Below are 176,500 nucleotides of genomic sequence, written 5' to 3'. Positions count from 1 at the left end.
AATAGCGCAAGCACGGTTCTGTGAGGGGGGAGGAACACAATCTACCGAAAGGTAGAAAGGTTCCCTTCTACTCGACTAGTTGAAGAGTACTCTAAAATCATAAAATAGTTGACTAAAATTAATCAGGATTATAATATAGGGATATCCAAAACGGACAAATTGTCCGTTAACTGTTAGGAGGGAGAAATTTGAGTGAAAAACCAGAAAAAAAACCTAGAAAAGAGATTACAAAAAGAAAAGTTTTAAACGCTGCTAAGGAGCTATTTATTCAACAAGGTGTCGAAAGCGTAAATATGCATCAAATTGCTCTAACTGCAAAAGTCGGCCAAGCTAGTTTATATAGACAATATAATAAACTCAGTGATATTTGTGCAGATATAGTACGTGAAGAATGCCAGGTATTGATTGATGATACTCAATATTATCTAAGTAATACTAATGAGAATCTTTCATCATTAGATAAACTATATCAAGTCATTATAAAGTTTGTATCTTATCTAGAGTTTAGAGTTGATTGGATATGTGAAGTTACAAGGGCATCTACAAACTATCGTCCCATTCAATCTCCTCTTTATCAATGGATGAGGAAAATATGTACTGAATTATTGTTAGAAGCTGTTGAAAAGGGTGAAATTATTGATGTTGATGTTCCGTTTACAGTTGAAGCAATCTTAGGAACATTAAATAACGTGGATGAACAACTACTTCATCAAGGCTACACCATAAAGAGAATATTAGAAGGTATAGAGAATATCTATTTTAATGGGTTGCGAAAAAGCACGAATTAAAATGATGACAAAGATATATTTTAACTAGTTGGAGGGGAAATATGAAAAAATCTGTTGGAATTCTTCTTTTAATTTCAGTCATCGCAATATCTTTTGCGGCAATCTTTGTTAAATGGTCGGATGCACCGTCTACAATATTAAGTATGTATCGAATGTATTTAGCCTGTGTATTATTATTACCTATGGTATATATAAATAGAAACCAATTTTTAAAGCTATCCAAAAAGGATTGGTTACTTTTATTTATTGCTGGTGTTTTTTTAGCATTACATTTTGCTTTATGGTTTGGCTCCTTGAAACTGACGACAGTAGCTAGCTCAACAATTATTCTTTGTTTACAGCCAATTATAGCTTTATTAGGAGGATTTTTAATCTACAAAGAAAGAACCAATTTTTCAACTATCCTAGCTATCGGAATTTCTATCATCGGTGTAGTTATGGTAGGGTGGGGTGATTTCGGACATAGTAATAAATCAGTCATTATAGGAGACATATTATCTTTCTTAAGTGTTATAGCAATTGTGGGTTATTTATTAATTGGGCAAAATAACGTAAAACGTATTTCTCATTGGGTATATAGTTTCTGCGTTTTCTTATTTGCAGCGATCTCATTAAATATCTATAATCTCGTCTTAGGTTTTCCTATTATTGGATATGATTCAAAAGAGTGGGGTATCTTTATATTATTAGCAATTTTCCCTACTATTGCGCACGTTATTTATAATTTTTTATTGAACTATGTAAACACAACAACTATATCTATGAGTATCTTAGGTGAGCCAATTGGAGCAACCATTTTAGCAGTAATTCTTTTAGGTGAACCTATTGTCACCTTACAAATTGTTGGTGGTTTCTTTGTCCTGATAGGTGTTTTTTTGTTTTTAATTCAGCAAAATAAAATTAATTCCAAAAAATCATGAGAGTTTGTGAAAGGATGTACTTAAACTATCGGGTGCGATTGTTCAATACGAGTAATCGCTTTTTTGTATTGGAATCCAATCCTAAATTTCGGCTATTTAGACTCTTAACGAATGAGACACAATCGAATTATGTCTCATTCAGGTGAGTGTCTTCACCCTTAGAGCCACAATGGATTGAACAATTTAACAATAAAATTCTTGGTTTCTATTGATTTTAAATGGGACATAATTTATAATTAAATTAGATTAAGTCTCATTCGATAAAATCGATAGGAGTGATAAAAATGGAATTTGTGGAGCCGATTCGTGATCGTAAAAAAATTGATGCTATGAAAAAATTACTTGGTGATTCGCCTAGAGACCATTTATTATTTCTAATTGGAATTAATACTGCTTTTCGAGTATCTGATTTACTTTCGTTAAAATATTCTGATGTGATGGATGATAAGGGACGACTTTTTGAACATTTTACATTGAAAGAAACCAAAACAGGCAAAAATAATAAGGTTGCTATGACAAAAGGAGTTCAGAAAGCCTTAAAAGAATACATCAAGTCTAATTATGAAGGCAATATTGATGAATATTTGTTCAAAAGTCGTAAACATGGCAAGGATGGGAACTCCCAGCCAATCAATAGAAAGAGTGCTTGGAGAATTATTCAGCAAGCAGCAGAACAATTAGGATTAAGAAATATTGGTTCTCATAGCTTAAGGAAGACTTTTGCTTATCATCAATATCAAATGGGTACAGATATTGTGTTATTACAGGATATGTTGAACCATTCAGCTCCATCTGTAACATTACGATACATTGGAATAACGCAAGATCAAAAGGATAGAGCAGTAAAAGCATTAGATTTATGAGTAACGGCTTATTGTCGTTACTTTTTTTATTTGGATGCGTTGACTCCCTTTTTAAAAAATGCCCCACAGCATAACGAAAAACACACATTCGAAAAAATATAGTAAAATATATGCAATAATAACGGGAGTGTGGGATATGCAAAGGTTGGAAGAAAAAGTTTATTGTTCAAAGTGCGAGCGTCACACGAATCACAATATAATAATGACTCATGAAAAAAAATCTAGTTCTGAAGATGATATTCAATTTAGTCATAAATATCATATTGTTCAATGTGCAGGTTGTGATGAAATAGCCTTTGTCGATCAATACGGTGATGAAGATATGTGGGAATATGCCAATGAAGGGCATGGAGAGCGAGTTTGGGTAGAAGAATTTAGAGTTTATCCTGAAAAGTCTGTAGTAGAAGGTAATCCAGTTTTTTGGATAGAAAGAAAAGAATATAGAAATGTGCCTGGTGTGGTTCAAGTATTATATTCACAGATAATTGAAGTTTATAATCAAGGTTATTTTCTCCTAGCAACAATAGGAATGAGAACTTTAATTGAAGCAATTTGTTTAGATGTTGGGATAAACAAAGGATATTTATATAATGATGATAATACTGTTAAGGAAAACAAAAGAGGAGAACCTATTTTTTCATCATCTTTAGAAGGGGAAATATTTGGTTTATTTGAAGAAAATATGATTATTTGGGATCAAGCGATTATACTTCAAAAGATTAGAGATATTGGAAATGCTGCAGTCCATGAAATAAAAGAACCAAGTTTTCTAGTTTTTAAAAGTGCCATGCAGATAATTGAACAAGTTTTAAATAATGTCTATGAATTAAAAGTCCATAAACTCTTAAAACAATAAAAAGTAATTAATTTTCTTTATTTCAAATGTTATGTATAACAGATTCATCAAAGTTATTATAAAATCAGGAGGACTTTATGAGCGATAATTATCATGACGTTAGAATAAAAGAGATAGAACAGTTAGTAAAGAAAGAACAAAAAGAAAATGAACTTCATTCACTCATGAATCGAATTGTTAATGCTGCTGATGACTAAACTGTTGAATCACTTATAGATAAGACCGTTATATTAATGAAAATATGGATTTATCACTGTAGAAGAGTTTAACTATATAACAAAGGAATTTGAACAAAGATTAACACTCTCATTTGAGGGTGTTTTTTATATTACAGAAAGGAGCGATTACATGAACAACCTACAAAGACTCGAACTTGAAACCAAGGGAATTAAACTAGAACAAGAAGAACTATCAATCTATCTCCAAGAAAATGATCTAGAACCCTTTGTAGAGTATAATCCCCAATCTGCCACAAGTAAGAAGAATATCTATCGTGCTGCATTATCAGTTTTGGAATCCATTGCTAATGACGTAAGCAGAATGAAGTCAGTAAAGTTGGACGATATGACGGTATCAGATTTTAGCGATTCCATACAATCACGCATAGATCAATTAGAAAGAAAAATACGTCAATTGAAAACAGATGACCAACTGCAAAATGAATCAAGTTTTTTCATGTTGTTTGCGGATTAAAAAAGGAGTGAAATAAATGTTTCAAGTCCATGAGGATGATTTACAATATCTATTTGAATCAGCAGGGCAACCAGTATTAATAAACGATACACCAATGAATGTTATCGTCACTAATCCATCTATCAGTGAGTATGAAGAACGATATATTCATAGCCTAAATAAAGTGTCTAGGGGAGATTTGGTGACATTAGAAGGTGAACAGTATCTTTGTTGCTTATCAGAAAGCGTTACAAAGCGTCATGGTAAGTATAAGGCGGTTGTTAGACACTGTAACTACAACATAGAAGTAAGAGAAAAACCTACACGGACTGTAATTGGTTATACGGCTTTTCGCGATCCAATTTTTGATGAAATCCCGGGAGAGCTACATTTAATTCCATCATTCATTGAAACTCAATCGTTTTCCGTCACCAATGGAATATGGGTAACATCCAACAATGAAATACTTGTCACTGTTAAAGATATTACAGAATATAAACCACTGTTGGAATTATCGGCTAAAGTGGAGGTAATGGGTAAAACGTGGCAAATTACCAATCTACTATTAGATAAGAAGGGACTAATCACGTTGAATTGTAAAAGGCAATAAATAATTCAAAATGCATGAACAGTAATTAGCAAGGGGTGAATAAAATAAAAACTTGGGAATTTGATGATTATTCGATAATTTTATTAGAAACTAACATCTGCAAATGTTTACATATCATCGATAATCAGAACAAAGAATTATGTGGTTGGTTAGACTTTGATGGTTTCTATTTAGGAATAAATTCAAAAGTAATAGTAAGCGGTATATACATTTTAGAACCGTATAAGAATAAAGGTTTACTACAAATATTGATTGGTGTACTTGAAGTAATATACTTAGAAAATTACAATTGCTACAGTATAGAAGTAGATGTGATGAATCCTAAAATTAAATCATACATAAGAAGATTAATGAGGACATCAAGATTTAATAATGCTGAGTGGATTTTAGATGAAAGTAAATCATTGACACACAATGCAGTTTTAGGAGCATTGATTGTGTTTAACATTCTCACCAAGAAAAAGAAACAATTGCTCATTGATGTTGGTGTGATTTAAAGGGGGAGGATATAAGATGGAATTTACATATAACAACAAACAGTATCAATTGATTCATATAACAAGTTTTGAAAAGGATAATCAATCAATACAGAAAATATTAGTTGAGGATTCAAAGGGAGAATTTATTGCCGTATTAGCGTTTACAGTTGATCAAACACAAAATATTTTATGGGATTTTAGCACTTGGATTGACCCAATTTATCAAAATACTAAAATTAAAGATATTATGATGGAAGGTTATTCTAAGATTTATGCAGAAAACTTTAAAGGGTATTGGCACGTAATTGCATATTCTAACCCACGTCTACAAAAGTTAATTGAACGAAAAGTAAAGGCCGGAAAGTTACCACGTGAAATATTAGATAAAAGCGTTGGACTATCCGACCTTGAATGGGTAAAAGGTGAAATATTTAGAAAGGGAGAACAAATTGTTCAACTTTACGCCAAAGCATTTAACGGAAATGATGGTGCGAGAAGTGAAGCACTTGAGTTGGCAACTTCTTTTTTAGAAAAATATGAGGAGGCTAACATTTTATCAATACATGATAAGATTTTTGTAAAAACAATAGAAGCACTAGAAATCAAATTCACAATATATGTTATGCAGCAACTCAATGAATATATGGGAAGGAATAATAATAGTGAGGAAATAAAAGAAGAAATAAAGGAATTGTTACTCAAAATTAAAGATGAGTATGGTATTTCCATTGTCACATTAACAATATAACTTATGTGAAGGTTTAGATGCTGCTCCAATGCCGTCTTTATTTTTGCTTAGAATGTAGAATAAATTAGGAAGTGAAAATATGAATTGTAATGATAACTTCAAACACAAAGGCTTTAACCATTCTACCTAATTATTGGGTGGTGGCTAAAGCCTTTTTTTGTTTTACCTTCATTACAATTAATCTTCCTATTTGCCTTCATCGATGAGTCGGTAAATGCTTATCTCGAATATAAAATTTTTTATTATTTAGAATTATTAATATATTTTATAATAACTACTATTAAAATATCGAAGAATCTAACGATATACGTAAAAGAGGGAGGATTATTCTATTACATATTTATAACTTGCAAAAAAGGAGGAATGGAAATTAAAACTAAAATGAGTATTTTTTCAATTGGATAACATCTTAAGTTTTTCAATACAAATAATAGGGGATATAATACGATGAATTTATTTAAGCGAATAATAATAACAGTACTTGGCACAAGTATACTTATCTTTGTTTCAATTATAGGGGTTACTCTATATAAAACAAATAATTTAGCAGTAAAAAATGCGAATCATATTGCTTTAGCGGAAAGTGAAAAGCACGCAAAATATATTGAAACGGAACTTAATTATACTATGGATATTGTCAGAACATTGGCAATCACATTTAGCTCAATGGCGGAAGGAAATAAGGCGGAAAGAGATCTTGCAAATGCCATATTGAATAAGACTCTTAAAGAAAACGAGCGATTTTTAACTGTTTGGACAGGTTGGGAACCAAATGCATTTGATGGAAAAGACGCAGAATTTGCTAACATTGTAGGCCATGATGGAACGGGAAGATTTATTCCATATTGGAGTCGGACAGATGGGGAAATTAATGTAAAGGCTTTAGAAGGTTATGACAAACCAGGCGTAGGCGACTTTTATTTACGCTCTAAAGACAGTGGCAAGGAAGTGATTTTAGATCCTTATTCATATGAAGTAAATGGAGAGAAAGTATTGATGACTTCAATCACTGCTCCTATCAAAATTGGGAATGACGTAGTGGGGGTAGTTGGAATTGATATTAGTCTAGATTCTATGAGGAAAATGAATGATACCTTAAATTTTTACGATAGTGGCTTCGGTGCAATTCTATCCAATAACGGAACTTTGGTGGCTCATAAATCAAACAAATTAGTTGGGAAAAGCTATTATGAGATTGAAGGTATAAAGTCAGTGAATGAGATTAAATCTACAGTTGAATCAGGAAAATCGTTATCAATTAGTGACTTTGACCCTGTAGATAACGGAGATGTTTATAAGACGTTTTCACCCATTAAAATAGGCTCAACAAATACACCATGGTCACTAATGATAGCGGTTCCTATAGATGAAGTAAAGAAGGAATCCAGAGATTTACTAAATTTGTCCATCATTATTGGTGTAATTGGAATCATAATACTTGCCTTAGTTATATTTGAGATTGTAAGAAGACTTATCAAACCGATCTTAAAAGTAGTCGAACAAATGAAAGAAATTGCAAGCGGTAATTTAACAGTTGAAGCATTAGAGATTAAATCAAAAGATGAATTAGGGCAATTAGCACACGCGATGAATGAGATGACTTCAAATACCAGAGTCTTGATTCAAGATGCAGCGGGTATTTCAGATCAAGTGGCTGCTTACAGTGAAGAATTAATGACATCCACAAATGAAATAAAAGTTGGAATTGAACAGGTATCTTCAACGATGGAGGAAATGGCGGCAGGATCTTCTGATCAAGCACATCATGCCGGTGAAACTATGGAGGAGATTCAACAAGTGGATTATGAAGTTAAACAAATTATTCAATACACGAATGAAATGACGGATCGTTCGCTAGTAACGAAGGAATCTTCTCAAAAAGGGATACAAAGTGCAGAACAATCGATGCAGGAAATGGAGATTATTGAAGACAAGGTTTCCTCAGCTGCAAACATTGTTAAAGAATTAGGAATTAAGTCTGTAGCAATTAATGAAATACTTAATGTTATCCATGACATTGCTTCCCAAACGAATTTATTAGCACTAAATGCAGCCATTGAAGCAGCTCGCGCTGGAGATCATGGAAAAGGATTTGCGGTAGTAGCTGATGAAGTTAGAAAACTGGCTGAACAGTCTGCCGAATCGACAAGCCAAATTTCAAGCATCATCGAAAGTGTACAAATAGAAGCCCAGAAAGCTGAACAGGCTATGGTCGAAGTAGTACAGGAAGTGAAGTCTGGTTCCGAAGTGATTGATAATAGTCGTAAAGCGTTTGGTGAAATCGCTAATAATATTACGGAAATGGTCAATCAAATCAGCAGCGTGACTGGTGCATCAAGACTCATTGAAGAAGAAACAAAAAAAGCGGTAAAAGCTGTGGAGAATATAGTATCAATTACCCAAGAGACCTCTGCTGGTACAGAAGAATTATCTGCTACCATGGAACAACAAAATGCATCTATGCAAGAAGTGGATGGTATGGCAAACAGTCTTGCTAAAATGGCAGAAGACTTAGGGAAATCGTTATCAAAGTTCACGTATGATAATAAAGGAACTTCTTAATTAAATATGATTTAAAAGGAGAGGAAAGACGAAATGGCTTGGCGTCTTTTCTCTCTTTACTGTGACATTAAACTAACTTTAAAATTTATCCAACTAAATATACAACAAAAAAACCTACCGAAATACTCACTCAGTAGGCTCGCTATCATCCTTCACATGTTCTACAACTTCTTCAATCCTACACTCCAACTCATTACATATCTTATCCAACACGCTCATTGCAACTAATTCATCCTTGCCAATCTTAGCAAGCGTAGCAGACGTTAAAACTCCATTATTTACTAAGTCGGTCTTTTTCATTCCTTTCCTATGTATAGTGGCCATTAGCGGTGCATACGTAAACATAACAATTCCTCCTTTGTTATTATCTTATATTAACATTTTAAATATTATCTTTAAGAAAGTAAATATTTTATTTAAAATCGCTTGCAATTGTATTTGCTATATTAAGTTAAACATTACATTAAAAAAAGAGAAGCGATTAGAAGAGTTTAAAGGGAATGTTAAGGGGGAGTTTAGAACGCCTGTAAACGTCTCTAAAGGCGTTACGATGGTACTTAAAAGTAATGGGAATGGAGCGTTGAGTATTAGATTATAAAGGCAAAAAACTACTGAGAAGGATTTTTACTCAGTAGTTTGATTATTGGTTTGAAGCTTCCCCGTGGTTAATTCAATTCTTTCTTCAAGAAAGCATCTGGGTCAAAACAGGAATAAATGGCGTTATCAATTGCATGTGATCTACAGCTAAACTGATAAATCTTTGATAAGCGTCCATAAACCTGGGTGTATTTTGACTTTCTTCTAAATTATTAACTGCATCAATTATAACCGTTCTTTGAGTTGAGTCTGCTATGTTATTTTGTAGTACATTTCTTAATTCATCGAATAAATGTTGAGATGTTGTATTTACAATATTTGTAGAATTATCAACAGAGTGCACATTTATTCTAGCATTACTACCATGAACATTATAAACCACATTATTAGCTTCTGATTTATTTCTAGACTCATTTATTGACCTTAGAATTATTAGCTTTGAAGAGATATCAGCTGCTCGCATTCCTTTGTCTTCCTTAGATCCTTTCCCATATAGTGTTTTAATTAGAGTTCTACAATCAGTCCTCCACTTAACCACTTTATCGTGATCATAGTCTAATTGCTCTTCTAATAAATCTTCGGCTCTTTGAATCATCTCTTCAATTTGATTCATGTACTACACCTCATTATAATTTTTTATTATTGTATCATTTGAGAAAGTGCGGGAATTAATGGTGAGAAAATATTTATTTGGTTTGCTATATTTGTAATAAATCTAATATAATGTTGGTTAAACTCGTTTGCACCTTGAGTCAGTTCCATATTGCTAACAATATCTCTTAATACTCTTTTAGTAGAGTCATTCTCGATACTTTCTTTTATCAGTTTTCTAATTTTTTCAAAAACATCATCTGCTGATAACTCAACTAAGTTAATTGAATTATCTATCAAATTGTTATTTAATCTATTATTAGATCCATAAAGATTATAGATGACTTGTTTTGGATTCTCCAATTCAATACAAGATACCTTTTTAACTTTGCATTGATAGTGCGCTTTGATACTACCAAACGAATTATAGTAACCTCTATCTAAGATTATATACATCTCTTCCAGCCCGTTAGGAAGCCCTCTTAGAAAATAATCTCCTTCTTCTATCGGCAAATTTGGATCATCTATAAAGAACATATCAGGTTGAACTACTTTAGATTTTATATCATCAATAATAGTTCCACATTGCTTCTGTAATGTAACTTTTTCGTTTCCCCTAATCATTACTAATCACTCCAATGTAATAGACATATTATTCTTTCAACATACAATAAACTAAAACTCTTTTAATCCATTTTACCTATAATTAGCCTTTCTATAATTTCTTACTGCTGTTTTACCATTTGAAACCTTCTTTTCGTCCATTTCAAATACAGCATTTACAACACAATCGAATAATAAAATTGTTTTTATGGAATTTAATAGTTGCCCATAGTCTATATCTGCTCCATGCAAAATCGCGTTTCTACTTATTTCCGATCCAGCTGCTTTCCCATGTTCAAATCCAATTAGTATATTTTTGACATAATAGTCATGTATTTCTCTGTCAAAGTTTAAATTAGCATCTTCATTGTTTTTCAGCAGATTTTCCCACAGTATCTTAATGATTTCCCCGTTAACCTTCCCTTTGATATGAAAAGCATCAACCAATAGGCTTTCTAGTTGCGTTAAAATTGTTGGAATTGCAACATTATACATACCTTGGTTATGAGCCATTACTACGTTACGTAATATTGGAAGTCTCTTTTGAATTACTTTATTGTTTTCCCATTCCAAAGAAATAGTTTTAATGAATTTGCTATCATAATATACACACATAAATTCTTGTATAACATCTGGTGTAATCGATTCTTTATTTTCTTTATAACTCTGTGCAATTGTCCTCACGGTGGAAATATCAATGCCTTCATGTGGAGGATATCCCATTTCAACCATAACAGATTTAAATATTTTTAAATCTTCTTCAGTTTCAATGATTCCTTGTTTGAACCTAGTTACTGCATTTTCAATATCACTTTCATCGATGTGTTTTCTAATTAGATCGCCGATTTCACTCATTTTTGTATTAATCGATTGAAATACAGGTTGCATTATTTCATTAAAATCTAAGATTGGTTGAACCAATCTTTCTCTAATTGTACTTATCATTTCTCCCATTTAGAAACGGTCATTCATAATATCCACCTTTATCATCTTTTAAAATAATTATTTACTCGTTATATTGTGTTACAGATTATTCCTTTTGAACAATAATCTCCTATAAATGTAATGTAGTCAATAAAGTAGGTGAAAAGATTTATAGATACAAATAAATTCCAAAATTTTCACAATTTTAACAAGGACTATTTTACCATTATCTCAAATGTATTAAGTAGCAAAATTTGGAGGGGTATTATGGAGAGGATTCAAGCAAAAATTCATGTAACTAAAGATTATATTTACGTTTTTGGGGATTTGACAAAGAAGCCAGTGAAAATTGAGAACAGAATAAATCATGAGCATTTTTTAATTGGTGAGGCATTCAGGAAGTATGAAGAAGAGAATTTCATTACCTTGAGAGGGAAGAGAAAATCGCATAAGAAGCCTGTTTGGAAATAAAAAGGGTATATACACCTATATGTCGAATTGACGTAGATGAAAGGAGGGATATCATGAGAAGAATCGTAAAGGGTAATAAAGTTGGCGGCTATACAAGACCACCAATCGGGGGAAAGGTATTGTTAGATCCAGGGACAGGTGGACATTCCGAATCACTAAAACCACCAATCGGAGGAATTGTAATTTTAGAGCAAGGTGTTGTTCGTCCATAATACTATAATTTGCTGGGCACTCATTCATTGGGTGTCTTTTTTATTTTGTAAAAACAATAACAAAAATGGGAAAAATGTGTTGATGAAAAATAAAGAAAACGTTGCAATAATTAATGGAGCAAGCTTAGAAAAGACAACTAGAGGGGATACATATGAGAAAGCCTAAATACGATATTATAATGACGACTACTCCATCAAATAGGACTAAAGAAGAAGTCAACATAATTATGGAAAAAGTAACTGATCTACTAGTTGATGAAATATTAAGTATAATGAATGAAAAAGACGATAAAAAGGAATTATAAATTTTACTTTTGTTGGAGTGAAGGAGCATGAAAATGGATAAATCAAATGAATTAAACAAACCAAAAAAGAAAACTAAAGATAAAAAGTTCTATGTGCGAAGTGTTACATTTTTAAATCAATTTACAATTAAAGATTACATCAGAAAAGAGGCGCAGATTATATTAGAGAAGTACAAGTAAGGATTGATTGTATCAAAAATGTAGATGATAAGGAATGAATTACTTATGACAAGTCCCAATAAAATTTTAGCAATTGCAAATAAATTTGTAGATAAGTGTGGAATTGGTTTACCGGTACATAATGTTGACAATCGGCAAGAAAGAATTACAATGTTGGATAAGAAAAATAATAGGATTATCGTTGACTCCACAAGCGTCTACTCTGCTTATGAAAATTATAAATTATCTATAGAAGATTATATACAGATAATAATCAGCAGAGAGTTAGGAAGGTATTTAGATCCTGACTATGAGTACAGAAGTGAAAAGATTGATAGAGGATACGAATTTGTCACCAAAGGAATTGAATCAGATACAATAAAGGAATACATGGAAAGTTTAAAAAAAGAGGAGGAAACTGTTGCAGGTGAAATAGGGCGGCAATTTATAAGAGAAGATTTATATGAAAGTTATGATTCCCTTAATGAAAGGTATGTCATTTTAGCTAAGGAAAAAACAGGTAGGCATGTAACATCAACTAGGATCAAATTAGAGATAAGCGAAATGAAGAGAATGCTAACAGAGAGTTGACCAACTTATTTACAATAGGAATGTTTAATGAACGGAAACCCCTACTAGGTGATTAAATTTCACTCGGTAGGGGTTTCTTTATCTTCTACTAATTCAATTACTTCATCCATTTTACATTCGAGATACTCGCAAATACTAATTAGAACTGATAAAGCAACATTTTCTCCCTTTGACATCTTAGCCAGTGTTGCAGGGGAGATTTTTAAATCTCTTTTGAGATCCGTTTTAGTTTTATCTTTTCTTATTAAAGTAATTTCTAAAGGTTTATAACTAGGTTTAAGTCCCAAAGTAACAACTCCCCACATCTCATATAGATAAATTATATGCTAAAGCCCTTGGGAATTCTATGTTTAAAACAAAAAGTTCATAAAGTTGAATTTATTATTCATTTTGATATTGACGAGTGATAAATAAAGATGTATCATAAGTTCAATAAGTTGAACTAAAAATTAATTAAAGTGAAAGTGGTGATCTAATGTTCGTAACTGTTTTGGTTAGTATACATGATATAACGCAAAGTGAAAGGCCACGTTATCTCAAACTCTTTGGAAAATTGATCGGGAAAAATGAAGTGATCTATATTGATGACAATAACATTTATTATTGCTTTGCAAAACCCACATTAATAAAAGACACATATCTAAAGGTATCCACCTATGCGTTATTAGCTGATAACGTAAAGATTACTGACAGAAAGTTGATGATTGACGAAATGGAAAAAGCGATTAATGAAATAACAGTTAGACAGCTTCTTTGTCAGTATTTACTGGATTCTCAAACTAATTGGGGGAATCATCCGATTGAGTTTGAATTCATCAGAGAAGGCGAAAGCGAAATTAGGAAGTTTTGCAAAGGTAAGGTTCATCTTGCACACCAGAGCTAATCGGTAGGTCAGGCTGAACCATCGTGAATAGGAACATCGGAAGACATGAGGACTTGGACAGTTTAAGTGGCTGTCCCTACATAAAAAATTCGAATTATAAAGGGGATAATTAAAATGACAATCAATAATTCAGAAAAATCAAAGGAACTAACTTTATTTTCAGGCTGGAATAACTTAAATCTTACTATTTCTACAAACTTCCTGAGTGAAGATGAAAAGAGAGCGTTTGAAATTGTATCTAAGACGCTGAGTAGGAATGCTATTGCTGCTATCGACTTAACTATTACATTAAATAATGGTACTGAGTTTAAAGCAAAAGTCCACGACTGGGAAAGTGATGATGAGCTGGCCGTTTATGATGAAGGGGAAGGTGGAATACATTGAGGTCATTTTTAGCAAGGAATCAATTCTTTGTAGTGCTATTTGTTCTTGTTTTCATGTATGCAATTTATGTCAGTTTCACCATAAAGTAAAGAGCCTAAGCACTGCAATGCCTAGACTCTCGTTTAAAAATGCATTTCACCAGAAATACAACTGAATAGGATTAACCCTTCAGCCCTTTTAGTATAAATTTTTTGAAAGTATATTTCAAGGGCTTGCTTTCTTGCGCTTATTTTTGGGGTGTCCCGTGTGAATAGCCGTTAAGCACACGCAAATAACTAACGTCACGTTTAGTCAGCGACCGCAAATAAATTGACTTAGGATGGATTTGCTCCCTATTGTTTATAATCCATCTGAAGGGCGAAAGCTGCCATTAAGTGCTGATACGAAGGATGGGTAGGCACTTTATACGGTGCGTAGGACAAGCTATAAGTACCAATACGGGAAACTCTCAGGGCTATCTGAAAGAGTAAGCTTGTTTAGCTGTAATAGGCTAACGACAATAGGGGCGATGACACGGACACCATAACTAAGCTATACAATCGATCATTGCAATCGGCTATCTGGTTTGATTGTTATTTTTTTAACTTTCAAACTTAGGTAGCCAACTTTGCTTCTGAGCCGTTGTCCATCCTTGCTGCCAATCGTGTGGGGGATGCAGTAACTTATCAAGAACTTTTAATGAACTTATTAAAAAAATGAATAATATAATTAAAAATAATTGAAATAAAAGTTAGATCAAAGAATTTACAAATGGTGATATGACAGATTTGTATAATTCTTACAATGCCGTTATCATTAACAATCTCTATATATACGCCAACCGATTCTGATGTTAGTGGTAAACCGTAATGGATTAAAAAACCAACATAATATGAGTCAAATAAGAATAAGAAGTATTGTTCATTTATAATATCAGGATTGAAAATACTTATAGCAAGAAAGTATAATAGACCAAAAACAAAGTCAGGTAGAATGAAAGTTGCGATAATTAAGCTTACAAGAATGAACTTGTCTTTATTATTTTTAATATTAAAGCCATTTGGACTTTTTAAATATCCGAATAATCCAGCAATAAATTCAAATAAAAAATATATAAAAAATCCTGATGCGAATAAAACAATACTAATAATTATTAGAAAAGTTGACTTAGTTATGATTTCTGAGATAAAAAGTATTTCCATATTTTCTAATATTGCAAAAGACATTGTTACTAAGAGGATGGAAAAAATAAATAAGTACAAGCGCGAAAAAGCTATAAGGGGTTTAGAAATATTGGTTTCTGGTGAGAGAATCCTCCAAAGTGATTTAATATGAATGGCTGCATAAAAAAATACAATGGAAAAAAAAGAAAATGACCATATTATTAATGAAGGAAATGCTGAGCTAAATATAATTATAGAGGGCGTTATTAAGAATAGGATTCCCCAAAAATACTCCTTAAAAAATTGATTTGTTTTCATAACAGTTCTCCTAAATTTAATGATAGGAAAATTATATCAAAAATGTAATGAAAAAAGTTTAAGTAACGAACAAAATATAAAACTTATATTCCACAGGTGAATAAGGCAATTACAGAGTTGCAATTTCAATTCTCAGGTGCGTATAATGTAGTTATTAAACAGTTAGAGTATATGTGGGAACAAACCTACAATGACGGATGAAAAACACATGGAAAACCTTTCATATCAAGGGTTCGTTCTATTTAGAAGCCTACCGCATTCTCTCAAAATGTAGGGCTCGTTCAGTTATCTGGTGTGAAAAGTAAAAATGTAATCTATACTGTAGGGGCCATGTTAGTTGTGATCGGGCTAGTTCCCAAAATAGGAGCTCTAACAACAGTAATCCCTTCATCTGTACTTGGCGGTGCCATGATTGCCATGTTTGGAATGGTGATCGCTGCTGGCATAAAAATGCTGAGCCAAGTTGATTTTGCAAGACAGGAGAATTTATTGGTTATTGCATGCTCCGTGGGAATGGGTCTTGGTGTCACTGTTGTCCCAGACATTTTCTTGAAATTACCGGAAAGTTTGCAGATCCTTACAAGCAACGGAATCGTAGCAGGTAGTATATCAGCCATTTTCCTTAATATCTTATTCAACATGATTCCTTCTAAGCGAAGGATTAATCATTCTGTGGTACTTGAGAAGAAGGCTTCTTGACCCATAGTATAAATAATATAGAAGAGGCTGTTTTGATGGTAACCCCATTTGAAATGGCCTTTTTTATTTGCAATAAAAGTAAAGTGAAATGGAAACAGTTAACCACCTCATTCATATCCTGTAAGAATAAGTATAAGTGTGTGTTCAAAAAAAGGAGGATAAAAAGAGCCGAGAAGTTCTGTGAGCGATCGTTTCAAACCTTTCACGTAACACAGTAACGTTGAGGACCGGACTTGAGGATGTGCGGACTTCTGTGTTACGCATAGGACGTGCGCAACACAGACGGTCATTCATGAGCTTTGATGCAATTCGCAAGCTTTTTTACGGGACTATATGAATATCCTTTATAAGAAAGAGAGTGGAGTATGTGAAAAAAAAGTATTGTAAACACTGCAGAGCATTGTTAACCGAAGAACCAATTTGCGAGCATTGTGGAAGAGATGAGTTTCAAGATATTATCATTGAAGTTCAAAAGCAAACTCGCAGGTTTAACACAGAAAATCAGCTATAGTCATATATGTATGATATTTGGCACAAGTAAGTGACTACGACTGTTACTTTCTTTTTTGGTAATAAGTCATTCTATTAGTGGGGTAGATATTATGATTCAATCATTAATATAATGTGGATTATTTTATCGGCCTCAATCGTTATGGGTAAATGTATGGCTTTTTTAAATCCATATATTTTGGTTTCTCCAACTAACACGGTTGGCGGTGAGATATCCATTACGATCTTGTCAACCGTAAGTTGGGTAGCTAAATGTCCGGCAATCATGTTCCCAAGCTCTGCAGCAAAGGATTCTAGCATTTCACCTTCTAACATCATGCCGAACATCGTTTCACCAATTCGACCAATTGCGTCTGAATTTCCTTCGATTATTAATCTTCCACGGACATCGCCTGTCATACCTATTAAGACACCAATGCCCTGCTGTAAAAATGGTTCATTAATTAATAATGGTTTACTCATCTCGAGATTGAGTGGAATAATCGACTTTACTGCTTGAACGGTCCCGTTTAAAACGCTCGTAATCTGTGTGGTAATACTCATTCTATTTCCTCCATAAAACAATATAATTAATCATACCATTTTATTGGGTATTTAGGATTATTAATTTTAGAAAATAACAAAAATTTTGTTAAAAAAACAAGAATAATGTCGTTTTTTTAGGAATTTAGGCTGGTTTTATTGCTCGATAAATAGTAATTGAAGCTATGAATAAAGAAAGTAATTTTGGGAATCATAACCATCATTATCACTGGGGGTGGAAATATTGCCATATATTCTATCAACATCACATATTCAACTTCCTTATTTATTTGCTCAAGAAAAATTAATGGAATTTTCACGTGAAATATTTGGTTCTTCTTTTAAAGACATTGATCGGCTATTGAGAGCTTTTAAAAATGGACAAGTTGATACGCGCTATTTTATTAAAGATTTGGATTGGTTTAAACAAGATCATACATTCGAAGAACGAAACAATGCTTTTATTGAAGGTGCTGTGACATATGGAACTAAAGCTATTCAAAGCTGTCTATCTAATGGAACTTTTTTAAAACAAGAAGTAGCATTGCAAGACATCGAAGCGATTTTTTTTGTAACAAGTTCAGGTATAGCGACGCCAACCATCGATGCAAGAATTATGAATATTCTGCCTCTGTCCACTCATACAAAGAGAATACCGATGTGGGGGTTAGGGTGTGCAGGAGGTGCGTCAGGTTTGTCTCGTGCCTTCGAATATTGCAAGGCATTTCCAAAAGCAAAAGTGCTTGTTCTATCAGTCGAACTATGTAGCCTGTCCTTTCAAAGGAATGATCGGTCGAAAAGTAATTTAATCGGCTCATCTTTGTTTTCGGATGGGGCAGCCTGTACGCTTATTTGCGGTGATAAAGTTACACGTAAAAATATAAGTCAAGTAAAACGAGTTCCTAAAATACTGTCCACGCAGTCCACATTAATGCCAGATTCATTAGATGTCATGGGCTGGGACGTAAAAAATGAAGGCCTTCATGTTATTTTTTCAAAAGATATACCGACGATTATTAGTAATTGGTTAAAACCAAATGTAGAAATTTTTCTCGATAAAAACGATATAAAGCAAATAGATATACATCATTTCATAGCTCACCCAGGTGGTAAGAAAGTGATTGATGCGTACTGTGAATCATTAGGTTTTAACGAGGAAATGGTGAGGATTTCAATGGACGTGCTAAGAGAGTATGGCAATATGTCTTCTGCCACCATACTTTACGTGTTGGAGAAATTTATGGAACAAGATATAAGTGAAGGTGAATATGGGCTTGCGGCTGCGCTCGGGCCTGGTTTTAGTTCAGAATTACTATTAATGAGGTGGGAAGAATGACATTGCTACTATTTATTACGTTGCTAGCGGTACAGCGACTCAGCGAACTTGTATTGGCGAGATATAATGAAGAGCGTCTAAAGGTGAAAGGGGGGCTTGAGTTCGGTAGCTCCCATTATCCTTGGATTGTACTTATGCATCTGGGGTTCTTTTCGTCCTTCATTGCAGAGATCAATTTTCTTGAAAAAAATGTATCGACAATATGGCCTTTTTGGCTGACTTTATTTTTATTAGTACAGATTGGAAGAGTCTGGGTCATTACTTCACTTGGACCGTATTGGAATACGAAAATTATCGTTCTGCCGGATGCAGAGGTTATAGCAAAAGGACCCTATAAATATGTGAAGCATCCAAACTATATCATTGTCGCAACAGAGATCCTGGTCATATCACTCTTATATAATGCCTTTATCACAGCAATATTGTTCACATGTCTAAATGCGTGGGCTATGTCAGTTAGAATTCCAATTGAAGAAAGAGCATTGAAGAATTTAACAAGCTATTCCACCGTTTTCCTAAAAAATAAAAAATAAAAAAATCTTATTGAAAATGATTATCGTTCGTGATAAGATTGCTATACAAGATGAAAATGATTATCAATTGAGACAACTATAAATTTTATGATATAAGGATGGTGTATAAAATGGTCTGGTTTTTTGTATTACTAACAGTTGTTACATATAGCTTTGTGATGAAACATGTGATAAGCCATATTGCAAGTCCTGCAAAAGCAAAAAAGGATCCGGCAATGAAACGAATCGTAACGAAAAATAACCAAACATACATCCCGACACCGACAACCAGGTAACATACTTGGTTGTTTTTTTATACCTTCTTTAATTCGTTTCCAAACATATGAATAAGTAACGAAATCGTTTACAATTAAGAGACAAGCTCGTATTGAATTTTTCATTTGATAATACATATGATAAATCGTAGTTATACAACGATATTTAAGGGGAAGAGACGAATGGTTTACACAAGTAGAACACAAACACATAGCGTAACCGACTTAATGTCATTATATGAAAAATTTTCTGAAGAAGGAGATCAAACGAATGCGGAGAAAATAAAAGAACTTTTGCTAAAATCTCATAAAGATGAATATGTAATAGCGTTCTGCGGCCACTTCTCAGCAGGGAAATCAAGTATGATTAATTTTTTATTAAATAAGCATTTGCTTCCATCAAGCCCAATCCCGACAAGTGCGAATACGGTGAAAGTTCAAAAAGGTGAAGATTTTGCCAAAGTCCATTTTCGTAAACGTAAACCTGTAATTTTTCCTGCTCCATATGATTACGCAGTCGTTAAGACGTTTGCGAAAGATGGTGATGCTGTATCCTCGATTACAATTAGTTCGAAAGATTTTCCTTTACCTGATGCTTGTGTGATTATGGATACACCTGGCATCGATTCAACAGATAACGCTCACCGAATTTCAACTGAATCTGCTCTTCATTTAGCTGATGTCGTTTTTTATGTGATGGATTATAATCATGTTCAATCAGAAGTGAACTTCCTTTTTACGAGAGAACTGACAGAAGCAGGAAAGTCTCTGTATTTAATTGTTAATATGATTGATAAACACGATGAAAACGAACTAAGTTTTGAAACATTCAAACAATCCGCTCGTGATGCTTTCGCAGCTTGGGATGTAATTCCCGATGGCATGTTTTTCACATCCATCCGCGATTTAACGGATCCTCATAATGATGTTGAAAACGTCCGGCAATTTATTGACACATTAGTTCGAAATAAAGAAACAAATCGAGAGCATTCCCTTATTGTTTCTACAAAAAGGGTAATCAATCAGCATCTTAGCTGGCTGAAGAATAAGTATGAAGAGGCACATTCAGAAGAACTTGAGTCGTTATATAGCCTTCCTGACGCTGAAAGATCCGCTATAACAGAGAATGTGAATCACCTTCTTCAGGAAAAACAAAAATTAGTTCGTAGTACTGAACTGGTGAAAGAACACTTTGATCAAGGTACACAATCTATAGTGAAAAATGCCATACTCATGCCTGCAGGAACCCGCGAATTAGCCAAACAATTCTTAGAATCCACGCAGAAAGACTTCAAAACAGGTCTATTTTTCACTAAGAAAAAAACAGAACAAGAACGTCAAGATCGAAAACAAGCGTTTCTAACAGATGTACGGGAAAAAGTCAAAACACAGTTGGATTGGCATATCAAAGAGTTCGCAGTCCAAACGGTGGCAGCATCTGGCGTCCATGATGCCCTAATGGAACAAACTGCACAGAGCCTACACGTAGCGGTTACCGAATCCTTATTAACTAGTTTACTTAAGGGGCAAGTCCAAATTACGGGAGAATATGTATTAAATTATACTAATGAGCTTTCTGAAGCAATAAAGAGAGCAGCAAGAAAATCGTGTGAACAATTCATAGATCAATTATCTCGAAAAATGCTGGAAAAGAACGAACAGCGCACTCAGGAATTAGAGGAAGAATTGAATCAATTTTCATCGTATCAATATGCGTTAGCGGTAGTCAACACGATGGAAAAAGAACTCCAAGAAGAAAAAGACCAGCTTACTAAAATACTTGCAGGTAATGGCAACTACCTACCTCAAGTAGAAAAAATGTTGAAAGCTTGGCTAGAAGAAGAAAATGAAGCGGAAAGAAAAGTAATCGTTCAAGAGGAAATCCAACAGCAGAATATGGTTGAAAGGAAGAAGAAAAAGGAAGAAGTTCCTTTAAATCGCGTAGATTCGCAAGAAGTAACTAAGCGAATCAGCGCGAAAGATAAACTACATCGAACAGCTGTCAGTTTGTCAGGAGTTGCAGAATTGATCTACCCTTTAAAGGGGTTTCAATCTTTATATAAAGAATTAAAGGGAAAATCCCAACGACTTGAAAATCAAACGTATACTGTTGCCTTATTTGGTGCTTTCAGTGCAGGGAAATCTTCCTTCGCCAACGCATTGATGGGAGAAAGTATACTCCCTGTTTCACCAAACCCGACAACAGCGGCAATCAATAAAATTATGGCAGCAGATCTCGGGCATAAGCATGGGACTGCTGCTGTCAAGCTTAAAACGGAAGCCATGCTTCTTGAAGATGTGAATGTGGCGCTAGCTGTGTTCGCAGAAAAGGCGGCAAGTCTAGAGAAAGCGCATCATCTTTCAGACGTCATTATCCAAAAAAGCAGCAAAACTGAAACGGGTAAAACACAATTGTCATTTTTACGTGCTTTTCACGCAGGATTGCCTCAATACAAAAGCGAGCTTGGTACGACTTTGACTGTTGATTTGGATGGGTTCCGACAGTTTGCTGCCCAAGAGACGAAATCCTGTCTGGTTGATTTAATTGAATTGTATTACGACTGTGAATGGACGAGGCAAGGCATGGTATTAGTCGATACACCTGGGGCAGATTCGATTAATGCCCGACATACCGGTGCAGCGTTTGAATACATTAAAAACTCTGATGCAATTCTTTTTGTAACCTACTATAATCATCCATTTTCAAAAGCAGACCGTGAGTTTCTTATCCAACTTGGCCGAGTGAAGGACTCCTTTGCGATGGATAAAATGTTTTTCATTGTGAATGCGGCAGATTTAGCAGAATCACAAGATGAGATCAATGAAGTCAAAGAGTATATAAAAAATGAATTGGCTGGTTTTGGCATCCGTTTTCCGAAACTTTTTGCGCTTAGCAGTAAAGGAGCTTTAGGAGAAAGGCAGAAACAAAGTTCGTTTTCACATGCTTTTCTACCAAACAGTGGCATCGCCAAATTTGAAGCACAGTTTAATGCGTTTATCGAGCATGACTTAACGGATCTTGCTTTGCAATCGGCAAAAGCTGCCATGATTCGAGCTGAGGGGCTACTGCTGGATGTTATTATCACCTCCAAGCAAGATAAAGAAACGAAGCGAAAAGCATTGCTCGAGCTCCAGAAGGATATTCAAAAAATGAAACAAATTGTGCTAGAAATGAACGGTGAAACCGATAAACAACGTTTAAAAAAAGAAATCGATGAGCTTATCTTTTATAGCAAACAACGAGTGTTTTTTCGATTTGCTGATTTCTTCAAAGAATCCTTTAATCCAGCTGTATTAAAAGATGACGGGCAGGATATTAAAGTCGTCTTGAAAAAATCGTTAATCAGTTTATTAGAAGCGTTAGGTTTTGACTTTGCTCAAGAAATGCGAGCAACCGCTTTAAGGGCTGAATTGTATGTAAGTAAGCTCGTTTTAGAAAAGCAAAAATCGATGATGGAGCAAGTTCAAAAGGTAAAGAAAAATATTGCTCTAAAACCATATGAATCACAAAATGGTCCAATTATCGAATTCAAGCGTGCGTTTATTGGGCTAACGGAGAATGAATTTAAAAAAGAACTTGCCTTATTTAGGAATCCGAAAGCATTCTTTGAGAAAAATGAAAAAGTCAAAATGAATGATGCACTAAGGGAAAGATTAGATAAACCAGCACTTGATTATGTGAATGCAAAAAGTGAGCAATTAAATGAAAGCTATCAAGAGCATCTTGCGCAACAATTGATTTTGCTGCAAAAAAATAGTGAAGCAGAACTCACTGAAATTTTTGCAGGACTACAAGCTGCTCTTGAAGAAACGATTGATATTCCTCGCTATGAACAAATTGCAGCAGAAATTAATCTGTTAAATAAAAAATAAACATGTATAAGGGCCTGACCTCGTACACTGTCCCTTAAATGTTTTATACAAGAAAACAAGTTGCGGGGTCATCGGAACATTATCCAATTAAAGGAGCGAATATTAAAATGTCATTTCTAATTAAGCCATACGAATTATTGGAAGTAATGAAAGATGAAGAAATTAGAATTGTTGATTGCCGATTTAAGCTTAGTGAACCTTCATACGGCAGAGCACTTTATAACAAAGAACATATTTCTGGAGCTGTGTATTTCCATCTTGAAGAAGATATGTCAGGGACGGTGGGTACCCATGATGGCAGACATCCACTGCCTAATCTTGTTGAATTTAAACAAAAGCTTGAAGAAGCAGGAATTGGGGATAACACAAGAGTGGTCGCTTATGATGGTGGAGAAGGAGCCTTTGCCTCAAGATTTGTTTGGATGCTTTCTTACGTAGGGCATAAACAAGTGCAAATTCTAAACGGCGGTTACTTTGCTTGGAAACGAGAAGGGGGAAAAGTGGACGGAGAAATACCTCATTACAATCGACAAACCTTTAATGTCCATACTGATTCTACTATTTTTGCTACATATAATGAAGTGAAGGAATATGTGAATCTCCAGCCGAAAGGAGTCACTCTGCTTGATTCTCGGGAAGGAAGACGTTATTTAGGGATAGAAGAGCCAATTGATAAAGTGGCAGGGCATATTCCTGGTGCGATTAACAAACTATGGACGGATGGAATAAAAGGCGGCTCGTTTTTATCTGCTGAAAAACAAAGGGAAAGATTTGCTGAATTAAGCAATACTCAATCAGTGATCGTGTATTGTGGCTCAGGTGTCACAGCCGCGCCGAATTATATTGCACTAAAAGAAGCAGGATTTGAACAAGTTAAGCTATACGTGGGAAGCTTTAGTGATTGGATTTCTTATGAGGAGAATGAGGTTGCTAAGAAAGGCTGACTTTATCTCGCATTAACGGGCAGTAGGCCCCCGCCGATTAAAGTTCCACTTTATTTTTATGAAACTAGTAATTATCCTGAAATAATAGTAGAGTAGTGTATGAGGTGATTGTTTTGGATGTAAAAGAAAAAGACCAGCTGCCATCCTTTTTGCTTGTCGATGGAATGGCGCTTTTATTTAGAGCATTTTATGCAACAGCAGTAACCGGACAATTTATGATTAATTCGAAAGGCGTTCCAACGAATGCAGTTCAAGGTTTTCTTAAACATATGCTCATGGCTATTGATCATATTTCACCAAGTCATGTTGCCGTTTGTTGGGATATGGGAAGTAAAACCTTCCGTAACGATTTATTCCCGGAATATAAGGCAAATCGATCGGAAGCACCGGTTGAGATGAGACCTCAGTTTGAGTTGGCAAAGGAAGCTGTTGAAGCATTTAGCATTCCTAACATTGGTGTTATTGGATATGAAGCAGATGATTGCATGGGAACCATTGCCAAAACAGCTATGAATGAAAGTCATGTATCAATATTGACAGGTGATCAGGACATGCTGCAATTGATTGATGATCGCATTTCTGTTGTCCTGCTTAAAAAAGGATATGGAAACTATGAAGTCCATAATGGCGAAAGCTTTTTTGAGTGGAAGGGTATTACACCAAAGCAAATGATTGATTTAAAGGCACTGATGGGTGATACTGCGGATAATTATCCGGGAGTAAAAGGGATAGGAGAGAAGACAGCGTTAAAGTTGCTCATTCAATATGAAAATATTGAAGGTATTCTCAATAATCTTGCATCACTTACAAAAACTCAACAAACAAAAATCCAAGATGCCGTTGACATGCTTCATTTATCAAGACAGCTCGCAGAAATTAAATGTGATGTTCCTATTTCATGTCCACTTGAAACGAGCGTTTATCGCTATGACCAGGAAAAGGTTAGAAAGCTAGCAGAAGACCATGAATTCAAAACGATTCAACGAATCATCTAATAAAAAAACCGCATCCTAGGGTCCTATGATCCGAATGCGGTTTTTTCCACAGTACATTTTACGAAAGATATAATTGGATCACTTGGGAAGTCGGTCTACTAGCAGAAAAACCCTCAATATATGCCAATTTTGATGGGGAGAATCCACGCTGATTGAGACTGCTCATGATTTTTATGTTAACTATTATCCCACTCTTAACGGGCAGTAAGACCCTCACCTCAAGATTTTGAGCATGAAAAAAGAAGATAGGTGGGGGGGATCAAACTGCCCATAAAGGTCCGATTGGTTCAACTAACCATCAGTGGGATGAGGAACCCCCCACTGATGGAAGTTGCACTTTATTTATGATTTTCTTTCTTGGCTTTTTGTTCTAATTGCGATTTAGGACTTGTGTTGCCTTTGCCTCCACCTGAATACCCTTGAGGATTTACTCCGCTAAATGCATCATTGCCACGGTTGCGATTTTTGCTCAATGAAAACACCTCCTAGCTCTACTATTTCCTTAAAGTTCAAAAATAATATGGAAACTTTTGTCGAAAAATGGATAGTCAAAGAGGGTGATTTAAGGTAATATGTAGAATGGAAAAGGATGGAGTGAATGTTTGTGGAGAAAACAGTGGAGGAATATGTTTGTTTTCTAGAAGAAAAAGGCTTCACTTTTGGAGAAGATGCCATTGGCTTTATTTATTTCGGCCAGCGTTATACAAAAGCGAGCGATTTCCTTGTTAATATAGCCATAGAATTAACGTTAAAAGCACAAAAAAACTTCGATGGTAGCTTTTATATTTCTTTACTGGAAACCATGAAGAGAAATAAGATAGCCAGTCGTTCTAAAGCTGAACGATTTGCCCGTGAACAGGGATTGTTAAATTAGATAGAATGGTGAAATGAAAGTTACTTGAATTGTTAGCTAAGCCGCCCTATTCAAGTTGGGCGGCTAATTTTTTCGGAAAAGGTAGCTCGGCACAAATCATGCCTGTAAGAATAAATAAACAGCCAATAAGTGACACTGTTGTAAGACTTTCCCCGATTAAAACAAAGGATGTTAGTGCTGCAAATACAGGCTCCATTGCAAAAATCAACGCAACTCTTGTTGGCGAGGTATAGCTTTGAAAGTAGGTTTGGGCAAAGAATGCAAAAGCTGTAGCGAAAAAAGCAGTGACAAGTAAAGCGCTCCAAACGTCTGGCTTTAGCATGACGGCTGGGTTCATTAGAATAGAGAAATCTTCGAATAAAAGGGCCGACACGAAAGAGAGAATGGCTACTGACAAGACTTGGATAATCGTTAATGGCAAGGCTGGATGTGCTTTCGCATATTTTGCGGTCATAATGATTTGCATCGCAAAACTAATGGCGCAGAAAAAAACGAGAACATCTCCAAATACGATCGTAGAGCCTTTTGCCGCCGTTAAAAAATATAATCCAAAAGTCGCGAATAGAACGCCCAGAATGGTAGGCAGTCGCAACTTTTGCTTCAATAGCAGTAAGGAAAACAGCGGCACGAGTACAACACTTAGTCCTGTAATAAATCCTGCTTTTGCAGGCGTTGTCGTTAATAAACCAACTGTTTGAAGGGCATAGCCCAAAAACAGCCAGATGCCGATTTTGATTCCAGAAAAAAATAAGGACCTAGTCCAAATTGCATCGTTTTTTTTTGAATAAAAAATTCTGTAGCCAATGATTAGCAAAATAGCTGCAATAAAAAAACGGATTGCATTAAATAGATGTGGTGCTAAAAAACCAATCGCATTTTGGACCATAACGAATGTTGATCCCCAAATGAAAACGACAAATAATAAAGTTAAATCTGCTACTGCCACTTTCTTCATGAATCAGTACCCCTATTATTCGTTCGAATCGCTCTCCTTGCTAGTTCATCAGCTGATTTATTCTCGCTACTTGGAATCCATTTCAGGAAAAATAAGTCCAATTTACTAGACAGAACGAGAACCTGATCTAATAATGGAGCATACCGTTTATTTTTCACAAATCCTTTTTCAACGGCCTGATTAATGAGTTGTGAATCTGTACGAAATGAAACAGTCTTAAATTGGTGGCTAAGACAAATTTCCAGGGCCTTAATCAGTGCCCAGTACTCTGCTTCATGATTTTCCATATTTCCAAGTGGGATGGAATAGCGTTCGACCGTTCCATTATTATTGATAAAAATGCCAGCGCCGCTCGGTCCAGGGTTTCCTGCACTAGCACCATCGATATGTACCTCAATCATGATGATGAACACTTCCTTGTAGAATAATTTGCTGATGATATGTAAAATCCTTAAGTAACATATCTGATATTTCTTTCATTCAATAATAAGCATGAATCCATGTATTTCTGCGTAAAATATGAGAAAATAATATCGCTCAGCACGAAGATACAACAGTTATTATAGTCCTAAATGAATGAATTTTGTATAAATATTTGTAAAATTTTATAAGGAGGTAATGAATTGAAGGTCACCATGCTATGGCAGTATCACCAAGCTAAGAAACCCTCCGCCATGTTTACTTCTGATTGGCTTTCCGCAAAAGAAGCCTTGATTATTGCAGACGATCTTGAAAAAACAGGACGTTTGAAGGACATAGAGTTCAAGGATGAAAAAGGGACCTCTTGGACAAAGAAGGAAATGAAGAAATTATTAACGGAAATCGAGCATGAACCTCAGGATGTAACGGTCTACTTTGATGGTGGCTATCAGAAGGATTCAAAGATGACCGGCATTGGTGTAGTTCTTTATTATAAACAAGGCAGAGAAACCTTTCGAATTCGCCTGAACGGTTTACTAGAGGAGCTTGAATCGAATAATGAAGCTGAATATGCTGCTTTTTATGAAGCTGTGAATCAGCTAGAGATACTTGGTGTACATCACCAGATCGTTACATTCCATGGAGATTCCCAAGTTGTCCTAAATCAATTATCTGGAGAATGGCCTTGTTTTGAAAAGGTATTGAATGCATGGGGGGATCGAATCGAGGAGAAGCTGAAGAAACTTGGCGTCACACCAATTTACGATCCTATTACTCGGAAAAAGAACGTTGAAGCAGACCAACTTGCTTCACAAGCTCTCCGGGGAGAAGAAATTTTTAGTCAACTTCAGGTTGAATGAAAGGATGTATCGTTTTAAAAAGTAAAAAAAGGAGTAGACAAGATGAGCAGGAATGAACTGTATAATGAAGTACAAGAAATTTTAGAGCTTCAGTGCAAAGGGTGCTTTGTTCATAACCAATTTAAAAAAGAAAAAGGCAGACGGTTTGCTCATAAATTCTGTATTTCGCAGTGCACAATCGGAGAGCAACTGCGAAAGGTAGGAAATAAACTTGTTAAGTGAAGGAAATGAGATTACTTTCTCATAACCTATTGACAATTATCTAATTTTTTTGCATACTTATTAAAAACTTGAACGAAGATGGAAGATTAGTAAATGACATTTATTGTGTCAGAGAGCGGGAGATTGCTGAGAACCCGTCACAATGAACCATTGAACCTGCTTCTGGAGTCCTGGGAGAACCTCGGGCGTATCCTTGGCGTTAACAAGAAAAGTGGGATGCGATATAATGCATTCAACAAAGGTGGTACCACGGAAACTTACCCTTTTCGTCCTTTTTTTAGAGGATGAGAAGGGTTTTTTTATACATAAATGATGATTTATGGAGGAAATATTCATGCAAAAGAAACGGATCGTCGTGAAAATAGGAAGTAGTTCTTTAACGAATAGTAAGGGGCAGATTGATCAGGAAAAAATATCCGATCATACAGCAGCCATTGCCGAGTTGAAAAATGCCGGACATGAGGTACTATTAGTATCTTCCGGTGCCGTTGCGGCTGGTTTTCGGAAATTGGGCTATTCTTCCCGACCCGTCACCTTAAAAGGAAAGCAAGCTGCAGCAGCTGTCGGTCAAAGTGTACTTATTCAGTCGTATAACGAGCAGTTTAGTGAATACGGAATCATACCTGCACAAATTCTATTAACAAGAGCCGATTTTTCTAATAAAAGTCGTTATCGGAATGCACATGAAACGTTAACTGAATTGCTGAGTCGAGGGATTCTGCCGATTATTAATGAAAATGACACGGTTTCAATCGAAGAACTAACCTTTGGGGATAATGACATGCTATCAGCTTTGGTAAGTGGACTTGTACATGCGGATCAGCTTATCATTTTGACAGATATAAATGGGTTATATGACGCGAATCCGAATAAACAGCATGATGCAAAACGAATTGATTATATGGAAACGGTGACCGATGATCTCATGAAACTTGGAGGAGATTCAGATTCAAAGGTTGGGACTGGTGGAATGAAGTCCAAGCTTCATGCTGCTAAGATGGCCTTATCATTAGGGGTAAAGGTCTTTATCGGAACTGGTGACGGCAGTGAAAAACTTAAAGATATTATTGCTGGAACTGGTGATGGCACCTATATTGGCAAAGGAGCTCTCCCTACAATTGCTAGAAACAAGCAATGGATTTCTTTTCATTCCCATGTATCAGGTGCCTTATTCGTTGATGAAGGTGCAGAAGAAGCGTTAGTGAAAAAAGGCAGTAGTCTGCTTCCAGCTGGTATTTATAAAATGATTGGTAGCTTTGATAAAGGCGATGTAGTTGAGGTATACGGATCATTAGGGTTACTTGGAAAAGGCGAAGTGCTCTATTCGGAAAACGAACTAAAAGTAGTCATGGGTAAAAGAAGTGATGAGATTGTTTTTCCAGCAATCGAAGTGATTCATCGAGATAACTGGGTAAAAATTAAGGAGGAAAAATAATGAGTGAAATAGCCGAAAAAGGAATGCGAGCTAAAGCCGCGAGTTATCAAATGGTCAATGTTTCATCGATAGAGAAAAATGAAGCGTTAGCAAAGATTGCTGAACTGTTAATCGCTGAACAATCCTATTTAATGATGGAGAACAAAAAAGATTTGGAAGCAGGCAGTGAAAATGGCTTAACGAAAGCGGTGCTTGACCGAATAATGCTAGATGAAAAGCGCATTACTGCCATGGCAGAGGCGATTCAATTATTGATCGAGCTACCAGATCCAATTGGCGAAACATTAGAAACGATAGAAAAAGAGAATGGTCTGTTAATAAAAAAAGAGCGAGTTCCTCTTGGAGTTATCGGGATGATCTATGAAGCTAGACCGAATGTAACGATTGATGCTGCAACTCTTTCGTTAAAAACGGGAAATGCAGTCATTTTACGTGGAAGTTCTTCAGCACAACATTCTAATCAAGCAATCATAAAGGTTATTCAACAGGCATTGAAAAATACGAAACTACCGGTTGATGCTGTACAATTAATTGAGGATACAAGCAGAGAAACAGCAAAAGAGCTTTTCCATGCAAGTGAATACTTAGATGTGTTAATACCTAGAGGCAGTAAAAACCTAATTGACACAGTTGTAAGAGAATCAACGGTTCCCGTTCTCGAAACTGGTGCAGGAAACTGTCATATTTATCTTGATGAAAGTGCGGATTTTGCAATGGCAACAGAAATCATTGTAAATGCAAAAACTCAGCGTCCATCGGTATGTAATGCTGTGGAAAGCCTTGTTATTCAAGAAAAATGGTTAGAGCTTCATGGGAAAGATTTGTTGAAAGAGCTACATGAACATGGTATAAACCTATTCGGCGATAACAAAGTTCTAGCACAGTTTCCGGAAGTAAACCAAGCGACAGAAGAGGATTGGTCAACTGAATACTTAGACTTATCACTCAGCGTTAAAACGGTTGCTAATGTATTAGAAGCTGTCCATCATATCAATACTTATGGCACAAAGCACTCAGAAGCAATTCTTACGAAAGATAAAGTCGCAGCGAAGTTCTTTTTAACAAATGTTGATGCGGCGGCTGTTTATCATAATGCATCTACTCGCTTTACAGATGGGTTCGAATTCGGCTATGGTGCTGAAATCGGAATTAGTACCCAAAAGCTACATGCTAGAGGGCCAATGGGACTACCAGCACTAACGTCTACTAAATACTTCATTTATGGTCAAGGGCAAATTAGAGCTTGATACAAAAAAACGTGGCGTAGGCGTCTGAAGGGCCGGACCTCACATTCTATATACTGTTTAGAGTATCATTGACACGTCGTAAACGATATATAATTTTGACCCCTTCGTTTTACATGGTCTCCATAAAACGAAGCTAGTAGCAATTAAACAAGCTTAGTCTCTGCTCGTTTAATTGCTTTTTTAGTGATAGGGCATAAAGTTCGGTCCGTTTCTTTGTCTATTCTTTTATCCCGATTACACGAATCCTTTTGTAATCAGCAATCCAAAGATTATCTTTATATAAAATTGGTTTTAAATGATTCTCAACTTTTGTGATGATATAGTCTTTTTTATCCTGATCAATTCCTGCAAACATCCCACTACCGAACATATTCATCCAATTCTTTAATCCATCATCTCCTTCTAGTCGAGTTGGTCTTTCATAGTGCTCGGCAAAAATGACTCTAAAGCCTACTTCTTCCATTAAAGACGAATACTCGCCAATACTTGGATAATACCAAGGGAATTGATCCGTTTTGTAATCTCTTCCTACTTCCTTAATTTGATTGATGATTTCATCGGTTATTGTTTGAACGTTTCCTTTACCGCCGAATTCTGCGATAAACCTTCCGCCTTGTCTTAAACTATTATATATGCAATTTAGTGCTTGTTTAGGCTGTTTTATCCAATGGAGTGTGGCGTTAGAGAAAACCGCGTCAAATTCGTTCTTGTATTCTAAGTTTGTTGCATCTTGCACAAAAAACTTAATCGTTGGATACTTATTCATTGCTTGCATTACCATATTTTTTGATTGATCTACACCTACAACATCCACTTTGTAATCATGTAATCTCTTTGCTAAATCTCCTGTTCCACAACCGAGATCAAGAATCCTCTCACCTGCTTTTGGGGCTAATAATTCAATTAAATGATTCCCATATTCTGAAACAAAGGAATGTTTACAATCGTATAAATTGGCGTTCCAATTGTCCTCGGCATTTGGCACTTTCCCCATAGTAAATCGCTCCTTTTTATTGGCAGTATATTTTTGTTAATTAGATTATACTTGAGAGAATAAATAATGGATATTAACAAAAAAAGAGAAAATTAATAACGAACTGTTATTACAAGGGGAGATATGTATGGAAATTAAATGGCTCAAAACATTTATGGTTGCAGCGAAGTACGAAAATTTCCGCAAAACTTCAGAAGAACTTTTTCTAACACAGCCTGCTATTACAAAACATATAAGGAGACTGGAAGAGAACCTGAACATTGAATTATTCGATCGGAATGGAAAAACAATTTCACTTACATCAGCGGGTTTTAATTATCTTCCATACGCAAGAGAAATAGTCGAAAAATACGAACAAGGATTAGCCGATTTTGAATCATGGAAACAAGGATACAATCGTAAGTTAATTATTGCGGCAGCACCACAAATAGCCTCATCCGTATTGCCAGTCATATTACGTTGCTTTATGGATGAAAACCCCAATATAGAAGTATTTATTAACGTACTTAAATCATATGAAATAGGTGAGGAAATTAGTGCAGGAAGAGCAGATTTAGGTTTAACAAGAATCAAGCCCTTCCAAACAAATATAAACTGCCATATTGTACACGAAGAGCCTGTCATTTTAGTAGGTCCTCATGAAGATAAAGTGAAGTCAGATGATGAAAAAATACTAATCGAAAAATACAGGGTCATCACTCATAATCATCCTGACTATTGGGAAAATCTATTAAATGAAATTAAACGGCATTATCCAACTGTCCGGACTATGAAAGTGAATCAAATAGAAATTACGAAACGATTTATAGAACAAGGACTTGGCATTTCATATTTACCATATACAATGGTTAGGGATGAATTAAGAATGAATAAGCTAATTCAAATAAAATCAGATCAAATTCATCTACCTACATCTTCAACATATGTTTTAACAAAAGTTGAAACAAATGAAGCGAATATATTTATTCGCTTTTTCAAAGAGGAAATGGCAAAGATTTAGATCGTTTTTTGAGATTTGTATTCTCTCATCTTAAAAAAGTTGAATAATGATCAAATTTCTTCATTATTTGAGATTTGTTAAGAATGGTGTTTTGTTCGAACCTACTATAACAGGCTGTAATTCCCCCACTATTGTAAGTTTAACGTTATTTGACAATTTTTTATCTTAAACTTGTTTAAATCGTACCCTACTTGACAATAAAAATAAATTCTATTATTCTATTAAAAAATTGATGAAAAAATTTCGTATAACTCCAATGATATGGTTTGGGGGTCTCTACCAGGAACCGATAATTCCTGATTACGAAGAAGGTACATGTACGTGTATTTTCTTCGTAATCAGGAATTTTTTTTACCTTTTTACTATTCAAATAACATAAAATTAGGAGGTTATTATGAATTTCGCAGCGTTACCTAAAATTGAACTTCATTGCCATCTAGATGGCAGTCTTAGACCTGAAACGATCATTAATATTGCAAAGAGAGAAGGTATCAGTATCCCTTCTTATGATCTTGAAGAAATTCAGAGAGAACTCATTGCTCCGATAGAATGTGAATCTCTTGATGATTATTTGAAAAAATTCGCACTCCCTAATTTAGTTATGCAATCTAAAGAGAATCTAAGAAGAATTGCCTTTGAGCTTTTGGAAGATGCTGCACAGGAAAATGTGAAATATATGGAGGTTCGATTTGCTCCTTTACTTCACACTAAAAAAGGATTAGATGTAGAAGAAATCATACAAAGCGTCTTAGATGGAATGAAGGATGCCGAAGATCAATATGATATAAAAGGAAACTTAATACTTTCATGTATGAGAACGATGTCGGTAGATCGTGCTTTTGAGGTCGTAGAAAAGGGTAAAAGCTTCCTTGGAAAGGGAGTTGTTGCTATCGATTTATGTGCATCTGAGGAGGAAGGGTTTTGTGGAATCTTCGAAGCACCGATACGATTAGCGAAAGAATATGGCTATAGAGTTACAATTCATGCTGGTGAAACTGGTATAGGTACAAATGTATTAGAGGCAGTTAAACTTTTGGGTGCTGAAAGGATTGGACATGGAGTATTTATTAAAGATTGTGATGAAGCATATCGAATAGTTAAGGAACAACAAGTTGTGCTTGAAATGTGTCCGACAAGTAATGTCCAAACAAAAGCCGTGAATAATTTTCGTGAACATCCAATCTATAATTTTCACAAAGATGGAATAAAAGTAACGATTAATACGGATAACAGAACGGTATCTGCTACAAATATGCTGAATGAATGCAATATAGTATTTAACGAATTTAATATGATTTTTGAAGATTATAAACAAATTTATTTTAATAGTGTTGAAGCATGCTTTGCAGATTTAGAGACAAAGGAAATGCTGAAAAAGTATATATAATGGAGAAGATTAAACTGCCAGAACCAAGTAAATAAGGGTTCTGGCAGTTTAAAACCAAGTTAGTCTAATTGCTGATTAATTGAGTTGAGGGCATAGAGCAAATAGAATGACGACACTTATTTAGAAAGCTCCTGAATTAGTTCCGAAAGTCTTATTAATCCTTTTTTTAGTTGGCCGAGTGATGCATAACAATAAGACAACCGAAGATGCTGTTGATCGTTTCGAACATATACATTTCCTGGGTTTAATAAAATCCCTTCATTTAGGGCCTTTGCAAATAATTTTCGAATTGGAATTTGTTTATGGATACAAAGCCAAATATAAAAACCGCCTTCGGGTATATTCCAGGATGCTAAGTCTTTAAAATGTGCATTTAGTATGTCAATCGTAAAGTCTCTACGACATTTTAATTCTGCTCTAATCTTCTTGATGTGTTCATCATAAAAACCACTTGATAACCACTCGGCAACGGCAAATTGAGATAAAGAACTTGAGCCATAATCGGTTTGCATTTTAATATCTGATAAACGGTCGATTACAGGTTCGGGCCCTACAATCCAACCTATCCTTAAACCAGGTCCAACGGTTTTAGACATACTCCCCATATATAAGACAAGCCCCTGGTTATCTATAGCTTTTAATGGAGCAGGTGGCGAACGATCAAACCATAAATCACCATAAACATCATCCTCGATAATCGGTAACCTTTCTTTTTTACAAACATTCACTAAATCTATTCGTCTATTTGAAGACATGAGCATACCAGTTGGGTTATGAAAAGAAGGAATGGTATAGAGTAAAGCTCCGTTATGCTGCCTTTTGAACCTTCCTAGCGAATCGGTAAGGAGCCCTTCATGGTCCATAGGAATGCCAAATAAGTTCATACCTGCTGATTGAAAGACATGCACTGAGTTCAAGTAGGAAGGGGTTTCGAGAAAAATAGTTGAACCACGGTGTAATAAGCCTAAAGAGATTAATTGCAATGCTTGTAGACCTCCTGAAACAATCAATATGGAAGAAGGGGAGGCTATGATTCCTTTGGCTTTTAAATATTCACTTAATAATTCTCTTAAATGGATACTCCCTTTTGGTTCAGAATATCCTAAAGAAAACATTCTTGAACGACTTTGGAACATTTGTTGCATTTTTTCAGCAGGCAACAATTCGGGAGAAAGCTCTCCTGTGCCGAGTCGAATGATTTTCGGATTCGTTTCAGCTTTATTGATATCTTGAATTATTTGTATGTTTGGCTGATAAGAGCCGGACTTCACGTAACTATTCCAATCAGGTGGTGGCGTAGAAGCTAGTAAACTCCAAGTATTATTTACAACGATCGTGCCTTTTCCAACTTTTGATTCGATTAGTCCGTCTGCTGTTAACTCTCCTAAAGCATAGACAATTGTACTGCGATTCACTTGAAATTTTTTTGCTAGATCCCGTTGTGCTGGGATTCTAGTTCCGATCGACCACTCACCGTTCATGATTTTACTTTGAATATATTCGTATATTTGTTGGTGAAGTGGCGTCTGGGATGATTTGTTTAATGTCCATTCTTCTGGCGAAAGAATACACTCCTCTCTTTTTTATCCATTATAATTGAATGGTTGGTTTATATTCCAACCAAATGGTTGGAGACCTATCGAACTTTTTCTTATACAATGACATCAATAATCAAGCAGGAGGAGTAAAAATGTTAGAAGCGATGATTCATGGTTTCATCTTAGCGTTCGGATTAATTTTGCCATTAGGAGTACAAAATGTGTTTGTGTTTAACCAGGGTGCGGTCCAGCCTAAATTTTTGAGGACATTACCAGTTATCATAACTGCAGCTATTTGTGACACTATATTAATCTCTTTAGCCGTTTTAGGGGTGTCTGTTGTTGTTCTTGAATATTACTGGTTAAAAACAGTCCTACTTACAGCGGGGATTTGTTTTTTACTTTATATGGGGTTTGTTACGTGGAGGAGTACACCGATTGTTAAAGAGCAGAAAAAAAGCGTTTTGATTACTACTAAAAAACAAATTGCATTCGCCATGTCAGTATCGTTGTTAAATCCACATGCAATTTTGGATACAATTGGTGTGATTGGCACAAGTTCATTAAAATATATTGGGGTTGAAAAAATCGTGTTTGCTGTAGTATGCATACTGGTTTCATGGGCATGGTTTATTAGCTTAGCAATTATAGGTAGAATAACAGGGAAAATAGATCGAACAGGCCGCTTTTTAGCCATTCTCAATAAAATTTCAGCCATTGTCATGTGGGGAACAGCAGTCTATATAGGATTAACTTTTATAAAATAAATCTATTATACAGATTAATCTCCATTGAACGAATGGATAATTCTACGATTCATCCATATACGAAAATCGAATTTTGCTGTAAAGTTATTATGTAGAAGGAACTTGTTCAAAAAGGAGGGTGCACTGAAGTTGCCATCCGTGTTAATTATCGCCGAGAAGCCTGATCAAGGGGCAACTCTGGCTAAGCAATTTAAAACGAAAAAAAATCAAGGGTATATAGAGATTCTACCAAATGAACTTTTCCCTGATGGAGCTTATGTATCGTGGGCGATTGGCCATTTAACAGAGCTTATTTCACCAGAGAAATATAAGCCAGAATGGAAAAAATGGTCGCTCGATACATTACCAATGATTCCAGAAAAATTTCAATACGAAGTGACGAAATCGAAATATAAGCAATTTCAAGTAGTCAAATCGTTACTGAAAAAAGCAGAAGTGAAGGAAATCATCCACGCAGGAGATGCCGGTCGTGAAGGGGAATTAATCGTTCGCAACATCATCCAACTAAGTGGTTCGAAAAAACCAATGAAGCGGCTTTGGATATCGTCACTTACACCAAAATCTATTTATGAAGGGTTCCAGCATTTATTAGCAGAACAAGAAACAAGACCATTGTTCCATGAAGCATATACAAGAGCGTGTGCAGATTGGACTGTTGGGATGAATGCTTCAAGAGTTTACAGTATACTTCTAAAGAAAAAAGGAATGAGTGACGTATTTTCAGCAGGACGGGTGCAAACACCAACACTTGCTTTAATTGTGAAAAGGGAAAAAGAAATTGAACAATTTATATCGAAGCCTTTTTGGGAAGTCCTAGCTGACTTTAATATGGAAGGTGGAAAATATCAAGGGAAATGGCAGAAGAATCAGGAGACCCGTATTGACGATCAAGAAATGGCTGAGAAAATCGCAGCATTTTGTAAGGGGAAAGATGCAAAAGTCACCGATATGGTAACAGAACGCAAAGAATTTCTGCCACCGCTACTATTCAATTTGTCTGCATTACAGGCAACCGCAAATAAAATGTATAAATTTCCACCCAAAAAAACGCTTGATGTTTTACAAAGCCTCTATCAGAAAGGCATCGTATCCTATCCCAGATCAGACTCCAATTATGTGACAATGGGAGAAGCGGAAACCTTTCCAGATATCATGGATAAATTGAGTAAATATGCCGACTATTCGCCATACTTCCCACTGCCACAGCCATCAATTCTCCATAACAAACGCTTTGTCAATGAAAAAAAAGTGACCGATCATTACGCAATCATTCCAACAGAACAAGTGACTGATCCAGCACGTTTGTCTGATGACGAACGAAAAATGTACGATTTAGTCGTTAAAAGACTAATCGCTGCTCATTATGACAAAGCTATTTTTGATTATACGACAATAACGACAATGGTCGATCAACGGGCTGAATTTGTTTCAAAGGGGAAGCAGAAAATTCAAGAAGGTTGGCGGAAGGTCATTTTTAATAATGAGAAAGAAGACGAGGATATTTTGCTTCCGAATGTTGAAAAAGAAGCTACAGGAAAAGTAGTGAAGTGTAAGGTGAAAGAAGGAAAAACCCAACCACCAAAGCGTTATACAGAAGGTCAACTCATTACGCTCATGAAAACAGCAGGAAAGCACCTTGACAATGAGCAGCTTGAAAAAGTATTAATGAAAACAGAAGGTCTGGGAACAGAGGCAACAAGAGCTGGAATTATTACGATGCTTAAGGATCGAAAGTATATAACCGTGCAAAAAAACCAAGTCTTCGCGACCGATAAAGGGAAGGTATTAATTGAAGCAATCGGTGATAAAATCCTCGCATCGCCAGAAATGACAGCCAAATGGGAACAGCGCCTCCGAGAAATAGGTGAAGGCAAAGCATCTGCAGGAACATTTATGGAAGCTGTTAAGAAATTATCATCGAAAATCATATCAGATGCAATAACAGCTTCAAATGAATGGGACTTCTCTCAATTTGATACAGAATCGATTCAACGGAAGTCTTCAAAACGAAAAGGCTCTGCTTCACTTGGTCCATGTAAATTATGCGATGGAAAGATAGTCGATAAAGGAAATTTCTACGGCTGCACAAATTATCCGACAACAAAGTGTACATTTACTGTTTCGAAAAAAATTTTTAATAAAAACATTACGCAGGCAACCTTGAAAACATTATTAAAATTAGGAGAAACGGATGTAATTGAAGGATTTGAAAAAGGAGACAAAACATTTAATGCAGCCTTGTTTTGGGATGAACAGTCAAAGAAAGTCAACTGGAAGTTCCCGAAAGAAACGAATGTATACGAGTAAAGTCTTTTGCTTCGTACTTGTTTAAGTAAGTTTAATATAGTAGAATTTTTTAGTATATGTATAAAATATTTAATACATTTTAGAGTTTAACCTTATACATGTCACACTCGCCATTGTCTGGCGCGTTTTTTCTTGGCTTATCAGTTATGGTAGTATAGCTAGTTTTTGTAGCCAAGGAACGGTGACAGTTTTTCTTGAATGATAAGAAAGTATAAGGTTTTTCAATGAGTTTTGGCGTTTAGTGAAAACATCCTAATATCTTGATTAGAAATATACAGGATGTACTGACTTCGGCAATCGCCACAGTAGCAGGCGGATATTAGTCGTAGTTCCTTAGTTGGCGCTTTTCGCTTTTCTTATGAATGGGAGGATTAATAAATGCCTACACCGAGCATGGAGGATTATATAGAGCAAATCTATTTATTAATAGAAGAAAAAGGATATGCTCGGGTTTCTGATATTGCGGAAAACCTGTCTGTTCATCCTTCCTCAGTTACGAAAATGGTACAAAAACTTGATCAAGAAAAATATCTAGTTTATGAAAAATATCGCGGACTTGTGCTAACCGCTAATGGTAAAAAAGTAGGGAAACGGCTCGTATATCGCCATGACCTGCTAGAACAGTTGTTACAGATTATCGGGGTAAAAGAAGAAAATATTTATCAGGATGTTGAAGGAATTGAACATCATTTAAGTTGGGATTCCATCGATCGAATTGGTGATTTAGTTGAGTACTTCCAGGAAAAACCAGTGCGGATAGAGCAACTAAAAGCCATACAAAAGAAAAATGAAGACGTAGAAAAATAAGAATGATTGAGGGGGCCTGACCTCGCACTTTACACACAGTAGATTGATATTTACCACAAATCTATACTGTAATCGTAATTGCGAAGTCAGGCTTTTTGTGTTCACCGTCTTTTTTTAGGCCGTTTTCGCATACTTTGTCGCTTTTAAATGATATTTACATCAATATCCTGGGTGAATTCCGTTGCAGGTACTCGCTTTCCGCGGGCGGTCTCCCTCCTCAGTGTCCCCCTCAACACGCTTCTCCCGCAGGAGTCTCGTACCTTCCACTACAATCAACATCTGTTCGAATTTGTTTTGCTAATAACAACAAACTTTACGAAAAAAGCCTTTTTTTTATAAATAAATATTCGAATATACTGAAACCTTTTTTTATCATTATCGTAAGTATAAATAGCTTATTTCACTTGCAGGCGTGCAATCATTTTAACAGAATACTTGAATACACTTGAAAAGATGAGGTGTGAAACATGACTATACATAATTGGCTTTTAGATGCCAAGAAACAATGGAATCAATTTGCACTTGATTGGTCAAAAAAATCACAACAGATGTGGGAAACGGGAAGTAGGCAGACGATTATACCATTCTTTAAGGATCATGTTCCATCTGGGGCGAAAGTAGCTGATTTAGGTTGTGGCGATGGATATGGATCACTTACACTTGCAAGCCTAGGTTATCATGTTACTGGTCTTGATTTATCCTCTGAAATGATTGAAATTGCTCAATCAAAGACGCTTGGAATTGAACATATGTCATTTGTCCAAGGTGACTTAGCAAAACTTCCATTCTTGAATCAAGAATATGATGCCATAATGGCGATAAATTCGTTAGAATGGACAGAAAATCCAGTACTTGCACTTCAAGAAATGTATCGTATCGTGAAGCAAGGTGGATACTGCTGCATTGGGATATTGGGACCGACTGCTATGCCAAGAAAGAAACATAGTTATCCCAAAATCCTTGGGGAAGATGTAATTATGAATACTTTGCAATCATGGGATTTGGAAAAATTAGCTACGGAAAACGGTTGGGAAATCATAGCGGAAAAAGGAATCCCGAAGCGTGGAGTGGATTTTGCGAAACTTGATTATTTAGAAAAAGATTTACGGCAATCGCTTTCATTTACATGGTTATTTATGTTTAGAAAAAAATAATGGAGCTGATTAGTATGGAAAAATACAGAATAAATCAATTCATTCATCAAACGAAACAAGAAGATAAAGGGCAAGGTTTGTTTGAGTTGGAAACACCGAGAATTCTTGAAATTAACCTTGAAAGCCAAATATGGGCAAAGATGGGATCGATGATTTCCTATCGAGGCAACATAACGTTTGAACGTGAAGGCATTCTTGAACATGGAATTGGCAAGCTCTTTAAGAAGGCATTTACAGGCGAAGGGGCTCCGCTTATGAAAGCTACAGGGCGAGGTAAACTATATATTGCCGATCAAGGCAAGAAAATCTCTATTTTGAATTTAGATAATGAATCGATTACAGTGAATGGCAATGACTTACTTGCATTTGAACCTAGTATCGATTGGGATATTAAGCTTATGCGAAAGGTTGCTGGCTTAATGGCTGGGGGACTTTTTAACGTGACGTTGAAAGGTACAGGAATGGTAGCCTTCACATCACATTATGAACCACTTACTCTATTGGTTGAACAAGGAAATCCAGTTTATACAGATCCAAACGCAACCGTCGCTTGGTCTGGCCATCTCGAACCAGAGTTTGTCACAGATGTTTCGCTTAAATCATTTTTTGGGCGAGCCAGCGGTGAGTCCATTCAGATGAAATTTCAAGGAAATGGCTTCGTTGTCGTACAGCCTTTTGAGGAAATATATCTTTCTCAGCAAAGCTAATAGAAGGTATCGGACTATCTTTACTCTTTCTATGGTATAATGTATTTAGAGAGGGAGTGTGGACGGTGTCCAATAAGAATAAATTCCAACCAGGCGAAGTTGTCAACCTTGGAGAAACTGGTGAAGAAGTAACGATTATGAAATGGCAATATGTTCCAAATATGAAAAAGTATACGTATGTAATCAAAGAAAAGCCGTCAACTTTTTACTTTGAGGAAGAACTTACAAAAATATGATGTAATGGATAGGAGACCAACTTTGAAACGAGTTGGTCTCTTTTGGCATGAGATTAATGGGTTATTGCTATCTTAATTCCATTCATAAGGTGTCTCTTGATATACATAATAATTGAGCCAATTTGAAAATAAAAGACTACTATGGCTTTTCCAGCGATGAAGAGGTGTCTTTTCCGGATTGTCGTCTGGATAATAATTCTCAGGGATATCAGTTAGAAGCCCTTTTTCTTTATCTCGTTTATATTCTTGTCCTAATGTGTCTGCATCATATTCGAGATGTCCTGTAATCATAATCCTTCTACCATCTTTTGATGCGAGCAGTAAGATTCCTGCTTGGTCTGATTGGGCAAGAATCATTAACTCTTCTTGAGCGAACAATTTTTTTGAATCAATGTCCGTGTACCGGGAATGTGGGGCCAAGAATTGATCATCAAAGCCGCGAACAAGCCGCTCGTTTGGTTGAAGAACATGGTGTGGAAAAATACCAAAGCATTTCTTTGGTAACTCGTGTTTGTTAATTCCATAATGATGATAAAGAGCTGATTGTGCCCCCCAGCAGATATGTAAGGTCGATGTAACATGCTTGGTTGTCCAATCCATAATTTTCTGAAGCTCTTCCCAATAATCCACGTCTTCAAATTCAAGCTTCTCAACGGGGGCGCCGGTAATAATCATCCCATCATATTTCTTGTTTTTCACCTCTGAAAAAGTCTTATAAAATTGATTTAAATGCAGCTTACTCGTGTTTTTTGCTTCGTGTGAGGTTAATCGTAAAAATGAAACATTTACTTGAATCGGTGTGTTACCCAAAAAGCGCAGGAGTTGGGCTTCCGTTTTTTCTTTCTCCGGCATTAAATTCAAGATAAGTATATTTAATGGACGGATGTCCTGCTTAGTTGCCAGTTCTTCTTCCATTATAAAAATATTTTCTTGCTCGAGAATTTGTTTGGCGGGTAATAAACCCGGAATTTTGATAGGCAATTCATATCCTCCTTTATCGGTTTGAAGTTTGAAAATTCTAATAAAACTTATTATATAGAAGTTTGAGTAAGAAGACATCATTTTTTGTCTAGAATGAACCTGATGATTGAATAATGATGGAAACATGCTTGTATAAAGTGTTTAAAGAACTCCTATTTCGAAAGAATCTACTATACATCGTTTTATGACATATACATGGCAAAATAAACAGTGTATAGAGTGTGAAGTCATCTGCCCTTGGGGCTATGGTGTCATTATGGTAAAATATGAGGCTAAGAAAAAATGAATCAAGAGGTGTGCTATGGTATTTGATCCAACTGCATTTGATAATATGAAAGTTATAGTTGAAGGAGCGGTATATGACCGAGATTTAGACGGCGATATCCTTGTGACGAATCGAAAAGATTTAGTGAACCTTGCAGACTTGTCACGTGAGTTCATCATGGAAATGGAGTTAAAGCATGCACATGCAAGAAAAAAAATCTACGCTGGAATAACGCTCATTTCGAAGTTAGAAAACCTTAGTGCTGAATTGCTGCCGCAATCCGATCATAAATTTGCAACAGGATCAATCCTGACAGTAATGGTCGCAGTCCAGGATAAGCTGGATGAAATTCAAACCCAACATTTAATGAACGTTCTTACCCATATTTGGGGAGAGACTCGCCTCATAGAGAAAACCGAGTCCGAAACGAAAAACAATCAAGAAAAGCAAGTGCTCTATACAACAGAATGTACCATTTCTTTTGGAAGGCTAATTAAAGAAGAACAGATAGATGATCTTGTGGAAATTGTCGATTATGTAATTGAAACGTTGGAGCAATTAGAACCTATATTCAAGTAAAACGTAAAAATGGGAAAGTTAGGGTGAAATGATATACAATATATCTATTAGTTAAAGGGAGTGACCTTGAATGTCGATTTACCAATTTGTCGTTAAAAAAATAAATGGTGAACATATATCTATGGAAGAGTACATAGGGAAAGTAGTGATCATCGTTAATACGGCAAGTAAATGCGGCTTTGCGCCGCAATACGATGAACTACAGGCATTATACGAGCAATATCATGATGACGGATTGGTCATACTCGGTTTCCCGTGTAATCAATTTCTCTCACAAGAGCCTGGCGATAATCTCCAAATTGATTCGTATTGTAAATTAAATCATGGTATCACATTCCCAATGTTTGCTAAAATTGATGTGAACGGTAAAAACGCCGACCCTTTGTTTCAATATTTAACCGAACATGCTCCTGGTATGCTCGGTTCAAAGGGGATAAAGTGGAATTTTACAAAATTTTTACTAGACCGTAATGGAAATATTGTCAGCAGATACGCTCCACAAACAAAGCCTAAAGTACTAGAAGACGACATAAAGACACTTCTCTTTTGAAACTGATCAACAGGGAATTCAAAAAAGCCTGATTCCCAATCCATCTGATCAATACGTTGATTAAGATTTCTGAGAATCAGGCTTTTATGGGAATGACCTTTTTTCAGTAAAAGCAAATGTTCATACCTATTCCATCATATAATTGGAAAATGATTACATACATTTGGAGGGCATTCAGAATGACTAAACGTATAGCCTGGGTGATGGACAGTACCGGTTACTTGGATGAGGAATTACAGAAAAATGATGATATCTATATTGTTCCGATGGTTGTCATTTTGAAAGGAAAAGAATATCGAGATGGAATTGATATTGTACCAAAAGAACTTTATCGTTTGATGGAAGAAGAGAAGGTGGTAGTGACAACGTCTCAGCCTTCTATTGGAATCTTCGTGGAATTGTATCAGTCACTTGAAGAACGATATGATTGTGTCATTTCAGTTCATTTATCGGGAAGCTTAAGCGGAACGGTTGCTGCAAGTAGGCAAGCAGCTGAAATGGTCTCAATTCCTGTTCATGTATTCGATTCCCTTGTCATTTCTTATCCATTGACGATGGTGTTGAAAAAAATCATGAGCTATATCGACAGTGGAATGGAGGTTGGTGAAGCTTTAAAGAAAGCAGAGAAATACAGGGAGAGCAATGAGACGTATGTATTGATCGGTTCCCTTGAACAACTCCATAGAAGTGGTAGGCTTTCAGGCACTCAATATTTGCTCGGCAGTATGTTAAACTTCAAACCGATTATTTCGATTGAAAACGGCATACTTGCTACTATCGCAAAAGTGAGAAGCGAGAAAAAAGCAGAAGCACGGATTTTTGATCTATTTAAAAAAGCATATAACTCTAAAAAAATAAAGGAATGCTGTTTATTATTTGGTGCATCGCCTACTCAGACTGACAAATGGCGTGACGTCATTCATGAAATCGATTCAAGCATCATCATCCATGCCTCCCCAATAGGAAGCTCTGTCGGTGTTCATGCAGGTCCAAAGACTCTTGGATTGTCGTGGTTTAATGAAGAATGACCAAAGCGTTCCAGCATGATACAATATGAAAGAAAAAGACCAGGGAGTACACGATGGACATAGACCTAATTGAAGAAGCTGAATTTTTTGTAAAGAATAGGCTTGGAAATGACACAACAGGACATGATTGGTTCCATATAGACAGAGTAAGAAAATTGGCCTTGCATATTGCGAAGGAAGAGCAAAAAGGTCATGTACCTACAATTGAGTTAGCTGCATTATTGCATGATATACCTGATCGTAAATTAAATAAATCTGAAGTAGATGGCTGGCGCGTATTGAATGAGTGGTTTCTTCATTCCAAAATCGAGAAGCAGACCATCGACGAGATAACGGCCATCATTGATTCTATTTCGTATAGTAAAGGACAATCCAGACTACCTTCCATTGAAGCAAAAATTGTGCAAGATGCCGATCGGTTGGACGCAATTGGTGCAATTGGAATAGCAAGAACATTTGCGTATGGTGGAAGTGTAGGCAATCCAATCCATCATCCAGATTTAGACACAAATGAGGCAAAGCAATCAACGATCCAGCATTTTTATGATAAATTATTGAAGATAGCGGATCAATTACATACAAACACAGCAAAAGAATTGGCAAAAAAGCGAAATCAGTATATGCAGGAATTTTTACAGCAATTTTATATAGAATGGGATGTACAAATATGAAAGTTTTTGCAATGGAAAACGTAACAAAAATGCAAGGTGAAAAATTAGTCTTTGAAGACCTTTCTTTTTCAATTTCTGAAGGCAATAAAATTGGTATTATCGGTGTAAATGGAACAGGAAAATCAACACTTTTAAATATCATCGCAGGAATTGAGGAACCTGACACTGGGAAAAAAGATCACCCTAACGACTACTCCATTTCATACTTATCTCAGGATCCAGATTTTCCTAGCGGTGTTACCATTATGGATTTCCTTTATGAAAGTGACTACCCTGTTTTTAAAGTCATTAAAGACTATGAAAACACGCTACAAAAATTGCAAAATGATTCGGATAATACCGAGCTACAGAACAGGTTATTAAAGCAACAACAGGAAATGGATGCATTAAACGCATGGGATACAAGTGCTGACGCTAGAACGATTTTAACAAAGCTCGGACTCCCTGATTTTTCAAGGAAATTAGATGAGCTGTCAGGCGGGCAAAAAAAACGGGCAGCGTTAGCGAAAACGTTAATTGAAACAACCGATTTGCTTATTCTTGATGAACCAACGAACCACCTTGACTACGATAGCATTAAATGGTTGCAGGAATATTTAATGAAATCGAAGCGTGCCGCTCTCTTTGTAACCCATGATCGTTATTTCCTTGATACGGTAGCGGATAAAATCTGGGAGCTTAGCGGTGGCAGTCTATTTGAATACACAGGAAATTATGGCGATTTTCTAGAAGCAAAAGCAATCCGAGAAGAAAATGAAGGCATTGAACGAAGCAAAAAGGAAAGCTTATTCAAAAAGGAGCTGGCTTGGATAAGAAAAGGCGCAAAAGCGAGAACAACGAAGCAAAAAGCAAGAATTCAACGCTTTGAAACCCTCGAATCCGATGTACAAAATAAATCGCAGCAAGGGTCTCTTGATATCGAATTAAGCGGGGCACGCTTAGGGAAAAAAGTGTTGGAGCTTGAGTCCATCTCGAAGTCATACGGCAATCATACGATTCTACATAATTTCTCCTATTTATTTAAACGAGGAGATAGAATTGGTATCGTCGGTCAAAATGGAACAGGAAAGTCGACGTTGCTTAATATTTTGGCAGGTAGAGTAAACATAGATTCTGGTGTGATTGAAACAGGACAAACTGTGAAAATCGGCTACTATACACAGGAAAGTGAAGATATGGACGATAGTAAGCGGATGATTGAATATATTCGCGAGACAGCCGAATCGATTGCCTTGAAGGATGGTACCTATATATCTGCTGCTCAAATGCTCGAGCGATTTCTTTTTCCACTAAACACTCATGGTACACCAATCCGAAAGCTTTCGGGCGGAGAAAAACGAAGACTTTATTTATTGAAGATACTAATGTCTGCACCGAATGTCCTGCTTTTGGATGAGCCGACCAATGATCTCGATACTCAGACATTAACCGTACTTGAAGATTATTTGGAGACGTTCCCTGGGGTAGTCGTCACTGTTTCACATGACCGTTATTTTCTTGATAAAGCATGCTCCCAGCTGTTTGTTTTCAAAAGGAATGCTGTTGTCAGTCATTATTACGGCAGCTATTCTGAGTTTTTAGAAGAAAAAATAGCAGTGGAGCCTGTTGAAAAGCCTGTTGTTCAATTACAGCAACAGCGTTCTGAGAAAAAGAAAAAGAAATTGACCTACGCTGAGACGAAGGAATGGGAAGAAATTGAAGAAAAGATGGAGAAAGCTGAGGAACGTTTAACAAGTATTACCGCGGAAATGGCAACAGCAGGAAGTGACTTTGATAAACTTCGCCTCTTAATGGAAGAGGAGACGAAAGTGAAAGAAGAGCTTGATTATATGCTTGAACGATGGGAATATTTAGCGGAGAAATTAGAGGAATAAGTAGGATAGGTATGACTAATCATTCACACTAAAAGCGTCTAAACCCTAGATTATGATAAATTATAGTCACATATTCTAAAAATATGTGTAAAGGAGCGAACGTATGAATATTATATCGATTGAACCTACACCAAGCCCAAATACGATGAAAATTAACTTAACCGAAGAGCTTCCAACTGGTAGAAGCAATAATTATAAAAAAGAGGAAGCCGAAAAAGCGCCGCAATTGATCCGCGAAATCTTACATATCGATGGTGTCAAGGGCGTTTATCATGTTGCTGATTTCTTAGCCGTTGAGCGAAATGGTAAATATGATTGGCAAGAAATTTTGATTAAAGTTCGCCAAGTATTCGGTGAAGATACTAGCGATGAAGAAGCGGGACAGATTATTCTCGAACATTATGGAGAAGTCAATGTTTCGATTTTGCAGTTTAAAGGATTGCCATATCAAATTAAGCTTAATGATGGAAATAGTGAAAAGCGTTATGCCCTTCCGGAAAACTTTGCTCAGGCTGTTCAAGCAGCGCAAAAACAAGATGATAATGTTGTTTTGCAAAGAAAATGGAAAGACTACGGCGTCAGATACGGAGATATGGATGTAATTGGTGCAGAAGTATCTGAAGAGCTTATTGCTGCGTATCCACCAGAGCGGATAAATGAACTTGTAGCTCAAGCGAAGCAAGAGAACGACAACAAAAAAGAACTAGTAAAACGGGCTAAAATCAAGCTTACTGCAGAGATGCTTGAGGATGAAAACTGGGAAAAACGCTATCAAGCACTTGAGCAAATGGAAGATCCAACTATAGATGATATTCCATTGCTAAAAAAAGCTCTGTCAGACAGTAAAGTATCCGTACGTAGAGAAGCAGTCGTATTACTAGGCATGATTGAAGATCGAAAAGTATTACCTGCTCTTTATCTTGGCTTAAATGATAAAAATCCAGCAGTGAGAAGAACGGCTGGAGATTGCTTATCTGATCTCGGATTTGCAGAAGCGATGATGGAAATGGCATCTGCCTTAAAAGATAAAAGTAAGATTGTTAGATGGCGTGCTGCGATGTTCCTCTATGAATCTGGCGATAAAAGCGTGTTATCTGCTTTAAAAGAAGCGGAAAAAGATTCTGAATTCGAAGTGGCTTTGCAAATAAAAATGGCAATAGACCGGATTGAAAATGGGGAAGAAGCAAAAGGATCTGTTTGGAAGCAAATGACAGAAGCGAGACAGGCAGAAGAATAATATGATGCATAGATAAATAGAAAAAGGCTCTCTCTTTTTTAGAAGTTCGTATAAAAAAGAGAGAGCCTTTTATTATTATTTTGACATATCATATGTTCAATTAGATTTAATTGTGTTAGAATTTTTAGAGAATACAAAATAATGCTATTTATTATTTAATTTAATATATTGGGGGTTTTCAACAAATGTCTACGCCAAAAATGAGAAGTGACATGATTACACAAGGAATCGACCGTGCTCCGCACCGTAGTTTGTTGCGTGCAGCCGGCGTTAAAGAAGAAGATTTCGGCAAACCGTTTATCGCAGTTTGTAACTCTTATATTGATATCGTTCCAGGACATGTACATTTGCAGGAATTTGGAAAAATTGTAAAGGAAGCGATTCGCGAAGCGGGCGGTGTACCTTTTGAATTTAATACAATCGGAGTTGACGATGGAATCGCTATGGGTCATATCGGCATGCGCTACTCTTTGCCAAGCCGTGAGATTATTGCCGATTCAATTGAAACTGTTGTTTCAGCGCATTGGTTCGATGGAATGGTTTGTATTCCAAACTGTGACAAAATTACGCCAGGGATGATGATGGCGGCTCTTCGTGTCAATATTCCAACAATGTTCGTTAGTGGTGGACCAATGAAAGCCGGTGTGGATAAAGAAGGTAACCCACTTAACTTAAACTCTGTTTTTGAAGGGGTTGGAGCTTACCAAGCTGGTAAAATTGATGAAGCAAAATTACAAGAGATTGAGCAATTTGCTTGTCCTACATGTGGTTCTTGTTCTGGTATGTTTACTGCAAACTCAATGAACTGCTTGGCAGAAGGTCTTGGTCTTGCCCTACCTGGTAATGGTACAATTTTAGCTGTAGCTCCCGAACGTAAAGAGTTTGTTAAACGCTCAGCTACGCAATTAATGGAGCTTATCAAAAAGGATATTAAACCACGTGATATCGTAACAATCGATGCAATTGACAATGCGTTTGCGTTGGACATGGCGATGGGTGGTTCAACAAACACAGTACTTCATACACTTGCATTAGCACATGAAGCTGGAATTGAGTATTCATTAGAACGTATCAATGATATTGCAAGTCGTGTACCTCATCTTGCAAAAATCGCTCCGGCATCAGATTATCACATTGAAGATGTTCATAACGCAGGAGGCGTTAGTGCCATCATTAATGAGATTCTTAAAAAGCCGGGTGCAATCAATGGTGATTGCCTAACTGTATCTGGTAAAACATTACGTGAAAATGTTGCTGGGGCGGAAATCTTGGACAAAAATGTTATTCGTCCATTAGACAATCCTCATTCTGAGCGAGGCGGCCTTGCTGTATTATTCGGTAACCTAGCGCCAAATGGTTCAGTTATTAAAGTTGGAGCGGTCGATCCAGCAGTTGGCGGCTACCATAGAGGTCCTGCAATCTGCTTCGAATCTCAAGAAGACGCACTTTCTGGAATTATAACTGGGAAAGTAAAAGAAGGCGATGTTGTAGTCATCCGCTATGAGGGCCCTAAAGGGGGACCTGGTATGCCAGAAATGCTTGCGCCTACTTCTCAAATCGTTGGTAGAGGTCTTGGAGCCAAAGTTGGTTTGATTACAGATGGACGTTTCTCAGGTGCGTCGAGAGGTATTTCAATTGGACATATTTCTCCAGAAGCAGCAGAGGGCGGTCCAATTGCATTTGTAGAAAATGGTGATATCATCGAACTTGATTTGAATAATCGTACCATCCAATTAGAAGTTTCTGACGAAGAATTTGAAAAACGTAAAGCAAACTGGAAAGGCTTTGAGCCAAAAGTAAAAACTGGCTATTTGGCACGTTACTCTAAGCTTGTTACGAGTGCTAGCACAGGCGGCGTATTCAAAATCTAACAAAATGACTGATACCAATTCAACATTCAAGAAAAGCAGCAGAATCTAAAAATTCTGCTGCTTTTCGGTCATCCGTTTGTTTTGCATAATTGCTAACATGTATAGTATTCTAATGGAGTATAGGAAAATAAGGGAGGCATTTACTTATGTCAATGGCATATGAAGAATATATGAAACAAGTGGTAAAACCAATGCGTGCTGAGCTTGTTCAAGCGGGCTTTACAGAATTTACTACTCCTGAAGAAGTAGTAAATTTCATGAATACAGTAAAAGATGAAACTACTCTTGTTGTTGTGAATTCAGTATGCGGATGTGCCGCTGGGCTTGCCCGCCCAGCAGCAACACAGGCAGTGTTAAATACTGAAAACAAACCAGATCATATAGTGACAGTGTTTGCTGGCCAAGATAAAGAAGCTACGGCAAAAATGCGTGAATATTTTACAGGCTATGAACCATCCTCACCATCGATGGCTTTATTAAAAGGAAAAGAAGTAATCCACTTCATTCCACGCCATGATATTGAAGGGTTTCCGATGGAAGCAGTAATGGAGAATCTTCTTACAGCACTTGAACAAAATAAATAATTTAGTATGGAGTATGTAGAGACTTATTTCTCGGGGCCTGACCTTCTTGATAAGTCTCTACTGCTTTTTAGTTAACTAATAAGGAGAGCTATCATGTTTGTCACAACAGCTGGTCGCACCGATGATATACATATTGAACGAGCTAAAAATATTGCCGCTCAATTTTCATTTCCATTTTTCCAGAGGAATAAACGTTCTATAGCTAGAATGCACCAAGACTATGAAATGGATTGCCTAGTAGTGGGGAAAAACAAACTTGAACTTCATAAGATTTCTGGAAGTGCGCCTTTCTTTTTTCATCCGAATATCGCAATGGTTCGTATCAAACGAATAATGAACGGTGAAGAAGATCCGTATATAACGGCTGCTGGAATTGAAAGAGGGTCCTCGATACTTGACTGTACACTCGGGTTAGGGGCAGATGCCATCGTCGCGAGCTATGTCTCAGGACCCATTGGGGAAATTAGAGCAATTGAAGAAAATCCGATTGTCTCTTTTATTGTTGGGCAAGGTCTGTCACGGTGGGAAAGCGGCATCGAACTGATGGATGCTGCAATGAGAAGAATAGACATTAATACAGGCAATCATCATGAGGTGTTAAAGACGCTTACGGATAATAGCTTCGATGTCGTGTACTTTGATCCGATGTTTACAGAACGTATTGAAGAATCAGAAGGTATGGAAGGGCTGGCCCAATTTGCATCGTATGGAGATTTACTAGAAGAAACAATTGAGCAGGCAAAGCGTGTTGCTAAAAACCGAGTTGTGTTAAAGGATCATTTTCGAAGTAAACGCTTCGAACAATTGGGGTTCACAACAGTCAAAAGGAAAACCTCTTTATTTCATTATGGCTATATCCAATTATAAACGAAACTCGTCGCCTTTTTTTCGACGGGTTTCTTCGCGTTTGGCTTTTACTCTATCTAAAATGAAAAACTCAATGAAAGTAAAAGAAACCCTGCCATCTGTTAATGACAAGGCTAGTTAAGGCTATTAAAATGAAAAACCACTTCTTTTTCTGAATAGAAACAAGAATAGAAGTGAAGAAAGTTCATTCATGGCAATACAAGAGATTAATCGGCAATCGCTTCATAAATGAAATAAACAAGTGAAATAATAACAAGAATCAAAATCGCTGACGATCCCATAGATGAATTCCTCCTTTACAAATCAATGGATTACTAGTAGTAGTTCTACATCAGATATAGATAATCCTTCATTCTCTTTTGCGTATGTATAAGAAAATGAAGGAAAGCGGTATTTCTTTATTATATACAAATATCCTTTTTTCTCATAATGAAAACCTTACATACAATTTTTTCGTAATTTCCTTAGAAATTCAGTATACTAGAAGATATTAATAACTAGTCATGAAAACTGAAATATGCCAACTAAATTATAATATATGAATTGAACATTATAAAGGAGGAGAGAAAACATCATGCAGAAATCGAGATGGTTGAAGAAAAGCCTCGTTGTATTAGTATCTGTTTTAACATTCGGTATGGTTTCTCCTTCCGATATATCTTGGCTTGCAGAAGCGCATTCCAATAAACACTCGAAGAAGGACATTTTTGAAGAAGCGGAAAGTACAGGCTATTCCTTAATAGAATCAGCTGATGATCCGATTTCTACAAGAATATTTGATCGAAGTGAGTTTATCGAATCAATGATGGCAAGGGCTGAGGAACATGCCTTTACGAAATTCGGTGAAAAGATTGGTCCAAAGATTGAGGATGAATTTAAATTTGCTGTTTTACCCAAAATCGAAGAAGCGATTACCGAAGTGACAGTAAAATTTCCTGAAGAAGAGCTTGTGCAGTTAGCCATATCTAAAGGTCCGTCTTCAGGGCGTAGTGAGAAAATTTTTCATATTTTTAATGAAAATACCGGAAAAGATATCATTCGTTTTCATGTAAGACAAGAGAATCCGCCTCAAGAAGGATATTGGTTCAACTTTCACTATCATACTTATCATGATGGATTCGCTGCTCATTATGATTTAGGCAAAATTTATTGGGATAAAAACACACCTCCAAAATGGTCGGAGCGAACCTATCTTTCTTGAACGTATTTTATTTTGATGGAAAGAGAGAAACTAACATTTGAAACATTAGTCCAATAGGCGTATGCTATCGATATAGTCAGACAGAATGCGCTGCTATTAGCGCATTTTTCATTTTAAAAAGAATTAAGTATCTGGTTTTTTGATGGAGCTTTGATGTCTAGTGAAAGTAGCCAGGCTCCCTCTAGTCATATGTCAATCAATCTGATGAGCAAAAGCTTACTCGCCTTCAGCTTATTTGTCTATTGCATGTGGGAGTTTCTTAATAGGAACCTTGCGCTATTCTAATAAAGGAATGGTATTTATTTTAACAAGAAAGCCGGGATAGTATGTTAACAAGCATTATGGACACATATGCTCAATTTTTTGATTGGGGGATGTGGGTACACGTATTGTCAGACCCAGTAAGCTGGGGGTTAATTGGCACACTGATTTTACTTGAAGGCTTGCTGTCAGCGGATAATGCATTAGTTCTCGCTGTCATGGTTCGTCATCTACCTAAGAAACAACGAAAAAAGGCACTCTTCTATGGGTTACTTGGTGCTTATGCATTCCGATTCGTTGCAATTGGACTTGGTGTTTACTTAATTAATCTATGGTGGGTAAAAGTATTAGGAGCAACATATCTTGCGTGGCTTGCCATTAAGTATTTTATTGATAAAACGAAACAAGGTGAAAGTGAAGAAGAAACAAAAGGAATGTCTAAGGAAAGCTTCCTGATTAGAATGTTCGGGAATCTATGGGGAACAGTAGTTGCTGTTGAATTAATGGATATTGCGTTTTCGGTTGACAGTGTGCTTGCTGCCTTTGGTGTCAGTGAAAAAGTATGGGTATTGTTGATAGGCGGAATGCTTGGTGTGCTAATGATGCGTGGCATAGCAGGTGTCTTCCTTAAACTAATCGACAAGGTACCTGAACTTGAGACGGCTGCATACGTATTGATTGCTATTATCTCAGTTAAAATGTACCTTTCTGTCGTTCATATTGAGATTTCTCATGTAATGTTTTTCTTTTTGATTATCATCACGTTTGCGATTACCTTTGTTGTCCATTTTCGCAATTTACGTCATATTAAAGAATGAATGAAAAAGCGTTTTTAAAAGGGTCAGACCTCACACTCTATACACCGTTTATTGTGCTATTTATACGTCAAATAAACGTTATATAGTAGATATGGGCCTGACTCTTTTCTATGTTCTGATGGAAATAGAGAAGGTATAGACTCAAATATCCGGAAATTTACGTTTGATGATCTGAAACACTATGAAAAAGAAGATAAAGAAGCATAATGGAACGAAAATGGACCATAGGACGGAGTCAATTAAAGGGTGTAAAAGAAGCCCTAAAAAGAGCGAAAATATGAAAAGATCAAGATAAATGAAAACCTCTAAATTAAATACATCAATCACTTCATCTGCAAGTTCAGGGTGAAGTCTTAATAGCTCCTGTTTATTAACACGTCTCAATATAATCACCTAGCATTCATCCAGTTACTTCTTGTATATGTTCAAATCCACCGAAGCGTTACTCCTAAAATGAAACTTCCCTCAGCGAGGTTTTTTCCTTGCCCACGGATGGTTAGTTACACCGGGATAAATTCATCGAAATTCTTCTGTTTCCATTAGAGATCACATCTTATTTTCCAAATGTTTCCGAAAGTTTAAAGGTTTCATATTATGTTATACTTCAATAATATGAAAGTAGTAGTTTATATTGCTAGTTTAATGAATGGGTGGTTCTATACATGAGAAGAATCTTATCTTTAGTCTTATTCCTCCTTCTTTTTTTCATTCTATCTTCATTTTCATTTGTTGAAACAGATGGCTTAAGCGTTGGTGCTTTTCCGGAAGATCATCGTCTAAAATTAACAAAGGTATGGCAGGAAAATTCAAATCTAGGCAGACTTTTTTTATTTCCTGAACAGTCCTTTAATGTAGAGAAAGCTGTTCAGATTGTTGAACAAGTTAGTGTACTTCCTCCTTCTACAATTCAGAAGTTAGTTGATAAAAATGTGGAAATTAAACTGTTCACAGGTCGTTTAACCGACGATCCATTTGCTGAGCATTTAAAAGGAAGTAAGCCAAGAGGATATAAAAATAAACAGACGACTTGGGATGATGTGCCTGGAATGGGAGGGGATCGAATTGTCCTTGTGAAAATTGGTGCAAGTGAGCCGGGAAACGGGCACAGTTCGATTAATCTTGAGCTTCACGAATTAGCCCATACGATTGATACATATGCATATGACGGAATTCGTGATGATGTAGTATTTTTGGGAATTTGGGAACAAGAAGTAAGCCGTCTTTTTCCTGGAAAACCTTATTATTCTACATATCCAGAAGAATATTTTGCCGAAACATATGCGATGTTCTTTGCTAATTCTGCTTCCAATAAAGTGCTGAAAGAGAAGGCGCCGCACACTTATTTATATATTAAACAGTTAAACTAAATTAGAAATTAACGTAAAGATCTGCACTAAAATATTACTTTTCGAAGGGTACAGGAATTTTGATTATCGCTGCATCTTAAATGGTTCTGTAATTGAATTTTTCCTTAAGAACTAGTTGAGCTCGTTGATAAAATAAACGAAGAGTAGTCTCCCTAATCCAACATTCAAAAAGGTTTTGGTGTTGAAACCAAAACTAGGCTACAATAAAAGTGTGTATTTGAAAAAAGGTGGTTTATTTAATGAAACAATATTTGGAGTTATGTAAACATGTGCTTGAAAATGGCACAAAAAAAAGTGACAGAACAGGAACAGGTACAATTAGTACTTTTGGCTATCAGATGAGATTTAATCTGCAAGAAGGCTTTCCGGTTCTTACGACAAAAAAACTAAGCTTAAAGGCGATCATTCATGAATTATTGTGGTTTCTACAAGGTGACACGAATGTTAAATACCTACAGGACAATGGTGTACGCATTTGGAATGAATGGGCGAATGAAAATGGGGAGCTTGGTCCTGTTTATGGCCATCAATGGCGTTCATGGGGAACAGCTGATGGCAGACAAATTGATCAAATTACTCAATTGATTGAGCAGATTAAAACAAATCCTGATTCACGCCGTTTGATTATTAATGCTTGGAATGTTGGAGAGTTAGAAGAAATGGCTTTACCTCCCTGCCATGCGATGTTCCAGTTTTATGTTAGGGATGGCAGGTTGTCTTGTCAGCTCTACCAACGATCTGCTGACGTATTTTTAGGTGTGCCATTCAATATCGCTTCATATGCATTGTTGACAATGATGATTGCGCAAGTTTGTGATTTGGAGTATGGAGAATTTATTCATACATTTGGTGATGTTCATATTTATAGCAATCATCTCGAACAAATCAATCTACAATTAACCCGGGAACCGTATCTGCTACCGGTTATGAAAATTAATCCAGAAGTAAAAAGCATTTTCGATTTTAAATATGAAGATTTTGAATTGGAAAATTATGAAGCTCATCCACATATTAAAGGAGAAGTGAGTGTATGATATCTTTCATGTTCGCAATGGATGATAATCGATTAATCGGCAAGGATAATACCTTGCCTTGGTATTTACCAGCGGATCTCCAGTATTTTAAAAAAGTGACGATGGGTCATCCGATTCTGATGGGGAGAAAGACGTATGAGTCTATCGGTAAGCCTTTGCCGGGCAGAGAGAACATCATCTTAACTCGGAATACAGATTATCAGCAAGAGGGCATAACAGTGATCTCAGATATGAAAGAAGCCGTGGCATATGCGGACGCCTTGGATGCAGAGGTATTTGTTATTGGTGGAGCAGAAATCTTTCAGCAATTACTTTCTGATTGCAAGCGTCTATACATAACTCAAATTCATCATTCATTTGAGGGTGACACGTATTTTCCAGAATTAAATATGTCAAAATGGCAGACAGTTTCTAGAATGACTGGAATCGAGGATGAAAAGAACAGGTATCCTCATGAATTTATCGTATTAGAACGAATAGAGAACTAGGCAGAATTGGAGTACTTCATTTGTGATATTAAGTGTAGTACTCGCTGTCTTATTCAATAGTGAGACACGTTAGCGTAACTTGTGAGAGTTTTCTATTAGATGCAAATAAGGTGAAATATCTGAAAAATCTGTTGATTTATTTTCAAGTAGTGATATAATTTACAAATTATCTAGTGAAGTGAAAAGAGGGTATTACATGAGCCAAATAACATCAACAAGAAAATGGGTCCAAGTTGAAGATATCTTAGTTGCTTACCAGGAGCTTAAAGATATCGTTGCGCATACACCGCTGCAAAGGAACGAAAGATTGTCCCAGAAGTACGGGTGTAATATTTACTTAAAGCGAGAAGATTTACAGCATGTGCGCTCTTTTAAGCTTAGGGGAGCCTATTATAAAATGAAAAAGCTGACTGCAGATGAAACAAGAAATGGAGTTGTCTGTGCGAGCGCGGGCAATCATGCGCAAGGGGTTGCCTTTGCTTGTAGTCAGTTGGGGATTCCAGGGAAAATCTACATGCCTGCGACAACTCCAAGGCAAAAAGTTGACCAAGTTCAGCTATTTGGTAAAGACAAAATTGAAATTGTATTAGTAGGTGACTCGTTTGATGATGCATTTCTTGAGGCAGAGAGATGCCAGGAAACAGAAAACAGAACGTTTATTCATCCTTTTAATGACGAACTTGTCATCGCTGGTCAAGGGACAGTAGCAATTGAAATATTAAATGATTGTGATGAAAAGATTGATTATGTATTTGCAGGAATTGGTGGAGGGGGCCTAGTGTCAGGAGTCTCTACATATTTTAAATCGGTCTCACCTGAAACATCTTGTATCGGAGTCGAACCAGAAGGCGCTGCTTCAATGAAACAATCTTTAATGAAAGGTGAAGTAGAGGCTTTACAGGATATTGACACGTTTGTAGATGGTGCCGCTGTTAAATGTGTAGGACAAAAAACGTTTGATATCTGTCAGGAATATGTGGATGATATCATTACGGTTCCTGAGGGAAAGGTTTGCACAACTATTCTGGACTTATATAATGAGCATGCGATTATTGCGGAACCTGCAGGGGCGTTGTCTGTTGCGGCACTTGATTTTTATCAGGAGGAAATCAAAGGGAAAACCGTGGTATGTGTCATTAGTGGGGGCAATAATGATATTGGCCGTATGCAAGAGATAAAAGAAAAATCGCTTTTATATGAAGGTCTACTTTATTATTTCATTGTCAATTTTCCTCAACGAGCAGGAGCTTTACGTGAATTCCTAGATGAAGTACTCGGACCTAATGATGATATTTCGAGATTTGAATATACGAAAAAAAATAACAAAGAACAGGGACCTGCTCTCGTAGGAATTGAGCTGAAAAATAGACAAGATTATGAACCTTTGATTGAGCGTATGAGCAAAAAAGGGTTTCCATATGTCGAAGTAAATAAAGACAGTAATTTATTTTCGTTACTGATTTAAGGTTAAATGAACGGGATATTCCAAAAGGGTCTCACCCAGTACTCACCACACAGTTTATCGTGTTACTTACACCATATTTAAACTGTATGTAGTAGTTGCTGGGTCTGACCCTTCTTACTTATTGGATACCCGCTATTTTTAATAAAACTGGAATTAATTACTGGTATAGGGTAAAATAATAAGGTATAAATCGTCACTTATTGCACATTTTAAAAGTATTCTAACCAAGTCATGTCAATTTAAAAGTGAGAAACTATTTGGAAAATGTATCATTTTATGTAAGAAAGTAACAGGAGGGGTGTTACCATGTTGTCAAATATAGGGGTACCAGGATTAATTTTGATTTTAGTGCTAGCTCTCATCATTTTTGGGCCAAAGAAATTACCTGAAATTGGACGGGCATTCGGTCAAACTTTACGTGAATTTAAAAGTTCAACTCGTGAATTAACACAGGATGTCTTTGATGAAAAAGATGAAAAAAAGAATAATTCAGTAAAATAATAACTGTGTCTAAGAGGAGGTTGTCCCATGACTAAAGTGTTAGACCCCACAACTACAATATATAGTTGAAATTATGTGTATATAACACTATAAACTGTGTATAGTAAGTGAGGTCAGACCTTTTTGGGACATCCTCCTTTTAACTTGTAAGATAAGGGACTTAGTTATGTGGTTAGTGACATACGGTCTGAAAGGTCAAATAACCATCAATCTTCTTGGAGTTACCACGTAAAGAGGACATACTAGATTCGTTCTTCTTCATCCAAGTAGATTTTGCTCTATCTTATCAATAATTAATTGATACATAAAGGACTGTAGTTCTTTCTTTGGAAGCAAAGAAGAACAAATGGCATTATTACTATTTGTGTGAGTTACCACTACATACCGGAATAATAAAAAAATCCGGTAAGATTCGTATTTTTAATAGAGAGCGTGATAGATTTGGTAGACCAAGAACAAAACGTTATTGCCCATTTAGAGGAGCTGCGTAAACGTTTAATTATTACGGTAATTGCATTTATCCTCTTTTTTATTGTTGGTTTTATCTATGTTGAAGAGATATATCAGTGGCTTGTTAAAGATTTTGATGAAAAACTTATGGTGCTAGGACCTAGTGATATCCTTTGGATTTATTTCATGCTTGCAACGGTCGTTTCAGTAGCGGCTACAATCCCGGTTTTTGCGTTTCAATTATGGTTATTTGTGAAACCAGCATTGCTGCCAAGGGAGATAAAAACAACTCTATCTTATATTCCAGCGCTTTTTCTTTTATTTGTAGGTGGTCTAGCATTTGGATACTTTATTATTTTTCCAATGGTACTGGACTTCTTACTTGGATTAAGTAATGGAATGTTTGTGACCAATTTTACAGCCGATAAATATTTCCGGTTTCTTCTTAATATGACTTTACCGTTTGGTATTCTTTTCGAGCTTCCTGTTGTGACGATGTTTTTAACATCAATTGGGATTGTTAATCCATATGTTTTGCAAAAGCTTAGAAAATACGCGTACTTTGTCTTAGTCGTTATAGCGATATGTATTACCCCACCAGATTTTGTATCAGATTTTCTCGTGACTATACCGTTGCTGCTGTTATATGAGATCAGTATTTCATTGTCAAAATTTGTGTTCAAACGGAAGCAAAAACGAGATACACTCATTCAAGAAGAGTTGCTGGAAGAAGAGGGCCTAGATAAATAAATAGCTTTCGTAGTGTGAGCTTTTCACTAAGAAACTCATAAAATTATATGATGCTGTCTGAAGTATTGAATGAAGAAGTAGGGAATGAAATTGCCTACTTCTTCATTCAAATCAAGGGCAGCATTTTTTATCGTTTTCTTAAATAGGAATGCCAGAATGCCATATTTTTTGAAAAATAATCAAAATAGTAGAAGAAATGTGTCGAACTTTCAAACTTTGTCAAAATAGCTCGAAATATTGAATATTAAGATTGAATGATAGTATTAACAAGGTATAATTAAGGGAATTGTTGAGGTTGGGATGTGTAATAATGGGGAATGTGAAAATTGTAACAGATTCGACTGTTGATATGACACAAGAGGAAATCAAACGATATGGTATTGAAATGGTACCTTTATCGGTTTCAATAGACGACATGATTTATTTAGATAAGATCGAAATAGAACAAGAAGAATTTTTGATAAAAATGAAGAATGCTAAGGAGCTTCCGAAAAGCTCGCAGCCATCGACAGGTACTTTCTTAGAGGTGTTTGACAGACTTGGAGAAGATGGAAGCGAGATTATATCTATTCATATGACTGGTGGAATGAGTGGTACCGTTCAATCTGCAGAGAGTGCAGCGGAAATGACTGAATCCAATGTCACAGTGTTTGATTCAAAATACATTTCAAAGGCATTATCTTTTCAGGTAATTGAAGCTGCCAAAATGGCTAAGGAAGGCAAAAGTGTTGCTGAAATTCTGGAAAGAATCAAGGAAATTCAATCCCAATCAAGATTGATTATCTCCATTGATACGTTAGAGAATTTAGTGAAAGGCGGACGAATTGGTAAAGTGTCTGCCATGCTCGGTTCTTTACTGAACATTAAACCAATTGCGATCTTAGAGGATGGAGTGCTTCAACCTGTCTCGAAAGCAAGAAGTCAATCGCAAATTGTTAAATTTGTCGTGAATAAATTTAAAGAAGATTTAAAGGATAAGCAAATCACAGGAATAGGCATCGTTCATATAAATGGGTATGAAATCGCTTCAAAGATTAGAGATGCTCTAGCTGAAATTAGTGATTTAACTGATATAAAAATTGAAGGTACAACGCCTGTTATAAGTACCCACACGGGCGAAGGTGCTATGGCTGTTATGTATCATTGGAAATAGAAGCATGAAAATATAATAAAAGCTGATAGTTGTGCCTTATGTGAAAAAGGTCATAAATTTTTTAGCTTGAATGCAAATTTCTTTAAACACCTGACACCCTTTGTTACAATATAATAATCATAGTATTCATATAAAGGCGGTAAAACAATGAAAAGGCGGCAAAACATAATTGTATTCATTGGAATCATGACAATATTGTTATTATCAGCTTGCGGTCCTCAGGGGATTCAAAACGGGTATAATTCGGATCTTGAAGAGTTTACTTTCACGGATCAGAACCACAAAGAATTTTCGAAAAGCGATTTGAAAGGTAAGGTCTGGATTGCCGATTTTGTGTTTACAAATTGTACATCGGTCTGTTTACCAATGACGAGTAATTTGTCTGACTTTCAAGGTATGCTTAAGGATAATGGAATATCAGATGTAGATATTGTTTCTTTCTCAGTAGACCCTGAATTAGATACACCAGCGGCGTTGAAGGAGTATGCAGAACGGTTCAATGCTGATTTACCCTCTTGGCATTTCCTAACGGGCTATACGCAGCAGGAAATTGAAGAGTTTGCTAAAAAGAACTTTAAAACCATTGTTCAAAAACCTGCCAATACTGATCAAGTCATCCATGGGACAAAGTTTTATTTAGTTAATAAAGAAGGGCAAATCGTTAAGGATTATTCAGGCGTGAGTGATGTACCGTTTGAAGAAATGATGAATGACATTAAAATCTTACAAAAATGATGTGGATGTCCCTAAAAGAACTGACCACGCACCCTATATATTGTTTATTGTGTAATATACACTGAACGGTTTATAGTAGTTGCAGGTTTGGGGCTTTTGCTAAGGGACATTCTTTTTATTGGCTTGCGTTTTGAAAGCAGATTATGTTATCAATCTTCATGATTTGCGATTTTTATTAATGGTAAGTGATATAATAATGAAAGACCTTTTTTAGGACGTGATACCTATGAAGAAAAAAATAACTTGTCTATTGTTTGGCCTATTTTTGCTCACTTCCTGTTCAAACCTTCAAATTGTTTCAAATTATACATTGCAACAAGAAAACGAGCTTGGGTTAAAAGGAAAGGTTGCGATCCCGGCTACTTTTTTCCCTGATCCGATCGAAATCGTTTCGTTAGGTGATTCTTTGACACAAGGTGTAGGGGATACGACTGACACAGGCGGTTACTTACCCTATTTGCGACATCTGCTAGAAAAAGAACCAACTATTACGTCTGTGAATTTTGTCAATCATGGCGTAAAAGGCAATCGGACTGACCAGTTATTGAAACGGATGAAAGAAGAAAACATGGTTGCAGATATTAAAAAGGCAGATGCAGTTGTAATTACGATTGGTGGCAATGATATCATGCGGGTATTCCACCAAAATATAATCGATTTGAAAATGGAGCAGTTTGAGAAAGCAAGAATAGGGTATGAAAAAAGATTGGAACAAATATTAAATAAGGTTCGCTTGAACAATGACCATGCACAAATTTATTTAGTCGGCGTATACAATCCATTTTCCAAAGTTCTAAGTGCTTTTCAAGAATTAGATATTATCATGGACCAATGGAATCGAAGCGGGCGAACGATTGTTGAGGGATATGATAATGCGTATTTCATTGAGATTGGCGATTTATTTGAAAATACGGCAGAGAATTTGTTATTTACAGAGGACCACTTTCATCCAAATAATCGAGGTTATGAGTTGATTGCAAACAGAATCTATCAAGAAATGCATATTGAAACATTAGGAAGAGTTTCAACCGAGGTAAGTGCAAAAGGGGATGAAGAATAATTGATGTCTAAAGCAAGTTGGAAATACTTATTTTTAGGATTGGTGACAATAAATGTTATTGCGCTAGTTACAGTTATTATATTAATTAATTTACCTGCGAATGATGAGGAAATTTCAAAAATAGATCGTAAAGATCAAGGTGTTTCATTTGTTATAAATACGAATCGAGATGATTTAAATACGTTGATTTCTCAATATATTGAGAAAGAGGGATTGGCTGGGTCTGTCCATTATGATGTTTATTTATCAGATGTCGTTGAACTTTACGGAACAATGCCTTTTTTCGGGAGGGATATTGAATTAAAGCTCACGTTTGTTCCTGAAGCTCAAAGCAATGGAGATGTTGTGTTAAAACAAGAGTCTGTCTCAGTGGGCCAACTCAATTTACCTGTCTCTTATGTATTGAATTTCATTAATCGTCAATATAAAACACCAGATTGGGTCACTATTCAGCCAGATAAAGAACAAATTTATGTATCCTTGCAAAATATGGAATTGAAAAGTGATGTTAAAGTAAAAGCAAAAGAATTCGATTTAAAAAATGATAAAATTTCATTTGTATTAACAGTGCCCTCTTTACAGCCTTAAAAAGGTCAGACCTCACAATCTACACACCGTTTGTCGTGACATTTACACGTCATATTAACGATATATAGTAGATGTGGGGTCTGCCCTTTTATTATGGCGGCAGCCTCATTTGTTCATTCATGGCAACGAAGATGGATCAAGTCTAATCCGAAAGCAATTTCTGTATATCCTAAGTTAAGGAGAAATGAATACTGCTTCTAACTCAGGCTCTGTATCATGTAAACCGATTAGATAGATGGTATAAGCTTTATCTGCATTGAAGGCGGCATGAGGAATTGAGAGCAGGTCTTGTTTCGTACCAGTAGTTCTTACTTCAAGGTCAATGCTCATTGGCGTAATCCCCATATAATTTGTTGCTTTTCTGTACGGTATATTTTGAAATACTACATCTCCATTTTTCACAGCTAGATCAATAGCTGGGCTATCTGAAGCCAAATGGATCAACCGAACTTTGGATTCGCCGTTAGGAACATGAGGTAGGTCTTCATGGACAATGAGTCGTATTGACTTATCCAGACCACTTATAGCTAATGTATAAAGCTTTCCTGACTCAACTTGAATTTTCTGACTTAGAATGGTTGAAGAAAGCTGGCCAGTTGGATAGATATCTATTTGATATTTCCCTGCAATTAATGGTAAATAGTCACTAATTGTTTTATATGGACTGTTCTGCAAAATTCTTGTTTCATTCACATACACATCGACATTTCCTGCTTGTGGTGCTGCGTGAAGAATTCTTACTCTGCTAGGACTCTTTCTAAATACTTCTTCTGAGCGCATCACTTCAAAAGCTTTATTCAAAGCTGTTAAATGTTTGTGGTAATAATGAACATGTAGGTTTGGGTCAATGTATTTATAATAGCTGGCTAATAAATCATACTTTTGTGCTTTTTTAAAATAATTTTTTCGACTATTCATAGAATTCGACATGAGTTTCGCTCCAATCTTCAAAGCTTTCGTAAACAGCATATGCAAACCGAAGTAGGCCGGTGTCACAGAAAAGAAAAATTTTCGTTTTCAATGTTAATTAAAAACCAATATGAAATGGATTGGGTGTAGTACAGCGTATCATTTTACACGGCATGTAAAAAGCGGTAAAATTCATACAATATGATTTTTATGCTAACTAGCAGATAGAACTCGATTATTGGCCATATATTCGAAAATTGGAGGTTGAATAGTTGTGACTCACAATTTAGAAAAAGCAACATTTGCAGGAGGATGCTTTTGGTGCATGGTGAAACCGTTTGATGAACAGCCGGGGATTGAATCTGCGCTATCCGGTTACACAGGCGGTAACAAAGAAAATCCAACCTATAAAGAAGTTTGCTCTGAAACAACCGGGCATTATGAGGCTGTACAAATTACGTATGATCCGAACGTGTTTCCATACGAACGATTAGTCGAATTATTTTGGCAGCAAATTGATCCGACAGATGCTGGAGGTCAATTCTATGACCGCGGCGGATCTTACCAAACCGCAATTTTTTATCATACAGATGAACAAAAGCAAATAGCTCAAGTCTCAAAGGAAACATTACAAAACAGTGGAAGATTCAATCGTCCAATTGTTACACCTATTTTACCAGCTAAACCGTTCTACCCTGCCGAAGAATATCATCAGGATTATTATAAGAAAAACCCAGCTCATTATAATCGGTACCGAATCGGATCAGGGCGTCAAACATTTATCGAACAGAATTGGGGGAGTCATAATGACTAATCAAAATCATGATTTAAAACAAAAATTATCACCTATACAATATGAGGTAACGCAAAATAATGGAACAGAGCCAGCTTTTAGAAACGAGTATTGGGATAATAATGAAGAGGGTTTATATGTAGATATCGTCTCTGGTAAACCTTTATTTACTTCAAAAGAAAAATACGATGCAGGCTGTGGTTGGCCAAGCTTTACAAAGCCGCTTGAAGGCCAGGAAATTATTGAGAAGATTGATATAAGCTATGGAATGAGACGTACGGAAGTAAGAAGTAAAACAGGAGATTCTCACCTTGGTCATGTGTTTGATGACGGACCGGGACCTGAAGGATTAAGATATTGCATTAATTCTGCTTCCCTCAGATTCATTCCAGTTGCTGACCTTGATAAAGAAGGCTATGCACAATATAAAAACGTATTTCGTTAATCACTTCGATATACAAAGCTTTTGTGTTATTATAGAAAAATGTTGCATGATGTAAGATAGGGAAGGGGATTTTTATGTTTAAGAAATTATTTGGGAAAAAAACGGAGGAGCCCGTAGCGAAAGATATCGTACTATTCGCGCCAATGAATGGGAAAGTAGTAGCTTTGGAAGATGTTCCTGATCCGGTTTTTGCAGAGAAAATGATGGGGGATGGCCTTGCGATAGATCCAGAAGAAAGCACGGTGTATTCACCTGTAGATGGAGAAATTGTACAAGTTTTTCCGACAAAGCACGCTGTTGGCATTAAGACTGCAAATGGAGCGGAAATTCTCATTCATATCGGCCTTGAGACAGTAGGCTTAAATGGAGAGGGCTTTGAAGCCTTTGTCAGTGCTGGTGATACAGTGAAAACGGGGGATAAGCTCATTTCCTTTGATCAAACGATTATTAGAGAAAAAGCGAAAAGTACACTTATTCCAATTATTATTACGAATAGTGATGAAATTAAATCGATTGTGAAAACGGCTGAGACATTGTTAACTAGAGGAGAAACACAATTTCTTACAGTAACAGTTAATTGAACTACCCTCCCACTTAATTTCATACGAAATTTGAAGTGGGAGTTTTCTCGCTTGGAATAATAAACGACGAGATATCCAATATTGAAAAGGTCAAGACCTACATCTACTATATATCGTTTAAGGCGTGAACATGTCACTAAACGGTGCATAGAGTGTATGGTGAGTCCCTTTTGGGACAACCTTTATTTATTCGTAATGATACCGAAGATATGAACATCAGCTTTACCCGTGTTATTCATTAATGATTTTGTGCCGTTTGTTTCAAAGCGTACTTTGTGTATTCCATCATGTAAACCGCTTTCGATATAGAGATATCGCATTTTTGAAAAAGGCCACCAAGTATCGAGTGTAGTCCTATAATTTCCATCGATAAATACATCAAGCTTCCCGCCTTCAGGGCTTCTTAAGAAAATCCCCCCTAGAATTGTTCCGGTAAATTCATACTCGATATAATTGCCCTTTTTTTCACTTACAAAACCCAAAGAGGAATGGTTAAAACCGTATATAAGGCTAGGCTGATTTACTTTTAGAAGGTTCATTTCCTTTTGCCTATATAGAGGAGAAGGCAATGAAGTGATTACTTTGTCTTCAACAGTATGATTAAGTAATTGTGAGTATATTTCATTAGCATATAGCTGATACCCTACTCCGTTCGGGTGAATAGAATCTTTTGTAAGGTGCTCTGTGCTTAAGCCGGATTTCTCAAAGGCTTGACGCATGTCAAGGTGGGCTGTTCCATAGTGACTAGAAATTTTCTTGATTTGGTCAGCAAAGTCTTTGAAAGTGAGGGAACTTTCTGTTATTGTAAAAATCTCAGTCTCAGGAAACCGAGTTTTTACCTTTCTCACTAAAGCTTCATAAATTTCTCCAAAATCGTCCGCCGACATGTATTTTCGGTCGTTTTCTCCAAAAACAAGAAAGACAAGATCAGGGAGTTCTTTTATATTACTGACAGAAAAATTATAGAGCCCTTCAAAAGCTGTGGCCCCACTTTGCACAATATAATCCCCAGATATCTTAATATTCTCTTTTTGTTTCATCATATTTTCTAAACGGACAAACCAGCGCTCTTCTGGCGTTTCTGCTCCTGAACCTCTGCCTATGCTATCACCGATTACTAAATAGTGAATGGGTATGTTGGTTTTTATCTTTTCGTAAACATTTAGATGAGTATCGTACCCATAGGTTTTTTGATTTTCAAAAAAAACAAACAGTATGTTCATAATTAGGAATAAAGCAATTAATGACTTGATCACTCTTCTCTTCAATATTTCCCCGACCTTTGTTTAATAGAAGTTGGTTTGCAGCGGAATTTGGCGACTTACCTCAATCCGCTTCTGACTTTTTAACCCCTCTCATATTATATCCTATTCTGTAAATAACTTTGCAATTTAAAGGCCGTATACCACCTTACCTATAGGGTATTGTCTTTAGATAAATGGTGCAGTCGCAAAAAAATAGGCAAATGCACAGACCGAATCGGGCGCATCTGCATATTGTAAAAATGTAAGAGATATCAAAAAAAGGAGTGAATGTAATGTACGGATTTGGTGGAGGATTTGGTGGAGGATACGGTGGTTATGGATATGGTGGCGGATGTGGTGGTGGATGCGGCGGCGGCGGTTTTGCTCTAATTGTGGTGCTGTTTATCCTTTTAATCATCATCGGTGCATCTTTCTGCTGTTAACGAAGTGTAATAGTAACCGACCTTATAACAAGGTCGGTTTTTTACGTTATTAACCAGGGAATTCCCGTTATTTCAAACGCGAACTTCAGACATGTGCATCCATTTGCCACAATTCCGATTAGGGGCGATGCTTGAATTGAAGCGAGGACGGACATGTGGAGCTTCCGATTGGTAGGAATTGTGTTTTGGTTTTTAATGGGGCGAGAGAATTGGAAGACTACATAAAATAGTACATTTACAAAAATGGAATATGAAAAACTTATAGCCTAAAAAACATGTTCCTCGATTTAGAATAATCAAATTAGATTATCTTACAAAGGTTAGCCCCTGTACATTATTTGTGGCTTTGAAATAAAGTTGAACTGTTTATAAAAAAGTCGCACCGTTTTGAAAAAAGTTTAACCGTTAAAGGGCCAAATTGTGGAATAATTCCTTTAAATAAAGTAACTTAATAGCTATATTATCTGATTAAAGAAGTATATAAATAGAGATTGATATTTCATTAGAAAGGATTGAAATAGTATCGAATTACGACATTTAGAATATTTTTTAATGGTTAGTAAAGAACTACATTTTACAAAAGCAGCAGAAAAATTGGGAATCTCGCAACCCACTTTAAGTCATCAAATTAAGATGTTCGAGCAAGAAATAGGATATTCACTTTTTAACCGTATTGGCAAGAAAATTGAGCTTACTAAGGTAGGAGAAATTGTGCAACAAGAAGCATTGAATATTCAAGGTTCCATCCAAAGTATGTCCTCTCAAATTGAAGCATTTACGAAATTAGAAATTGGGGAATTGAAAATTGCTGTGTTACCAGGGGAAATAACTGATTTGGTATCTACTTTGTGTATTCAATTTAACCAACTATATCCGAACATTAAAGTGTTCATTCAAACGACTGATCAAGTGGAAAAGGCCGTTCTAGAAAATCGAGCTGATTTTGGTATTGGTTTTCATCTTAATCAATCTAGTCTGTTACAAGTGACGAAGTTGTATGATGAAGAGTTTTACCTGATTAGTAATCAAAGTAATGGGGAGCAGAGGGTTTCATTTTCCTCTGTTTTAGATGGTCCTCTAATTTTATTTCCAAGTATGCATCAATGTAGAAAAATACTTGATAAAACGAGCTATGAGGTTGGCAAACAATTAGAGCCTATTGTTGAAACGTCTAGTATTGAATCTATTTTGAAGCTAGTTCGAAGTGGTGTTGGTCGTAGTGTTGTTTCGCGTACATTATATGAATTTTATGATACAGAGGATTTATCTTTCCAACATATTGAAAACCCATCTTTGACTAGATCAGTTTATCTCGTGATGAAAAAGAATTGTTTTATTAATTATGCAGCACGTAAATATATTAAGTTATTAGTACGTGAAATCGAAAAGCTTTGTTTTCACACAGATAAAGATTCGATTACTTCTTTACGAAGTTCTATATTATAGTTTTTGTCTATCATTATCATAGAAATAATCGAATAGAATGATAATAAATTTCTCTTTACAATGAAGATAAGCTCATGAAAATGAGAACTACTAAATTGTAAGGGGGATTTTCAATTATGCTTCAAGAAGTAGCAGGTATTAAAATTCCAGATTCTCGATTGGCGAAAGATGCAGCCGATATTTTACGTGAGCATGGGAACGGCTTGTTGTGGAATCATTCAAATCGTGTATTTTTATTTGGTGCAGTCAACGGAAAAAAAGCGAAGCAGAATTATGATTTAGAGTTACTATATGTCAGTGCTTTATTCCATGATTTAGGCTTAACCAAAAAGTACAGTAGTCCAGATTTACGGTTTGAAGTAGACGGTGCAAATGCAGCAAGAAGTTTTTTACAGCAGTATCAAATTCCAGATGAGTCGATTCGTCTTGTATGGGATGCGATTGCATTACATACGACACCCGGTATTGCAGAACATAAAGAGTCTGAAGTAGCACTACTCTTTTCAGGTGTTGGTTTAGATGTGATGGGAGATGGCTTTGAACAATTCCCTGACGATTTGCGTGAAGCAATTATAAAAGCTTTCCCTCGTAACAATTTCAAAAAGGAAATTATTCCAGCGTTTTATGAGGGTTTTAAGCATAAGCCAGAAACTACTTTTGGCAATATGAAAGAAGATGTTATTAAACATTTTAGACCGGAATATAAAAATAAGAATTTCTGTCATTGTATTTTACATTCACCATGGTCAGAATAAGAAGCAGAAATAACAACGTAACCAGGTAGTAGGTTTGACCATTTATATAGGGTTATTCTTTGGATTCTTAAACGTTGTTAATCTGTATTTTTCGGACCATTAAAGTAAAGGTTATGTGCATTAAACAAGTAACGCAGTTCTATATGTTTTTTTAGTGAGTGATTTATATACTTATTACAGAATAAGGCGCAATTGTGGAAGAACATTGGATGAAAGTGATCAAACTTTTTTATAAAAAATGTATATTAATTCATAAGAGAAGAATCCATTTTGATTAATTTTTTTTCAAAACGGATTTTTTTTATTTGCCCAGAATGAGTTTTTACGGAATACTTTTGACTAAACTTTATTCCAAAGCTACATTATTAACAGTATACGAGATATGACCCTTTTTTTAACACAATTGATTATTTTTGTAAAAATAGACAATTGTGTTAAGTGCAACATTTTATTTCCGGGAAGAAAGATTGCGACATTCAAGACATACACTAGATTATACGGTTAGTAAGATAAGTGAAAAGGAGTGCTGAAAAAAAATGGGGAAATCGTCATTAATTAAACCAGTACTCGGCGTGGAATATCCGATAATTAGTCATGGGAAAGGAGTGTTTCTTTACGATGCTTTTGGAAAAGAGTATCTTGATGGATGCTCTGGAGCAGTGACAGCGAATATTGGCCATGGAGTGGAAGAAATTACAAAATCTATGGTTGAACAAGCTGAGAAGGTTTCGTTTGTGTATCGTTCACAGTTTACTAGTGACGCGGCAGAACAGCTTGCATTAAAACTTTCAGATTTAACGAATGGCGATTATCCTTGGAGTTTCTTCGTGAACAGTGGGTCAGAAGCAACAGAGACTGCCATGAAACTAGCCATTCAATACTGGCAGGAAAAAGGAAAGCCACAGAAGAACCGAATCATCTCGAGATGGATGAGCTATCACGGGATCACGCTTGGAGCCTTGTCTATGTCTGGACATCCAGTACGTCGAGAACGATTTACGGAAATTCTGGAATCGTATCCGGCAATCTCTGCTCCCTATTGTTATCGTTGTCCTTTACATCTGGAGAGAAAATCATGCGGGCTTGCTTGTGCGAATGAACTTGAAGCAGCAATCAGAAGAATTGGAGCGGATCATGTGGCCGCCTTCATTGCTGAACCAGTCATTGGAGCAGCGGGAGCAGCCATTACACCACCTGATGGCTATTTTCAAAAACTAAAGCAAATTTGCGAGAAGTACGATATCTTATTTATTGCCGATGAAGTGATGACAGGAATGGGGCGTACGGGAAAAATACTTGCTTCAGAACATTGGGGAGTAAAGCCTGATATTGTAACACTTGGTAAAGGCATGAGCGGGGGCTACACGCCGATCGCAGCGACAATCGTTTCGGATCCTATCATTCAAACAATTCTACAAGGTTCAAGAGTCATTATGGGCGGTCATACCTTTAGCGCAAATCCATTATCTTGCGCTATTTCACTTGCTGTACTCAACCATCTCACTAAACATAATATAGCTGAACGTGCAGCCATCGCCGGTGTTTATTTGAAAAACAAGTTGCACTTATTGGAACAGAAGTATTCTTTTATAGGAGATATTCGTGGAAAAGGTCTCCTTCTTGGTATTGAATTTGTCCAAAATAAAAAAACGAAAGAACCTTTTCCGCTAGTCGCTTCTATAACAAATACAGTGATTAAGCTTGCAATGGAGCACGGCTTGTTATTATATCCTGCTGCTGCTGGTGAAGAAGGGGTCACAGGTGCTGCCATTATTGTCGCACCACCATTAACAATTACCGAAAAAGAAATGGATGAACTAGTGAGCCGTTTAGAAGCTGTTTTTGAAGAATGGTCTGAAAAACATTTGCTGAATGTGAATGAGGAAATTTAATAGGCGGTGTGGAAGATGACTGAAAACACGTTTAAGAAAGTAGTGAACCGTGCTAGTTTAACCCCACTTTTTAAAGATGGAATAAGCATCTTATTCGGTGGTTTTGGAGGAGTAGGTACACCGCCGGGATTGGTGGATCTTATTTTAGAAACTGGGATTAAGAATCTAACATTAATCGGCACAGATGCCGGATTTCCTGACATTGGAATCGGCAAAGTCATTACAAAAAAACAAGCAAAAAAATTAATAGTTTCTCATATTGGTTCCAATCCTAATGCAGGGACTTATATGAATACTGGTGAGCTTGAAATTGAATTTTCTCCACAAGGAACATTAATTGAACGCATTCGAGCAGGCGGGATGGGCCTTGGTGGTATCTTATCTGATATCGGTATTGAGGCTGAAATTGTAAACCGTAGTAAAGAAAAAGTGAAAGTGGCAAAAAAAGAATACTTAATTGAGCCAGCCATAACGGGCGACATTGCTATTGTTTATGCAAAAAAAGCTGATTATTATGGAAACTTGATTTTTGATAAAAGTGCAAGAAACTCAAATCCTTATGTGGCAATGGCTGGAAAAATAACGATTGTAGAAGCATTAGAAATTGTCCCCATTGGTTCATTGAACCCAGAAGAAATTATCACTCCAGGGGTATTTATCAATTATATCGTGCAATCGAAAGGAGTGAATTGGCAATGGGCATGGGAGCAGAAATAAGAAAGAAACTAGCAAAACGAGCTGCACAAGAAATTAAGGAAGGGATGTTAGTCAATCTGGGTATTGGGATTCCTTCTCTGGTACCTGATTTTTTGCCGGGAAGTTTTCCAGTCATGTTTCATGCTGAAAATGGAATTATCGGAATGGGGCCCTCTTCGGAACCGGGCAAAGAAGATGAAAATCTTTGTAACGCAGGCGGGTATCCTGTCACATTACAGACAGGAGGTTCGTATTGCGATGGTGCTATGGCATTCGGGATCATACGATCAAAACGGATTGATTTAACCATTTTAGGTGCGTTACAAGTCAGTGAAAAAGGTGATCTTGCGAATTGGATTGTCCCAGGGAAGCGAATTCCCGGGATGGGTGGGGCTATGGATTTAGCAGCCAAAGCAAAGAAGGTCATCGTTGTAATGAATCATTTTGACAAAAGTGGTACTTCGAAGCTAGTCAAAGCATGTACATTACCCTTAACTGCACCTAACTGTGTACATATGATCATTACAGAGATGGGTGTTTTTAACGTTACTTTTGAAGGACTTCTGTTAACTGACTTATTCGAACCATATACATTTGCTGATGTAATAGCGAAAACAGAAGCTGAAGTAAAAAGAGCCAAACAGATTCGCATCATAAAAGAAAGGTAGAGATTATGATGGATAAAAAACATAGAGTGATAGATTGGATCCATGAGAACTATCCTAAAGGCGTCAAGTTATTGCAGAAGCTAATTCAAGAACCAAGTAAGAGAGGGAATGAGGGAGGTGCGCAAGCGATTATCATTGAAAAATGCCGCGAACTCGGATTGGAATTGGATATTTGGGAGATTGGCGATGATGAATTAAAAAATCATCCACAATTTCACTGTGACCGTAGTGATTTTAAAGGAAATCCAAACCTTGTTGCAATAAAAAAAGGGGAGGGATTTGGGAAATCTATCCTTTTGAATGGGCATATTGATGTTGTACCTGAAGGGAATCAAAATGATTGGGAAATGGATCCTTTTAGCGGGAAAGTTATGAATGGTAAAGTGTTTGGTAGAGGGTCCACTGATATGAAAGGTGGCAATGTTTCATTACTGTTGGCGATTGAGGCAATAATGGCAAGTGGAATTATGTTAAAAGGAGATATGATTTTTCAAAGTGTAATTGAAGAGGAAAGCGGTGGGGCAGGAACACTTGCAGCTGTATTACGGGGATATCGCGCAGATGGAGCGATTATCCCCGAACCTACGAATATGAAAATCTTTCCGCTCCAACAAGGTTCGTTGTGGTTTCGACTTACTGTAAAAGGAAAATCAGCTCATGCTGGTACTCGATATGAGGGAGTGAGCGCTATTGAGCAATCCGTAATTGTTATGGAAGCTATTCGAGATTTAGAGAATAGAAGAAACGCAGCGCTTACTCATCCATTGTACGAAAATATCCCCATCCCGATTCCAATCAATCTGGGGAAAATCCATGGCGGTGAATGGCCATCATCTGTTCCTGATACGGTCGTTTTGGAAGGACGACTTGGAGTCGCTCCTTTTGAAACAGTAGACGAAGCTAAAGATAGCTTAAAAGCATGTATTGAAAAATTAAATTCCTCATGCGATTGGTTTAGGAACAAACCGGTTGAACTTGAATTTTTTGGTGCACGTTGGTTACCTGGTCATATCGATTTAGAGCATCCATTTCTTCGAACAGTGCAAGCAGCATATAAAGAAAAAATGAACCAAGAAGCAAAATTAGAAGCATCGCCATGGGCAACGGATGGCGGCTATTTATCTGGGATCGGCGGAATCCCGACCATTGTGTTTGGTCCAGGAAAAACCGAATTAGCCCATGATGCCAATGAATATATTGAAATAGAAAAAATGATCGAAGCAGCTCAAATCATTGCGATAACGATACTTGACTGGTGCGAAGTTTCTGAAGAATGAAAACCAAAGAGATTAGTTCATATGGGTTAGGCGATACCCTTCATATCCTATATTTATGGATTAAATCATCCAAAAATATAAGGGAGAGAAGGGTGAGGTCTGACTCTTTCTTTATTTTTTGGTACACTAAATATGAAGTAAAGGGGGAAGGTCAATGAATGATATACCTATGGAAAAAGAGATAAATGGAAATAGCTTTTATGTGAAACTTGTAATCGACCCTTTTAATAAACGGGTTAGAATGGATGATTATTTAGGGAATATTACTCTTTGTTTAAAAGAGGCGGTTGAAGCCGTTTTAAAAATCGGTGCAGAGAAACTGATTGTAAAAGCCAGGCAGGAAAATTTTAAAGAGCTGATCTTAGCAGGTTTTGTTTTCGAAGCCAGTATTGATAAGTATTTTTATGGCAGTGATTGTTGTTTTTTTGCAAAATATTATCAAAATGAACGTCGAAATAGTGGGAACTGGCAGGAAGAAGACGAAATTTTAACCCGGGTAATATCCCTTAGTGCTATTGAACAAAGAAAACAGCTCCCTTTAGGCTATATAATAAGAAAAGCGAATAGTGCTGATGCAAATGAATTGGCATGTTTATATAAACAGGTTTTTGAAATCTATCCGGTTCCGATGAATGATCCAGAATATGTGAAAAAATGTATCGAAAACGAAGCTGTGTTTTATGTATGCCTATTTAACGAGAAAATTGTAAGCGCCGCATCAGCAGAAGTGAATAGCCACTATCATAATGCTGAAATAACGGATTGTGCGACACTGCCAGAACATCGGCAATTTGGCTTAATGAAGCTTTTGATTAGTGAGCTTGAAAAATACTTAGCAGAACACCAAATCTTTTGTATGTATTCTATTGCAAGAGCCCTGTCATTTGGCATGAATGCGACCTTTCATTCTCTTAATTACACGTATCGTGGAAGATTAGCGAATAACTGTTATATTTTCGATAAACTAGAGGATATGAATATTTGGGTGAAAAACATTTCATAAATGCCGGAAAAACAGCAGCAATCTGACAAGATTCTGGCATTCCTTCATATACTTTACTAAGTAAGACTTGAAGGAGTGAACGAATGTGAATCGGGAATTTTACACGACAAGAGAAGTGTTAGAAGCGATTTTAACGAGTATTGATGAAGGCATTCATGTAATCGATACGGAAGGGTATACAATTTTTTATAATAAAGTGGCAGCGGAACGGGATCGAATGAAGGTGGAAGAGGTGTTAGGGGAACCACTTACACAATCTTTTCCATCTCTCAATCGCCATACATCAACACTGCTACAGGTTATTGAGCGAGCAGAACCAATTAAAGATAAACGACAGTCATATATGAATATACATGGAAAAATGATTGAAACCATCAACACGACCTTGCCGCTGCATGTGAATGGAGAGTTGTTTGGAGCCATCGAAATTGCCAAAGATTACTCCAACTTGAAAGCATTATCAGAACGATTGCTTGATCTAAAGCAGAGCGATACCAGTCAGCAGAAGAAATTCGCAACTACTAGTACCAATTATACATTTTCTGATTTATTAACGGTGAATCCGATCTTTTTACAGGTGATTCATCAAGGAAAAAAAGCCGCAAATTCCGACTCATCTGTACTTGTTTATGGTGAAAGCGGGGTAGGAAAGGAATTGTTTGTCCAAGGCATCCATGCCGCTTCAACTAGAAGCAAAGCGCCCTTTATCGCTCAAAACTGTGCAGCGCTTCCAGAGTCACTGCTGGAGAGTTTATTATTTGGAACAGCCAAGGGAAGCTATACAGGTGCAGTAGAGCGTGCGGGGTTGTTTGAGTTAGCGAATGGAGGAACCTTGTTTTTAGATGAACTGCAATCGATGCCGCTCCAGTTGCAAACGAAGCTATTGCGAGTACTTGAAGATGGACTGATAAGAAGAATTGGAGGGACAAAGAATAGTCAAGTAGACGTCAGAATCATGGCGGCGATGAATATGCATCCCGAAAAAGCACTATCAGAGCAATTACTTCGACCAGACTTATACTATCGATTAAACGTGTTGAGCTATGAATTACCGTCTTTAAATAATCGAACGGAAGACATCGAACTACTCGCCCATCATTTTATTTCATATTTTAATAAAAAGATGAAAAAACATATTAGTGGTATGGAACCCAATTTGCATGGATTCTTCAACACATACAAATGGCCCGGCAATGTACGAGAACTTAAGCATACTATCGAATATATGATGAATATTGCTGAAACGAATTTCCTTCATTTAGAGGACTTGCCCCCATTTCTTAAATATAAGGATACACATGCACTAGACATCCAACCTTTAAGAGAAGTTTTGAAGCAAACAGAAGAAGAGCTGATTTCTAATGCATTAACAAAGACCAAAGGGAATATTCTGCAAGCCGCTAAATTGCTCCAGATACCGCGCCAAACGCTTCAGTATAAGCTAAATAAAATCGAATAAGGTGGATGGGTGACCACTAAATTTTAATAAAAATGCTGATTTTTGTCTATATTGGCATGGCTCTTGCATTAACTATTACTATCAAGTGGCAAGGGGGAACCATAATGTTATTCGATTTATATAAACCAGACCGACACTGGAAAGATATCGAGCTATGGAAAGATGTAACCGATGAGAAATGGAATGATTGGATTTGGCAGCTTACGAACACGATTCGAACCTTAGATGATTTAAAAAAAGTGATAAATCTTACACCAGATGAAGAAGAAGGGGTTCGAATTTCGACGAAAACGATTCCACTGAATATTACACCCTACTATGCCTCATTAATGAATCCTGATGATCCAAGATGCCCAATCCGAATGCAAAGTGTCCCGATCTCAAGTGAAATGCATAAAACCAAATACGATATGGAAGACCCGCTTCATGAAGACGAAGATTCCCCTGTACCAGGCTTAACCCATCGTTATCCTGATCGGGTACTGTTTTTAGTGACTAATCAATGCTCGATGTATTGCAGGTATTGTACACGAAGAAGATTTTCCGGACAAATCGGAATGGGGGTTCCAAAGAAACAGCTTGATGCAGCGATTCAATATATTAGGGAAACGCCAGCTGTTCGTGATGTTCTGTTATCTGGTGGCGATGGACTATTGATTAACGATACGATTCTGGAATATATTTTGAAAAATTTGCGTGACATCCCACATGTGGAAATTATCAGGATTGGTACACGTGCGCCTGTTGTTTTTCCGCATCGGATCACAGAAAATTTGTGTACGATTTTAAAAAAATATCATCCAGTATGGCTCAATACACATTTCAATACATCCATTGAAATAACAGAAGAAGCAAAGAAAGCGTGCGAAATGCTTGCTGATGCTGGCGTTCCTGTAGGTAATCAGGCTGTTATTCTTGCAGGAATCAATGACAGCGTGCCGATTATGAAAAAGTTGATGCATGATCTCGTGAAAATCCGCGTTAGGCCTTATTATATTTATCAATGTGATCTTTCTGAAGGAATCGGACATTTTAGGGCACCAATTTCAAAAGGTATTGAGATTATTGAAGGCCTGCGGGGACATACTTCAGGTTATGCAATTCCCACTTTTGTCGTCGACGCCCCAGGTGGCGGAGGTAAAATTACGCTTCAGCCTAACTACATTATTTCACAATCACCGGAGAAAACGGTTCTTCGCAACTTTGAAGGCGTTATATCAACGTATCCTGAACCAGAAAATTACACACCAGGGCGGGCAGATGACTATTTTGAGAGCATTTATCCGCATGCAGGAAATAAACGCTCAGATATTGGCATTGCTGGTTTGCTGAATGAGAGTAAGTTCAATTTGGTCCCTGAAGGACTTGAACGTTTATACCGTCGTGAAAAATATGAAAATAATCCTGAACATAGCTCATTAAAAGATCAACGTGAAAAGCGTGATATCTTAAAAGAAAAAAAATATCAGGCACAACTGAAGAAAATGTCATCTGCAAAGAGTGATCAAGATAAGGGGGATCAAAATGGATAAATGCAGCTGGTGTGAAGCCACTGGGGTTGTGCTTGGTTCCGGATCGGTCTATTGGGAGCTTCCAGATGGTACAAAAGCGATTGAAATCTTAAATACGCCCACCTATTCCTGTGAAAGGTGTGGGGCTGTCTATCAAAGTGACGAGACGGTGAAACAAATTGAAGACCAACTATTCTTAATCTCTACGGTGAATTTAAATAAAACAGTCGATTTTCAAGAATTGATGAAGATGAAGCGACTCCTTAAACGAAACTATTTTGATTTTTCATAAATTTTCACAATTTATTACCCTTCATATTTGTTACTTATTCATTACATGTAACGAGAATAAACATGTAGCAATAGGGCGAGAAAATAGATTGTATTTAGTCAACATTCTGAAATTAGGTTAGCAATGATAGAATGGCTGTCCCATAACGAAAGGGTCAGTCCCACTTCTACTATATCGTTTATATGACATGAAACAACGGTGTACAGAAGTGAGGTCAGACCCTTTTTTTGATCACTTCTTTTTGACGGCAAGACAAATCTCCATTATATTTATGTCAGATTTATTTTATTTTGGAGGATAATGATGAAGCCTTTTTACACGTTCTTAATGAACTATCGCCAGCCGAAAGAAGTGGATGAAATGACGAAATTTGCGAATGAAGCATTTAATGATCATACATTTCCGAAGCAATCTAATAATTATGATGAACTCAGCCGGTATTTGGAAATGAATGGGCATTATCTACGCAGTATGTCTATTTTTGATGAAGTTTGGGATACGTATATGCTGAACGAGAAGAGATGATAAACTCATAAATCAAATTAGGTATATATGGATTTTTGTTCGTACAAAGCTTATTTCTAATCGGCTTATTTGCAATGGCTACACTAAAAGGTTGGATATTGTGAAAATTCATCTACTAAGGAGTAACCTGATTTACTGGATGTAAACCAAGTATAGAGAGCTAGTTCTTTTTTTATAACTGAAAAAGGACTGGCTTTTTTTGTATGCGGTTATAAAGGAGTTAATACAATGACATTAGAGAATTCAGATTAACGCAGTGAATATATTCTGCATATACTTTATATTAATCAAACATATAGGACCGATTTATAAGGGGATGTCTCTTATGGGGAAAAAGAAACAGCCGAAATTCCAGAAAGGCGATACAGTGGTTATTACGATGTATGGAACAGTGGGGAAAATTACGGATGTAAAATTTATGGATGAATCTTTTGTTTACGAAGTGAATCACAGTCAAGGTCTTTATTTAGAAAACACGCTGAAAAGTGTAGAAGAATATGAAGGTGAGTTAGTATCTGATTCAGAGCATATTGATATTGAATATAAGTTTACATTCGGTGACCTCGTTCAAGTTGATGGATATGAGCGTGATTATTTTAAAATATTGGGCTTTAGAACCGAGATATGGCGTTATAAAGAAGATGCCTGGGAAGACATTGTCTATGAACTTGCTAGAATTGCAGACGGAGAATGGCTCGAAGCACATGAGGAAGAAATTACGTTAATTGCGGATGCGGAACGAGCAGAAAGTATCATGTCCAAATTAGGACTTATTGGCGACCAGCAAAAAACATCCAAAGTTGCCGACTCCTTGAAAAAAAATGGACAAAAAACAGAACCGATCACGAACGTTCAAGAAGGTGATAAGAAGGAATTTATCGATGGTTTACTCGATCTTTATAATGACTATCAAATGCTTTACGAATGGTTCGGGGATGAAGATTATTTCCATGTGATGAAAATAGCGCTTTTGAAAATGAAAAAGACAGTAGACGATACGGCAGGCGATGAAAAATTAAAGAATTGAAGGAATAAGATCAAGCAGTCATAATTCGTCTTGCAGGCTCATACATCTTTAATAAGGGGGCGATGACATGCGAGAAATTGAAGTATTCATTGATACAGAAGAAATTGCGGAATTCTTCTTTCAGGAGTTAATGAAACGGGGCTATATACCGAATGAAGAGGAGTTAGAAGATCTTGCAGACATCACATTCGATTATTTGCTTGATAAATGTATAATTGATGAAGATAATGAGGACTAACTTGGGTGGATTTTATACTTTCCCACATCAGTTCAACTCGCTTTAGCGGATAACCCCTCACTTCTTTAAAAAAGTCAGGCTTACTGTGTGATCAACATAGTGACTATGTCAAAAAACATACATGGCACACCAAAGCATTGTTTCTCCTCAGCAATGCTTTTTTTTGTTTAGCTTAGGAAACAGAAGAATGATCTTTTGTTAAATTGAATCAATTTGGGCCTTACGTATGTTTAAGAAGGAAATTGGTTTGGAAGAGATAACAAAGGTCGTGAATAGCATGCATTTTTAACAAAAATCAATTATAATTGAGGTTCCATGCACATTTCCATTTTAGGATGGTGCTATGGTATAGTTATTTTCGATATTTATATTTCAAGCTTTAGAGGAGGAAACAAAAGTGAGTGTACATATTGGTGCAAAAGAAAATGAAATTGCCGAAACGGTCTTGTTACCTGGAGATCCACTTCGGGCAAAATATATAGCAGAAACTTTTTTGGAAAACGCTACACTTTACAATGAAGTCAGAAACATGTTTGGTTATACAGGCACATATAAAGGAAAAAGAATTTCAGTTCAGGGTACAGGAATGGGTGTACCTTCGATTTCTATTTACGTCAATGAATTGATTAATAGCTATAATGTTCAAAATCTTATTCGTGTTGGCACAGCTGGAGCCATCCAAAAAGATGTAAAGGTACGTGACGTTATTCTTGCGATGAGTGCTTCAACTGATTCTCAAATAAACCGTTTAACGTTTGGCGGTATTGATTATGCACCAACAGCAGATTTCGATTTATTAAGAAAAGCTTATGAAGCGGGACTTACGAAAGGATTGCAATTAAAGGCTGGTAATGTCTTTACAGCAGATCATTTCTACAATGAAAACAGTGATTTAGAAAAATTGGCGAGATACCAAATCCTTGCAATAGAAATGGAGTCTGCAGCACTTTACACGCTTGCTGCCAAGTTTGGCCGTAAAGCATTGTCTATCTTGACAATTAGCGATCATATTCTTACAGGGGAAGAAACAACTTCAGAAGAACGTCAGACAACATTCAATGAAATGATTGAAGTTGCCTTAGAAGCAGCTATTCAAGAATAAAATGAAACATTCAACTGTGGGATTTATTTTTATTAAATCCCCTTCTAATGTCTAACCAGGATACTCTCTGAGTGAAGTTGTGGGATAGATTGCTGATTGAAAAAATTCGGTTTACTATCCAGCAAACACTTACTTTATACTTTTTTGCTTATACTAAACATTTATATTTCTAGTAAAGACATAAATCTGGTAAAATAATTTTACATACAAACGAATGTTACATTTATTGGCATAAGCGGGCCGTAATATTCCGTAGTTTCCTCGAATGAACATGAGTAAAATTTGAAGGTACAACCTGAAAGTGGTGAACACGCATTGGAAGAAGAAAATAAACAAACAGATTCTCCAGAAAAGACCAGATATGTTAAAATGAGAAGATTTCCGTTTATTATGGGGATATTTTTACTTGTTTTTTTGACAGCAGGAATTACTACGATTGCGTTGACTTTTGGAACAGATAAAGTCGAATCATCTTTACCTTCTCAAATGTCTTCCGGCGAACATCCTGAATTCGCCAAACTTTATTCTACTTATGACACATTAAAGAATAAATTTTATCAAGATGTAAATGAAACGGATCTTGTGAACGGTGCCATTGATGGTATGATTAAAGCCCTTGATGATCCATATTCTACCTATATGAATCAAGAGGAGGCAAAGAGCTTTCAAGAAAGTATTTCCTCTTCCTTTGAAGGAATCGGTGCAGAAATTCAACAGGCAAACTCGTTTATTAAGGTTGTTTCTCCGATTAAGGGTTCTCCTGCAGAGAAAGCTGGAATTAAGCCTAATGACTTAATTCTAAGCGTGAACGGTGCCAGTTTGGAAGGCGTAAACTCGACCGAAGCAGTCATGAAGATAAGAGGGAAAAAAGGCACTAAAGTTGACTTAGAAATTTCTCGAGAAGGATCTGAAAAACCAATTGAAATCACAATCATACGTGATACCATTCCAGTTGAAACCGTTTATTCCGAAATGTTGGACAATCATATTGCTAAAATTCAAGTAACTAGCTTCTCCACAGATACTGCTAATGAATTAAAGCAAGCTATTACGGAAATGGATAAGCAGGGGATGAAGGGTATGATTCTGGATTTACGTGGTAATCCGGGTGGTCTGCTTGATCAAGCAGAAGAAATTGCTAGCATCTTTGTACCAAATGGCAAACCCATTTTACAAGTGGAAAATCGGACAGGTGAGAAACAGGTGGCTAACGCAAGAAACAATGGTGTGTTTGAAAAACCTGTAGTCGTGTTGATCGATGGCGGTAGTGCAAGTGCTTCGGAAATCGTAGCTGCTGCTGTCAAAGAATCAGCAGGCATTAAGCTTATTGGGGAGAAGTCATTTGGTAAAGGAACTGTACAAACAGCAACTGATTTTAAAGATGGCTCTAACTTTAAATTTACAGCGGCAAAATGGCTGACACCTAATGGAAACTGGATACATTCTAAAGGAATCAAACCGGATATTTTGGTTAAACTTCCAGATTATGCGAGTCTTACTTATATTTCACCTGAAAAAGAACTGAAGGTATCTGAATCAGGTGTGGAAGTGAAAACGGCAGAGAAGATGTTAGAAGCGGCAGGGTATAAGCCAGGCAAGATTGATGGTTTCTACGACGATGAAACCGAAAAAGCAGTGTCACAATTCCAAAAAGACCATAGTATTAAAGTAACGGGAATACTTACTGGTGAGTCTACAACAAAGCTTATGCAAGTTCTGCGAGAAAAGATTCTTGCGAACGATACACAACTAAAAAAAGCATCGGAAGTACTTGAAAGTCAGTTAAATACTAGCAAGTAATCAAACCAGCAAAGTTTCCCTAAAAGGGCACTTTGCTGGTTTTTTTTGCTGTATTTTCATGCGCGTATAGCGATTGTAACGCAGCAAGCTACATGTTAAGACACGTTAATTTATGGTACACTGGTAGTGAAAGTAAATTATTTGAAACAGGAGTTTATTTAGAATGGAAAAAATGACAGAGGTATACATATTAGGTGGTTTTCTAGGCAGTGGGAAAACGACATTATTGAAGGAAATTATTCGACAGGAAAATGAAGCAGGGCGTAAAGCTGCCATTTTATTGAATGAACTTGGCAGTGTTTCAGTTGATACGGAAAGGCTAGGGCAAGATGTTCCGTTTAAAGAGCTACTTGGTGGCTGTATTTGCTGTACCATTCAAGATAAGGTGGAAGTGCAGCTACATAGTTTGCTATCTGAGCATGAACTTGATGCGATTTATATAGAAACAACTGGAGCTGCTCATCCGGTTGAGGTATTGGATAGCATCATGAGTCCATTATTTGCTAAAAAGCTAAAATATCGCGGGATTATTACAGTAGTGGATTTACTTCGTTACAGAGATCGGAACGAGCTGTCACCTCAGCTTCGTCAGCTTTTAATTGAACAGGTGCAGCATGCAGACTTTATCCTCTTAAACAAACAGGATTTGGTGAGTGAGTTAGAGGCTGGACAGCTTGTATACTCGATTCAGGCAATAAATCCTGAGGCAATAAGTTTACTTACTACACAAGCTAAAGTCTCCCTTTCTTCTTTACAAAAAATGAAAATGAAGAAAAAAAATGTCCATAGTCAATTGGATGTCCATAGTCATTTACATTTGCAGGCTATCGTCCATTCCTTCAAAAAGTCTATAGATCAAACCTCCTTCGAAGAGTGGCTTCGCGGTCTCCCGGATACGGTTTATCGAATGAAGGGCTATTTGTCCTTTACAAACTCTGAGCAGCCATACTTATTTCAGTATTCTTATGGTATGCCAATCTATATGAATGAATTTATTAAAATGCCGCTTAATCTTGTTATTATTGGTGAAGACCTTAATGAAGAAGAAATTCTGTGTCAACTAGCAGAATTGGAAGAAAATAGCGTTCTTTAAGTTTTTGTTGAAATCTATTGGGGGAAAGTAGAAGTATGGGACACTTTCACTTGGGATAAAAAAGAGTAAACATAGCAAGAAGCTGGCTATGATGAGCAATAAGTCAGCTTCTTTGTATGTAATCAGTTTTGAATTAGTACGATTCGTATAAAAACTACATGCTTCGATCTCCAAATGCAGCAAAGGTTTTTTCGTCTTCTATTAAACCGCATGCTGCACATTGGACTCTTACTTCTGGTCCACGGTAGGGAAGATGAAATGGTTCTAAATTATCACTTGAGTATTCCTGAACAACATCACCAGATTGAGGATCTTTTTTTACAGAAGTTGCGACTTGTTGAATAAGATTAAATCTTGATTTATTTGTTCGGCAATTTGGGCAGCGGTATACTTGTGCCAATAGAATCACTCCTTTATACAGTTCTCTAAATTGATTTTGGCTTAGCCTTGAGTTGACAAAAACTTCTCGTATAGGCGTAGATTGATCTATTATTAGGATTACCTTTATAACGGTAATTATGTAAATCAAAGGGGGGAGTAGAATGAATGAAGAAAACGCGAAAAATCTATTGCGCATCTATTCGAAATTATGGAAGAATCGAGTAGTAGAGGAGCGTGGCGACAAAGACGATGATTTTTTGCTTCGTGAAAAAATAAAAGCAGAACTGCTTGATGAAAACAGTCATCCAAGAGCAAGGAAAAATAGGTATGAGAAATTTTATTTATGCCTTCAAAGAGTTCAATATTCCAAATTAAACGATGAAGAGAAGAGTATAATGCTTTCGGTTTATATTGAAGAAATGGAGAAGTTACAGACACCGTTGTGATTATCAGGAATTTACCACGTTGATTACTGATTTAACGCCCTAATTCATGATATCTTGTAATATATATTAATAAAAGGGGAAGAATGATGAGAAAAAAAGTAGGAAGCATATTATTAATTATTTCAATGATGGTTCTTGCTGCATGTTCTAACAATCAGGGGAAAGGTACTGAACCAAAAATGCTAAACGTAGAGCTGACGATTAATCCTGAGCATGCCCAAGTGAATGATGTCGTTACTTTTAAAGCAAAAGTTACATATGGTGATGAAGCAGTAGAAGATGCTGATGAAGTGAAATTCGAAATATGGCGTTCACAAAGCGAGAACCATGAAACGATTGAAGTAAAACATTCCAAAGATGGAGTATATCAACTTGAGCAATCTTTCTCTGAAGAGGGTACCTATTATGTTTATGCTCATGTGCAAGCAAGAGATTTGCACAATATGCCCAAAAAGGAATTTGTGATTGGGGCTGCTAGTGAACCGGAAGAAAAGAGTACAAGTAAATCGATGAATGATGAAAGTCAACATAACCATCAATAAATAATAGCAAAGAGATGTTGTCTCAGGAAGGGTCAGACCTCACACTCTATATACCGTTTAATGTGTCAAATATGCGTCATGTAAACGATATATAGTAGAAGAGGATCTGGCCCTTTCATTATAATCGTTTTTTAAATATTCAGATTTATATATGAATCAAATAGTTATATTTGTAACATAAAAGTAAAGAATGTTACATGAAAAGACCATGAAAAAAGTTGTCAATCCTAAATTACTAGTTTTATTTGGTAGTGAAGTGTGTACCTACCATTGACAGAGACAAAAAGAAAGAGAATGAATCTAGTAAGAAATATGTTAGAAAACTATTAATCTATAGGTTTTCCTGAAAAAATTATCGAATTTTACTACTATGACTAGCTGTTCATTACTTAATTTTCCCTCAAGGTAATTCATGGTAAGAATGTTACAAAAAAAGCCGTGTTATGATTTCGGTAGAAAGAAAACACCATTGAATTTCAGGGAGGAATTAATAATGAACAAGAAATCACTATTTACAGCAGCGGCTGCAGCGGCCCTAATATTCACAGGAGTTGGAGCGAAAGAGGCTGATGCTTCTACAATAAAAAATGTAAACATTCAAACAGTAGCATTTAAGGTTAATAGCCAAGAAGATTTGCAAAAAACATTAGAACAATATCTTGCAAACTATAATATTCCGGTACACTTTAACATTCAAAAACAGTATGGTACAACAACTAAACAATATACGACAACACCAACAGCTCCAGATATGCAACCGACAAAAGCACCTGCAAAACAGCCTGTTAAAACGCCAGTTGCACAGCCAGCTGAAAAACCAATAAAAACACCGACTGTTCCTACACAAACTCAAACGCCACCACCTGCTTCAACGCCGACTAATTCTGGAACTCCAACAAGTTCTTCAATTAGCCAATTTGAAAAAGAAGTGGTTGAGCTGACAAATGCCGAGCGTGCAAAATCTGGTTTAAAAGCTCTTACAATTGATACAGAGTTAAGCAAAGTTGCACGTGCAAAATCTCAAGATATGAAAGACCGTAACTACTTTGATCACACTAGTCCAACATATGGTTCACCATTTGATATGATGAAACAATTTGGCATCAGCTATTCTTCTGCTGGTGAAAATATTGCAAAAGGTCAGACAACTCCTCAACAAGTAGTACAAGCATGGATGAACAGTGAAGGTCACCGTGCTAACATCTTAAATGCAAGCTACACACATATTGGCGTCGGCTATGTACAAGCAGGCAACTATTGGACACAAATGTTCATCGGTAAATAATTTAGCAAATTGCTAAGAATAGGCTTCCACCCAACATATAACGGGGTGGAGGCCTTTTTGTTGTCTGGCGTAACTATACGGAATTATTTATGTGGAACAATTAATTTGAATGTCCGCTTCCACTGAAAGGCCAACCCCTCGAGGTTACGCTGAGGTTGATAAAGGAGCTTGTCCGTTTTTATTTTATGATTAAAAAAGCAATTTGATACCGCTCTTTCCTCGAAACAGAAATGGACGTCTCATTAAATTTCCGAGACGTCAATTTCAGAAAACTGAATATCCTGCTGCTTAGCAAGCCGAATTTCCAGTGTTTCATTTTTGTATTGCGCCGACGTTCCTTTTTTCTTCACGATGCATGGTAGGGTAGTAACGAGTTTTTCTTCACATCCAGGAATGCCATCTATCAAAAGCTGATTTGAAGTATGATAGATTTTTAAATTCCTAATACATGTCGAATCTTTAATTAGGATGCGAACGTAAACATCTGAATGCGTTTCAAATACAGCAGTTTGTAGTTTTTCGTCTGATGAGGTGTTTTGTTGTGTGTGTGAATTAGAGTTTGGGTTTTGTTGATTCATGAACTGTTGCATCTGATCAGGCATCGCTTGTGAAAAAATTTGATTCATGAACGATTGGATATCATTTGGGTTCATATGCTTGATTTTATCAGAACTATTTTTCTGAAAAGAGAAAAGAGAACTCCACGGAAACATTCTGTACACCTCATTTCTTCTTCGGTAAGGGCCGTACAAGGATTTAAACCAATTAGTTACGTTATAATATGCAAAAGTGCTCTATAGGGTAACGAATAGGATTGATCATGGGGGATTCAAAATAGTGAATCAACTTTTATTATGTGGGAATACAGGCAATGTGGTATGTAAGGGGGATTGTGGGTAAGCGTAAGGAATATGAAATAAATCGGTAATGCGCTACCCAAGTTTAGAAAAAAACCATTCCTGTTAATATGCCAGGAATGGTGATGAATACTCTAAATTCGCTACTAAATCTTAAGTTTGGGGATGTACAACGAAATAGTGCGCCCTCGTATAACTGCTGATACAGTTCAAATTAAATGCATATATAACAATAAACTGCATTTAGAGTGTTAAGACAAACCTTTTTAGATCATTTTCTTTTTTAATTTTCTTTCATCGGTGAAAATTTCACTCGCTGCAAGAATAGAAGTCGAGCTAATAATCCAATAGCTCCTAATGCAAGGCCCGAGATCAGACCAATCCAATATCCGAATGGACCTAAATCCGTAAAGTGTGCAAGGATAAACCCAAAGGGAAGCCCGATAACCCAGTAAGAGACTAATGACATGAAGAATGTAAAATTCACATCTTTATACCCGCGAAGAATTCCTTGGATGGGGGCTTGGATGGCATCTGAAATTTGAAAAAAGATCGCATAGATTAGAAAGTGTGTTGTCAATTTTAGGACAAGCTGATCATCTGTGTAAATTGAAGCAACTTGCTCTCGTAAAAAAAAGATAACAAGAGAGAAAACTAAGGACATCAAGACTGCAATGGATATTCCGATTTTGCTGTATTCAAGTGCGTCACTGTACCGTTTTGCGCCAACTTCAAAAGCAATAACAATGGTTAATCCCATCGAGATACTCAATGGTGCCATATATAGAAATGAAGCAAAGTTCATCGCAATTTGGTGAGAAGCAATTGTGATCGTATCATAATTACTCATTAACAAAGTGACAGCTGCAAAAATACTCGTTTCAAAAAAGATTGAAAAACCAATTGGTAGCCCGATGACAAGGAGGGTTTTCCAATTTTTTAATGATACTCGATAAAACCTTTCAAAAATTCGATAGGAGGCAAAAGGTTCTACCTTCATCACAACTAATATGGCGATGATAAAAATCAACCAATAAGTGATGGCTGTAGCATAACCAGAACCAACTCCTCCTAGTTCAGGGAAACCTAATTTACCATAAATTAATAAATAATTAAAAATGATATTGATAGGTAATGCGGATAGTGTGATGAGCATTGAAATTTTCGTTTGGCCAAGACCATCCATGAACGAACGGAGAACATTAAATACAAAAAGCGGTAGAATTCCGAAACCAAGTCCTACTAAAAAGGAATGAGCAATTTGTTCCACAGCAGGTTCTAGATTCATCTTCGTTAAAATAGGGTTAAGAAAGATGAATCCGATTATTGTAATACCAACTCCAATAGCGAGAGCCAAATATATCGCTTGAATGATATTAAAAGGTACTTTTTTTGTATCTTTCGCTCCGATTAATTGAGAAATAATAGGGGGGATAGCAAGTAGTATACCGCCTAGTCCTGAATAAATAGGCATCCACAATGAGCTGCCGATAGAAACCCCTGCAACATCAGCAGTGCTGTATCTTCCGGACATCATAATATCAAAGAAGGTCATTGCGAATAAACTGAGTTGCGTGATGAGTAATGGGAATAAAATGACGAATAATTGACGGATTTTTTCGCTATTTGTAAAGGTCTTTTGCATAATATTACCTCGATTTATTAATTTTTGCACAATGATAGAATTATATCATAAGTTGCAGTGCCTGCCAGTTAATTAGCGAAAAATGTCGATATTACATACTACAGCTTGGGGCTGTTGACCTGTTTTTATTCAAATCGATAAGATTTACGCTGTGTATAAGCTGAAGATGTGGTAAGATGAGGGGTAGAAATTTTTGGCTTTGGAAGGTGAATCAAATGAAAAAGAAGATTGTGTTTACAGGTGGGGGTTCTGCTGGTCATGTTTCAGTCAATACAGCAATCATCCCTGAATTTTTGAAAAATAATTGGGAAGTTACATATATAGGCTCTGAAAAAGGAATCGAAAGAGAAATCATTGAAAAAGAATTTCCAACCGTCAACTATCAAACGGTTTCTGTTGGGAAATTGAGAAGATATATGTCATTGGAGAATTTGAAGGATCCATTTCGTGTTATAAAAGGAATATTCGATGCAAGGAAAATTCTTAAACAAATCCGGCCTGAATTTGTTTTCTCAAAAGGCGGTTTCGTTTCAGTACCTGTTGTATTGGCAGCAAAAATGTTACGAATTCCAGTGTTTATCCATGAATCCGATTATACCCCTGGTCTTGCGAATAAACTAGCGATGCCATTTGCTTCAAAAATATTTACGACATTTGAAGAAACGGAAAAACATGTCGCGAAATCAAAATCCATCTATATTGGTGCAGTCCTTCGCGACGGAATATTTAAGGGGAATGCTGACAAAGGTAGAGAGAGATCAGGTTTTGATAAAAGTAAACCTGTTTTGCTTGTAATGGGGGGAAGCCTGGGGGCTGTCAGAATTAATAACCTAATAACGGAAAATCTTGATGACCTATTAGGTTTCTACCAGATTATTCACATATGCGGTAAAGGAAATGTTCAAGAAAATTTACGGAAGAAAGGGTATCAGCCATTTGAATATGTTCATGAGGAATTATTCGATATGCTGGCTTGTGCCGATGTAGTTGTATCTCGTGCAGGATCAAATTCTATTTATGAATTTCTTGGTCTTGAAATACCAATGCTACTCATTCCACTAAGCGCCAACGCTTCAAGAGGAGATCAAATCTTAAATGCGGCGAGCTTTGAAAATCAAGGTTTTAGTAAGGTGATTCAAGAGGAAAATCTAACGTATCAGGCTTTTTCGGATACGCTTGATCATTTGGTGGATGAATCACCACAATATAAAGCGAAAATGCATCAAAAACGACCGTTTAAAACCGGTACAGAGATGTATGAGTTGCTCATACAGCTTCAAAAATAATTCTTTGGATAAGTTATGTCACAATCCACTCCTAAGTTGAACAATCAGCAAATGGGGAGAGTGGCTATGTGCGTATAAAACGTATATTATTCGAAATCTCTATCAAGAAGTAATAAAAGTGGGAAAATAAGAAAAAACAAGCATGGAATTGATTCTATGCTTGTTTTTTTATTACTTAGCGATCTATACAAAATTATATAAGTGGATCACCTAATTTGTCTGTCCATATTCAGCGCAGTTGCCAAACGCCCCAACAAATTTGCTTTCCTTAAGGTATGACGTTGATCAAGGCACTTACACTGTTGTTCATTGTCTGAAAAAATGGATTTTTTTTCGTGATTACTTATTAGAGGGCTAAGCTAAAATTTTTTTAAAAAATTGCGAAGATGACAAGGATAAATAGCAAATAAAGAAGAATGAGCCATTTAAGGCAATAAAAATAACCAGTTCATAATTGATTTCCTGTCCACTAAACTTATCATTCATTTAGAAAAGGATAACAACATTGATAAAACAGACAGAGGAATGCCATCTCACTGCCTGTTTTTTATTTCAATTAAGCTTCTAATAATTGTTGGGTTTCATCATCGTCTTGACGGAGAACATGAAGATTATACAGATCTTTTGGGATTTCATAAAGATCATAAAGATTATCATGCTTATTTAATTGCTCATATAAATAGTTGCGAGATTCATTAGCTAATAATGCATAAGGTAGTTTTTCTGCAGCTTTAATGGAACGGATATTTTGCTTTCTTATTCTCATGAATACCGTTTCGATACCTAGCTCGAAAAAAACCTCATTAAAGAATGCTTCTTTTGCCATGGAATTATAGCCTTTTCCATGGTAAGGCTTCCCCAACCATGTTCCTAGAAACCCTGCATGATTTTCAATATCGAATAATGAAATAGTACCAATCGGTGTACCCCATTCATCGGTAATTGTTCTGGAAATCAATTCGCCTTTTTCTTCTGCTTCCACCGTTTGTTTCGTGACGAATAGATACTCTTCATAGGAGTCTACTTTATGGCGCACGAAAGGGAAGACATCTGGATGCGTCATAATTTCATAAAGAGGATAACAATCAGCAAAGTCTCTCTTTTTTAACATTTCCGTCCCTCCGTTTGAGGGCAGTCCTAGTGTATACCTGCTCTCACCCTCGAAATTTTTTAGTCATTCATCAAAAAATTTCGGGGTGGGAATCGAACCCACTAGAACCGGAAACCGGTGGCGCACCATTTGCCTTCCCTATTTTTATTTTTCAGCAATATCATTAAAACAAAAGATCCTAAAAAGATAATACTAAAAAAAGTTTAAAAAGAAAATAGGTATTTGCGGTTTTTTTTTCAACAAATTTCAACAATTTTATGGACATATTAACTTGTTGATTCCAGAATGCATTTTCTATAAACAAATGGATGTAAATTATCGGAAATAAGTCTGTTTAGAGGTTGAAGGTATGGCTAAAATTTTCCGGTATATTGAAGTATTAAAATCAGCCCTCCTAATGTCCAAACATAAATGGAGAAAATTTTCAGTGATCTTTTCTTTAAAAAATTTATCATCCACATCACGGCTAAATAGCCGAAAAATGCGGAAGAGAGAGTGCCGAGAAACAGTGTTGAAAACGGTAAAGGTTCAATAGCTCCTGTAATGACCGGTTTTAATTGAAAAACGATTCCGCCGCTAATCGCTGGAATTGATAATAAAAAAGAAAAATAAGCTGCTGTTGCACGATCAAGCTTGCATAATAGACCTGCTGCTATCGTTAACCCGGAACGTGAGAGGGCTGGCATGATGGAAAAAGCTTGGAAGCTTCCAATTATAAAGGCATCTTGGATAGTGATTCCGTCAAGGGTTTTCGTACCCCGTCGAGAATTGTCAGCCATCCATAAAATGAATCCTGTAGCAAGAAATTCCCACCCAATCGTCACACCCGTCTTGGACAATTCATCAAACCAGTCATTAAGAAGTAATCCCGCAACTACCGCTGGAATCGTACCGACGATCAGCAATGCAGTTAATTTTGAAAAGGGCTTTTTTATTAAGTGACCAAGTTCGTTTTTATAGACAACGAGGAGAGCGAGAAGTGTGCCGATATGCAGCATCGTATCAAGGTAGATGCCCGCTTCGTCTAGATTGAATAAATGCCTACCTAAATATAAATGACCTGTACTTGATATAGGAAGAAACTCTGTTAGACCTTGTATAAGTCCGAGAATAATGGCTTGAACTTCGTTTAACAAGGAACTTCACCTCTCTTTTTTGTATGAAGGACATGGGGACGGGGCTTCGCGACTTACTAAATTAGACAATCTACTTAGCAGGTATACTGATTTTACCGAAAAAGCATCCAACATTCCGGTTCCGCACATGCTACAGGATTTATCCTTCATGGTAAATGGTGGCGTTTAACGCCATATTCGTTTTGTTCATTTAAGGCAATCATCACTTTCATATGTATGCCTGTCTAAATTGAACATGTTCATAATATTTTTTATTCAAAGTGAAACTTTTTCTGAAAAATTCGTATAGAATAGGGTAGGAGTAAAAGAGGAGGGGATTTTGATGCCGAATCAAGATGAAAAATTTTTGGCAATGTTAATTTATTTAATTAGCTTTTTTACAGTTTTTATAGGTCCTTTAATCATATGGTTAATAAAAAAGGATTCTTCCAAATTTATAGATTACCATGGAAGGGAATATTTGAATTTTCTTATTTCTTACACAATCTATACATTTGTTGCATCGCTCACATTTCTTATATTAATCGGCTTTGTTTTGGTTCCGGTTGTTGCAATTGCGGCATTTATCTTTACAATTATCGGCGCTGTGAAGGCGTATGAAGGAACCGAGTATAAGATTCCATTTATTTTTCGAATGTTATAAGCCACCTCGATAAAAGTCAGTCCTCTTATTCTATTACAGCATATAGTGTTAATTATATTTATCATTGCTGTAATAGTAGCTATGAGGTCTGACCTTTTGTTCTACTAAGGAAAGGCTCTTTTCGTAAAGATTGTTATTATTAGCAAAACAAATTCGAACAGATGTTGATTGTAGTGGAAGGTACGGGACTCCTGAGACCACCCGCGGAAAGCGAGTACCTGCAACGGGAATCAACCCAGGATATTGATGGAAATATCATTTAAAAGCAACAAATTATGTGAAAACAGCCAAAGGAGAAAACTACCTTCAGGGTTCAATCCCAATTTTTTTCGTAGGTTGTCCAAGGCGTACGTTTCAGACGAGCAAAATATATGAAGAGAATACCACTCTCCATACGTATTGCTCGTCTACTATTTGCCCTCAGGTTGGTCAAGGCCTTTGCTCTTTTGTTTATAAGGCAGCCTTTTTTATTTTTACCTCTTTTTCAGTCAAAATTCTCATTCTATCAGGTCGTTTTTTTGAATAAACTAATTGGACAAGCAAGTAGGGAGATTTAAAAAAGTTGCCGTTTTCCAATTATGAACATGGCCTATGGAGGAGAGAAGATGGATATTCAGAGGTATTATGAAAAATCAGCGAAAATTTCCTATTATGCAGCCATGATTTCACTACTCATCGCGATTCTCTTTTTGGTGTTTCATTTTGTAGGGGGAATGGCTGGAAATATTATTTGGTTAACTCTTCCTTTTATAATTCTTAGTCTGAACTATTATATACGTTTTCGTTTGTATGAAAAACATATGAAAGATACACCAGTAAATGTCCAGTCACAAAGAACGCAGCTTCTTGATTCAGAGCATTTGTTGATAACCTTTTTGCCAGCCCCGACCTTAAGAATGCAATTTTTTAACAAAGATGGGGCTGTCGTAGGGGAAATTAGAGATCAAGACATGTCTTGGTACAAGTGGCTGCTGCCAAATGCTGTATCTATGTTTATGCCAAAACGCTACGGATTATATGATTGTTTTGGAAATCAGCTTGCGGAATTTCAGACTGGGGCAGGGCTGTGGAGTAATATGATTGTGAGGGATCATGAGGGAAATAAAATTGGACGATATAAAGAAAATGGAAAAAGGGCTTTTGTCAAAACAACTGGGATGATTTCAAAACCGGATGGAACAGATTGGATCCCTATCAAAATTGGAGGATTAAGCTCATTTCAATTGGATGAGATGAATGGAAAAAAACTTGCTTCGTTTCAAACAGGATGGATGCCGCGGGAATGGGGAAAACTGTTTAAAAACCCTAATATGCCTATCCTAACATTTCATGAAAAAACAGATTTAGAAGTAAAACTCGTGACGTTCGGTTTCTTATCCGCAATCTTCCATCATGTCTCTAATTGAAGAGAAAACTAAAAAAATGTAAAAACGAGACGTTTATTTAAGCGAATTATCAAATGTTTTGTTATAATTTAAGAATTCTAAAGGAAAAGCGGTGCAAATGATGAATTTATTAGAAGAAATAATTACCTTTAATGAAAAATTTGTCGAAGAAGAAGAATATGTAAGATATGCAACAGACAAATTTCCTGACAAAAAACTGCTAATACTTAGCTGTATGGACACTCGACTTGTCGAGTTATTGCCAAAATCTATGAATTTAAAAAATGGCGATGTGAAATTCGTTAAAACAGCAGGTGCAACTGTTTCTCATCCATTCGGAAGTGTGATGCGGAGTATGCTTGTTGCTGTTTATGAACTGAAAACAGATGAAATCTTTGTTGTTGGACATCATGATTGCGGCATGGCTGCGATAAATGCAGATGTCATGATTGAAGAAATGAAGGAACGCGACATTACATCTGAAACACTAAGTACAATCGAAAACTCGGGAATTGATGTTAAGAAGTGGTTACGCGGATTTGAAGATGTAAGTGAAAGTGTAAAAAACAGCGTCAACATTATTAAAAACCATCCGTTAATGCCAACAGGTATTGCCGTACATGGTCTTGTAATCGCCCCTGATACGGGAAAATTGGATGTAATTGTCGATGGTTACATAGATTTACATAAATGAATAAATTTGACAGTTGTTTTTACAGGACTTTTTGAACAACCTCTTACAGGGAGTGCATGTATCATTGTGAAAAGGATTCTGATTATTAGAATCTAAATTAGAAGACTTGCATCTTAGTGAATGTGTGATAAACTCACGCAGTGTGGTTTGTCACATCTACAAACGGGTGGGAGAGGGATAAAACTATAGGGAAGTTAAAATGAAAAAGACGATCTTAGAATCTTACTATAAGTTTGCAGAGAGCAACACAACAGGGAAACGAGAAGTACTAGCAGGATTTGTTAGCTATTTCACCATTGTATATATCATCGTTGTCAATTCGATGATTCTTTCAGAAGCCGGAATTCCTCTCAATGGAGCAATTTTCGCAACCATCTTGATTTCTGCAGTAGGTTGTATTTTCATAGGCCTGTATGCAAATGTGCCAATTATCCTTGTGCCTGGTATGGGAATTAATGCAATGTTCGCATACACGATGGTGCAAGGAATGGGCTTATCTTGGCAATCAGCTCTTGCAGCTGTGTTTGTATCAGGGCTCATTTTTGTTGCTATTGCCTTTTCACGCTTTTTAAATGTCATCAATACAAGTATCCCACATTCTTTGAAAGAAGCAATTTCAATTGGTCTTGGGCTATTCCTTCTTTTTCTCGGTTTGGAAAAAGGAGGGCTGATTACAGCCGGATCCTCTACACTTCTTCAAGTGGGCGACTTTGGCAGTATGGAAGTCATTGCAACAATTTTGACAATGATTCTTGCTTTTGTACTTTTTATTCGCAATGTACCGGGCAATTTTCTTCTTACAATTATCGCCGGAACTGCAATTGCATGGTTTTGTGGGACAATCAAGCTTGCGGATATTGCATTTTCAGTTCCAGAGGTTAGTGAGTACAAAGAAGTGTTTTTTGCCCTTACTTTTGTAGAAATCAATCGTCTCGAATTTTGGATTGCTGTCTTCTCGATGACCATGGTGCTTGTATTCGAAAATATCGGGCTCGTTCATGGGTATGTGAATAGTGTTGGCAAGCCTGAGCGTTACAAAAAAGCGTTTCAAGCAACCGGGGTATCTATACTCCTTTCTGGAATATTTGGGTCAAGTCCACCAGTTGCGACAGTAGAAAGCGCTGCGGGCATAGCATCAGGAGGACGTACTGGATTTACATCGGTCGTAACAGGAATTCTATTCCTTTTCTCGTTTTTGTTTGTTCCTGTCATTAAAGTGATTCCGAACAGCTCAATCGCTCCGATACTTATCATCATCGGTATTTTAATGCTTTCGAATATTAAACATCTTGATTTTGGTGATTTCTCAGAAAGTATCCCAGCCATTATGATTATAGTCATGATCCCATACACACTTAGTATTCCTGATGGCATGGCTGCTGGATTTATCTTATATCCGATACTGAAAATTGCTGCTGGCAAAGCTAATCAAGTATCAAAACCGATGTATTTCATTGCGTTGTTATTTCTTGCTTACTTTGTTATTGGGGTAATCAGTTAAAAAGTAGGCGACTGACTGCCACCTAAATATCTGTTGATCATTTAACAATCATCTTGATATTGTATAGTTTTTAGTCTAGTCGCCTTCATTTTTTTGACGCTTATTGATGGAAGCTCCTGTAATGAATCCATTAATGATTCCATGTATGAACCTAGCAGAATATTTTTACATCAGATAAAGAAAGAAGCCTAAAAAAAGTCTTAAATCAAGTTTCTTTCTTTGGTCTTGCTGATTTTACATGGGTTGTATGGATGCAAACATGATTATACTGTTCATGTATTTTCCTTTCCCTAAAGAATAAGATAATGTATACTTAAATCAAGTTAATATTCTGAATACGAGAGACCACAAAATACGTAGCAATGGCTGTGTGCGTTGTGGCCTCTTTTTTGTTTCAAGCATATTTCCTTGAACTACCCACCACTTAGCTATCGCTTGAAGTGTGGGAGTCCTACGAACACCCGTGTATCCACCGGTTATTGAGTAGGCTCTACCCGTAGTCCCTACGGTGAAAGCACAAAGTATCTTGTACGTTGGATTCACCACAGACATTCTCCTTTGCTTGGTTATCGCTACTTCGAACGCCATGGGACGCTTAGAACGTTGAAAATTTTATATGACAGACGTTTTTTCCTGTCACAACCTTATATCTTCAGTTTTCAAAGAACAACTTACAGGAACATTGTACCGTGCGAACGAATGTTTCTCTATGCAGAAAATTGAAGTGGGAGTTTTCTCGCCTAAAATGATAAAAAATTGGGTATTTCATTAAAAAGAGCATCATCAAGGAGGAAAAGCGATGAGTTTTTCAAGCTTAGATAGAAATGAGAGGATACATAAAGTCCAAGAACAAGAATTTGATTTATTAGTGATCGGGGGTGGAATCACAGGTTCAGGTATCGCCCTTGATGCGACAACCCGTGGTATGGAAACAGTATTAGTGGAAATGCAAGATTTCGCAGCAGGTACTTCGAGCCGCTCAACAAAACTCGTTCACGGTGGACTTCGTTATTTAAAACAGTTTGAAGTTGGGATGGTTGCTGAAGTTGGTAAAGAACGCGCGATTGTTTATGAAAATGGTCCTCACGTAACAACACCGGAATGGATGATTTTGCCATTTTACTCTGGAGGAACATATGGTAAATTTATGACTTCGATCGGTTTACGAATTTATGATTTTTTAGCTGGGGTAAAAAGAAATGAACGAAGATCCATGCTAACAGTAGAGGAAACGATAAAGAAAGAACCTCTTGTAAAACGAAAAAACTTAATGGGCAGTGGCTATTATGTAGAATACCGTACAGATGATGCCCGATTAACGATTGAAGTGGCGAAGAGGGCATCAGAACTAGGTGCTGAGTTATTAAATTATGCAAAAGTAGTTGACTTTACTTATGAAAATGGAAAAGTGACAGGAGCGATCGTAGAAAATGTGTTGACAAAGCAGAGATTTATCATTAAAGCGAAGAAAGTCATCAATGCTTCAGGTCCGTGGGTGGAAACCCTTTTACAAAAAGATGAATCAAAAAAAGGGAAAACATTGCATTTAACAAAGGGCGTACATATTGTAATAGACCAATCCAGTTTTCCTCTGAAACAGGCGGTTTATTTCGATACACCAGACGGCCGTATGATTTTCGCGATTCCTCGTGCAGGTAAAACATATGTAGGAACAACTGATACATTTTATGAAAACGATCCACTGAATCCTAAAATGACTTTAGCAGACCGTGACTATATTCTCAATGCGATTAAATTCATGTTTCCAGAAGTGAATATTACTAGCGATGACGTTGAATCTAGCTGGGCTGGTGTTCGCCCACTTATTCACCAAGAAGGAAAAGACCCATCAGAAATTTCTAGGAAAGATGAAATTTGGGTGTCTGATTCTGGATTGGTTACAATCGCAGGTGGTAAATTAACTGGTTATCGTAAAATGTCCCAACAAGTGCTTGATAAGGTGGTGAAAAGCTTCGAAACAGAATATAGAATTAAATATGACAGATGCCAAACTAAGGATGTTCGCATCTCTGGCGGTGAAGTAGGTGGATCGAAAAACTTTCATACATATATAGAATCTCAAAAAGAAAAGGGAGAAGCAGTTGGACTTGACTCTAATCAGGCTCTGGCAATTGCGCAAATGTATGGTTCCAATGCAACTGATGTTTTTGATCTTATTAAAGGTAAATGTAGTGATGCCAAGCAATATAATCTGCCTTTAGATGTTTACGGCATGCTGGTATATGCGATTCAAGCAGAAAGCGCTCTAACGCCTGTTGATTTCCTTATGAGACGGACAGGAGCAATCCTGTTTAATATTCAAGGAGCAAAAGCTTGGAAAGATGGAGTTATTGACTTTATGAGCGATATCTTCCAATGGACAGAAACGGAAAAACAGCAGTATACAATTGCTTTAGAAGAGCAATTATATGCAGCACAGCATCCCAGGTAATAATGGAAAACCAAAGATGACAACCAGGATGAACATTTCCTGCTTGTCATTTTTTTTATGTAGCAAAAACCCATCTTTTTTATAAAAAGGTTTACAACTTTAGGTGATTAAAGACATAAAAAAACCTAGGACGAGCAACTTAATAATAAAGTGAAACTAGCGGGGGCTTCTTCAACCTGCACTGATGGTTAGTCACGCAGAGCATGATTGCTTTTTTATAGGCTGAAGCCCAAAGAAAAATCTTATTTCACAAATCGTGGATTTACAGGCTGTTTTTCCCCCGCCTATTATTTCTTGATTCTCCCACAAAAATTGAAGTGAGGGAAATTACAGCCTGTTAAACCGGGATAAAAAGGAAAGGTTGGACATACGATGAGAATACTCCTTAGCTTTCTAATCGTCACAATATATTCATTTACAATTGGACTACCTATTTTTGCAATACCTATTCCTGCAGAATTAGCGCCACTAACAAACACATCAGAATTTGCAGAACGTAAGGTTGCTTATTTAACCTTTGACGATGGTCCGTCTCACAATACAATTCCAATTCTCGATATATTAGACAAGTACGACATTAAGGCAACCTTTTTTGTTATGGCAAATCGACAAAGCTATGCAGAACAGGCTTATGTAGAAATGGTGAGACGCGGCCATACAATTGCCCTACATTCGAATACCCATGATTATCGAGTCATTTACAGATCGAAAGAGGCTTTTTTTAAAGATATGGGGAAATTAGAGTCGTTGCTGGATAATAAATATGCTATAAATACAAAGTTAATTCGCTTCCCAGGTGGTTCCAATAATATGCTTATTCAAAGGAATGAAAAGAAATCGATTCGTACAGATATTATTTCAGAACTTGAACAAAGGGGCTATACGTATTTCGACTGGAATGTAGACTCAAAGGACGGCATTAGTCCGATGATTAGTCAACAAACCATTACGCAATCTGTATTAACTGAAGCGAAGAAGCATAAGCAAGCAGTAATTTTACTACATGACATCGATGATATGAAAAACACAGTTAGAGCATTACCTGATATCATTATCGGGCTTAAAAAGCAAGGCTTCGAATTTGAAATGATAACGAAAGACAATGGAAAAGTACAATTTCCATGAAAAATGAACTTGCAACAGTCGGGTCTCCTGAAAGAAAATTTGAATTATTTAAACAAAAGGAGTAAATAAATGTTTTTTTGAAAGTATTAAAAAACGAGAGTGTTTCCTAAAACGAAAGGGTTAAAATTTACAAATATATACAGTATATTTTACGAATATGAACTACTATAAACTGTGTATAAAGGAGATTTAACCCTTTCAAGACGCCATTACTTAATTTCGTATTTCGTTTGGAGAAAATTATTGTTGTAAAGTTTTAATTTTTATGAAAGTAACAAGGTTATTATGTATAATGATCTTGAGGTTTAAAAGAACAGTCGAAAATTCAAATCAGAATATGTTGAAAGTGTGCAAAAAGATTCAACAATATACCAAAATACTATGTTCATTCAAACTTATAAAATTCAACTCTATTTAATAAAATCCTAGAGTTTTAGAAAAGAAAAGTAAGAAGAAAGCTGAATAATATAGAAAATTTAAGACGTTAGACATGAATTATTGCAATGAGTCAGCATAATTATGTTTTTTCCTCGATTTTTCTAGGTTTAACCTTTGGATATTTGTTAAAAACATGGTAGTATAATTATTGAAAACGTTTTATCATTTAAATATTGATAATAGTATAAAAATATAACTTTTTTAGAAGTTCTTTAATAAAAAAGTTAGCTAATATCATCGGGGATGGGTAAAACGAAATAAAAATTATTAGTTAAATTTGGGGGTTTAAAAAAATGACCATCAAGGAAGCTAAGGCATATGACCCATGGAAAGCTTTTTCTGGTCCAAACCTTGGGTACGTCTTGGAGCAATACGACCTATTTCAACAAAATCCGGATTCAGTCAATCCAGAGCTACAAAACTTTTTTGAAAATTCCGGACCACCTATAGTAAACACTGTAGCAGGTCAAAAAACAGTCGTAGAACATCAAACGACTGTAGTTTCGGCAGGAGATGTACTTTCAATGAAGAAAATCACATCTGCTGTTAAACTTACAGAAAATATTCGTTCATATGGTCATTTAGCAGCGAATATTAATCCGTTGAACGAAGTGGCGTTGGATAATGAACTTCTCCATTTGGAGAAATACGGGTTAACAGCTGACGATTTGCGTAAAATTCCGGCTGACTTTATTTGCCCTGAATCACCTGAATCCGTAAAAGATGGTTATGAAGCATTTCGTTATTTAAAGGAGCTTTATACAAAAACGATTGCTTTTGAATTTTCCCAAGTGAATGACTTGAATGAAAGACAATGGCTTATCGATGCAGTTGAATCAGGAAGTATTTTTCCAGAGGTTACAAATGAGCAAAAAGCCATTTTATATAAACGATTAGCGGAAGTTGAAGGATTTGAGAAATTCCTTCACCGTACGTATGTTGGACAAAAGCGCTTTTCAATTGAAGGGCTTGATATGCTGGTCCCTGTTCTTGATCATTTAATTTCTCAAACTGTTCAAAATGGCACAACTAACGTAAATATTGCAATGGCGCACCGTGGACGTTTGAATGTATTAGCGCACGTACTTGGTAAACCGTATGAAATCATTTTCTCTGAATTCCAGCATAGCCCTAATAAGGATTTAGTCCCATCTGAAGGGTCGATAGGTATAAATTATGGCTGGACAGGTGACGTTAAGTATCATTTAGGATTGGATACACTTATCACAAATGGAAAAACACAAAAAGCAAGAATTACACTAGCTAATAATCCGTCCCACTTAGAGGTAGTTGGCCCAATTGTTGAAGGATATTCTCGTGCCGCACAAGAAAATCGGACAGAAGCGGGCTTCCCAAAACAAGATATCTCTCGTTCAATGGCGATTCTTATACATGGTGATGCAGCATTTCCAGGAGAAGGCATTGTCCCTGAAACGCTTAATTTAAGCCGTTTAAAAGGGTACCAAACGGGTGGAACGATTCATATTATCGCGAACAATATGATTGGATTTACGACTGAAAGTGAAGACTCTCGTTCTACTAAATATGCAAGCGATCCTGCAAAAGGCTTTGAGGTACCGATTGTTCATGTGAATGCAGACGATCCAGAAGCATGCCTTTCTGCTGTTACACTTGCTATTCAATATCGTGAAAAGTACAAGAAAGATTTCTTGATAGATTTAATCGGATATAGAAGATTTGGACATAACGAGATGGATGAGCCACTAGTTACCCAACCAGGAATGTATGGTTTAATTCAAAAACATCTAACCGTTAAAGATTTATATGGGAAGAAATTGCTTGAAGCGAGTTCAATTAGTAATAAAAAACTCGAGGCACTGTCAGAACAAGTTGAGGAGAAATTGAAAAAGGCTTATGACAGAATTTCTGGCAACAAACCAGAAGCTGTATGTGAACTAGATCCACCTCAGACTGTTGAAAAAGGATTTCCAAAACTTGATACTACTATAGCTGCAGAAGATTTAATTCGTATGAATGAGGATCTTGTGAAATGGCCAGAAGGATTCCAGGTTAATAAGAAATTAGGTCGTATTCTTTCCCGTCGTCTCGATTCATTCGGAGAAGAAGGAAAAATTGATTGGGCTCATGCTGAAACATTAGCATTTGCTTCGATACTTTCAGATGGTACGCCGATTCGGTTAACTGGGCAGGACTCTGAACGTGGAACGTTTGCACAAAGAAATATCGTCTTACATGATAGTGAAAATGGTAAAACATACTCGCCGCTACATACATTAAAGACTGCTAAAGCATCTTTTGCTGTTCACAATAGTCCGTTAACGGAAACTGCAGTTCTTGCATTTGAATACGGATATAATGTTTTTGCACCTGAAACACTAGTGCTTTGGGAAGCACAATTTGGTGACTTTGCAAATACGGCTCAAGTAATCTTCGACCAGTTTATTGCTGCGGGTCGCGCTAAATGGGGGCAGAAATCTGGGCTCGTCATGCTTTTACCACATGGATATGAAGGGCAAGGACCAGAACATTCTAGTGCACGTTTGGAACGTTTCCTCTCCCTTGCTGCTGAAAACAACTGGACAGTTGCGAACTTAAGCTCTGCAGCCCAATATTTCCATGTGTTGAGAAGACAAGCGAAAATTCTTGAAATGGAACAAGTTCGTCCGTTAGTAATTATGGCACCAAAGAGTATGCTACGTAATCAAGTAATGGCTTCTACTGTAGCTGAATTCACGGAAGGTGAATTCCAGTCGTTTATTGAAACGCAAGCTTTAGGACAAAATTCTCAATTGGTTGAAAGGGTTGTTCTTTGTACAGGTAAGATAGCAGTAGAGATACGTGAAAAGCTTGTCAATGAATCAAATATTGACTGGCTCCAAGTCATCAGCCTTGAACAAATTTATCCATTCCCATTAAAGGGAATTAAGGAAGCTTTCGCTAAATATCCAAATTTAAAAGAAATAGTATGGCTCCAAGAAGAACCGAAGAACATGGGTGCATGGACATTTGTTGAGCCACGTCTATATGAAGTAGCTCCAGAGGGGGTTTCTGTCTCTTACATTGGCAGAAAGCGGAGATCGAGTCCATCAGAAGGGGACCCACTTGTTCACAAGCAAGAACAGAACCGTATTATGACTGAATCAATTACGCGTACTAATGAGGGGGAGAATTAAAATGGCTGAAGTAAAAGTGCCTGAATTAGCAGAATCAATCTCAGAAGGAACGATTGCACAATGGTTAAAACAACCTGGGGAAACAGTGGAAAAGGGAGAATATCTTTTAGAACTTGAAACAGATAAAGTAAATGTTGAAATCATCTCTGATTATGGTGGTACATTATCTGAATTACTAGCAGCTGAAGGGGATACTGTTCAAGTTGGGCAAGCTATAGCTGTAGTTAATGAAGGCAAAACAGGAGACACGGCTTCACCTAAAACAGTAGCTGAGCAAGTAAAAGCTGAAGAAGTTAATCCAGCACCAACTGTTCAGGTAGAAAATGGTGGCCAAAGAACAATCGCTTCACCTGCAGCTCGTAAACTTGCACGTGAAAAAGGAATTGATTTATCCCAAGTGCCTGCTGTAGATCCACTTGGCCGAGTAAGAATCCAAGATGTAATAGCAGCAGCACATGCACCGGTACAAACAAGTGCCCAAGAGCCGGCACCAGCCAAACCAGCGCCTCAAGCGCCAATACAAAACGATGATCGTGTAGAAGTTGTGAAAATGTCTCGTCGTCGTCAAACAATAGCGAAACGGTTAGTAGAAGTTCAACAAGAAGCAGCGATGTTGACAACTTTTAACGAAGTAGACATGACGGCTGTTATGGATTTACGGAAACGTCATAAAGATGCATTTGTTAAACAAAACGATGTGAAGCTTGGTTTCATGTCATTCTTCACAAAAGCTGTAATTGGGGCACTTAAGAAATATCCATTACTTAATGCAGAAATTAACGGGAACGAAATACTTAAGAAAAAATTCTATGACATTGGTGTTGCTGTATCGACAGATGAAGGCTTAGTAGTACCAGTCGTTCGTGATGCAGACCGTAAAAGTTTTGCTGAAATTGAACAATCGATTAGTGATCTTGCTATTAAAGCAAGAAACAATAAATTAGCTCTTTCTGATCTTTCAGGTGGAACGTTCACGATTACAAACGGCGGAACATTTGGATCATTATTATCTACGCCAATACTTAATGCACCACAAGTCGGTATTCTTGGAATGCACAAAATCCAAGTAAGACCTGTAGCCATTGATAATGATAATTTTGAAAATAGACCAATGATGTATTTAGCACTTTCTTATGATCACCGTATCGTCGATGGGAAAGAAGCTGTTGGTTTTCTTGTAACTGTAAAGGAATTGTTAGAAGATCCAGAACAACTATTACTACAAGGTTGAGAAAAAATCCCCAATCAGATTGAATCTGATTGGGGATTTTTTTCTTTTCAGTGGATAAGGGGCGGGGTTTCGCAAAATCAGCTTCGCACCGTCACCTTCATAAAGTTATACAAATTGAGAACCTGAACCTTTTTCATCATAGGACTAGGAGTAGACGTTCAAGGATTAGAAATGAATGATATCATTCTATTAGGATGAATGATTTTGAATAAAAATATTAGAAAATGAATGATTTTGAATGATTTTGATTGAAATTTTTCGACTAATCATTTATTATACAAATATAGCAAGGGAGGTAATTATTTTGTTAACAACTGAGAGGCATCAATTGATTTTAGCTTTGCTGAAAGAGCAAGGAACAATCAAGCTTCAGGACCTCGTTGAGCAGATGAATGCTTCTGAGTCAACCATTAGACGCGATTTAGTTCAATTAGAAGAAATGAAAGCGTTAAAAAGGGTGCACGGTGGTGCTGCATTATTAAAGCAAAAAGGACTTGAACCTTCAATAAATGAAAAAAGGCATGTGCATCATTTAGAAAAACAACAAATTGGCAAACTAGCTGCTTCCTACATCGATAATGGGGATTGTGTTTATCTTGATGCAGGAACGACAATACTTGAAATGATTCCTTTTATTAAGGAAAAGAATGTTACGGTTCTCACAAATGGACTTATGCATCTTCCATTACTTATGGAGGCCGACGTAAAAACATTTCTTGTTGGAGGAAAATTGAAAATTGCAACGAACGCGATTGTAGGTACCCAAGCCGTTCAGTTCCTTTCCGATTATCGTTTTGATAAATGCTTTTTAGGGATGAATGGAATCCATCCAGATTATGGGCTGACAACACCAGATCCTGATGAAGCTCTGTTAAAAATGAGAGCGATTCAATTATCGAATAAATCTTATGTTCTTGCAGATAGTTCTAAACTATTTGAAACCACATTTGCCAGAGTTGGAACTATTGAAGAGGCTACGATAATAACAGATGCAAATGATGAAGAAGCGGTACTATCATTACGAAATCATTCAAATGTAAAGGTTGTGACACCATGATATATACGGTAACACTTAATCCTTCCATCGATTACATAGTGGAAGTTGATCAGTTCAAAGTGAATCAATTAAATCGAACGAAGCGGGATACGAAATTTCCTGGAGGCAAAGGAATAAACGTGTCACGTGTTCTAAATAGAATCAATGTGGATTCTATTGCTCTTGGGTTTTTAGGAGGGTTTACCGGTTCATTCATTCAAGACTTTTTAAAGGGTGAACAAATCCAAACGGACTTTATTGAAGTATCGGAGGATACGAGGATCAATGTTAAATTGAAAAGTGATAGTGAGACGGAAATCAATGGCTTAGGACCAAGTATTTCTAGTCTTCAATATGAACAAATTCTCGAAAAAATTAAACAACTAAAAAGTGGAGATACCATCATATTGGCTGGTAATGTAGCTCCAAATATGCCCTCCGACTTTTATGAAACGGTTTCAAAAGAATGTGGAAATAAGGGGATTGATGTGATCGTTGATACAAGTGGTCCTTCTCTGTTGAATGTGCTGAAACATAAACCGTTTTTAATTAAGCCGAATCATCATGAACTCGGAGAGATCTTTGAAACGGAGGTCCATACAATTGAGGAAGCTGCCTTATACGGTAAGAAACTTGTTGCTTTAGGTGCGAAACATGTCATCGTTTCCATGGCAGGTGATGGCGCAGTCTTATGTACATCTGACAAAATATATACAGCGAACGTACCTAAAGGAAACGTCGTGAATTCAGTTGGAGCAGGTGATTCATTAGTAGCCGGCTTTGTAGGGACGTATAAAAAAACGGGTAATCTTCTTGAGTCGTTTAAATTTAGTATTGCATCGGGAAGTGCGACTGCATTTTCAGCAGACCTTTGTCAAAAAGCCGATATCGAACGTTTAGTATCGCAGATTGAAGTTAGTGAGATTACGGGGGGGGTAAAAGGATGAAAATCACCGATTTATTAAAGAGAGAAACAGTGATCATAGATTTTAAAGCAACGAATAAGCAAGCTGCCATTGATGAATTAGTTGAGAAATTATCAGGTGCTGATCGATTGAATGATAAAGAAGAATATAAAAAAGCGATTTTAGCTCGTGAAGCACAAAGCACGACAGGGATAGGAGAAGGAATCGCTATCCCGCATGCAAAAACAGCTGCAGTAAAAACGCCCAGCATTGCGTTTGCACGATCCACGCAAGGTGTTGATTATGAATCTCTTGATGGTCAGCCAGCACATTTGCTCTTTATGATAGCTGCAAGTGAAGGGGCGAACAATGCTCATTTAGAAACTTTATCAAGATTATCTTCCTTATTGATGGATGCTAGCTTCCGTGATCAATTGTTAGCTGCACAATCAGAATCAGAAGTTATTTCATTAATCGACAAAAAAGAACGAGAAAACGCAGAGGAAGAAGAAGCAGAAAAAAATGAACCGACTTCTCCTTCAGGAAATAAAAAAATCTTGGCTGTTACCGCTTGTCCAACAGGTATCGCACACACCTATATGGCTGCTGATGCACTTAAAGCAAAAGCGAAGGAAATGGGCGTTGATATCAAAGTTGAAACGAATGGTTCAACGGGGATTAAAAATGGCTTAACAGCTTCAGAAATTGAAAAAGCGGATGGGATTATTGTTGCTGCGGATAAACAAGTTGAAATGAATCGATTCGCTGGTAAAAAAGTGGTGATTGTCCCTGTTGCACAAGGTGTACGTAAACCGGAAGAATTGATTACGCGAGCAATAAAAGGCGATGCACCTGTTTATCAAGGTGATAACAGTAAAACAGAAAGCAAAGAAAAAGTAGGAAATGGTATTTATAAGCATTTAATGAGTGGTGTCAGTAATATGCTTCCGTTCGTCGTTGGTGGAGGTATTCTAATTGCCCTGTCCTTTATGTTTGGCATTCATGCAAATGACCCTGCTGATCCAACCTATAATCCGATTGCAAAGGCTTTAAATGATATTGGTGGAGGCGGAGCCTTCTTCTTCCTAGTACCAATCCTTGCAGGTTTCATCGCGAGCAGTATCGCTGATCGACCTGGATTTGCACCTGGTATTGTCGGTGGATACTTAGCAGCAGAAGCTGGCGCTGGATTCCTCGGCGGTTTGATTGCCGGCTTCCTTGCTGGTTATGTAGTTGTAGGTCTAAAAAAACTATTTAATACTCTCCCAGCAACATTGGAAGGAATTAAACCCGTTTTACTTTATCCTGTATTTGGTATTTTAATTACCGGACTCATTATGATGTTTGTAATAAACGGACCGGTCTCAGCGATTAACAGTGGCCTTACGAATTGGCTACAAAGCTTGTCAGGTACGAATGCAGTTTTACTTGGTATTTTGCTAGGCGGGATGATGGCTGTTGATATGGGCGGCCCTATTAATAAAGCAGCCTTTACATTTGGTATCGCAGCAATCGAAGCGCAAAGCTTTGGACCACATGCAGCAGTTATGGCAGGAGGTATGGTTCCGCCACTCGGAATTGCACTAGCAACAATCATCTTTAAGCATAAATTCTCTGATACAGAAAAAAAATCAGGATTTACGAATATTTTCATGGGAGCATCCTTCATAACAGAAGGAGCGATTCCTTTTGCAGCAGCTGATCCATTACGGGTGATTGTAAGTAGTGTGATTGGTGCAGCTACAGCTGGTGGGCTATCTATGTTATTTCAAGTAACTTTGCCTGCTCCACATGGTGGAATTTTTGTTATTCCTCTTGTCAATCACCCATTCCTCTATATTTTAGCGATTTTAATCGGCTCATTAATCACTGGGATTATTCTTGGGCTCTGGAAAAAGAAAACGGTATAACAAATTTTAAGAAGATGACTAATGGAGCTCATTACGCCCTTCATTGGTCATCTTTTTTATATGGAAATCAGAAATTTACTTAAAGAGGATGTTCAAAAAGTCTGGAAAAAAAGCTTGCGAATTGCATCAAAGCTCTGTCTCTCTGGTCCTTGAAACTATCACTCCTCGAATTTCTCGGCTCTTTTTATCCTCCTTTCTGAACACGCATTTAAAAGAATGAGATTATCCACATTTATAGACATGGTAAGAATGAATGAACGAGCAAAAAGCAGCTTGAATAATTCTGCTAAGAGGAGGTATAAGGGATGAATGCAATGGTTGTTTATCTAATAAATACCATAAGGTGAAATCAATTCTAATGTAAGTTCATGCACAGCTTCCATGTTATTCAATGGCTAAATTATGTAAAGTAAAAAGAATTTGCGTATAAACGCTGATATGATACGTTTATACGCAATTATATGAAGTCAGCCATGTGATTTCTATTTTTTTCCTTGATTTCCTTGGGAAAAATTAAACACTGAAAAACACTTGAATGCTTGTTATCCTTGTGAAGTGCTTAACAAGGAGGTTACAGGATGAAACTTTTAAGTATTGTGATATGTATCATCACTTTTAGTATAATTTCAATAGGGTATAATTTACCTGTAAATACATCAAAGGTATATGCAGCGGAGAAACAACATATTGCAAAACAAGGGGAAACGATTTGGGATATCGCAAAGCAATATGGTGTGCCAATTCAACAGTTAAAGAAAGTTAATGATAATGAAAATAATGTCGTTATTCCAGGAGAAACATTTATCATACCTACTAGTATTAGTAATAGTGATAAAGAGCTATTAAGCAGATTAGTTCATGCAGAAGCAAAGGGAGAACCATATGAAGGCAAAGTTGCAGTTGCAGCTGTTGTTTTGAACCGTGTTCATGATGATGCTTTTCCAGATACGATTTCTGAAGTCATTTATCAGGACAATCAATTTTCTCCGGTAGATGACGGTAGTATCAAACAACCTGCTGATGAAGATTCGAAAAAAGCTGTTAATGAAGCACTCGCAATTCAAGGCTATACGTATGATCAATTATATTTTTATAATCCGAGCATTTCAAGCAGTAAATGGATGAGAACGCTACATGTAACGAAAATAATCGGTGGGCATCATTTTGCTATATAAACCATATTAAGGGATGAAGAAGGTTGACGCTTCTTCATCCCTTTTTCTTTAATACAGCAAAGAAGTGGAGTATAATAAATGAGATGAATAATAAAAGGCTGGATTTCCTAAAAAAGGAAAAGTGATGGCCGGGAATTTGGAGCTGAATGAATGGCAAATACTCATGTTTATACAAAGAAAGAAGAAGTTGCCAATGCAATCACGCACGGTATCGGTGTATTGCTTAGTATCGCAGCTTTAGTATTTTTAATCATTTTTTCAGCGAAGCAAGGAAATGCCTGGTATGTGACAGCTGCTACGATTTATGGCATTTCGATGATTACCTTATTTGTAGCATCAACTTTGGTGCATAGCTTTCCAGAAGGAAAAACGAAAGATGTATTTGAGATTTTCGATCATTCAGCTATCTATTTTTTCATCGCTGGTACATATACCCCGATTATGCTTATTGCTGTTCATGGTACCCTAGGTTGGACACTGCTCAGTATCGTCTGGGGAGTAGCTGTTGTAGGGACTGTCTTTAAAACATTCTTTGTGAAAAAATTTCTATTTCTTTCGACCCTTTTGTATATTGCGATGGGGTGGATGATTGTCATTGCTTGGGGACCATTATCATCAAATTTGCCTGCAATGGGTGTCAACCTATTAATGATAGGTGGCTTACTTTACACGGTTGGAGCCATTTTCTATGTATGGCGTGGGTTTCCATATCATCATGCGGTATGGCATTTATTTGTATTAGGCGGATCTGCTGCACACTTTTTTGCTGTATTGTTGTATATACTCCCAATTCAGATATTGTAAAAAAATCTATGGAGCCGATAATTGACCAAAATGGCTGGTCTATTATAGGCTCTTTTCTTGTTTATCTATTTTGTAGGGTTTATATTTTTAAAATTGGGAAATATATAAATTATGAATCGCGAGGAGGTACAATATGATGAAAAAATCGTTAAAGATATTATTTGTTTCAGTTGCAGCCTTTCTTTTGTTAGCTGCTTGTGGAAATAAAAACGCTGTTAATAATCCCCCGGTGGAAGAAAAGGCCGGACAAACAAATAGCGGAAATGCCAATGTAGATCAGGATCAAATTCAGAACGCAGAATTGGCTTCTAACGTTAAATTTAAGGAATTTGAACTTGATGTGGAGTATGTGGATGGTAAAGAGTATAGTGCTGATTTTGACACAATGGGTTCAGATATGGAAGCATCCGTTAAAGATGAAGTTAATGGGGAGCGCATATATGGTGATGACGCGATGAATCAATTAAAGACTAAATTCGACCAACTAACCTTCACAAAAGATACTTCAGATAATGAAGTCATAAAAGAAGTGCTTCAAGTTTTTAAACTTGATGAGAATTATCATGATTTTGAATTAGACGTTCATTTCGATGATGGTACAAAAAAAGAATACAAGCATCAAAAATAAATAAAAAAGGAGCAGCAGTGCTGTTCCTTTTTTATTTATTTTTGATTAAGCCAAAGTGCTCTTAGGAAGTACTTTGGCTGACTCTAACCTAGAGCGGAGGAGAATGCCTAACCAGCCAGCAAGTATTGCTTTTGCAATACCGACAACGATGAAAGGGAGAAAACCTCCTGCAAATGCAGCTGTCCAAGACAGCGAAGCTGCAATCTTAAGCCAAGCCGTACCGATTAGTAATGGAAAGAACATGGAAATGATGTTAGCGATGATTGCATGAAACACGTTGTACTTCGTTTTTTCAAGATAAAAGCCAATGAAGTAAGCAGCTGGAATAAAGCCGATTAAATAGCCACCGGTAGGTCCGAAGATAATTGAAATGCCACTTTTCAACTCTGCAAATACAGGTATTCCAACCGCTCCAATTAATAAGTAAAGTAGTACAGAATAAGTTCCTCTTTTTGCGCCTAATATTGTTGCAGCTAAGCCAACTGCTAATGTTTGTCCTGTAAATGGAACAGGGGGAATTGGAATCGTGAATTGTGAGAGGATTCCAATAATTGCTGCGAATAAAGCAATAATAATAAGATTGACTAGCCGAGTTTGACTTTTAGTTTGCAAGATTTTCACTCCTTTTGTTAACTTTAAAGTTAATTTGGTTTACAATTGAATTTTAAACGTGATGCCGTTGACTGTCAATCTATTATTTTTAATTTTTTTGGGAATAGAGTGAAAACGAGAATCCTTATAGAAATTTCAAAAAAAACGAAACCTTCGCAAAACAAATTCGTATAGTAGGTAAGCAACAAAAAAAAGAAAGAGAGGAGTGCTTTACCAGTCATGTAAATGAGATGTATGCCCAAAGTTAAAATTCGAGATAAAAGGATGAGGACGATGGAGATATTTGGATTACCACTTGAAACAATTTACTTATATACCTTAATTATATCTGGTGTATTGACCCTATTATTTATTTTATTCGGTGATATCCTTTCCGGCTTGGAAGCTCCTGATTACTTAAATCCGGTATTAATCCTCGCTTTTCTCACCGTTTTCGGTGCTTCAGGCTATCTTTTTGAAAAGGTAACGAACTTGCATAGTGGTTTATCTGCAGTAATATCTGGATGCAGTGCTCTCCTGATTGTCAGCTTGTTGAATATATTCATTCTTATTCCTTTATCATCTGCAGAAGAATCACTATCCATTTCCGAATCGGATTTGAAAGGACGAATTGGAAAAGTGTTAACATCCGTTCCAGTGGATGGTTTTGGGGAAGTGTTGATTGAAAGTGCAAGCGGTTCGATTGCTAAGCCTGCAGTAAGCTTTGATAATGAAGCAATTCCAGAAGCATCGCTCGTATTAGTGATTGAAGTGAAAAATGGTGTATTACATGTTTTGCCACATCAACAGATAGAAATTGGATAGGGGGATATTATAGATGATAGAATATTTATGGATTATTGGAGTAGTCGTTGTTTTATTAATAGCTCTTGTTGGGGTTTTTATAACGAAATATCGTACTGCAGGACCTGATGAGGCTTTAATTATTACAGGTAGTTACTTAGGAAACAAAAATGTACACACAGATGAATCAGGAAATAAAATTAAAATCGTCCGAGGTGGCGGAGCGTTCGTACTTCCAGTTTTTCAACAAGCAGAACCAATAAGCCTGTTATCTAGTAAATTGGAAGTTTCCACACCTGAAGTTTATACAGAGCAAGGTGTTCCAGTAATGGCAGATGGCGTGTCCATTATTAAGATTGGAAGCACAATCAATGAGATTGCGACTGCTGCCGAACAATTTTTAGGAAAAGCGAAGGAAGACCGTGAACAAGAAGCGCGTGAAGTACTTGAAGGACATTTGCGTTCCATCCTTGGTTCAATGACAGTAGAGGAGATTTATAAAAACCGTGAGAAATTTTCACAAGAAGTTCAGCGTGTGGCTTCCCAGGATCTTGCGAAAATGGGTTTGGTGATTGTGTCATTCACCATTAAAGATGTTCGTGATAAGAACGGCTATCTTGATTCACTCGGTAAACCTCGAATTGCTCAAGTGAAACGGGATGCGGATATTGCTACCGCTGAAGCAGATAAAGAAACAAGAATCAAACGTGCTGAAGCATCGAAAGAAGCCCAACAAGCTGAACTTGAACGAGCAACAGAAATTGCCGAAGCTGAAAAAATCAATAAACTGAAAATCGCTGAATTCCGTAGAGAACAGGATATCGCAAAAGCTCGAGCTGACCAAGCGTACGACCTAGAGACAGCTCGTTCGAAACAGGAAGTAACGGAGCAAGAAATGCAAATCAAAATCATTGAGCGGCAAAAGCAAATTGAACTTGAGGAAAAAGAGATTCTTCGTCGTGAAAAACAATATGATTCAGAAGTGAAGAAAAAAGCAGATGCAGATCGCTATGCTGTTGAACAGGCTGCTTCAGCAAATAAAATGAAAGATATTGCCGAGACAGATGCGAATAAATACCGTGTTGAAGCAATGGCGAAAGCAGAAGCAGAAAAAATTAGAGTTGACGGTTTAGCAAAAGCGGAAGCACAAAAAGCCCAAGGAACGACTGAAGCTGAAATCATTCGATTAAAAGGGGTTGCAGAAGCAGAAGCAAAACAAAAAATCGCAGAGGCATTCGAACAGTTTGGTCAAGCGGCTGTTATGGACATGATTTTGAAAATGCTTCCTGAATACGCGAAACAAGTAGCAGCTCCATTAGGTAATATTGATAAGATTACAGTAGTGGATACTGGAAGCAATGGCCCGAACAGCGGTGCTAATAAAGTAACCGGCTATGCGACTAACCTTATGTCAACATTACAGGAATCACTGAAGGCTTCTTCTGGAATTGATGTGAAGGATTTACTAGAAAGTTTTGCTGGTAAAAGAAATCCTTATATAGACCGAAATCGTTCGGAAACTGAACTTATTGAAACGAACTTAACAACGGCTGCAAGCAAAGAAACGAAAGAAAAATAATAGATTGCAAGGATATAGAAGGGTCTGACCACGTACTCTAAATCCAGTATATAGTGTTAAATACACTTCTTATATACTGGATTTAATAGTTTCGGTGTCGGATCCTTTTTTTGATACAGCAAAGGAGAATAAGTAGGAAAGGGAATGCAGACGACGTGATACGGAACGGCTTTTTACTGTTTGAAGCTTCACGTAATTAGTCGATTTGTGTAGCTGATTTAACAAATCTAAGACGATTGCCTATGCAAATAAGATTATAGAACATACAGCTAATAGGAATAGGAATTTAGAAAAAACCGAGGAGGATTATTAATGAACCAAGAATTTCCTTACTTTTATCATGATCTCAGAGGACCTGTATATGGTGGTCGGCCAGGATTTGGGGGAGGACCGGGATTCGGTGGGTTTGGCTTTGGTGGTTTTGGCAGCGGATTAGCTGGCGGTTTGCTCGGTGGGCTCGCTGCGGGTGCTTTATTAGGCGGAAGTTTTGGAGGATATGGTGTCAGGCCGAGACCATACCCTTATCCTTATCCCTACCAGTATCCTAATTATGGGGGGTATCCAGTCTACCGATGACCTAATTAGGAATGTATTCCAAGTAGACCTCGTCATCTGTACACGTATCCAGTGTTTAGTATTTACGAGGTCTAAATCTATGCATTCGGATATTTGCATGACTTCCTCATAGGATCAATTCCAATTAAATCGGTCAAATATCTTCGTAATTTAACCACTAGACAGCGCGGAAAGGTAAACTTATCACTTGAAAAGGTAGATGAAATATACCTTCTCCAATTAACTCTCCGAAGAACTCCTTTATTTTTTAGAATCGATTCTTTTTTCGCTTTTTCATCCGTTTAGTCATACTTAAATACACCATTCAAAAGTAATATTTTAATGGTTCTAGCATGCTGGATCTTAGATCAAAAGTATATCATTTTATCCCGGTTTAACAAGCTTGTAATACCCCAACCTCAATTTTTGTAAAAAATAGTGGGGGATAAACAGCCTGTAAATCCCCCATTGATGGAAGTTTCACTTTATCAATTGACCCAATTATTTTTAATGAAGATATTTTGAAAAATTCTAAAATGAAAAGCGAATTCATCAAAGAAAAGTGGTTCATTTTGTTGGAACTCGTAGCACTCTAAAAACTTCTCCAATATTTCTGGTTTTGTTTTTCCTAGTAAATTAGTTACATAAAGCTGATATTGGAATTTTTCGTATAAAAACAGCAGTCCTGCATCCTCAAAGAGATCTTTTGTTTCGTTCGTATGCATGAATCATCACTCCTTACTTCCATTATGCCAAAATGGCTCCAACATAAACCTCGGTAGAATAAATGAAAAAATAAAAAGTGAAGGGGATATTAATGAAACAATTTATGCATTTTAACAATTACCTCGTCAGAATATAGTATGGTATGCTTATTCCAGAAATTGATTAAATTAAGTATTCAGGGCTCTAAGTTTCAACCAAATAAAGAAAAGGTGACTCATTTTGAGTCACCCACGGATTCAACCTATTAATACATGGCAGCAATTTGCTTTTGAAGTTCGCCATTTTCAAGATATTCATCATATGTTACTTGTTTATCTACCATACCACTTGGAGTTATTTCAATAATGCGGTTAGCAATCGTTTGAGTAAACTGATGATCATGTGATGCAAAAATCAATGAGCCTTTAAAATTAATAAGGCCGTTATTCAAAGCAGTGATTGATTCTAAATCAAGGTGAGATGTTGGTTCATCAAGCATTAGAACATTCGAACCACTCAACATCATTTTTGATAACATACAACGAACCTTTTCCCCACCAGAAAGAACACTAGGTTTTTTCAGTACTTCTTCACCAGAGAAGAGCATTCTTCCTAAGAAACCACGCAGGAAGTTTTCTGTTTGATCATTTGGTGAGTACTGACGTAACCAATCCACTAATGTAGTGTCAACACCTTCAAAGTATTCAGCATTGTCTTTAGGGAAATAGGCTTGAGAGGTTGTTACACCCCATTTGAATGAGCCACTATCTGGCTCCATTTCGCCTGCCAAAATTTTAAACAATGTTGTTTTAGCAATTTCGTCTTTCCCAACAAAAGCAATTTTGTCGTCTTTATTTATAATGAAGCTTACATTGTCTAATACTTTAACACCGTCAATTGTTTTTGAGATGTCTTCAACACGTAATAAATCATTTCCAATCTCACGTTCCGGTGTGAACGCAACATATGGATAACGACGAGATGATGGTTGAATATCATCTAAAGTGATTTTTTCAAGAGATTTTTTACGAGAAGTTGCTTGACTTGATTTAGAAGCGTTGGCACTAAACCTTGCCACGAAGGCTTGTAATTCTTTAATTTTTTCTTCTTTTTTCTTGTTGGCATCTTGAGCCATTTTAAGTGCAAGTTGGCTTGATTCATACCAGAAATCATAGTTTCCGACGTATACTTTGATTTTACCGAAATCAAGATCAGCGATATGCGTACAAACTTTATTTAAGAAGTAACGGTCATGCGAAACAACGATGACCGTGTTTTCAAAGTTGATTAAGAATTCTTCTAACCATTTAATTGCTTTTAAGTCAAGATGGTTGGTAGGCTCATCTAGTAGAAGAACGTCCGGTTTACCAAATAGGGCTTGAGCAAGTAATACTTTCACTTTCTCTCCACCTGATAATTCAGCCATTTTCTTTGTGTGAAGATCTTCACCAATTCCTAGACCTTTAAGAAGGATAGCCGCTTCAGATTCTGCTTCCCATCCGTTCATGTCAGCAAATTCACCTTCAAGTTCAGCTGCTTTCATGCCGTCTTCGTCCGTGAAATTCTCTTTCATGTAGATGGCATCTTTTTCTTGCATCACTTGGTACAGTTTCTCATGTCCCATAATAACAACTTTAAGTACTTCATGTTCTTCGAATTCAAAATGGTTTTGTTTTAAAATAGCAAGGCGTTCACCTGGTCCCATGTGAACGTCGCCTGTTTGTGCTTCTATTTCACCAGAAAGGATTTTTAGAAATGTAGATTTTCCAGCTCCATTTGCCCCAATCAGACCGTAACAGTTACCGGGATTGAACTTTATATTAACTTCATCAAATAATTTACGGTCACCATAGCGCAAGCCGACATTATTAACAGTAATCATTTACATACATACCTCCAATGACAATATCTATAAAAGTATACCATGTATTGTTGCCACGGAGAAATGTTTTCAGATAAACTGTGATTTTATCTGAAAATAGCTGATATAAATTATCGATTCAAGCGGTTATTTGTAAAAATGAACGATATTTAAGTGGAAAGTTGATAATTGTCAAAAAAATATCAAAAATTTGAAACTTTATTACTGTTAAATACGTTTAATAATATATAGATACAATATTATTGTGGGGGTGGATGTTCATGTCGAGAAGTTTAATATTAGTAGGAATATGCAGCTCGATTATTCTACTCGGCTCCTGCAGTTTTTTTTCAGTGCATAATACAGATGAGGATAAGTTTCTGGAAATGGCTATCATTGATGAAAATTTACAATTAAAAAGTAAAGTAGCTGAATTAGAGGAACAAATAATCATGCTGGAAAAGAATCAACAAACTGCTTTTGGAATTAATGATGATGTGTTCCTTTTTATCAAAGCGATTGAAACTAAGGATCTTGTTGAATTGAAGAATAGGGTGGCAGTAAACGTTAGCATTGAGTCAACAGGCATTACATTTGATAATGGAAATTCTTTAAGATATGGCTTTAGTAAATCTAAAGATTGTATAGATTATATGAAATTGAAAGATCATGAGATTAATTTTGACAAAGGGACTTTCGTATATGAAGTTTTTTCAGTCGGTAATAAAACGGAAGCAAAACATATTTCTGTTGAAGTCGTTCAGCAGGAAAATGGCTGGAAAATTAATAACGTTACAGGGGAAATTTAATAAAAATTTTAAAATAGGAGGAGGGTAGTTAATGAGGCGTCCCGTTCTTAATAATGTTGAAATTTTAGCTGAAAGAAATGATCTTTATTTTAGTTGAGTAAATATGAAAAGTGACCGGTGTAGAAGAATAAAAAGATTTTAATTCTATTAAAAATGGGGATTATATTTGCTTCAGCTAAGTGAAATGATGTCACAATCCTTTCAGAAAGGTTGTAGTTCATGGAGATATGCTACTGTTATGAAAAATATAAAGATGAGCTTCCTAAGGGGATAAAAATAAAATGTTTCAGGGATGCGTGTAAAAATTATAGAGAGCACCATGCAGGAGTATATAAAAGAATGGAGGATCTTGAAGAGAGCGAGTAAAGGCCAGCTTACTCGCTTCTGTATGTATGCTCTTGTATAAAAAGTAATTACAGTCTTGATGTTAGAAGTTTTGGTTAATGATAAATGTTTTTTTAGCACCTTTTCTTGCTCTTAGTGAATTCAGAGTAACCCTAACAAAAAGGCATAAAATAAAGAATTTTTATTATTACAAAATAGAAAACGATGAAAGTGTAGGGGCTATTTTAGTCATTATCAATAATGGAGAAAATAACTGGCCTTTACTTTTTTGTGGAAATAATATGAATGAAGAGTCATTATTTTTAATACATATAACTAATCCTGTTGATTTGTTTTTTAATGAAGGACAAGGAGATAATAAATGGTTTCGGGATTAGAATTGCTGATTTCAAGCCCCATTTGAATGATTGTAAAGACCTGCTGATAGATCCCCCTTTTTCAACATTTTATCAATAATATGGACTAAGAGAGCCTTTAGAATTGAAAAAGATTATGAAGTGTAAATGATAATTAACTGTGATGACTCATCAAATTGGGTTCACGTCTTGAGCAAAATCTTTATTTTAACTCATCAACTTTTAATACAGTTCCATCGGTTGCATCCACGGTAACCTCTGCTTCACGATGATCAGCTGTACTTATTTCAAAATTATAGACTAAGCGATTATTAAAATATTGTAAATCCGCTTCAGTTATTGTCCCTCTTACTTGATCTAACGCTAATTCTTTTGCATGCGCTAGAGAAATGTTTGGAGAAACATTTTGATGATTATTTACTTCAACTTTGAGTTCACCTTCACTTAATAAGTTTTGATCGATTTCGATAACATTACCTGTTTGGGCATCTATATCCACTTCGAATTTTTTATCTTGCTTTACGATAATAACTTCGTATTTTTTACCCTCGGTATCTTCTTCTAAATGAGTATTCGTAACTATACCACCTTTTGTTGTTTTCAGAGCAAGTTCGTTTGCTTTTTGCTCAGTAATTGTTTGAGCTTTTACATTTTTTTGTGAAGGTTCAATTATTTGTGGTGTTGTAGGTTCGTTACCTGTCAACGCATAAACACTAGCCCCTAGACCACCTATGACTATCGCACCAGTTAATAGCTTGGTTATTAATTGCATGGTTTTAAACCTCCCTGATTTGTCTGTATTTATTTTTATCATAATCCATGGAATTTATAGAAAAAGAAAGAGATGGTTAATATTTCCTTGAAGAAGTATAAGAATATAAAGAGTTCAGTTTTTTTGACTTGCTTTATTGCTTTTTATAAACGGAATACGATCATTTTTGACAGCACTTAAAATTATAATGGTATGTGTAGATTGGATTGAATCTTATTTTCGACAACTGGAATTGGGTCATGTCGACGAAGGTATTAAATCTGGATGGTTGCTGGTAATCTATATTTTGGCGGAAGCTTCATTTTAATGTTGATAGTAGGAATCGAAAGTAGGGAGTGTAGTGGAATGGAAGATCGATATTTACAGCAGAAGCGATTTAAGATGCTTGGTACAGAAGGTCAGCGAAAGCTTCAGGAAGCGAATGTGACCATTATTGGCTGTGGAGCGCTCGGGTCAGCGGCTGCAGATATCCTCGCCCGTGCTGGTATTGGCACAATAATACTTGTAGATCGAGATTATGTTGAATTCTCCAATTTACACAGACAAACACTATACACCGAACAAGACGCTATAGATATGATTCCTAAAGTAGAAGCTGCTAAAAGACGACTATATCAAGTCAATCACCATGTTGCCGTTGAAGCGATCTTTGATCATGCTGACGCACAAATGGTTGAACAATTCGCCGGCAGAAGCGATATTATTGTCGACGGGACGGATAATTTTGAAACAAGGCTGATCATCAATGACGCTTGTTTGAAGCATCAAATTCCGTGGATTTACGGTGCGTGTGTGGGAAGTACAAGTGTTGTTAAATCATTTCATGGAGATTCATCTGCCTGTTTTCGCTGTCTGTTACCAGTTTTACCGGCTATGAACGAAACATGTACTACATCAGGTGTAATTGCTCCAGCCGTTTATATGACAGCAGCATACCAATGTGCAGAAGTGTTCAAATATTTAAGTGGCGATATCGATCATATGCATAAAGAATTAGTCTGGCTCGATGTATGGACGAACCAACATCACAAGTTTGGAATTGAAAAAATAAAGCGAATAAATTGCCCTTCTTGTGGCGAGAAACGTACATACCCGTCACTTAAACGTATCAATCAAACTAAATCCACTTCATTTTGTGGTCGTTCAACTGCACAAATTATTCCAGCAACAGGGCGAACGCTCACACTTGATGATGGTGAACATGTAGCAAACAGTCAAAACCTCCCATTCAAACGAACCCCTTACTTTGTTCAAATCGACTATAAAGGTTGCCGCTTAATGCTGTTTGCTAATGGTCGCCTACTCTTTCATGGTATCCAAGATGTGAACGAAGCTAATTCGCTGTATCATCAATTATTTGGCTGAAACTGCATGATTGAATCTAGCTGGAATTTTATAATACCCGTCCGAATAGTAGTAGAACAGTCAGGCTTTTTTTATTCGGATTTATCGTCCCAAGGAATGTTGTGTTTTAAGCGCTGTGTCTTCCAGAGAATACTCATATTGATCGAGAGGAGGCAATTTGCCATTTTGAAAACAAGGAATCCGATCACAGTTAGTGAAGCAATCTCAAGAATTATGAAACAGGTTGGTAAAATTTCAAGTGAAACGATCTCACTCAATGAATCTTGTGGGCGTATTTTAGCAGAACCTGTATTGGCGAACCATGATGTTCCACCGTTTCATCGTTCTATCTATGATGGCTTTGCGGTTCGTGCTATTGATACAACAGAAGCTTCCAGTCATTCACCAGCTGCTTTTACAGTAATTGATCGTATTGGTGCAGGCGATGTATCATCTGTATCGCTTGAAGAAAATAAAGCTGTCCGGATCATGACAGGTGCAAAGCTACCAAAAGAGGCAAATGCAGTGATTATGTTGGAGCAAACAGTAAGTAGTGAACATTCATTTGTGATTCATAAGCCATTTACTCCATTTGAAAATGTGTCGCTACAAGGCGAAGATGCCAAAAAAGGCGATGTCATCATTGAAAAAGGATCCATGATTACCCCGGGCGTGATTGCGGTTCTGGCGACATTTGGTTATACGCATGTGAAAGTAGCAAGGAGACCAGTTGTCGGGGTGCTTGCTACTGGTTCTGAATTACTAGATGTTTCCACACCGCTTGAACCGGGTAAAATCCGTAATTCTAACGGTCCAATGATTTTGGCCCAGCTAAAGCGGCTTGGTGTGCAGCCCAAATGGCTAGGTGTACGGGCTGATGATGTAGAAGCTTGCTATTTGACAGTAAAGCAAGCGGCTGAAGTTTGTGATGCAGTGATTACAACAGGAGGAGTTTCAGTGGGTGATTTTGATTACCTACCTGCTGTTTATGAAAAAATGGAGGCGGAAGTTCTATTTAATAAGGTAAAAATGCGTCCCGGTAGTGTGACAACCGTTGCGCATACAGATCAGACTTTATTGTTTGGCCTATCCGGAAATCCAAGCTCCTGCTTTGTCGGTTTTGAATTGTTTGCCAGACCAGCACTATTAGCAATGATGGGATCAACTAAACCATATTTGCATTACGCTAAAGCAGTTATAAAGGAAGATGCTACATTCAACTCGTTTACACAATTTATTCGAGCTGTTTATGAATCGAAACCTTCTGGCGCATTGATTGCCCCCGCTGGTTTTAATAAATCGAACTCTGTTACATCGATTGCACGCGGAAATGCATTCATCGTACTCCCAGGAGGAACTGACAGAATTAAGAGAGGAGAAGTTGTGGACGTCTTGTTGCTTGGGATGGATGAAGGCCATGAAAGCTGGGTCATACGTGAATAAGAGGCAGTTGGATTTTCAACATGGTTACCGCCAAAATTCTTATGACGGAGGGAAATATGGGTCCATTTGAAGTTACTAATGAAGTATTAAGCCCTACTCGATATTTACAATATGTCACACATCCAGAGGCTGGAGCCGTGACGTTGTTTGCGGGGATTGTCCGCGAATGGACAAATGGAAAGCGGACTGTTTATTTAGAATATGAAGCGTATGTTCCAATGGCCAAGAAAAAACTAGCGGAAATTGGATCTGACATTCAAACGAAATGGCCGGGAACACGGATTGCCATTGCCCATCGAATCGGTATATTGCAAATTTCAGAAACCGCGATTATCATAGCAGTTTCTTCGCCACATCGAAAAGTAGCTTATGAAGCAAACGAATATGCAATCGAACAAATTAAAAAAAATGTTCCCATTTGGAAAAAAGAAATTTGGGAAGATGGTGAAAAGTGGGTGGGCGGACAAACATATAAACCATCGGAGGGGGGAAGTGATGATTCATCTTTATTACTTTGCGCAAATGAAAGAATTGACGAAAAAAAAAGCAGAAACGATCAGTTGGACAGCTGGAACAGTCGCTGAGCTCATTAAATGGGCGAATGAAACGTATCCGGGATTTACAGACTTTTCATGGCATGTCGCAGTAAATGAAGAATATGTATTAGAAACAGAACCAATATATTCGGGCGATTCTGTTGCTTTTATCCCGCCGGTAAGTGGAGGATGAAATCACAAATAAATCTAAAAAAGGACTGATCATGATGACTGAACTACTTAGTGATCGCTTAAACAGACCTTTAAGAGATTTACGCATTTCTGTAACCGATCGCTGTAATTTTCGTTGCACCTATTGCATGCCGAAAGAAGTATATGGTGATGAATATGCGTTTTTGCCAAAAAGTGAATTATTGTCTTTGGAAGAAATGACAAGACTAGCTACTATTTTTGTTCAAATGGGTGTGAAGAAAATTCGGTTAACTGGTGGGGAACCATTGCTTAGAAATGATTTGCCAGAGTTTGTCAAGATGCTTAGAAAAATAGAGGGGCTAGAAGACATCGCCTTGACTACGAACGGATTGCTTTTAAAAAAATATGGAAAATCACTGTATGAGGTAGGACTGCGACGTTTAAATATTAGCCTTGATGCGTTGTCTAAAGAAACATTTAGCAAAATGAATGGTCGTGGTATCGATCCAAAGCTAATACTTGAGAACATTGACTATGCCAAAAATCTCGGCTTTTCAGTGAAAGTTAATATGGTCGTCCAAAAAGGAGTCAATGAACAAGAAATTATGCCGATGAGCGCTTATTTTAAAGAAAAGGAGATTACGCTTCGGTTTATTGAGTTCATGGACGTTGGCGAAGATAATAATTGGAGCTTTCAACAAGTGGTAACGAAAAAGGACATTCTCAGCAAATTATTAAGGCATTATCAATTGACTCCTGTAAAAGCCAATTATTACGGGGAAGTGGCCGGTCGCTATTGCTATGAAAATAGTCATGTTGAAATCGGCTTTATTACGTCGGTATCTGAATCGTTTTGCTCATCTTGTACGAGAGCGAGATTATCATCCGACGGGAAAATGTATACGTGTTTATTTGCATCAAACGGGTATGATCTAAAAGAACTCCTTCGGGGGAATGCGACAAATGAAGAACTGGCCAATGCGATTTGGCAAATATGGAATACGCGGAACGATCGCTATTCTGATGAACGAACGGAGCTAACTGCAAAAAGTCGAAAGAAAATCGGTATGTCTTATATTGGTGGCTGAATCCATTTATCATAAGATAAGGATGTATTTCATTGAAAAGAGGGAAGGCGAGATGTTAGAATTTAGCCATTTTAATGAGCAGGGTCGGGCAAGAATGGTCGATATTGGCGACAAACATGAAACAAATCGAACAGCCATTGCCCAATCTAGCCTTCTTTTATCAGAAGAAATATACAATAAAATGACGAGTGGTTCGATTGAAAAAGGGGACGTACTTGCCATTGCGCAAATTGCTGGAATTATGGCAGCGAAACAAACGAGCCATATGATCCCGATGTGCCATCCCATTGCCTTAACTAGCATTGACATTTTTTTTCAATGGGAGAGAACAGAGGATGCTAACCGATTAATTATAACCTGTTCAGTAAAAACGAGAGGAAGTACAGGCGTCGAGATGGAGGCGCTCACGGCTGTTTCCGTTTGTGCCTTAACGGTATATGATATGTGTAAAGCCATTGACAAAGGCATGATAATCGGACCAACATTTTTAGTGAAAAAGACTGGTGGCAAGAGTGGCAATTTTACCAGAATTGAATAAAGTGAAACTTCAATCAGTAGGGGGGTTTCTTCATCTCCTACTGATTGTTATCCCCGTTCTAGAGTCGCTAATACCTCCACTCTGCTTCGGTAAAGCGACTCTACGAACCCGATTGGTGATTGGTTCAACTAAAGCTTTGAAGACCACAAAGGTAAGTTTCACTGTATCTCACCAATCGCTTCTTCGATTCCTCTAAGCATTGAGGTGGGGAGGAAGCTGCCCGTTAATGCGGGATAAACAAAAAACGCTTGGCTAAAAAGGCTAAGCGTTTTTTGTCACAGAAGTGCCTGTCTATTTTAATAGTTGAAGGTGGAGGAACTTGAAAAATATGCGTCAAATCCAGAGTGTATGCGTCAAATTGTAACGGAATTGATACTTTGAATCTGCTTATTTAGTTATGGGTAACCTTGCCTTGGTATAGATGGATGTACTGTTATCGATGAATGGTTCTTGCATTACTCGCAAAATGGCGGTTTACTTTTTCATCTTTTGTTGAATTATAGATCATTTCTTTTGTTAATGATTTGTATCAGCCCAAGTAAAATAAAGGCCAAAGTAATGCTAAATAATACATAACTAAAGGCGAGTTTGGTGTTGCCAGATTCGACAGCAATATAAATCATGGTCGGAATCGTTTGCGTTTTGCCTGGAAGGTTGCCGGCAAACATGAGAGTTGCGCCGAATTCGCCGAGTGCACGGGTAAAACTAAGTACACCACCGGCTATAAGCGACTTGCTTGCTAAAGGAATTGAAATTTTCACTAAAACAGCCCAAGTAGACGCTCCATCTACTTTAGCAGCACCTTCGATATCTTTATCAACTGCTGTGAATCCCGCTTTGGCAGATTGAAACATCAGCGGAAAAGCAACGACACTAGCTGCTATCATTGCCGCCAAGGGAGTGAAAAGGATGGTGCTTCCTGTAAAGGCTTCAATCAGTTGACCAATTGGGGATTTTGCACCAAACATCAAAATTAATAAAAATCCGATCACAGAAGGAGGCAATACGAGTGGTAGCATAAGAACTGTTTCAAGAAGGATTTTTCCTTTAAATGATTGTACAGAAAATACCTTCCCTAATATGACACCAGTAATAAAAGCGGCCAATGCCGCTGCAAAAGCAACGACTAAGGATAATTGAATCGGAAAAAAGTAATCTTGGTTCATGTTTCCACCTTCAGTTTCTATCCTTTATTTCGAGGTAATAGGGATAAATCCGTTTTCAACAAAAATCTTCTGAATGGCTGAATTATGCAGAAAGTCGATAAATAATGACGCTTCCTTTGAATTGCTCCTGTTCGCAACAACGCCTCCGTAATACTGAATCTCTGAATGAAGGGAAGGATCAATTTTTTCAATGATGTTCAATTTAACAGAACTTGCAGCATCAGATTGGTAAACAATGCCACCGCTTACGTTTTGTTGCTCCACAAGAGTTAATACTTGACGGACATCTTTAGCTAACACTAATTTATCTTGTATCTCTTCCCATTTCCCTATTTTTTGTAAAGTTTCTTTTGCATAGGCGCCTGCGGGAACAGTTTCAGGGATGCCGATTGCGATTTTATCTCCTTTTTCTATCAAATCGTTGAAAGAAGCATACTTTTTATTTGTTGGAGCAATCACGACAAGGGCGTTCTTTGTAAAAGGCCCGCCCATCTCTGGAATTAGCATGTTTTCTTCTTCGAGTGCTTGATAATTTTGTTCCGCAGCAGAAAGGAATACATCAACTGGAGCGCCCTGCTCAATTTGCTTTTGCAACATGCCTGATCCCCCATAGTTAAACGTTAGAGAGATATTTGGGTGTTCTTTTTCAAATTGTGCTTGGATGGCATCCATACTATCTTTTAAGCTGGCCGCTGCCGAAATGGTCAGTTCAACTTTCTCTTGTTTCTCCTTACATCCACTGATAAAAAGTAGAAGGATGATAGAGAACATCAAGACTGGTTTAAAGAAAATTTTCATCATTTTTGCCCCATTTCAGTTATAAATTTTTTCTGATTTCTGAAATCACATGACCAAGTTCGGGGATAATTAATTTTTCCATGGCTAGTTTAACGGCTCCTACTGACCCAGGTGTACAATAAACAGCTGTATCGTTATAAACTCCAGCAATCGCCCGAGATAGGATCGCCGCTGAGCCGATATCTTCCGTATAGCTCAGCATTCGAAAAATCTCACCAAAGCCGACCATTTCTTTATGTAATAATGGCTGGATGCTTTCAATCGTCACATCTCTTTTGGCAAGGCCCGTTCCACCGTTTAGTAAAATGGCATCGATCTTAGGGTCTATACATCCGGAATGAAACGCCTGCACGATGTCTGTTTTTTCATCTGTAACAAGTTCATAGGCTGTGACAATATGCCCGTTTTTCAGTAGTAACTCTTTCATTAACTGGCCACTGTAATCCGTGTCAGCGGTTCTTGAATCGCTAACTGTTATAATTTTGCAGTTGATAAACTTTTTTTTTGATCATGTAACATAAGACAGCCCCCTTTCCACCTAGTTGTTATATATGCGAAGTAACAAAATTGATGCATATCATATTTGTTAGAACGAAAATTGCTGTCCTGTTCATGTTTCTTTGTGTTTGTTTTATAGATAGGCTATGTTAAACAATATTGTTGTTAAAAATCAACAGCGTTATATAACACAGCCTATAGATAAAGTAGAGCGTCATTGACCCTGGACATGATCTAGCCTTACAGGAAATCATAAACGACTAAGTTTATTGGTACTCTAAACATAAAAAGAGGTTCACGAAGTGCTCAAGCTAGCTTACAGTTGACTTTCAGATTTATACGTTTCAAAAAATAAAAATCAACAAAAGGGGAACCCTAAATACAGATTATCTACTTTGATAAAAATGGGGTCAGATTGCACATGACACATAACATGCAATTGGAAAATAAAACACTGCTTATTTTGAAAATGGCTCTTGCATCTGCGCTGTCTTGGGAGATTGCTAAATTTATGGGGTCTCATCATCCTTATTTAGCGCCCATCACCGTCATTCTTTGTTTACAAACTACAATTAATCGCTCTATTCGCTTTTCCTTTCACCGAATAGTCGGAACAATGATTGGCATTTCAGTCACTGTTCTCATAGCCCCACATTTACAAGTAAATGGTTGGACGATTGGAACACTGATTCTTATTGGCTGTTTTGTCGCTACATGGTTAAAAAGGGATGCAACGACGATCCATCAAGTTGCGCTAACGGTATTGCTCGTCTTTGATTTGGGTCATAAATCAGGTTATTATCCAATAGACCGTTTCCGTGATACATTGATTGGCGCATTTGTTGCTGTTATTGTACATATGTTCATATACCCACCGAATTTTACCAATCAAGCTTCGAAAAGCATCCATCATTTCGCTACTCATTTAACAACAACCTTTAGTAGAGTATCTGATTGGGCTGAGTCTGGTCTGGAAAAACAAGCAGGGTACACCTTGCAAACAGAAACAAAACAATTGCTTAAAGAGCTTCACCAAGCTAACTCTCTTATTCAAGATGCATCTGAAAGCCTTCAATACAATCCTTTTACAAAAAAAAGCAAGAAAAATCTGCAAAATTATCAACAACGGATGGATTACTTAACACAAGGCTATGCTTATCTTTCAAATATTGTTGGAACACTCATCGCTTGGTCTGAATCAGGAACGATAACACCTGATCAACAATCTATTTGGGCTGCTCAAGTCAAAGCATTGGCCCCATTTTTTCACGCAAAAGAAAACCCGGTAGTTCTTTACCCACCGAGTGAAACGTTAAAAGTTATGATTTCAAGTAATCTTGAACAACAGCGGTTTCATGTTTCTTTATATCATGAAACAAAAAGCTTGTTGAAAAAACTAGATCAGTTGTCAAAAAACGAAGGCTAGCTCGGTGGAAGGACGCGATATGGCCTCATCATTTCATAATCTTCATGTTCAAGCATATGACAATGCCACACATATTGACCTGTATAAGGGAAAAACGGAATGATAATTCGGGTAATAAAACCAGGAGGACAGCGAATCGTATCCTTCCAGCCTCGTTCCCCAGCATGCGGTGGAATAGGGCGATCTGTGTATTTGATTTGCTTTGTTTTTTTATAAAAATCCACATCGAAAGAACATCGGTCAAGAAGTTGAAATTGAACAAGGTGGATGTGGATGGGATGATCATCATTATCTGTATTCACGAAATTCCAAATCTCAGTTGTACCAACATGTGGCTGTTCAGTAATCGGATCATCCCATTTTTTCTGATCAAGAAGAAATAAGGGTCTCCCATACCAGTCCTTCTCCTCGCTTAATTGTAGGTATCGATTATTTCTTGCTGTATGTTCAGGTAGCCATTGAATAGGCCCCATAAAGTCTGGTATAACGCTTGTATCGATAGTGGAGAGTGGCATTGTCACTCGAAATTGCATCACAATCCCCGTTGTATCCGGATCAACAGGATCCCCAATCGGAAAATGAGTCGGAGCATCATTCTTTAGCGTGATCTTTTTACCGCCAAGATTAGAAAAATCAATAATCACATCTAACCGCTCTGCGGGTGCAAGCAACAATGATTTGACCCCAATCGGTTTCTCAAGAAAGCCACTATCTGTGCCAATTTGGTAAAATAACTGATCCGAATCTAATGTTAAGCGGAAGAAACGCGCGTTCGCTGCATTTAATAAACGAAAGCGATACTTACGTGGTGCGACGTCAAGATATGGCCAGACTTTCCCATTTACAACAATTGTATCACCAAAAAAAGAAGGGACTATTGAAGGGAATATACCGGAAACATTGTCTTTAGGCTGCACTGGATAGGCTAAGGAGCCATCCTCCCTAAATGAACGATCTTGAAGTAATAAAGGAATTTCATATTCGCCGCTTGGCAGATTTAACGATTGTTCGCGCCAATCCCGGAGTAGATAAAATCCTGCTAAACCAGCATAAATATTTAATCGCGTTAGTCCAATTGCATGATCATGATACCAAAGTGCACGGGAACTTTGCTGATTATCATATTCATACACACTTTTTTGAAAAAATGATCCGAATTTGCCGAATCCTTTTGAGAACCATGCATCCGGATAACCGTCACTTTCTGGCTCTGTTCGACCGCCATGAAGGTGGACAACGGTTCTTACATCAGGTATTTCCTTTTCCGCTCCGTGTACGGTGTGATCAATTGGAAACAGATGGTGTTCTGGCAAATCATTCATCCACTTAATAAAAACTTTTTCGCCTTGAACGACTTCAATTGTAGGCCCAGGATAAATGCCTTCATAGCCCCAAATAGTTGTCTCCGGTATGTCATGATGTAAAGCTTGCTTCGCTTCTTTCATGGTCACTTCGTAATACGTATATTCTCCTGAACGCAAAGTCGGCTTTAAGAGTGGAGGAATAGGCAGTGCATCTACAAATTTTCTTAATTTCATAATTTTCCCGCCCCTTACAAGGTTTTCTTCTATGAAGGACATGGAGACGGAGCTTCGCGGCTTACTCATAAGCCCCTTACTTAGCAGGTATACTCATTTTATCGAGAAAGCATCCAAAATTTTAGCTCCGCACCGCCACCATTATGATTAGGCGAATGTAGTGTGCTTAATGTTGTATCCTTCATAGTACCTGGTGGCGTTTTAACACCATTCAGGTTTTCTATGTATATGACCCTGTTAAGAAAAAAACTATCGATTCTAGGAAAGGGGTGTCTATGAATATACATAAATTAGAATCTATATATGACGGACATGGGGACGGGGCTTCGCGGCTTACTCATATAGCCAATCTACTTAGCTAGTATCCTTATATGAATGAGTAAGCATCTGAAATTCCGGCTCCGCACCGCCACCATTGTGATGAGGCGAGTGTGGCGTGCTTAATGATCAACCCTTCATCGTAACTGATGACGTTTTAAGGCCATTTAGGTTTGTATGACGGACATGGGGGGATTACATGGAAGATATTTACCGAATATTAGACATGATGAATGATTCGAGGAAAAAAGTATTAGCGACTATTATTCGAGTTACAGGCTCGGCCTATAAAAAAGAAGGTTCACAGATGCTTTTTTTTGAAGATGGAACACAAATAGGCATGTTAAGTGCTGGTTGTTTAGAAATGGATTTGGCGATCCAAGCGCAACAGGTATTGAAAAATCAAATGGCGATTTCGCTTCAATATGATATGAGCGAGGAAACTGACTTAGCTTGGGGGCAAGGGGCAGGATGTAACGGAATCATTGATATTTTGCTGGAGCCAGTGAGTGAAATATATCAAAGAGATCTTAATGTAGTTAAGAAATTGCTTGCTACTGATAAAACAATCGCCATGTTGAAAAAATATCCTGAATCAGAGGAGTATATGTTTATCCCAAATGATGGTGAACCATTCGGACGGTGGTCTGGGCAAATTCCTCGTATAATTTTTGATTTGAAAAGCGGGGTTATCGCTGAACAACCAATTTTCCTTCATATTTATCAGCCAAAACCACGACTAATTGTGTTCGGTGCAGGGCCTGATGCTCAGCCACTTGTCGCACTTGCAGCAGAAACAGGTTTTTCTGTAACTGTGTGTGATTGGCGGGAAGAGTTCTGTCAGAAGAAGAATTTTCCACAAGCGGCTCGACTTTTGGTTGATTTTCCAACGAAACTTATGGAAGAAATCTCAATTTCCGCCGATGATTTTGTTGTCATCATGTCACATCATTTTCAAAGGGATCAACAAATTCTTTTATCATTAATCGATAAAAAGTTAAGATACTTAGGTGTTTTAGGGCCAAAAGAAAGGACAACACGGCTTCTTCAATGTGATAACGTTCCAGAGTGGATTCATTCACCAATAGGGATGCCAATTGGCGCTAAAGGACCTATTGAAATTGCCGTTAGTGTAGTTGCTGAAATGATTGAAGTGTGGCGAAAGCCTGTTTGTGAAAGAGTGGAATATCTATGAATCATTCTGGACTAGTGGGGATTTATCTTGCAGCAGGAAAAAGTAGTAGAATGGGCAGATCTAAACTTAATTTACCAGTTGAACATCAATGGTTGGGAAGTATGGCTTTTAGGGCGGCACTGGAATCAAAGCTTGATGTCAACATCGCTGTTACTCGAAAGGGAGATTCGCTCCAGTGGTTGGCCCCATTTTCGAAAAATAAAAGTTGGCGTTATTTAGAATGTTTAGTAGCTGATCGTGGTCAAAGCGCTTCACTTCAAGCAGGTGTGCGCGTGGCCGATGAAATGGGGGCGGCCGGTGTGATTGTTTTGCTTGCAGATCAACCATTTGTGACGAGTAAGATGATTAATCAATTAGTTGATAAATTTGAATCATCACACATTGTTTCTTATATAGCTTGTTCGCATGAAGGCATGTTAAAACCACCAGTACTATTTACAAGGAGTCTATTTCCATTGTTAATGGAATTAACTGGTGATCAAGGGGCGCGGGCTATTATCCGTGGTGAAATAAAAGAACAAGGTAAACAAATTGAAGTCGCAAATGATATTCATTTTTTAGATATTGATACAGAGGAAGAATACCAGTCTTTATTGAAGCGACTGAGATAGAAAGATATTAAATATCTAACAGGTGGTATTTAGTATGAGCTAAGAGCGATTCAAATGTTTTGGTCGGCGAATCCAACTAATTACTATAAATGGATAAGGAGGGGGGGAATTGGATGTGATCGGTAAAAGCATCGTTCGAAAAGAAGCACAAGATAAAGTGACAGGGAGAGCGAAATACACACATGACTATCACTCAGGAGCGATGCTTTCAGGGAAAATCGTGATTAGCCCGTATGGTCATGCGAAAATTATGAAAATTGATACGACTGAGGCGAGGAAAATGTCTGGCGTTCGAGCGATCCTCGCTGGCGAGCATTTTCCGCTTACTGGCGAAGATATTCGTGACAGACCACCTCTTGCTGTCGATAAGGTGCGCTACCATGGAGAAGCAGTTGCCCTTGTTGTTGCTGATACTCCGGCTCAGGCAAAAAAAGCTGCTGACCGGATTAAAATCCAATATGAATTGTTACCAGTTGTTCATTCACCGACACAAGCCTTTCAAAAAGATGCACCATTAGTACACGAACGATTAGGTGAATATACAAAAGAAAATGCCACCCCGGTTCCAGGAACAAATATTGCAACACATATTAAAATCCGTAAAGGCAATATGGAAAAAGGCTGGGCTGAAAGTGTAACAACTGTCGAAGCTGACTTTTCATTTGCTCCATCCGATCATGCGGCGATGGAGACTCGATGTTCAACTGCAGAGATTTTACCTGATGGAACGATTAAAATCATGACATCGTCACAAGCCCCTTTTATGGTCAAACAACTAATCGCAAGTTATTTCAATGAAGATATCGGGAAAATAATCGTAGAAACGCCGCTTGTAGGTGGTGCATTTGGAGGCAAGGCATCCGTACAGCTCGAAATTCTTGCTTATTTAGGCTCGAAGGCAGTTGGTGGGTTGCCAGTGAAAATACTAAATACACGAGAAGAAGATATATTAACATCCCCATGTCATATCGGTTTGGATGCAAAAATAAAATTCGGTGCTGACCGCCAAGGCAAAATCAAAATAGCTAATATCCGTTATTTGTGGGATGGTGGAGCCTATTCCGATAAAGCAATTGACCTAACAAGAGCAGGAGCGGTTGATTGCACAGGTCCTTACAATATTGAAAACTTATGGTGTGATTCGTACTGTATGTATACAAATCATCCTTATGCTTCCCCTTTCCGAGGCTTTAGTCATTCAGAACTCTCATTTGCTATCGAAAGAACAATGGATTTATTAGCAGAAAAATTACAGATTGATCCATTAGAATTACGTTTGCGAAATGCCATTAAGCAAGGAGATACAACGCCAACGAGGGTGCTTTTGAATAAAAGCAATGTGGGGAACTTGCAGAAATGTATAGAGAGATTAAGAGAATTAATCCGTTGGGATGAGGGACAAATGGAGGAAATAAATGATCGTTTTATAAGAGTAAAAGGCATAAGTTGTAGCTGGAAAACATCAACAATTGAACCGAATGCCTCATCAGGTGTAATTTTAATATTTAATCGGGATGGAAGTATTAATGTTATGTCAGGTGTCGTTGAAATTGGTACGGGGACAAAAACCGTGCTTGCTCAGATTCTTGCAGAAAGACTACAGATGGATGTGGATAAAATTCATGTTAGGATGGAAGTCGATACCCAAACAACACCGGAACATTGGAAGACTGTCGCAAGTAGGGGCATATACATGGCGGGAAGAGCTCTACTCAAAGCTGCAGACGATGTCATCAATCAGCTGAAGGAGATGGCCTCAATTGTACTGAGGGCACCAAAAGAAGATCTTAAAGTGGCCGAAAGCCGGGTGTTTTTACGTGATAATCCTGCAATAGGTCTTGATTTTGCAGATATTTGCTATGGCTATCAATATCCAAACGGAAACTCAATCGGCGGCCAAATCATTGGTAAAGGAAATTTTATTTTACGACATCTTTCTTTTTTGGATCCAGAAACAGGCGCAGGGAAGCCTGGACCAGAATGGACGGTTGCAGCGTACGGGGTTGAGGTGGAGTTTGATCGACGTGATTATACATACCGATTAGTGAAGGCGGTGACGGTTGTTGATATTGGCACTGTGTTAAATAAAAAAGCGGCTTTGGGTCAGGTGATGGGTGCAATGAGTATGGGATTGGCGTTTGCAGGACGAGAAACGTTTTATTTTGATAAGTATGGACGGGTTTTAAATCCACAGTTACGCACCTACCGGCCGCTCCGTTATGGTGAAAATCCTGAATATTTAGTGGATTTCGTGCTGACCCCTGATCTTGAAGCACCATATGGGGCACGTGGTGTTGGCGAGCACGGGGTACTTGGAATGCCTGCTGCACTTGGAAATGCCCTGTCTGTCGCTAGTGGCGTTTCGCTTCATCGTCTACCTCTTATTCCAGAATTAATTTGGAAAACAAAGGGGGGATCAGGTAATGCTACCGTTTGATTTTGATTATTATAAGCCAACAAAATTAAATGAAGCGGTAGCACTCTATCAATCATTGGATAAAAAAGAAAAAAAACCGATGTTTATTTCGGGAGGAACGGAATTAATTACGCTTGGAAGAATAAATCTTGCTTATACGGAAGCGGTGATTGATCTGAAAGAAATCACCGAATGCAAGGTCATGAAGTTTGAGGGAGATCACCTTGTTTATGGGAGTACTTTAACTCTTACAAAAATTGAAGAAACCAACCTGTTTCCGTTATTAACAAAAACAGCGAGTGAAGTGGCCGATCATACTTCCCGCGGAAAAATTACCCTTGGTGGCAATATCTGTGCGCAAATTTTTTATCGCGAGACTGTACTTCCGTTTTTACTAGCGGACAGCCAAGTGATGATTGTCGGCTCTGAAGGTATGAAAGTGGTACCAATCAATGATATTTTCAAAGAACAACTTCAATTGAAAAATGGCGAGTTCCTTGTTCAACTCGCAACAGATAAGAGGTTTATTGAAGCACCATATATCAGTATAAAACGGCGCCAGCAATGGGATACAGGCTATCCATTAATCACAGTCGCAGCTTTAAAAATGGGGGAAGAAGTGCGTGTTGCCTTGAGTGGTCTATGTCCGTTTCCGTTTCGGTCCAAAAAGCTGGAGGACTCGTTAAATAACCGGGAATGGCCGATTAATGATCGAGTTGACGCTGCTTTAGCAGAATTACCAAGACCGATCTTAAACGATGTGGAAGGCTCTTCAGATTACAGACTTTTTGTGTTGCGGAATTTATTACATGATGTTTTAGAGGGATTGGATGCTAGTTTTTGAGTTTACTGTTTTTACGAAGCCTCAACCCTTTTTGACAGAAATTCATCTGTTATGTCGATGAGTTTACTGCCTAGTAAAAGCGGTCGCCCAAGTAATCAATTGGTTGGGGAGAACCCCGCTAGCCTGTTTCTAATCGCTAACTCGTTTTATGAGAGGGGCAATAAGTATGAAAATGCAAATCATTGATTTACATGTAAACGGGACTCTTCGCACGGTGACAGTCAGGTTCGCAGATACGTTATTATATGCAATAAGAGGAAAGCTAGGTTTGACTGGGGCAAAACCGGGATGCTTGAATGGCGACTGTGGGGCATGTACGGTGAATGTTGACGGTTGGCCAATGAAATCGTGTTTGATGCTCGCGATCGAAGCCGTTGGGAAAAATGTAACGACCATAGAGGGTTTGAAAAACACATCTATTCAGCAGGCTTTTATTGAGAACTTTGCGTTTCAGTGTGGCTACTGTACGCCTGGTTTTATTATGAACTGTCATTCGCTCATCCTAAAGCATCCAGATGCTGATGATGAAACGATAAAAGAGTGGCTAGAATCAAATATTTGTCGCTGCACAGGCTATGCTGAAATCGAAAAGGCGGTTAAATCTGTTTTAGAGAAGAAATGAACAAAGATTGAACTTTGGAAGCATAATGTATCAAATGCACTATTTCGAAAATGGTAACTTGATGAAATGATCATAATAAAGAAAAGTCTCCGTAAGTACTAGCTTCATAACAACTTGACTATGTGGTGTTTTTTGGTTCATTCATAGCGATAACTAGCTGGAAGTAGGTTAGATCGGTAAATACTTTCGATCTTTTTTAGAAACTTCATCACGATTCTTATGAAACTGCTTTCTTCTTGCGTTCGACGGATTTTTCTGATAATATTAATATCCATTTCACCGCTGCAAACGATTGTCAAGACGTTTATTTCAAGAGATGAAAGGAGAACACAATGACATCGAAGCAGCATCCGGATCTGAAACAAGAACAAGATAGATTAGAATTTACGAAGCGGTATATCGATGTGGTCGTTAAGACCGCTAGGACGAGTAAAGATCAATTTAAAAAAATTATGCAAGAGACATTTGGAGATGAAGATTGGCAAGAGTCGGGAAGGTATGCAGAATTACTAACGACGGCCAATTTTTTTGACATGTCGAAAGCTGAGTTGGAAAACTTAAGTAAAGCAAAAAGAAAACCGTATTTTGCTCGGGTCGACTTCTCAAGAGATGAAAGCGGCTTAAAGGAAGTCCTTTATTTTGGAAAGGCATCCCTTTATCAGCGGGAAAATCAGGAGCAAATTATCGTGGATTGGCGTTCGCCGATTGCGAACCTTTATTATGAGGGAAGAATCGGACCGGTAACATATGAAGCAGAAGGGGAGAATTTCTCGGGAGATATTACGTTGAAACGGCAATTAATGATTGAGGAAGGAAATTTAGAAGAAATCCGAGACATTGATTTAACAACAACCGATGAACTTCTTCAAGAATCACTTTCCAAGAGTTCAAGTAATCGTCTGACAGAAATTGTGTCAACGATTCAGGAAGAGCAGAACAAGATTATTCGAGCAGACTTAAATAAACCAATCATCGTTCAAGGTGCTGCGGGAAGCGGAAAGACGACGATTGCTCTGCATAGGATTTCTTACTTCATTTATCACTACAAAGATCTATTCGATCCAAGACAGCTGATGATTCTTGCTCCTAGTCGCCTGTTTATCGATTATATTTCGGAGGCGCTGCCAGAATTAGGCGTTGAGAAAGCGAAACAATTTACCTTTTCTGAATATGTACAAGTGGCAATTGAACGTGAAGTGAAGCTAGTTCCTGATAGAAAACTCATTCATTTACTTGAAAAAAATGATGAGGAGACTTTGGAGTCCATCTGGGTATCTGGATTAAAGGGTTCATCGCCATTTAAACGACTACTTGATCAATATATCATGGACATTATTAACCGATTCGCGCCAATGGAAGATTTTTATTGTGATAAGTACCGATTGTATTCTGCGAAGAAATTTAAAAAACTATTAGTGGAAGAATATTGGTATATGCCGGTATATACTCGGGTTGATAAATTAAGACAAATTTTGCAAAATCAAGTGAAGTCTAAGAAGAAAGCCATGCTTGAGCGAGTAGAGAAGTTCTATGACAATCGAATAGAGAAAGCTTTATATAAAAATATCGATCCAAACATCCGTCGAGAGTATGTCACGAAATGTCTGGATAAAAAAGCAGAACGTCAGGCAGAAATTACGAAAGAAGTGCGCAATTCTGTTAAAAACTATTTTAAACAATTTGAACGAAAATCGATTTTTGAGTATTATCAAGATCTGTTCTCAGAGCCAGAAATGCTAGTTACATATAGTAAGGGATCTCTGTCCATTCATGAAGCAGAGCGACTTTGCATGTATCAATCGCAGTTTTTTAGAAAAAAGCAGTATGAACTTGAAGATTTAGGAGCAATCCTTTATCTCTATTCCCACCTATTTGGGGTGGATAAAGAAAAAAGGGCGAAGAATATTGTCATCGATGAAGCTCAAGATTATAGTTTTATGCAGTTGCAATCGTTAAAGACCGCTTCTGACACAGATATGTTTACACTCGTCGGAGATCTTGCACAAGGTATTCACTCGTATCGTGGACTAGAGGAATGGGATGAAGTCCATCGGAGCATATTTCCAAGGGCTACCTACACTGAACTTCAAAAAAGCTATCGAACAACGGTGGAAATTATGAATGAAGCAAATAAACTATTGGATTTATTGCCTTATCGTTTTCCTCAAGTAGAGCCTGTTGTTAGGCATGGTGAACAACCGTTGTTTATAAAAATAGAGGATGACAGATGGGGCAAAGAACTACTTGAGCGGACTACTAAATTGAAAGAGCAAGGATTGCGGACATTTGCCGTGATTGCGAAAACAATGGCTGATTGTCGTGAAGTATACAAAATTCTGAGTGAGTTAGATTCATCTGTTTGCTTGCTTGAAGAACAAGCCTCTATTCCTAAGGAGCAGTTGGTCATCTTGCCTTCATATCTCGCTAAAGGACTTGAGTTTGATGGTGTGTTCGCCATTTCCTTGAACGAAAGATATGAGCGTGACCGTGAACTGGACATTAAACTGCTTTATGTAGTTATGACAAGGCCGCTACATCGCTTGTATTTTATCGGAAACTCAAAGGAGGATTTTTTAATTAAGTGAAACGTCAATCTATTAAACGGTCAGAACCAATTCTTGTAACCAATTTTTTGTTGGGTGGAGAGTGGTTCAGACTTTTTTTCATCGGAATTCGAATAAGTAATCGTTATTCTGAAATAAATGATGCTATCATATAACGGTGTAGTAAATCTGCTAATGGATTTCATTGTGAAATCGTGTAGTACTTTATAATTGGCTGTGTTATATAACGCTGTTGATTTTTAACAACAATATTGTTTAACATAGCCTTATAATTAAATTTAGTTTCCTTTTCGCGATGTTTTGAATATCCAATTACTGAGATCTCGGGCTTTATTAGGGGTTTCAGTATTTTTTATTTTCAGTGAGTAAATTGACAATGTAATTTCCGTTAGGTAAAATTTCTAATATATCTATTATAGAAATTAGTATTTCTATAATAGAAACGATAATTAATATTGGAGGGATAGGATGATTACGTTAATAACAATTGGTCAGACTCCAAGAGAAGATTTATTGAAAGCGTTTAAAATAGGGGGAGTAAGTGACTTTCAACTAGTTGGTGCACTTGATGATGTTTCTCAAAATGAAATAGATATGTTAAAAAAACAGCCAGGAGAAGAAAAATTATTCGTTGTGTTGAATAATGGAATGGCGAATATTATCCATGAAATAATAGAGCAAAAAGTTGAGAATGTAATAAAAGAATATGAGAATTGTTCTGATGCTATTGCAGTACTATGTATGAGTGAGTTTACATGTACATCTAATAGGACGAAAATAATTTATCCGATTAGAGAGATAAAGAGAAAAGTAGGAAAAATAAAAAGCTGTGATACAACGATTATATTTGTCCCTATAAAAGAACAGGTTGGATCAGCAAAAATAAAATGGGCAAGTGTAGAGGGGAATAAACATATTGTACCTGTTCATCCCAAATCTGAAACTGTACTTGATGAAATAATCAGAGAGATTGATTTGCATCATCCAAATCATGTAATTTTGGATTGCTATGGGTATGACTATGAACTAGTAGAAAAAATTGAAAAAAAACGACAATGCACTTGCTATAACGCTCAACATCTAGTTGTTCAAAAAGTGAAGGATGTTATGAATGAATAAAAGTTCAGATATTTTATTAACCTTAGATAAAGGATTACAAGTTATATCACATTTATCGATTATTAATAGACCAATATCAATTGGTGAATTATCTAAAATAATGAAGATAAATAAATCAACTTTATTCAGAATATTAAAAACACTACAAAGAAGAGGATTCGTCTTTCAACAAGATAATGGTGATTACGGTTTGCGTCCTGAGGAATTTAATATTATTGTGGATCGATTTGATAAAAATGAAGCTCTGCAACGCACATTGCGACCGGAATTGGAAAAATTATCGAGTCAATGTTCAGAGACGGTAACTCTTTCGGCTCTTGTGGACGAAAAAGTGGAGTGCATTGATAAAATAGATAGTCCCAAATCTGTACATGTCACCCATATTATTGGCAGATATTCACCTTTACATGCAGCTGCTTCTGGAAAAGCGGTATTGGCTTTTATTCCTCAAGCTAAAATAGCCAGGATTATGAGTGAAGAGGTTTTGGAGAAATTTACTGATTCTACAATTGTTTCAAAAGTGATACTTGAACAGGAATTAAAACAAATAAAAAAGAATGGATTTGCTGTTAGTCATGGGGAGTTAGATTTAGGAATTAGTGCAGTAGCTGCACCCATATTCTCGAAGTCTGGAAAAATAGTAGGATCAGTTAGCATCCTAGGAATAAGTCAAAAATTTTCGGAAGAAACAATCATAAGTCTTTCAAAAACAGTGATAAATTCAGCTGATAAAATGTCAGCATTATTAAACTATTGATGGGGTGTAGAGATGGAATTGATAAATAAAGATCGATTATGGAAAACAATAAATGATTTAGCTGCTATCACAATTGAGAATCAACCATGGACGAGACGGTCATTTACCGCCAAATATAACGAAGGGCGAGAATGGTTAATAAATGAAATGAGAGAAATAGGTTTAGAAGTAAAAAAGGATGAAGGGGCTAATGTAATTGGACGTTTGATTGGAACTGAACCAAATCTACCTCCAATTGTTATTGGATCTCATACGGATACGGTTCCAAATGGAGGAAGATTTGATGGAATTGCTGGTGTACTTGTAGGATTAGAAATTGTTAAATCTTTAGTTGAACACAACATTGCAATCAAACATACAATTGAAATTGTAGATTTTACAGCAGAAGAACCATCAGAATACGGTTTATCTACAGTTGGGAGCCGTGCATGGTCTGGTAACTTAACTGAGGAAATGTTGACGTACACGAATTCGGATGGACAATCGTTATCAGCTGCGATTTCATTTGCAGGTGGAGACCCAAATACTCTATTTAATTGTAAAAAAGAGAAAGATACAATTGCTCTATATTTAGAATTGCATATTGAACAAGGACCAGTCTTATTAAGAAAGAATGCGAATTTAGGTGTTGTAACAGGGATTGTAGGAATTCAACGCTATAAAATTTCAGTAGATGGATTACCAAATCATGCAGGAACAACACCGATGGATATGAGAAATGATGCTCTTACAGCAGCTGCTGAAATGACGCTTGCTCTAGAGAAAGTAGCAAATGAAGAATTTGAGCAGCCAGTTGTTGGAACAGTTGGCGTTTTTAATAATTTTCCAAATGCATCAAATGTGGTACCTGGAAAAGTAGAATTCGCTGTTGAAATTCGTAGTATTTCTGAAGAGGTAATTGATAAAGTAGCAAATGCCTTTTTAGCAAAAGTCGATTGGATTGCAAGTAACAGAAATGTGAATGTGATGACTGAAAATGTCTCTCGATCAGGTTCAATTGTAATAAAAGATGAGATTAAAGAATTATTACATAAATCATGCAGAGCAGTCACAGAAAGAGTGATTGAATTACCGAGTGGAGCAGGACATGATGCAAATCAAATGTCATTGCTTGCTCCGGTAGGTATGATATTTATACCATGTAAAGATGGCAGAAGTCATTGTCCAGAAGAATGGGCAGAGAAAGAGGATTTATATTTAGGAGCAAATGCCATGTTAAATGCTGTTCTAGAGTTTTCAAAATAGATTTTAAGGATAATACTGAAAAAAACCCATTCACCTTATTTCAAAGATGAATGGGTTTTTTATTGAATGAAATTTCTGAATAAAAGCGCTTGCAAAAAAAGATTACAAAGTGTATATTATCAATAATAGATAATCAATTATCACTAAATGATAATTTTTTTTGCGAAATTATAGATTTCACATTATCTAAAGAACGGAGGATTGTAGTGAGCGCAGAAAAAACTTTGGAAATTTTGGAACAGTTTGATTTTGAATCAAGAACACTTTCTGTTCCTGAACTAGCAGCTAAGCTACAGCAACCACAAAGTTCAGTGTACAGGCATATGAGAGTACTTAAAGAAAAAGGATACATTATTGAGTATTCACCTGGATTGTATAGCTTGGGATATATATTTTTAAAATTAGCTAAAATTGTAAAAATGGATATTGATCTACCAGTCGTTTCGCAAGAAGCAATGAGAGAACTAACTCGATCAACGGGAGAAACCTCCATATTATTGGTACCATCGAATTTACAAGCGGTTTGTTTAGCAGCAGTTCCTTCAGGGCACCCCATTAAAGTTTCTTCTGAACAAGGAAATATTGTCCCTATTTACGGTGGAGCTTCCTCGAAAGCTTTATTGGCATATATGGGTGACCAAGTTGTTGAAGAACTTTATCTTAGCGGCACTGTAAAAAAACACACGGATCAAACGATTCTCGATTTGGGTGACATGTTACATCATTTAGAAGAAATCCGACAAAAAGGGTATTCATTTTCGGACAGTGAAATTGACTATGGTGTTATTTCTTATGGGATGCCGATATTTGATAGTGATAATAAGCTAGTTGCATCTTTGAGTGTTGCAGGCCCAAAAGAAAGAATGGAAAAAAAAGAGATGAATGAAATTGTACATACAATAAAAATTGCTGTAAAAAAAATTGAAAATCAACTATAAAAAGGAGCTTTACGTTATGAACAAAGTAGATCGAATTATTAAAGGGAATATCGTTACAAAAGATAAAGTAATAAAAGGAGAAGTGGGTATTAAAGAAGGAAAAATCGTAAGCATTAACGAAGGAACAGGAAATTTGGATTCTGAAAATGTCACTGATTTTGGTGATGCATATGTTTTTCCAGGAACGATCGACGTTCATGTGCACTGTTTTAGTAATCCGAATGAAGGCTTTGTTACAACTAGTTCTTCTGCAGCTGCAGGTGGGATCACAACTTTCCTAGATATGCCTTATGATTTGCCAAACCCAATCAATAATGTTGCTCAATTCAAAAAGAAAGTTAAGAAGTTAGAAGAAGAAGCGGTTGTTGATATTTGTTTATGGGGAACCATTTCAAAGAAGGGTGGAACAGATCAAATTATCCCTTTAGCAGAAGCTGGAGCGATTGCTTTTAAGATGTCTACTTTTGAAACAGATGAGTATCGTTTTCCGAGAATTCCAGATCCGGAAATCTTAAAAGCTATGAAACTGATTGAAGAGACAGGTTTACGAGCTGCTTTCCATTCGGAAAATGATGAAATAATAGTTGATATGATTGATCAATATCAGAAAGAAGGAAAGGTTTATCCTAAAGCCCATAACGAAACACGCCCGCCAGTTACCGAAACAAGCGCCGTATTGAAGTTATTGGAATTTGCCTATTGGACGAATGTGAAGCTTCATATTGTTCATGTAAGTCATCCAAGAACAATAGATTTGATTAAACTATTCCAAGCTCAAGGAGTAAAAGTAACTTGTGAAACATGCTATCCATATTTATTAATGGATGTAGATGATTTAGAGAAATATGGGCCAGTTGCGAAAAACAACCCACCATTAAGAGAAAAAGAGGAAGTTCAAGGTTTATGGGAGCATATCAAAGAAGGCAATATAGATTTAATCTCTTCTGACCATGCTCCATGGAGTGCTGAACAAAAAGTTAAAGGGAATGAAAATATTTTCCTTGCGTCATCAGGGTTACCTGGCGTTGAAATTATGACACCGTTAATGTTTAACAGCGCCGTTTCAAATGGGAAATTAACACCGAACGACTTTGCTAATTTAATGTCTACACATCCAGCAGAAGTATTCAATATCCCTGGAAAAGGGCAAATCAGTGTAGGATTTGATGCTGACTTTACTGTAATTGATCCAAATCAAAAAACAGTTATTGACCAAAATTCATTTAAATCTTTCTCGAAATTAACTCCATTTGATGGACAAGAATTAGATGGTAAAGTTATTTCTACCATTGTTCGTGGCGAGGAAGTTTTTGATGGTATAAATGTAACGAAAAATCCTGGATATGGGAAGTTTGTTGCTGGATCAGCAGCAAAAGTCACTTTATCTTTGTAAGTAATATTATAGAAAAGCTCTCAGTCCTTGGGAGCTTTCAATCTCAGATAGACAAAAGTCCAATCTGCTTCCTTCATGTTTAAGAAAAGCAAAAATAAATGTATTTAATCATATTTGAAAGGCATGGTGAAGATATGAAGTTATACTATTTACTAGCTTTACTACCTTATATTGCAATATTAGGTGGAGCTGCTTTTGTAAATAAAGTTGAACCGTATGTGTTAGGAATACCATTCTTCTTATTTTGGATCATACTTTGGGCAGTCCTTTGTTCAGTAATCATGTTCGTTATTTATCGTTTGGATCCTATTAATAAGGAGAATGAAGAATGAATACTGCATTGTTAATAATAACTTTATTTTTAATCATAAGTATTGTTATGGGACTTTTAGCTAAGCGCGGGAAAGATATGAGCATGGAACAGTGGGCAATCGGTGGTCGGGGTTTTGGTGGGCTTTTTGTATTCCTCCTATTAGCTGGAGAAACCTATTCAGTTTTTACGTTGCTAGGAACGAGTGGATTAGCATTTAATAACGGTGCAGCAGCCTTTTATTTATTGGCTTTTACTGCTTTAGGAACAATAACATCTTATTGGCTATTACCCGTTATTTGGAAATATGCTAAAGAAAACAATGTAGTATCTCAATCGCAATTCTTCTCAAAAAAATATAACAGCACAGGACTTGGAGTATTTGTTGCAGTAGTAGGTGTAGTTGCTCTGATTCCGTATATCACGATCCTGTTTAAATCAATGGGGATTTTAGTTGCAGCAACATCATATGGAGCTATTTCTTCAAATGTAGCCATATGGGTGGGGATGATCGCATTATTAGGTTACGTTATGGTCTCAGGAATTCATGGATCGGCATGGACCTCTACAATTAAAGATTTTTTAATATTCTTTGTTATCTTATTTTTGGGAATTTATTTACCGATTCATTATCACGGAAGTCTTGGTGGGCTATTCCAAGCGGTTAGTGAGGTTAAGCCTCAAGCCTTAACCCTGCCTGAGAAAGGGTTAAGTGTATCGTGGTTTATCTCAACTGTTGCAATTAGTTCCTTTGCGTACTTCATGTGGCCTCATGTTGCACCAACAGTATTTGCATCTAAAAATGCAAAAGCATTTCGTTTAAATGCAGTATTACTTCCGATATACGCTATCATGGTTTTATTTGTTTACTTTGTTGGATTTACAGCAATTGTCCAGCTTCCTGGCCTAAAAAGCGGAGACTTTGCGTTGTTAGAACTTTCAATGAAAACGTTTGATCCGTGGTTTGTCGGTATTATAGGTGCAACAGGATTGCTTGCAACACTAGTTCCCGGATCGATGATGTTAATGTCAGCAGCCACAATGATTACGACCAACGTGATAGAACCATTAAAGCCAAATGTTTCTGATAAAAATAAAGCACTCTCTGCAAAGGGATTTGTTGTTTTATTATCAATAGTATGTGCATTTTTTTCTATGAGTGAAAGTAGCACGTTAGCCACATTATATTTGACATCATTCAGTTTAATTACACAAATGGCTCCTTCCATGTATTTAAGTTTGAGAAAGAATAATGGAATAACAAAATATGGTGCTGGAATCGGAATGCTGGTAGGGGTAGCGATCGTTATCTATGTCACATTTACTAAAACAACAATGGCGATATTATTTCCATCTCTTCCAAGTGTGATTCAGGATTTAAATATTGGAATAATAGCTCTTGCTGCTAATATTTTGGTAATGTTTATTATAAGTTCACTTACAAAAAAAACCATTGTCAATAACGGAAATAATGAAAATAAACACGATGTAAAGTTAACGAGTTGAATAGAGTTGTATATTTTAATAATATTTCGAATGTTGATTAACTAATAAAAAAGATACACATTGGGACACCCATCTTGTAGATCGTTGATAAAGTAATGTTTAATTCACATGTGAGAAACCGTGATTTCTCACGCCCATTAAGCAAAGCTGAAAGGTAGCCTTGGCTCCAGGAAACGAAGGAGGAAGTACGATTCTCCAATTGTTACCTAGAGCCAGAGCTAAAATGAGTCAAAACCAACAGAGTGAATGAACAAAACCATTCATTGATAAACTCTTCTATTATTTCACTGTTAATTTCTTTAGTTCCACTTCCGCAAAGGTTAAAAACCCGACTAGTGATTCATAATCAGGAAATCCAGCTTGAGCTGATTTGTCATTTCCTCCGCCTTTTCCACCATATTCTCCTAAAATCTGCTTGAAGAATTGTCCGCAATGAATTTCTGTTATTCCATTCTGATAAAGCACTGCTTTATTTTCTGAAGCAGAGCCGAACAAAACAACCGCGTCTCGTTCAGAGGTAATCTTCGCGGCAAGTATTTGAAGTTCTTTTAATGCTTTAGTGGAAAATCTGCGAGTGATTAGTAACCCTTTACTCTCAGACAAAATTTCTTTCATTTCAAAGAATGCCACTTCTTCTTTTAATTTTTCATTTTCATAAAGTAGGTGCTTTTGGTTTTGCTCTGACTTATTTACACGGTCAAGAATGTCATCCCGTCCTGCACTGTACTTACTGGATAATGCTGTGAGTACTGTTAAGCTTTCTTGGAAATCTCGTAACGCCCGAAATCCGCATTTGAAATAAATGCGAGTGAAGCCTTTTTGTTTTTCCGTTTTCAACAGTTTAATAATCCCAATTTCACCCGTTTGTCGGACGTGTGTTCCACCACATGGGTTATATTCGATTCCTTCCATTTCGACTATACGAATATTTTCAGTAACCTTAGGTAACTTCACGACTGGCAATTCCTTAAGCTGATCAGAAGTGATGAAATAGGTATGTAGCTTTCTATTATCGTAAATATATTGATTCGCAAGCTGTTCGATGTTATTAATTTGATCTTCAGAGAATTCTTTTCTGTCCACATCAATCGTTACATGGTCTGTACCAAGGTGAAAGCTTAATGTGTTCGCATCAAATAGCTCGCGGCAAACGGCTGACAAAAGATGCTGGCCACTATGATGCTGCATATGATCAAAACGGCGTTTCCAGTCAAGTTCACAGTGAACCTTACCTAGTTCTGGCTTATTGGCTAAAACATGTACAATTTCCTCATTAATAACTTGCACATCTAATACATCAATCCCAGCAATTTTTCCGTGATCCGCCGGCTGGCCACCACCTTCTGGATAAAAAGCTGTTTCCTGTAGTGTAACGTAGAACTGGCTTTCTTTTTCTGTGATTGACTGGATCTCGGAATCCCATGTTTTTATCGATGTAGTTTCATAATATAGTTTTTTCGTCATTACATATCTCCTCCTGTACCCAATAACATAATTATACCATGCAATGATGATTCAACAATTATGTATTAACCAATCCGTTTATTTGGGGTTGACCAAACTTTCGGTTTTTTACTCGAATTTGTGGCACTTTTTGAAAAATGTAATTCAAGATGAAAAAATTTATATGGAAGGCGAGTGAATTGTATTATGATGAAGGTAAGTTAGTAATAGGGGGATATTTGTGAATCTGGAAAAATATAAAAACCATTTAATACAAAATACAAAAAAAATTTTAACGGATTGGTTTGAACCTAAAGAAAATGAAGGAATTCCTCAAAGAGACGTCTACCGTTTTCTTCATTCCATCAAAGGAACTGCTGGAACTATACAGCTTGGCGGTCTGATGCAAGTATCTGATCGGCTGCTTTTGGAACTTGATGAAAATAGTAAAAAAGTTTGGGAGCTTGATGAGCTAAGAAACTTTCTATTTGATTTGATGGAGTTAACCTATGAGTATGAAAATTTTGAACATCTAACAATAAAAACTAGTGCAATCCGACCGTCGAATGCACCGCTAATCCAGATAATTGATGATGATGTGTCCATGTTAATTCTGCTTAAAGATGTACTTGAAGAAAAAGGTTGGATGGTCATAACAAATACAGATCCTGAAAAAGCGGTTAATCAATATTTCGAAATGCATCCTGATCTTTTAATTCTAGATATACATTTACCGATGAAGGACGGCTTTCACGTTTTAGAGGATATACAGACTCATAATGAAAAGTATTTCATTCCCAAGATGATAATAAGTATTCAAAATGACAAGCAAACAAGAATAAAAGCTTATCAATCTGGTGCAGATGACTTTATCGGTAAGCCAATTGATATAGCAGAGTTTATCGTGAAGATAGAACGACATTTACAAAGGAAGAAAATGTTTGATCAATCGGTCTTAATAGATGAATTAACTCAAGTCTATAATAGAAGATTTTTGGAAGAAACGCTTCCACGATATTTTCAAGAATATAAACGGTCAAAACAGGTTTTCTCAATCAGCGTGGTAGATATTGATTACTTTAAGCAAGTGAATGATACATATGGACATTTGTTGGGGGATAGAGTGTTAAATGAATTTGCCCAATTTATTAAAAGGTCCATTAGAAGTTCCGATTTAATTTTCAGGTATGGAGGAGAAGAGTTTGTCATAATATTTCCGAGAACCAAAAATAAAGAAGCTAAACGAAGGCTGACGGAACTTATTCATGCATTTTCCCAAAAAGTGTTTACATATAACGAGAAGAGTTTTACAATCACATTCTCTGCTGGATTATTTACGGTTGATGATGAAATCGTAACTCCTGAAGAAGCGTTTAAGTATGCAGATCATTCCTTATACGAGGCAAAGCGTTTAGGGAGAGCGCGGGTGGAAACTTCTAGAAGGACTCTTAGTTACAAAAAGAATGTACTCAATGTGTCGGTCATTGACGACGATATTATTATTCGGACCATGCTCAACAAAATAATCGAATCGATTGACATGGGTCATATAGAACTGAATATTGCGGTGTTTGAAAATGGACCTTTATTTTTCGAATCAGGAAGGGCAAATGACGGTCGGGATCATTTCTTAATTGTTGATGGAGTCATGCCAATCATGGATGGACTTGAGGTACTGCAAAAAGTGAAAACTGGTCCTCATGCAAACCTATTCTCGGTATTAATGCTGACTGGACGAAAGAGCAAAGATAATATTGCTCAAGCATTGAAGCTTGGTGCAGATGATTATGTTACAAAGCCATTCTCTATGCCTGAGCTACAGGCGCGAATTGAACGTTTACTAAAAAGAGAAAAATAATGCAGGTAAGTAGTAGAAAATATGACAAAAATTCCGATCTATAAAGAATGGGTGTTTTTAATAAAATCACTTACAAGAATTAGTATGTAAGAAAAATAATGTGTGTGAATTATCTATTATGGGTATCTACTTATTTAATTCAAGGAGGCAAACATGAAACGGATTTTATTGGCAGAAGATGAAGCTGTGTTACGGATGTTAATTGTTGACACGCTTGAGGATGAAGATTATATCGTTGACGAAGCGGCTGATGGCCAAGAAGCACTTGATTATTTGAAATCGGAAGAATATGATCTTGTAATTCTTGATTATATGATGCCGGTATATACCGGTCTTGAACTTATTGAGAAAATTAAGGCAGGAGAATCACTGGGACTTTCAAAAATTTTGATGCTTTCAGCAAAAAGCCAAGCCTTTGAACAAGAAAGAATTCTGTTAGCTGGTGCGGACTACTTTATGGAAAAACCATTCAGTCCGCTTAAGCTTTTAGAAAAAATTGAGGAAATTATAAATGAGGCTTAGTAATTACTTTCGGAACAGCCTGCCCAGACAGGTTATTTTACTTATAAGTGCTTGCTTTATAATTTGTCTTATTGGGACTGCCATTTTGTTTTATCTTCAACAAAACTTAAATCATCAATATATCGAGAATCGCAAAGTGCTCGTTGAAAAACGGAAAACGATTAATGCGATTTATGATGATTATAATGCCGTTTTTTTAGATGTTAGAGGATATATTGCGCTAAATAATCCTCAAATGATGGAACGTGCAAGAGGGAAAGAAAAAGGTATAAGGGAGTTGATCTCAGAACTAGAGCGAGATAGTGTGACCATTTCAGAAATATCCGAATACCAAGAAATGGTTGATTTTTCAGATTATTATTTTGGTGATGTTCTGCCAAATGTTATAACTAATTATGAAAATGGTAATAGAACTGAACTTATGGATATAGCAAATACAGAGACTACCACGAAAGTGGAACGGTTTCTAAAAGATACGAAGGCCATAAGCGCTGGGCTGGAAAATCAGTTAGGGAAGAATGTAGTCGAACTTAGTAAAAGCCAATCAAATTTACAGTTATTTTTTATTGGTTTTATTGTTCTACTCTTATTGCTCATCCAATATATTATTCGAATGATATTTAGAAATATTGGAAAACCACTGATTGACTTCTCATTTGCTGCAAATGAAATTGCCGCTGGTAGAGAAGCAATTATTCATGTAGATTCTAAGAGAAAAGACGAATTAGGTACTCTATCTGTTGCTTTCCAGAAGATGGTTGAAAGCATTCAGGAAAAAGAACAGGGATTAGTTGCGCAAAATGAAGAGTTAATAGCCCAACAAGATGAATTACATGCACAGCAGCATGAACTTGAAGTCACGTTAGAAAATCTCAGATCACATGAGCAAAAACTCACTAGAAGAAATGAATTAATTCATAGTATTTCTAGTACTTTAAATAAAAAAGAAGTTCTTCAAAGTGTTGTTCAAAACATGTGTAAACTGATTGGTGCAGATCGAGGAATCATTAAACTAGTAGAAGAAGACGCTTATGCCGCTTTTGGTCTAACACAAATAGGTATCGATCGATTTATTCGTTTTATGGATATAGGTTTGGTACAGCGTCTATTCGAGACAAAGCAAGCATTTACCTTGAAACGGGAACAAGAAATTGCAGAAAAAGGATACCATGAGAATATAAACTATAGTTATGATTTATATTTACCCGTTCTATCATCTTCGGATAAAGTTGAAGCTATTATGGTGTTCAGCCGATACGGTCACAATTTCTCAGACAAGGATTTGAGTGAATATGAAGCATTGGCGAGACAAATTGCGATTTCACTTGAAAAAATCAAGATGTATGAACAAACGGAGAATAATCGTAATTTAAATCAAGATATTTTAAATGCAGTCCAAGAAGGGATTCAGCTGATTGATCAAAATGGTAAAACGATTCAAGTAAATCAGCGTCTAAATACCATTTTTAATCAAAAACAGTTTACAAATGGTTTGATAGGGATGCCATGGAAGCAATGGAGCTCGCTTATGGCTGAGCAAATTGAAGGGGATGAATTCCCCTTCAATTTGAAAAAAACCATTGAATCAGCCGTAAATGCAGAAGAAGAGCAATCATTTGTTTATTGTAAAAAGGATACAAATCAAATAATTAAGGTGTATGCGAAAACGATCTATCATGGTGATGACACTCTAAGAACAATCCTTGTCCATCGTGATATAACGAAAGAATACGAAGTTGATCAAATGAAATCTGAATTTGTAAGCACGGTGAGTCATGAATTACGGACTCCACTAGCAAGTGTTCTAGGTTTTACAGAGCTTCTATTAAATAAAGAATTAAAGCCAGAAAGAAAAATGAAATATTTGCAGACGATATATAACGAGGCAAATCGGTTAACTCTATTAATTAATGATTTCCTTGATGTTCAAAGAATGGAATCAGGTAAGCAAACGTATGAGAAGAAATATGTGGATCTATATCCAATTATCGAAACTGCAATCGAGCACCAAAAAGTGAATACGACTCTTCATCATTTTGCGCTTCAATCGGATGTTCATCAGTCCATTATTTTTGGAGATAAATCTAAGCTTGAACAAGTGTTTACGAATCTTCTTAGCAATTCAATAAAATACTCGCCAAATGGAGGAAATGTTACAGTTAGGATAAATGAAAACCCTGAATTTGTATTCATCGAATTTGAAGATGAAGGATTGGGTATTCCTAATGACGCTATTCCACACTTATTCCAAAAGTTTTATCGAGTAGACAATTCGGATCACAGAAGAATTGGCGGGACTGGTCTTGGACTAGCAATTGTTGAAGAAATTGTTAAAGCTAGTGGTGGGAAAATAACCGTCGAATCTGAATACGGTAAGGGAAGTGTCTTCAAGCTTGAATTTCCAAGGGTGATAACAAGAGAGCTAACGAAACAATCTGAAGGAATCTCGTCTGATTTGAATTACAATATCATGGTCATTGAAGATGATTTAAGTTTAGCTGAACTATTAAAACTTGAATTACTTGATAGCGGATTCCATGTAAGTTACTTTAGCAGTGGAAGTAAAGCGTTGGAACAAATGAAAACAGCTGTCCCAGATGCCATTGTTCTAGATATTCTTCTTGAAGAAGATGAAATGGATGGCTGGAGTGTTATGAAAGAATTAAAGGAAAATGAACGATTCAAACATATACCAATCTTTGTTTCAACAGCTCTAGATGAAAAAGAACAAGGTTTTTCTTTAGGTGCTCAAGAATATCTTGTAAAGCCTTACCAGCCAAGTCAACTTTCAAAAGTGATTATGTACACGCTGTTAAGCAATGGGAAACAAGGTCAAATCTTAGTGCCTGAATAAACAATTTACATTTATTGTGATAGATGTTGGTGATGTTGAAATCTTTAGCGAGAATGCCTGGATGTGTCTAACAGAAGTACGCTGATATTATAGATAGAGTAAACTTATTAGGAACGGAGACGGTATATGGGAAGAAAATCTCAACGAACACGGAAACTACTAATTCAAACGACATTACTAATATTGGTCTGTTTGATTATAAGTGTTGCTTTTTATCTTTTTCAACTGCAGTCGATGGAAAGACAGGCTGTACCAGCTTTTTCTGTTAAAGAAAGTCAGGTTACAAAAGTTGCCGTTAAGAATGTTCCAGAATCATCTTTTTTAGAGGGAAAAGCGGACGTATTAAAAAAACACGAGCAATCAGTTACGCATAAACCAATTACAGTAACTTTTACAGGAGATGTTTTGTTAGGACGAGGTGTAGGGCAATTAATAGATACATATGGAGTAGATTATCCTTTTATACAAGTTGGCGAAACTCTCCGGAACTCTAATATTACGGCAATTAATCTTGAAACATCTGTCTCAACACGTGGCATCCCAGCTGAAAAGCAGTTTACATTTCGATCCGATCCAAAGACATTGCAAGGAGTAGTAAATGCAGGTGTTGATGTTGTTTCCTTGGCCAATAATCATACACTAGATTATGGGATGGACGCGTTACTCGATACATTCGATCATTTGAAATCGTATAATATTGCCTATACAGGTGCAGGGAATAACGAAGAAGAGGCTTTTTCTGCCTATTATAAAGAAGTGAATGGTAAGAAAATTGCAATCATCGGAATCAGTAGGGTACTACCTGAGGTTTCCTGGGCTGCAAAAGGGGATAAACCTGGTATTGCAAATGCCTATCAAAATGAACCGATGATGACCTATGTAAAGAAAGCAGCTGAGCAGTCGGATTACCTTATGGTGATGATTCATTGGAACCGTGAAAGACAAGATTACCCAGAAAGCTATGCTAGAGAAATGGGGAAAGCTTTCATTGATGCAGGTGCTTCTGCCGTTATTGGCTCTCATAGTCATTCATTGATGGGTATTGAAGAGTACAAAGGGTGTCCAATCTATTATAGCCTTGGCAATTTCATCTTTACGGATTCTGCATCACCAAAAGGTTCAGAAACAATGATTGTTCAAGTTACCTTAGATAATGGAGAAATTTCCTCTTCGCTCAAGCCTACGAAAATTGTCAAAGGACAACCACAATTCATGGACGAAAGCTATAACCAAGCGATTATATCAAAGCTTAATCAACTTTCTTATAATGTAAAGATTGACGGAAAAGGTGCCGTGAGTTACTTGCAGTAACTCCGCCCTTTCTGTGGAAAAGGGGGGGGCTTCACAAAACCAACTCCGCACGGCCACCTTCATAAGGTGATGCAATTTGAGAACCTGAACTTTTTCATCGTTGGGCTTTAGATCAGATGTTCATGGATGTTTTTTTAATTTAACATATACAACTCTTTCGAAAAATGATAGATTCAAATATGGTATATAGAAAAAATGAGTGACTGCCTATGCTGTATGTAGTCAGTTGAATTTATTTGACGGCATTATTTATTCGTTTTTAATACACTAAACGATAAAAAAACGGGAACAATATTAGAAGTACATGTAGCGAAATGCTTCAGGAGGTATAATGATGAGTAAGATTCAGGCTGGAATGGCCATCAAATTAGAAGTAGAACGAGAAGCTGAGTTTGGTTATTTTATTGGTGATGGAATGGAAAGTATCCTTCTACCTAATAGTGAAATCCAATCCGATTCACAAATTTCAATTGGTGATAAAGTGAAGGTTTTTGTATATCTAGATAAAACGGGTCGCTTGACCGCAACAACGAAAATCCCTGAAGTGCGCTTCGATTCCTATGGCTGGGCAGAGGTTGTCAGCGTGAAAAAAGAAATGGGTGTATTCGTAAACATTGGCTTAAGTAAAGATATCCTAGTTTCGGTTGATGATTTACCGAATCTGCGCCATCTATGGCCGAAAGTGGGAGATGCCCTGTATATTTCACTAAAATCAGATCGTCACGAGAGGTTATTAGGAAAACTTGCGTCAGAAGACGTGATGCAGGAAACGTCAGTCGAAGCCCCGTTAAAAGGAATTCGTAATGATTCTGTTAAGGGAAATGTATACCGATTATTAATGGTTGGCTCTTTTTTCATCTCCCAAGAAGGATATCGCTGTTTTATCCATGAAACGGAACGAGTTGAGGAACCTCGTCTCGGTGAGCTTGTGGAGGGACGAGTTATTGATCGGAAAGAGGATGGCACGTTAAATGTTTCCCTTTTACCTTTCAAACAAGATAAAATGGAAGAAGACGCAGCCGTTATTTATAAATATTTATTAAATCGTGGTGGTGCAATGCCATATGGCGATAAAACATTGCCGGAAGATGTAAAATTCCATTTTGGCTTAAGTAAAGGTTCATTTAAACGTGCGCTTGGGAAACTAATGAAAGAAGACAAAGTCTATCAGGAAGATGGCTGGACCTATTCTTCAAATCGAAAATAAAGCCTAGGGATGATGAAATTTTTCACTGTAATTTAGTGAAATACGTTCATCGTCCTTTATCTGTTGTATAGGAATCTATGTCAAATATTTTTTATGTAGATAACTTAATTTTTCCGTTTAAATTTAGCGAAAGTAGCCTAGCCTCTCGAGATCAAATGCCAAGCAAGTTATACGGCGAGAAAATCGATCTCTAAATATTTTGCTTGACTAATACTTGCACTTTTATTCCATTGGTAAAATAATTGACTATTCTGCCTCCTTGTTATCTCGTTGTCATCTCTCTGTTATGTTTGTTACTAGTTCTTTATCTGCTTGTTCTTTGCAGGGGGGAATTCTGTGTTAACATGAATATTGTTAGCTTGAACAAGCATAACAGGGAGGTAACTAATATATGAAAAAATCAATCTTATCATTAGCTGCGGTTGCGGTATTGTCTGTTAGTCTAGGAACACAAGCAAATGCGCAGGATGTGAAAGTGAAAGATGGAGATACAATATGGGGACTTTCTCAAACACATCAAGTATCAGTAGAAGACATTATGACATGGAACGGGTTGGAAACGGCTCGAATACATACGGGCGATATATTGAAGGTTTCAAGTGAAGAATATTATTCGATTAAATCTGGCGATACATTATGGAATATAGCGAAAACAAACGGCGTAACAGTCGATGAAATTAAAGAATGGAATGGTATCGAAAGTGATTTAATCTACCCTGGCAATCAGATTGTTATTTTGGATAGTACAAGTCAGGCACCCGTTCAGTCTGCATCTGTCCAAAAATCAAAACCAGTTGAAGCTCCACAGACACAGTCTACAAAGCAGACCGTATCAACGGCACAAACGGAGCCAGTAGTTAAACAGACTGAGAAAACTGCAACTAGCACTGAAAATATCGCGAAGGAAATAACCGTTACTGCAACAGCTTATACGGCAAGTTGCAATGGCTGCAGCGGAATCACTGCAACTGGCATTAATTTAAAAAACAACCCTGATACTAAGGTAATATCAGTCGATCCGTCTGTCATTCCATTAGGCTCGAAAGTCTATGTTGAAGGGTATGGAAATGCAATAGCCGGAGATACGGGCGGAGCGATTAAAGGAAATAAAATCGATGTTTTTGTTCCTAACTTACAAGATGCAAAAAATTGGGGAAGAAAAAATGTGAAAGTGAAAGTTTTAAACTAAACGCTATACATAAACGAAGGGTCTGATCTCGCGCTCTAAATTAGTATGTAGTGTTTCATACACTTATTATATACTGAATTTAGTTGTTGCGGGGTCTGACCCTTCTTGTTTTTAAATAATGCTATTTGTCATCATATCTATCTTTCCGTATAATGAAAGTGCTTATACAATCTATGAAAATGGATGGAAAGGGTGAAAGAGTTGAAAAGTGAGCATCAACAGCTGCTTCAAACCTATTTCGGATATGATTCATTCCGATCTGGTCAGGAAGATATTATTGAATCGGTTCTAGCAGGATACCATACGGCTGGGATTATGCCGACTGGCGGGGGAAAATCGATTTGTTATCAAATTCCCGCACTTATTTTTTCCGGAATTACGCTTGTCATATCCCCACTTATCTCATTAATGAAGGATCAGGTGGACGCATTACATCAAAATGGTATTTCAGCTACATTTTTAAATAGTTCCCTAAGTGCTAACGAAGCGGCAGAACGACTTGTTGAGATGAAAGCAGGAATGTATAAACTTGTATACATTGCTCCGGAAAGATTGGAACTTACTCATTTTTTACATCAATTAAGTGAACTGGACATTTCGTTTGTTGCCATTGACGAGGCGCACTGTATATCACAATGGGGGCATGATTTCCGTCCGAGTTATTTGAAAATCAAAACACTCCTACAAGAAATTCCTTCAAATCCGGTTGTCCTCGCCCTTACAGCCACTGCTACACCAGTCGTCAAGGAAGATATTTGCCGGACTCTAGATATCGATTTAGACCATCAATTCTCCACAGGATTTGCACGAAGTAATCTTACCTTTTCCGTTATGAAGGATGAAAATAGAGCGCAGTTTTTAATGAGATATTTGGAAAAAAATCATAGTGAGTCAGGGATTATTTACGCATCAACCAGAAAAGACGTGGACCGGATCTCGCAAAAGCTTGCGAATACTGGGATTAAAGCGGGCAGATACCATGCTGGGATGAATGAAGAGGAACGTACACGTCAACAGGACGCTTTTTTAAAGGACGATATAACGGTAATGGTGGCAACTTCCGCCTTTGGGATGGGGATTGATAAATCGAATGTGCGGTTTGTCTTACATTATCAAACACCGAAAAATATGGAAAGTTATTATCAAGAAGCGGGGCGTGCGGGGCGAGATGGACTTGACAGTGAATGCATCCTTCTTTATTCTCCGCAGGATTTACATATTCAACGGTTTTTCATTGATCAATCACAAGGAACGGATGAATGGAAGCATCAGGAGTTACAGAAGCTGAACCAAATGAAGGATTATTGTTTCACGGAAGGGTGCCTACAAGCCTTCATTCTTCGCTATTTTGGAGAAGAAAATCCCGATGATTGCGGTCGCTGTGGAAATTGTAAAGACAATCGTGCTGAAATGGATGTAACGACAGAATCACAAATGGTTTTGTCATGCATGATCCGAATGGGTGAACGTTTTGGGAAAACAATAATTAGTCAGGTGTTAACGGGCTCAAAGGTGAAAAAAATAGAAGAGTTTGGTTTTCAAAAATTATCGACCTATGGCATTCTTTCAGCGAAATCAGCCAAGCACGTTGCGGATTTTATTGACTATTTAACTGCACAACAATTCATAGAAATTACAGGTGGGCAATACCCAGTACTAAAGGTGAGTGATACGGGCAAAGAAGTATTACTTGGAAAACGTAAGGTTATGCAAAAAGAATTGAAACAGGTACAGACGATTACAAATATCGACAGCGGTTTGTTCGAAATGCTTCGCCAAACTCGAAAGGAAATTGCCCAGAATGAAAAAGTTCCACCTTTTATTATTTTTTCCGATGCTGCGTTAAAAGACATGGCAGCCAAGTTGCCGGTTTCGATTTCGGAAATTCTAATGGTTAAAGGGGTTGGAGCACAAAAACAAGAGCGATATGGGGAGCGATTCCTTCAAACAATTGCCGAATACTTAGCCGGAAATCCGGAAGCTGAATTAGAGAAAACACTTGTGGCTCACGCTGAAGTGAAAAAACAAACCAAAAAAGAAGCCGCACATCTGGAAACCTATCGTTTGTACAAAGAAGGAAATAACATGAGTGAAATAGCAAGCATTCGTGGTTTAAGTAAAATAACCATTGAAAATCATCTTGTAACATGTGCGGAAGCCGGTTTTGATTTAGAGTGGGAAACGTTTCTACCGAAGGAGAAACTGGAGTTGATCCATCAAGCCATTGAAAGCACAGGGGCTGAGAAGCTCAAACCAATTAAGGAAAATGTACCAGAGGATATTTCCTACTTCATGATAAAATTAGCCTTATTGAAAATGGGACAAACCAATGGATGATTTGGATAAATAAATTCGTTTTTTATGAGTATACTAATCTCAAAGGTTAGTATACTATTTTTTTGAAAATTATGTAGTGTAAATTGAATCTCTAATCAAGTAACAGAACTATTGAGCTAATAATTTTCATTTGGATCAGGAATATTGTATAGCCGACTAATGTGATTTATTTGGTTTTCATTATTAATCAAGGAGGGGAAATATGGAAAAAGATCAAAGTATACCAACCCAGAATCTGGAGCATCCACCAAGTAATACAAATATAGTTTCTGTAAAAAGCTGGCTCGGTACTTTGGCATTATTACTCATTCCAATCGTAAACATTATTCTTTTGTTCGTGTGGGCATTCGATGGTGAATTCAATGTGAACAGGAAGAATTTCGCGAAGGCTCAATTGATACTTATGGCAATAATAATTGGACTTTATCTAATTATTTTTGTGTTTTTTTTAGTATTGGTTGGAATTACTGCAAATTATTAATAAGCATCAGTATTAGGCAGGCTATTTCTTATTACTGTGCCGCTTGATTAATGTGGTGATATATTCAAGACACATGAAACAAGCACTAACAATTTTTTTGATAAATAAATCCTGGTATTTATGAGTATACTATCCATAAAGGAGGTTACTCTTATGTACTTTGGTAAAAAGAATGCAGAGGAACCCGTTGTTGAAATGGTCGATACAGTCGTCTATTCATGTGAATCGGAGGCTTGTAATGGCTGGATGAGAAAAGACTTTGCAAGTGCAGAAAATACTTGTCCAATGTGTGGGAGCAATCTAGTTGAAGAAGTAAGGGAGTTACCGAAAATTTCGAACGAGTATAATGCATATCGTTAAGTTGTAAAGGGGTTGCCTATAAGGTAATCCCTTTCTTTATGGAAAAAGACCTTGACCTCCTTACTATATAATGTTACAATTCATATCTAGGTGTTTTTCTAATGAATTACACAGAGGGTAATTTTATATAGAACATTTTTATTAAAGCATGGTAAAACAGTTTTGTTTTAGCAGCATAGAAGTACGACAATGTGTATGTTATGAAGCCTAATGGCTTATTAAGTAAAGAAACCCATTTGTTTTTCCTCACAAGTTTTTTTATTCTTCAAGTAAACACACTTCTATTCTTTCTTTCCATTGGATAATGAACCCTTGTGTCTAGGGATTTCCGACAGTTACCTTTAATAAACATGTGCTTACAGTCAAATCTGATTCTCACTGGCGCGGTCTAGGAACCGTAGAGATGGGAGAGAGGCAGGGCTTTCATTGTTTTAGGTTTGGAACAGAAATTACTCTCATACTTTTTGAAGCTATATTGAAAAGATGGTCATTATTGATAGACTGACTAACTAAAGCTGCTCTTATGAGAAAGAGTAGCTTTTTATTTTTTGACATTCTTTCGTTATCTAGAGGCCATGTCCCCTACTAACTGTAAATTTTTAATAGGGTAGAAGTCAGAACGGAGAAGATATAACTATGATGCGACGATAGTTAGTCTTTTACAAAGCGCTTAGGTTATTCTTATGGTATAATGAGAGAGAACGTTTATTTATAGTTAAGATTTTTTTGAAAAATACGCACCGAACCATTTTAATCAGAGGAGTGAGCTATTTTGTATAGACGTAATAATACAGAAGAAGTGGAGCCGGAAGAAACAAAGATTTGGGATTGTATATCTCCGACTTGTAAGGGATGGGTTCGAGCGAATTTTACAATGAGTGAACAGCCTAGCTGTCCTTTATGCGGTAGTGAAATGGTTGCTACGACAAAAATGCTTCAAGCAATTGATAATCCAAGGCATAAATAAGAACGACAAACAATGTGTATTTATTTTATGCAATAAACATAAAGAGGTTGTTCAAAAAATCCGGTAAAAATTACTGTCGAATTTCTTTGTCGCTCATAAATGACCTTCGGTTAAAATCGCGCACGTCTGTGCGCAACACAGAAGTCAGCACAACCTGTGCAAGTCCGGTTCTCACGTATTACTGCATACGCGAAAGGTTAGAGATTATCGCGTCTCGAACTTCCCGGCTCTTTTTTATTCTCCTTTCAGAACACATACTTAAAGACTGCAATTATTAACATTCTTTTTATGAAAAAGAACTACCCATTAGAAGGTTACTCATAACCTCACTGATGGCTAGTTCTTTTTTGTATGAAGGGCATGGGAACGGGGTTTCGTGATTTACTAATATAGCCAGTCTTTTTAGCAGGTATGCTTATTTTATTGAGAAAGTTCTCAATAATTGGACTCCGCACCGCCACCATTGTGATTAGGCAAGTGTAGCGTGCTACATGATTTATCCTTCATAGTAAATGGTGGCGTTTTAACGCCATATTCGATTGGTTAGTGAATGTCTTTCTTTTTAAACCGACCGCCGCGTACTTCAGCGATATCTCCGACTGCTAGGAAAGCCGATGAGTCAAAGTCTTTCACAATTTCCTTAAGCTTTGCTTCTTCAAGTCGGTTGATTACACAGAAAATGACTTTTTTGTCGTCTCCGGAAAACGCTCCTTCTCCACTTAAGTAAGTAACACCGCGCCCTAGTCGATGCAGGATAGCATCCCCAATTTCGCGAAATTCATCACTGATGATCCAAATAAATTTCGATTCATCCAAACCAGCAATGACAATATCCATTGTTTTAAAAGCCACATAATACGCGAGGATGGAGTACATTGCACGGTCCCATGAATAGACGAATCCGGCACAAGTAAAGATGAATAAGTTAAAAAACATGATAATCTCCCCTACAGAGAATGGGAGCTTCTTGCTTGCAAGTATCGCTAGGATTTCTGTTCCATCAAGAGAACCTCCATAACGAATAACGATTCCGACTCCAACGCCAACAATCATTCCTCCAAAGATTGATGCAAGTAAGATATCTTGAGTAAATGCTGGAACATGATGAAGAAAAACGGATGTAATGGAAAGTACGACTATTCCGTATAGGGTGGAAAGGGCAAATGTTTTTCCAATCTGTTTATAGCCTATGAAGAAAAACGGAAGGTTTAGAACGAAGAGAAATACTCCTAATTTCCAATCAGTTATGTAAGAGAGCATGATTGATATCCCTGTTATTCCGCCATCGATGACATTATTAGGGACAAGGAATACTTCGAGGCCGGTACTCATTAATATCGCTCCGATTGTAATTAATATCCCTCTTTGAAGAATTTGCCTCGCGGTAAGCTTTTTATGCTTCGCTTTCTTAATCAATGTTTCTACTGTTGTCAGATCTGATTCAATTGACATATAGGTATCCTCTCTTTCTCTGTCTTTTTACGTGGAAAAGAATCCTGATAAATAAGGTCTTCTTAAATTATTATACAGTTTAATTATTCATAAAAATAATATTTTGCATTCATTTTCTTTACATTATGTATTTAAACTCATTCTTTTCGGTTAAATATTGAAGGGAATATCGGATTATTTTAGCCGATTCCCTGTTTTTCATTCTTTTTTGGTGCATAAAAATATCTAGTGGTTCGGATTTCCTCAAATTAAAATATTTGTATAAAATGGGTATTGTTGAAAAACTCATCATAATATATACTACATTACAACACTAATGCACTGCACCCTAGGAGGTGTGTACTTGATTCTAAATACTGATGGAACGAAACCGATATATGTTCAAATTGCTGAATGGCTGGAAACTGAAATATTGAGTGGTAGTTTTAACAGCGATCAAAAAGTTTATTCACAATATCAACTTGCGGAAATCTTCAATATCAATCCAGCGACTGCTGCAAAGGGACTGAATATATTAGCGGATGGAGATGTACTTTATAAAAAACGGGGCTTAGGCATGTTTGTTTCAAATGATGCCAGAGAAAGAATTTTGAATAAAAGAAAGAAGCATACTTTGAAAAAACTAGTGCAGGATCTAGTCCTTGAAGCAGAGAGGTTGAATGTAAGTGAAGAAGAAGTATTTGACATGATTAAGAATGTGAAAAGGAATTGGGAGGGGACATAGAAATGAAAGTCATTGAATCGAAAGAAATGACAAAGGTGTATGGAAAAACATATGCATTGAATGGAATAACATTTGAAATTGAAGAGAATAAGATTACCGGAATAATCGGCCGAAATGGAGCAGGTAAGACGACGATGTTAAAGATTATTGCTGGGCTTTTCAAAGAGACGTCTGGAGAGGTACGTGTTTTCTCCGAAAAACCGTTCAATAATTTGACCGTATCTGCCAATATGATATTCATTGATGATGGAATGATTTTACCTGCTTCTTTAAACCTTAAAGAGATTTTAGATGAAGCAGAACGATTTTATGAAAACTGGGATAGTAGTCTAGCCAATCGTTTGTTTGACTATTTTTCTCTCAGCCCTAATCAATACCATAGCAATCTTTCAAAGGGGATGAAGAGTACCTTTAATATGATTCTTGGTTTGTCGGCGAAATGCCCGTTGACCATATTTGATGAGCCGACGACAGGTATGGATGCTGGAGTAAGACATGATTTCTATCGAGTCATGTTAAAGGATTATCTTGCATATCCACGAACTATTCTCCTTTCTAGCCATCACCTTGAGGAAATTGAAGACTTACTTGAGGATATTCTGTTAATAAAGGATGGGCGGGTTCATCTGCATCTGCCAGTTGCAGATTTAAAAGAATGGGCAATTGGTCTTAGTGGAAAGAAGGATTTAATAAATGAATGGGTAAAGACTAAAAAAGTTTTTCACGAAAAAAGTATTGGACATAATAATCTATATGTTGTAGTTAAAAATGACTTCACAATTCGTGAATTAGAGAACATCACTCTTTCGGGATTGGATGTATTTCCTGTTTCTTCAAGTGATTTATGCATGTATTTGACACAAAAAACAAAGGGGGGAATTGATGATGTCTATAACAAAGCCAAGTCTGACAAATATAGTTAAGAAGCAATATTCGTATAAATTAAGAGCTTACCGACAAGTGTATAATTCATTAATCGCTTTACAGCTTTTGGCGATTTTCTTTTCCTTTAACGGAGTTGGTTCTATGAGCGGAAATTGGGGAGGCATTCATCTGAACATCAACTATTATTCTGCAGACATAATTATTATTTTTACGATGCTATGGGGATTGAATTCGGCAGCTCTAATCACAACAAAAGCATATAGATTTGATGATTTTGCATTCGTTACGAATAGGCTAAGCGGTAATATGGCCAATCTATATGTTATGCTCACCCTTAGTGTAATTGGCGGCTTAACTTCGATCCTGTCGGGTGTTCTACTTAAATTACTTATTTATTACTCTACGGATGTTCAAATTTTTAATGATACGAGGTTAATGAGCGAACCAAATCTCTTTGTCACAAGCATACTTTCAGCTTCAATGTATGTATTCTTATTTTGTGTGCTTGGCTATATGATTGGGATGCTTTTTCAAGTGAATAAAATGATACTTGTGGCGCTAGCAGCTTTATTCATTTGGGGATTATTTAAGGATGTTAGCGGTGGTAGTAATGTAATGGTGAATGTGTTTACGTTTTTCGTCTCTGAATCCTCTCTCTTTCTATTTTTTATCAAAATGATGTTCTGCTCTATTTTGCTGTTTTCTATTTCATTAGTAATCTCTAATCGAATGGAGGTAAGACAATGACTATTTTGTCGGGTATTCTATCGCTGTTTATCCTTGTCTTCGTTGCTATCGGATTTTTTGTTATTTGGAGGGGGTTAAAAGGAGTTAAGAAGAGTTACGTTTCCAAACGTTATTTGAAATGGTTGATACGCGTGTATGTAAGTGTGTTAGTCCTCTCGATAATTTGGTATTCATTACTATCCGTCAGCAATCGTATTGAAGATGTTCCCTCAACGTCGGGAAATTTCTATGATATTGCTGTGAATCAAAGTGTTGATGAGATTGATCCCGCCTTCATTGGAAAACAATGGTCCATAGATTATGAAAAAAATAAGCTGAATATTGGCACAGTCGATCATGAGTATTTAGAAACGCCGATTATTGTCTATAGAAGCGATAAGAACAATCGCAAAATATCGGCCACATATTATAAAAAGCTAGTTGTTAGTGAGAATGATTATTCAAAAGAAGTAAAGTCGATTGATTTGACTTTGAATCAGGATAGACTGTTATTATATCAACCAGCGCAACCAGATTTCAAAATTGTTTTGTTTAAAAAGGAGTTTACAATTAGACAATTTACAGAAGAAAAGCTCTTTGAGAAAAGGGAAGAGGATGTATCAGCTCAAAGTCTATTGTATATAAGTATCCCAAAAGATCTTACATTAATAGCTGAAGATGGACTTAATATCCACTATTTGGATAATTGATTTACTGAGGAAGAAGTGTATGAATGCTTCTTCTTTCTTTACACTTTTGAAAATTCCAACAGGGAAAGATAAGAATTGTCTTTTCTGAATGGGGTGATTGCTATACACTGATAATAATACATACAAATGGGTACTATTTTTTTAGATAAGGAAGTGCATGAATTGGAGCAATATTTTGTATCATCAAATCCGATTCTCTTATTAGTCGCATTAATATTGACATTTATGGCATCTTATACGAGTTTGGATCTACTTACATTGCTGAGAAGCTCGGAGAATCATAAAAAGTTTTTATTAATCGGTGGAAGCTTTTCAATGGGGATCGCGATATGGACGTTTAATTTTTTTGGAATCTTGGCTTTTGAGAAGAACAGCGTGGTCACGTACAATTTATCAGTGATGGTGCTTTCACTCGTTCTTGGCGTGGCGCTAGCCTCAATGGGGTTTATGGCATTAACAGTTAGGAAGCTCTCATTCATAAACATTGTTCATTGCGGTACATTATTAACCGTTTCCTTATTATCTAACTATATTATTGGCTTATATGCTTTGAATCTTTCTATTGAAATCCATACAGTTTTGTTAATGATGACAGTAATGATTACGTTAATTATTTTTATTGTCGCATTTTTATTATTTTTTTATTCGAATTATCGGCAAAAAGAAAACCAAATATGGTTGAAGCCGACGAGTACATTTATCGTCTCTGCTGCGATTATCCAAGGCCATTTCATGTTAGTTCGTGCACTGCCTGTTAAACAATCCGTTGAAAATGTGAATGAACTTGTCCGTGATACTTCTTTTGTACCGTTCCTAGTGTTGTTTGTTTTTTTATTAATCGTTGGTGGACTGATTACTTCGAGCTCCATCATCACAAAACGGCTACAGAATAGTGATAAATATGTGCAAGACTATCGATATGCACTAGACCAGGCTTCAATTGTGGCAGTCACGGATTCTAAAGGCAAAATTATCTATGTGAATGAGAAGTTTACAGAAATCTCACAATATAAGGAAGAAGAATTGTTAGGGAAGAATCACTCAATCATCAATTCTGGCTATCATTCTAAGGAGTTTTTTCAGGATTTGTGGAATACTATCTTAGGAGGAAGAACATGGAAAGGTGAAATATGTAATCAAGCGAAGGATGGAAGTCTATATTGGGTATCAACGACGATTGTTCCTTTTCTAAATAAGAAGGGAAAACCGTATCAATTTGTCTCGATCCGAAATGATATTACTGAACGAAAACAAACTGAGGAGCTGCTTCATCGACAGGATAAGCTAACAGCGGTTGGTCAATTAGCTGCAGGTGTTGCACATGAAATTCGTAACCCGTTAACATCGATGAGAGGATACGCTGAATTTCTACAATTGGATGAGACGAAACCAGAAAGACTGGAATACTTCGATATTATCTTAGATGAAATAGAACGAGTGAATACAATTGTAGAAGAGTTTATGGTACTTGCAAAACCTCAGACCGTTCATCTGGAATTGAAAAACATCGTTCTAATTGTACAAGACGTGCTTACTTTGGTTGAATTCGAAGCGAAAAATAAAAACGTATACGTTCATTTTGAAAGTCAAAATCAAGAAATCTATGTGAATTGTGATGAGAATCGTTTGAAGCAAGTGTTATTAAACTTCGCAAAAAACGGAATAGAAGCCATGCCTTCTGGAGGAGATTTATATGTAAATGCTTCGCAGCAAGGAGGTAAAGTGATGATCCACATTCGAGATACGGGAGTTGGGATTCCTTCTGAAAAGTTGAATAAGTTAGGCGAGCCATTTTTCACTACGAAAGAACAGGGAAATGGGTTGGGATTGATGGTGAGCTATAAAATTATTGAAGGTCATAAAGGGAAAATTGAGGTAGTTAGTGAAGTGAATGAAGGCTCAACTTTCATCATTAAGCTTCCTACTGTAACGGTTTAAAAAATTCAATTGAGCATTAATGATAAGTAGATTCAGTACGGGGATCCTTTTTGATAAAGGAAGGATTTTTAACGTGTATTTATTGTTCAGTTTTTTACCTTTAATCAGTGTTCTAATGACAGGACAATTCTTCATCGTTAAAAAAATACCAATTTAAAACAGCCTTCTTAGCTGTTAACAATGAAAGCTTGGCTTCTCACTTCTAGAGAAACGGAGCTTTTTTTGTATTCTGATGCAAATTAAGTTATTGCTTTATATTGGAACCTTGAATTTTTAAAAGAACAAAGGGTGTGATTTAATAGAGAGAAAGAAGCAAAGGAGAGGGTAAGTGTGCTGGGTAAGAAAAGTGTACGCTACATAACAATAATTGCTGCGACTTTGTCTGTTCTTTGGCTGCTAAGTTTAGGGTGGGCCATTCAGGATTATTATGCAGGTGCTACAGACCATGTGGTTAAAAAACAGGACAGATCCCAAAAAACAGTGATAAAAAATCATATGTTTACAGTAGTTGCATTAGGGGATTCATTGACAAGAGGGACGGGCGACGATTCTGGAAAAGGCTATGTTGGCTATGTGGCAGATGATTTGAATGAGCGATTTAATGGAAGCATTGTTGTTCAAAATCTCGGTATTAATGGTCAAGTTTCTAGCCAGCTGAAAAAGCAGGTTAAGCAACCGAATATTCAAAGACAACTTGCTGAAGCGGATATTATTTTACTTACGATAGGTGCGAATGATTTATTTCAGCAGGGAAGAACATTGGAAAATTTTGATTTAGCTACTATTAAAACCATTGAAGATGCCTTTGTTAAAAATATAACTACGATTTTCACCGATATTCGTAAGGCGAATCCAGATGCTACTATCTTTTTTGTTGGACTCTATAATCCTTTTATTGACGTTGATGAAACAGGGGTAACCAGTCCAACCGTCCGTGACTGGAACCGTATAGCTGAGGAAGTAAGTTCTACATATCCGAGGATTGTCTTCGTTCCTACCTATGATATTTTCCAGTTGTCTGTAAATGATTATTTATTTACGGATAAATTTCATCCAAATCAAGAGGGATACCGATTAATGGCAGACAGAATTGCTCCATTAATTAAATGGGAGGGGGAAAGTAAATGAGCGCGACGACTCTTTCTGTGCGGAATTTAACAAAGACGATTAAAAAACACAAAATCATTAATGGAATCAGCTTTGAATTAAAGGCAGGTGAGGTTTTTGGTTTTCTCGGTCCAAATGGTGCCGGTAAAACGACGACAATTCGTATGATTGTTGGTCTAATTAAACCGACTTCTGGAACCATTGAAATTTGTGGTTATGATGTAAAGAAAAATTTCACAAAAGCGATGGCGAATCTTGGTTGTATAGTTGAAAATCCTGAGCTATATCCTTATTTAAGCGGCACAGATAATTTACTTCATTTTGCGAGAATGCTTCCAGCAGTAGATAACAAACGAATTGCGGAAGTTGTTGATATGGTAAAGTTAACAGAAAGAATTGATGATAAAGTGAAAACCTATTCGCTTGGTATGAGACAAAGGCTTGGTATTGCGCAAGCTTTGCTGAATCGACCAAAGGTACTTATTTTAGATGAACCGACTAATGGGCTGGATCCTGCAGGCATTCGTGAAATGAGGGTTTTTATTCGAGAACTTGCTGAAAATGAAGGTTTAAGTGTGCTTGTATCCAGTCATTTGTTGAGTGAAATTCAATTATTATGCGATCGAGTGGCTATTATTACAAAAGGAAACATCATAACTGTGGATACAGTAGAGTCATTGCTGTCAAGTCAGGAGCAAGCCATCTGGCATCTTGAGCCATACCTCAAAGGAAGAGAAATATTGGAAGGTCTAACTGAGGTAACTACACTCGAAGATGGTTATATGGCCACGCCTTATGATTTCACCCAAATTCCTATGTGGAATGCTGCTTTGGTTCATGCAGGAGTACAAGTGCTTCAACTGAATAGAAAGCTCCCTGTATTGGAAGATTTATTCCTTCAATTGACGGATACAGGAGGTGCCCATATTGAATAAACTAATTGCAAATGAAATGATGAAGCTTGTTGCTAGAAAGCGTTTGTTGGTAATTGGAGCAATTGTGGGGATCTTAGTGATCTTGTTTACCTTTGCACAGTATAAGGAAGTGCAAACACAGCGAGAAAAGCTAGGGACAGATGATTGGCGAGATTCTCTTCAGCAGCAGATTATTGATATGCAAAACAGGCTTGGTTCAAGCCGAATATCAGATGACTGGCGTGAACAGATTCAAGTTAGTGTACAGCAATTGCAATTCTATTTAGATCAAGATATTAATCCAAGTGAACCAGGAGCCGTTACTTTTGTTCGAATGTTCATCGAAAATTCTACTGATTTGTTCATTCCTCTGTTAATCATGATTGTTGCGAGCGACCTTGTTTCTTCTGAGCACACTCTTGGTTCTGTAAAATTACTTTTAACAAGACCTGTAAAACGATGGCGGATTTTACTAAGCAAATATATGACGTTACTTTTGGCCACTTCTTTAATTGTTACGATGACTGGATTGCTGTCGTATGTAATATCAGGGATTGTCTTCGGATATCATGGTTGGAATGCACCGATTATTACGGGATTTGTTGTAGATGGAGGCAATGTTGATACAAGTAGTATCAGGCTTATTAGTCAATGGAAATTTCTGTTGATGGATTTTGGGCTTGTTTGGTTTGTGGCTGTTGTAGTTGGGACATTAGCATTTATGCTCTCTGTTTTAATAAGAAGTACGGCGGCAAGTATGGGTGTTATGCTTGCTTCGCTTGTTTCAGGAGCTATTTTAAACAATATGGTGTCGTCTTGGGAATCGGCCAAATATTTTTTTATGGTGAATCTAAAATTGACTAATTACTTAAATGGAGTGGCACCGCCGATTACAGGAATGACTTTGCTTTCTTCCATGTCGGTTCTCCTTATATGGTGGGCAGCAGCGTTAGTTCTATCGTTCTTTGTCTTCACACGACAGGATGTATATTAATAGAATTCGGATTCACTTCCAGCAAGCTTGCTTGTTGGATTTTTTTGATGCTGGAGATATAAATGGAGTAAAAACAAGATCGACGTATGGTGAGCATAATTCATAGTGTGATACAAATACTAGGCAATAGAAATGTTTAGCTTAGATGATGCTTCTATTCAAAATGTGTTTTTAAAAGCGTATAAAGCCTTATATTTCAAATCGGTTACAAATCTTGATTCTGGAAAATTTGTAGATGGGGAGGGTACACATTATGACAAAGAAAAATGAAAATCAAGCAGAAATTGCGGGTAGACATTATCAGACTGAAGATTTTGAGAAGAAAGACCAAATTTCATCTGGATTTGCTGAAACTCATGAACAAGTAAGTGACCATTTTTTTGAGGGTACGGTAGATCAACTAATAAATAATCAAGAAAACAAAACGGAATAAGGGGGATTGTTTTGAAATCTATTAGAGAAATCATGACATCTAATGTAGATTACTGCACAACCCTTGATAATGTGTACGAGGCAGCTGTAAAAATGGCGGAAGGGGGCGTAGGTGCTATTCCAATTTGTGAGGATGGAAAATTAGTGGGTGTTCTTACAGATCGTGATATTGCAATCCGTTGTGTAGCTGGGAAGAAACCAGGTTCGACGAAAATTACCGATGTTATGACGAAGGAACCAATTGCGATATTACCAGAAACTTCAATCATGGAAGCGGAAGAATTAATGGCAGAGAAACAAATACGTCGTTTATTCGTTGTCGAACAGGAATCCCTCATAGGCATTGTTTCGTTAGGCGATTTTGCTATTCATAAAGGCACCAACATGGCGGCGGCACATGCGCTCACCGAAATCTCGGAAAAACAACATATTCAACATTGAAATATATTTGGTTGTAAGATTAGGCACCAAAACTCATTTTAAAAAATATTTCGAATGAAAAGAGGAACTGTCCCATAAGGAAAAAGTAAGACCCCACATCTTCTATATACCGTTTAGATGACGTGGAAATGACACAATAAACGGTGTATAGAGTGTGAGGTCAGTTCTTTTTTGGACATCCCCTTTTTGCGCTTTTCTTAATTAATATGTTTATTAAACCAATCGCGAATATGCTCGGTATGCTGCAATCGTAAACGTGGAGCTCCGCTTCTTGATACTTCATGGGTCTGTTCTGGAAAGACCACAAGTACCGCTTCTTTTTTCTGACGTTTTAACGCAACGAAGAATTGCTCTGCTTGTTCAATTGGACAGCGATAATCTTTATCGCCATGTAATAATAACAGAGGTGTTGTAACATTACCTACATATTTCAGAGGGGAGTGTCCCCATAGTTGTTCAGGAGATTCAATAATATTACCGCCTAATTCCCATTCAGTGAAGGAATAGCCAATATCGCTCACTCCATAGAAGCTGAGCCAATTGGAAATACAGCGCTGGGTAACGGCTGCTTTAAATCGATCTGTATGCCCAACAATCCAGTTTGTCATAAAACCGCCGTAGCTTCCACCTGTTACACCTAATTTGTGTTCATCAAGAAAATCATACTCTACAAGTACGTAATCTACGGCGGCCATTAAATCTTCATAATCCATGCCTCCATAGTTACCTCTGTTTGCATTAACGAATTCTTGACCGTAGCCAGCACTGCCTCGTGGGTTTGTGAATAGGATCGTATAACCTTGTGCAACAAGGGTCTGAAACTCATGAACATATGTATTTCCGTACATGACATGCGGTCCGCCATGAATTTCTAGAATCAACGGATATTTTTTTCCCTGTTCGAAATTAGTCGGTTTCATAATCCACCCGTGCAATTCGAGACCATCTTTAGCAGAAAAAATAATTGGTTCAGCTTCCGAAAGGAATTTATCTTTTAGAAATTCATCATTAACAAATGTAATTTGCTCAATTTCACCATTTGTTAAATCAAAGGAGTACAAGTCGCCAGGATGGGTGGGTGTGCTGATTGCTACAACAGCTTTATGTGTTTCTGGATTAATGGTTAATCCATAAACATGCTGATTTTCGAGAAGAGAAGGATACATTGCACCTTCAATGGTTCCATAATATACGCCTGTGTTTCCGTGGTCACTAATTAAAAAATAAAAGCCTTGACTGTCATTAGTCCAAAGAAGTCCCGGATTGACCGCTTCAATATGAAAATCGCCTGCTGTTAAATCACCGACTTCAACATCCCAATCTGTAGTTATGCATGAGAGTGAATCTGTAACTAGTTTGTATAACCAGATCTTGGATACTGTCGCTCCTTCATATTCTCGCTCATGCCCAATTAACGTTAAATAATTGCCATCAGGTGACCATCTAGGAAAATAAAAACGCCCATTGGTTGCCGTTATCTTTCTCCATGATCGATCTTCTAAATGGAAAATAAACACATCGGAAGCAAGATTATAATCAGCATCGTCTGTGTCATTACTCACATATGCAAACTCTTTCCCGTTTGGCGCCCATGAGGAGGGAATAAAGGACTGTTCCCCTGAGGTCAATTGCTCTACTTGACCTGTAGGTACATTGACTAGTATGAGGTGAGAAAATGAACGATCAAAATAGCCGCTCCCATCTGCTTTATATTTAATTCGATCATATACAATTGCTTCTTTGCGTTCCTTTTCTGGGTCTTTTTCTTTCTCATGTAAAGTGTATCCAGCTTTTATTCGCGTAGAGGTAAGGATTTTCCTTGAATCAGGAGACCATATAGGCGTAGTAGCTCCCAGGTCAAATTCTGTCAGCTGACTAGCTTCTCCACCAACTGTATTTATTATGTATACTTGATTTTTTCCAGACCGGTTTGATAAAAAAGCAAGATGGAGTCCATCAGGAGACCACCTTGGTGAAGACTGACGATGAAGTCCATATGTCCATTGAACGGTTTGTTTCGTTAAAAAACTATATACATATATATTTGAAATATATTTCTCATCATCCTTAGCAACGGAGGTCTCGATATAGGCTACCATACTGCCATCAGGCGAAAGCTGTGGATCAGTGACGGATTTTAAGTCAAATAAATCCTCGGCAAGGATTCCTTTTTTATTCATGTTATTCATCCTTTCTTTGTGTCCTACGAAATGAATTCAATCTAGTAATTGTTGCTACGACAATAATTATGGAAACTTCCCCAAATACTCCAATGTTGAAAATAAAATCCTTTATGAAAAGGAGAATAAGCAGAAAGGCTTGAAAAAAAGCCTTGCCATTTTATAAAGGATTATACCTTATAATTGGCAAGACTTCTATGAAGCTATTTGGATTATTCTGCGGGTTTTTTGTGGTGGTGCGAGTGATGTGGTTGAAACCCGTTTTCTTCTAACTTTTGATAATGCTTTTCCATATGTTTCACAATCATTGCAGCTTTTTCTTTAGAAATTGCACCGAATTCTACATATTTTTGCATAATTTCTTTTTTCTTAGCCAGAATTTCCTTATGCAATATTGCAAGTTCGTCTTGCTGTTTCTTGGTAAACTCTATTTGTTGTTCTTGTTTAACTTCGCTTCCTTGGTTATCTTTCTCAGCAAATGCCGTGATCTCGAAGTTACTAGTTACGAAACTAATTGTTAGCAAGGCAATAAGTAATTTATTCATGATACAATCTCCTTTTGTTCTTATTTTTTTGTGGAAAATGAATTGATACCCTTTCTAAAAAATTTAAGATGCTGTTAGTTTTTTAATAATGGAACTAAATTATGCATGTATAAATAATAACTAAAGGATTTATCGGACACACTTGTTTATCCCGCTTTAACGGGCAGTAAGACCCTCACTTCAAGGCTTAGAGGAATTGAGGTGGGGGAGGTTTCACTTTATCTAATAACTTTTAAATATCCACTAATTCATTATGCCAAGTAGCTCCTTTATGAATACCTTGTAATACAGAAGGAGGGAAGAGCATGAATGCTGAACGAAAAGAAGTAATAAAAAGATTTCTCGAACAAAGGTTTACTTTAGATAATAATTTTGTTAATGAAGCAGGACTTTCGCAACTTATAAATATGTTTAAAAGTAAAACAGAAGATTCTGAATCTGAAGATGTAGCTCTAGAGCAAAGTGAAGACGAAGCCCTAGATTTAAGCTCAAACGAGAGTGGGGATGAAAATTTAGGAGAGCTTGGGGATGAAAGTCCAGACGAGAGTGGGGATGAAAGTTTAGGAGAGGGATGAAAG

171 protein-coding genes, 2 pseudogenes, 1 riboswitch and 1 other annotated feature are annotated in these 176,500 nt (G+C 36.9%); of the genes and pseudogenes, 141 read left to right on the top strand and 32 right to left on the bottom strand.

Features of this window, described 5'->3' with window-relative positions; all coding sequences use genetic code 11:
- Positions 1 to 188: 188 nt before the first annotated feature.
- The 9 genes from AC625_RS14395 to AC625_RS14355 all read left to right on the top strand — a co-directional run bounded on the left by AC625_RS14395 (position 189) and on the right by AC625_RS14355 (position 8,498).
- The gene (locus tag AC625_RS14395; protein WP_049681900.1) at positions 189 to 788 is read left to right on the top strand and encodes a TetR/AcrR family transcriptional regulator; all 600 of its coding nucleotides are present in this window, start codon (positions 189 to 191) and stop codon (positions 786 to 788) included.
- 41 nt (positions 789 to 829) lie between these two features.
- Entirely contained in the window at positions 830 to 1,708 is an 879-nt protein-coding gene (locus tag AC625_RS14390) for a DMT family transporter (RefSeq protein WP_049681899.1), read from the top strand.
- A gap of 284 nt (positions 1,709 to 1,992) precedes the next feature.
- Positions 1,993 to 2,571 (top strand): site-specific integrase, encoded by a 579-nt coding sequence (locus AC625_RS14385; protein ID WP_049681898.1) that lies wholly within the window; start codon positions 1,993 to 1,995, stop codon positions 2,569 to 2,571.
- A gap of 136 nt (positions 2,572 to 2,707) precedes the next feature.
- On the top strand, positions 2,708 to 3,427 hold the full coding sequence (locus AC625_RS14380; RefSeq protein ID WP_049681897.1) for a DUF4145 domain-containing protein: 720 nt from the start codon (positions 2,708 to 2,710) through the stop codon (positions 3,425 to 3,427).
- Positions 3,428 to 3,775: 348 nt separating this feature from the next.
- The gene (locus AC625_RS14375; protein ID WP_049681896.1) at positions 3,776 to 4,120 is read left to right on the top strand and encodes a hypothetical protein; all 345 of its coding nucleotides are present in this window, start codon (positions 3,776 to 3,778) and stop codon (positions 4,118 to 4,120) included.
- A 16-nt stretch (positions 4,121 to 4,136) separates the two neighbouring features.
- On the top strand, positions 4,137 to 4,709 hold the full coding sequence (locus AC625_RS14370; protein WP_049681895.1) for a hypothetical protein: 573 nt from the start codon (positions 4,137 to 4,139) through the stop codon (positions 4,707 to 4,709).
- 35 nt (positions 4,710 to 4,744) lie between these two features.
- Complete coding sequence (locus AC625_RS14365) at positions 4,745 to 5,206, top strand: hypothetical protein (protein WP_049681894.1); 462 nt, start codon at positions 4,745 to 4,747, stop codon at positions 5,204 to 5,206.
- A gap of 16 nt (positions 5,207 to 5,222) precedes the next feature.
- The gene (locus AC625_RS14360; RefSeq protein ID WP_049681893.1) at positions 5,223 to 5,936 is read left to right on the top strand and encodes a hypothetical protein; all 714 of its coding nucleotides are present in this window, start codon (positions 5,223 to 5,225) and stop codon (positions 5,934 to 5,936) included.
- 447 nt (positions 5,937 to 6,383) lie between these two features.
- The gene (locus AC625_RS14355; RefSeq protein ID WP_049681892.1) at positions 6,384 to 8,498 is read left to right on the top strand and encodes a methyl-accepting chemotaxis protein; all 2,115 of its coding nucleotides are present in this window, start codon (positions 6,384 to 6,386) and stop codon (positions 8,496 to 8,498) included.
- A gap of 126 nt (positions 8,499 to 8,624) precedes the next feature.
- Here the strand turns inward: AC625_RS14355 and AC625_RS14350 are convergent, their stop codons facing one another.
- From AC625_RS14350 to AC625_RS14335, 4 genes are all read right to left on the bottom strand, one after another.
- Positions 8,625 to 8,843 (bottom strand): helix-turn-helix domain-containing protein, encoded by a 219-nt coding sequence (locus tag AC625_RS14350; RefSeq protein WP_049681891.1) that lies wholly within the window; start codon positions 8,841 to 8,843, stop codon positions 8,625 to 8,627.
- Positions 8,844 to 9,180: 337 nt separating this feature from the next.
- On the bottom strand, positions 9,181 to 9,708 hold the full coding sequence (locus AC625_RS14345; RefSeq protein ID WP_049681890.1) for a hypothetical protein: 528 nt from the start codon (positions 9,706 to 9,708) through the stop codon (positions 9,181 to 9,183).
- 26 nt (positions 9,709 to 9,734) lie between these two features.
- Positions 9,735 to 10,310 carry a hypothetical protein gene (locus AC625_RS14340; RefSeq protein WP_049681889.1) on the bottom strand — a complete coding sequence of 192 codons (576 nt, stop codon included), beginning with the start codon at positions 10,308 to 10,310 and terminating at the stop codon, positions 9,735 to 9,737.
- 72 nt (positions 10,311 to 10,382) lie between these two features.
- A complete protein-coding gene (locus tag AC625_RS14335; protein WP_180320105.1) occupies positions 10,383 to 11,234 on the bottom strand; it encodes a hypothetical protein in 852 nt (283 codons plus the stop codon).
- 246 nt (positions 11,235 to 11,480) lie between these two features.
- Here AC625_RS14335 and AC625_RS14330 point away from each other — a divergent pair, with 246 nt between their 5' ends.
- The 5 genes from AC625_RS14330 (at position 11,481) to AC625_RS14320 (ending at position 12,951) form a co-directional block, all read left to right on the top strand.
- On the top strand, positions 11,481 to 11,684 hold the full coding sequence (locus AC625_RS14330; RefSeq protein ID WP_049681887.1) for a hypothetical protein: 204 nt from the start codon (positions 11,481 to 11,483) through the stop codon (positions 11,682 to 11,684).
- Positions 11,685 to 11,737: 53 nt separating this feature from the next.
- A complete protein-coding gene (locus AC625_RS26850) occupies positions 11,738 to 11,896 on the top strand; it encodes a hypothetical protein (RefSeq protein WP_156187549.1) in 159 nt (52 codons plus the stop codon).
- 152 nt (positions 11,897 to 12,048) lie between these two features.
- Positions 12,049 to 12,201, top strand: coding sequence for a hypothetical protein (locus AC625_RS27310; RefSeq protein ID WP_180320104.1), 153 nt, complete (start codon positions 12,049 to 12,051; stop codon positions 12,199 to 12,201).
- Positions 12,202 to 12,234: 33 nt separating this feature from the next.
- Positions 12,235 to 12,381: a hypothetical protein gene (locus AC625_RS26845; RefSeq protein ID WP_156187548.1), complete on the top strand. Its 147-nt coding sequence runs from the start codon at positions 12,235 to 12,237 to the stop codon at positions 12,379 to 12,381.
- Positions 12,382 to 12,426: 45 nt separating this feature from the next.
- Positions 12,427 to 12,951 (top strand): hypothetical protein, encoded by a 525-nt coding sequence (locus AC625_RS14320; protein WP_049681885.1) that lies wholly within the window; start codon positions 12,427 to 12,429, stop codon positions 12,949 to 12,951.
- A 59-nt stretch (positions 12,952 to 13,010) separates the two neighbouring features.
- Here AC625_RS14320 and AC625_RS14315 read toward each other — a convergent pair whose 3' ends face one another.
- The gene (locus AC625_RS14315) at positions 13,011 to 13,238 is read right to left on the bottom strand and encodes a helix-turn-helix domain-containing protein (protein ID WP_049681884.1); all 228 of its coding nucleotides are present in this window, start codon (positions 13,236 to 13,238) and stop codon (positions 13,011 to 13,013) included.
- A gap of 188 nt (positions 13,239 to 13,426) precedes the next feature.
- Between AC625_RS14315 and AC625_RS14310 the strand changes: the two genes are divergently transcribed.
- Both AC625_RS14310 and AC625_RS14305 read left to right on the top strand, forming a co-directional pair.
- Positions 13,427 to 13,834 (top strand): hypothetical protein, encoded by a 408-nt coding sequence (locus AC625_RS14310; protein WP_049681883.1) that lies wholly within the window; start codon positions 13,427 to 13,429, stop codon positions 13,832 to 13,834.
- A gap of 114 nt (positions 13,835 to 13,948) precedes the next feature.
- On the top strand, positions 13,949 to 14,218 hold the full coding sequence (locus AC625_RS14305) for a hypothetical protein (protein WP_049681882.1): 270 nt from the start codon (positions 13,949 to 13,951) through the stop codon (positions 14,216 to 14,218).
- A 665-nt stretch (positions 14,219 to 14,883) separates the two neighbouring features.
- Here AC625_RS14305 and AC625_RS27305 read toward each other — a convergent pair.
- Positions 14,884 to 15,678 (bottom strand): hypothetical protein, encoded by a 795-nt coding sequence (locus AC625_RS27305; protein WP_049681881.1) that lies wholly within the window; start codon positions 15,676 to 15,678, stop codon positions 14,884 to 14,886.
- Between the two features lie 252 nt (positions 15,679 to 15,930).
- Between AC625_RS27305 and AC625_RS14295 the strand changes: the two are divergent.
- Positions 15,931 to 16,377: pseudogene (locus AC625_RS14295) on the top strand (solute carrier family 23 protein); the annotation flags it as partial.
- Between the two features lie 600 nt (positions 16,378 to 16,977).
- On the opposite strand, the gene AC625_RS14285 reads toward AC625_RS14295, so the two are convergent.
- A complete protein-coding gene (locus AC625_RS14285) occupies positions 16,978 to 17,430 on the bottom strand; it encodes a chemotaxis protein CheX (RefSeq protein ID WP_049681879.1) in 453 nt (150 codons plus the stop codon).
- Positions 17,431 to 17,653: 223 nt separating this feature from the next.
- Here AC625_RS14285 and AC625_RS14280 point away from each other — a divergent pair, with 223 nt between their 5' ends.
- The 6 genes from AC625_RS14280 (at position 17,654) to AC625_RS14260 (ending at position 25,344) form a co-directional block, all read left to right on the top strand.
- Positions 17,654 to 18,745 (top strand): type III polyketide synthase, encoded by a 1,092-nt coding sequence (locus AC625_RS14280; protein ID WP_049681878.1) that lies wholly within the window; start codon positions 17,654 to 17,656, stop codon positions 18,743 to 18,745.
- Positions 18,742 to 19,278, top strand: coding sequence for an isoprenylcysteine carboxyl methyltransferase family protein (locus tag AC625_RS14275; RefSeq protein WP_049681877.1), 537 nt, complete (start codon positions 18,742 to 18,744; stop codon positions 19,276 to 19,278). The genes AC625_RS14280 and AC625_RS14275 overlap by 4 nt, the downstream gene beginning before the upstream one ends.
- A 110-nt stretch (positions 19,279 to 19,388) precedes the next feature.
- Positions 19,389 to 19,553 (top strand): hypothetical protein, encoded by a 165-nt coding sequence (locus tag AC625_RS26835; protein ID WP_156187545.1) that lies wholly within the window; start codon positions 19,389 to 19,391, stop codon positions 19,551 to 19,553.
- Positions 19,554 to 19,715: 162 nt separating this feature from the next.
- Positions 19,716 to 23,405 carry a dynamin family protein gene (locus AC625_RS14270; protein ID WP_049681876.1) on the top strand — a complete coding sequence of 1,230 codons (3,690 nt, stop codon included), beginning with the start codon at positions 19,716 to 19,718 and terminating at the stop codon, positions 23,403 to 23,405.
- Between the two features lie 107 nt (positions 23,406 to 23,512).
- Positions 23,513 to 24,349: a sulfurtransferase gene (locus AC625_RS14265; protein WP_049681875.1), complete on the top strand. Its 837-nt coding sequence runs from the start codon at positions 23,513 to 23,515 to the stop codon at positions 24,347 to 24,349.
- A gap of 164 nt (positions 24,350 to 24,513) precedes the next feature.
- Positions 24,514 to 25,344 carry a 5'-3' exonuclease gene (locus tag AC625_RS14260; RefSeq protein ID WP_049683750.1) on the top strand — a complete coding sequence of 277 codons (831 nt, stop codon included), beginning with the start codon at positions 24,514 to 24,516 and terminating at the stop codon, positions 25,342 to 25,344.
- Between the two features lie 338 nt (positions 25,345 to 25,682).
- Here the strand turns inward: AC625_RS14260 and AC625_RS26830 are convergent, their stop codons facing one another.
- On the bottom strand, positions 25,683 to 25,817 hold the full coding sequence (locus tag AC625_RS26830) for a small, acid-soluble spore protein L (protein WP_400627949.1): 135 nt from the start codon (positions 25,815 to 25,817) through the stop codon (positions 25,683 to 25,685).
- A gap of 131 nt (positions 25,818 to 25,948) precedes the next feature.
- Between AC625_RS26830 and AC625_RS14255 the strand changes: the two genes are divergently transcribed.
- Positions 25,949 to 26,218 carry a DUF6123 family protein gene (locus AC625_RS14255; RefSeq protein ID WP_403070713.1) on the top strand — a complete coding sequence of 90 codons (270 nt, stop codon included), beginning with the start codon at positions 25,949 to 25,951 and terminating at the stop codon, positions 26,216 to 26,218.
- 46 nt (positions 26,219 to 26,264) lie between these two features.
- On the opposite strand, the gene AC625_RS14250 is transcribed toward AC625_RS14255, so the two are convergent.
- Entirely contained in the window at positions 26,265 to 27,173 is a 909-nt protein-coding gene (locus AC625_RS14250; RefSeq protein ID WP_049681873.1) for a DMT family transporter, read from the bottom strand.
- Positions 27,170 to 27,574 carry a reverse transcriptase-like protein gene (locus AC625_RS14245; protein ID WP_049681872.1) on the bottom strand — a complete coding sequence of 135 codons (405 nt, stop codon included), beginning with the start codon at positions 27,572 to 27,574 and terminating at the stop codon, positions 27,170 to 27,172. The genes AC625_RS14250 and AC625_RS14245 overlap by 4 nt, the downstream gene beginning before the upstream one ends.
- Before the next feature lie 222 nt (positions 27,575 to 27,796).
- Between AC625_RS14245 and AC625_RS14240 the strand changes: the two genes are divergently transcribed.
- The 4 genes from AC625_RS14240 (at position 27,797) to AC625_RS14220 (ending at position 31,357) form a co-directional block, all read left to right on the top strand.
- Complete coding sequence (locus tag AC625_RS14240) at positions 27,797 to 28,453, top strand: ribonuclease H family protein (protein ID WP_425415451.1); 657 nt, start codon at positions 27,797 to 27,799, stop codon at positions 28,451 to 28,453.
- 42 nt (positions 28,454 to 28,495) lie between these two features.
- Positions 28,496 to 28,675, top strand: coding sequence for a zinc-finger domain-containing protein (locus tag AC625_RS14235; RefSeq protein WP_049681871.1), 180 nt, complete (start codon positions 28,496 to 28,498; stop codon positions 28,673 to 28,675).
- A gap of 66 nt (positions 28,676 to 28,741) precedes the next feature.
- Positions 28,742 to 28,952: a binding site (T-box leader), on the top strand.
- Between the two features lie 57 nt (positions 28,953 to 29,009).
- Positions 29,010 to 30,110: a glutamate 5-kinase gene (gene proB / locus AC625_RS14225; RefSeq protein ID WP_049681869.1), complete on the top strand. Its 1,101-nt coding sequence runs from the start codon at positions 29,010 to 29,012 to the stop codon at positions 30,108 to 30,110.
- Positions 30,110 to 31,357: a glutamate-5-semialdehyde dehydrogenase gene (locus tag AC625_RS14220; protein WP_156187543.1), complete on the top strand. Its 1,248-nt coding sequence runs from the start codon at positions 30,110 to 30,112 to the stop codon at positions 31,355 to 31,357. The genes proB and AC625_RS14220 overlap by 1 nt, the downstream gene beginning before the upstream one ends.
- Positions 31,358 to 31,574: 217 nt before the next feature.
- On the opposite strand, the gene AC625_RS14215 is transcribed toward AC625_RS14220, so the two are convergent.
- The gene (locus tag AC625_RS14215) at positions 31,575 to 32,351 is read right to left on the bottom strand and encodes a class I SAM-dependent methyltransferase (protein ID WP_049681867.1); all 777 of its coding nucleotides are present in this window, start codon (positions 32,349 to 32,351) and stop codon (positions 31,575 to 31,577) included.
- A 127-nt stretch (positions 32,352 to 32,478) separates the two neighbouring features.
- Here AC625_RS14215 and AC625_RS14210 point away from each other — a divergent pair, with 127 nt between their 5' ends.
- Positions 32,479 to 33,351, top strand: a complete 873-nt coding sequence (locus AC625_RS14210; protein ID WP_049681866.1) for a LysR family transcriptional regulator — start codon at positions 32,479 to 32,481, stop codon at positions 33,349 to 33,351.
- A 223-nt stretch (positions 33,352 to 33,574) separates the two neighbouring features.
- Positions 33,575 to 33,674: riboswitch (purine riboswitch) on the top strand.
- Between the two features lie 71 nt (positions 33,675 to 33,745).
- The gene (gene add / locus AC625_RS14205; RefSeq protein WP_049681865.1) at positions 33,746 to 34,738 is read left to right on the top strand and encodes an adenosine deaminase; all 993 of its coding nucleotides are present in this window, start codon (positions 33,746 to 33,748) and stop codon (positions 34,736 to 34,738) included.
- A gap of 116 nt (positions 34,739 to 34,854) precedes the next feature.
- Here add and AC625_RS14200 read toward each other — a convergent pair whose 3' ends face one another.
- The gene (locus AC625_RS14200; protein ID WP_049681864.1) at positions 34,855 to 36,306 is read right to left on the bottom strand and encodes an aminotransferase-like domain-containing protein; all 1,452 of its coding nucleotides are present in this window, start codon (positions 36,304 to 36,306) and stop codon (positions 34,855 to 34,857) included.
- Between the two features lie 122 nt (positions 36,307 to 36,428).
- Between AC625_RS14200 and AC625_RS14195 the strand changes: the two genes are divergently transcribed.
- From AC625_RS14195 to AC625_RS27300, 6 genes are all read left to right on the top strand, one after another.
- A complete protein-coding gene (locus AC625_RS14195) occupies positions 36,429 to 37,043 on the top strand; it encodes a LysE/ArgO family amino acid transporter (protein ID WP_049681863.1) in 615 nt (204 codons plus the stop codon).
- Between the two features lie 138 nt (positions 37,044 to 37,181).
- Positions 37,182 to 39,350, top strand: coding sequence for a DNA topoisomerase III (locus tag AC625_RS14190; RefSeq protein ID WP_049683748.1), 2,169 nt, complete (start codon positions 37,182 to 37,184; stop codon positions 39,348 to 39,350).
- 378 nt (positions 39,351 to 39,728) lie between these two features.
- Positions 39,729 to 40,157, top strand: a complete 429-nt coding sequence (gene mntR, locus AC625_RS14185; RefSeq protein ID WP_049681862.1) for a transcriptional regulator MntR — start codon at positions 39,729 to 39,731, stop codon at positions 40,155 to 40,157.
- Positions 40,158 to 40,624: 467 nt separating this feature from the next.
- Positions 40,625 to 41,311 carry a class I SAM-dependent methyltransferase gene (locus AC625_RS14180; RefSeq protein WP_049681861.1) on the top strand — a complete coding sequence of 229 codons (687 nt, stop codon included), beginning with the start codon at positions 40,625 to 40,627 and terminating at the stop codon, positions 41,309 to 41,311.
- Between the two features lie 14 nt (positions 41,312 to 41,325).
- Positions 41,326 to 42,018 carry an AIM24 family protein gene (locus AC625_RS14175; protein WP_049681860.1) on the top strand — a complete coding sequence of 231 codons (693 nt, stop codon included), beginning with the start codon at positions 41,326 to 41,328 and terminating at the stop codon, positions 42,016 to 42,018.
- Positions 42,019 to 42,083: 65 nt separating this feature from the next.
- On the top strand, positions 42,084 to 42,254 hold the full coding sequence (locus AC625_RS27300; RefSeq protein ID WP_172796823.1) for a hypothetical protein: 171 nt from the start codon (positions 42,084 to 42,086) through the stop codon (positions 42,252 to 42,254).
- 72 nt (positions 42,255 to 42,326) lie between these two features.
- On the opposite strand, the gene metA is transcribed toward AC625_RS27300, so the two are convergent.
- A complete protein-coding gene (gene metA / locus AC625_RS14170) occupies positions 42,327 to 43,235 on the bottom strand; it encodes a homoserine O-acetyltransferase MetA (protein ID WP_049681859.1) in 909 nt (302 codons plus the stop codon).
- Between the two features lie 301 nt (positions 43,236 to 43,536).
- Here metA and AC625_RS14165 point away from each other — a divergent pair, with 301 nt between their 5' ends.
- The 21 genes from AC625_RS14165 (at position 43,537) to AC625_RS14060 (ending at position 64,632) form a co-directional block, all read left to right on the top strand.
- On the top strand, positions 43,537 to 44,079 hold the full coding sequence (locus AC625_RS14165; protein WP_049681858.1) for a hypothetical protein: 543 nt from the start codon (positions 43,537 to 43,539) through the stop codon (positions 44,077 to 44,079).
- 70 nt (positions 44,080 to 44,149) lie between these two features.
- Complete coding sequence (locus tag AC625_RS14160) at positions 44,150 to 44,629, top strand: glutathione peroxidase (protein ID WP_049681857.1); 480 nt, start codon at positions 44,150 to 44,152, stop codon at positions 44,627 to 44,629.
- A 179-nt stretch (positions 44,630 to 44,808) separates the two neighbouring features.
- Positions 44,809 to 45,657: a DegV family protein gene (locus AC625_RS14155; RefSeq protein ID WP_049681856.1), complete on the top strand. Its 849-nt coding sequence runs from the start codon at positions 44,809 to 44,811 to the stop codon at positions 45,655 to 45,657.
- 53 nt (positions 45,658 to 45,710) lie between these two features.
- Positions 45,711 to 46,328 (top strand): HD domain-containing protein, encoded by a 618-nt coding sequence (locus AC625_RS14150; protein WP_049681855.1) that lies wholly within the window; start codon positions 45,711 to 45,713, stop codon positions 46,326 to 46,328.
- On the top strand, positions 46,325 to 48,202 hold the full coding sequence (locus AC625_RS14145) for an ABC-F family ATP-binding cassette domain-containing protein (protein WP_049681854.1): 1,878 nt from the start codon (positions 46,325 to 46,327) through the stop codon (positions 48,200 to 48,202). Before AC625_RS14150 ends, AC625_RS14145 begins: the two co-directional genes overlap by 4 nt.
- Positions 48,203 to 48,305: 103 nt before the next feature.
- Positions 48,306 to 49,439 carry a conserved virulence factor C family protein gene (locus AC625_RS14140; protein WP_049681853.1) on the top strand — a complete coding sequence of 378 codons (1,134 nt, stop codon included), beginning with the start codon at positions 48,306 to 48,308 and terminating at the stop codon, positions 49,437 to 49,439.
- A gap of 200 nt (positions 49,440 to 49,639) precedes the next feature.
- The gene (ilvD, locus tag AC625_RS14135; RefSeq protein WP_049683747.1) at positions 49,640 to 51,310 is read left to right on the top strand and encodes a dihydroxy-acid dehydratase; all 1,671 of its coding nucleotides are present in this window, start codon (positions 49,640 to 49,642) and stop codon (positions 51,308 to 51,310) included.
- A 146-nt stretch (positions 51,311 to 51,456) separates the two neighbouring features.
- A complete protein-coding gene (locus tag AC625_RS14130) occupies positions 51,457 to 51,894 on the top strand; it encodes a BrxA/BrxB family bacilliredoxin (protein WP_049681852.1) in 438 nt (145 codons plus the stop codon).
- Positions 51,895 to 51,987: 93 nt separating this feature from the next.
- Positions 51,988 to 52,761 (top strand): class I SAM-dependent methyltransferase, encoded by a 774-nt coding sequence (locus tag AC625_RS14125; protein WP_049681851.1) that lies wholly within the window; start codon positions 51,988 to 51,990, stop codon positions 52,759 to 52,761.
- A gap of 574 nt (positions 52,762 to 53,335) precedes the next feature.
- Positions 53,336 to 53,962: a YpjP family protein gene (locus AC625_RS14120; RefSeq protein WP_049681850.1), complete on the top strand. Its 627-nt coding sequence runs from the start codon at positions 53,336 to 53,338 to the stop codon at positions 53,960 to 53,962.
- Between the two features lie 326 nt (positions 53,963 to 54,288).
- Complete coding sequence (locus AC625_RS14115) at positions 54,289 to 55,041, top strand: TerC family protein (protein WP_049681849.1); 753 nt, start codon at positions 54,289 to 54,291, stop codon at positions 55,039 to 55,041.
- Between the two features lie 662 nt (positions 55,042 to 55,703).
- Positions 55,704 to 56,408, top strand: a complete 705-nt coding sequence (locus tag AC625_RS14105; RefSeq protein WP_053178109.1) for an anthrax toxin lethal factor-related metalloendopeptidase — start codon at positions 55,704 to 55,706, stop codon at positions 56,406 to 56,408.
- 239 nt (positions 56,409 to 56,647) lie between these two features.
- Positions 56,648 to 57,442 (top strand): thymidylate synthase, encoded by a 795-nt coding sequence (locus AC625_RS14100; protein ID WP_049681847.1) that lies wholly within the window; start codon positions 56,648 to 56,650, stop codon positions 57,440 to 57,442.
- The gene (locus AC625_RS14095) at positions 57,439 to 57,930 is read left to right on the top strand and encodes a dihydrofolate reductase (protein ID WP_049681846.1); all 492 of its coding nucleotides are present in this window, start codon (positions 57,439 to 57,441) and stop codon (positions 57,928 to 57,930) included. Before AC625_RS14100 ends, AC625_RS14095 begins: the two co-directional genes overlap by 4 nt.
- A gap of 196 nt (positions 57,931 to 58,126) precedes the next feature.
- Positions 58,127 to 59,395, top strand: coding sequence for a threonine ammonia-lyase IlvA (gene ilvA, locus AC625_RS14090; protein WP_049681845.1), 1,269 nt, complete (start codon positions 58,127 to 58,129; stop codon positions 59,393 to 59,395).
- Between the two features lie 306 nt (positions 59,396 to 59,701).
- Positions 59,702 to 59,896 carry a twin-arginine translocase TatA/TatE family subunit gene (locus AC625_RS14085; RefSeq protein ID WP_049681844.1) on the top strand — a complete coding sequence of 65 codons (195 nt, stop codon included), beginning with the start codon at positions 59,702 to 59,704 and terminating at the stop codon, positions 59,894 to 59,896.
- A 441-nt stretch (positions 59,897 to 60,337) separates the two neighbouring features.
- On the top strand, positions 60,338 to 61,096 hold the full coding sequence (tatC, locus tag AC625_RS14080; protein ID WP_049681843.1) for a twin-arginine translocase subunit TatC: 759 nt from the start codon (positions 60,338 to 60,340) through the stop codon (positions 61,094 to 61,096).
- 310 nt (positions 61,097 to 61,406) lie between these two features.
- Positions 61,407 to 62,249 carry a DegV family protein gene (locus AC625_RS14075; protein ID WP_049681842.1) on the top strand — a complete coding sequence of 281 codons (843 nt, stop codon included), beginning with the start codon at positions 61,407 to 61,409 and terminating at the stop codon, positions 62,247 to 62,249.
- A gap of 147 nt (positions 62,250 to 62,396) precedes the next feature.
- On the top strand, positions 62,397 to 62,984 hold the full coding sequence (locus AC625_RS14070) for an SCO family protein (RefSeq protein WP_049681841.1): 588 nt from the start codon (positions 62,397 to 62,399) through the stop codon (positions 62,982 to 62,984).
- Between the two features lie 226 nt (positions 62,985 to 63,210).
- Positions 63,211 to 64,044: an SGNH/GDSL hydrolase family protein gene (locus tag AC625_RS14065; RefSeq protein ID WP_049681840.1), complete on the top strand. Its 834-nt coding sequence runs from the start codon at positions 63,211 to 63,213 to the stop codon at positions 64,042 to 64,044.
- Between the two features lie 3 nt (positions 64,045 to 64,047).
- Positions 64,048 to 64,632 (top strand): YpmS family protein, encoded by a 585-nt coding sequence (locus AC625_RS14060; RefSeq protein ID WP_049683745.1) that lies wholly within the window; start codon positions 64,048 to 64,050, stop codon positions 64,630 to 64,632.
- Between the two features lie 174 nt (positions 64,633 to 64,806).
- On the opposite strand, the gene AC625_RS14055 is transcribed toward AC625_RS14060, so the two are convergent.
- Positions 64,807 to 65,562, bottom strand: coding sequence for a DUF4397 domain-containing protein (locus AC625_RS14055; RefSeq protein WP_245645008.1), 756 nt, complete (start codon positions 65,560 to 65,562; stop codon positions 64,807 to 64,809).
- Positions 65,563 to 65,815: 253 nt separating this feature from the next.
- Here AC625_RS14055 and msrA point away from each other — a divergent pair, with 253 nt between their 5' ends.
- The 3 genes from msrA (at position 65,816) to AC625_RS14040 (ending at position 67,360) form a co-directional block, all read left to right on the top strand.
- Positions 65,816 to 66,355, top strand: a complete 540-nt coding sequence (gene msrA, locus AC625_RS14050) for a peptide-methionine (S)-S-oxide reductase MsrA (RefSeq protein WP_082191115.1) — start codon at positions 65,816 to 65,818, stop codon at positions 66,353 to 66,355.
- On the top strand, positions 66,348 to 66,779 hold the full coding sequence (msrB, locus tag AC625_RS14045) for a peptide-methionine (R)-S-oxide reductase MsrB (RefSeq protein WP_049681838.1): 432 nt from the start codon (positions 66,348 to 66,350) through the stop codon (positions 66,777 to 66,779). Before msrA ends, msrB begins: the two co-directional genes overlap by 8 nt.
- A 74-nt stretch (positions 66,780 to 66,853) precedes the next feature.
- Positions 66,854 to 67,360, top strand: a complete 507-nt coding sequence (locus AC625_RS14040) for a PTS sugar transporter subunit IIA (RefSeq protein ID WP_049681837.1) — start codon at positions 66,854 to 66,856, stop codon at positions 67,358 to 67,360.
- Positions 67,361 to 67,542: 182 nt separating this feature from the next.
- Here AC625_RS14040 and AC625_RS14035 read toward each other — a convergent pair whose 3' ends face one another.
- On the bottom strand, positions 67,543 to 68,628 hold the full coding sequence (locus AC625_RS14035) for an SGNH/GDSL hydrolase family protein (protein ID WP_180320103.1): 1,086 nt from the start codon (positions 68,626 to 68,628) through the stop codon (positions 67,543 to 67,545).
- Between the two features lie 269 nt (positions 68,629 to 68,897).
- Here AC625_RS14035 and yjcZ point away from each other — a divergent pair, with 269 nt between their 5' ends.
- From yjcZ to AC625_RS13960, 17 genes are all read left to right on the top strand, one after another.
- Positions 68,898 to 69,047: a sporulation protein YjcZ gene (gene yjcZ, locus AC625_RS25150; RefSeq protein WP_053178107.1), complete on the top strand. Its 150-nt coding sequence runs from the start codon at positions 68,898 to 68,900 to the stop codon at positions 69,045 to 69,047.
- 522 nt (positions 69,048 to 69,569) lie between these two features.
- The gene (locus AC625_RS14030; RefSeq protein WP_281177275.1) at positions 69,570 to 70,493 is read left to right on the top strand and encodes a LysR family transcriptional regulator; all 924 of its coding nucleotides are present in this window, start codon (positions 69,570 to 69,572) and stop codon (positions 70,491 to 70,493) included.
- Positions 70,494 to 70,609: 116 nt separating this feature from the next.
- Complete coding sequence (locus AC625_RS14025) at positions 70,610 to 71,248, top strand: HD domain-containing protein (protein ID WP_049681834.1); 639 nt, start codon at positions 70,610 to 70,612, stop codon at positions 71,246 to 71,248.
- 536 nt (positions 71,249 to 71,784) lie between these two features.
- Positions 71,785 to 73,140, top strand: a complete 1,356-nt coding sequence (locus AC625_RS14020; RefSeq protein WP_049681833.1) for an aspartate aminotransferase family protein — start codon at positions 71,785 to 71,787, stop codon at positions 73,138 to 73,140.
- A 15-nt stretch (positions 73,141 to 73,155) separates the two neighbouring features.
- Positions 73,156 to 73,857 carry a CoA transferase subunit A gene (locus AC625_RS14015; RefSeq protein WP_049681832.1) on the top strand — a complete coding sequence of 234 codons (702 nt, stop codon included), beginning with the start codon at positions 73,156 to 73,158 and terminating at the stop codon, positions 73,855 to 73,857.
- Positions 73,836 to 74,504: a 3-oxoacid CoA-transferase subunit B gene (locus tag AC625_RS14010; RefSeq protein ID WP_049681831.1), complete on the top strand. Its 669-nt coding sequence runs from the start codon at positions 73,836 to 73,838 to the stop codon at positions 74,502 to 74,504. Before AC625_RS14015 ends, AC625_RS14010 begins: the two co-directional genes overlap by 22 nt.
- 5 nt (positions 74,505 to 74,509) lie before the next feature.
- Positions 74,510 to 75,781 (top strand): peptidase, encoded by a 1,272-nt coding sequence (locus AC625_RS14005; RefSeq protein ID WP_180320102.1) that lies wholly within the window; start codon positions 74,510 to 74,512, stop codon positions 75,779 to 75,781.
- Positions 75,782 to 75,935: 154 nt separating this feature from the next.
- Positions 75,936 to 76,784, top strand: a complete 849-nt coding sequence (gene ablB, locus AC625_RS14000; RefSeq protein WP_049681829.1) for a putative beta-lysine N-acetyltransferase — start codon at positions 75,936 to 75,938, stop codon at positions 76,782 to 76,784.
- Between the two features lie 85 nt (positions 76,785 to 76,869).
- The gene (locus AC625_RS13995) at positions 76,870 to 78,243 is read left to right on the top strand and encodes a sigma-54 interaction domain-containing protein (RefSeq protein ID WP_049681828.1); all 1,374 of its coding nucleotides are present in this window, start codon (positions 76,870 to 76,872) and stop codon (positions 78,241 to 78,243) included.
- A 104-nt stretch (positions 78,244 to 78,347) separates the two neighbouring features.
- Positions 78,348 to 79,775 (top strand): lysine 2,3-aminomutase, encoded by a 1,428-nt coding sequence (kamA, locus tag AC625_RS13990; RefSeq protein ID WP_049681827.1) that lies wholly within the window; start codon positions 78,348 to 78,350, stop codon positions 79,773 to 79,775.
- Positions 79,768 to 80,046 (top strand): YokU family protein, encoded by a 279-nt coding sequence (locus AC625_RS13985; protein WP_049681826.1) that lies wholly within the window; start codon positions 79,768 to 79,770, stop codon positions 80,044 to 80,046. Before kamA ends, AC625_RS13985 begins: the two co-directional genes overlap by 8 nt.
- Before the next feature lie 300 nt (positions 80,047 to 80,346).
- Positions 80,347 to 80,571, top strand: coding sequence for a YozE family protein (locus tag AC625_RS13980; RefSeq protein ID WP_049681825.1), 225 nt, complete (start codon positions 80,347 to 80,349; stop codon positions 80,569 to 80,571).
- Between the two features lie 325 nt (positions 80,572 to 80,896).
- Positions 80,897 to 81,598 carry a hypothetical protein gene (locus AC625_RS13975; protein ID WP_049681824.1) on the top strand — a complete coding sequence of 234 codons (702 nt, stop codon included), beginning with the start codon at positions 80,897 to 80,899 and terminating at the stop codon, positions 81,596 to 81,598.
- Positions 81,599 to 81,665: 67 nt separating this feature from the next.
- Complete coding sequence (locus AC625_RS25935; RefSeq protein WP_082191114.1) at positions 81,666 to 81,836, top strand: YozD family protein; 171 nt, start codon at positions 81,666 to 81,668, stop codon at positions 81,834 to 81,836.
- A 397-nt stretch (positions 81,837 to 82,233) separates the two neighbouring features.
- Entirely contained in the window at positions 82,234 to 82,938 is a 705-nt protein-coding gene (gene deoD, locus AC625_RS13970; RefSeq protein WP_049681823.1) for a purine-nucleoside phosphorylase, read from the top strand.
- A gap of 282 nt (positions 82,939 to 83,220) precedes the next feature.
- Positions 83,221 to 84,738, top strand: a complete 1,518-nt coding sequence (locus AC625_RS13965) for a lmo1851 family serine protease (protein WP_342670994.1) — start codon at positions 83,221 to 83,223, stop codon at positions 84,736 to 84,738.
- Positions 84,739 to 84,901: 163 nt separating this feature from the next.
- Complete coding sequence (locus AC625_RS13960) at positions 84,902 to 85,831, top strand: CobW family GTP-binding protein (protein WP_049681822.1); 930 nt, start codon at positions 84,902 to 84,904, stop codon at positions 85,829 to 85,831.
- Positions 85,832 to 85,985: 154 nt separating this feature from the next.
- Here the strand turns inward: AC625_RS13960 and AC625_RS13955 are convergent, their stop codons facing one another.
- A complete protein-coding gene (locus tag AC625_RS13955; RefSeq protein ID WP_049681821.1) occupies positions 85,986 to 86,231 on the bottom strand; it encodes a hypothetical protein in 246 nt (81 codons plus the stop codon).
- Positions 86,232 to 86,373: 142 nt separating this feature from the next.
- Here AC625_RS13955 and AC625_RS13950 point away from each other — a divergent pair, with 142 nt between their 5' ends.
- From AC625_RS13950 to AC625_RS13940, 3 genes are all read left to right on the top strand, one after another.
- The gene (locus AC625_RS13950; protein WP_049681820.1) at positions 86,374 to 86,658 is read left to right on the top strand and encodes a hypothetical protein; all 285 of its coding nucleotides are present in this window, start codon (positions 86,374 to 86,376) and stop codon (positions 86,656 to 86,658) included.
- Between the two features lie 86 nt (positions 86,659 to 86,744).
- Complete coding sequence (locus AC625_RS13945; protein ID WP_342670993.1) at positions 86,745 to 87,200, top strand: FixH family protein; 456 nt, start codon at positions 86,745 to 86,747, stop codon at positions 87,198 to 87,200.
- Between the two features lie 493 nt (positions 87,201 to 87,693).
- Positions 87,694 to 88,485 (top strand): CAP domain-containing protein, encoded by a 792-nt coding sequence (locus AC625_RS13940; protein WP_049681818.1) that lies wholly within the window; start codon positions 87,694 to 87,696, stop codon positions 88,483 to 88,485.
- A 242-nt stretch (positions 88,486 to 88,727) separates the two neighbouring features.
- Here AC625_RS13940 and AC625_RS13935 read toward each other — a convergent pair whose 3' ends face one another.
- On the bottom strand, positions 88,728 to 89,198 hold the full coding sequence (locus AC625_RS13935) for a hypothetical protein (RefSeq protein WP_049681817.1): 471 nt from the start codon (positions 89,196 to 89,198) through the stop codon (positions 88,728 to 88,730).
- 427 nt (positions 89,199 to 89,625) lie between these two features.
- Positions 89,626 to 90,987, bottom strand: a complete 1,362-nt coding sequence (locus tag AC625_RS13930) for an MATE family efflux transporter (RefSeq protein ID WP_049681816.1) — start codon at positions 90,985 to 90,987, stop codon at positions 89,626 to 89,628.
- Positions 90,988 to 91,202: 215 nt separating this feature from the next.
- Between AC625_RS13930 and AC625_RS13925 the strand changes: the two genes are divergently transcribed.
- On the top strand, positions 91,203 to 92,273 hold the full coding sequence (locus AC625_RS13925) for an undecaprenyldiphospho-muramoylpentapeptide beta-N-acetylglucosaminyltransferase (RefSeq protein WP_049681815.1): 1,071 nt from the start codon (positions 91,203 to 91,205) through the stop codon (positions 92,271 to 92,273).
- A gap of 556 nt (positions 92,274 to 92,829) precedes the next feature.
- Here AC625_RS13925 and AC625_RS13920 read toward each other — a convergent pair.
- Positions 92,830 to 93,384, bottom strand: a complete 555-nt coding sequence (locus AC625_RS13920) for a GNAT family N-acetyltransferase (RefSeq protein WP_049681814.1) — start codon at positions 93,382 to 93,384, stop codon at positions 92,830 to 92,832.
- Between the two features lie 353 nt (positions 93,385 to 93,737).
- Positions 93,738 to 94,520, bottom strand: a complete 783-nt coding sequence (locus AC625_RS13915; protein ID WP_049681813.1) for an undecaprenyl-diphosphate phosphatase — start codon at positions 94,518 to 94,520, stop codon at positions 93,738 to 93,740.
- Positions 94,521 to 94,842: 322 nt separating this feature from the next.
- On the opposite strand from AC625_RS13915, the gene AC625_RS13910 reads away from it, so the two are divergent.
- The 14 genes from AC625_RS13910 (at position 94,843) to AC625_RS13840 (ending at position 113,602) form a co-directional block, all read left to right on the top strand.
- Entirely contained in the window at positions 94,843 to 95,163 is a 321-nt protein-coding gene (locus AC625_RS13910; protein ID WP_049681812.1) for a DUF4870 domain-containing protein, read from the top strand.
- A gap of 605 nt (positions 95,164 to 95,768) precedes the next feature.
- Positions 95,769 to 96,569: a hypothetical protein gene (locus tag AC625_RS13905; protein WP_049681811.1), complete on the top strand. Its 801-nt coding sequence runs from the start codon at positions 95,769 to 95,771 to the stop codon at positions 96,567 to 96,569.
- Between the two features lie 100 nt (positions 96,570 to 96,669).
- Positions 96,670 to 97,242 (top strand): beta-class carbonic anhydrase, encoded by a 573-nt coding sequence (locus AC625_RS13900; RefSeq protein WP_049683742.1) that lies wholly within the window; start codon positions 96,670 to 96,672, stop codon positions 97,240 to 97,242.
- A 199-nt stretch (positions 97,243 to 97,441) separates the two neighbouring features.
- Positions 97,442 to 98,743: an NCS2 family permease gene (locus AC625_RS13895; protein ID WP_049681810.1), complete on the top strand. Its 1,302-nt coding sequence runs from the start codon at positions 97,442 to 97,444 to the stop codon at positions 98,741 to 98,743.
- Between the two features lie 799 nt (positions 98,744 to 99,542).
- Positions 99,543 to 101,195 (top strand): glycerol-3-phosphate dehydrogenase/oxidase, encoded by a 1,653-nt coding sequence (locus AC625_RS13885; RefSeq protein ID WP_049681808.1) that lies wholly within the window; start codon positions 99,543 to 99,545, stop codon positions 101,193 to 101,195.
- A 372-nt stretch (positions 101,196 to 101,567) separates the two neighbouring features.
- Complete coding sequence (locus AC625_RS13880) at positions 101,568 to 102,320, top strand: polysaccharide deacetylase family protein (RefSeq protein WP_049681807.1); 753 nt, start codon at positions 101,568 to 101,570, stop codon at positions 102,318 to 102,320.
- A 731-nt stretch (positions 102,321 to 103,051) separates the two neighbouring features.
- Positions 103,052 to 105,913: a 2-oxoglutarate dehydrogenase E1 component gene (sucA, locus tag AC625_RS13875; protein WP_049681806.1), complete on the top strand. Its 2,862-nt coding sequence runs from the start codon at positions 103,052 to 103,054 to the stop codon at positions 105,911 to 105,913.
- Between the two features lies 1 nt (position 105,914).
- The gene (gene odhB, locus AC625_RS13870; protein WP_049681805.1) at positions 105,915 to 107,144 is read left to right on the top strand and encodes a 2-oxoglutarate dehydrogenase complex dihydrolipoyllysine-residue succinyltransferase; all 1,230 of its coding nucleotides are present in this window, start codon (positions 105,915 to 105,917) and stop codon (positions 107,142 to 107,144) included.
- Between the two features lie 304 nt (positions 107,145 to 107,448).
- The gene (locus AC625_RS13865) at positions 107,449 to 108,201 is read left to right on the top strand and encodes a DeoR/GlpR family DNA-binding transcription regulator (RefSeq protein ID WP_049681804.1); all 753 of its coding nucleotides are present in this window, start codon (positions 107,449 to 107,451) and stop codon (positions 108,199 to 108,201) included.
- The gene (pfkB, locus tag AC625_RS13860; protein ID WP_049681803.1) at positions 108,198 to 109,127 is read left to right on the top strand and encodes a 1-phosphofructokinase; all 930 of its coding nucleotides are present in this window, start codon (positions 108,198 to 108,200) and stop codon (positions 109,125 to 109,127) included. Before AC625_RS13865 ends, pfkB begins: the two co-directional genes overlap by 4 nt.
- Positions 109,124 to 110,995: a PTS fructose transporter subunit IIABC gene (locus tag AC625_RS13855; protein ID WP_049681802.1), complete on the top strand. Its 1,872-nt coding sequence runs from the start codon at positions 109,124 to 109,126 to the stop codon at positions 110,993 to 110,995. Before pfkB ends, AC625_RS13855 begins: the two co-directional genes overlap by 4 nt.
- A gap of 578 nt (positions 110,996 to 111,573) precedes the next feature.
- Positions 111,574 to 112,170, top strand: coding sequence for a cell wall hydrolase (locus tag AC625_RS13850; protein WP_053178105.1), 597 nt, complete (start codon positions 111,574 to 111,576; stop codon positions 112,168 to 112,170).
- A gap of 150 nt (positions 112,171 to 112,320) precedes the next feature.
- Positions 112,321 to 112,974 carry a PAQR family membrane homeostasis protein TrhA gene (gene trhA, locus AC625_RS13845; protein ID WP_049681801.1) on the top strand — a complete coding sequence of 218 codons (654 nt, stop codon included), beginning with the start codon at positions 112,321 to 112,323 and terminating at the stop codon, positions 112,972 to 112,974.
- A gap of 133 nt (positions 112,975 to 113,107) precedes the next feature.
- Positions 113,108 to 113,602, top strand: coding sequence for a YusW family protein (locus AC625_RS13840; protein ID WP_049681800.1), 495 nt, complete (start codon positions 113,108 to 113,110; stop codon positions 113,600 to 113,602).
- A 45-nt stretch (positions 113,603 to 113,647) separates the two neighbouring features.
- Here the strand turns inward: AC625_RS13840 and AC625_RS13835 are convergent, their stop codons facing one another.
- Positions 113,648 to 114,214 carry a biotin transporter BioY gene (locus tag AC625_RS13835; protein ID WP_049681799.1) on the bottom strand — a complete coding sequence of 189 codons (567 nt, stop codon included), beginning with the start codon at positions 114,212 to 114,214 and terminating at the stop codon, positions 113,648 to 113,650.
- Between the two features lie 273 nt (positions 114,215 to 114,487).
- On the opposite strand from AC625_RS13835, the gene AC625_RS13830 reads away from it, so the two are divergent.
- The 3 genes from AC625_RS13830 (at position 114,488) to AC625_RS13820 (ending at position 117,152) form a co-directional block, all read left to right on the top strand.
- The gene (locus tag AC625_RS13830; protein ID WP_049681798.1) at positions 114,488 to 115,018 is read left to right on the top strand and encodes an NfeD family protein; all 531 of its coding nucleotides are present in this window, start codon (positions 114,488 to 114,490) and stop codon (positions 115,016 to 115,018) included.
- A 13-nt stretch (positions 115,019 to 115,031) separates the two neighbouring features.
- On the top strand, positions 115,032 to 116,576 hold the full coding sequence (locus AC625_RS13825) for a flotillin lipid rafts scaffold protein FloT (RefSeq protein WP_049681797.1): 1,545 nt from the start codon (positions 115,032 to 115,034) through the stop codon (positions 116,574 to 116,576).
- Positions 116,577 to 116,888: 312 nt separating this feature from the next.
- On the top strand, positions 116,889 to 117,152 hold the full coding sequence (locus AC625_RS13820; protein WP_049681796.1) for a hypothetical protein: 264 nt from the start codon (positions 116,889 to 116,891) through the stop codon (positions 117,150 to 117,152).
- A gap of 467 nt (positions 117,153 to 117,619) precedes the next feature.
- Here the strand turns inward: AC625_RS13820 and AC625_RS13815 are convergent, their stop codons facing one another.
- Both AC625_RS13815 and AC625_RS13810 read right to left on the bottom strand, forming a co-directional pair.
- Complete coding sequence (locus AC625_RS13815; protein ID WP_049681795.1) at positions 117,620 to 117,856, bottom strand: hypothetical protein; 237 nt, start codon at positions 117,854 to 117,856, stop codon at positions 117,620 to 117,622.
- Positions 117,857 to 118,101: 245 nt separating this feature from the next.
- The gene (locus tag AC625_RS13810; RefSeq protein WP_049681794.1) at positions 118,102 to 119,718 is read right to left on the bottom strand and encodes an ABC-F family ATP-binding cassette domain-containing protein; all 1,617 of its coding nucleotides are present in this window, start codon (positions 119,716 to 119,718) and stop codon (positions 118,102 to 118,104) included.
- A 260-nt stretch (positions 119,719 to 119,978) separates the two neighbouring features.
- Here AC625_RS13810 and AC625_RS13805 point away from each other — a divergent pair, with 260 nt between their 5' ends.
- The gene (locus AC625_RS13805) at positions 119,979 to 120,506 is read left to right on the top strand and encodes a hypothetical protein (RefSeq protein ID WP_049681793.1); all 528 of its coding nucleotides are present in this window, start codon (positions 119,979 to 119,981) and stop codon (positions 120,504 to 120,506) included.
- A 443-nt stretch (positions 120,507 to 120,949) separates the two neighbouring features.
- Positions 120,950 to 121,228, top strand: coding sequence for a hypothetical protein (locus AC625_RS13800; RefSeq protein WP_049681792.1), 279 nt, complete (start codon positions 120,950 to 120,952; stop codon positions 121,226 to 121,228).
- Between the two features lie 181 nt (positions 121,229 to 121,409).
- On the opposite strand, the gene AC625_RS13795 is transcribed toward AC625_RS13800, so the two are convergent.
- Positions 121,410 to 121,979 carry a PepSY domain-containing protein gene (locus AC625_RS13795; RefSeq protein WP_049681791.1) on the bottom strand — a complete coding sequence of 190 codons (570 nt, stop codon included), beginning with the start codon at positions 121,977 to 121,979 and terminating at the stop codon, positions 121,410 to 121,412.
- A gap of 345 nt (positions 121,980 to 122,324) precedes the next feature.
- Here AC625_RS13795 and AC625_RS13790 point away from each other — a divergent pair, with 345 nt between their 5' ends.
- The 6 genes and pseudogenes from AC625_RS13790 (at position 122,325) to moaC (ending at position 127,081) form a co-directional block, all read left to right on the top strand.
- A complete protein-coding gene (locus tag AC625_RS13790) occupies positions 122,325 to 123,344 on the top strand; it encodes a ThiF family adenylyltransferase (protein WP_049681790.1) in 1,020 nt (339 codons plus the stop codon).
- Between the two features lie 162 nt (positions 123,345 to 123,506).
- The gene (locus AC625_RS13785) at positions 123,507 to 124,766 is read left to right on the top strand and encodes a molybdopterin molybdotransferase MoeA (RefSeq protein WP_049683740.1); all 1,260 of its coding nucleotides are present in this window, start codon (positions 123,507 to 123,509) and stop codon (positions 124,764 to 124,766) included.
- A gap of 56 nt (positions 124,767 to 124,822) precedes the next feature.
- Positions 124,823 to 125,254: pseudogene (locus AC625_RS13780) on the top strand (molybdenum cofactor biosynthesis protein MoaE); the annotation flags it as partial.
- A 34-nt stretch (positions 125,255 to 125,288) separates the two neighbouring features.
- Positions 125,289 to 125,495 (top strand): MoaD/ThiS family protein, encoded by a 207-nt coding sequence (locus AC625_RS13775; RefSeq protein ID WP_245645102.1) that lies wholly within the window; start codon positions 125,289 to 125,291, stop codon positions 125,493 to 125,495.
- Between the two features lie 31 nt (positions 125,496 to 125,526).
- Entirely contained in the window at positions 125,527 to 126,543 is a 1,017-nt protein-coding gene (moaA, locus tag AC625_RS13770) for a GTP 3',8-cyclase MoaA (protein WP_049681788.1), read from the top strand.
- 52 nt (positions 126,544 to 126,595) lie between these two features.
- Positions 126,596 to 127,081, top strand: coding sequence for a cyclic pyranopterin monophosphate synthase MoaC (moaC, locus tag AC625_RS13765; protein ID WP_049681787.1), 486 nt, complete (start codon positions 126,596 to 126,598; stop codon positions 127,079 to 127,081).
- A gap of 497 nt (positions 127,082 to 127,578) precedes the next feature.
- On the opposite strand, the gene modB is transcribed toward moaC, so the two are convergent.
- The 3 genes from modB to AC625_RS13750 are packed head-to-tail and all read right to left on the bottom strand — an operon-like array spanning position 127,579 to position 129,538.
- Positions 127,579 to 128,247: a molybdate ABC transporter permease subunit gene (modB, locus tag AC625_RS13760; protein ID WP_049681786.1), complete on the bottom strand. Its 669-nt coding sequence runs from the start codon at positions 128,245 to 128,247 to the stop codon at positions 127,579 to 127,581.
- A 24-nt stretch (positions 128,248 to 128,271) separates the two neighbouring features.
- The gene (gene modA / locus AC625_RS13755; protein ID WP_245645007.1) at positions 128,272 to 129,048 is read right to left on the bottom strand and encodes a molybdate ABC transporter substrate-binding protein; all 777 of its coding nucleotides are present in this window, start codon (positions 129,046 to 129,048) and stop codon (positions 128,272 to 128,274) included.
- 16 nt (positions 129,049 to 129,064) lie between these two features.
- Positions 129,065 to 129,538 carry a MogA/MoaB family molybdenum cofactor biosynthesis protein gene (locus tag AC625_RS13750; RefSeq protein ID WP_049681785.1) on the bottom strand — a complete coding sequence of 158 codons (474 nt, stop codon included), beginning with the start codon at positions 129,536 to 129,538 and terminating at the stop codon, positions 129,065 to 129,067.
- Between the two features lie 426 nt (positions 129,539 to 129,964).
- Between AC625_RS13750 and AC625_RS13745 the strand changes: the two genes are divergently transcribed.
- Entirely contained in the window at positions 129,965 to 130,969 is a 1,005-nt protein-coding gene (locus AC625_RS13745; protein ID WP_049681784.1) for an FUSC family protein, read from the top strand.
- Here the strand turns inward: AC625_RS13745 and AC625_RS13740 are convergent.
- Complete coding sequence (locus tag AC625_RS13740; RefSeq protein WP_049681783.1) at positions 130,966 to 132,507, bottom strand: multicopper oxidase family protein; 1,542 nt, start codon at positions 132,505 to 132,507, stop codon at positions 130,966 to 130,968. The two genes, AC625_RS13745 and AC625_RS13740, sit on opposite strands and share 4 nt — an antisense overlap.
- A gap of 517 nt (positions 132,508 to 133,024) precedes the next feature.
- Between AC625_RS13740 and AC625_RS13735 the strand changes: the two genes are divergently transcribed.
- The 13 genes from AC625_RS13735 (at position 133,025) to AC625_RS13675 (ending at position 148,345) form a co-directional block, all read left to right on the top strand.
- On the top strand, positions 133,025 to 134,020 hold the full coding sequence (locus AC625_RS13735) for an XdhC family protein (RefSeq protein WP_049681782.1): 996 nt from the start codon (positions 133,025 to 133,027) through the stop codon (positions 134,018 to 134,020).
- Entirely contained in the window at positions 134,017 to 134,631 is a 615-nt protein-coding gene (locus AC625_RS13730) for a nucleotidyltransferase family protein (RefSeq protein WP_049681781.1), read from the top strand. Before AC625_RS13735 ends, AC625_RS13730 begins: the two co-directional genes overlap by 4 nt.
- A 109-nt stretch (positions 134,632 to 134,740) precedes the next feature.
- Positions 134,741 to 137,068: a xanthine dehydrogenase family protein molybdopterin-binding subunit gene (locus AC625_RS13725; protein WP_049681780.1), complete on the top strand. Its 2,328-nt coding sequence runs from the start codon at positions 134,741 to 134,743 to the stop codon at positions 137,066 to 137,068.
- Positions 137,055 to 137,891 carry an FAD binding domain-containing protein gene (locus AC625_RS13720; RefSeq protein ID WP_049681779.1) on the top strand — a complete coding sequence of 279 codons (837 nt, stop codon included), beginning with the start codon at positions 137,055 to 137,057 and terminating at the stop codon, positions 137,889 to 137,891. The genes AC625_RS13725 and AC625_RS13720 overlap by 14 nt, the downstream gene beginning before the upstream one ends.
- Before the next feature lie 166 nt (positions 137,892 to 138,057).
- The gene (locus AC625_RS13715; protein ID WP_049681778.1) at positions 138,058 to 138,513 is read left to right on the top strand and encodes a (2Fe-2S)-binding protein; all 456 of its coding nucleotides are present in this window, start codon (positions 138,058 to 138,060) and stop codon (positions 138,511 to 138,513) included.
- A gap of 332 nt (positions 138,514 to 138,845) precedes the next feature.
- A complete protein-coding gene (gene helD, locus AC625_RS13710) occupies positions 138,846 to 141,098 on the top strand; it encodes an RNA polymerase recycling motor HelD (protein ID WP_049681777.1) in 2,253 nt (750 codons plus the stop codon).
- Between the two features lie 447 nt (positions 141,099 to 141,545).
- Positions 141,546 to 142,196 (top strand): AroM family protein, encoded by a 651-nt coding sequence (locus tag AC625_RS13705; protein WP_049681776.1) that lies wholly within the window; start codon positions 141,546 to 141,548, stop codon positions 142,194 to 142,196.
- Positions 142,189 to 142,953 (top strand): IclR family transcriptional regulator, encoded by a 765-nt coding sequence (locus AC625_RS13700; RefSeq protein WP_049681775.1) that lies wholly within the window; start codon positions 142,189 to 142,191, stop codon positions 142,951 to 142,953. The genes AC625_RS13705 and AC625_RS13700 overlap by 8 nt, the downstream gene beginning before the upstream one ends.
- Before the next feature lie 12 nt (positions 142,954 to 142,965).
- Positions 142,966 to 144,198 carry a M20 family metallo-hydrolase gene (locus AC625_RS13695; protein WP_049681774.1) on the top strand — a complete coding sequence of 411 codons (1,233 nt, stop codon included), beginning with the start codon at positions 142,966 to 142,968 and terminating at the stop codon, positions 144,196 to 144,198.
- Between the two features lie 206 nt (positions 144,199 to 144,404).
- A complete protein-coding gene (locus AC625_RS13690) occupies positions 144,405 to 145,136 on the top strand; it encodes an IclR family transcriptional regulator (RefSeq protein WP_049681773.1) in 732 nt (243 codons plus the stop codon).
- 16 nt (positions 145,137 to 145,152) lie between these two features.
- Positions 145,153 to 146,529, top strand: a complete 1,377-nt coding sequence (locus AC625_RS13685; RefSeq protein ID WP_049681772.1) for a dihydroorotase — start codon at positions 145,153 to 145,155, stop codon at positions 146,527 to 146,529.
- A gap of 134 nt (positions 146,530 to 146,663) precedes the next feature.
- On the top strand, positions 146,664 to 146,861 hold the full coding sequence (locus AC625_RS13680) for a DUF3311 domain-containing protein (protein ID WP_049683737.1): 198 nt from the start codon (positions 146,664 to 146,666) through the stop codon (positions 146,859 to 146,861).
- Entirely contained in the window at positions 146,858 to 148,345 is a 1,488-nt protein-coding gene (locus tag AC625_RS13675) for a sodium:solute symporter family protein (RefSeq protein ID WP_049681771.1), read from the top strand. The genes AC625_RS13680 and AC625_RS13675 overlap by 4 nt, the downstream gene beginning before the upstream one ends.
- 279 nt (positions 148,346 to 148,624) lie before the next feature.
- Here the strand turns inward: AC625_RS13675 and AC625_RS13670 are convergent, their stop codons facing one another.
- Positions 148,625 to 149,809: an alanyl-tRNA editing protein gene (locus AC625_RS13670; RefSeq protein WP_049681770.1), complete on the bottom strand. Its 1,185-nt coding sequence runs from the start codon at positions 149,807 to 149,809 to the stop codon at positions 148,625 to 148,627.
- A 220-nt stretch (positions 149,810 to 150,029) separates the two neighbouring features.
- Between AC625_RS13670 and AC625_RS13665 the strand changes: the two genes are divergently transcribed.
- The 10 genes from AC625_RS13665 to AC625_RS13620 all read left to right on the top strand — a co-directional run bounded on the left by AC625_RS13665 (position 150,030) and on the right by AC625_RS13620 (position 162,874).
- Complete coding sequence (locus tag AC625_RS13665; protein ID WP_245645006.1) at positions 150,030 to 151,646, top strand: GGDEF domain-containing response regulator; 1,617 nt, start codon at positions 150,030 to 150,032, stop codon at positions 151,644 to 151,646.
- Between the two features lie 153 nt (positions 151,647 to 151,799).
- The gene (locus AC625_RS13660) at positions 151,800 to 152,168 is read left to right on the top strand and encodes a response regulator (protein WP_049681768.1); all 369 of its coding nucleotides are present in this window, start codon (positions 151,800 to 151,802) and stop codon (positions 152,166 to 152,168) included.
- Between the two features lie 85 nt (positions 152,169 to 152,253).
- Positions 152,254 to 155,022 carry an ATP-binding protein gene (locus AC625_RS13655; RefSeq protein WP_049681767.1) on the top strand — a complete coding sequence of 923 codons (2,769 nt, stop codon included), beginning with the start codon at positions 152,254 to 152,256 and terminating at the stop codon, positions 155,020 to 155,022.
- A gap of 126 nt (positions 155,023 to 155,148) precedes the next feature.
- Positions 155,149 to 156,333 (top strand): CapA family protein, encoded by a 1,185-nt coding sequence (locus tag AC625_RS13650; protein ID WP_156187539.1) that lies wholly within the window; start codon positions 155,149 to 155,151, stop codon positions 156,331 to 156,333.
- A 334-nt stretch (positions 156,334 to 156,667) separates the two neighbouring features.
- Positions 156,668 to 157,540: a CvfB family protein gene (locus tag AC625_RS13645; RefSeq protein WP_049681766.1), complete on the top strand. Its 873-nt coding sequence runs from the start codon at positions 156,668 to 156,670 to the stop codon at positions 157,538 to 157,540.
- Between the two features lie 391 nt (positions 157,541 to 157,931).
- Positions 157,932 to 158,729 (top strand): LysM peptidoglycan-binding and 3D domain-containing protein, encoded by a 798-nt coding sequence (locus AC625_RS13640; RefSeq protein ID WP_049681765.1) that lies wholly within the window; start codon positions 157,932 to 157,934, stop codon positions 158,727 to 158,729.
- 201 nt (positions 158,730 to 158,930) lie between these two features.
- Entirely contained in the window at positions 158,931 to 161,066 is a 2,136-nt protein-coding gene (gene recQ / locus AC625_RS13635; RefSeq protein ID WP_049683735.1) for a DNA helicase RecQ, read from the top strand.
- Positions 161,067 to 161,268: 202 nt separating this feature from the next.
- Entirely contained in the window at positions 161,269 to 161,547 is a 279-nt protein-coding gene (locus AC625_RS13630) for a hypothetical protein (protein WP_049681764.1), read from the top strand.
- A gap of 153 nt (positions 161,548 to 161,700) precedes the next feature.
- Positions 161,701 to 161,907: a cold-inducible protein YdjO-related protein gene (locus AC625_RS13625; protein ID WP_049681763.1), complete on the top strand. Its 207-nt coding sequence runs from the start codon at positions 161,701 to 161,703 to the stop codon at positions 161,905 to 161,907.
- A 772-nt stretch (positions 161,908 to 162,679) separates the two neighbouring features.
- Positions 162,680 to 162,874 (top strand): cold-shock protein, encoded by a 195-nt coding sequence (locus tag AC625_RS13620; RefSeq protein WP_049681762.1) that lies wholly within the window; start codon positions 162,680 to 162,682, stop codon positions 162,872 to 162,874.
- A 543-nt stretch (positions 162,875 to 163,417) separates the two neighbouring features.
- Here the strand turns inward: AC625_RS13620 and AC625_RS13615 are convergent.
- Positions 163,418 to 164,326: a YitT family protein gene (locus tag AC625_RS13615; protein WP_049681761.1), complete on the bottom strand. Its 909-nt coding sequence runs from the start codon at positions 164,324 to 164,326 to the stop codon at positions 163,418 to 163,420.
- 343 nt (positions 164,327 to 164,669) lie between these two features.
- Here AC625_RS13615 and AC625_RS13610 point away from each other — a divergent pair, with 343 nt between their 5' ends.
- The 10 genes from AC625_RS13610 (at position 164,670) to AC625_RS13565 (ending at position 173,197) form a co-directional block, all read left to right on the top strand.
- The gene (locus tag AC625_RS13610) at positions 164,670 to 165,050 is read left to right on the top strand and encodes a GntR family transcriptional regulator (RefSeq protein ID WP_049681760.1); all 381 of its coding nucleotides are present in this window, start codon (positions 164,670 to 164,672) and stop codon (positions 165,048 to 165,050) included.
- A gap of 2 nt (positions 165,051 to 165,052) precedes the next feature.
- On the top strand, positions 165,053 to 165,973 hold the full coding sequence (locus tag AC625_RS13605) for an ABC transporter ATP-binding protein (protein WP_049681759.1): 921 nt from the start codon (positions 165,053 to 165,055) through the stop codon (positions 165,971 to 165,973).
- Complete coding sequence (locus AC625_RS13600) at positions 165,936 to 166,682, top strand: hypothetical protein (RefSeq protein WP_049681758.1); 747 nt, start codon at positions 165,936 to 165,938, stop codon at positions 166,680 to 166,682. The genes AC625_RS13605 and AC625_RS13600 overlap by 38 nt, the downstream gene beginning before the upstream one ends.
- Positions 166,679 to 167,371: a hypothetical protein gene (locus tag AC625_RS13595; protein WP_049681757.1), complete on the top strand. Its 693-nt coding sequence runs from the start codon at positions 166,679 to 166,681 to the stop codon at positions 167,369 to 167,371. The genes AC625_RS13600 and AC625_RS13595 overlap by 4 nt, the downstream gene beginning before the upstream one ends.
- A 162-nt stretch (positions 167,372 to 167,533) precedes the next feature.
- A complete protein-coding gene (locus AC625_RS25145; RefSeq protein ID WP_245645005.1) occupies positions 167,534 to 169,309 on the top strand; it encodes an ATP-binding protein in 1,776 nt (591 codons plus the stop codon).
- Positions 169,310 to 169,639: 330 nt separating this feature from the next.
- Complete coding sequence (locus AC625_RS13585) at positions 169,640 to 170,437, top strand: SGNH/GDSL hydrolase family protein (protein WP_245645004.1); 798 nt, start codon at positions 169,640 to 169,642, stop codon at positions 170,435 to 170,437.
- Positions 170,434 to 171,351 (top strand): ABC transporter ATP-binding protein, encoded by a 918-nt coding sequence (locus tag AC625_RS13580; protein ID WP_049681756.1) that lies wholly within the window; start codon positions 170,434 to 170,436, stop codon positions 171,349 to 171,351. The genes AC625_RS13585 and AC625_RS13580 overlap by 4 nt, the downstream gene beginning before the upstream one ends.
- Positions 171,344 to 172,324, top strand: coding sequence for an ABC transporter permease (locus AC625_RS13575; protein ID WP_049681755.1), 981 nt, complete (start codon positions 171,344 to 171,346; stop codon positions 172,322 to 172,324). Before AC625_RS13580 ends, AC625_RS13575 begins: the two co-directional genes overlap by 8 nt.
- 253 nt (positions 172,325 to 172,577) lie before the next feature.
- On the top strand, positions 172,578 to 172,757 hold the full coding sequence (locus AC625_RS13570) for a YozQ family protein (RefSeq protein ID WP_049681754.1): 180 nt from the start codon (positions 172,578 to 172,580) through the stop codon (positions 172,755 to 172,757).
- 11 nt (positions 172,758 to 172,768) lie between these two features.
- Positions 172,769 to 173,197, top strand: coding sequence for a CBS domain-containing protein (locus AC625_RS13565; RefSeq protein ID WP_049681753.1), 429 nt, complete (start codon positions 172,769 to 172,771; stop codon positions 173,195 to 173,197).
- 197 nt (positions 173,198 to 173,394) lie between these two features.
- Here AC625_RS13565 and AC625_RS13560 read toward each other — a convergent pair whose 3' ends face one another.
- Together AC625_RS13560 and AC625_RS13555 are read right to left on the bottom strand one after the other, a co-directional pair.
- Positions 173,395 to 175,377, bottom strand: coding sequence for a S9 family peptidase (locus tag AC625_RS13560; RefSeq protein WP_049681752.1), 1,983 nt, complete (start codon positions 175,375 to 175,377; stop codon positions 173,395 to 173,397).
- Positions 175,378 to 175,589: 212 nt separating this feature from the next.
- A complete protein-coding gene (locus AC625_RS13555; RefSeq protein ID WP_049681751.1) occupies positions 175,590 to 175,922 on the bottom strand; it encodes a DUF2680 domain-containing protein in 333 nt (110 codons plus the stop codon).
- 305 nt (positions 175,923 to 176,227) lie between these two features.
- Between AC625_RS13555 and AC625_RS13550 the strand changes: the two genes are divergently transcribed.
- Positions 176,228 to 176,497, top strand: coding sequence for a hypothetical protein (locus AC625_RS13550; RefSeq protein WP_049681750.1), 270 nt, complete (start codon positions 176,228 to 176,230; stop codon positions 176,495 to 176,497).
- The last annotated feature ends 3 nt before the right edge of the window (positions 176,498 to 176,500 follow it).

The organism is Peribacillus loiseleuriae, from assembly GCF_001183985.1.
GTDB lineage: Bacteria > Bacillota > Bacilli > Bacillales > DSM-1321 > Peribacillus > Peribacillus loiseleuriae.
This window is presented reverse-complemented; position numbering and strand designations above follow the sequence as displayed.

Bases quoted from the DNA above. Each gene is read 5' to 3' on its own strand.
- AC625_RS14285 (WP_049681879.1), bottom strand. From the start codon at position 17,430: ATGAGTATTACCACACAGATTACGAGCGTTTTAAACGGGACCGTTCAA.
- AC625_RS13735 (WP_049681782.1), top strand. From the start codon at position 133,025: ATGGAAGATATTTACCGAATATTAGACATGATGAATGATTCGAGGAAA.
- AC625_RS13740 (WP_049681783.1), bottom strand. From the start codon at position 132,507: ATGAAATTAAGAAAATTTGTAGATGCACTGCCTATTCCTCCACTCTTA.
- AC625_RS14130 (WP_049681852.1), top strand. From the start codon at position 51,457: ATGTCAATGGCATATGAAGAATATATGAAACAAGTGGTAAAACCAATG.
- AC625_RS14105 (WP_053178109.1), top strand. From the start codon at position 55,704: ATGAGAAGAATCTTATCTTTAGTCTTATTCCTCCTTCTTTTTTTCATT.
- AC625_RS14235 (WP_049681871.1), top strand. From the start codon at position 28,496: ATGAGCAGGAATGAACTGTATAATGAAGTACAAGAAATTTTAGAGCTT.
- AC625_RS14025 (WP_049681834.1), top strand. From the start codon at position 70,610: ATGCTTCAAGAAGTAGCAGGTATTAAAATTCCAGATTCTCGATTGGCG.
- AC625_RS13795 (WP_049681791.1), bottom strand. From the start codon at position 121,979: ATGCAATTAATAACCAAGCTATTAACTGGTGCGATAGTCATAGGTGGT.
- ilvD (WP_049683747.1), top strand. From the start codon at position 49,640: ATGAGAAGTGACATGATTACACAAGGAATCGACCGTGCTCCGCACCGT.
- AC625_RS13930 (WP_049681816.1), bottom strand. From the start codon at position 90,987: ATGCAAAAGACCTTTACAAATAGCGAAAAAATCCGTCAATTATTCGTC.
- AC625_RS13855 (WP_049681802.1), top strand. From the start codon at position 109,124: ATGAAAATCACCGATTTATTAAAGAGAGAAACAGTGATCATAGATTTT.
- AC625_RS13940 (WP_049681818.1), top strand. From the start codon at position 87,694: ATGAACAAGAAATCACTATTTACAGCAGCGGCTGCAGCGGCCCTAATA.
- AC625_RS14125 (WP_049681851.1), top strand. From the start codon at position 51,988: ATGTTTGTCACAACAGCTGGTCGCACCGATGATATACATATTGAACGA.
- trhA (WP_049681801.1), top strand. From the start codon at position 112,321: ATGGCAAATACTCATGTTTATACAAAGAAAGAAGAAGTTGCCAATGCA.
- AC625_RS14245 (WP_049681872.1), bottom strand. From the start codon at position 27,574: ATGATTGAGGTACATATCGATGGTGCTAGTGCAGGAAACCCTGGACCG.
- AC625_RS14040 (WP_049681837.1), top strand. From the start codon at position 66,854: ATGTTTAAGAAATTATTTGGGAAAAAAACGGAGGAGCCCGTAGCGAAA.
- AC625_RS13800 (WP_049681792.1), top strand. From the start codon at position 120,950: ATGATAAATGTTTTTTTAGCACCTTTTCTTGCTCTTAGTGAATTCAGA.
- kamA (WP_049681827.1), top strand. From the start codon at position 78,348: ATGTTATTCGATTTATATAAACCAGACCGACACTGGAAAGATATCGAG.
- AC625_RS13705 (WP_049681776.1), top strand. From the start codon at position 141,546: ATGATTACGTTAATAACAATTGGTCAGACTCCAAGAGAAGATTTATTG.
- AC625_RS14210 (WP_049681866.1), top strand. From the start codon at position 32,479: ATGGAAATTAAATGGCTCAAAACATTTATGGTTGCAGCGAAGTACGAA.
- AC625_RS14150 (WP_049681855.1), top strand. From the start codon at position 45,711: ATGGACATAGACCTAATTGAAGAAGCTGAATTTTTTGTAAAGAATAGG.
- AC625_RS13680 (WP_049683737.1), top strand. From the start codon at position 146,664: ATGAAGTTATACTATTTACTAGCTTTACTACCTTATATTGCAATATTA.
- AC625_RS13775 (WP_245645102.1), top strand. From the start codon at position 125,289: ATGAAAGAATTGACGAAAAAAAAAGCAGAAACGATCAGTTGGACAGCT.
- AC625_RS13685 (WP_049681772.1), top strand. From the start codon at position 145,153: ATGAACAAAGTAGATCGAATTATTAAAGGGAATATCGTTACAAAAGAT.
- AC625_RS14120 (WP_049681850.1), top strand. From the start codon at position 53,336: ATGCAGAAATCGAGATGGTTGAAGAAAAGCCTCGTTGTATTAGTATCT.
- proB (WP_049681869.1), top strand. From the start codon at position 29,010: ATGCAAAAGAAACGGATCGTCGTGAAAATAGGAAGTAGTTCTTTAACG.
- AC625_RS13950 (WP_049681820.1), top strand. From the start codon at position 86,374: ATGAATGAAGAAAACGCGAAAAATCTATTGCGCATCTATTCGAAATTA.
- AC625_RS14180 (WP_049681861.1), top strand. From the start codon at position 40,625: ATGACTATACATAATTGGCTTTTAGATGCCAAGAAACAATGGAATCAA.
- AC625_RS26845 (WP_156187548.1), top strand. From the start codon at position 12,235: ATGGATAAATCAAATGAATTAAACAAACCAAAAAAGAAAACTAAAGAT.
- ablB (WP_049681829.1), top strand. From the start codon at position 75,936: ATGAATGATATACCTATGGAAAAAGAGATAAATGGAAATAGCTTTTAT.
- AC625_RS13830 (WP_049681798.1), top strand. From the start codon at position 114,488: ATGGAGATATTTGGATTACCACTTGAAACAATTTACTTATATACCTTA.
- AC625_RS13810 (WP_049681794.1), bottom strand. From the start codon at position 119,718: ATGATTACTGTTAATAATGTCGGCTTGCGCTATGGTGACCGTAAATTA.
- AC625_RS14140 (WP_049681853.1), top strand. From the start codon at position 48,306: ATGAATATTATATCGATTGAACCTACACCAAGCCCAAATACGATGAAA.
- AC625_RS13570 (WP_049681754.1), top strand. From the start codon at position 172,578: ATGACAAAGAAAAATGAAAATCAAGCAGAAATTGCGGGTAGACATTAT.
- AC625_RS14165 (WP_049681858.1), top strand. From the start codon at position 43,537: ATGGTATTTGATCCAACTGCATTTGATAATATGAAAGTTATAGTTGAA.
- AC625_RS13605 (WP_049681759.1), top strand. From the start codon at position 165,053: ATGAAAGTCATTGAATCGAAAGAAATGACAAAGGTGTATGGAAAAACA.
- AC625_RS13850 (WP_053178105.1), top strand. From the start codon at position 111,574: ATGAAACTTTTAAGTATTGTGATATGTATCATCACTTTTAGTATAATT.
- msrB (WP_049681838.1), top strand. From the start codon at position 66,348: ATGACTAATCAAAATCATGATTTAAAACAAAAATTATCACCTATACAA.
- AC625_RS13550 (WP_049681750.1), top strand. From the start codon at position 176,228: ATGAATGCTGAACGAAAAGAAGTAATAAAAAGATTTCTCGAACAAAGG.
- AC625_RS14155 (WP_049681856.1), top strand. From the start codon at position 44,809: ATGACTAAACGTATAGCCTGGGTGATGGACAGTACCGGTTACTTGGAT.
- AC625_RS13805 (WP_049681793.1), top strand. From the start codon at position 119,979: ATGTCGAGAAGTTTAATATTAGTAGGAATATGCAGCTCGATTATTCTA.
- AC625_RS13670 (WP_049681770.1), bottom strand. From the start codon at position 149,809: ATGACGAAAAAACTATATTATGAAACTACATCGATAAAAACATGGGAT.
- AC625_RS13580 (WP_049681756.1), top strand. From the start codon at position 170,434: ATGAGCGCGACGACTCTTTCTGTGCGGAATTTAACAAAGACGATTAAA.
- AC625_RS14350 (WP_049681891.1), bottom strand. From the start codon at position 8,843: ATGTTTACGTATGCACCGCTAATGGCCACTATACATAGGAAAGGAATG.
- AC625_RS14075 (WP_049681842.1), top strand. From the start codon at position 61,407: ATGGGGAATGTGAAAATTGTAACAGATTCGACTGTTGATATGACACAA.
- AC625_RS14195 (WP_049681863.1), top strand. From the start codon at position 36,429: ATGTTAGAAGCGATGATTCATGGTTTCATCTTAGCGTTCGGATTAATT.
- helD (WP_049681777.1), top strand. From the start codon at position 138,846: ATGACATCGAAGCAGCATCCGGATCTGAAACAAGAACAAGATAGATTA.
- AC625_RS14330 (WP_049681887.1), top strand. From the start codon at position 11,481: ATGGAGAGGATTCAAGCAAAAATTCATGTAACTAAAGATTATATTTAC.
- modB (WP_049681786.1), bottom strand. From the start codon at position 128,247: ATGAACCAAGATTACTTTTTTCCGATTCAATTATCCTTAGTCGTTGCT.
- AC625_RS14270 (WP_049681876.1), top strand. From the start codon at position 19,716: ATGGTTTACACAAGTAGAACACAAACACATAGCGTAACCGACTTAATG.
- mntR (WP_049681862.1), top strand. From the start codon at position 39,729: ATGCCTACACCGAGCATGGAGGATTATATAGAGCAAATCTATTTATTA.
- AC625_RS14010 (WP_049681831.1), top strand. From the start codon at position 73,836: ATGGGCATGGGAGCAGAAATAAGAAAGAAACTAGCAAAACGAGCTGCA.
- AC625_RS14095 (WP_049681846.1), top strand. From the start codon at position 57,439: ATGATATCTTTCATGTTCGCAATGGATGATAATCGATTAATCGGCAAG.
- AC625_RS13885 (WP_049681808.1), top strand. From the start codon at position 99,543: ATGAGTTTTTCAAGCTTAGATAGAAATGAGAGGATACATAAAGTCCAA.
- AC625_RS14100 (WP_049681847.1), top strand. From the start codon at position 56,648: ATGAAACAATATTTGGAGTTATGTAAACATGTGCTTGAAAATGGCACA.
- AC625_RS13720 (WP_049681779.1), top strand. From the start codon at position 137,055: ATGCTACCGTTTGATTTTGATTATTATAAGCCAACAAAATTAAATGAA.
- sucA (WP_049681806.1), top strand. From the start codon at position 103,052: ATGACCATCAAGGAAGCTAAGGCATATGACCCATGGAAAGCTTTTTCT.
- AC625_RS14305 (WP_049681882.1), top strand. From the start codon at position 13,949: ATGACAATCAATAATTCAGAAAAATCAAAGGAACTAACTTTATTTTCA.
- AC625_RS13900 (WP_049683742.1), top strand. From the start codon at position 96,670: ATGAATTTATTAGAAGAAATAATTACCTTTAATGAAAAATTTGTCGAA.
- AC625_RS13595 (WP_049681757.1), top strand. From the start codon at position 166,679: ATGACTATTTTGTCGGGTATTCTATCGCTGTTTATCCTTGTCTTCGTT.
- AC625_RS13975 (WP_049681824.1), top strand. From the start codon at position 80,897: ATGGGGAAAAAGAAACAGCCGAAATTCCAGAAAGGCGATACAGTGGTT.
- AC625_RS13645 (WP_049681766.1), top strand. From the start codon at position 156,668: ATGAGTAAGATTCAGGCTGGAATGGCCATCAAATTAGAAGTAGAACGA.
- AC625_RS14385 (WP_049681898.1), top strand. From the start codon at position 1,993: ATGGAATTTGTGGAGCCGATTCGTGATCGTAAAAAAATTGATGCTATG.
- AC625_RS27305 (WP_049681881.1), bottom strand. From the start codon at position 15,678: ATGAAAACAAATCAATTTTTTAAGGAGTATTTTTGGGGAATCCTATTC.
- modA (WP_245645007.1), bottom strand. From the start codon at position 129,048: ATGATGAAAATTTTCTTTAAACCAGTCTTGATGTTCTCTATCATCCTT.
- AC625_RS13630 (WP_049681764.1), top strand. From the start codon at position 161,269: ATGGAAAAAGATCAAAGTATACCAACCCAGAATCTGGAGCATCCACCA.
- pfkB (WP_049681803.1), top strand. From the start codon at position 108,198: ATGATATATACGGTAACACTTAATCCTTCCATCGATTACATAGTGGAA.
- AC625_RS14390 (WP_049681899.1), top strand. From the start codon at position 830: ATGAAAAAATCTGTTGGAATTCTTCTTTTAATTTCAGTCATCGCAATA.
- AC625_RS14055 (WP_245645008.1), bottom strand. From the start codon at position 65,562: ATGTCGAATTCTATGAATAGTCGAAAAAATTATTTTAAAAAAGCACAA.
- AC625_RS14020 (WP_049681833.1), top strand. From the start codon at position 71,785: ATGGGGAAATCGTCATTAATTAAACCAGTACTCGGCGTGGAATATCCG.
- AC625_RS13960 (WP_049681822.1), top strand. From the start codon at position 84,902: ATGGAAAAAATGACAGAGGTATACATATTAGGTGGTTTTCTAGGCAGT.
- AC625_RS14085 (WP_049681844.1), top strand. From the start codon at position 59,702: ATGTTGTCAAATATAGGGGTACCAGGATTAATTTTGATTTTAGTGCTA.
- AC625_RS14015 (WP_049681832.1), top strand. From the start codon at position 73,156: ATGACTGAAAACACGTTTAAGAAAGTAGTGAACCGTGCTAGTTTAACC.
- AC625_RS14250 (WP_049681873.1), bottom strand. From the start codon at position 27,173: ATGAAGAAAGTGGCAGTAGCAGATTTAACTTTATTATTTGTCGTTTTC.
- AC625_RS13985 (WP_049681826.1), top strand. From the start codon at position 79,768: ATGGATAAATGCAGCTGGTGTGAAGCCACTGGGGTTGTGCTTGGTTCC.
- AC625_RS13880 (WP_049681807.1), top strand. From the start codon at position 101,568: ATGAGAATACTCCTTAGCTTTCTAATCGTCACAATATATTCATTTACA.
- AC625_RS27310 (WP_180320104.1), top strand. From the start codon at position 12,049: ATGAGAAAGCCTAAATACGATATTATAATGACGACTACTCCATCAAAT.
- AC625_RS14335 (WP_180320105.1), bottom strand. From the start codon at position 11,234: ATGATAAGTACAATTAGAGAAAGATTGGTTCAACCAATCTTAGATTTT.
- AC625_RS26850 (WP_156187549.1), top strand. From the start codon at position 11,738: ATGAGAAGAATCGTAAAGGGTAATAAAGTTGGCGGCTATACAAGACCA.
- AC625_RS13820 (WP_049681796.1), top strand. From the start codon at position 116,889: ATGAACCAAGAATTTCCTTACTTTTATCATGATCTCAGAGGACCTGTA.
- AC625_RS14345 (WP_049681890.1), bottom strand. From the start codon at position 9,708: ATGAATCAAATTGAAGAGATGATTCAAAGAGCCGAAGATTTATTAGAA.
- AC625_RS13730 (WP_049681781.1), top strand. From the start codon at position 134,017: ATGAATCATTCTGGACTAGTGGGGATTTATCTTGCAGCAGGAAAAAGT.
- moaC (WP_049681787.1), top strand. From the start codon at position 126,596: ATGTTAGAATTTAGCCATTTTAATGAGCAGGGTCGGGCAAGAATGGTC.
- AC625_RS14215 (WP_049681867.1), bottom strand. From the start codon at position 32,351: ATGGGGAAAGTGCCAAATGCCGAGGACAATTGGAACGCCAATTTATAC.
- AC625_RS13745 (WP_049681784.1), top strand. From the start codon at position 129,965: ATGACACATAACATGCAATTGGAAAATAAAACACTGCTTATTTTGAAA.
- moaA (WP_049681788.1), top strand. From the start codon at position 125,527: ATGATGACTGAACTACTTAGTGATCGCTTAAACAGACCTTTAAGAGAT.
- AC625_RS13925 (WP_049681815.1), top strand. From the start codon at position 91,203: ATGAAAAAGAAGATTGTGTTTACAGGTGGGGGTTCTGCTGGTCATGTT.
- AC625_RS13625 (WP_049681763.1), top strand. From the start codon at position 161,701: ATGTACTTTGGTAAAAAGAATGCAGAGGAACCCGTTGTTGAAATGGTC.
- AC625_RS13555 (WP_049681751.1), bottom strand. From the start codon at position 175,922: ATGAATAAATTACTTATTGCCTTGCTAACAATTAGTTTCGTAACTAGT.
- AC625_RS14070 (WP_049681841.1), top strand. From the start codon at position 62,397: ATGAAAAGGCGGCAAAACATAATTGTATTCATTGGAATCATGACAATA.
- AC625_RS14310 (WP_049681883.1), top strand. From the start codon at position 13,427: ATGTTCGTAACTGTTTTGGTTAGTATACATGATATAACGCAAAGTGAA.
- AC625_RS14160 (WP_049681857.1), top strand. From the start codon at position 44,150: ATGTCGATTTACCAATTTGTCGTTAAAAAAATAAATGGTGAACATATA.
- AC625_RS13840 (WP_049681800.1), top strand. From the start codon at position 113,108: ATGATGAAAAAATCGTTAAAGATATTATTTGTTTCAGTTGCAGCCTTT.
- AC625_RS13660 (WP_049681768.1), top strand. From the start codon at position 151,800: ATGAAACGGATTTTATTGGCAGAAGATGAAGCTGTGTTACGGATGTTA.
- AC625_RS25935 (WP_082191114.1), top strand. From the start codon at position 81,666: ATGCGAGAAATTGAAGTATTCATTGATACAGAAGAAATTGCGGAATTC.
- AC625_RS14005 (WP_180320102.1), top strand. From the start codon at position 74,510: ATGATGGATAAAAAACATAGAGTGATAGATTGGATCCATGAGAACTAT.
- AC625_RS13920 (WP_049681814.1), bottom strand. From the start codon at position 93,384: ATGTTAAAAAAGAGAGACTTTGCTGATTGTTATCCTCTTTATGAAATT.
- AC625_RS13945 (WP_342670993.1), top strand. From the start codon at position 86,745: ATGAGAAAAAAAGTAGGAAGCATATTATTAATTATTTCAATGATGGTT.
- AC625_RS13910 (WP_049681812.1), top strand. From the start codon at position 94,843: ATGCCGAATCAAGATGAAAAATTTTTGGCAATGTTAATTTATTTAATT.
- AC625_RS13815 (WP_049681795.1), bottom strand. From the start codon at position 117,856: ATGCATACGAACGAAACAAAAGATCTCTTTGAGGATGCAGGACTGCTG.
- AC625_RS14380 (WP_049681897.1), top strand. From the start codon at position 2,708: ATGCAAAGGTTGGAAGAAAAAGTTTATTGTTCAAAGTGCGAGCGTCAC.
- AC625_RS26835 (WP_156187545.1), top strand. From the start codon at position 19,389: ATGGTCTGGTTTTTTGTATTACTAACAGTTGTTACATATAGCTTTGTG.
- AC625_RS14370 (WP_049681895.1), top strand. From the start codon at position 4,137: ATGTTTCAAGTCCATGAGGATGATTTACAATATCTATTTGAATCAGCA.
- AC625_RS14360 (WP_049681893.1), top strand. From the start codon at position 5,223: ATGGAATTTACATATAACAACAAACAGTATCAATTGATTCATATAACA.
- AC625_RS14260 (WP_049683750.1), top strand. From the start codon at position 24,514: ATGGCGCTTTTATTTAGAGCATTTTATGCAACAGCAGTAACCGGACAA.
- AC625_RS14355 (WP_049681892.1), top strand. From the start codon at position 6,384: ATGAATTTATTTAAGCGAATAATAATAACAGTACTTGGCACAAGTATA.
- AC625_RS14115 (WP_049681849.1), top strand. From the start codon at position 54,289: ATGTTAACAAGCATTATGGACACATATGCTCAATTTTTTGATTGGGGG.
- AC625_RS14175 (WP_049681860.1), top strand. From the start codon at position 41,326: ATGGAAAAATACAGAATAAATCAATTCATTCATCAAACGAAACAAGAA.
- AC625_RS13700 (WP_049681775.1), top strand. From the start codon at position 142,189: ATGAATAAAAGTTCAGATATTTTATTAACCTTAGATAAAGGATTACAA.
- AC625_RS14375 (WP_049681896.1), top strand. From the start codon at position 3,776: ATGAACAACCTACAAAGACTCGAACTTGAAACCAAGGGAATTAAACTA.
- odhB (WP_049681805.1), top strand. From the start codon at position 105,915: ATGGCTGAAGTAAAAGTGCCTGAATTAGCAGAATCAATCTCAGAAGGA.
- AC625_RS13695 (WP_049681774.1), top strand. From the start codon at position 142,966: ATGGAATTGATAAATAAAGATCGATTATGGAAAACAATAAATGATTTA.
- AC625_RS14145 (WP_049681854.1), top strand. From the start codon at position 46,325: ATGAAAGTTTTTGCAATGGAAAACGTAACAAAAATGCAAGGTGAAAAA.
- yjcZ (WP_053178107.1), top strand. From the start codon at position 68,898: ATGTACGGATTTGGTGGAGGATTTGGTGGAGGATACGGTGGTTATGGA.
- AC625_RS13895 (WP_049681810.1), top strand. From the start codon at position 97,442: ATGAAAAAGACGATCTTAGAATCTTACTATAAGTTTGCAGAGAGCAAC.
- AC625_RS13675 (WP_049681771.1), top strand. From the start codon at position 146,858: ATGAATACTGCATTGTTAATAATAACTTTATTTTTAATCATAAGTATT.
- AC625_RS13790 (WP_049681790.1), top strand. From the start codon at position 122,325: ATGGAAGATCGATATTTACAGCAGAAGCGATTTAAGATGCTTGGTACA.
- AC625_RS13560 (WP_049681752.1), bottom strand. From the start codon at position 175,377: ATGAATAAAAAAGGAATCCTTGCCGAGGATTTATTTGACTTAAAATCC.
- AC625_RS13615 (WP_049681761.1), bottom strand. From the start codon at position 164,326: ATGTCAATTGAATCAGATCTGACAACAGTAGAAACATTGATTAAGAAA.
- AC625_RS13715 (WP_049681778.1), top strand. From the start codon at position 138,058: ATGAAAATGCAAATCATTGATTTACATGTAAACGGGACTCTTCGCACG.
- AC625_RS14275 (WP_049681877.1), top strand. From the start codon at position 18,742: ATGACATTGCTACTATTTATTACGTTGCTAGCGGTACAGCGACTCAGC.
- AC625_RS13980 (WP_049681825.1), top strand. From the start codon at position 80,347: ATGATGAAGCCTTTTTACACGTTCTTAATGAACTATCGCCAGCCGAAA.
- AC625_RS13650 (WP_156187539.1), top strand. From the start codon at position 155,149: ATGGGAAGAAAATCTCAACGAACACGGAAACTACTAATTCAAACGACA.
- AC625_RS14320 (WP_049681885.1), top strand. From the start codon at position 12,427: ATGACAAGTCCCAATAAAATTTTAGCAATTGCAAATAAATTTGTAGAT.
- AC625_RS14060 (WP_049683745.1), top strand. From the start codon at position 64,048: ATGTCTAAAGCAAGTTGGAAATACTTATTTTTAGGATTGGTGACAATA.
- AC625_RS13600 (WP_049681758.1), top strand. From the start codon at position 165,936: ATGTCTATAACAAAGCCAAGTCTGACAAATATAGTTAAGAAGCAATAT.
- AC625_RS13905 (WP_049681811.1), top strand. From the start codon at position 95,769: ATGGATATTCAGAGGTATTATGAAAAATCAGCGAAAATTTCCTATTAT.
- AC625_RS14265 (WP_049681875.1), top strand. From the start codon at position 23,513: ATGTCATTTCTAATTAAGCCATACGAATTATTGGAAGTAATGAAAGAT.
- AC625_RS14220 (WP_156187543.1), top strand. From the start codon at position 30,110: ATGAGTGAAATAGCCGAAAAAGGAATGCGAGCTAAAGCCGCGAGTTAT.
- AC625_RS13935 (WP_049681817.1), bottom strand. From the start codon at position 89,198: ATGTTTCCGTGGAGTTCTCTTTTCTCTTTTCAGAAAAATAGTTCTGAT.
- ilvA (WP_049681845.1), top strand. From the start codon at position 58,127: ATGAGCCAAATAACATCAACAAGAAAATGGGTCCAAGTTGAAGATATC.
- AC625_RS13825 (WP_049681797.1), top strand. From the start codon at position 115,032: ATGATAGAATATTTATGGATTATTGGAGTAGTCGTTGTTTTATTAATA.
- AC625_RS13640 (WP_049681765.1), top strand. From the start codon at position 157,932: ATGAAAAAATCAATCTTATCATTAGCTGCGGTTGCGGTATTGTCTGTT.
- AC625_RS14065 (WP_049681840.1), top strand. From the start codon at position 63,211: ATGAAGAAAAAAATAACTTGTCTATTGTTTGGCCTATTTTTGCTCACT.
- add (WP_049681865.1), top strand. From the start codon at position 33,746: ATGAATTTCGCAGCGTTACCTAAAATTGAACTTCATTGCCATCTAGAT.
- AC625_RS14340 (WP_049681889.1), bottom strand. From the start codon at position 10,310: ATGATTAGGGGAAACGAAAAAGTTACATTACAGAAGCAATGTGGAACT.